Raw genomic sequence first — 226,213 nt, 5'->3', positions numbered from 1 at the left:
TGCGGACGCCGAGCAGGAACAGCTGTACCGCCGGATACGCGGCTGGCTGGGCCGACAATCCTGAACACCCAAGCACATGGGCCAATCAGCGAAACCCGCGCCGCTCCCGGATCAGTGCATAGGCATTGTGCAACTCGCGAGTACGCTCGGTGGCATCACGCACTTGCGCAGGCGACGCACCCGAGCCGGCCAGCTTGTCCGGGTGATGCTGGCTGAGCAGTCTGCGGTAGGCACGCTTGATCCCGTGCGGCTCGGTGTCGGCTCGAACGCCGAGCAGTTGCATGGCTTCCTCGTAGGCACCACCGCGACTGGTGGGCGCGCCCTGTCGCCGTCCGGCATCCCGATCCTGTGCGGCGACCTCTTCGCCACTCCAACCCAGCCACTTGCCCCAGAGCATGATCAACTCATGTTCACGGGCATTCACCCGACCTTCGGCACGCGCCATTCGCCAGCAGGCCTGCAGCACGGCGGCCGCCTGCTCGCGATTACGCAGGCGGCCCAGGGGCTGGCGTAGGCTGTCATCGCCGGACTTGCCGCGATAGAAGGCATCGATGGCCTCGCGCTGGCCTGCCTGATCCAGCCCCAACCGCTGCATTTCGGCACGTGCGACCCGAATGTGCGCCTCACTGATTCGACCTCCGCTTTTAGCCAAGCGTCCGAGCAGGACGAACAACAATACCTCGCCCTGCAACGGCGCACCGCTACGCATGCGCTCTCGCAGGCTCGCCCAAGAATCGAGCCCGAGACGACGATCCAACACCTGCCCGAGCAGACCGCCGAGCAGGGCACCGGGGATGCTCGCCAGCAGCCAGCCAGCCAGCGCGCCAAGAAAGGTGACAGGCCAGAACATCTAGGCGCGCGCCTTCAGCAGTTGTTCGACTTCGGCCAGACGCTCGAGCGTACCGACGTCGACCCAATGTCCTGCATGATGCTCACCGCTGACCCGCCCCAGCGCCATCGCCGTGCGCAACAGCGGTGCGAGTTTGAACGCACCGGGCGCGCAGCCTTCGAACAGGGCCGGATGCAGGACGGCAAGCCCGCTGTAGGTCAACCGCTCGCCGTCGCCCTGTTCGTTCACCCGACCGCCGGCCAGTTGAAAATCCCCGTCGGGATGGTGAGCTGGGTTGTCCACCAGCACCAGATGGGCCAAGCCTTCGAACTGGTGCGGCAGGGCGGCGAATGAATAATCGGTCCAGACGTCGCCGTTGATCACCACGAAGGGCTCGTCACCGAGCAGCGGTAGCGCCTTGAAAATGCCGCCACCGGTTTCCAGCGGCTCGCCCTCTGGCGAATAGCGGATGCTCACGCCGTAACGGCTGCCGTCGCCGAGATACGCCTCGATGCGCTCTCCGAGCCAGGCGTGGTTGATCACCAGCTCGTCGAACCCGGCCTGCGCGAGCGCCTCGATGTGGTAGACGATCAGAGGGACGCCCGCCACCTGGACAAGCGGCTTGGGCGTGTGCAGTGTCAGGGGACGCATGCGTTCGCCCTTGCCGGCGGCCAGGATCATCGCCTTCATTTCCGTGGCTCCGCCGGAAGACTGGCGAGCAGCTCGCCCAACTCTGCAAGCTCTGGTCGCCGGGCGAGCACGGTCTGGATATAGGCGAAGAACCGCGGCACATCCGCCAGATAGCGAGGCTTGCCATCGCGATGGCAAATCCTCGAGAAGATCCCGATGACCTTGAGGTGACGCTGCACGCCCATCAGGTCGCTGGCCCGCAGGAATGCCTGAAAATCCTCCTGTACCGGGATGCCTGCTTCGCGCGCCTGCTTCCAGTACGTCTCGAGCCAGCCCTGCACGCGTTCCTCCGGCCAGCTTACAAAAGCATCCTTGAACAGCGAGGTGATGTCATAGGTGACCGGCCCCAGCACCGCATCCTGAAAGTCGAGAACACCGGGGTTCGGCTCGCTGAGCATCAGATTGCGCGGCATGTAATCACGATGGACCAGCACCCGCGGCTGAGCCAGCGCCGAGTCGATCAACAGCGTGCAGATACGCGCCCACTGACTTCGCTGGCCCTCATCAAGGCTGACACCCAGATGGCGCTCCACATACCAGTCGGGAAACAGCTGGAGTTCGCGCTGCAGCAAGGCCTGATCGTAGGCGGCGAACCCCGGAGCCACGGGGATGCGCTGCAACCGGATCAACGCGTCGATGGCATCGGCGAACAGCGCTGCGGCATTGCCATCGTCGATGACGTCCAGATAGGTGCGCCGTCCCAGGTCGTTCAGCAGCAGGAAGCCCCGCTCCAGATCCTGAGCCAACACCTGCGGCACGTTGAGCCCTCCTGCCGTCAGCCGGCCGGCGATGTCGACGAACGGGCGGCAATTCTCCTGCGGGGGCGGCGCGTCCATCACAATCAGCGTCCGATCGGCGGCCTCCCAGCGAAAGTAACGACGAAAACTGGCGTCGCTGCTGGCGGCCGTCAGCGTCGCCTGAGGCGGGACGCCCCACTCATGCTCGGCGAACAGGGGAGGTAATACGTGCGCCAACCAGTCGTTCACGTCCAGCAGGCGTTGGTCTTGATGCGGCATTTCAGGGGGTCTCCCACGGCGCTAGCCGATAGTCGGGTCATGCTTTATTATCCAGCATCTTTTTCAGCCCATCGAGAGGCGGGCGGCCCAGCCGGCCGATGGCTCGCAGGAAGCCGGGACTAATAAACCAGATGGCACTCAAATACCCCGCATTTCGCAAGAAATTCCCCTTACTGTTCACTGGCAGCTTGCTCGCTCTGCAACCAATGGCAGTTCCTTTCGTTATCGCAGCCGAGCAGTTCGACTGCCAGCCTGGCCCTTCCGGTGGCTGGGCATGCGCCCCCAAAGCAGCCAACGCCACGCTGCCGCCCCGCCCGGTCCACAGCAGCAGCGCCGTCAGCAGCACCAGCGCCCAGGCCCCCGATGCCCGTGCCGCCGAAACGCCGACGACTACCCTCGTCACCGAGAGCAAGGGCAAGGGCCTGGCCTCGCGTAGCGCCGACTACAGTCACCTGGACTGGGTACCGCGCGACAAGCTCACCGCCGCACAACTTGCCGAAGCCGGCCCTTATTGCGCCGGTGCCTACGTCGAGCCGGATCGCCCGGGCAAGTTCGACGATACGCCGCTGAGCGAGGCGCCGACCTACGTTTCGGCGAAAGCCACCCGCTACGAACAAGAGACCGAAACCGCCACGCTGGCAGGCGATGTACTGCTGCGCCAAGGCAGCATCCAGGTCGAGGCCGACGAGGCGAACCTGTATCAGTTGGAAAACCGTGGTGAGCTGACCGGCAATGTCCGTTTTCGCGATACCGGCACGCTGGTGGTTGGCGATCGCGCCGAGCTGTTCCTCGACAACGGCGAAGCCAAGATCGATAACGCCGAATATGTGGTACACGCGGGCAAAGTGCGTGGTAGCGCGCTGTACGCCAAGCGCGAGGAAACCGCGATCATCCGCCTCAAGGATGGCACCTACACCCGCTGCGAGCCGGGCGACAACGCTTGGCACCTGACCGGCAACAACGTCACCCTGGACCCCAACACGGGCCGCGGCAGCGCGACCAACGTCACCTTGCGGGTCAAGAACGTGCCGGTGTTCTACACGCCGTACATCTATTTTCCCATCGACGACCGTCGCCAGTCCGGCTTTCTTGCGCCGAGCATCAGCTCGTCGAGCAGTAACGGTGTGACGCTGCAGACGCCTTACTACTTCAACCTCGCGCCCAACTTCGACGCCACGCTCTATCCGCAGTACATGAGCGAGCGCGGCCTGCTGATGGAAGGCGAGTTCCGCTACCTCACGCGAAGCAGCGAAGGCCAGTTCGGCGCTGCCTACCTGAACGACCGCGAGGATGAGCGCAAGCTGCAGTCCGAGTACGAAGACCAGCGCTGGATGTACAGCCTGCAGCACCGCACTGGACTCGACTCGCGCTGGCTGGCAGAAGTCGACTACACCGACATCAGCGACCCGTACTACTTCCAGGACCTGAGCACCGGCCTCGGCATCGATCGTCCCTCGCACCTCAATCAGCGCGGCACGCTGACCTACCGCGGCGATAGCTACGTCGCGCAGATCAATGCCCACGCCTATGAGCGTGCAACGGTCACCGACATCACGCCTTACGATCGCTTGCCGCAGATCACCCTGAACGGTGGCCTGCCCTTCCAGCCAGGCGGTCTGCAGTTCGGCTACGAGACCGAGTTCGTCAAATTCCAGCGCAGTCTGCGCAGCGGCAATTTCATCAACGACGACGGCAATCCGGAGGAGTGGTACGACGAACGCCTTTTCGGATTAAACCGCGCCGAGGGTGAGCGTATCCATGTGGAGCCGGGTGTCAGCCTGCCGCTGAACTGGGCCTGGGGTTTCCTGACACCCTCGGTCAAGTACGCCTACACCAAGTACGACCTCGATATCGACGCCCAGGGCCGCGCCGGCCTCGCGGGTGAGTTCGATTCTTCGCCCGATCGCAGCGTACCGATCCTGAGCGTCGACAGTGGCCTGTACTTCGACCGCGACACCCAGTGGTTCGGCCAGGGCTACCGTCAGACCCTCGAACCTCGACTGTTCTACCTCTACGTGCCGAACAAGGACCAGGACGACATTCCGGTCTTCGACACCAGCGAAACGCCGTTCAGCTACGCCTCGCTGTGGCGCGACAATCGTTTCAACGGCAACGACCGCATTGGCGATGCCAATCAGGTTTCGCTGGGTGTCACCAGCCGCTGGATCGAGGCCAACGGCTTCGAGCGCCAGCGCATCAGCATCGGTCAGGCCTTCTATTTCGAAGATCGCCGCGTGCAGATGCCAGGCATCGATTACCGTGACTTCGACCAGGCCCAGGCGTCGGTTTCGCCCTATGCCCTCGAATACCAGTACCGCTACAACCAGGACTGGCGCTTCACCTCCACCTTCAACTGGGATCCGGACACCCACACCACACGCTCGGGCAGTGCCATGTTCCACTACCAGGCGGCGGACAACCCGAACAAGATCGTCAACATCGGTTATCGCTATCGCAACGACACCATTCGTTTCGACCAGGCAACGGGTACCTGGCGGTACAACGACGACTTCAGCACCCCGGACCAACCGGATTACATCAAGGACTATTACAAGATCAACCAGCACGACTTCTCCACCATCTGGCCGATCGCGCCGCAGTGGAGCGCTATCGCGCGCTGGCAGTATGACTACGGCCGCAACCGTACGCTGGAAGCCTTTGGCGGCTTCGAGTACGACACCTGCTGCTGGAAGCTTCGTCTGATCAATCGCTACTGGATCGACAACGACGAAACCAGCCTCAACCCACGCCTCAACGACGAGCCGGACCGTGGCATTTTCCTCCAGATCGTCCTCAAGGGGCTCGGCGGCGTATTCGGCAACGCGACCGAGGCTTTCCTGGACCAAGGCATTCAAGGTTACCGTGAACGTGAAGACCAAGCTTTCTAATCTACTGCGCCCGCTGATGCTGGGCGCCCTGCTTCTGGGTAGCGCGACCGCTGCCACCGCACAGGTACAACCGCTCGACCGGGTCGTAGCCATCGTCGACAACGACGTCATCATGCAGAGCCAGCTCGACCAGCGTGTCCGTGAAGTCCAGCAGACCATCGGCAAGCGTGGCGCTGAGCTGCCGTCCGACGATGTCTTGCGCTCCCAGGTGCTCGAGCGTCTGATTACCGAGAACCTGCAGTTGCAGATGGGCGAGCGCTCCGGCATCCGCATCTCCGACGAAGAGCTCAACCAGGCAATGGGCACCATCGCCCAGCGCAACAACATGTCCCTCGAGCAGTTTCGCCAAGCGCTGGCGGGCGATGGCCTGTCGCTCGAAGACGCGCGCGAACAGATCCGCCGCGAGATGGTGATCAGCCGCGTGCGCCAGCGGCGCATCGCCGAGCGGGTGCAAGTGTCCAACCAGGAGGTGCAGAACTTCCTCAAGTCGGATCTCGGCAAGATGCAACTGTCCGAAGAGTACCGCCTGGCCAACATTCTGATTCCGGTGCCTGAATCCGCCGACTCCGCCACCGTGCAGGCCGCCGAGCGCAGCGCCAACGACACCTACCAGCAGCTGCAGCAGGGCGCCGACTTCGGCCAGTTGGCAGTTTCCCGCTCCGCCAGCGAAAACGCGCTGGAAGGTGGCGAGATGGGCTGGCGCAAGGCGGCGCAGCTGCCACCGCCTTTCGATTCTCTGGTACAGGGCATGCAGGTCGGCCAGGTCACCGAGCCGGTTCGCACGCCGCCCGGCTTCATCCTGGTCAAGCTGCTGGAAAAGCGCGGCGGCGAGACCCAGGTCCGCGACGAAGTCCATGTGCGCCATATCCTGATCAAGCCCAGCGAGATTCGCAGCAACGAAGAGAGCCGCCGCCTCGTGCAGCGCCTGCATGACCGGATCAGCGCTGGCGAAGACTTCGCCGAGCTGGCCCGCAGCTTCTCCGAGGATCCGGGCTCAGCACTCAATGGCGGTGATCTCAATTGGGTCGACCCCAACTCGCTGGTCCCCGAATTCCGTGAAGTCATGGCAAACACCGCAGCCGGCCAGCTCTCCGCACCGTTCCAAACCGCTTACGGTTGGCACATCCTCGAAGTGCTTGGCCGCCGAGCCACCGACGCCAGCGAGGATTTCCGCGAACAGCAGGCGATGACCATTCTGCGCAACCGCAAGTACGACGAAGAGCTGCAGGCCTGGCTGCGTCAGATTCGCGACGAAGCCTACGTGGAAATCAAGATCTGAGGCGCCCGCCGATGATCTCTCGTCGCTTTGCCCTCACCCCTGGCGAGCCAGCAGGTATAGGTCCGGACCTGTGCCTGCTGCTCGCCAGCTCGGCACATCCCCATGTACTCATCGCCATCGCCAGCCGCGCTCTACTGAGCGATAGGGCCGCCGTGCTCGGGCTCGACACCCAGCTGCACAGCGTCACGCCCGAGGATTGGCCTAGCGAGCCGGCGCCTGCCGGTACGCTATATGTCTGGGATACGCCCCTGACGCATACCGCCGAGCCCGGACGACTGCAGACCGCCAACGCGCCCTATGTACTCGAAACCCTGACCCGGGCCGCACAGGGCTGCCTGGACGGCAGCTTTGCCGGCATGATCACCGCCCCGGTGCACAAGGGTGTGATCAACGATGCCGGCATCGCCTTCTCAGGCCATACCGAGTTCCTCGCGCAACTGACCGGCACACCGCAGGTGGTGATGATGCTTGCCACCCACGGTTTGCGTGTCGCGCTCGTAACCACGCACCTGCCGCTCAAGGACGTTGCCGCGTCGATCACACCGCAGCGCCTGGAGGATGTCACCCGCATCCTGCATGCCGACCTGAAGCAGAAGTTCGGCATCAGCGCACCTCGCATCCTGGTCTGCGGGCTCAATCCGCACGCCGGCGAAAGCGGCCATCTGGGGCGCGAGGAAATAGAGATCATCGAACCCACGCTGCAGCGCCTGCGCAGCGAAGGCATGGATCTGGTCGGCCCCTTGCCGGCCGACACCCTTTTCAGCCCGAAGAACCTCGAGCACTGCGACGCGGTGTTGGCGATGTATCACGATCAGGGTCTGCCGGTGCTCAAGTACAAGGGCTTCGGCGCCGCGGTCAACGTCACCCTCGGGTTGCCGATCGTGCGCACCTCGGTCGATCACGGCACGGCACTCGACCTCGCAGGCACTGGCCGTATCGATACCGGCAGCCTGCAAGTGGCCCTGGAAACCGCCTATCAGATGACCGGCCGGTAATCATCGCAGCGGCACAGAGCGCGCCGCGCCGCCAGCATCAGCGTTATAATCTCTCCTTTTGCATCGGGCCGGGCAGCTGCTCCGGCCATCTGGAGCTTTGCATGGCGGAAACCTACCAGCACCGTGCGCGCAAGCGTTTCGGCCAGAACTTCCTGCACGACGCCGGCGTGATCCACCGAATCCTGCGCGCCATCCACCCCCGCGAGGGCGAGCACCTGGTGGAGATCGGCCCGGGCCAGGGTGCGCTGACCGAAGGCCTCCTGGATAGCGGCGCGCAGCTGGACGTGGTGGAGCTGGACCTCGACCTGATTCCGATCCTGCAGAGTAAATTCGCTGATCGGGACAATTTCGCGCTGCATCAGGGCGACGCGCTGAAGTTCGACTTCGCGCGCCTGGGCGGTGAACCGGGCAGCCTGCGAATCGTCGGCAACCTGCCGTACAACATTTCCACACCGCTGATTTTTCACCTGCTCGAGCATGCCCACCTGATCCGCGACATGCACTTCATGCTGCAAAAGGAAGTGGTCGAACGCCTGGCCGCGCAGCCCGGCGGTGGCGATTGGGGTCGGCTGTCGCTGATGGTCCAGTACCACTGCCGGGTCGAGCATCTGTTCAATGTCGGCCCAGGCGCGTTCAATCCGGCACCGAAGGTCGATTCGGCCATCGTCCGTCTGGTTCCCCACGAGACCCTGCCGCATCCGGCACGCGACCCTCGGCAGCTCGAGCGAGTGGTACGCGAAGCCTTCAACCAGCGCCGCAAGACCCTGCGCAACACCCTAAAGGGCCTCCTCGATGCCGACGCCATCGAGGCTGCCGGCGTCGACGGGAGTCTGCGGCCCGAACAGCTCGACCTTGCTGCCTTCGTTCGGCTGGCGGACCAGCTGTCCCACGCTTAACTCGCCTTATCGAGAGGATGCCATGACCGACTCCCGCTATCGGATAGACGTCAGCGTCGCGACCCAATACCTGCCGGCGCAATCGCAACCGGAACAAAACCGCTATGCCTTTGCCTACACCGTAACTATCGAAAACAAAGGCCAGCTCTCTGCCCAGCTGCTTTCGCGTCACTGGATCATCACCGATGGCGACGGTCAGGTTCAGGAGGTCCGCGGCGACGGTGTGATCGGCGAACAGCCGGTCATCGCAGCCGGACAGCGGCACATCTACACCAGCGGCACACTGATGGCGACCCGGGTGGGCAGCATGCAGGGCAGTTACGCCATGCTTGCCGATGACGGGCGTGAATTCGAGGCCGTCATCGCGCCGTTCCGGCTGGCCGTACCCGGAGCATTGCATTGACCACCTATGCTGTCGGCGACCTGCAGGGTTGCCTCGACCCACTGCTTTGCCTGCTCAAGCAGGTCGATTTCAGCCCTTCGCGCGATTGCCTGTGGCTCGCCGGAGACCTGGTCAACCGCGGCCCGCAGTCCCTCGAAGCGCTGCGCTACGTTCGTGATCTGGGCGGCTCGGCCGTTACCGTGCTCGGTAACCATGACTTTCATTTGCTGGCCGTGGCGCACAATATCGAGCGGATGAAGAAAAACGATACCCTCAAGCCCATCCTCACGGCCGACGATCGCGCGGACCTGATCGACTGGCTGCGCCGGCAGAAACTCGTGCACCACGATGCCGACCGGAAAGTGACCATGGTGCATGCGGGGATTCCGCCCCAGTGGTCGCTGACCAAGGCGCTTCGGCGCGCGGCCGAGGTGGAACAGGCGCTGCAGAACGACGAGACCCTGCTGCCCTTTCTCGATGGCATGTACGGCAACCAACCGGCCAAGTGGAGCAAGGACCTGCACGGCGTGGCGCGCCTGCGCGTGATCACCAACTATTTCACCCGCATGCGCTTCTGCACCGCCGATGGCACCCTCGAGTTCGCCGCCAAAGAAGGCACCGATTCGGCCCCTCCCGGCTACGCACCATGGTTCAGCCACCCGAATCGCAAAATGCGCGGACAGAAGCTGATCTTTGGCCATTGGGCCGCGCTGGAAGGCAAGTGCGACGAACCCTACGTTTATGCCCTCGATACCGGCTGCGTCTGGGGCAACGAGATGACGTTGATGAACGTCGACAGTGGCGAACTGCATCATTGCGACTGCGAGGAAATCCCGACATGACAGAATTCAAACGAATCGCCCCCGAGCAGGCACAAACCCTGCGCAGCAACGGCGCGGTCGTCGTCGATATTCGCGACCCGCAGAGCTTCGCCAGCGGACACATCGCCGGCGCCACCCACCTGGACAACCACTCGTTGCCCGATTTCATCGCCGCCGCCGATTTCGATCAGCCGCTGATCGTGACCTGCTATCACGGCCACTCGAGCCAGAGCGCGGCCGCCTACCTGGCCCACCAGGGCTTTTCCGATGTCTACAGCCTTGATGGCGGCTTTGAGCTCTGGCGCAGCACTTTCCCCGGCGAAGTCGTCCAGTCCGACGAGTAATTTCGCCCCTTGCAGCCCGCGTATCCCGCGGGCTCCCTCGTCGGGCAACGTGCCCGGCGACACAGATTTACATCCTCGCACTTGAATTCACCGAAACCGAACTATCCTTAACTGCAGGCCATCCATACTGGAAAGCCCGTACCGGCTTTTTGGGCCTTTGGTTCGACCATGAGGGTGTTCGGGGGAACTCCATTTGGCCGGCTCTGTCGGTCGTCTCCTGAAAACATCGTGATCGCACCGGCCCTAGCATCGACCGAGGTGAAGTCATGAGCATTTTCAGCCACTTCCAGCAACGCTTCGAATCGACACGCCAGGAAGAATATTCGCTGCAGGAGTATCTCGATCTGTGCAAGCAGGAGCCCAGCACCTACGCCTCGGCGGCCGAGCGGCTGCTCATGGCAATCGGCGAACCCGAACTCCTCGATACCTCCACCGACCCGCGCATGTCGCGCATCTTTTCCAACAAGGTGATTCGCCGTTACCCGGCATTCGCGGACTTCCATGGCATGGAAGACTGCATCGAGCAGATCGTCTCCTACTTCCGCCATGCCGCTCAGGGCCTGGAAGAGAAGAAACAGATCCTCTATCTGCTGGGCCCGGTCGGCGGAGGCAAGTCCTCCCTGGCTGAAAAGCTCAAACAGTTGATGGAGCGCGTGCCCTTCTACGCCATCAAGGGCTCACCGGTATTCGAATCCCCGCTGGGGCTGTTCAACCCGGCCGAAGACGCCCAGATCCTCGAGGAGGACTACGGCATTCCGCAACGCTATCTCAACTCCATCATGTCGCCCTGGGCCACCAAGCGGCTGCAGGAGTTTGGCGGCGACATCAGCCAGTTCCGCGTGGTCAAGCTCTATCCCTCGATCCTTAACCAGATCGCCGTGGCCAAGACCGAGCCGGGCGACGAGAACAACCAGGACATTTCAGCCCTGGTCGGCAAGGTCGATATCCGCAAACTCGAGGAATTTCCACAGAACGATGCCGACGCTTACAGCTACTCGGGCGCGCTGTGCCGGGCCAACCAAGGCCTGATGGAATTCGTCGAGATGTTCAAGGCGCCGATCAAGGTGCTGCACCCGCTGCTCACCGCGACCCAGGAAGGCAACTACAACAGCACCGAAGGCCTCGGAGCGATTCCCTTCAATGGCATCCTGCTGGCCCACTCCAACGAGTCGGAATGGCACACCTTCCGCAACAACAAGAACAACGAGGCCTTCATCGACCGCATCTATATCGTCAAGGTGCCCTACTGCCTGCGCGTGTCGGATGAGGTCAAGATCTACGACAAGCTGCTGGTGAACAGCTCCCTGTCGCGCGCCCATTGCGCCCCCGACACGCTGAAGATGCTCGCCCAGTTCTCGGTGCTGTCGCGCCTGAAGGAGCCGGAAAACTCCAACATCTATTCGAAGATGCGCGTCTATGACGGTGAAAACCTCAAGGACACCGACCCCAAGGCAAAGTCGATCCAGGAATACCGCGACTCGGCCGGCGTCGATGAAGGCATGAACGGCCTGTCGACGCGCTTCGCCTTCAAGATCCTGTCGAAGGTATTCAACTTCGACCCCCACGAGATCGCCGCCAACCCGGTCCACCTGCTCTATGTGCTCGAACAGCAAATCGAGCAGGAGCAGTTCCCCGCCGAAGTCCGTGAACGCTACCTGCGCTACATCAAGGAGTATCTGGCGCCGCGCTATATCGAATTCATCGGCAAGGAGATCCAGACCGCGTACCTGGAGTCCTACAGCGAATACGGGCAAAACATCTTCGACCGCTATGTGCTGTACGCCGACTTCTGGATTCAGGACCAGGAATACCGCGACCCGGAAACCGGGGAAATCCTCAACCGCGTGGCGTTGAACGAAGAGCTGGAGAAGATCGAGAAGCCCGCCGGCATCAGCAACCCGAAGGACTTCCGCAACGAGATCGTCAACTTCGTGCTGCGTGCCCGCGCCAACAACAACGGGAAGAACCCTACCTGGCTCAGCTACGAGAAGCTGCGGGTGGTCATCGAGAAGAAGATGTTCTCCAACACCGAGGACCTGCTCCCGGTCATCAGCTTCAACGCAAAAGCCAGCAAGGAGGATCAGCAAAAACACAACGACTTCGTGGTACGCATGGTCGAGCGCGGCTACACCGAGAAGCAGGTCCGCCTGCTCTCCGAGTGGTATCTGCGGGTCCGTAAATCGCAGTAAGCAGCTGGAAGCCTGAAGCTGGAAGCAAACGCGGATCGCTTTCGGTTTCCGGCTCATGGCTTTCAGCTCAGCCCGGAGGGCCCGTATGAGTTATGTGATCGACCGACGCCTCAATGGCAAAAACAAGAGCACGGTTAACCGCCAGCGCTTCCTCAGGCGCTACCGTGGCCACATCAAGAAAGCGGTCGAGGAGGCGGTCAGCCGCCGCTCGATCACCGACATGGAACACGGCGAGCAGATCAGCATTCCCGGCCGCGATATCGACGAGCCGGTGCTGCATCACGGCCGCGGGGGACGCCAGACCATCGTTCATCCCGGCAACAAGGAATTCACCGCAGGCGAACGGATTCCGCGCCCGCAGGGCGGCGGCGGTGGTCAGGGCGCCGGCCAGGCCAGCAACAGCGGCGAAGGCATGGATGAATTTGTCTTCCAGATCACCCAGGAAGAGTTTCTCGACTTCATGTTCGAGGATCTCGAACTGCCCAACCTGGTCAAGCGACACCTGACCGGCGCCGAAACCTTCAAAACCGTACGCGCCGGCATCAGCAGCGACGGCAACCCCTCGCGCATCAACATCGTGCGCACGCTGCGCTCGGCCCATGCCCGACGCATCGCCCTCTCGGGCAGCAGCCGCGCCAAACTGCGTGAACTGAAAGCCGAACTCGAACGCCTGAAGCTCGAGGAGCCGGACAATTTCAGCGACATCCAGGCGACCGAAGCGGAAATCGAGCGACTGCAGGCGCGGGTCAAGCGCGTCCCTTTTCTCGACACCTTCGATCTCAAGTACAACCTGCTGAGCAAGCAGCCCAATCCCAGTTCGAAAGCCGTGATGTTCTGCCTGATGGACGTGTCGGGCTCGATGACGCAGGCGACCAAGGACATCGCCAAGCGCTTCTTCATCCTGTTGTACCTGTTCCTCAAGCGGAACTACGACAAGATCGACGTGGTGTTCATCCGTCACCACACCAGCGCCAAGGAAGTCGACGAGGAAGAGTTCTTCTACAGCCGGGAAACTGGCGGCACCATCGTCTCCAGTGCGTTGAAGCTGATGCAGGAGATCATGGCCGAGCGCTACCCGGTCGGCGAATGGAACATTTACGGCGCCCAAGCCTCGGATGGCGACAACTGGAACGATGATTCGCCCATCTGCCGGGACATCCTGATCAACCAGATCATGCCGTTCGTCCAGTACTACACCTATGTGGAAATCACCCCTCGCGAACATCAGGCGTTGTGGTACGAATATAACCAGGTGTGCGAAGCGTTCGGCGACTCCTTCGCCCAACAGCAGTTGGTGTCGGCCAGCGATATCTACCCGGTATTCCGCGAGCTGTTCCAGCGCCGGCTGGCTTGATCCAGCGGGCGCATGAAGCGAGGTGCGCAGTATGAAGCGTCAGCCCATTTCAACCGGTTCGGAATGGACCTTCGACCTGATCAAGGCCTACGACCGGGAGATCGGACGGATCGCCGAGCGTTACGCGCTCGATACCTATCCCAACCAGATCGAAGTCATCACCGCCGAGCAGATGATGGATGCCTACGCCTCGGTAGGCATGCCGCTGGGTTATCACCACTGGTCCTACGGCAAACAATTCCTGCATACCGAGAAGCACTACAGCCGCGGCCAGATGGGACTGGCGTACGAGATCGTGATCAATTCCGATCCGTGCATCGCCTACCTGATGGAAGAAAACACCATGACCATGCAGGCGCTGGTGATCGCCCACGCCTGCTATGGCCATAACAGCTTCTTCAAGGGCAACTACCTGTTCCGCACCTGGACCGACGCCAGTTCGATCATCGATTACCTGGTGTTCGCCAAGCAGTACATCATGCAGTGCGAGGAGCGCCACGGCATCGATGCAGTCGAGGACCTGCTCGACTCCTGCCATGCGCTGATGAACTATGGGGTCGACCGCTACAAGCGCCCCTACCCTATCTCGGCTGAAGAAGAACGGCGCCGGCAGAAGGACCGCGAAGAGCACCTGCAAAAGCAGATCAACGACCTGTGGCGCACCATCCCAAAGGGCGCGGACAAGGATCGCGAAACGGACGACAAGCGCTTCCCTGCCGAACCGCAGGAAAACATCCTCTACTTCATCGAAAAGCACGCGCCACTGCTCGAGCCTTGGCAACGCGAAGTGGTGCGCATCGTGCGCAAGATCGCGCAGTACTTCTATCCGCAGCGTCAGACCCAGGTGATGAACGAAGGTTGGGCGACCTTCTGGCACTACACGCTGATGAACGACCTCTACGATGAGGGCCTGGTCACCGACGGCTTCATGCTGGAGTTCCTCACTTCGCACACCAGCGTCATCTACCAGCCGGGCTTCGACAGCCCCTACTACAGCGGCATCAACCCCTACACCCTGGGGTTCGCCATGTACCAGGACATCCGGCGCATCTGCGAGAATCCCACCGAGGAAGACCAGCGCTGGTTTCCCGACATCGCCGGCAGCGACTGGCTGACCACGGTCAAGTTCGCAATGAACAACTTCAAGGACGAGAGCTTCATCCTGCAGTTCCTCTCACCCAAGGTGATCCGCGATCTGAAGCTGTTCAGCATCCTCGACGACGACAGCCGCGAGGATCTCCTGGTGCCTGCCATCCATGACGACAGCGGCTATCGCACCATTCGCGAACTGCTGGCGGCGCAATACAACCTCGGCAATCGCGAGCCCAACGTGCAGGTCTGGAATGTGGACCGGCGCGGCGACCGTTCGCTGACGCTGCGTCATCAACAGCACGACCGCAAACCGCTGGGAAAGTCCACCGAAGACGTGCTCAAGCACCTGCATCGTCTCTGGGGGTTCGATGTGCATCTGGAATCACGCCAGGACGATCGACTGATCACCACCCAGCACATGCCGCCGCGTACCGACGCGGAATCCGAAAGCCACTTCCCCCGCCTGGACCTGGCCATTCCGCCGATCTAGCGCTCACCACGGGTGGGGTACGCCACCCCACGCGCCTGCCGCTCGGCATCGCCGAGCTTGTGCCTTATCCTGCAGTGCTACGGAGGTGAGCATGCAGATATACAAGGTGGGCGGCGCGGTACGTGACCGTCTGTTGGACAGACCGGTCACAGAAGTGGACTGGGTGGTGGTCGGCGCAACGGCCGAAGAGATGCAGGCCCTGGGTTACCGCCCGGTCGGCGCGGATTTCCCGGTCTTTTTGCACCCCGAAAGCGGCGAGGAATATGCGCTGGCCCGCACCGAGCGCAAGAGCGGGCGCGGCTACGGCGGCTTCACCTTTTACGCCAGCCCGGACGTCACCCTCGAAGACGATCTCATCCGCCGCGACCTGACCATCAACGCCATTGCCGAAGACGATCGCGGCACGTTGGTGGACCCTTACGGTGGGCAGCGCGACCTCGCCGCCCGCCTGCTGCGCCACGTTTCCCCCGCGTTTGCCGAGGACCCGCTGCGAGTCCTGCGCGTCGCGCGCTTCGCCGCCCGTTACCACGAGCTGGGCTTCAGGGTCGCCGACGAGACGCTCGAGCTGATGCGCCGACTGGCCGAATCCGGCGAGCTGGAGGCACTGACCGCGGAGCGTAGCTGGAAGGAAATATCTCGCGCGCTGATGGAGCCGCGCCCCGATGTGTTCGTCCAGGTGCTGCGCGACTGCGGCGCGCTGGCTCGGATGCTGCCCGAGCTCGATGCCCTGTTCCCAGGCCACGCCGGCGAGCAACTGCTGCGCGTCCTGCGCCGGTGCGCGCAGCATGAGCAACCATTGCCGGTGCGCTGGGCTTGTCTGTTGCTCGGGCTCGCCTCGCAACAGACAACTGAAACCGAGCCCAAGCGGGCCGACACCCGGCAACTCGATGCGATCAGCCAACGGTTGAAAGTGCCACGCGACTGCCAGGAACTGGCCCGGCTCAGCGGCGAGTTCCACGCCCAGGCCCGACAGGCGACGGCGCTCGAGGCCGATACCCTGCTCGCCCTGCTGCAGCACTTCGATATCTACCGGCGCCCCGACCGTTTCGAGCAGTTCCTAGCCGTCTGCGAAATGGATGCCTTTGCGCGGGCCGACCAGATCGATGCGGTCCGCCGGCAAGCCGATTACCTGCGCCAAGCCGCTCAGGCCGCACGCTCGGTGCGCGTCGATCAACTGATGGAGCGAGGCTTTCAGGGCGCAGCATTGGGCGAGGCGATCAAGCGCGAACGGCTCGAGGCGCTCAGGGCCTATCGAGCGGGCTATGAAGGCGACGCTTGAAGCCTCTGGCGCAAGGGCGGGCTTCAGGCGCTACGGGAAACCGTCAGTGTCCGGCCGGGGATACGCCTTTATCAGCGCGCTCGGTGTCAATTCCAGGCCGCGCCATTGGAACGGTACCGGCCAGAGCTGCTGATCGATGGATGTAGCCGCCCAAAGCTCGGCAAACGAACGACCCACGCCCGGATGACGCATACCCGGCTCCAGCAGGGCCAGCGGCCACAGGACGAAGGCGTTTTTCAGTATCTCCGGGCGTGGCAGCAGCAAGCCATCGAACTGGCCTGCCCGGTCGCCGTACGTCAGCACGTCGATGTCCAACGGCAGCCCTTTGCGGTCGGGCGCATAACGACCGTTGTCCGCCTCGATGAACTTGAGCCGGCGGTCGAGTTCAAGTAATGGCAGGGCAGTGAAGCCATGCACCACCAGGTTATAGAAATTGCCGCTCTTGATGCCCACCGCCAGGCTTTCGAACACCGGCGAGCAGCGCATCCCGGCCAGCACCTCGCTCAGGGCTTCGAGACCTGCGAGCAGATGCCTTTCCCGAGCGATGTTGCTTCCCAGGCCCAACAATACCGGCGTCAGCGACATCCGCGTTCGATCTCCACGCCCAGCGCGGCCGCGCGAGGGTTGACGCCCGGCTTGGTCACCCGCAGTCGCAGCCAGACGATGCCGAATTCGCTCATCAGGCTGGCGGCCAGCCGTTCGGCGAAGGTTTCCACCAGTTCGAAGCGTGCCTGGTCGGCGAAGCGGTCGATGGACTCGACGACCCGGGCATAATCGAGCGCTTTGTCCAGCTCATCGTTCTGCGCCGCCGGGCGAATGTCCCAGCCCAGGGTCAGGTCGAGCCGCAGGCACTGGCGGATGCCACGTTCCCAGTCGTATGCACCGATCAGGGTGTCGACTTCGAGCCCTTCGATGAAAACCCTATCCACGCATCGTTCTCCTACACACGACAAACCCCTCGGGGCGCCGCTAGACTCAGGGCTCCCTGCCCCGGATGGAATTCATGTTCTGGCTGCTGACTCTGCTCGCCTACCTGCTCGGCTCGCTGTCATTCGCCATTGTGCTCAGTCGCCTGGCAGGCATGCCAGATCCTCGCGTCGGCGGCTCCGGCAACCCGGGTGCCACCAACATGCTCCGCCTGGCCGGCAAGCGCCTGGCGATCGCCACGCTGCTCGGCGACCTATGCAAAGGCCTGCTGCCCGTCCTGCTTGCCGCCCGGCTGGATCAGAACACGCAGCAACAAGCCTGGATCGGCCTGGCGGCGGTCTGCGGCCACCTGTACCCGCTGTACTTTCGCTTCCGTGGCGGCAAGGGCGTTGCCACCGCTGCTGGCGCCCTGCTCGGGCTCTACCCGCCCGCCGCACTGCTGTCGCTGGCTTGCTGGTTGCTCGTGTTCTCGCTCACCCGTACCAGCTCGGTGGCAGCACTGAGCGCCCTGCCGCTGACCCTTCCGTTGCTCGCCTGGCAACAGCCGGCTGCCCTGTTTCCGATGGCGCTGCTCGCCTGCCTGGTGATCTGGCGACACCGAAGCAATCTGCGCGACCTGCTGGCCGGACGCGAGCGCCACTTCTGACCCGCAAACCCTTCAGACCGGCTGCAACTGCTCCATCGGCCAGCGCGCCTGCACCTGAATTTCGGGGCCTTCATGCTGCCCGGCGAGCAAACGCTGGCAACCGGCATAGGCGATCATCGCACCGTTATCGGTGCAGAAGCGGGGGCGCGCATAGAACACCTTGCCTTTGAACTCACCGAGCATCGTTTCCAGCCCCTGGCGCAGCGAGCGATTGGCGCTCACTCCCCCGGCGATCACCAGGCTTTTCAGCCCGGTCTGCTTCAACGCCCTTCGGCATTTGATAGTCAAGGTCTCGACCACGGCCTGCTGGAATGCCAGAGCGATGTCGCAGCGGGTCTGCTCGCTGTCGTCTCCGGCCTCACGGCACTGCTGCCAGGTATTGAGGGTGAAGGTCTTTAGGCCGCTGAAGCTGAAGTCGAGCCCCGGACGATCGGTCATCGGCCGCGGAAAGACGAAGCGCCCGGCGACGCCCTGCTCGGCCAGGCGCGCAATCTCGGGACCGCCCGGGTACGGCAGGCCCATCAACTTGGCGGTCTTGTCGAACGCTTCGCCGGCGGCGTCGTCCACCGACTCGCCCAGCAACTCGTAACGCCCAATGCCATCGACGCGAACCAGCTGGGTATGGCCGCCCGAGACCAGCAAGGCGACGAACGGAAACGCCGGTGGCTGCTCCTCGAGCATCGGCGCCAGCAGATGACCTTCCATATGGTGCACGCCAAGCGCCGGAACGCCCCAGGCCAGGGCCAACGCCTGGGCACAGGATGCCCCCACCAGCAACGCACCTACCAACCCGGGGCCCGCGGTGTAAGCGACCGCATCGACATCGACCGCCTGTCGGCCAGCCTCGTCGAGCACCTGTCGGATGAGCGGCAACATGCGCTTGACGTGATCGCGCGAAGCCAGCTCCGGCACCACGCCACCGAATACTCGATGCAGGTCGATCTGACTGAAAAGCGCGTCGGCCAAGAGGCCGCGCTCGCTGTCGTAGAGCGCGACGCCGGTTTCATCGCAGGACGTTTCCAGACCCAGCACAAGCATGCTTGGAGACCTTCAAGGCAGCTAAAAAAGAAGCCGTGCATATTAATCGGCCCGGCAAGCGACCGACCAGCGCTTTTCGATTGGAGGCTTTGCATTCCCCTCGGCGAAGGGTTAACATCCGCAACCCTTAAAACCAGCGTGCTTGCGAGTCATTTGCCGAAGCGCGTTGTAACCGGTAAACAAGTGAAGGTACGTGCTGGATGCCCAATGTCAAAGTTAAAGAGAACGAACCCTTCGACGTAGCTCTGCGTCGCTTCAAGCGTTCGTGCGAAAAGGCCGGTGTTCTGGCCGAAGTTCGTAGCCGTGAGTTCTACGAAAAGCCGACTTCCGAGCGCAAGCGCAAAGCCGCCGCCGCGGTCAAGCGTCACGCCAAGAAAGTGCAGCGCGAACAGCGCCGCAGCGTGCGCCTGTACTGATTCAGTACAGCTGACGCCGCATAAAGCCCGGCCACGCCGGGCTTTGCACAAGACTCCGCTTCGCCAACCGGCGAATGGTCGGAGTTTTTTTCATTTCCAGTCGTATTGTTCGCCTAGCGATCGATGATAGCTGCCGACAAGGCTGACCGGAAGATGAGCGAGGTTACTCGGGCCTTACGGCCTGTGCTGTTGGCCTGCTTCAACGCGAGCGTATCAAGAGACTCATGGCCGGCCTGATTCCTCAATCTTTCATCGATGACCTGCTCAACCGCTCCGACATTGTCGAAGTGGTCGGCTCGCGCATCCAGCTGAAAAAAGCCGGCAAGAACTACACCGCGCGCTGCCCCTTCCATAACGAAAAGACACCCTCCTTCAGTGTCAGCCCAGACAAGCAGTTCTACTACTGCTTCGGCTGCGGCGCGGGCGGCAACGCCCTGGGCTTCGTCATGGACCACGACAACCTGGATTTCCCCCAGGCCGTCGAGGATCTGGCCCGGCGCGCCGGCATGGAAGTACCACGCGAAGAAGGCGGCCGCGCGCAGAAGCGCCAACCGGTGGACTCACCGCTCTACCCGCTTCTGGACGCCGCAGGCGAGTATTACCGCCAGGCGCTCAAGAGCCATCCCACCCGCAAGGCAGCCGTGGAATACCTCAAGGGCCGCGGCCTCTCCGGCGTGATCGCCCGGGATTTCGGCCTCGGTTTCGCCCCGCCGGGCTGGGACAACCTGATGAAGCATCTGGGCGGCGATGCACTGCAGCAGAAGGCGATGATCGACGCCGGCCTGCTGATCGAGAACGCCGACAACGGCAAGCGCTACGACCGCTTCCGCGACCGGGTGATGTTTCCGATTCGCGACAGTCGCGGCCGGGTGATCGCTTTCGGGGGGCGCGTCCTTGGCGACGACAAACCCAAGTACCTCAACTCACCGGAGACCCCGGTCTTTCACAAAGGCCAGGAACTCTACGGGCTCTATGAGGCACGCAAGGCTAACCGCGATCTCGACGAGATCATGGTGGTCGAGGGCTACATGGACGTAATCGCCCTGGCGCAACAGGGCCTGCGCAACGCCGTTGCCACCCTCGGCACCGCCACCAGCGAGGAGCACCTCAAGCGACTCTTCCGCATCGTGCCTCACGTGCTGTTCTGCTTCGACGGCGACATGGCCGGACGCAAGGCCGCCTGGCGCGCACTGGAAGCGACCCTGCCGAACCTGCAGGACGGACGTCGGGCGCGCTTCCTGTTCCTGCCCGACGGTGAAGATCCGGACAGCCTCGTGCGCGCCGAGGGCACCGACGCGTTCCGTGCACGCATCAATCAGCAGGCCCAGCCGTTGGCGGACTACTTCTTCCAGCAACTGAGCGAAGAAGCCGACCCTCGTTCACTCGAAGGCAAGGCCCACCTGGCCACGCTCGCCGCACCGCTGATCGAAAAGATCCCGGGCGCGAATTTACGCACCCTGATGCGACAGCGGCTGAGCGAGCTGACCGGCCTCAACGGCCAGGCGCTTCAGGAGATGAGCCAGAGTAGCCCGCGCCAGGAATCAGCCAGCCAGGACGAAGGCTACTACTTCGACACCAGCGAGCCCGAGGCTACCTATTACGAGCCGCATACCCCGAGCGAAGGCACAGAACGCAGCGGCAAGAAGGAATGGAAGAAAGGCGGCAAGAAGGACGGCAAGAAAGACTGGAAATCAGGCCGCAAGGGCGATGGCGCGCCACGTGGACCACGCACCCCGGCGACCGTCGAGCCGCCGGCGCTGACCACTCTGCGCACCCTGCTGCATCATCCCGAACTCGCACAGAAGGTCGAGGATGCTAGCCATTTCGCCGCCGAAGACGACACTTACGCGCAGTTGCTGGTTGCTTTGCTCGGCACGCTGCAGAAAAATCCGAAGCTGCGGACGCTGCAACTCATCGCCCGCTGGCACGGAACCGACCAAGGGCGACTTTTACGTGCCTTGGCGGAGAAAGAATGGCTAATTTCGGCCGATAACCTTGAACAACAGTTTTTCGACACTATAACTACCCTGGCCGCAAGACAACGCGAGCGCAGCCTGGAGCTGCTGCTTCGCAAGGCACGTCAGGGTGAACTTAGCGCAGAGGAAAAAGATCAACTGCGCAACCTATTGAACCGCTCATCATCTACCGCTACATCGACCTCAACTGGCGCGTGAGGTCCCTGCTCAGCTATAATGCTCAGCTTGTTTTCAGCCCGCCAGAACCGTCAGTGGATAGGGTTTTATGTCCGGAAAAGCGCAACAGCAGTCCCGCCTCAAAGAGTTGATCCAGCGTGGCCGTGAGCAGGGTTACCTGACTTACGCAGAGGTCAACGACCACCTGCCGGAGGATATTTCCGATCCGGAACAGGTGGAAGACATCATCCGCATGATCAACGACATGGGCATCAACGTATTCGAGGCTGCCCCCGATGCGGATGCTCTGTTGTTGGCCGAGGCCGATACCGACGAAGCGGCAGCTGAAGAAGCCGCCGCGGCGCTGGCGGCCGTCGAAACCGACATCGGTCGTACCACCGACCCGGTGCGCATGTACATGCGCGAAATGGGTACGGTCGAATTGCTGACCCGCGAAGGCGAGATCGAAATCGCCAAACGCATCGAGGAAGGCATTCGCGAAGTCATGAGCGCCATCGCTCACTTCCCCGGCACCGTGGACAGCATCCTCGCCGATTACGAGCGCGTCACCACTGAAGGTGGCCGGCTTTCCGACATCCTCAGCGGCTATATCGACCCTGACGACGATGGCGCCTCGGGTGTCGAAGTAGAGCCCGTCACGCCGCAAACCGCCGCCAAGCCGGCGGCCGATGACGACAAGGACGACGACGAGGAAGAAAGCGACGCCGACAGCGAAGAAGAAGAAGGCGATGGCGGCCCGGATCCGGAAGTGGCTCGTCAGCGCTTTGGTGCCGTTGCCGAGCAGCTGGAGAAGGCCAACAAGGCCCTCAAGAAGCACGGCCGCGATCACAAGCAGACCATCGAAGAGCTGCAGACACTGGCCGAGCTGTTCATGCCGATCAAGCTCGTGCCCAAGCAGTACGACGCTCTGGTCGAGCGTGTCCGCAGCGCCCTGCAGCAGGTCCGCGCCCAGGAACGCGCCATCATGCAGCTCTGCGTCCGTGACGCACGCATGCCTCGCGCCGATTTCCTGCGCCAGTTCCCGAGCAACGAGACCAACCTCGACTGGGCCGAGCAGCTTGCCGGCGGCAAAGCCAAGTACGCAGAGGCCATAGGCAACATCAAGGACGACATCCGCGCCGCTCAGCAGAAGCTGATCGACCTCCAGCAGGAATGTCACCTCGCGATCGCCGACATCAAGGACATCAACCGCCGCATGTCCATCGGCGAAGCCAAGGCCCGCCGTGCCAAGAAAGAAATGGTCGAGGCCAACCTGCGTCTGGTTATCTCGATTGCCAAGAAGTACACCAACCGCGGCCTGCAGTTCCTCGACTTGATCCAGGAAGGCAACATCGGCCTGATGAAGGCGGTGGACAAGTTCGAATACCGCCGCGGTTACAAGTTCTCGACCTACGCCACCTGGTGGATTCGCCAGGCGATCACTCGCTCCATCGCCGACCAGGCGCGGACCATCCGCATCCCGGTCCACATGATCGAGACGATCAACAAGCTCAACCGCATTTCTCGCCAGATGTTGCAGGAAATGGGTCGCGAACCGACGCCGGAAGAGCTGGGCGAGCGCATGGAGATGCCCGAGGACAAGATCCGCAAGGTATTGAAGATCGCCAAGGAACCGATCTCCATGGAAACCCCGATCGGCGACGACGAAGACTCGCACCTGGGTGACTTCATCGAGGACTCCGCCATGCAATCGCCGATCGACGTGGCGACCGTGGAAAGCCTCAAGGAAGCGACCCGCGAAGTACTCGCCGGCCTCACCGCACGGGAAGCCAAGGTACTGCGCATGCGCTTCGGTATCGACATGAACACCGACCACACCCTTGAGGAAGTCGGAAAGCAGTTCGATGTCACCCGCGAACGCATCCGCCAGATCGAAGCCAAGGCACTGCGCAAGCTACGCCACCCGACGAGAAGCGAGCACCTGCGCTCCTTCCTCGACGAGTGAAAACAAGAACCCCGGCCCAGGCCGGGGTTCTTGTTTCTGCGCTCTCGATACCCCGCCCCAGTGCCAGATCACAGCCCCAGCGCCACCCCTCATCCCATTGCACGCAACGGCCACAAACCTTGGCGCATGGGAAATCCCACCGGTATAATCCGCCGGCCTTCTGGGGGCCTATAGCTCAGTTGGTTAGAGCAGAGGACTCATAATCCTTTGGTCCACGGTTCGAGTCCGTGTGGGCCCACCATAAAATCAACGATTTAAGCCCGTCGCAATGACGGGCTTTTCGTTTGCGGCAGTTTTATCCCCGCTTTAGTCCGCATCTAATTTCTGAACTGGCAGGTTCTTCGCTGCACTCTTTCGATGGATAGGCTGCACGCGCGGTCGTACAGCGCGCATCAGCGTCGCTGCAGCAGCGCGCTGAGTAGGATGATGCCAGGCGAGGGCAAGCTGCGTCCGATTCGCCTCGGGGTCGGTGTGCGTCGCTAGCGGAGAATAACGGGCCGCAATTCATCTTCGCACCACTGCCTGAAGCTGGTCGGGGTACGGCTTGCAGGCGTGCGCTGCACCGCGCTGTCGAGCCCCTCGTTCTTGGCCTTGGCCATGTCGGTCATGCCCTGGGCCATGGCGTCCGACATGCCGCGCTGGACGAAGCCGGCCTTGTAGGCCTCGAAACTGACTTGCTGGTAGCGTACGGGCTTGCCCAGCACATCAGACATGATGCGCGCCATGTCGTTGAAGGACAGGTCTTCCGGACCGAGCACCGGCACTTCGCTGCGTCCGCTCCAGGAGGTGTCGAGCAGCAGCCTGGCGGCCACCGAGGCGATGTCGCGAGACGCCACCGCCGGCAGCTTGCGGTCGCCGTCGATCGGCAGGAAGAACACGCCCTGATCGCGGATCGGTTTGGCTTGGCGGGCAATGTTGTCCATGAACGACGGCATGGTCAGCGCACGAAAGTCCGCACCGGTGCCCGCGATTAGGTCGTCCATCGCCAGCGACGCGGTGACGTATCCAGCGCTGGCGGCCATCGGCGTACCGCGCCCCAGCGCGGAAATACCGACCACGCGCCGGACGCCATGCGCCGTGATGGCTTCGCAGGCCGGACGGGTGAATTCCACATAGGCTGCCATGACGCTTTCGGCGGTTGGATCTGCCGGGCACAACCAGAAAACGGTGTCTGCATCTTTGAATGCTTCGTCGACGACGGCGGAGTCGCCATGCGAGCCCTGCACGACTTCGATGCGACCTCGCGTTGCGGTGGGAAGACGCGAGGGGTCGCGCGCGATTACCCGGATCGAAACACCGCTGTGCAGGGCACCACTGTCCAGCAGGTTGTCGAGAACTTGATGGCCGATGTTGCCCGTCGGAGCGGTCACGACGATCCTGTTGCGCATGGACGTCGAGGCGGCATTTGAAAAGCGCGGAGTGCCAAGGCTCGCAAGCATGCCGGCACCGGCGCCCAGCACCAGGCCGCTTAGAAAGCGGCGCCTGTCGATGCCCTGCGCTGACTGCAGCAGTGCATCGCCTACAAAATCGGGATCTGCTTTCTTAACCATACGTCACCTCTTTGGCCAGACGGCATCGATGTGATGCTGACTGGTTACAAAGACTAGAGACCGATGTTTGTACGATCTATGCGCAGAAGTCTGCTTAATCTTCGCGATCGTCCATCGACCGACGCAGAGCCAGAATCGGGGAACGCGCAGAAAGCTTCTCTCAAAAATCCACGACGCTCAGGCCAATGCTCAACACCGTGCGACTGCGGTTGTAGTCGACCAGTGTGTCGCCGTATCCGTGGAACAACTGGGTATGCATGCGTAGATTGCTCGTCGCCGGATCACCGATGACCTTGAACCACTCGAGGCGAATCGATCCATGTCCGCTGCTGCGCAAATTGCTACGCAGCGTTGCATCGAAGGAGTTCGACCGGTCGGAGTTCCAACGGCCCGTGATCTCGGCCCGGCCGATGTAATCCGCGATGTCTGGATTGTCGTCATTCGCGGGAGCTTCCCTAATCCGGTGCCAGATGCGGCCGTTGATCTGGTAGCGATCGCCGATTTCCATACCGCCCATCAGGTAGACACGGTTCCAACTGCGCGAATGGGGCTCCGACTCCCCATTCGATTGGTGAACCACGCCCGCGCCGGCATAGCGAAGGCGCCAGCCGCCGGGCAAGCCGAAGTCAGTCGGGTACACGTACATGATTTCCGGCTCGTGGTCGGTGCTACGGAATGGCCGAGAGAGATCCTCGTTGAACAATTGCCAGGTCGACTGCTGGCTATAGCCAAGCCACAGTGAATCCTGCTTGATGTCGTTGCGCGTCAGCAGGTTCTGGGCGACCTTGGTGCGCAGCGACAGGCCTATACGCGCCTCACTGGCCTGATAGTCCGCGCCCTCGGCGGCCTGTCCGGCTGCCAGCGAAGCAGGCATCTCGGGACGGTTCGTCGCCGTTGAGATCGACATACTCAACGGCCGATAGCCGCGGATTCCGAAGGTTCCACAATCACTACCGGCTTCGAGTTCCCAGAACCGCGACAAGGCAGAGTACTGGCTGTCACGGCAGTCACCGGCCGGGCTGGCTGGCGCCACGCGGGTGACTGGGGTGTCATCTCTCGGCACTTCGCTGGGCTGCACGCGAGACAGCGTAGCCGGCTCGGCAGCTGCAGCCACGGTCTGTTGCTGCGCCCACTGGTCAAAGCAGACGAGGCGCGCGTCACGGCCGTCCAACTGTTGGCAATGCTGCCAGGTCGACTCCGCGGCCGGACCAACGGTCGCCGGTGGGCCAATCTCATTCGCGCGGGTCGCTGGAGCAGCGAGACAGGCGAACAGCCAGGCGAGCGCGGTGCGGCCCAGGATACTGGGAGGGATGACGCTCCCATGCGCGGCACGCTTGCGCCCCGGCTCATCCGTTCGCACGGAAACCTCCCAGGCGAGAGGCTAACCGCGCACCGACACGCGCCTGCAGCGCGAGCGTCGCCACCATCAGGCTGGGCAGGAAGGTCAGCGTGACGACCGTTGAGAACGCGATGCCGAACATCACGATGGCGCCCAGGCCCCGATAGAGCTCGGTGCCGGCGCCTGGGATCAGCACCAGCGGCGCCACGCCAAGGATGGTCGTCAGGCTCGACATCAAGATCGCCCGCAAGCGGATGCGGACCGCATCATCCACCGCCGAGGTGATCGACTCGGAGCCTTCCTCCAATCGCTTGTATGCCTCCTGAATGATCAAGATCGGGTTGTTGACCACAGCACCTAGCAGCACCAGGAAGCCGAGCAGCGTGATCATGTCGAACGGCTGGTGGATGCCGAAAGCAGCGCCGATGCCGTTGAGCATCGCCAGTCCGACGATCCCGCCGGCCAGCCCCAGCGGGATCGTAGCCATGACGAACAGTGGCCGCCCCCAGTGGCGGAAGATCGCTACCAGCATCAGATAGCACAGCAGTATTGCGATCAGGAAATTACCAGTGACCGCCTCACGCGTTTCCTGTAACTGGTCGCTGGCACCGGTGATGTTCATCGCGATGCCATGTGGAATCTCACCAGCGGCGACCATGGCCTCGATCAGCTCGCTGCGTACCCGCTCGACACCAGTCTCCAATGCCACTGAGCGCGGCGGCACGATGTTCAGCGTAACCGTACGGCGGCCATCCAGCCTGCGGATGCTGTCGGTATCGGCGGCCTCGTGCAGGTCGGCCAGCGCGGACAGCGGCACCACCGCCCCCGACGGCGTTGCGATCGGCAGCTCGCGAAGGAGATCCGCCCGTTGGCCCCTGCCCGCGCTGCTGAACAGATAGATGTCCACCCGACGATCGTCCAGGATCATCTCGTCGGCGAAGGCGCCATCGCTCAGCGCCGCCACCGAATAGCCGAAGCGTTCCGCATCCAGACCGACTTCTGCCAGGCGCTCCCAGCGCGGCCGCACCTCCAGTAGCGACTGGTCCAGGCTGAGCGAGCTGGGCTCAGAGCCGACTTGCGCGCCGTCGAACAGGATTCCGGCACGCGCATAGGCACGGTCGGCCACCTGATAGATCTGCGCGAGATCAGTGCCGGAAATGTTCAGGTTGATGCTGCGGGTACCACCGTCGTTGCTTGAGATGATGGAGCCGCGCGAGGCGAACGCTCGCATGCCCGGCCAAGCCGTGAAGCGCGTTTCAAGCGCCCCCATCAATGCCTGCAGGTCGTCGGGATCTTTGGGATCGGTGATGACGCTGATGCCCTGGGCATCGACGAACATCGAAAAGAAGCGCATGGCGGGCACGTCCGTCTCGCCCCGGTGGAAACGGGCCGGGTCGTCTTCGAGGCGCTGCTGCAACTCCGAAATCAGAACCTGCGCGATGCCCTCCATCTCCGCCAGGTTGTAGCCCGGCGGCGCAATCATACGAGAGAACACCCGCGCCTCTTCGCCCTCCGGCAGGTATTCAGCCGGCGGTGTCAGCCATACCACGGCCAACACCGATGCGCACAGCGTCCCAAGCAGGATCGCGGCCCGGCGCGTCGGCGTGCAGTAGGCCTTGCCAATAACGCGGCCGATCCGGTCGAATGCACCGCCGCCCGCGGACTCGGCGGGTGTCAACCCGGGTAGCAGCCGTGCCGCCATAGTAGGAAGCACCGTCACCGCAACCGCCATCGACGCCAAGATCGAGGCGGATATGGCGATGGCGATATCCGAGTAGAGCTGCCCGGCTTCCTGCTGGATGAACAGCGTAGGCGCGAACACCAGTACGGTAGTCAACGTGCAGGCCAGCACGGCGGGCCAGACCCGACTCACGCCTTCTACAGCAGCTTCGAAGGGCTTGAGGCCGCGCCGCCGTGCCTGGTCGATGCTCTCCAGCACGACGATGGTATTGTCCAGCGTCATACCGATGGCGAAGGCCACGCCGGCCATCGAGATCACATTGAGTGTGCGGCCGGCCAGCAGCAGGCCGATGAAGGCGGCAATGGTGCAGATCGGAATGGCGATGACGCCAACGAACGTGCTGCGGGCCGAGCGCAGGAAGGAGTACATCGCCAGCGTCGCCAGCAGCGTGCCTAGTAGAAGGTTGTTCCAGACGTTGGCGACGGAATCCTCCACGTAGCGTGCGTCCTCGTTGACAAGCGTCATCTCCAGACCCAGCGGCGCCAAGACCTCGGCATTGACGGCCTCGACCGCTGGCAGCATGGCGTTCTTGGTTTGTACAACGTTAGAACCCGTCTCGCGCTGAACCGAGAGGATCAACGCCGGCAATCCGTTGTAGTACGAGAGGGCGCGCAGTTCATGGTGACTGAGCTGCAGGTCGGCCACGTCGGACAGCCGCAGCAGAGCGCCGTCGTGCTCGGCGATGATCAGCGCACCGATGTCGGCAGGCTCGCGGAAGCGGCCAACGGTGCGCACCAGTACGCCGCGTTTTCCGCTGTCCAGGTCGCCCGCGGAGCGGTCGATGTTGCGCGCGCGCAGCGCGTTGCGTATGTCGCTCATGTCCAATCCGCGTTCGGCCAGGCGATACGGATCGACTTCGATGCGCACCTGCCGTTCTTCAGCACCGCGGATCTCGACCAGGGAGACGCCATCGACACGTTCCAGGCGCGGTCGTACCTCGTCTTCCAGGAAGCTACGCATCATCGCCAGGTCGAGGCTGGCGCCGCTTTCGGCGCGCGGCCCGACGCGGAAGTACATAAAGGGTTGGTTGGACGAGGAGGTCATGGTCAGCGCCGGCGCATCGACGTTCTCCGGATAGCCGGATACCTGGCTCAGCGCGTTGTTGGTGCGGATCAGGGCCTCGTTGATATCGGCGCCGTAGGGAAACTCCAGCTCGATGGTGGCCTGCCCAGTGCTGGCGGTCGAAACCATGCGGCGTAGACCGGGCAAGGAGCGCAGATACTGTTCCTGTTCGATCAGGATGTCCTGCTCGACATCCCGCGGCGAGGCCCCGGGCCAGCGCGTGTCCACGCTGATGGTGCGTACTTCCAAGTCCGGAATCATCTGCACCGGTACACGCAGCGCGGCGCTGATGCCCAGTACGCACATGATCAGGACCGCAACGGCGATCAGGGTGCTGTGTTGAAGAACGCGTCCGAATACCATTGCTCAGCGCTCTACCACGTCCACGGACTGGCCATCATCCAAGGCCTCGTTGCCACGGATCACGATCCGCTCCCCTTCTCTAACGCTGTCGTCGGCGATAGCGACCCGACCATTCTGCTCATAGAGCATCTGCACGGTGCGCCTGCGCGCCACGGGCTGGCCTCCGTCGTCGTCGATCACATAGACGCTGTGGCTGCCGTCGGGCTGGCGCAGCAACGCGTCACGGCTGATAGCCACCGTACCGCGCGTTGGCAAGAGCGAGATTTCGGCACGGGCGGAGGCGCCGGGGAGCAGTTGGCCCTGCGGATCATCCACCAGCAGCCGCAGCAGAAAGGTTCTCGCACCGGGATCGGTGACCGGTACCCGCGCCGCTGCACGCGCCGGCAAAGGCGCGCTACCGAGGGCATCGGCGAAGACGCGGAACTGCGCACCGTCGTCGATCTGACCGAAGCGCTCCTGCGGCACGCGCAGATCGAGACGAACGCGGTCGGTCGCTACCAGTGACAGCACCGGCGTGCCACGCTGAACCCACTCCCCGACCTCTGCGAGTTTTTCAGCGATCACGCCGGTAAACGGCGCCGGCAGTGCGTGCCGGGCGACGATCTCCTCCTGCTCGCGTGCACTGGCGCGGGCGGACTCTGCCGCCGCTCGAGCGAGCTCCAGGGCGGCGGTTCGCGCCCCGAGCTCCGTGGAGGCGATGGCCCTGTGTTCGACGAGCAGCTGCGCCTCGGTGACCAGGCGCTCGGCCTCGCGCACGGAAGCGGCGGCCTCCGCTGCTTCCGCACGAGTGCGCGCCAGCGCCTGGCGCGAGATGGCGGGATCGAGTTCGAGCAGTACCTGTCCTGCCTCGACCTGGTCGCCAGCATCGACATGCACGCGCGAAACCAGTCCGTCGGCGCGTGCCGACAGCCGCGCCTGACGTTCGGCGGTCAGCGTGCCAGATAGGGAGAAGCGTTCGCCGAACGCGGCCGGCTCGGCCACTGCTACTGCCACTCGCATTGCCGAGGCAGGCTGATTCGTCCCTTCATCCTCGGATGCGCTGTCGCATGCGGCAAGCAGATAGACGAGAGTCAGTGAAAAAACCGACCGAACCGCGGTGCGTACCGGCGGGTACTCATCGACGCCACGGACGGCATACAGGGCCGAGGGCGAAGCGCACATCGCGCATGTGGTCGGAGAGGGCAATCCCGGCAATCGGGCGTGGAGGCTCGAACAACTGTTTTGCATGATGTCGCGGCACCGGTAGTGGACGATGGTGTGGAGTCCGACGCTTGTGACAGGCAAAGCCTGCTGGGCATGCGGGCACCGTCGTCCATGCTTGATGTCCGACTTCGCTAGATCACGCTTGCACTCATGTGGGCCGCGGGTCCGCTGTACACCGTTGCTCCCGACAATAGGCGGCCTGAACGATACGAACCATGCGAGATGAGCCGGACTTCTTTTGCGATCGTCCATGACGGCGGCGCCAGACAACGCACTTACACCCCCTTACCACCCGCCGCCGGTGACTCGCGCATAGCCTGTAGCTTGCCCAGTCAGCACCTTATCGCTGCGCCAGCAGCTGCGAGATCGTCTGCGAGGCCATAATGTGGCTGTGCTATCTATACGATAAAGTTCCCCTTATCTTTGCAATCGTCCAGGGAAAGCCATGGATCCGCTCTCAGATGTTCTTTCGCTGTTGAAGCCGCGCAGCTACGTATCCTCGGGCGTGGACGCCGGGGGCGCCTGGTCGATCCAGTTCCCTGACCAGAACAAGCTCATCAAGTGCTACGCCGTAGTGACCGGAGAATGCTGGCTGGTCGTCGATGGAGTTCCTGAGGCCGCGCATCTTAAGCAAGGCGATTGCTTCGTCCTGCCGAGCGGACGCCCGTTCCGCCTGGCGAGCGACTTGGCGCTACCACCGGAGCCGTCCAGCAACTACTTCCCCCCGCCGCGCCCTGGCGCCGTCGTGAAGATTAACGGCGGAGGTGACTTCTTCCTCGTCGGCAGCCGTTTCGGCGTCAGCGGCGGGCATGCCGGCATCCTGATGGGCATGCTGCCGCCCATCGTGCATATCCACAATGAGTCGGAACAGGCCGCACTGCGCTGGTCGGTGGAGCGGATGATGCACGAACTGCATGACCCGCAGGCCGGCGGCTCTCTGATTGCCCAGCACCTCGCCCACATGATGTTGATTCAGGCCCTGCGACTGCATGTTGCCGAAGGCGAAGCGGACGGCGCGGGGTGGCTGTTCGGCGTGGCAGATAAGCAGTTGGGTCCAGCCATCAGCGCGATTCATGCCGACCCGGCGTACCGCTGGACTTTGCAAACGCTGGCCGGGCACGCCTGCATGTCGCGCTCGGCCTTCGCCCAGAAATTCAGAGAGACGGTAGGGGCGTCGCCCATGGAGTATGTGACGCGCTGGCGCATGCTGCTGGCGGGAGACAAGCTGGAGAATTCCAGCGATCCCGTTTCCGTCATCTCCCTATCGCTCGGCTACGAATCGGAAAGCGCGTTCAGCACAGCATTCAAGCGGGTAATGGGCGCTTCGCCTCGACAGTATTGCCGGCGAACGACATCCACCTAGAGCGACCCTGCCACCTTTGAAGGGTGCGAGTCAGCTCCAGTTCGATGCTCGCGATTGATGGTGCGAGCATCGCATCCTGTGGGGCCAATGCCATGGCGCGTTCGACACAGGAAGGTCAAGCGCCATGGGCTCAATGTTCAGCGTCACCCATTGGCGTATTCGATGATTGGCACAATCCGACCATCGAAGCGCACCACGTAGCTACCATCGAGCCAGTCATGACGAAAGCGGAAGTCGTTTCATCTCACGTTGGCTTGGGTTGAATTGGCGTCCTCCAAGGAGGGCAGTCCTGTCCCCACGCCGGCCCGTGTCGTCATGCTTCGCGGCGTGACATTGGAGCTTGGTGCCCGCACCAAGATGTATTGCCAGTTGGTTTGCCACTGCGCGAGCGCTGTTCCGTCACGCTCATAGATCAAGTCGAGGAAGGCCAAGGTGAGATCTGCCGTGGCAACCTTCACCTTGGCATTGAGCGATGGGCCGCCGGTGAATGAACGGTCGGTGAACATGCTGTGGGAGCCGCCATGGAATACGGCTAGCAGCTTGTGCGGATGGGCGATCGCATCGAAGATGGCCAGTCGATCCTCCACACCCGAGCGATAGCCCGGAATCTCGATCATGTCGTCGGTCGAGGTCACGTGGATAGTCGGAACCGACACGTTGCTCAGCACTGCCGCCAGATCGGGTTCGCCGTAGAACGGCGGTGCCGAAATGACGACCGCCGCGGAGAAGCGAGAATCCAGGTAGTTGATGGTCTGACCGTCTCTGACGACTTGCGCGCCGACCGTGAGCAGCGTGGTATTTGCGCCGTACGAATGGCCGGCCGCGACCAGGCGCTGGCGGTCTACCGCAGCACCACGGCTGCCCGTTTCGTCCGAGAGCATTCGGTCGAGCGCGAAGCGCACATCGCCGGCACGTGCGATGGCCTCCTTTTCCTGAGCCGCGGCCTGCAAACGACCAACCACACCGAACGGGTTGCCCCTCCAAAGCTCCACGTCACTGCCGACATGCTGGACGTGCAGGCTGGCGACGCCACGGGCCGACCAGTGTTTGCCGAGGTAACTGTAGCCTTGCCGAGAACCGCCGATGCCATGCGAGAACACCACCAATGGCACTGACGCGTCAGGCACGGTACCGGTTGGCCAGTAAAGGCGCGCTGGCACCGGGCGCGATCGAGATTGATCGACCCAGTCGAAATCAGTCACTAGATAGGGTGGCTCGGTGCCTTGTGCCTTCGCCGCCGGGTGCGACAAGGCCAACGCAGCCAACAGCAGCATGGCATTCACGTACCGCCGTCCCATGTTCACCCGCATTTCTAGCGTTTCCGGCGGGATGCCGCACACCTCAGGATTGAGGCCTTCGGTGACTGGCCTGCGTTCTGGGATATCGCTCATAAGACTCCTGGTGTCGAACCGCGCTGCTTCGGCTAGAAGACCTTGGCCGGAATGGGTTTGCGAGAGATTTGAAAGACGGCCGCTGGTGGAAGGTTCGCCAGAGTCCCGCCGACGTAGCGCGCCCGGAGGCCGAAACGCTCAAGGATCGCCCGAGGAACGGGGCAACGGGGGCCGTAGGTGAACTGATAGAACGCACCGTCTTGACGTAGATGTGCGAACGCTCCCCTCAGGATGCGTACAACTTGCAAGGGCGGCATCGAAAGCAAGGGCAGGCCACTGACCACCGCACCGGCCTTTTCTCTGCCGAATAGCTGTATGCCCCCGAGCCGGGCCGCATCCATGCAGAAGACTCTGATCGCTGGGAACTCCTCTCGCAGACTTCGCGCGAAGTGCGAGCCGAACTCGACGAGGGCAAGTTGTTCCTGTGGAATGCCCCTTTCAATGAGCTGTCGTGTAAACACGCCCGTACCTGCGCCGAGTTCGATCACGGGCGCGTCGTTGAGTGAGACTCCGCTCGTGATCAGCGTGGCGAGCGCTTTGCTCGATGGGGCGATTGCGGCGACGCGCCTAGGCGCACTGACCCAGTTGCATAGAAAGCTAAGTTGCTCGTTCATAGGACAAAGACTCGATTGAGGGACGCCAGCGGATCAGCAGGGACTTATTTCGGATGGTGGCGTTGGAGTCCTGCGCCTCGTCCATGGAAAAAACACGTCACGATTCGATCAACAGCCTCAGCAGGCGCTGCCTATACCAGCGCCTGCTGAGGCTGTTTGGCGACCGCTGGATAGCCTCGGGTTTCGCCAAGCAGCCAGGGCCGAAGATCGCGCAGAGCGCGTCGCCGACTGCGATCAGGTAGAAGAGGCGCTTGCCCCTGACGATGCGATCAACGGCCGCGCGCGGGGAACCTCGTGCCGGTGATCTCTTCGGTGATTGTCCACAGACGGGCAGCGGCCGCAGCATCGCTGGCGAGCGGGGGGACGGTCGCCAGGCCAAGCGGCCCCGCCATCTCGTTCGGGCCAGTCGGCCCGTAGTAGGCTCCGCCTTGCGCCTCGGGTGCGGTGGCGGCATACAGCGTGGGCACTGCGCCCTGGGTCGCGGTCTGGAGGTGCTCACGCATGGCAGACCATTGACGTCCCTGTTCGCTTTCCAGGCCGGGGCCGCGTGCGACCAGTTCGGTCACCGCGACACCGGGGTGGGCGGCCAGGCTCTGGATGCCCCAGCCTGCGGCATCGCTGCGCCGTTGCAGTTCGAACGCAAACATCAAACATGCCAGTTTGGACTGAGCGTAGGTAAGCATCGGCTCGTACGCCTGCGTGAACTGAAGGTCGTCGAAATTGATGCTGCCACGGTGAACGGCAATACTGGACAACGTCACGACGCGAGGAGAATCGCTCTTGCGCAACAGCGGCAACAGCTCGGCAGTCAGAACAAAGTGCCCCGCGTAGTTCGTGGCGAATTGCATCTCCAAGCCATCCGCGGAGGTGCCGCGCTCGGGAGGCGCCATGATGGCCGCGTTGTTGATCAGTCCATCCAGTCGGGGCAGCGTGGTGCCGAGACGTTGGCCCAGCGCACGGACCGAGGACAGATCGGACAGGTCAACGGATTCGAACTGCACCTGGGCTTTGGGCACTTCCTGCTTGATCCGGTCGATCGCTTCCTGACCCCGCTGGGGGTTGCGCGCCGCGATCACAACCTGGGCACCCGCGGCAGCCAGGGTTTTGGCGTCCTCATACCCCATGCCACTGGTTCCGCCAGTGACAAGGAAGATGCGCCCCTTCTGAGATGGCATGTCGGCAGGGTTCCAATCGGGTTGGGGCGAGCTCTGCGCCGCCGCGCTGCCCACGGCAATTACGCAGCTCAGCAGCACGCCACAGGCGGCGAGGCGGCTTTGCCATCCGGAACGCGCCATACGCGTATTTCTCGTTCGCAGTACGTTGATCATCTTTGTGCCCTCAAGTTGGAGAATTGCATCGAGGGGTCAGAAGCGTCTGAGCAATCGAAGCAATCCTGTCGACGAACGTTTACTCGGAAAGAAATCAAAGAACACAACCCAGCCGGGTTGACTGCTGCGTAAGCAAAGCCAAACGCTTTTCCGCCTCACTGGAGGCAAAGGCCGCTTGACCGTAGCGGGCTGCCACGATGAAGGGCACAACAGCGCGCCAGGAATCACTCTTGGCCTGATCTGCGACAGCCTTCGACGCACTTCCCTCCTCTGCTTGCTGGGCCAACTCTGCGCAAGACAGTGTTCCGAACTGCGGCTCGTCCACCGTGCTCTTGGGAGCCTGAGCGCAAGCAGTCAAGAGCACAGGAACCACCAGCAAGGCCGAGAATCGGACTGGTAACTTCGTCCTCGCGTCGGCAGGACGAGCGAGCTTGGTAAGTGTTCGTGCAGACAGGTTCATCTCGTGGTTCCAATAGCCATGGGTTGGTTTCCTACCTTGGTATGCAGAAGGCTTGGGGTCGCATCTATCGCGCGGCCCTAGTCCGCGCTCGCGCCACGGGCGGACCAGGGCCGAACTGCGCACCGTCGGATGCCGCAGGCGCGGCGGGCGCCGTAAGCTGCTCCACGCGCCGTGCTTGCGCGCGCCCCAGCCAGATGGCCAGTGCGACCCAGATCAGCGCCAGCGGCAAGACAGCGCCGATCAGTGCGCCCATTGCCAGTCCCAGCCTTCCGAACGCGCCTTCGGTCTGTGCGCCTACGACGTCCCCGGCGCGGTAGATGAAGGTATCTATGAAGGCCTTGGCCTTGTATTTCTCCTCGCGACTGACCACGGTGAACAAAGCTTCCCGCGCAGGCCGGGTGATGCCGCGTTGTACGGCGCGGTTGGTAGCTTCGAGCAGGATCAGCACCACGAACGAACCGTAGACCGCCAGGCCGATGAAGCCGAGCGCGGTGGCCGCCGGCAGGATCGCCAATGCCACGCCGAGGCCGAAGCGCTTGATGATATTTCCGGTCAGGGTGAGTTGCAGGACCAGCACCGCGACCTGCGTCCACATGTCGATGTTGCCGAAGATCGCTGTGCGCGCATCGGTGTCGTCGGTCACTTGCGCGACCATCTGCAGGCGGGTGAAATAGACGAGCGTCGCCACCACGGTCATCAGCAGGATGTAACCGGCGATGCCGGTCAGGTAGGGAGACCGGAACACCGCGCGCAAGCCCGACCAGGCGCTGCCGCCGATTCGCTCGCCCTCGCTCGCGAAACCGGTCGTCTCAACGGATGTGTCGCTAGGCGCCCGGTCCGGCGCCGCTCGAACCAGAAGCCAGGCCATGGCAAGCGCCAGCAACAGGAATCCGCACGCAACAAGAAGCAGGTTAGGTGTACCCAGCGGCCGGGCCAATTGCGACGTGAGCCACGGTCCGAAAATCGCACCGAGCGTGCCGCCGACCGAGATCAGGGCGAAGAAGCGTTTGCCCTGATCGCTGGTGAAGCGGTCGGCCAGCAACGCCCAGAACACCATGGTCGCGAATAGGTTGAACACGCTGTACCAGACGAAGAACACCTGGCCGCTGCGCTGGCCCACAGAGTCGGGAGCGAACATCAGTAAAGCCCAGAAACCCACCAGACTCAGCACGAAGAATCCGTAGGTCGTGCCGATGAACTGCAGCCGCCGCAGGCGGCTGACCAACCAACCGAACAACGGGTTCACCGCCAACGTGAAAACTGCTGTGCCGATGAACAGCCAGCGGATGCTCTCGATGCCACGCTCCATCCCCAAGGCGTCGCGCGCCGGCCGCAGCAGCATCAGCGCGGTCAGTACGAAAAAGAAAAACAGGGCCGCGATCAGCACCGGCCCGACCTCCTCGCGACGAAGATTGAGTAGGGCTTGCAGCATGCGGGGACGGCGCGGGACGGGTGTCGTGGTTCGGCTCATGGGAATAAGCTCCTGTACCGGAACACGTCGGCGCCGGAAACGAGAGTGGGGATCGGGTCGGTCGCCAGTCGCGAAGGGAGCAGAGGCGAGCGATCAATCAGCGAGGGCGCTAAGGGAACCGCGTGCCGCTGAGCTCCTCGCTGATCGCCCAAAGGCGCGAGGCCGTGTCGGCATCCGTGGCAGCGGGGGGTACCTTGGCGAGGCCGAGCGGGCCGCGCACTTCCATCATGCCCGTAGGCCCGTAGTAGGTTCCGCCTTGTGCCTCCACCGCGGTGGCGGCATATAGCGTCGGCAACGCGCCCTGCGCGGCCGGCTGGAACAGAAACGGCAGGTTGCGACGAACGAACCCCGAAACGCCGCCGCGATTGGCCAACAGGTTGGTGCGCGAGACTCCCGGATGAGATGCAAGGCTCTGTATGCCCCAACCTCGTGCATCGCTGCGCCGTTGCAGTTCCCGAGCAAACATCAGGCAGGCCAGCTTCGATTGGCTATAGGCAGCCATTGGATCGTAGTCTTGCTCGAATTGCATATCCTGGAAGTGGATGGCACCGCCGCGGGCGGCGGCTATGCTGGACAACGTGACGACGCGGGGCGAATCGGCCCTTTGCAACAACGGCAGTAGCTCTGCGGTCAAGGCGAAGTGGCCCAGGTAGTTGACGGCAAATTGCATTTCGAACCCGTCCGCCGATGTACCGCGTTCCGGCGGTTCCATGATTCCCGCATTGTTGATCAGGCCGTCGAGACGGGGGAGCGTCGCATTGAGGCGCTCACTCAGCGCGCGGACCGACGACAGGTCAGCCAAGTCGAGCGACTCGAAGCGCAAGCGCGCGTCGGGCGTTTGCTGGCGGATGCTCGTGATCGCTTCCTCGCCTTGCTTCGAATTGCGCGCCGCGATCACGACCTGCGCACCTGCGCCGGCCAGGGCTTTGGCGCTTTCGTACCCGATGCCGCTCGTGCCGCCCGTGACGAGGAAGATGCGCCCCTTCTGAGAAGGCATGTCGGCAGCGCTCCAATCGGGTTTGGGCGGGCTCTGATCAATCGAACCGCCCGAGGCACTTGCAGAGATCACTAGTAAACCGAGGGTGGCGAGGCAGGTTCGCCACCGGGAGTACGCATGCCGCGCCTTAGAATCTAAGGTCGCCGTTCCAGTGGCAACCGCAGTGCGGGAGCGCCAAGAGTGGGTATTGGAATCTGTCCAGTTAGCCATGGTCTTTGCCTTGCTGGGGAAAGGAACGTAAGCTAGATGCATAAATATCTGCACTGAGTGCCAAATCTAATGCACTCAGTGCAGACACGCAATAGGCCATTTAAAATGTCGGAAATTCCTGCCAGTTCAGGCATCGCACCTTCAGAAGGCTTGCGCGAACGCAAGCGCCGCGAAACACGCCAGCGCATCGCCGAAGCCGCGTTGAGCTTGTTCCTCGCCAACGGCTACCACGGCACAACGCTGGACGACATCGCGGCAGCCGCCGGCATCTCGCGCCGCACCTTCTTCTCGTACTTCAAGTCGAAGGACGACATCATCTTGTTCGGACTGGATGCCGATTCGGCCATGCTGATTGCCGATCTGCTGAAGACATCGCCCGACGTACCGCCGCTTGATGCCGTTCGTAATGTGATGGTGAAGCGCATCGAGCGCTATACGAGCGAGGAGATGATCGCTATCGACAATCTGATGATGTCGAGCGAAACGCTGCTTGTGCGCAAGCAGGCACACTATGCGGAACAGGAGCGGTCGCTCTTCAACGCACTGTGCGAGGTCTGGCGACAGCCCGAGCGCCGTCCGGCGCTGCGGATGGTGGCCATGGTGTCCATCGGTGCGATGCGAGTCGCGCTGTCGTCATGGCGAGAGCAGACCGGCCCGCGAAAGCCGGCGGCCAAGTTCCTGCGGGACGCCTTCGACAGTTTGAGAACAGAGCTTTAACCCTGCATCGCCAAGCAAGCGCTCTTTAGCTCGAACCGTTTAGCTGATCGAATTTCTGCTTTGGTGAACTCTTGGCGAATCAAGAAATTTCGCCGTCTGCTCGCTGGCAGTGAGCCCGGCTGTGCGGATCAGTATTAGCGCATCCCAGTGCCGGGCGGTGGCCAAAGCTTTTAAAACCGTCACGCGCCAGGTAGCCCGGCTCTGTTGCGCACTAAATCACCTGCCTTTGCGCATCTGGCCCAGAGAGCGCCAGCTGCGGAACCGCCGGCGTGCTCATGAATACGCTTCTCTTAACAGGTGCATACCGAATCCGTTAAAGATCCAGCACAAGCCTCGCACTCTTCGACCGAGAGCAGCAGGGGGTGAACTGGTCGTTCGCTGCCTGTTCCGCCTCGGTCATGAACAGGTCGCGGTGATCCGGTTCGCCCTCCAGCACACGGGTCAGGCAGGTGCCGCAGATGCCCTGTTCGCAGGACAGCGGCACGATGACGCCTGCCGCTTCCAGCACCTGGGCGACGCTCTGGTCAGCAGGCACCTGAAACACCTGCCCACTGCTGCTCAGCTGGATTTCGAAACTGCCGTCGTCCGCCTGGGCGGTGGGCGCTGCGCTGAAGTACTCCCGGTGCAGGTTCGCTTCGTCCCAACCCTGCGCCTTCGCCGTGCCCAGCACGTGGTCCATGAAACCGCCAGGGCCGCAGACGTACAGGTGCGTGCCCTCGGCCGGCTCGGACAACAGCGCCGATGCGTCCAGCGGCTCGCCACCGTTGCCGTCGTCGAAATGGAAGTGCACGCGGTCGCTGAAGGAGGCCTGGCGTAGCCGCTCGACGAAGGCCGCGCGCTCGGCGGAGCGCGCGCAGTAGTGCAGCTCGAAATCGCCGCCCATGTGGGCCAGTCGCTCGGCCATGCAAAGGATCGGCGTGATGCCGATGCCCCCGGCGAACAGCAGGCTTCGTCGCGCCTCATGCGCCAGGGGAAACAAGTTGCGGGGTTCGCTGATCTGCAGCTCGGTGCCTTCGGTCAGCGCGTGGATGGCTTCGGAGCCACCGCGCGACGCGGGATCCTTCAACACGCCGATCTGGTAGCGATGGGACTCGTCCGGGTGGTTGCACAGCGAGTACTGGCGGATCAGCCCATCTGGCAAATGCACGTCGATGTGGGAGCCTGCACTGAAGGCCGGCAATGGCGCGCCGTCTTCACGAACCAACTCGATGCCGACGATATCCAGCGCTTCCTGCCTGCACGCGGCGACCCTGACGGTGATCATGCCGCACCTCCACCCACGATCTTCACCGGCACGACATCGGGTTCGGATTCGGCGGCGATGAGCCGGTCGAGAATCTTGCGCGCCTGGACGCCCCCGGCATCGATGTTGAGCTTGAGCAGGGTGCGATCGGGATAGGCCAGCAGGTTGCGCTGCTGACGCTCGAGCATCTCCAGGTCTTCCGAGAATATCTTGCCCTGGCCCTCACGGATCGACTCGGTCAGCGCCTGATCCTGCGGGTTGAAGCTGCGCGCCATGCCCCAGAAGTACCAGATCGAGGTCTCGGTCTCGGGGGTGATGAAGTCCACCACGATGCTCGACGCCTTGTACTTCGGATCGGCGTCATAGCCGCCGTGGCCGGCATGGGCGACGCCCACTTCGATCAATACGTGGCTCGGCGGGCTGAAGCGGCAGATCTGCCAGCGGTCCACGGGCACGTCGTCGGCGAGGTTGTTGCCGCGCAACGCCATCTGCCAGAACGGCGGCGCCATGATGTTTTCCATGTGCCGGGCGGTGGTGACGGTGTCGCCGTCCACTGTGGTCTTGGGCGCCGCCTCGTCGATTTCCTTCTGGCCAATGCTCGAGGCATGGACATAGGTTTCGTGGGTCAGGTCCATGAGGTTATCGATCATCAGCCGGTAGTCGCAGCCGATGTGGAACAGCCCACCGCCATAAGCCCAGTCGGGGCTGTCGGCCCATTCCAGATGATGAATGCTGGCCGGGTCGGCCTTTTCCTGATCGCCAGGCCAAACCCAGATGAAGCCGTAGCGCTCTTCCACCGCGAAACGCTTGTTGCATGGGAATCCGCGCACACGCTGGCCGGGCATGGAGACGACGCTGCCGTCGCAGCCCATGACCAGGCCGTGATAGCCGCACACCAGATTGCCGTCCTCTACGTATCCCAGCGACAGGGGCGCGCCGCGGTGCGGGCAGAAGTCTTCCACCGCCGCGACACGTCCCTGATGGCCTCGATAGAAGACGATGCGTTCACCGCAGATCATTCGGCCTAGCGGTTTGCTGTCGATTTCGTCGGGGGTACAGGCGACATACCAAGCATTCTTGGGGAACATCACGGCCTCCTATCGGGCTTTGTTATCGTTGTATTGGATCCAATTAAGCCCGGAGAAAAACTTCCCCGTCAACCACTCGACCCAGCCTCCGTCGACGAGCGGCTGGGGATGACTGGGTTAGAATGCGGCCTCCTTTCCCTCTGCACGGCAGACGCCACGTCATGAGCAAACCCGGCCAGCATGTACTGATCACCCTGCGCAAGATGATCGCCTCGGGCGAGCTTCCAGCAGGAGAGCGCCTCGCCGAGATTCCTACCGCCGAGTCGCTTGGCGTCTCCCGCATGCCGGTGCGCATCGCCTTTCGCACGCTCGAGCAGGAGGGGCTGCTGAGCAAGGCTGGAGCACGTGGCTACGTCGTGCGCGCGGTCAGCCCCGACGAGATCGCGGGCGCTGTCGAGATCCGCGGAGTGCTTGAAGGCCTGGCCGCGCGCCAGGCCGCCGAAAGGGGTCTATCGCCGGACATCCGGGCGGCTCTGGAAAAGTGCCTGGATGATGGCGACGCGCTATTCGCCAAGGGTTATGTCACCGAAGAGGATCTGGAGGTCTATCACGACATCAACCTGCGCTTTCACCAGCTTCTGCTCGAAGCCAGCGGCAATCCGGCAATTGCCGTGACCCTGGTCAGAAACGAGAACCTGCCGTTCGCTTCGGTCAGCGCACTGGCGGTGAACCTCAGCGACCTGACACGCGAATTTCGCCGCTTCAACTTCGCCCACATGCAGCACCACACCGTGGTCGACGCGCTGGTCCACGGTCAGGGGGCTCGGGCCGAACTGATCATGCGCGAGCACGCCAACGTCACCCTGCGCTATCGGGAAATGCTCAGCGCGCCGCACAAAGATCAGGTCGTCATCCTCAGGAAATGATTTGTTCGATTACCGAACGAATGTCGCTTTCGCTTATTGATCACTGGATCCATTAGTGAAAAGTTAGCCTCGCTTATACAAAAATAATTACGAGGATCATCGTCATGCCGTGTCATGCCTCCGCTGTCGCCTACCCACCCGCACCCAAGGCCTCTCCCCGTCGCTCGCTCGACTCGACGCACTGACGGAGAACCTGCCCATGAACAACCCATTGCGTAACGCCGTGGATGCCGGTTCGATGAACCGCTTCCAATGGACCGCCATCGGTATCTGCATCGTGCTGAACATGATCGACGGCTTCGATGTTCTGGTCATGGCATTCACCGCGGCCTCGGTGTCTGCCGAGTGGAACCTGAGCGGATCGGAAATCGGCATGCTCCTCAGCGCCGGGCTATTCGGCATGGCCGGAGGCTCGTTGTTCATCGCGCCCTGGGCCGATCGCTTCGGACGCCGCCCGCTGATCCTGTTCTGCCTCGCCCTTTCCGGCACCAGCATGGTCATGGCCGCCTACAGCCAGAGCCCGACCCAGCTGGGCCTGCTGCGCATGGTCACCGGTCTGGGAATCGGCGGCATCCTGGCCAGCAGCAACGTCATTGCCAGCGAGTACTCGAACAAACGCTGGCGCGGCCTGGCGGTGAGCCTTCAATCGACCGGCTACGCACTGGGCGCCACCTTTGGCGGCATGATCGCGGTCTACCTGCTGGGGCAGTTCGGCTGGCGCTCGGTGTTCCTGTTCGGCGGCGTGGCGACCCTCGCCGCCATCCCGCTGACGATCCTCTGCCTGCCTGAGTCCATCGACTACCTGGTCTCCCGGCGCCCTGCCAACGCCCTGGCACGCCTCAACAAGCTGGCCCTGCGCCTGGGCCAGGCGCCACTTGGCTCGATGCCCGTCGCCAGTGAGGAAGGGCCGTCCACCGCCAGCGCGACCTTCAAGCGGCTGTTTGCGCCGGATCTGCTGAGCAGCACGCTGCTGCTGTGGGCCGCCTTTTTCCTGGTGATGTTCGGCTTCTACTTCGTCATGAGCTGGACGCCAAAACTGCTCGTGTCCGCCGGACTTTCGGCCGAACAAGGCGTCACCGGGGGTGTGCTGCTGAGCGTCGGCGGCATCTTCGGCTCCACTCTGCTCGGCCTCGCCTCAGCTCGCTTCAAGCTGCACCACATCCTGGCGCTGTTCATGATCGTGACGGCGATTCTGCTGGCCGTCTTCGTCGGCACCACGTCGAACCTGACTGCCGCCTTCGTCATCGGCGCATTGATCGGTCTGTTCGCCAACGGCTGCGTGGCCGGGCTGTACGCCACATCTCCGCTGGTCTACGACGCCTCGGTCAGGGCCACCGGAGTGGGTTGGGGCATCGGCATCGGCCGCATCGGGGCGATCCTTTCGCCGCTGGTCGCCGGCCACCTGATCGACGCCAACTGGCATCCGAGCCAGCTGTACATCGCCTACGGCATGGTTTTCGTCGCCGCTGCCTGCGTCGTGCTGATGTTCCGGCTGCCTACGTCCCGCCCCGCTGTCGCGCTTGGCTGATCGCCGGGCGCACACCCCGCGCCTTCGCTTATCTGAATTCCGCTGCCGCTCGGTGGCGGAATGCATCCGAGAAACCGCCAGGTTCAACGGTGCGCGCAATCAGAGCCCTGGCACAGGTTCATCCTGACTGGCTGGACCTGTGTCCGCGGGCGTATCGGCTGGGTGACTGACCGACATGCCTGCTGAACGCAAAGCTGAAGGAACTTGCAGATCCATACCCCACACGTTCGGCGACATCGGAGATCGACAGGCCATCACGACGAAGCAGTTCCTGCGCGACTCGCATGCGCCAAGCCAGCAGGTATTCCATCGGCGCCACGCCCACGGTGCGCGTAAAGCGCTCGAAGAACGCGGAGCGAGAAAGAGCGGCCGCCTTGCCCAATTGATCGACAGTCCACGGGTGCTCCACATGGGCGTGCATTTGCCGAAGCGCCGGAGCCAGACGCTCATCGCCCAGGCCTCGCAACAAGCCTGGAGGGGCGCTCTCCGTCGTCTTCGAGCGCATCGCTTCGACCAGCAACAGGTCGACGAGCCGCGAAAGCATGAAATCGCTACCCGGTTTCTGGACCGCAGACTCTTCGCCCACCATCTGCACCAGTTGCTGCAGCCGTGTCGAGCCTTGCACATGCACCACGTCCGGCAGCAGGGACATCAGCAGCCCCGGATCCACACAGTCGAACAGGAAGGTGCCGCCTAGTGACTTCATGTCCGGGGCGCCTCCCTGTTCGCCATAGCGCAACTCGTCACTACCGCCGGCAATGTCATGCGGGTTCAGGTAGACAGGAGGTACCGGCGCAAAACTGGACAACATGAAGCCCGGAGTCGACGGCAGCAGGATGAAATCGCCCGCGCTGATGCTGATCGGCTCATGCCCATCGACCACCAGCAACGCGCTTCCTTCCAGCATGATGCAGAAGCTCGGCAGCCCGTAGCGGGAATAACGCACAGCCCAATTCCCCTTGCCACTGACGACGTTGGCAAAGACCGCTCGTGGATGCAGGAACCTGACGACTTCGGAAAGTGGGTCCATCATATTCGGACGATCGCTAAAGTAATCAGGATTTCCACCTTAGATCATCCACGGCCGACTGCCTATTGTGTCTCCGAGTCAAATCCACTCTCGGAGACTGAAATGAAAACTGTACTCATCACCGGCTGTTCTTCCGGCTATGGCCTGGAAATCGCGCGCCACTTTCACACCCAGGGCTGGAAGGTCATCGCCACGATGCGTACGCCCTGCCGGGACCTGCTCCCCGATGACGAGCGTATTCACGTGTTGCCACTGGACGTAACCCGGCCCGACAGCATCGCGCTTGCCCTGGAAGCCAGCGGGCCGATCGATGTGCTGGTGAACAACGCCGGCATCGGTTTGTTCGGAGCGTTCGAAGCAACCCCCATGGCAACCGTACGTGAGATTTTCGAGACCAACACCTTCGGTGTGATGGCGATGTGTCAGGCGATCATCCCGCAATTCCGGGCCCGCAGAGCAGGCACTATCGTCAACGTGACCTCGAGCGTGGCGCTGGCTCCGATGCCCTTGGTGGCCGCCTATACCGCCAGCAAAATGGCCATAGAAGGGTTCACCGCCTCCCTTGAGCATGAGCTGAAGAGCTTCGACATCAGCGTGAAGCTGGTAGAGCCTGGCTATGGCCCCACGACCCGCTTCACTTCCAATGGGCAGGCACGCATGCAGGGGCTGATCCCCAAGCCGTACGCTCCATTCGCCCAGAAGGTGTTCATGGCGTTCACCCAAACCGGCGAGGTGACGAGGGAAGCCGATGTAGCGGAAGCCGTATGGCGTGCAGCCAACGGTTCCTCGCACCAGCTACGCTTCCCAGCCGGGGCCGACGCGATCGCCTTGGCAGGCGCGCAATAGTCAGCGTGCCTCTTGGGTTGTTGGGATGGCTTTCGTATCCGCAGAGGAAGAGTCGCCAGGTTAACTACATAGGGCATCCAACCTTCTCATCCAGACGGCTACATCAATACATGGCTGATGCGGATGGGTTGATTGGATATAAGCCTGGCTACCCCATCCCAGCGACCGCGTCCTACCCTTCTGGCGCGCGCGCAGGAATGAACAACTCGAAGCATGTCACGCCCCGCTCGCTGCTGACCGTGTGGTTTCCCTGGTGCAGTTGCATGATGGTCGCGACGATGGACAGGCCCAGTCCATTGGCCTGAGCGGAGCGTTCGCGAGACGCATCGACGCGATAAAAGCGCTCGAACAACCTGGGCAGGTGTTCGGCCTCGATGGTGGGGCCGTGGTTGATCACTTTCAGGCTGACGCCGTCTGCCGATGGGGTGGCCTGGATCAGCAGTTCGGAATCGGGCGCTCCGTACTGGATGGCATTGGCGCACAGGTTGGCCAAGGCACGACGCAGCAACATGGGGTCGGCCCAGATCAGCCCCTCGCCCTGGACGCGGATCGCGATGCCCACGTCTGCCGCCGGGCCTTCGAAGTAGTCGGCGATCCGGGCAATTTCGTCACCGGCATCCAGTTCCTGACGTTGACGCAGCGCGCTAGCCGGATCGGTTCGCGCCAGGAAGAGCATGTTTTCCAGCATCCGTGCCAGGCGTTCAAGCTCTTCGACATTGGAGGCCAGCAGTTGCTGATAATCCTCCACGTTGCGCTCTTGTTGCAGGGCGACCTGGGTCTCGCCAAGCAGGTTGTTGATGGGCGTGCGCAGTTCGTGGGCCATATCGGTGGAAACCTGGCTCAACTGGACGAAGCCTTTCGCCAGACGCTCGAGCATCGTGTTGAAGGCGTCGATCATCGGTAGCAGTTCCAGAGGCGCGCCCCGGGTGTCGAGACGTTCGGCCAGGTTGCCGACACCGATCCGCTGGGTATGCCGGGCAAGGCGGCGCAGGTGCAAAAGCTCACGGCGGACCAGCAGGTAGCCGCATACCGCCAGTGCCACGGCAGCGATACTGGCAAGGATGAATACGGTCAGCCGGTAGTTGGCCAGTACAGCGGTGCGCTCGGTCATCAGGCGTCCGGTGACCACCTGCAGATGCCCCAGATCGCCTGCATCGATGCTCGCCGACAAGGCCGCCAGGGGCACGCCATCGACGCCGGGGTAATGCCGCACATCGGCCAGGCTCAGCGGGCGATTCATCTCTACGGGCGTCAATGAAGGCACCTCCAGACCGCCCGGATTCACCACGAGCAAAGGCTTTTTCCCCGCCGCACCGACGATCAGCATGGATTCCCGATTGCCCAGCATGTTCTCGAACAGTGCCGGTTTGGTCCTGATCAGTTCCAGCGTGTTGCTGTCGTTCAGGAAGGTTCGCAGCTGGTCGACGCGGTAGACCAGCGCCGCGTCATCCCGGCGCATCAATTCGCTCTCCAGCCCGCGGTACAGCGCCACGCCCAAGGTGGCCAGCGAGACGAACGCCAGTAACGCGAACAGCAGCGCCAGACGCAGGGTCAGCGAGTGGTGACGGGATAGAGGCTTGGCAAGCGGCAGGTCGGCGTTCATGGCTGGATGTCACAGCGGTAACCGATACCGCGCACGCTGTGAATCAGTTTGCCCTGGAACGGATCGTCGACTTTCATCCGCAGCCGCCGTACGGCGACATCGACCACATTGGTGTCGCTGTCGAAGTTCATGTCCCATACGCGCGACGCGATAAGCGTACGTGACAGCACCTGGCCCTGATGGGTGACGAACAAGTGCAGCAGGGCGAACTCCTTGTTGGTCAGCATGATTCGTGTTCCCGCCCGGGTGACGCGACGCTTGAGGACGTCGATGTGCAAGTCACCCACGTGCACGTGTTCTTCCTCCCGGAGCGGGCCACGTCGCGTGAGGGTGCGCAAGCGGGCCACCAGTTCGGCGAAGGAGAACGGTTTTATCAGGTAATCGTCGGCCCCCAGCTCCAGGCCCTTGATGCGATCGGCGATATCGTCACGGGCGGTCAGAAACAGGACCGGTGTATCGGCTTCCTTGCGCAAGCGGCGCAACACTTCCCAGCCGTCCATTTCCGGCATCATGACGTCCAGCACGATGACATCGAAGGCATTCTCAAGCGCCAGGTGCAAACCATCGGCACCATCACGGGCGAGGCAGACGGAATACCCCAGCTCTTGCAGGCCATTGAACAGGTAGTTGCCCGCCTTGATCTCATCTTCAACGACGAGGATGTTCATGAATATCCACCTGATTCGGCGTCGACAAACGTGAAGTAGCCGCCCGGCCCCATTCGCATCGATTCTTACATGACAGGACCAAGGCGCATGGCACCAATCCCAATCGCTCAGCTTCGGTGAAAGCCGGACCTGCGACGGTGAGCATGGCGAAGCCGAGGATAAGCCTTTCATTGGGTAACGCCGCAGTTTCGGCGGCAGTCGGCAAAACAACCGGGGTAACGGGTTTGCCGACAGTCGCCGCACTGCGAACTTGACGGGAATGGGCTACGGGTTGCGCCCTGCAGCCTCGAGGATCAGGTCGGCGATTTCCCTGGAGTGGGAGACCAGCGACAGGTGGCTCGACGGCAACTCGATGGTCGTGGCCCCCATGCGCTTGGCCAGGAAACGCTGCAAGTCCGGGCTGATCGTCTGGTCTTCGCTGGAAACCGCATACCAGGACGGCTTGCCATGCCAGGCGGCAACACTGGTGCGGCCGCTGAACAGCGTCTTGGCGATCGGCTGTTGCGCGGCATACAAGGCCAGCGCCTTGTCGTGCGGGACGTCGCTGGCAAAGTACTTCAGGAAGGCATCCTGCTTGAGGGTCACGAAGCCGGCATGCTCCTGGGTGCCGGAACGCACCGGCATGGTTGGGTAATTGGCGGACAGCGCGACAAAATCCTCATTGGCGTCGGGAGCACGCGCAGCGACATAGACCAGCGACTGGACTTTCGGGTCGACGCCCGCCTCACTGACCACCGTGCCCGCATAGGAATGGCCAACCAGAACGGTCGGTCCGTCCTGTTGATCCAGTACTCGCCGAGTGGCCGCGACATCATCGGCCAACGAAGTCAGCGGGTTCTGCACGGCGGTGACGTTCAGCCCCGCGGCCTGCAACCGCACGATCACGTCAGACCAGCTGGACCCGTCTGCCCAGGAGCCATGCACCAACACAACGTTGTTGGCCTTGCCCGGTGCAGCGCTGCCGGCCATGGCAGTACCGGCGCTCAGCATCAGTAGCGAACCGGCTGCTGCCAGGAAGAATTTGATCGGTGATTTCATGCTCGTACCCTCGTCATCGTCAGTGGTAGGTGCGTCATCCGCTAGGGGTGACTGACGAAGCAAAGGTATGAAGCGAGGGTGCCATCAAGCCTGACAATTCAATGACAAGTTTGTAATGCAATGCCATGAGGGTGCATCGGCACCCTTCGCAGCGACGAACCCAGAAAGGGCTTCCGGAGGGCCGGATAGACCGACAAGGTGAAGCCAAGCATCGACAGCTACGAGTGCTCCTGCGCGATCACCTGCTGCAGCGTCGCATTGCAGGTAGGCGCATTAGCATACGCCCAATGGGCAAGGTGAAGCGCACCCCCGAGCTGCCGCAGATTGGACGTCAGCTCGGTTCGGCAATGCCCTGCGGTCAACGCCAGAGCGCCCGGTCGCACTGCGCTTACTGTAGAAGGCCCGCCGTGGCGACCGCTCAGGCCGGCTGCGCTGCCGCGGCAGCCGGACGCGCCACTGCGCCGGTCTGCAGCACATTGCCCTGCCGCGAATAGACGGCCACGCCGCCAACCCAGGTCGTCTGCAGCGACAGCGGCGAGCCGTCGAGCTCGCTCAGCCATAGCAGGTCGGCGTCGTAGCCAGGCGCGATGCAGCCCTTGCGCTCGCCCAGCCCGGCGGCGCGGGCCGGGTTCTCGCTGACCAGCTTCCAGGCCTGCGCCAGCGGCAGCAGGCCCAGCTCGGCAACGGTGAACGCCGCGCGGTACAGGCTGGGGTAGTGGTAGTCACTGCACAGCACATCCACCAGACCCTGCTCGATGGCCTCGCGCACGCCGATGGCGCCGACGTGCGAGCCGCCACGCACCAGGTTCGGCGCGCCCATCAGCACCGCGGCGCCGGCCTGCTGGCTGGCCCGCGCGGTGTGCTCGCACATCGGGAACTCGGCAATGGACACGCCCAGGTCGCGCGCCCGCGATACGTCCTCCAGGGTCTCGTCGTCATGCGAGGCCAGCGCCACGCCGTAACGGTGCGCCGCGGCGGCGAGTTCGGCGCTCTGCCGCTCGCCGAGTACGCGGTTGGCCTGCAGCCGCTGCAGGAAGCCCTCGACCTCGTCGTCGGGCATCGACACCCGGCGCTTGAGCCCGGCGAGGTAGCGCTGCACCTTGCGCGCATCGTCCATCGGCGGCAGGTGATCGTTCAGCGACAACAAGTGCACGCGCCCGGACGTCAGCCAGCCGAGCAGTTCGTCGTGGTCGTCGGTGTTCACTTTCTCGTGGCGGATATGCACCCGCGCCTGGCAAGCGAAGCGCGGCATCAGCCGCTCCAGCGCGTCGAGCAGGCCGCGCACGGTCTCGCGGCTGCGCGGGCCGGGCTCGAAGCCGTCGGTGATGCTGTAAAAGAAAGTGGTGATGCCATTGGCCACCAGCGATGCGTCGTTGGCCGCCAACGCCAGTTCCAGCGGGAACTGGGTGCCGGCGCGCGGGGTGATGTGGCGCTCGAAGGCATCGCCGTGCAGATCGATGATACCCGGCAGCAGGTAGCCGCCCTGCCCCTCGATGCGTGCCGAACCGGCCTGGGGCGCGGCGCCGATCGCCTGGATGCGGCCGTCGGCGACCGAGACCGAGGTCGGCTCGGACCAGCCTTCCGGCATCAGCACGCGGATGTTTTCGATGACGAAGCTGTTGAGGCCGGCCGAGCCGGGCACGGGAAATCTGGACATGGAGCCTCCGTGGCTGGAAGGAATGGGCTGATTCGTCGGCTTAGGCGTTCTGGCGCATCAGCCGTCGGCGCATGTGCGAGGAGAACTGCTCCACGACGAACACCAGCAGGAAAATCATCAGGACGATGGTCGCCGCCTGGTCGTAGCGGAACATCTCCATCGAGACCGCCAGTTCGGCGCCGATGCCGCCGGCGCCGACCAGGCCGAGCACCACCGACGAGCGCACGGCCTTTTCCAGCGAGAACAGGCTGGAATTGATCAGGCTCGGCAGCGCGCCGGGCAGCAGCACCACGGCCATGCGGTCGAGCGGGCTGGCGCCGATCGAGGCCAGCGCCTCGGAGGGGCCGGGATCGACCTCCTCCAGCGCTTCGGCGAAGAAGCGCGCGCAGAAGCCGATGGTGTCGACGATGATGGTCAGCGTGCCAGCGAAGGTGCCGAGGCCCACGGAGGCCACGAAGAACAGCGCCCAGGCCAGGTCCGGCACGGTGCGAAAGAAGCTGATCAGCGCGCGGGTGGCGTGGCGCACCGCGGCATGCGGCGAGGTATTGCGCGCCGCCAGCAGCGCCATGGGAATGCTCAGCAGGATGCCGAACACGGTGCCGACGAGAGCCATCTGGAAGGTCACCAGGATCGCCTGGGCCACCGGCCAGGCGCGGTCGGTTGCTGGCGGCATCATCTCCCCACCGATCACCGCCATGTTCGGCAGGCCTTTCAGCAGCTCGGACAGGGACAGGCCGGCGCTGGACATCGACCAGAGCAGGAACAGCACGAACAGTGCAATCAGCACCTGAGTCAGCCAGCTCGGCCGTTCGAAGCGCTCCGGCAGCGGTGCCCGCTCGGCGGCCATCGATGGATTACGCGGAAGATCAGGCATAGAAGCCTCGCAGGCTGGTGAGGGTTTCCGCGCCGCTGGCGCTGTCGAGCATCAGCTGGCGGTCGCGCACGCCGAGAATGCGGTCGGCGTAATGCAGCGCGTGCTCGATGTGATGGGAGACGAAGAACAGCGTCAGGCCACGCGCCCTGCCCAGGGCCGCGAACAGTTCCATGATTTCCTCGCCGGACTGCGGATCGAGGCTGGCGGTCGGCTCGTCGGCGAAGAGGATGCTCGGGTCCTGCATCAGCGCCCGGGCGATCGCCACCCGCTGGGATTGCCCGCCGGACAGCTCGTCGCAGCGCTTGTGCGCCAGAGGGGCCAGACCGACCTGCTCCAGGCAGTGCAGGGCCTTCTCGCGGTCGGCCTGGGTGGCCAGCCCCTGCAGCCAGTGGCGCGGGCCGCCGTGATGGGCGAGGCTGCCGTGCAGCACGTTGGACAGCGCGGAGAGCCTGGGCACCAGGCAGTGCTTCTGGAACACGAAGCCGACCCGGTTGCGCGCCTGGCGCAGGCCGCGCCCGGACTTGCCGCACAGGCTCACGCCATCGAGCACGATGCGCCCGGCGTCCGGCTCGATCAGCCGTACGCAACAGCGCAGCAGGGTGCTCTTGCCGGCCCCGTTGGCACCGATCAGGGCAACCGACTGGCCGGGATTCAGGCGGAAACTGATGTCGGCGAACACCGGGGTGTCGCTGTTGGCGAAGCGTTTGGTCAACCCCTCGACCTGCAGCGGGCAGGCGGTGTCCGCGGCGGCGAAGGTCGAACGCAGGGCCTGGGCAAGGCTGGGCATGGCAGCTCCTGTGCGCCCGCAGCGGCGGGCGCGTTGCGGAAACTCAGTCGCCGATGAAGTCGGCGTATTCGGGGAAGCCGGCGGTGGCGTACATCGACCGCACGTACTGGTACTGGCTGTCCTTGACGTTGGTGATGAAGCGCATGCCGGAATACTTCTGGTTGTCCTTGCCGGTGAGGATCGCGGCGATCAGCGCGTCCGAATGCTCGACGAAGGCCTGGCGAATGACGGTCACCACCTTGTCATCCACATGGCTGCCGGCCATCAGCACGTCATGGGGCAGATCGGGCCCGCGGGCGATGACCCGGAACGCGCCCGGCTGCAGGCCGCCCTTCTCCATCTCCTGCTGGCGCAGCGAGAGGAAGTTCTGGTGGTTCATGCCGATGGCGGCGACGTCGCCACGCTTGAGCGCTTCCCAGAGCACGGGGATCTTGGTGTTGACGATCTGTACGTCCCGCTGCGGCTCGAGCCCCGCATCCGCCAGCGCCTGGATCGGGCCCAGGTGCTTGGAGGTCGAACCGACTTCGCCGAAACCGACCTTGCTGCCCTTCAGATCCGCGACCGTGCCGTAGGGGCCGTCGGCCATGGTGATGATGGTGGCGAAATAGTCTGGACGGGACAGCCCGACGACGATCCTGGCGTTCGCCCGCTTCTGCATCACCACGTATTCGGCCGGGCCGGTGAGCACGAAGTCGACCTTGTTGAAACGCAGCGCCTCGACCGCGGCGGTGCGGTTGGTCACCGGCAGGAATTCGATCTCGTAGCCGGTCACCTTGGCCAGCTCGTTCTTGAATGCGCCGAACTCGCGCTGCAGCTCTTCCAGGCCGACCAGGTCGGTCACCGCCAGCTTGACCGTCTCGGCCTGCGCCAGCGACGCGAAGCAGACCATCCCGGCAAGCACCACCCCCACGCGTTTGATCAGCGACATCACCCTCACCCACCGTTGTCTATACAGGTTCAGGGACTATCGCAGGGCAATCTGACAGTGAGATGTTGGGGCCATGACAACTGCGTGACCCTGAGGCAAGACGCGCCTGCCATCGCCCTGCGGAAGCGGGCTCCACATGCCGCGTGTTACAGCATCCGCCCGTCATGGGCCAGGCTGACACCCGCCGGCAGCGCCGCCGGATGCTCCAGCAACCAGGCGTCGAGGGTGTGGCCGATGTGGGTCAGCACCGTCTCGGTCGGGCGCAGCCGCTCGACGATCTCCAGCGCGCGGGGCAGGTCGTTGTGGTTGCGCGGCTCCGGCTGCGGTGGCGCCGAACAGTCCAGCACCAACAGGTCCAGCGGCTGCGCCGCGAGCACGGCAGCGCTCGGTTCGGCGAGCCCGAGGGTGTCGGTGAGGTAGGCGATGCGCCGCCCCTGCCCTTCGAGCAGGTAGCCGAGGGTCGGCTTGGAATGTTCCAGCGGCACAGCGGTCACCGTCAGGGCGCCCAGCTCGCGGCGCTCGAAGGCGGCGAACGGCCGCGAGAAATCAAGAATGCCGGGGTGTTTGTAGAGGTCGGCCAGGCCCTCGGCGTCCGCCGGGCCGTGCACCGGGATCGTCAACCCGAGCCCCCAGCGCAGGTGCAGCAGGCCCTGAGCGTGGTCGGCGTGATAGTGGGTGAGCAGGATGCCGCTCAGCGCATGCGGCGGGAAACGCTCGGTGAGGTCGGTGAGGCCGGCGTCCAGCAGCCAGCGCTGCTCGCCGCATTCGACCAGTGCGCTGCACGGCCCCCGCCGGTGCGCCGGCTCCCGTCGCGCGCGTTCGCAGGCGACGCAGTCGCAACCGTAGACCGGCACTTGGCGGGCATTGCCGCTGCCGAGCAGGGTCAGGCGCATGCGCGCCCCCGGATCAGCCGCAGCAGCGCCTCGGCGGTCTGCGCCAGGCTGCCGGAGTTGTCCAGCCGCTGGCAGCTCTCGTCGTCCAGTCGCACGTGACCGTTGCGCGCCAGACGCGCCTCGATTTCTTCCGCGGTTTCGCGGCCGCGCGCCAACAGTCGCTGGCGCAGCTCCTGCGGCTCGACGGTGAGCAGCACCGGATGCAGCTCCGGGTAGCGCTGCCGGGCCTCGGCCAGGTGCCCGCGCGAGCCGTTGACCAGCACGTCGCGGCCCTCGGCCAGCCACTCGTCGATCTGCCGTGGGATGCCGTAGGCCAGCCCGTTGGCGCGCCAGTGAAGGGCGAAGGCGCCTTCTGCCAGCATCTGCTCGAACCGCTGTGGCGAAACACCGAGCGCATCCTCGCCGACCGCTTCCGGCGAGCGGGTGATGACGCGCCGGGCGATTTGCCCGCCGGCCGACAGCACGCGTTCGCGCACGGCCTCCAGCAGGCTGTCCTTGCCGGAACCCGAGGGGCCCATCAGATAGATCAACCGTCCGCTCATCAGAACACCCGCTCCCCTGTGCGCCAGACCTGCCGTACCACCGCCTGAATACCGACCGCCCGCGCCTGCAGCAGATCGGCACGCAGGCCGACCTGCAGCTCGCCGCGATCGGCCAACCCGGCGGCCACCGCCGGCGCGCGGGTGACGGTGGCCACTGCCCGTGGCAGGTCGTAGGCATTGTCCTGCTCGGCCAGCATCAGCGCGGCCGGCAGCAGGCTCGCCGGATAATAGTCGCTGGAGAGAATATCGAGCACGCCTTGGCGCGCCAGTTCGGCGGCGGCGATGTTGCCTGAATGCGAGCCGCCGCGGACCACGTTCGGCGCGCCCATCAACACCTTGAGCCCGGCACGGTGGCTGGCCTGGGCGGCCTCCAGGGTGGTCGGGAACTCGGCGATGGACATGCCGAAGCCGGCCGACTCGGCGACGTGCTCGAGGGTCGCGTCGTCGTGGCTGGCGATCGACAGCCCGCGCGCCTGACACTCCTCGACGATGACACGCCGCTGGCGGTCGCTGTGTTCCAGCGAATTGGCCTTCTGCTGGCGGGTGAAGGCAGCCATCTGCTCGGCGTCGAACTGGTACTTACCCATGTAGTACTCGCGGTACTTGTCCTCTTGGACGAACTGACGCTGGCCCGGCGAGTGGTCCATCACCGAGACCAGCTGCACCAACGGGTGCCCGACCAGGTCGCGAAACACGCCCAGGGTGTCGGGGTGACAGACCTCGCAGCGCAGGTGCAGGCGGTGTTCGGCGCGGCTGTGCCCCTGCATCGCGGCACTGGCGATCGCCTCGAGCATGATCGGCAGCTGCTGCATGCGCTTGCCCTTGGGATTGACGTCGCCGATCGACAGCGCATCGAACACCGTGGTGATGCCGGCGGCGATGATCTGCGCGTCATGGCTGAGCACCGCCGAGGCCGACGGCCAGTCGACGCCTGGCCGCGGGGTCATGTGCTTTTCCAGGTTGTCGGTGTGCAGTTCGACCAACCCCGGCAGCAGGTAGTCGCCGCCCAGGTCGAGCGCCTGCGGCAGGCCGCTGCGCCCTTCGTCGATGGCGGCGATGACCCCGTCGCGCACCACCAGGCAGCCGTCGAAGACCCGGTCGGCGGTAACCAGGCGGGCATTGCTCAGGATGAGTTCAGCTGGCATTGGCGTATTCCTCGCCGGTCATGTCCAAGTAACGGTCGGCCACCGCCTCGCGGGCGGCGCGGTCGTGGAAGATGCCGATCACGGCGGTGCCGTCGGCCTTGGCCTCGGCGATCAGCTGCAGCACCACCTGGCGGTTGGCCTCATCCAGCGAGGCGGTGGGTTCATCGAGCAGTAGCACCGGCCACTCGACCATGAACCCGCGCGCCAGGTTGACCCGCTGTTGCTCGCCGCCGGAGAAGGTGCCGGGCGCCAACGTCCAGAGACGCTCGGGGATATTCAGCCGGGTCAGCAGCTGGCGGGCGCGGACCTCGGCCCGCTCGCGCGACCAGCCACGCGCCAGCGCCGGCTCCATCACCACGTCGAGGCAGGACACCCGCGGAATCACCCGCAGGAACTGGCTGACGTAGCCGAGGGTTTCGCGGCGCACGGCGAGCACCTGGCGCGGCGCGGCGCCGATCAGCTCCATCGGCGCGCCGCGGTGCAGGATGCGGATACTGCCGTCGGCCAGGTAGTTGCCATACAGGCTGCGCAGCAGGGTCGACTTGCCGGCGCCGGAACGGCCATGCAGCACCAGGCATTCGCCGGCACGCACCTCGAAGCTCAGCCCTTCGAGCACCCGCAGCACAACGCCCTGCTGCTGGTGCAGGGTGAAGCGCTTGTGCAGGTCGCGGACTTCGATCGGGTTGTTCATGGGTTACCTCGCAACGAAAGGAGGGAAATGGGGGCCGCGCATGGCCGGCTCGATGGCGGGGTGTCCTGACCAGGGGTGGACTGATTCGTACGGCGCCCCCTCATGGCTGCAGCACCGAGGACACCAGCAGCTGCGTGTAGGCATGCTGCGGGTCGTCCAGCACCTGGTCGGTGAGGCCGGTTTCCACCACCCGCGAGCGGCGCATCACCATCAGCCGGTCGGCCAGCAGGCGCGCCACGGCGAGGTCGTGGGTGACGATCACCACCGCCAGGTTGAGCTCGCGCACCAGGCCGCGCAGCAGGTCGAGCAGGCGCGCCTGGACCGACACGTCGAGCCCGCCGGTGGGCTCGTCCATGAACACCAGGCGTGGGCCGGAGACGAGGTTGCGGGCGATCTGCAGGCGCTGCTGCATGCCACCGGAGAAGGTGCTGGGCAGGTCGTCGATGCGTGCCGGGTCGATCTCCACCTGGCGCAGCCATTCGAGCCCGGCCTCGCGCAGCTGGCCGTAATGGCGCACGCCTTGGGCCATCAGCCGCTCGCCGATGTTGGCGCCGGCCGACACGCCCATGCGCAAACCGTCGCGCGCATGCTGCTCGACGAAGCCCCACTCGGTGCGCAACAGCGTGCGCCGCTCGGCCTCGCTGGCACTGTAGAGGTCCAACCACTGGCCATCGCGGTCACGGTAGGCGACATTGCCACGGTCCGGCGGACAGCGACCGGAGAGCAGGCCGAGCAGGGTCGACTTGCCCGAGCCGGACTCGCCGACGATGCCCAGCACTTCGCCGGGGTAGAGCTCGAAGCTGACGTCCTGGCAACCGGTGTCCGGCCCATACAGGCGGGTCAAACCGCTGACCTGCAACAGCGGCGCGTCGAGTTCGACGTCCGCCTGGAAAAGGGGCTGCGCGGCGTTCATTGGCCGGTCTCCTGTTGGCGCTGACGGCAGTAGTCGGTGTCCGAGCAGACGAAGCGCTTGCCGCCGGCGTCGTCGATGATCAGCTCGTCGAGGAAGGAGTCGCGGCTGCCGCAGACGGCGCAGCATTCGTCCCAGCGCTGCACGGCGAAGGGGTGGTCCTCGAAGTCCAGGCTCACCACCCGGGTGTACGGCGGCACCGCGTACAGGCGCTTCTCGCGGCCGGCGCCGAACAGCATCAGGGCCGGGTTCATGTCCAGCTTGGGGTTGTCGAATTTGGGGATCGGCGACGGATCCATCACGTAGCGGTCGTCCACCGTCACCGGGTAGGCGTAGGCCGTGGCGATGTGGCCGAAGGTGGCGATGTCCTCGTAGAGCTTGACGTGCATGACGCCGTAGTCGCGCAACGCGTGCATGGTGCGCGTCTCGGTCTCGGCCGGCTCGATGAAGCGCAGAGGCTCGGGAATCGGCACCTGGAACACCAGGATCTGGTCGTTCGACAGCGGCGTCTCCGGGACCCGGTGACGGGTCTGGATCACCGTCGCCTCGGGCGTGCGGGTGGTGGTGGCGACCCCGGCGGTGCGCGAGAAGAAGCGTCGGATGGACACCGCGTTGGTGGTGTCGTCGGCGCCCTGGTCGATCACCTTGAGCACGTCGTCGCCGCCGAGGATGGCGGCGGTCACCTGCATGCCACCAGTGCCCCAGCCGTAGGGCAGCGGCATTTCGCGGCCGCCGAACGGCACCTGGTAACCAGGGATCGCCACCGCCTTGAGCAGGCCGCGGCGGATCATCCGCTTGGTCTGCTCGTCCAGGTAGGCGAAGGCGTACTCGTCGCCGGTCTCGCTGGCCGGGGCTTGGCTGTGAAGGGCGTTCATGCGCGGTTCTCCTCGAGCGGGGCGGGTTCGGCCTGTTCGGTCTGCGCCGGCTGGCGCAGCTTGCGGATCAGCTCCAGTTCGGCCTGGAAGTCGACGTAGTGCGGCAGCTTCAGGTGCGAGACGAAGCCACCCGCCTCGACGTTGTCGCAGTGCATCAGCACGAACTCTTCCTGCTGCGCCGGGCCCTGCACCTCTTCGCCGTACTCCTCGGCGCGCAGCGCGCGGTCGACCAGCGCCATGCCCATCGCCTTGCGCTCGGCGTAGCCGAAGGCCAGCCCGTAGCCGCGGGTGAACTGCGCCTGGTCGGGCGTGTGGCCGACGAACTGGTTGATCATTTCGCACTCGGTGACCTCGATGTCGCCGAGCGGCACCGCGAAGTCCAGTTCCGGCGTCTCCAGCCAGACTTCCACCACGCCGATGCGGATCTCACCGGCGAACGGGTGGTTGCGCCCGTAGCCGCGCTGGGTCGAGTAGCCGAGCGCGAGGAGGAAGCCCTCGTCGCCGCGGGCCAGCGCCTGCAGCCGTTGGGCGCGGCTGGCGGGGAACTCCAGTGGCTCGCGGGTCATGTCCGGCACCGGTGCGCCCTCGTCGCGCTCCGGCGTCATCAACCCCTCGCGGCCGAGCATCTCCAGCACTCGCGGGCAGGGTTCGAGGCTCGCCGGCGCATTGCTCTCGGGCGGCGCGTCGGCCGGCTCGCCCTCCGCCAGCAGGGCGAAGTCCAGCAGCCGGTGGGTGTAGTCGAAGGTCGGCCCGAGCAGTTGGCCGCCGGGCAGGTCCTTGAAGGTCGCCGAGATGCGCCGCGACAGCTGCATGCGCCCGGTGTCCAGCGGCACGCTGGCGGCGAAGCGCGGTAGCGTGGTGCGGTAGGCGCGCAGCAGGAAGATCGCCTCCATCAGGTCGCCGGCCGCCTGCTTGATCGCCAGTGCCGCCAGTTCCTCGTCGTACAGCGAGCCCTCGCTCATCACCCGCGCTACCGCCAGCGGCAGCTGCTGGCGGATCTGCGCGACCTCGAGGGCCGGCCGGTCGGTGTCGCCACGGCGCTTCTTCGCCAGCAGCCGGTGTGCGTTGTCGATCGCCTGTTCGCCGCCTTTGACTGCTACGTACATCAGCTCGCCTCCCTGATCGGTGCCAGGCAGCGGGTGCTGCGCGGCAGGCCGAGCAGTGCCTGCCCGGCGGTGAAGAACACATCGAGCCCACGCGGGAAGTCACCGTTCAGGTCGCGCTGCTTCCAGAAGTGCCCTGGCAGCGGCAGGTCGACCTGGCGCTGCCCGGCGATGCCCGGCCCCTGCCAAGCCACCGGCTCGCCGCCGTCCAGGCGCTCGAGCTGGACCAGCAACGTGCAGGACTGGTCCGGGTAGCGCTCGCTGCCCAGCGGGAAGCCGGACAGGTCGGCGAGGTCGCCGGCGTCGAGCACGGCGAAGGCGGCCTGCTCACGACGCTCCACCACCGGGCAGCCGCAGTGGAAGCTCAGGTTGGCGCGCACCACCGGGGTGTCGAAGGCCGGGGCCAGCCACACCGGGGTGTCGGCGTCGAGCAGGCTCAGGCACAGCGCGTAGGTGGCTGGGGCCAGCCGCTCGAGCGTCGGGGTCGGCGGCAGCGGGCGCGCCAGGCCCGGTTCGGCGAGCGCCCTGAGCGCCGCGCGGAAGGTCTGCTGGGCGGCTTCGGCCGGGCGCTCGAAGGCTGGTTGCAGGTACGGGGCGTCGCTCATCAGTTCTCTCCTCGAACCAGGGTGACGAACTCCACGCGGGTGGAGGCGATTTCCGCCGCGTGCGCGGCGCGGCGTGTCGCCTGCTCGCGGGCCAGCGGCTCGATCAGGGTTTCCTGCCAGTGCCGCTGGTCGCGGCCCTGGAGGTGGGCATCGGCCAGCGCCGCCAGTTCGGCGTGGCGCTTGTCGCGTCCGGCGACATAGCTATAGCCGGTGCGGCCGTCGGCCAGGCGCACCACGCAGCGGGTGACGGTCATCTCGCCGAGGTTGAAGGCCGCGCCGGTGCCGCCCATGCGTCCGCGTACCAGGGTCATGCCGATCTCCGGGGAGCGGATCATCTGGTAGGCGGTGTCCTTAAGGCGCGCCTCGTGGGCGCCCAGCGCCGCGCCGGCGCGGGCGAGCACGCCCATCCAGTGCTGCCTGGCGGCGGTATCGATTGCATTCATGGCGTTCTCCATCAGGGGGCGACCTGGTATTCGAAGCAGTCGGCGCGGCTGGTCGAGTACGACAGCTCCACCGGCCGCCCGGCCAGGTCCTGGGACAGGGTGAGCACCGTCAGCAATGGCGCATGGCGGGGCATCAGCAGCCGCTGCGCCTCCTCCGAATCGGGCAGCCGCGCGCCGATCAGGCTGTAGGCGCGGCTGAGGGTCAGCCCGCGCGCGGCCAGGTGGCTGCGCAGCGAACCGCCGCGGTAGTCGGCCAGTAACGGCTCACGGCTGGCGCAGTAGCGGTGACGGATCAGGCTGACCGGCTGTTCGTCGATCAGCCGCAGGGTGTCGAGTTCGAGCAGCGGGCTGCCGGGATCGAGCTGCAGGTGCCTGGCCTCGGTGTCGCTGGCCGGACGCACCCGACGGTCGAGCAGCACGGCCTCGACGCCGTGACCCTGCGCCGAGAGCGAGGCGGTGTAGGCGCTGCCGGCCTGCATCGGGTAGATCATCGGTTGCGCCAACACCTGGGTGCCCTTGCCCTTCTGCCGCAGCAGGCGGCCCTCGCGCACCAGCTCGTCGAGCGCGCGGCGCAGGGTATGGCGGTTGACCGCGAAGCGCGCCGCCAGGCTGAGTTCGCCCGGCAGGTAGTCGCCAGGAGCGAAGCGGTGCAGTTCGCCGCGCAGGCGCTCGGCCAGTTCCCGGTACAGCGGCAGCTCTTGTCTAGACAGGTCCATGGATGAAAAAAGGCCTCCTGGCTCAGATGAACAATTTGCGCAGGCGCTGGGAGAGGATGTCGATCAGGCTCACCACCAGGATGATCACGATCAGCAACGCGCAGGTCTGGCCGAACTGGAACCCGCGGATGGCCTCCCAGAGGATCACGCCGATGCCGCCGGCGCCGACCATGCCGACCACCGTGGCCGACCGCACGTTGGATTCGAAGCGGTACAGCGCGTAGGAGATCCACAGCGGCATTACCTGCGGGATGACCCCGAAGATCACCTCCTGCAGCGCGCTGGCGCCGGTGGCGCGCACGCCCTCGACCGGGCCCGGATCGATCGCCTCTACCGCCTCGGCGAACAGCTTGGCGAGTACCCCCGTGGTGCTGACGAACAGCGCCAGCACGCCGGCGAACGGCCCGAGGCCGACGGCGACCACGAACAACATGGCGAACACCATCTCGTTGATCGAACGGCAGGCGTCCATCAACCGACGCACCGGCTGGTACACCCACCAGGGCATGATGTTCTCGGCGCAGAGGATGCTCAGCGGGATCGCGCAGAGAATTGCCAGCACCGTGCCCCAGAGGGCGATCTGCACGGTGACGACCATCTCCTTGAGGTACAGCTCCCAGTTGGAGAAGTCCGGCGGAAAGAAGTCGGCGGCGAACACCGCCATGTTGCCGGCGTCGCGAAACAGCGTCAGCGGGTTCATTTCCGCGCCCTGCCAGGACCAGCCCAGCAGTGCGAGGAACAAGCCCCAGCCGATCAGGCGTCCCCAGGAACGCTTGCCGACCGCGTCGGTGCCGGGTTGGGTGGTCAGTGCAGTCATCGTCAACCTCGAGAAACGGCGGCCGCCCTCTGGCGAAGGCGGCCGGGGGGTGGTCAGCCGGCTTTGGCCAGGCTCTTCTCGCGCTCGGCCATGCGGTCCTTGAGCGCGTCCAGCTGGGCGTCGATCTCGGCCAGGCGGGCCTGCTTGTCGGCCTCGTCGAGGCGAGTGTTAGCTGCGATCTCGGTGCGCTTCTTGAACAGCTCGAGCTGGCGGATCGGCAGCAACTGGTCGTCATCCGAGGCGCGGAACGGCGACCACTGCAGGCCGGCGAGTACCTGCCTCTCGGCGTCGGTGCCGCCGTAGTCCATGAAGAAGTCGCGGACCCGGGCCTTGGTGGCTTCCGGCAGGTCCTTGCGCCAGACGATGGGGTCGGCCGGGATCAGCGGCGACTGCCAGATCACCTTGAGCAGCGCGGCCTTCTCCGGCGCGGTGAGCTGCAGGCGCTCCATGCCCTCGTTGTTGAAGGTGCCTACGTCGACCTGGCGGTTGGCCACCGACAGCGCGTTGACCTCGTGGCTGCCGTTGAGCGAGCGCTTGAACACCTTGTTCGGGTCTACGCCGTTCTGTGCGAACACGTAGTAGCCGGGCACCAGGTAACCGGAGGTGGAGTTCGGGTCGCCGTTGGCGAAGGTCAGGCTCTTCGCGTTGGCCAGCATCTCCTCGACCGAGTCGATCTCGCTGTCTTTGTGCGCGACGATCAGGCTGTAGTAGCCCTGCGCGCCGTTGGCGGCGACCGTCTGGGCGAAGACCTCGCCGCCGGCGCGGTCGACCGCTTCCATCGCCGATTTGTTGCCATACCAGGCCAGGTCGACCTTGCCGAAGCGCATCCCCTGGATGATCCCCGCGTAGTCGGGGGCGAAGAAGGCATTGATCTTCATCCCGGTCTGCTCGCCCATCGCGGCGAGGAAGGGGTCCCAGACGCTGCGCAGGTTCTGCGAGGACTCGGTGGAGATGATGCCGAAGTTCAGTTCTTTGGGCTCGTCGGCTTGCGCGCCGCCGAGCAGGGAACCGGTCAGCAGCGCGGAGGCGGCCAGGACACGACCGATACGGTTGAACATGGTTGACACTCCTCTGGGTTGAACGCGAGTGAAGGCTCAGGCCTTGGCGAACGACAGGGAGCGAGCCCCTTCGCCGGTGCTCCGGGCACGGTCGGAGAACAGCAGGCGGGTATCGAGATCCGCCCCGTACAATTCGTTGAGAAAGGTCCCGTCGAGCGCGTCGCAGGGGCCGTCGTAATGGATGCGGCCGCCCTTGAGCGCCACTGCGCGATGGCAATAGCGCAGGGCGTAGTCGACTTGATGCAGGGTTACCACCACGGTCTTGCCGTCCTGGTGGTTGATGTCGGCGAGGATGTCCATCACCTTGCGTGCCGACTCGGGGTCGAGCGAGGCGATGGGTTCGTCGGCGAGGATCACCTCGGCGCGCTGGGTCAGCGCGCGGGCGATCGCCACCCGCTGTTGCTGGCCGCCGGAAAGGGTCGAGGCGCGCTGCGCGGCGAGGTCGGCGAGGCCGACCCGGGCCAGTGCTTCCAGCGCTTCCTGGCGGTGTGCCTGGGTGAACAGGCTCAGCGAGCCGCGCCAGCGCGGCATGCGACCAAGAAAGCCGAGCAGCACGTTCTCCATCACGCTGAGGCGGCCGACCAGATTGAACTGCTGGAAGATGTAGCCGATGTCGGCGCGCAGCCGGCGCACCTCGGCGGCGAGGCGGCCCTGCGCCTGCACCGGCCGGCCGAGCACTTCGATACGCCCGCCGTCCTGGCGGTCGCTACGGGCCAGCCCGGCGACATGCCGCAGCAGCGTGGACTTGCCGGAGCCGGAGGCACCGATCAGGGCGACCATCTCGCCCGGCTCGACGGTCAGGCTCAGGCCATGCAGGGCGCGCTTGGCCCCGAAGGTCTTGTTCAGCTTGTCTATACAAATCGCGGCGGTCATCGGACTGTCCTCTCTCGCCGGCAAGCGGGTGCCGGTGGTTTTGAACAGACCTTAGGGAGCCGGGATGTCGATTGCGTTAAGTGTCCATGACGATTCGATGAACCGGGCACGAGCGGTTTTTCAGGCTTCGGAGGGGGCCCCGGCAGGCTCTCGACGCGTCTGCTTGCGGTCTGCGAATCCTGGAAAGCGCGGGCTAATCCCTCGCCGCATCTCTCCAGCCTTTACACCATTCGATTAACAATCCCCCGAGCGTCCGTCGCCCAGAGTGGCGGTGTGACCGGCGTGCGGCTGCTGCAGCACGGGACGGCCAACCAGGCCGATATCACCAGCTATCTGTCCGACTCGCAGGTTTCGGTGAGTCAGACCTACTCGGCTAACAGCACGACGGTCAGCCAGCGCTGGGTGGTGCGCTGACGCGTTCGGAGGCAGGCGGGCACACCCCCGCCTGGAGCAGTGGTAGATACGCGGGGCTCGCGGACAGGTCGTTGTGCCCCCTGGACGGGATCAGATGCAGCGAAGCGACGCCAGGCGGAAAGTGCCTCAGCAGCCGCTCGCTGCTTTCGCGCGGGATGATGTCGTCCCGCTCGGCGACGATCAGCCGGGTGAGGACGGTGATCGCGCCGGCATAGCGCCAGGATTCGAAACGATCCTTGAGCAACCAGCCAACCGGGAAGACGGGGAACTGGCGGGTGGCGAGTTCGGCCAGGCTGTTGTATGGCGTGATCAGAATCAGTCTGGAGGCCGGGCGCAGACTGGCGAGGCGGATCGCCACGCCGCTGCCGAGGCTGCGGCCCACCACCGCGATGCAGCTGTGCTGAGTGGCAACCCGGTCGTACAGCGCCAGGGCGTCGGCGGCCAGCGCCTCTTCAGAGGGCGATCCGTCGCTGCCGCCGTAACCGCGGTAGTGCATCAGGTACAGCGCGTGGTCGGGAAACGCGCGGGTGAAATCCGGCAGGTTGAGCGAGACGTCTTCGGCATTGCCGCCGAAGTAAATCAGCGCATTGGGGCCTTCATATGGCCGCAGCGAGACCTGAATCGTGGCATCCGGCTGCTGCAGCGTGAGGCTCGGGGCATCGAGGTGACGTGGCTGAGGGAAGTAGATCAGCCCGCGCTGGTAGACGAACAGCAAAAGGCAGATCCCGGCGTAGAGCACCGCCAGCAGCAGAAGGGACCAGATCAGGGTTCGGGGCACGGACAGTCTCCACCGGCCAGGGCGACGGCGCCCTCGCGATTTCGACCTTCGCCCAGGGCATTCGCTCCTGGCGAGTGGCGCTGGGTCAGCCGCGAACCGGGGAGGTTCGCAGCAGCGGCGCGTTCAGGTTGTTGTTTTCCGCGACGGCATCGAGCGGCAGGACCACGCTGAACAGGGCCCCCTCGCCTTCCCGGCTTCTCACGTGGATACGGCCGTTGTGGGCCTTGACGATCTGCTCGGCGATGAACAGGCCGAGCCCGAGGCCGGCGCTGCTTTCGCTGCCTTCGGCGCGCTCGAACTGGCAGAAGATGCGCTGCAGGCTCTGCGGGCTGATGCCGATGCCCTGATCCTGCACCTCTATGCGCGCGCCCTCTGCGGTGGCGCAGGCGCGCACCGTGACCGGCTTGCCGGCGCCATAGCGCATGGCATTGGTCAGCAGGTTGGCCAGCACCTGCTCGATGCGGAACTCGTCCCAGACGCCGACTACCGTCTCGCAACGTTCGATGCGCAGCTCGCAGCCCTGGGCAGCCATCTGCGGCGCGAAGCTCTGGGCGAGGTTTTCCACCATGCGGCCAAGGTCGAAGCGCGACGGGCGAATCGAGAGCTTGCCGGTGCGGATGCGCGAGACGTCAAGCATGTCGTCGATCAGGCGGATCAGGCTCTGCACCTGGCGCTCGTCCTTTTCCACCATTTGCCTCAGGCGCTCTTCGGAAAACGCCGCGAGGTTGTTGCGGCCCAGCTGAAGCTTGCGCAGCTGTACCTCGAGAATCAGGGTGTTGAGCGGCGTCTTCAATTCGTGGGAGACGATGGACATGAAGTCGTCGCGCATGCGGATGGCGTTTTCCAGCTCGACCTGGGTGCTGCGCAGCTCGTCGAGCAGCAACTCCTGCTCGCGTCGGCTGCGCTCGAGCTCGTCCAGCTGACGGCGCATGCGCTTGCGGTTGCGATACAGATCGACGAACACGCTGACCTTGCTGCGCACCGCATGGGGGTCGAGCGGCTTGTGCATGAAATCCACGGCGCCGGTCTCGTAACCCTTGAAGGCGTAGTTGAGCTCGCGCCCGGCAGCGCTGACGAAGACGATGGGGATGTGCTTGGTGCGCTCGGTGCTGCGCATCAGCTCGGCCAGCTGGAAACCGTCCATGCCCGGCATCTGCACATCGAGAATGGCCAGGGCGAACTCATGCTGCAGCAACTGCTCGAGCGCCTCTTCACCCGACTGAGCCTGATGCACGGCGATTCCCGGGGCACGCAACAAGGCATCGAGCGCCAAGAGGTTTTCGGGCAAATCATCGACGATCAGCAGTTTCGCTTCATCGGTATGATCCTGCATCTGTGTCACTCCAAATCGCGCAACAGCTGGTGAATAGCATGCAAGGGCAGTATGTGATCCGGGGTGAAACGCCCGATCGCGGCGCGCGGCATGGTGTCGACAGCCGCCTCGCAAGGCTCCTGAACGATGGTCAGTCCTCCCGCCTCATGTATCGCCTCAAGGCCAGCGGCCCCATCCTCGTTGGCGCCGGTGAGCAGGACGCCAGCGACCCGAGGACCCCAGGCGTCGGCCGCGGACTCGAACAATACGTCGATCGAGGGCCGCGAATGGTGCACCGGATCATCCTGACTGAGCGACAGCGTCAGGTCGTCCTCGACCAGCAGATGATAACCAGGAGCCGCAAAATATAACGTACCTGCGCCCACCTGTTCCTTCTCATCCACTTCCTTGACGTGTAACCGGGTCTTACGCTGGAAGATCTCGGCCAATTGCGTCGGTCCGCTGTCAGGGACGTGTTGCACCACCAGCAGCGGCATCCGGTATTCCGCCGGCAGCCCGCTGACCAACGCCGACAGGGCTTCCAGACCGCCCGCCGAGGTACCGATGACCACCGCCTCGATGGCGGGCCGGCGTGCCCGGAGCGGGCCCTGCCGATAACCGCTCATAGCTTGCGGAAAATCCGTTCCGGTTTGACGAAAGGCTCGAAGCTGTCCGCGTACCCCGAAAACTCCACCGATTCCTTGCTGCCCAGGCCCAGGAAACCTCGGTGGCACAGGGACTCGTGGAACAAACCGAAGGCGCGATCCTGCAGAGGCTTGTTGAAGTAGATCAGCACGTTTCGGCAGGAAATCAGGTGCGTTTCGGAGAATACACTGTCGGTTGCCAGGCTGTGGTCGGCAAACGTCACGTTCTCGCGCAACGATTTGTCCATGATCACCGAGTCGTAGGCGGCGGTGTAATAGTTGGAAAAGCTCGTCTTGCCACCGGCCTGCTGATAGTTCTCGGTGTACTTGCGCACGTGGTTGATGGCGAAAATGCCGCGCTGGGCCTGCTCGAGCGAGCGTGGATTGATGTCCGTGGCATAGATCAGGGAACGCTCCAGCAGCCCTTCTTCCCTGAGCAGGATGGCCAGCGAATACACCTCTTCGCCGGTACTGCAGCCGGCGATCCAGATCTTCAGCGAAGGGTAGGTGCGCAGCACCGGCACCACCTGCTCGCGCAACGCCCGGTAATAGCTGGGGTCACGGAACATGTCGCTGACCGGGATGGTGAGGAACTGCATCAGCTCCATGAACGCGTGGGGCTCGCGCAACACCTTTTCCTGCAGCGCCGAAATCGTCTCGCACTGCATGTGTTTGAGCGAGAGCAGGACGCGACGCTTGAGCGACGCACCGGAGTAGCCGCGAAAGTCATAACTGTACTGAAGGAAAATCGCCTCGATCAGCAGTCTGAGTTCGATATCGACAATCCGGTGCGGCATTCAGAGCAACTCCACTTTCGGTAACCAGACGCGAATCAGCGAGAACAGTCGGTCCAGGTCAATGGGTTTGGCCAGGTAATCGTTGGCCCCGGCCTTCAGACAACGCTCCTGGTCGTTCTTCATGGCCTTGGCGGTCACTGCGATGATGGGCAGCTTGGCGAACTTCGGGTCCTTGCGGATCTCCTGCATCGCGGTGAAGCCGTCCATCTCCGGCATCATGATGTCCATCAGTACCAGGTCGATGTCGCTGACCTGCTGCAGCTTGGCGATGGACTCATGGCCGTTGCGCGCGATTTCCACCAGCGCGCCCTTCTGCTCCAGCGCGCTGGTCAGGGCGAACACGTTGCGCACGTCGTCGTCGACGACCAGGATCTTGCGCCCCTCGAAGGCCTTCTCGCGGCTGCGCGCGCTCTTGAGCATCTTCTGCCGCTCGAGCGGCATCTCCGATTCGACCTTGTGCAGGAACAGCGTCACTTCGTCGAGCAGGCGCTCCGGCGAGCGGGCGCCCTTGATGATGATCGAGCGCGAGTACTTCATCAGCGAGGCCTCTTCGTCCCGCGTCAGGTTGCGCCCGGTATAAACGATCACCGGCGGGAACGAGCAGATCTCCTCATGGGCCATGCGCTCGAGCAGTTCGTGGCCGTCCATGTCCGGCAGCTTGAGATCGATGATCACGCAATCGAAGACGGTATTGCGCAGCAGCTCCAGCGCTTCTTCGCCATAGCCGACCGCGGCGATCTCGACATCGGTGTCCTCGATCAGCCGCGACACGCTCTCGCGCTGACGCACATCGTCTTCCACCAGCAGGATGCGCTTGACCTTCTGCGCGAGCTTGGCTTCCAGCCGCTCGAAAACGGACTTGAGCTCCTCGCGGGTGGCGGGCTTCTGCGCATACCCCACCGCACCCATGTGCAGCGCAGCCTCACGGCGATCCTCGACCGATACGATGTGGACCGGGATGTGCCGCGTGATGGGGTTCTCCTTGAGCCGCTCGAGCACCGTAAGGCCCGAATGATCGGGAAGGCGCATGTCGAGCAGGATCGCGTCGGGCCTGTACTCGAGCGCGGTGTCGTAACCGCCGTCGGCGTTGTGGGCGATCAGGCAGTTGTAGTTGAGCTCATGGGCGAGGTCGCTAAGGATGCGGGCGAACTGCGGCTCGTCCTCGATGATCAGCACGCAACGATTCTTGAACGGATAGGCGTCGCGATCGTCCGCCACCCGGTCGATGTGCTCCGCCTCGGCCGGCTCGGACTCGGGGCGTGCCGCCGGCCTGACGGCAACGGGCGCCGCTGGCCGATGTGCCGGTTCGGTCGTCGCGGGCAATGCGGGCTGCGCGGCGCCCGAGCGGTTCGTGTCGTCGTCCGCCGCATCGGACTGGGTAACGGGCGCGACGTAATTTTCCGGCAGGACGAGCGTGAAGGTGCTACCCGAGCCCGGTTCGCTGTGGACTTCGATATGACCACCCAGCAGTTGCGCCAGCTCGCGGGAGATCGACAAGCCCAGCCCGGTGCCGCCATAGCGGCGGTTGGTGGTGCCATCGGCCTGACGGAACGCCTCGAAGATCACCGACTGCTGGTCTTTCGGAATGCCGATGCCCGAATCGCTCACGGCGAACGCCAGCTGCCCGGCACCATGGCGCCGCACGCTGAGCGTGACCGACCCCTTCTCGGTGAACTTGAACGCGTTGGATAGCAGATTCTTGAGAATCTGCTCCAGCCGCTGCCGGTCGGTGAAGATGCTCGGTGGCAGGCCATCGTCGGCCTCGACGTCGAACTGGAGCGACTTGTCGATGGCCTGGGCGAGAAACAGGCTCTTGATGCCATCGAGCAGACGCGGCAGCACGGTCACTTCCGGCAATACGTCGAGCTTGCCGGCTTCTACCTTGGAAATGTCGAGAATGTCGTTGATCAGGCTCAGCAGGTCGTTGCCAGCCGAATAAATCGACCGGGCGAATTGCACCTGATCGTCGCTCAGATTACCGTGGGGATTGTCGGCCAGCAGCTTGGCCAGAATCAACGAGCTGTTGAGTGGCGTGCGCAACTCGTGGGACATGTTGGCGAGGAACTCGGACTTGTAGCGACTGGCCCGCTGCAGCTCGTCGGCACGCTCCTCCAGCATCAACTGGGCGTCGTTCAGGCGAACATTCTTCTCATCCATCTCGTCACGCTGGCGCGCCAGCGTGTCGGCCTGTTCGGCCAGCTGTTCGTTGGTCTGTTCCAGCTCGGCCTGCTGCTCCTCCAGATGCGCCTGGGATTCACGCAGCGCGTTGGATTGCTCTTCGAGCTCTTCGTTGGCCGCGCGCAGCTCCTCCTGCTGCACCTGCAGCTCCTCGTTGAGCTGCTGGGTCTCGGAGAGGATCTGCTGCAGCCGCTGGCGGTAACGCGCCGCTTCGATGGCCGAACCGACGTTGTCGGCGATGCGCTTGAGCAGCTCGCCGTCTTCTTCTTCGAGCGGACGCAGAAAGCCAAGCTCGATCACGGCGTTGAGTACGCCGCTGTCCTCGATCGGCGCGATCAAGACAGAGCGCGAGGCGGTCTCGCCCAGCGCCGAGCTGACTTTCAGATAGTCCTGGGGCAGGTCGTTCAGCGCCATCGGCCGCCGTTCCAGCGCAACCTGGCCGACCAGCCCTTCGCCGAGGTCCAGGGTGCGGTGCTGGCCGAGTTGATCCTTGTCGTATCCGAACTCGGCGACACGCTGAAGGCGACCGTCCTGCAATACATAGAGCGCGCCGGCCGCCACATCGATGTAGCGAGAAAGGAAGCTGAGCACGCTCTGCCCGAGCGCCGGCAGCGTCAATTCACCAATGATCGTCTCGCTCAACTGCATCTGCCCGGTGCGGTACCAGGCCTGCTTTTCCAGCGCTGCGGCATGCACCTGTTGCTTGGTCAGCGATTCGCCATAGCTGGTCGAAAGCGACATCAAGTCACGCCGTCCCAACACCACCAGCACGCTGCTGAAAATCAGGCTGAACAGCAGAAAGCCACCGACCAGCGCCGCACTGACGGTTTCGGCGGTAGACGTGCGCCCGTTACGCATTTGTCGTTCGGCGGTGATGTAGTCATCGACTTCGCTGCGGAACTGCTCCATCAGCAGCTTGCCGCGACCGGACTTCACATAATCTTCGTATGAAAGGCCCTGGCGGCGACGCTCGATGGCCGCCTGGCTGAAGGCGTACCACTGCTGGTGCAGCGACTCGAGTTGCTCGACGCGGCGCAGCTGCACCGGGTTGCCTGCCGACTCCGAGCGCAACTGGTCGAGGCTCAGCCTGAGCTTGGGCAGGCCGCGCACGTACGGCTCGAGGAACGCCTCGTCGCCAGCGATCAGGTACCCGCGCATGCCGGTCTCCAGATCGACTTGCTGCTTGAGCGTTTCGGTTGCGGTCCCGACGAGCCTGACCGAACGCTCGACGTAATGGCCGACCTCGAGGAGGTAATAGACGATGACGCAGAAGAACACCGCACTGAGCAGACCGAAGCCCAGTGGCATACCAATGTTGCGGTTGAGGATGCGCTTGAAGCTGTGCTGGTCGATGAAGGAATCGCTCATCGGGTTTCCTTATCCAGTTCGCCGAGGCGGCGGGCCCTGTTGGAAGAGCGGTGAAACGACATTCCGGTGTTTGCAGCCGTAGCGTTCCGTTTCCCGGCATCTCTTGAGTGCAAGACGCGGGATAGGTTCCCGCCCCCTGTACGGGAATCGGACTTTACACGGCAAGGGGACTCAGCACAAAAAAGCCCGGCATGAGCCGGGCTAGAGCGAATGGCGGGTGTGGCTCAGCGACGGGCGATGATCCATACCGCATGGATGATGCCGGGAATGTAGCCCAGCAGCGTCAGCAGAATATTCAGCCAGAACGCACCGGCAAAGCCGACCTGCAGGAACACGCCCAGCGGCGGCAACAGAATGGCAACGATGATGCGAATCAGGTCCATGAGCTCTCCATTAGGGGCGAAAGGGCCACGTGCGGCCTACCCTTCAATCGACCCGACCCCAGCCAAGGGGTTCACTGCGCCTCGGGCGCGCCGGAAGGACCTCTGCAACGCTTCGCGGTCGAGACTAGGCGTCCCCGACCGCTCCTACGGGTTCGCGGGGATCGTCAAAGCAACGCCTGAGTCCCCTCTCCCCTCGGGGAGAAGGTTAGGGTGAGGAGCGGCCGGGCGCACTCTCCCGGTCGACCTTCCCTTACACCGCATACCCCAGCACCCGCGGCAGCCACAGGGCGATCTCGGGAAACAACGCCACCAGCAACAGCGCGCCGCCCATGGCGCAGACGAACAACAGCGCCCAGCCGATGGTCTGCTCCAGGCGAATGCGCGCCACCTCGGCGGTCACCATCAGGTTGATCGCCACCGGCGGGGTGAACTGGCCGATCGCGATATTCATCGCCAGCAGGATGCCGAACCACACCGGGTTCCAGCCGAAGTGCTGCATGACGGGGATGAGGATCGGCATCAGGATCAGGTAGATCGAGATCGCATCGAGCAGCATCCCGGCCAACAGCACCGCGATCATCACCAGGAGCAGCAACACCGTGCCGTCGTCCGACAGCGAGATCAGCCATTCGGCCAGGTGGCGGAAGGTCCCCAGCATCGTTCCGGCCCAGGCGAAGATGCCGGCCAGGGCGATGATCAGCATCACCACGCCCGACACCACCGCCGCTTCGCCGACCAGACGCCAGAGGCTGCGCCAGTCCAGTTCGCGGGTGACGAACAGCCCGATCACCACGCCGTAGGCCACCCCGGCGACCGCCGCTTCGGTGGGTGTGAACAGGCCGCTACGCAGCCCGCCGAGGATCAGCACCGGAGCGAACAATGCCGGCAGAGCCTGCTTGAAGCTCTCGCCAATCGGCGGACGCTCACCCTCCTCGGGCGACTCCCATCCATAGCGGCGCGACAGCAGCCAGGCCGGAATCAGCAGCACCAGCCCGGCGAGGATGCCGGGAAACAGCCCCGCGGCGAACAATGCGCGCAGGTCCACGCCCGGCACCACGATGGAGTAGAGAATCAGCGCAATGGACGGCGGGATCAGAATCGCAGTCGACGCCGAGGCAGCGATCAAGGTGGCCGAAAAAGGCTTCGGATAACCGGCGCGGGTCATGCTCGGCAGCATCACCATCGCCACCGCGGCAGCGTCCGCCGGGCCAGAGCCGCTCATGCCGCCCATGATCAGGCACACCAGCACGGCGACCAGGGCCAACCCGCCATGGCGTGGGCCGATCAGCGATTGGGCGAAGCGCACCAGACGCAGCGCCACACCGGCCTTCTCGAACACCAGGCCCGTGAGGATGAACAGCGGAATGGCGATCAGCGGGTACTTGGCCACGCCGTTGTAGGTATTGGTACCCAGGGTCGCGAGCATGTCCGGCGAAAGCCCGGCGACAATGCCGATCGCCCCGGCCAGGCCCAGGGCAAAGGCCACCGGGACGCCGAGCAACAGCAGGGCGAGAAAGCTCAGGATCAGCCACATGTCAGGGCTCATCGGACAGCCTCCCGCGCAACCGGTCGAGGGTCATCTGGGTCAGCCGTACCAGCATCAGCAGCGCCAGCACGGGTAGCCAGACCACGTACCACCAGTTCGGCAGTCCGAGGCCCGGCGATTCGGATTCCCACTGATATTCCTCCAGCGCGAACTGCCCGCCGTACCAGACCACCAGGCCGATCACCAGGGCGCCGGCCAGCCATTGCAGGAGAATCAGTGGCGTGCGCAACCGCGAAAACATCCGCTCCAGCAGCCCGATGCGAATGTGCCGGTTGCGCCGGAGCGCGACCGACGCACCGCCAAAGGTCAACACCACCAGCAGAAATACCGAAATCTCCTCGGTGAAAGCGAAGGAGGCGTCGGTGAAGTAGCGCACCACGACATTGGCCAGGCTGATCACCCCGACGATCGCCAGGGCCAGCGTGGCCAGCACGCGCTCCAAGGGCGCGTCCGGTTGGTTGTTCATCTCAAAAACCTCGAATCCCGGCGCACAGAAGCGCCGGGCATGCATTCGATCAGGGTTTGGCGACCGCCTCGCCAGCCGCGTCCATCAACGCCTGGCCGATGCGAGAGGACCACTTGTCGCGCACGCTGGCGGTGGCTTCGGCAAACGCTTGACGCTCGGCCTCGCTGAGTTCGACCACCTCGACGCCGCGCCCGCGGATCTCATCGAGACGCTGAGCTTCGAGCGAGCGGGAGAGCTCGATCTCCCACTTGCCGGCGTCGATTGCCGCCTGACGCAGCAGGTCACGGTCAGCCTCCGGCAGCTCCTTCCAGATGCGCTGGTTGACGGCGAAGATCAGCGGGTCGGCCATGTAGTGCCAGAGGGTCAGGTGCTTCTGCCCGACCTGATCGATACGCGCCACATCGAACACCGACAGCGGGTTCTCCTGTCCGTCGACCGCCCCGGTGGTCAGTGCAGGCTTGGCGTCGGCCCAGCTCATCTGGGTCGGGTTGGCGCCCAGCGCATTGAAGGTGTCCTGGAACAGCGGCGAGCCGACCACGCGAATCTTCAGGCCCTTGAGATCGGCCGGCGTGCGCACCGCACGGGACGAGTTGGAGACTTCGCGAAATCCGTTCTCGCCCCAGGCCAGCGGGACGATGCCGCGCTTTTCAATGGCTTCGAAGGCAAGCGCTCCCGCCGTGCCACCGGTGATGGCGTCGAGATCGGCGCTGTCCTTCATCAGGAACGGCAGCGAGAACAGGTTGAGTTCCTGCACCTGGGGCGACCAGTTGATGGTCGAGCCGACGGCCATGTCGATCAGGCCCGAGCGCATCGCGGAGAATTCCTTGGTCTGGTCCCCGGCTACCAACTGTGCGTTGGGGTAGACGCGCAGGGTGATGCGGCCTTCGGAGCGTTCGTTGACCAGATCGGCCCATTTCTGCGCCGCCTGGCCCCAGGGGAAGGCGTCCGACAGAACGGTGGAAACCGAATACTCGCGGGCCTGCGCGGCGAACGTGGCGGACAGCGCGGCGGCAGCGGCCAGCGCAGTGAAATAGCGGGACAGTTTCATGTTGGCGTCCTTGGGATCGTAGGTCTTTTGTCTTTGTTATGCGAGCAGCCACAGCCGATGATGGCAGTGGCGGATCCATGGCAACAGGATAGTCGCCGGGCGGCGCCGGATAAGCGCAAGAGAAGGGACGCGGCAGGCTGATAGACGAATCGACAGCGCTGGTCAGTGAGGCGTCACCGCGGCCGCGGGGCCTTGTGGGCGAGGCGGCCTGTCCGGCCAGGCCAGACGCGCCCAACTATCGCAGAAGCAAACCAGGAGCGCCATTGCCGACGCACCGTAGCGGAGCGTGAAAGCGCCTACGTACGCACCGGCATGGACGCGATGCGAGGTTTCTGCAATCGGCTGAGCACGTAACGCCGCCGAGCGATGTCGCTGGCCTGAAGGATGCATCAAGATTTGCATGACGCCCTTCGGCATGTGTGGGATAAAAATGCTCGCCGCACGGCACCTTCTGCTGCCAACGGGTCGAATCTATTAGTTATGGCTTCCCGGAGGTGGATATGCCCGATATTTCTTTTCAACGGATTGACACTGTAACCCTGCCCTGCCTCATGACGGTGCCCGAGGGTGCCCCACCGCAAAGCGGCTGGCCGCTACTCTGCTTCCTGCACGGCTATGGCGAAGCCGCTCCCCTGCCACCCGAGCAAGGCCTGACGCGCCATGGTCCCTGGCATGAAGCGGTGCCAGCGGACGTTCGCCAGCGCTTCATCATCATCGCCCCGCAATTGCCCCAGGCTGGCGACTACTGGAGACTCGTCGCCGGCGACGTCGAGGCGCTGGTGAGCAAAGCGCTGGCCGAGCACCAGGGCGACCCGACGCGCTGTTACCTGTGCGGCTTCAGCTTCGGCGGCAATGGCGTGTTCGATATTGCCCTGGCCCAACCGGGACGCTGGGCTGCACTCTGGACAGTCGACCCGACCCGGGCACCCCAGGTGCCGCTGGCGCCTCCCTTATGGGTATCGATCGGCCAGGTCACCCGCCGCCTGCAGGCACGCTTCATCCAGACGTTGCACCTGCAGCCGGTCACCGATGAGGAGCCGACCGGCGACCGTCTGTACCTCGATGAAGGCGCGGACCACATCAATTCGGCGCGGCTGGCTTATGCCGATCAACGCATCTACAGCTGGCTGCTGCGTCATCGAAGCGCCGGCTGATTGCGTCAGGGGCTGGGCGGACGATCGTTCCGCCCATGCTTGCGGCGGATATTGATCAGCGACACCACCGCCAGGGCGATCATCAGCCCCGCCATGTTGTAGTTGCCCTGCCCAAGGTAACCGAGCGCCGCGACCGCACAGACGGTCAGCCCCAGCCAACTGATGAACTTCATCTTTCGTCCCTCTACTCTGATGAGGTTTAGAACCCGTCCGAGCGCGAGGTTCGCTGGCCGCTGCGCTTGCATTCTTTACACCTGCGCCATCCGCCGGGCCTCGCTGTAATGATATGGTTTCTCACTTGCAAAACGACCGAGGAGATTCCCACCCGTGAAAAAGCTCGCCCTGTCCGCCTCAATGGTGCTGGCACTGACCGCCTGCAGCAGCTCGCCCGATGCGCCTACACCCCCTGCGACCAACGCTGGCATGACTATCGGCCAGCCCGACGGCACTCAGGTCGTCGTGCCACGTAATCCAGGCAAGGTGGTGAGTTTCGACTTCGGCACGGTCGACACGCTGGTCGCCCTCGGTCTGGGCAATCGCGTGGTGGGCACTCCATCCAGCGTACCGACCTACCTGAAGAACAGCCTGCCCGCCCGGGTCGATGCGGGCAGCATGAAGGAGCCGGACCACGCGGCCGTGCGCCGGCTGAATCCGGACGTGATCATGGTCACCGGCCGCCAAGGCGAAGAAAGCGAAGCGCTGGCCAAGGTCGCCCCGACACTGGACATGAGCCTCAACGCTCGGGATTACCTGAGCGGATTCGAGCACAACGTCCTGACCCTCGGCTCGCTGTTCGACAAGTTGCCCGAAGCCCAACAGCAACTCCGGGTGACGGCAGCCAAAATCGGCCAGGCCCATACCCGCGTGGCAAACTCCGGTCGGCGCACCCTGGTCCTGACCCACAACGCCGGTAATTTCTCGCCTACCGAACAGCCCTTGATCTATTCGGTCTTGCAGGCGCCGCGCGCACTCCCGGCTCCGCCTGCACCCAAGCCTGGCGAACCGCGTCAGCGTCCGCAACCGATGAACCTGGACCAGGTCCTGGCAGCCGACCCGCAGGTGATCTTCATCATCGACCGCAGCGCGGCGATCGGCGCCGAGCCGCTGACCACCGAAGCCCTGCGCGCCTCGCCGCTGAGCCGGACCAGCGCCGGTCGCGAAGGCCGCATCGTCTACCTGAACCCCGCACTGTGGTACCTCTCGGGCGGCGGTCTGCTGAGCCTTAGCCTGCAGCTGGACGAGGCCGCCGCGGCCTACTGAGGCATCTGACCGGCAGCTGCCGTCTCCGTGGCAGCTGCCCTTGCCGGCGGGTTACCGGCACGCATGCGCTCCAGCTCCTTGGCGTCGTGGCTGCAAAACAGGCTCACCTCGCCCTTGTGCTCGACCGACAGCATCCACAACCGGTGCTGGTTGGCCAGTCGCGAACTGCGGTCGACTTCCATCATCCGCTGGTAAAAAGCCAGGCCCGGAGTGCAGTGGCGGTCGATCTGTCCGACCTCGTCGCGATAGAAATACGCATCGCCCGCATGCAGCAACCAGCCCTCGTCGGTCTGCAACGCCACGCCGGCGTGACCACGGGTATGCCCGGTCAGCGGGATCAGCAGAATTTCCGGCGGCAGCCCCACCATCTCGCGCACGGCCTGGAAGCCGAACCAGGTATCGCCGCCCGGCTGATAGAACTGCCAGTTGCGCACCTCATCCCACTGTTTTTCCCGGTAACGGTTGCGACCGATGAAGCTGCGCGTCGAACGGGCCGCATCCATCTCGCGCTGCAGCACATGAACCTTTGCCTGGGGAAAATCCTCGAGCCCGCCGGCATGATCGAAATCCAGGTGGGTCAGGACGATGTGGCGCACGTCCTCCGGGGCGAAGCCCAGCTGCCTCACCTGCTCCAGCGCCGTGTAGCGCCGCTCGAACCGAATGTTGTTGAACAGGATGAAAAACGGGCTCAAACGCTTGCGCGGCGTGGCCACGTCGCAAGTGCCAAAGCCGGTGTCCACCAGCACCAGGCCGTGATGATCGGTTTCGATCAGCAGGCAATGGCAGACCAGGCTCGCGGTAAGCCCCTTGCTGAAGCCGTCGAACCAGGCACCGCCAACGGGACACATGCAGCCACAGTTCAGATGATGAACGCGCATGGAAGGCTTCTCCCCGACTGTTATAAATCGAACCTCGGCCCGGGCCCGCGGCCTCATATTCATGAGAGAAATCCCGGCGAAGGGAAGTTCAGCGGACTCGACTGTCGCCCGACGCGGGGGCTCGACTAGTCTTCACCGGAGCTCGCCGAGCGCCGACTCTCTCGCGAACGGAGGAACAGATGTCCCGCCTGGTCTACCGGATGCTCTGCTGCCTGGGCCTGCTGCTGGGGCTCAACGCGCCGCTGCTGGCCGCCGCGCCGGTCGCCGTGCTCAGCGTCGAAGGCGCTATAGGTCCGGCCAGCGCCGGCTACATCGAACGGGGCCTCGAGCGCGCGATGGACGATGGCGCGCAACTGGTCGTCCTGCAGCTCGACACCCCCGGCGGCCTGGACAGCGCCATGCGCAGCATCAACCAGGCGATCCTGGCCAGCCCCGTTCCGGTCGCCACCTACGTCACGCCCAGCGGTGCCCGTGCCGCCAGCGCCGGCACCTACATGCTCTACGCCAGCCATATCGCCGCCATGGCCCCGGGGACCAACCTTGGCGCGGCAACGCCGGTGGCCATTGGCGGGGGCTCGCCCGCCGGCGGCGAGCCCGCAGACAAGCCCGCCGAGCCCGACGCCATGAGCAAGAAGCAGGTCAACGATGCTTCGGCCTACATCCGCGGCCTGGCGCAGCTGCGCGGGCGCAACGCCGACTGGGCCGAACAGGCCGTGCGCGAGGCGGTGAGTCTTTCGGCCAGCGAAGCGCTGGAGCTAAACGTCATCGACCACGTGGCGCGCGACGTGGTCCATCTACTCGAACAGCTCGATGGCACCACCCTGACCCTGGCTGCCGGCCCGGCCACCCTGCGGACCGCCGACGCCACGCTCGTCCGCCACGACCCCGACTGGCGCGTGAAGCTGCTCGCCGTGATCACCAACCCCAGCGTCGCGTTGATCCTGATGATGATCGGCATCTACGGGTTGATCTTCGAGTTTTCCAGCCCCGGCGCGGGCGTCGGCGGCGTGCTGGGAGGCATCTGCCTGATCTTTGCGCTCTACGCCCTGCAGATGTTGCCGGTGAGCTACGCCGGGCTCGCGCTGATCCTGCTCGGCATCGCCTTCATGGCCGCCGAGGCGTTGCTACCCAGTTTCGGCGTGCTCGGCATCGGCGGTGCGGCGGCCTTCGTCGCGGGCGCCGTGATGCTGATGGACACCGACGCGCCAGGCTTCGGCATTCCACTGGGGTTGATCCTGACCCTCGCGGTGGTCAGCGCGCTGATCATTTTCGCCATCCTCTTCATGGCCGTACGCGCCCGCCAGCGAGCGCCACTGGGCGGCGATGCCGAGCTCATCGGCCACCTGACACCCGTCACCGGGGTGCGCGACGACGATCCGCGCCAGGGCTGGGTGATGCTGCGCGGCGAACAATGGCAGGTCCATAGCCAAGCGCCGCTGCTGCCGGGCCAGCAGGTCCGCGTGACGGCGCGCAACGGTCTTAAGCTGGACGTAACCGCGGCTGACGAACAGCCGCCCAGAGGAGGCAACCGATGGGTTTCGAAATGAGTTTCGTGGTGCTGGCGTTCCTGATCATCGGACTGCTCGCCTCGACGTTCCGCATCCTGCGCGAGTACGAGCGCGGCGTGGTGTTCCAGCTCGGACGCTTCTGGAAGGTCAAGGGGCCGGGGCTGGTCATGGTCATCCCCGGGCTGCAACAGATGGTGCGCGTGGAGCTGCGCACCCTGGTGCTCGATGTACCGACGCAGGACGTGATTTCGCGTGACAACGTCTCGGTCAAGGTCAACGCGGTGGTCTATTACCGGGTGGTCGACGCACAGAAGGCGATCATTCAGGTCGAGGATTACCACTCGGCCACCAGCCAGTTGGCCCAGACTACCCTGCGCGCAGTGCTCGGCAAGCACGACCTGGACGACATGCTGGCCGAGCGCGAACAGCTCAATAACGACATCCAATCCGTGCTCGATGCGCAGACCGATGCCTGGGGTATCAAGGTGGCCAACGTCGAGATCAAGCATGTCGATCTCGACGAATCGATGATTCGCGCTATCGCCCGGCAGGCCGAAGCCGAACGCGAACGCCGCGCCAAGGTCATTCATGCCGAGGGCGAACTGCAGGCCTCGGAAAAACTGATGCAGGCCGCCGAAATGCTCGGTCGGCAATCAGGCGCCATGCAGCTGCGCTACATGCAGACCCTGAGCAACATCGCCGCGGACAAGAACTCCACCATCGTCTTCCCGCTGCCGATCGAACTGCTGCAAGGACTCTCCGCACTGACGTCGAAAACCATCAAGACCACTCCCGACACGGACAAACCATGACCTACCGCTTCCTCCTGCAGCCCCTCTCGAGCGCCCGCAGCCTGCTCGGCGCCCTGCTCGTCCTGACCCTGCTCAGCGGCTGCGCCGCCTTCACCCAGCGCGACCCGCTGAATATCCAGGTCGCGGGTATCGAACCGCTACCCGGCGAAGGGTTCGAGCTGCGCCTGGCTGTGAAGCTGCGCCTGCAGAACCCCAACGATTCGGAGATCGACTACAACGGCGTGGCGCTGGATCTGGAGGTCAACGGCCGGCGCCTGGCCAGCGGTGTCAGCGACCAGAGCGGGCGCGTCTCCCGCTTCGGCGAGACGGTGCTTACCGTTCCGGTGACCATCTCCGCCTTCTCGGCAGCCCGCCAGGCCCTGGGCGTCGCAGAGGCCGGCGGCATGCAGGAGGTGCCCTACGTCCTGCGTGGCAAGCTCGCTGGCGGATTGCTCGGTACGGTGCGCTTCACCGAAAAAGGCACCTTCGACCTTTCCGGCGCGACGGGCGGGGTTTATCGCTGAACCTTGGCACCCGCGTTGCCGACCAATCATGACGAATGAAACTGCGGTGCCGACCGCGGCTTCATTCGCACCCGCGATCACCACTGATAGAAGCCATACGCAACGACTCCCAAGCCAAAGCCCATTTGCGCAATCAGCAACGCCCGGATGGCGAAGGTATAGCTGACGACGGGATTCTGTCCCTTCGCATCGAGGGCAAACAGCCGGTAGCTCTCGGGAAAATCGGCCTCGATTTCCTTGAGCGCCACGATGGTGATGCTCAGCAGCTGACGGCTGCGGGCATCGACCAGCCAGAACACCGCAGCCAGCAGGACGGTAAAGGCGCCGAGCAGTATCAACAGGCCCGGCGAGAAGCCCCGCTCCAATGCGGCTAGCACGCCGCCATCGGCAAAGATCGCCAGCAGCACGAAGAAGTTGAACCCGCGCAGGCGCTGCTCGGCATTGAGCTTGAAATGCGCCCAGACAAACCCTCGACTATCCACAGGCATCCCCTATCGAAACGGCCGTCCTACGAACATGAGAGGGCTGCCGCCCGTGATAAATCCCGGCGATGATGCTCCAGGCGCAAAGCGTTCCATGGCGGTGGATTGTTCAGGCACGAGAAACGGTTCATCCAGCGCCACGTACTTTATCCAGGCTGACGGTCGCAACAGACTGAACCTTGGAGGCGGCGTCCGCCGCCTGAACAGGAGAACCCGATGAGCACTGACCAGAAGATTGCCATTGTCACTGGGGCGTCGCGTGGTATCGGCCGAGCGATCGCACTGAGGCTCGCCGCCGATGGTTTCTTGGTGATGATCAATTACGCCGGAAACCAGGCCGCTGCCGAAGAAGTGGTCGGCCTGATCACCGGACAGGGCGGCAAGGCCTTCGCCGTGCAAGGCGATGTCGCGGAGCTCGCGGACATGCAGCAGCTGTTCGAAGAAGCCACGCGTCGGTTCGGACGCCTGGATGTCGTCGTCAACAACGCGGGCACCATGCCTTACCTGAAGATCGCCGAGCTCGACATGCAGGGGTTCGACGAGGCCATCCGCACCAATCTGCGCGGGGCTTTCATAGTGCTCGGCCTCGCCGCGCAGCATGTGGCTCAGGGCGGGCGGATCATTGCGCTATCGACCAGCGTGATCGCCAAGGCGTTTCCCGCGTATGGTCCCTACATCGCGTCGAAAGCCGGCGTCGAAGGATTGGTGCATGTGCTCGCGAACGAATTACGAGGGCGCGCCATCACCGTCAACGCCGTCGCGCCAGGGCCGGTCCCGACCGAGCTGTTCCTCAACGGCAAGACGGACCAGCAGATCGAGCAGATCCGCCAGCTCGCGCCGCTCGAGCGTCTCGGCACGCCAGAAGAAATCGCTTCTGTGGTTTCCTTCCTTGCGGGGCCGGACGGCGGTTGGGTCAACAGCCAGGTTATTCGGGCGAACGGCGGTTTCGCCTGAACCAAGACCAGCTCGTGCATAACAGAAAGGCCCCTGCTCGCAGGGGCCTTTTTGCTTAGTGATGCTGACATGCCTGGGAAAGAGCCCGTGCCGTCAATCGACGCTCGGCTCCATCACTGTCGAGGTAGACCATGGTTTCGTCTACGACCTCGCAGGACGCGGTGGCGGGCTGCTCGATGCGCAACACGTGAGCGATATCCAGGCGATCGCCATAGCGATAACGCTCGGACTCGCTGCGCTCATCCGCGTACGACAGACCTGCGAACGGCAACAATGGCAATGCAAACAGAATGAAGCGGGTGTGATGGTCCATGGAAAAGTACCTTTTTGAAGACGGCGCGACATAGGCGCCCCGCGCCGTCAGGGAAGCGGCTGGCGCTAGCCGATCAGATCGGTCAGCCCGCAGCCGCCAGACGACGGTCCAGCGAGTGGAAGCCAGGCCCGCGCAGCGCGATGTAGAGCGAGAGCGATAGCATCAGCAGCGGATACTCGATGCCTCGATCAATCCACGCCCACGTCGGCGCCAGGATGTACACGATGGCCAGCATCTGGATCGCCATCAGCGCCGCAAGCACGCGGGTTGCCAGCCCGGCGGCGAGCATCAGCCCTCCGATGCCTTCCAGAAGCGCGACCATCAAGGCGAACGCACTTGGGAAGGGCAAGTGGAGCACCTGCTCGATCAGTCGCGTCGAGGCCGCCATCGGGTCGCCCATCGATCCGTGCGCGCTGCCGAGTAGCTTGGGTAAACCGTGGGTCACCATGACCAGCCCATAGGTCACGCGCAGCAGCGCGTAGGCGAGAGGCTCACCCCGAGCCACGCTTGGCGTTGCCAAGGCACTCAGACGAAAAGGCATCACGAGGGCCGCTCCGATACGCCTTGGGCGTGTTCGCCCCAGAGACGGTGAAGCGTGGATGCCTGCAAGCCCGCCACGGCGCCGAGCGTGGCGGCACCGCCCAACTCGCCGAAGGTCACGAACGTAGGTGGAAGATGCGAGGCGAAATAGCTGACCAGGCCGAGAAAGAACGCGAGCAGGTTGTTGAAGATCGGAAAGCGCCGCGTCGACAGCACCAGGACTGCGACCACGAAGACCACCGGCACCACGGTCAACGCACCCAGCGCAGGCGACAGCACCGTCGTCGCAACAGCCGCCGCCATTCCCAACATGAGCCCCGCCAGGGTACAGGCCAGATTGATAGCGCCCTGGCGCACTCCTGGCGCGCGGGTGAAAAAGGAAATCCAACCGATGAACATGGCCCAGATGGGCAGCTCGACGATGAGCACGCAAAAACTCGCGGCAAGCGCGGCGACGGCGGACTCGCCAAGGGTCAACTTGAAATGGTTGGGAATGGCCAGGGTCATGCTTCACCTCCATAAGACGTGCCCGAGAAGTGGGCAGGTCGATTGTGGAAGGCGAAGACGGTTGGATAATCGTCGCCGGGTTGTTAAGACTATTCCGGCACCCTGAACAATGGATAAGGCGCATGGACCGGCTGGACACGCTGAACCTATTTATCCGCATCGTCGAACTCGGCAGCTTCACCCGGGCCGCTGGCGAGCTGAACCTACCCCGAGCCACCGCCACCCAGGCGATCAAGATCCTCGAGGCCCGGCTTGGCGCACGGCTGCTGGAACGCACGACACGACAGGTCAAGCCCACCCGTGACGGGCAGGCCTACTACGAGCGTTGCAAGCAGATTCTCAGCGAACTGGACGATGCCGAGTCCTCGCTCAGCACCTTGGCCGGCAACCCGAGAGGCACCTTGCGCCTCGACCTGCACGGCTCCCACGCTACGCGCATCATCCTGCCCAACATCCAGGCATTCCGGGAGCGCTACCCCGAGATAGACCTGGCCATCAGCAGCGGCGACCGCCTGGTCGACCTGGTGCGCGAGGGGATCGATTGCGTGGTCCGGGCGGGCAACCCGCGAGATTCCTCACTGGTCGCCAGACGCCTGGCCCTGATGCCGGAAGTGATCTGCGCAAGCCCCGACTACCTCGCCCGCTTCGGCACCCCCACACACCCGAGCGAGCTGAGCGAACACCAGGTCGTGGGCTTCTTCAGCAGCAACCATGACATTCGCTACCCGCTGACCCTGTTGGTCGACGATGAACCCACGGAATTCGAACCGCAGAGCTGGATCACCGTGAACGACGCGGAGTGCTATACGACCTGCGCACTCAATGGCTGCGGCCTGATCCAGCTGCCGCGCTTCCGGGTGGAGCCTCATCTGCGGTCAGGAGAGCTGGTGGAAGTGCTCGCCGATTGGCCGAGCCCAGGCCTTCCGGTGTCCGTGCTCTACCCCTACCACCGTCAACGCTCGCACCGGGTGAAGGTGTTCGTCGACTGGGTGGTCGATCTGTATGCCGAGCGTTTCGCCGACGCGTCCTAGCGCGCCGCAGGGCCGGTCGGCAACGACTGTCCATGCGGGGCCGACAGATTCATCCCGGTTACCGGAGCGGTAGCGGCTAAACCTGCCCCCCTTGCGGCGCCTTACAGCTTGAAGTGTGCAACCAGCTCGTCGAGCTGCGTCGACAAGCTCTGCAGGCTGGTGCTGGACTGGTTGAGTTGGTCGGCGATCTGCGCGGTTTCCTGGGTGAAGTGGTTGATCCCCTCGACGTTGCGGTTGATCTCCTCGACCACACAGGACTGCTCCTCCGTCGCGGTGGCGACCTGGATGTTCTGGTCGCTGATCTGGCCGATATGGTCGTTGATCTGTTCCAGGGCGGCGGAGGCCTTGCCGGCGTATTCCACCACCCGCTGGCTCTGCTGACGGCCCCTGGCCATGACTTCCACCGCGGCGCGGGATTCGTTCTGCAGGCGGTCGATCACTTGCTGGATCTCTTCGGTCGAGGCGCCCGAGCGGCTGGCCAGGGTGCGCACCTCGTCGGCCACCACGGCGAAGCCGCGGCCCTGCTCGCCGGCACGCGCGGCCTCGATGGCGGCGTTCAACGCCAGCAGGTTGGTCTGCTCGGAAATGCTGCGGATGGTGTTGAGGGTCGAGCTGATCGCGTTGATCTGCCCCGCCAGCGCCTCGACCACCTGGGAGGCCTGTTGCAGTTCGCCGCTGAGCGTGTCGATCTGCTGGTGGGCCTGGTCCACCACCTCGCGACCTTCGCTGGCGTGGCCGCTGGCTTCGCGTGCCACATGGGCGGCATTTTCCGCGTTGCTGGCAATTTCATTGACGGTCGAGCCGAGCTCGTTGATCGCGGTAGCGACCTGCACCGTGCGATCGCTCTGCGCGGCGCAGTTGCTTTGGGTCAGGCGGGCTCGCTCGGCCACTTCGCGGGCCATGGCCGAGAGCTGGCGCGAATTGCCGGCGAGTTGCTCCATGGTGCGATGGATCTTGTCGATGAAGAGATTGAAGCTGCTGGCGATGCCGCTCAGCTCGTCCTGGCCGGGCAGTTCGATACGGGTGTTCAGCGCCAGGTTCTCGGCCGCATTGCCCAGCTTGTTCTGAAGAATGGAAACGCGTCGGCGCAGGTTGGCGACGATCAGCCAGGCCGTGATGAAGGAGACCAGCAGGCCAAAGGCGATGATTGTCAGTTGACGGCTGCGACCGTTGGCATAGCTCTCGTTGCTGCGCTGGTTCTGCTGTTCGGCCTGCACCAGCAGACCGTCGAGCAACTCGTTGGCACCCTGGCGCATCACGCCGTAGCTCTTGGCGTACTGGTCACGGTAGATCTGCTGGGCACGGGCCATATCGCCGCCATCGAGAGCCCGAAGCAGAGGCGTCAACTCGGCACTCACCATGCTTTCGAACTGATCGAACAAGCGCTGCGCCTGTGCCTTGCGCTCCGGGTTGACCTGGGCTTCGACCGCGCGGCGCATGGCCTCGCGCATCTCGGGTATGTCCTCGTTGAGCGACTCCTGGACACGGGTCTTGACCCCCGTTCGTCACGCAGGCCGGTCTCCTGCAACAGCATCATGTCGATGCCCACGCGCATACGCGGAATGCGTGACGCGGCTTCGGCCATCGCGCGCATCGGCGCCGAGGTATTGAGGTATAGCGCACTGGCCTCCCGCTGCATGGTGGACATGCTGTTCAGGCTGGTCACCGCCACCAGAATCAAGGCGATGCAGGGAATCGCCACGGCAATGATCAACCGGCTTTTCAGAGTCAGAGAGTCGAGGCGCATAGCGGCCTTCCTTCGGGAGCACAGGGGGAGTCATTCGTCCATGCCAACTATGGTTGCGGCGGCATTCGGGTCCAATCAGGAGATCGGCCGATTGGGGCAAATCATGAGCGCGGCCTGCGGCCTATCGTCGCCCCTAAGCGGGCAGCTAGACGCCCGGGACAGGCGACTCCCGCAACGGAACGAGGCCGATTCCGATCGTGTCGGCCGGCCCCGCTGCGTGACCTGCGGAGCGGGCAGGATACGACCTGGGAGAGGCGGCTGTGATGGCTGGGCGAAGCGCCTCAGGTCCCTACTCGGCAGCGCCCGGCCCTGCACCGATGGGCTTCGTGCTTGGGGTCTTCCTGCAGCAGCTTGCGGGTGACGCCGTTGGTCCAGCCGAAGCCGTCCTGCAGGGGGTATTCGCCGCCGCCGGCGTGCTCGGTAGTGGGCCGCAGGACGTATTTTTCGACCAGCTTGCTTTCGCGCTCGAACAGCTCCGAGACGATCATCAGCCAGCGTTTCTCGATCTCGATGGCCAGGTCGTGGTGTCCGTATTGCTGCAGCCCGCGAATGCCCATCCACTGCAACGGCGCCCAGCCATTGGGGCGATCCCATTGCTCGCCGCTGCCGCTGATCTCGGTGGTGGAGAGTCCGCCAGGCGCCAGGAGTCGCTCGCGCACGATCCGCTCCACCTTCGACGCCTGCTCGGTCGTGGCGAGATGAACGAACAGCGGCACCACGGTCGCGGCGGTGAGGTTCTCGCGTTGCACGTCGCGCTGCCAGTCGTAATCGAAGTAAGCGCCCACCTCCTCGTTCCACAGGTAGCGGTCGATGCCTTCGCGGCGGCGCTCGGCCCGCTCACGAAATTGCACCGCCGATTCATCGTCGCCCTTGATCTCGCTAAGGCGTGCGATCTGCTGTTCGAGCTTGTACAGGAAGGCATTGAGGTCCACCGGCAGCAAGCGGGTGGTGCGAATGGTGGACAGGTCCGTGGGGTCGTCCAGCCAACGCGAGCTGAAGTCCCAGCCGGACTCGGCGCCGGCCCGCAGGTCGAGGTACACATGGTGCGGGGGCCGGCCGGAGCGCGCAGCGGTTTCCACGTCTTCCCAGTAGGATTCGTCGCGCGGTGTATCGCGGTCGTCCCAATAACGGTTGAGAACCACCCCGTCGGCCATGCACACGCAGCGTCGATGGCCTTCGCCCGGGCGCAGCACGTCGGCGCCGTCCATCCAGAACGCATGTTCCTTGCGCAGCTGCGGCAGGTAATCGCTGGCGCGGCGGATGCCGTGCTCCTCGAACAGATCGGTCATCAGCGCGAACACCGGTGGCTGCGAACGGCTCAGGTAATAGGAGCGGTTGCCGTTGGGCACGTGCCCGTAGGTGTCGATCAGGTAGGCGAAGTTGTCGGCCATGGCCTGCATCAGCTCGCACTGTCCGCTTTCGTCCAGGCCGAGCATGGTGAAGTACGAATCCCAGTAGTACAGCTCGGTGAAGCGCCCTCCCGGCACCACGTACTCATAGGGCAGCGGCAGCAGCGAAGAGCGCGACGGATGCTCGGTGGGCGAGCGCGTCAGTACCGGCCAGAGCCGGTCGATGTGTTCCTCCAGGCTGTTGTCCGGGTCGGCGACGAACTCGCGCGGTTCGAACTCGAACACACTGAAATGCTCGTGAACGAAGGCCGCGAGATCGAAATCCGAACGGGCGCGCTGGGAACGGTAGGCATCGAGAATCTGTTCGGGATAGCGCTTGGGCGCGCAGTCGGCGAAGGTCTTGCTGTCTTCGAAGATGCGCTTCATCTGCACTTCGACGAAGAACTCCTGGTAGCGGTCCGCCGGGCTCAGGGTGTCCGCGCCAGCGACCTGGCGCAGGGCCTTTTCGAACGGGTCGACCAGATGATTCTCGGTATTCACTGTTCGCTGTAATTCCACAGCAGACCTCCATCGACGAAAAGCGTGGTGCCGGTAATGTAGCCGGCATCGTCCGACACCTGGAGCGCCACCGCGCCGGCGACATCGCGCGGCTGGCCGAGCCGTTTGGCTGGGATGTTGCCGAGCAGGCGCCCCATCTGGCGGAGCGACTCTTCGGTGGCGTCCTGGCCGTCATCCTCGCTGCGCCCGGTGACAACGATATCCGCGCCTTCTTGCGCCAGGCGCCAGGCGCTATCGCGGCCGATGCCCTGGGTGCTGCCGGTGACCAGCGCCACTTTATTCTCGAGCCTCACGAGACTCTCCATCAACGCCTGGTTGCAGGCGGGTAAAGATCAGACGGAGGTGCATCGGTGCCGTTCCTCGGGTCGGCGCGCCGTGAGCGTTCACGGCCAGCGGCCGCAACGCTCAGCCCAGAAACGGCGGCCCTTGGGCCCGCTCATCGCGCAATGAGCCCGTATTTGCAGAATATTGCCGAATAGCCGCTCGCGGCCGATTGCCGGCACAGCGAGCGCTTTCTTTGCGAATCGACAGAGCCACAGCGATCCTTGACCGCGCGGAACCGCTCGCCCCGATGGAGGGATCAAGACGGGCGATTGGGGCCAATGATCAGGTCCCGATCACCCCACCGTCGTTCTTGGTGATCAGCACGGTGGTCGAACGCGGCCGGGTCTTGCCATCGCTGGCCGGGTAGCTCAACGCCGGGTGCTGGACGTTGATCCACATGGCCCGGTAGTCCGGACTCCAGGTGATTCCGGTGATCTCGCAACCACGCGGGCCGACGAGAAAGCGCCGCACCTCGCGGTTTTGCGGGTCGGCACAGAGCAACTGATTACAGCCCATCGCCTGCATCACCGTGTCGCGGTCCTCGTAATCGGTCTCGATCCACAGACGTCCGGCCTGGTCGAACGCCAGCCCATCGGGGGAGGAGAACAGGTCGCCGTTGATGGTACCGATCAGGTTCGCCGGCACCGCGTCGCCCGCGGCGGTTGTCGCCCCTTCCGGCTCGCCGGCGAGGAGGAAGAACTCCCAGGTGAACTCGGTGGCGGTCGGGTCGGCGCCCGCCTCGTTCCAGCGGATGATGTGCCCGTGCAGGTTGGCCGGGCGCAGGTTGGCGTCGTTGGCCGGCTGCCGGGTGCCGCGCCCGTCGTTGTTGGTCAAGGTCACGTAGACCTCGCGCGTGGTCGGGTGGACAGCGACCCACTCGGGCCGATCCATCGGCGTCGCCCCCAGCAGATCGGCCGCGGCCCTTGCGTTGAGCAGCACCTCGGCCTGGCTGGCGAAGCCGTTCACGGCGGTCAGCCCTCCTTCGCCATGCACCAGTGGCAGCCAGCGGCCGCGGCCCTCGGCGCTGAACTGGGCGACATACAGGGTGCCTTCGTCGAGCAGATCGCGGCTGGCCCTGGGATTGGCCGCGTCGAAGCGTCCACTCGGGACGAACTTGTAGATGTACTCGCCCTTGGTGTCGTCGCCCGAATAGAACGCCATGCGCCCGTCGTCGCCCAGCGAGAGTGCCGAGCACTCGCGGCAATACCGGCCGAAGGCGGTGCGCTTGACCGGCTGGCTGTCCGGATCGAACGGGTCGAGCTCGACGACCCAGCCGAAACGGTGCGGTTCGTTGACGTAACCACCGTGGGGCTGGCTGGCGTCGGGCGTGGCATCGAAGCGCGCATCGGCGGTTTCCCAGCCGTAGAGCTTGCTCATGCCCTCGTTGGCCAGCCCGTAACGCTTGTGCGAGACGCGGCGGGCGAAGTCGGCCTGATCGTGGTTGACGAAATAGTTGTGCCAGTTTTCTTCGCAGATCAGGTAGGTGCCCCAAGGCGTGAAGCCGCTGGAGCAATTGTTGAGGGTGCCCAGCACCTCCAGTCCGGACGGATCGGCGACGGTCTTCATCGCCTCGTGTCCGGCCAGCGGGCCGCTGATGCGCATCGGCGTGAAGCCCGAGATGCGGCGGTTGTAGCGCGACGGCATGACCCGCTGCCATTGCCCGTCGGCATCCTTTCTAACCTCGATGACGCTGGCGCCGTGGGCGGCCTGTTCCTTCTTCACCTCGTCGAGCGGGCGCCTGCCGTCGGCGAGGGTCATGCCGTTGGGGTGCAGCGGCGGATTGACGTACTCGTGGTTGATCACCAGCAGGCCGTGGCTGTCCGGCGCCTCGGGGAACGGGAAGAAGTGCATGCCGTCGTGGTTGTCGCCTGCCTGCTTGAGTTGCGCCTGCCAATCGTCGCTGGCGTCCGGATGCCAGGCCGGCGCATCGGACAGCACCGCATCGCCCCAGGAAAAGAACGGCCGCGCCCGATAACCCTCGGGCACCAGCACCTGGTCGAAATCCTCCGCCTGCTGCACCGCCACGCCCCGGAAACCGAGCAGCGGGCTGGCGGCCAGGCTGCGGCAGGCGGCCAGCCCGCCACCCATGAAGCCGAGCGCGGCGAGGGTCAGACTGCCCTTGAGCAGCTTGCGCCGGCCACTGTCGATCAGCTGCTCGAGGCTCGGATTGCGGCTGGGGTTGATCGCCTGGTTGTCGTGGGCGGACATGCTGGCGTGAAAGGCGTCGAAATCCTGCTTCATGTTGACTCGCGTGTAGTGAATGGACTCATGGACTGGCGGTTAGGCGCCAACCTCACTCGATGCGGTAGCGGAAGGTGTTCTTCACGCCAGCCACCGCCACGCTGCGGCCGTCGATGACCCGTGGCTGGTAGCGAAACCCCTTGGCGGCGTTGAGCGAGGGGCGCGCGAACAGCGGATGGCAGTCGCCCAGCACCTGCGGATCCTCCACCCGGCCCTGCGTGTTGACCGTGTAAATCACCGTGCATTCGCCCTCGATGCCTTTGTCCAGCGCGCGCTGCGGATAGGCTGGCGCCTGCTTGACCAGCGGCTCGTACTGACGGCTGGCGGCAGCCGCAGCCTGGCGCGCCTGTTCGGCGGCCGCCTCGGCGCGGGCCCGGGCCTCACGCTCGACCTGCAGGCGCTGCTGCTCGGCCTGGGCCAGACGCTCTTGCGCCTGACGTTCACGTTCGGCCTGCGCCTGCCGTTCACGCTCGCGCTCACGCGCCTCCTGGCGCTGCTGCTCGGCACGTTTTCGCGCCAGGGCCGCCTCTTCCAGGCGGCGCTGCTCGCGCTGCGGATCGACCTTCGGCACGGCGGGCTCCGGCGGCGCCTGCACCAGGGGCTCGGGGACAGGTTCGGCATCGGCCACCACGGGCGTCGGCGACGCTGGTATCGGCTTGGGCGCGGCCTGGGGCGACGGTTTGGGCAGGCTGACCAGTTGTGTCTTGAGCAACGGCGGCGCGGCCGGCACCGGCAATTCCCAGGATCCGCCGTGCACCAGCAGAGCAAGCAGGCCCAGGTGCAACCCGACGGTCAGGCTCAGCGCGCCGGCATGGCTGCGCCAGGACGAATCGATGTCTGGCAGCGCCACGTCGTGCAGGGACAGGCTGCTCATCTCAGGGCGCCTCGGTGATCAGGCCGAGCTGGGACACCCCGCCGCGCTGCAACGCGGCGATGCCGGCGACCACCACGCCATAGTCGGCCCCCTGGTCGGCGCGGATGTAGACCTGGGTATCGCTGCGCGCGGCGACCACCGCCGAGACCTTGGCGCTCATCTCGGCCAGGTCCACGGCGCTGTCGGTCTGCTGCTCGACGTTCAGCTCGTAGCCCAGGTTCCAGTAGTAGCTGCCGTCGGCCCTCACCGAGAGCGTGAGGACCTGCTGCCGGCTATCGGCGGGCATCGCCTCGGCGGCCACCTTGGGCAGCTCCAGCTTCACGCCCTGGGTCAGCATCGGCGCGGTGACCATGAAGATCACCAGCAGCACCAGCATCACGTCGATATAGGGCACCACGTTCATTTCGGCTTTCGGGCCGTGTTTGTGCTGGGGACGAACAAGCATGACGTTCTCCTCAAGCCGCAGCGGCGACCACCGGGACACCATGCAGACGCCGGTGCAGTCGCGCCTGCAGCTCGTTGCCGAAGCTGTAGTAGCGGGCGATCAGACGTTGGCTGCGCGCTGCGAAGCGGTTGTAGGCCATCACTGCCGGGATCGCCGCGAACAGGCCGATGGCGGTGGCGATCAGCGCCTCGGCGATGCCCGGCGCCACGGTGGAGAGGGTCGCCTGCTGCACCTGGGACAGGCCGAGGAAGGAATTCATGATCCCCCAGACGGTGCCGAACAGACCGATGTAGGGGCTCACCGAGCCCACCGTGGCGAGAAAAGGCAGGCCCGTTTCTAAACGCTCCTCCTGCTCGGCGATGGCCACGTAGAGACTGCGCTCGACACCTTCGATCACCGCCTCCGGAGCGATGCCCGGCTGATGCTGCAATTGGGAAAACTCGCCGTAACCGGCCAGGAAGATGCGCTGCAGGCCGGCATCGACATGCGCCGCCTGGCTCTCGCGGTGCAGCCGGGCGAGATCGCCGGTCTCGCGGAACTGACGCTGGAAGTCGTTGAGCAGACGCTCGCTTCGCCGCAGCACGCTGCCGCGCTGGATGATGAGGTACCAGCTGATCAGCGAGGCCATCACCAGGATGAGCATCACCGCCTGAACCACGGGGCTTGCGTCGCGAACCAGACCCCAGGCGCTCATGTGTTCGAGGCTGCTGTGCATGGTTTGTCTCCTCTGCCGCCCCGGTCGGGCGGCTGTTATTGGATTAGGTTGCAATTGCGCTTTGATGACAGCCGGCGCGGCCTAGGGCAGCTTCAGCGCCTCGGCGACCGCGCTCCAGGGCAGGTACTTGTAGTTCTGCCGGCCCTCGGGCATCCGCTTGCGCCCGTCCTGGACGACCAGCATGCCCTGGCTCCAGACGCCACCGAGGTTGGCCGAGGTGACCTCCAGCCCGTCGGTCTCGGAAACGCCATCGATGCCACGCTCGGCGTTCAGGCCGATGCGGAACGCGCCGCGCATCGCATAGGGCGCCTGCCCGTCGAGCACCACGTAGCTGTCGTTGCCCTGGCTGGAAATCACCAGGTAATCGCCAGCCTCGCCCTGGTAGAAGGCCAGCCCCTCGATGTCGGCCTGCACCTCGGCGCCAGCATCGATGACTTTTTCCAGCACCGCCGGCGCATCGCCACGGGCGTCGAGCGTCCAGACCGCAACGTCCTCCTCGCCGATGAACAGCCGCTGGTTGCGGTCGTCGGCGACGCACCCTTCGGGCTGGCTGGCGGTGGCGAATTCGCGAAGTAGCTCGGCCTCGACCTTCCCGCTGTGGCCGTCGAGGCGGTACTGCAGGAAGCGTCCGCTCTTGTCGTTGGGGATGGCGTGGATCGCCTCGTCGGCATCCTTGAACAGGCACAGCCCATAGATGTCGTCCAGCGGCGTGGGCAGCCAGCCGAGGTCGCTCAGCTCGCCGCTGCTGCGGTCGATGGCGAACAATTGCAGGCCGTTGTGATCGCGATGGCTGGCGACGGCGAGGTCCACCGTGGCCTGCCCCAGGCGAAACCCCGGACGCACGTCGACGTTGTTCAGCCGGCCCACCCGCAAATCCTGCAGCGTGCGGCCCTGCAGGTCATAGACCTGCAGCCCGCCCTGCTTGTCGGTGCCCAGCACACGACTCGCGGCAGGGTCCTGCGGATGGATCCAGATCGCCGGGTCATCGGCCGCATCGCCCAGGCTCGGCACCGGCTCGGTCTGCACCTGGGCCGGCAATACCGGCAGGGGCGCCGCGACCTGGGGAGCGTCGGGTTGCCAGTCGAGCAAGGCCCGGTGCTGGCCGTTGTCATCGCCGATCGACAGGGCCAGACCCTGCCCGGAGACGCGAGCGCTGAGCTGTTCGGGTTCGGCCAGGCCCGCCAGTTGCAGCACCGGTTCAGCCTGCCAGCGCTTGCCGTCACGGCTGTAGCGATGCAGGGCACCGGCCTGGGGGTCGAGCGCCAGCACAGCGCCCGGCACCACAGCGACACCGGCGAGGGCCTCGGCGATGTCACCGAACGGCTGCACCAGGGCGACCGGCTGGCGGACCAGATCGGCCTCCGGGTGCGCCGCATAGGCCCAGAGGCCGACTTCTTCCTCGTTCACGTAGAGCAGTTCGTCGCGGTCATCGACCTGGCAGTACTCGCTGGCCGGTGGCAGGCTCAGGCGCCGCACCCGCAGCGGCTCGCTCAATGGCTTCTGCGCCGCGGCTACCAGCCACTGCTCGCCGATGCCCTCCTCGCCGACCAGAAAGAGGAAGGCATTGTCGCCCTGGTCGCGGTACAGGCACAGCCCATCGACCTTGAAGTCCGGGCGCGGCAGATACACCGGGGTGGCCCAGCTGCGGTCGCGGGCCGAAAGCGCGAGCAGCACCGGCTGCTGGCGATCGACATCGACGGTCGCCACCAGCAGGCCGTCGGCCGCGGCGCGGTGGTCGAGCGCGCCGAAGGTGCCGGGCAACGCACTCAGGGTGACGCCGGCGGCGTCGAGCAGACGCAGGCCCTGGCGCTTGCTGCTCACCAGGCGATCGGCACCGGGCCAGAAACGGTCGTCGGCCAGCAGTTGGGCGGCCTCGACACTCATCGGCTCGGCGGTCTGCCAGGGTGCGGTCGTCAGCACGCCCGAGGCACCAGCCGGCGCGCTCAGCAGGGCGAAACTGGTCAGCAGCGCCAGAGCGAGCGGCTGGCGGGGAAAATTGATGTTCATCGAACGAAAAATCCTTTGGCGAGCGGCGCCCACGCGGTGGCAGTGGGCGCCTTCCAGAGTCAGAAATGGGTGAAGGTCAGACCGAGCCGGTAGGTCGGGCCGTACTCTTCGTATTGGGCGTTGTAGGCGCGGCGGCCGGTATAGACGTAGTAGGACTCGTCGGTGAGGTTCTGCGCCTCGAAGGTCAACTGCAGCCCGGGGGTGATGAAGTAGCCGGCGCTGAAATCGACGAACAACTGCTTGTCGGCGTGGAGGTCGTGGGCGGGATCGTCGACCGCCGCGACCTGCATCAGGTAGTCGGACTTGTAGTTGGCCGAGACGCGCAGGCTGAGCCGGTCGTTCTCCCAGCCGAGCATCAGGTTGCCGACCGTGTCGGACTGGTTCGGCAGGTCGATGCTGCGGCTCAGGCCTTGCCCGCGGACCTTGGCGTCGGAGCGGCTGAAGGTGGCGTTGGCGCCGAGCAGCAGCCCGTCCCAGGGCGCGGGCAGCCAGCTGAATTTCTGCGAATAGGCCAGTTCGATGCCGTAGAGCTTGGCCTTGTCGCCATTGGCGTAGCTCAGCGCTTCGTCGAAGCCGGCCCAGTCTCCGGTGCCGGCCAGATCGGTGTCGTAGACGAAATTCTCGATGTCCTTGTAGAACCCGAAGGCCGAGACCACGCCCGCGCGTCCCATGTAGTGCTCGATACCCAGATCGAAGTTCATCGATTCCAGCGGCTTGAGGTTCGGGTTGCCGAACTCGGCGTCGTTGCCGTCGATCACGAAGCCCGGCGCCAGCTGGCCGAACGTCGGCCGCACCACGGTATTGGTCCAGGCCACACGGATCTGGGTATCGGGGTCCAGCTGATAACGCGCATGCAGGCCCGGCAGCCAATGGTCGTAGCGCTTGCTGCTCTGGGTCGCTTCGAAGGCGCCGTCACGGATGCCGGTGCCCTTGGCTTCAAAACGGGTGCCCTCGTAGCGCAGGCCCGCGATCAGCCGCCAGTCATCGATGTCCACCGTGTTCATCAGGTAGGCGGCATCGATGTCTTCGCTCATCTTGAAGTCGTTCCAGCGCGACTCTTCGGCGTCGTAGAAGGCGTCGCGGTCGAGCCCGCCGATCAGGCGTTCGATGGCGCTTGCGCTCAGCCCCGGCCCGAAACGGCCCAGCGCGTAATCCACCTGGCCGCTTTGGTAGTCGTCCATGCCGATGTTGTTGAAGTTGTCGTAGACCCAGACTTCGGTGTCGTTGTCCTTGTCACGGCGGCTGAGCTTGCCGCCGAACTTGAGCTGCGAAGCGTAGTCGGCGAGCAGGTAGTCGCGGGCCAGGTCGAGCTTGATGTTCTTCTCGGTGTCGGTGGCGTCGCTCTTCTCCCACTCGACCTTGTCGAGGGTGAAGCTCGCCGGATCGTAGAACGACGGGTCGACCACCAGCCGCGGCTTGCGGGTCCCGCTGTAGCCGGCGTCGGTGAAGTCGCCGACGAATTCGGCGCCCGCGATGCCACCGGGATTGCGCTCGCTCGAACGGCTGTAGCCGACCTGGCCGTTGAGCGTCCACAGTCCCATCTGCCGCTCGCCACCGAACACGTAGGACTTGATTTCTTGGGTATCTTCGCGCGACTTCAGCTCGCGCCAGCCCTCGGCATCGCCGAGCTCGCCGGGCAACTGCGCGTCGTCGAACTCCACCCCGGCGGCGTTGCGGGTCTCGGTGTCCTTGAAGCGGCTGTAGAGGGTCCGCAGGTAATAGCTGGACAAGTCATCGGGCTTGTAATCGAAGTTCAGCCCGAAACCGGTGCGCTCACGAGTGATGCGGTAGTCGCGCTGCTCGACCTCCTCGAGGCGGGCGCCGTTCTCGAAGTCCCAGGCCCCACCGGTCTCGACGTTGTCGGAGCCGAAGTCGCGCTTCTGCCAGCTCAGCGCGGCGGCCACGCCGAAGTTGTCCACGCCGTCGCCCAGACTGAAACGCTCGCTGATGGCGCCAGAGAACTTCGGGCTGGTCTGGTCGGTGTTGTCGTCGTAGCTGCCCTCGCCGCTTAAGGTGTAGAACAGCCCGTCATGGTCGAAAGCCGAGAGGCTCTGCACCTCGACGGTGCCGCCGAGGGAGTTGGCGTCCATGTCCGGGGTCAGGGTCTTGACCACCGACAGCGACTGCACCAGCTCGGCGGGCAGCACGTCCAGCGCCACCGCGCGACGGCCGCTCTCCGGCGCGGGCACCAGGGTGCCGTTGATGGTCACGCTGTTGAGGTCCGGGCCGATCCCGCGCACGCTGACGAAGCGGCCCTCACCCTGGTCTCGCTCGACCGAGAGCCCCGGGATACGCTGCAACGCCTCGGCAGCGTTGTCATCGGGTAGTTGGCCGATGGCGTCGGCGTGCACCACGCTCTTGACGCTGTCGGAGCTGCGCTGGTCCTTGAGCGCAGCGTCGATGCTCGCGGCCTGGCCGACCACGTCCACATGCTCGACCTCGTCGGCAGCCCAGCCGCTGTTGATCGACGTGGCGACCGCCACGGCCAGAATGCTGATCCTGAAACCCGCCTTGCGCTGAACCTTCATGGCCATAGCCTCCCTTGCGTCCCCCGGCACGGCGCCGGCAATGGAGGCGAACGGTAGGAATGCCTGATGACACTTCGGTGACGGTCACCGGCCGCGAGTGCCGATCCGGCCGTTTAAACGCGCACGCAGCGGCCCTTTTGAGCCGAAACGACCTGTTACAGCGCTCAGTTCGGCGTTATCCGCCCCGCTCGACAGCTATTGCCGCAACGCATCGGCGCGCTTGCAGCGCATCGCGTGCCGGCGACGATAAAAAAGCACTGGGCCGAATCGACCCCCGAGCTGTCACCGAAGCGTCATCGCCCTGTGCTTCCGTGACGGCTGGCGCACGCGCGCCCACTGGAGAGCCGATGAAATCCTTCCTGAAACTGCATTCTTTGACGCTGATCGGACTGACCGCGGTGGCCAACCTCGGCATCCAGATCTACCTCGCCGTCGGAGACATCAAAACCTGGGCCGAGATCGACTGGATGGACGTCGCCGGCGAGGGTGGATCGGCGATGCTCGCATTGCTGTGGCTGACGATGCTGCTGCACAGTCGCCCGGCCGGACGTGTCACCCGGCTGCTCGCCCTGGGGCTGTGCTGCATCTTTCTGTCCTGGTGGATGGATACGCTGGACGAATTCATCCGCCTGCCCGAGTCGGTCGCCTGGGCCAACTGGCTGGAAACCGCGCCGATGCCGATCGGCCTGTTGCTGCTCACCGCCGGCATCTTTCATTGGCACCGGGAACAACAGGCGATCAACCTGCAGATGAGCAAGCGCGAACGGCTGTTCCGCGAGCATCGTCTGTTCGACAAGCTGACGCCGCTGGGCGCGGCCGAGTACCTGCGCCAGCAGGTGCAGCTGGCCTTGCAGCAGGCCAGCCAGAGGCAGCAGCCGCTGTCGCTGGTGGCCGTCGACCTCGACGACTTCAGCGCGATCAACCACCGCTTCGGCCATGCCGAAGGTGACGAGGTGCTGCAGGCCACCGCCCAGCTGCTGTTGCTCAACCTGCGCCAGCAGGATCTGCTCTGTCGGCTGGCGGGTGATCGCTTCGTCGCCCTGCTGCCAGCGACCGGCGAAAGCCAGGCGCGGCAGATCGCCGAGGAACTCAAGCAGGCGGTCGCGAGCCTGGCTCATCGCAGCCGTCAGCATGGCGAGCGGCTCCAGCTGACCGCCAGCGTCGCGACGGTGATGGCCTTCGACGAAACCCCCGAGCGCCTGCTCGAACGGCTGAACCTGGGCGTCGCCCGGGCCAAGCAGGGGCTGGCCCGCTGTGCCTGAGGTGTCGATTGCCGCCGGCTATGACTGCGACAGCCGCTTCATCGCTGCGCACTATCAGCCCGCCACGCTGATCGACCTGGCGTTGTCACGCGGGATCGACAGCCATAGCCTGCTGCGCGGTTGCGAGCTGTTTTACGAAGACATCGCCCGTGGCCAGGCGCGGATCAGCCCCCGTCAGTTCCTCACGCTGATCGGCAATGCCGAACGCCTGCTCGGCGCCGCCGACAGCAGCTTCCTGTTCGGCCAGCGCCTGCTGCCGGGACACTATGGCGAAGCCAGCCATGCGCTGCTGCATGCGCTCGACCTGCAGCAGGCACTGGACCACCTGTGCCGCTTTCGCGCGGTGCTCAGCCCGCTGCTGAGGCCGTACCTGCTCTGCGACGATCAACAGGTGCACCTCTACTGGCTGGACAGTTGCGGCAACGGCACCCAACAGCGCTTCGTGCTGGAGGCGGGGATGACCGCCGTGGTGTCGATGGCGCGCCGGCTTTCGGGGGAACCCCTGCCGTGGCGCTTCCACCTCGCCCATCCGCAGCCGCGCGAGGTGGAGCAATACTGGGTTCATCTAGGCGAACAGCTGAGGTTCGACCAGCCGCTCAACAGGATGAGCCTGCCTCGCGAATACCTGCATCGTCGCTGGCCCCATGCGTCGAGCACCGCCGGCGGGGTCGCCCAACAGGGCGGGCAGGCCCAGCTCGAGGCGCTGGGCTGGGCGGCGAGCTTTCTCGATCAGCTCCACGACCATCTGCGCGAACACATCCGCACACCACTGAATCTGGAACGCGTGGCGCTCGCCTTCGGCATTAGCCCCTCGTCGTTCAAACGCCGGCTGCAAAAGCACGGTACCCACTTCCAGGAACAGCTGGACCTCGTGCGCAAGCACGTGGCGATTCATCTCTACCAGACCAAGGGCTACACCAACGAGGAAGTGGCTGCCTACCTGCGCTTCAACGACACCACAAATTTCCGGCGCTCGTTCAAGCGCTGGACCGGGCTGGTGCCGAGCAGCTTGAGGCAGCTGCTCTAGTCGAAAAGCTTAAGCTCGAAGGACTAATCCTTTTGAATTTCCAGACCGCAGAAAAAGAAAAACCCCGCCGAAGCGGGGCTTTGCAGACTGTATCCTGACATTCCTTAGTCTTGCGCCGTCCTGGCGCATCTCCAGTGCTTTGTCCCTGTTGATAATGTGCGCTTCCTGCGCGAAGTCCATGAGCAGAAGGTTATCGACCTGTTCGTTGAACCGGTAGCAGCCAACTGCGGCAGTCTTTGTAAGCGATTGCTTACAGGGAACCTTCCGTGGCTCAAGCCTGTAAGTAATGGCTTACTCAACATGCATATCTAGGACTGGAGTGATGGCGAAAACGTTCCGAAACATGGCCAAATAATTTCACTATGCCGCCAGATTAAGTCTATAGCCCTAGAACTGCGCGGCTTCGAGCAGGTAAAGCGATTCGCTTCCGGCCTTCACCGAGGCGCTGAGCGAATGGATTCGCGGCAGCAGCCGGGCGAAATAGAAGCGTGCGGTGCCCAGCTTGCTGGCATAGAAATCGTCGCCGGATTTGCCCAGCGACACCGCCGCCATCCGTGCCCACAGGTAGGCGTAGGCGGTGTAGCCGAACACATGCAGGTACTCCACCGAAGCGGCACCGATCTCGTTGGGGTTGCCCTTGGCTCTGTCCAGCACCCAGGCGGTCAGCTCGTCGAGGTTGTCCAGCGCCAGTCGCAGGGGCTCGGTGAACTCATGCTGCTCGGCCGGAGCGCTGGCGATGAAGGTGCGAATCTCGTCGGCGAAGGGACGATAGAGCGCCCCACCGCTGCCGACCACCTTGCGGCCCATCAGGTCCAGCGCCTGGATACCATTGGTGCCCTCGTAGATCTGGGTGATGCGGCAGTCGCGAACCAGTTGCTCCTGACCCCATTCACGAATGAAACCGTGGCCGCCGAACACCTGCTGGCCATGGACGGTGGTTTCGAGCCCCATATCGGTAAGGAATGCCTTGGCCACGGGCGTCAGCAGGGCTACCTGGGCTTCGGCGCGCTCGCGCGCTGCCGCGTCCTCGCTGAACTTGGCGATATCCAGCTGCAACGCCACGTAGCTGGAGAACGCACGGCCGCCCTCGTTGAGGGCCTTCATGGTCAGCAGCATGCGCCGCACATCGGGGTGCACGATGATCGGATCGGCCGCCTTGTCCTTCGCCACAGCCCCGGTCGGCGCCCGGCTCTGGATGCGTTCACGGGCGTATTCCACCGCACTCTGGTAGGAGCGCTCGCCAGTGGCCAACCCCTGAATGCCCACGCCCAGGCGCTCGTAATTCATCATGGTGAACATCGCGGCGAGGCCCTTGTTCGGCTCGCCGATCAACCAACCGGTCGCGCCGTCGAAGTTCATCACACAGGTGGCCGATGCCTGGATGCCCATCTTGTGCTCGATCGAGCCGCAGGACAGCGCGTTGCGCTCGCCCAGCGAGCCGTCTTCGTTGACCATCACCTTGGGCACCAGGAACAGCGAGATACCCTTGGAACCGGCCGGCGAGTCCGGCAATTTGGCCAACACCAGATGAATGATGTTCTCGGTCAGATCGTGTTCACCGCCGGTGATGAAGATCTTGGTGCCGCTGACCTTGTAGCTGCCGTCGATTTGCGGCTCGGCCTTGGTGCGGATGAGGCCCAGATCGGTGCCGGCATGGGGTTCGGTCAGGCACATCGAGCCGGTCCAGACGCCCGCGTACATGTTGGGCAGGTATTTTTCCTTCAGCGCTTCGCTGCCGTGGGCGTGGATCGACAGGCAGGCACCGGAGGTCAGCATCGGATACAGGCCGAACGCCAGGCTGGCCGAGTTGATCATCTCCTCGACCTGGGCGGAGATCGCCTTGGGCATGCCCATGCCGCCGAACGCTGGATCACCGGCGACACCGACCCAGCCACCCTCGGCATACAGACGATAAGCCTCGGGATAGCCGGCCGGCGTGCTGACCACGCCGTCATTCCAGCTGCAGCCCTCTTCGTCGCCGCTACGGTTGAGTGGTGCGATGGAGTTTGCCGTGATCTTGCCGGCCTCTTCGAGAATGGCGTCAGCCGTATCGGCATCGACCACTTCGGCAAGTGCCGGCAGGCTCTGCCACAGGGCTGGCGCTTCGAGAACTTCATTGAGGATAAAACGCATGTCGCGCAGCGGTGCTTTGTAATCAGCCATGGAGAGAGCCTCGCAGATCGTGCCGCCGGGCCGGCTGGCCGCAGCGTTTTCCCGAGTCTAGCCGACACCGGCAGGCGCCCGAAGCGTCTAGTTGTGACCATTCGGTTCTGCTTCTTCCAGACCAGTCACAGGCCCGGCCACGCATGAAAAAGCCCGCCGAAGCGGGCTTTCTAGCGCAGCGTTTCCTTAGAAGATGAACTGGTCGGCCTCGAGCTTCATCAGCGTCTCGCTGCCGGCCTCGAGCGCAGCCCGATGCGCCGCGGTACGTGGCAGCAAGCGGCTGAAATAGAACTCGGCGGTGACCATCTTCGACTGGTAGAAGGCCGCATCGCCCTCGCCGGCCTGGAGTTTGGCCTGGGCGACCACCGCCATACGCAGCCAGAAGAAGCCGAGGACCACATAGCCGCAGTACATCAGGTAGTCGACCGAGGCCGCGCCGACCTCGTCGGGGTTCTTCATCGCCGCCATGCCGATGCGGGCAGTGATCGCCCCCAGATCCTTGTTCAACTCGGCGAGCCGTTGGGCCTGGCCCTTGAGTTGCGGATGCTCAGCGTTGGCCTGGCAGAACTTGTGGACCAGCTTGGTGAAGCCCAGCATCAGCTTGCCCTGGCTGCCCAGGACCTTGCGGCCGAGCAGGTCGAGCGCCTGGATGCCGTTGGTGCCTTCATAGATCGGGGCGATGCGGCAGTCGCGCATCAGTTGCTCCATGCCCCACTCGCGGATGTAGCCGTGGCCGCCGAACACCTGCATGCCGAGGCTGGTGACTTCCAGCCCGGTGTCGGTCATGAAGGCCTTGCAGATGGGCGTGAGGAAGGCCAGCAGCGCCTCGGCCTCCTCGCGCTTGCTCGCCTCGGGGCTGTGCAGCTGATCGAGCAGCTGCGCGGTGAAATAGGCCAGCGCACGGTTGCCTTCGTTGAAGGCTTTCATGGTCAGCAGCATCCGCCGCACGTCCGGATGGACGATGATCGGGTCGGCAGGCTTGTCGGGAAACTTCGCGCCGGTCAGCGAGCGCATCTGCAGGCGCTCCTGGGCGTATTTCACCGCGCCCTGGTAGCTTGCCTCGCCGTTGCACAGCCCCTGCATGCCGGTGCCGAGGCGCGCATGGTTCATCATGGTGAACATGCAGTTGAGGCCCTTGTTCGGTTCGCCGATGAGAAAACCGCGGGCGCCGTCGAAGTTGATCACGCAGGTAGCCGAGGCCTTGATGCCCATCTTGTGCTCGATCGAGCCGCAGGCCACCGCATTGCGTTCGCCTACGCCGCCGGCCGCATCGGGCAGGCCTTCCTTGGGTAAGAACTTGGGCACGATGAACAGCGAGATGCCCTTGGTGCCGGCCGGCGCGTCGGGCAGCTTGGCCAGCACCAAATGCACGATGTTCTCGCTCAGGTCGTGCTCGCCGGCGGAGATGAAGATCTTGGTGCCGCTGATGGCGTAGCTGCCATCGGCTTCGGGCACCGCACGGGTCTTGATGATCCCAAGGTCCGTACCGCAGTGGGGTTCGGTCAGGCACATGGTGCCGGTCCAGCGACCCTCGGTCATGCGGGTGAGGTAGGTGGACTTCTGCTCCTCGCTGCCGTGGGCACCGATGGCGGCCATGGCGCCGTGGGTCAGTCCCGGGTACATGCCGAAGGAGGTGTTGGCCGAGCCGACCATTTCGCCGATCACCAGGCCCAGCGAATGCGGCAACCCCTGGCCGCCGTATTCAGGCGTCGACGCCAGCCCCATCCAGCCGCCTTCGGCGTACTGGGCGAAGGCTTCCTTGAAGCCCTTCGGCGTGGTCACCACGCCATTGTCGAAGTGGCAGCCTTCTTCGTCGCCGCTGCGGTTGAGCGGTGCCAGCACCTGCTCGCAGAACTTGGCGCCCTCCTCCAGGATCGCGCCGACCATGTCCGGGGTCGCATCCTCGGCGCCAATCGCGGCGTAGCTGGCATGGAAATCGAAAACGTCGTCGATCAGAAAGCGCATGTCGCGCAGGGGAGCCTTGTACTCGGGCATGTTGTTGTTCTCCAGAAGGCGGCGCCGGGCGGTTATCCAGCGGGCAACCTACTGCTGGGGAGCTTAGTCAACAATCACATCATGGGCGCTGAATGCGCCGCCATAACCGTCGGTTCGTCAGGCCGGCTGACGCGGTGCTCGCACTGCACCACGGCGGTTCTCGCCATGGGCGCGTACACAGTTTCGCCCGGCGCTCTTAGCGCTGTAGAGCGCCTTGTCGGCAGCCTTGATGACTTCATCGGCGTTGCGCTGCGCCGGTTGCCGCTCGGCCACGCCGATGCTGATCGTCACCGATACCTGGCTGGCCGCCTTGCCGCCACGCCGCTGTCGACCCTGCTCGTCGTTCTTCGGTCGGCTGGCGGGGTCACGCAATTGCAGGGCATAACTTTCCACCGCCAGGCGGATGGTTTCCAGATGCGGCAGACAAGTCTGTAGGTCCCGGCCAGGGAACACCAGGGTGAATTCCTCGCCACCGTAACGGTAGGCCCTTCCGCCGCCGCCAATCTTGCGCAGCCGGCTGGCGACCAGCCGCAACACCTGGTCGCCGACGTCATGCCCGTGGGTGTCGTTGAACGCCTTGAAATGATCGACATCGGCCATGGCGATGACGTACTGACGGCCGAGCCGCTGCAGCCGCTCGTTGAGCGCCCGACGATTCGGCAAGCTGGTGAGTTCGTCGCGAAACGCCATCAGATAGGCCTCCTGCGCGATGGCGACCACCAGGATCAGCATCGTCAGGCTGATCAGCACGTTCAACGCACCCGGCCGGCTGAACACCTGCGGCAGCACCAGCAGCAGCCCCAGCAAGGCGACCAATTGCGCGGCGTGCAGGGCGCGGGGGCGTCGCCAGTACTGCACGGCCAAAGCGACGAAGGCGAGCAGGAACAGTGGATAGGCCAGCTGGATCAGCTGCAACCAGTCCGCCTGCAGCGCTGGCCAGCGGACCGCCACCAACCAGTCGTGCACGTTTTCCGGGAAGCGCCGCGCCAGTGCAACCGCGACACTGGTCACCAGCAGCAGAACGGCGGCGCGCGCCAGGCCATCCTGCAACAGATGGGTGCGCTCATGCCAAAGGGCATAAAGGCCGTAGAGAAGCGGCAGCAGCAGGCTGCACAGATGGAAGGTCAATGCCGCTTCGGGCAGCAGCGTGCCCGTGGTCCGGTAATGGTCGGCCTGGGTGTCGAGCAGGAAATACGCGATGTACACCACGAGCAGCAGAAACAGCTCGCGCAGGCGCCCATACCCCAGGCATAGCGCGCCCCCCATCAGCACCAGCACGGTCGGCAGCACGTTGAACAGGGAGACGAAGAACTCGTTGAGTACGGGCTGGCGCGCCGTCAACAGCCCGACCGCCAGCAATCCCATGGGCGGCAAGACATGACTAAGACGCACAGCGGCTGAGCGGGGCACGAGCACTCCGGCAAACGGGCCAGCAGAGGCAGGCATTCTGCCTGCATTCCGCCAGCTGTTCACCTTTCTTGATGCGCCGCTAGCCAGACGAAAAAAAACCGCTGCCTGCGCAGCGGTTTTTTCGGACATCCGGAGGACTCAGTACGCCAGGGCGAAATGTTCCTCGTCCATGTCCATCAGGTTGTCGGCGCCCGACAGCATGGCTTCGACGTGGGTGCGGGTACGCGGCAGGATACGCTTGTAGTAGAAGCGCGCCGTCTGCAGCTTGGCCTTGTAGAAACCTTCCTCACCGGTACCGGCGGCCAGCTTCTCGGCAGCCACCCGCGCCATGTCGGCCCAGAAGTAAGCCAGGCAGGCATAACCGCAATACATCAGGTAGTCCACCGAGGCGGCACCGACTTCTTCGCGGTTCTTCATGGCCGCCATGCCGACCTTCATGGTGATGTCGCCCCACTCCTTGTTCAGCTTGGCCAGCGGCTCGACGAATTCCTTTACCGCCTCGTTGCCTTCGTTGGCCTGGCAGAACTTGTGCACGACCTTGGTGAAGCCCTTGAGCGCCTCGCCCTGGGTCATCAGCACCTTGCGGCCGAGCAGGTCGAGCGCCTGGATGCCGGTGGTGCCTTCGTACAGGCAGGAGATGCGGCTGTCGCGCACGTTCTGTTCCATGCCCCACTCGGCGATGAAACCGTGGCCACCATAAATCTGCACGCCGTGGTTGGCGGACTCGAAGCCGACTTCAGTCATGAACGCCTTGGCGATCGGCGTCAGGAAGGCGAGCATGGAATCGGCTGCCTTGCGCTGCTCCTCATCCTGGCTGCGCTGGGTGATATCGACCTGCTTGGCGGCGAAGTACAGCATCGCCCGGTTGCCTTCGGCGAACGCCTTCATGGTCAGCAGCATGCGGCGCACGTCCGGATGCACAATGATCGGGTCGGCGGCTTTTTCCGGCGCTTTCGGGCCGGTCAGCGAACGCATCTGCAGGCGCTCACGGGCGTAGGTGATACCGCCCTGGAAGCCGATCTCGGCGTGGGCCAGGCCCTGCAGAGCGGTGCCCAGACGTGCCGTGTTCATGAAGGTGAACATGCAGTTCAGGCCCTTGTTCGGCGGCCCGATCAGGAAGCCGGTGGCGCTGTCGAAGTTCATCACGCAGGTCGCGTTGCCGTGGATGCCCATCTTGTGCTCGAGCGAGCCACAGGTCACGCCATTGCGCTCGCCCACGCCGCCTTCGGCGTTCGGCAGGAACTTGGGCACGATGAACAGCGAGATGCCCTTGGTACCTTCAGGCGCATCGGGCAGGCGAGCCAATACGATATGGACGATGTTGTCGGCCATGTCGTGTTCGCCAGCGGAAATGAAGATCTTGGTCCCGGTCACCTTGTAGCTGCCATCGGCCTGGGGTTCGGCCTTGGTACGCAGCATGCCCAGGTCGGTGCCGCAATGCGGCTCGGTCAGGCACATGGTGCCGGTCCATTCGCCGGAGACCAGCTTTGTCAGGTAGGTCTGCTGCTGCTCGGCCGTGCCGTGGGCGTGCAGCGTGTTCATTGCACCGTGGGACAGGCCGGGGTACATGCCCCAGGACCAGTTGGCCTCACCGACCATCTCGCTGACGGCCATGCCGAGGGATTCAGGCAGCCCCTGGCCACCGTGCTCGACGTCGTGGGCCAGGCTCGGCCAACCACCTTCGACGAACTGCTTGTAGGCTTCCTTGAAGCCGGTCGGCGTCTTCACGCCCGACTCGCTCCAGGTGCAGCCCTCGATGTCGCCGACGCGATTGAGGGGAGCGATCACCTGCTCACAGAACTTCGCGCCTTCTTCGAGAATGGCATTGACCATGTCCGGCGTCGCGTCTTCACAACCCGGAAGGCTCTGATAGTGCGCCTCGTAGCCGAGCAGCTCGTCACGTACGAAGCGGATATCGCGCAAGGGGGCCTTGTAGTCAGGCATAGCGTAAACCTCAGCGGTGAGTTCTTTTGATCAGATGACCGGCTGGCCGGTCGCTTCAGGTTCGGATATTGACCGGTCGGCAGTAGGCCGAAAGGGGTCAAACAGGCGTTTGAAACATACGTTTAGGCCTGAGGGATGTCAAGCGGGCACCCCCTTTCCGTTTATCGGCAGACATCACGATACGCAAGGCACGACAAGGCGCCCCGCGATGGCCGGGCGCCCTGGGCAGGAACGGGAGGGGAATGAAGAGGCGCTGACGCCTTTGGTCAGGCGCGGGTGTCGATCAGCGTGCCAAGTACTTCGTCGGCGCTGCGCACCAGGCGGGCCCCGATCTGGGCGTCGTAGCGGCCCTGCTGGAGCTCGACGAGCTGCAAGGCGAGCTCCGCGCTGCTCGGCGCATCGCTGTTGTCGGGAACCGATGCGCCGGCGATACGACCTGCCGCCTGCTCGACGCGCTGCTGACCCGCGTTGATGGCGGTCACTCCATAGGAGAACAGGCTGTTGGAGATCTGCATGGCGGCATCCGATGGAATCGTCTGGCCATCATTGAAACAGAGTCGGTCCGTTGACGCCAGAGACATAACGGAATCAATTCGCCGGCTCTTATGCCAACGAGCACGCTCACTCATCGGTGAGCAGGAACGCCTGCACCCCGGCAGCAGTCCTCTTTAGCAGTATCCATTGCCGGAGCACGACATGAATCGATCGAAATCACCTTTGCTGGCAGCCCGCCTCGACGAGGAAATGGCTCAGGCGCCCAATGTCCATGGATTCGAGCGTCTGGCGTCAGGCCTGGTGGGCGGCTGGCTGCTCGGACGCGGGCTGCGCAGTAGTGGCCTGTTCGGCCTGGTGAAAATCGCACTGGGCGGCATGGCAATCGCCCGTGGCGGCTCGGGCCATTGCGCCGCCAAGCGCGCGCTGTCGCCGAGCCCCTATGAGACGCAGGTGGCCGAAGAGAATCGCTGGAGCAGCGCCAAGGCCCTGTCGCGCAGCATCACGGTCAACCGCCCCCGCGAAGAGGTCTACGCCTACTGGCGCGATTTCAGCCACATGCCGACCTTCATGGAGTTCATCGAACGGGTCGAGACGCGCGACGACCACCATGCGCACTGGATCGCCCGGATACCGATGACGGACAAGACGCTCGAGTGGGATACCTACGTGACCGAGGACGTGCCCGGCGAGCGCCTGGCCTGGATGTCCGAGGCCGACGCGCCGATCCGCAACCTCGGCTGGGTGACCTTCCGCGATGCCCCCAACGGCAGCGGTACCGAAATCCAGGCGGTGATCGCCCACGAAGTGCCCGGCGGCCAGGTCGGCTATGCGCTGGCCAAGGGTTTCAGCACCCTGTCCGGCTTCGAGGCCAGCCAGGACCTGCGCCGCTTCAAGCAGCTGATGGAAACCGGAGAAATCGCCACCAACCAGATGAATCGCGAGCCGGCGGACAAGCACACCGGCATCACCGCGATCGGGGAGGCCCGCTGATGCGAGCACTGACTTGGCAAGGTCCGAACATGTTGCAGGTCGAGACGGTACCGGACCCGGAAATCGTCAATCCGAAGGATGTCATCCTCAAGGTGATCATGTCCTCGGTCTGCGGCTCCGACCTGCACCTGGTCGACGGCTATGTGCCGACGATGCATCCGGGCGACATCCTGGGCCACGAGTTCCTGGGCGAGGTGGTGGAGACCGGCTCGGCGGTGACCCGCTTCAAGAAAGGCGACCGGGTCATCGCCATCTCCATCATCGGTTGCGGCGAATGCAGCCATTGCCAGGCGAGCAACTTCAATTGCTGCGACAACTCGAACCCCAACAGCCCGCAGACCGAGCTCGCCTATGGCTACACCTGTTCGGGCATCTTCGGCTACAGCCACGCTTTCGGCGGCTATGCCGGCAGCCACGCCACCTACGTGCGGGTGCCCTATGCCGAAGTCAACCTGTTCAAGGTGCCCGAGGGCATCACCAACGAGCAGGCGGTGTTCGTCTCCGACGCCGCGCCCACCGGCTACTTCGGCGCCGACCAGGCCGACATCCAGCGTGGCGAGACCGTCGCGGTTTGGGGCTGTGGCGGCGTCGGCCAGATGACCATTCGCAGCGCCTACCTGATGGGTGCCGAGCGGGTCATCGCCATCGACCGCTTCCCCGATCGCCTGGCCCTGGCCGAGCAGAAGGCCGGCGCCATCCCCCTGAACTACGAAACCACCGACGTGCACGAAGCCTTGCTGGAGCTGACCGGCGGCCGCGGCCCGGACCGCTGCATCGATGCGGTTGGCATGGAGGCGCATGGCACCGGTCTCGAGCAGGCCTATGACAAGGTCAAGCAGCAACTGCGCCTGCACACCGAACGCGGCACGGCGTTGCGCCAGGCGATCCGCGCCTGCCGCAAGGGCGGGACGGTGTCGGTGCTGGGGGTCTATGGCGGGCTGATGGACAAGTTCCCGATGGGGGCCATCGTCAACAAGGCGCTGACCCTGCGCTCCGGCCAGCAACCGGGCCAGCGCTACGCCGAGCGGATCTTCCAGCACATTCTCGACGGCGAAATGGACCCCTCGTACCTGCTCACCCACCCGATGGATCTGGAGCAGTCGCCCGAAGGCTACGCCCTGTTCAAGCACAAGACCGAACAGTGCATGCGCGCAGTATTCACACCCTGACCCGGCCGGGTCGGCGCTTAGCCGGCCCGCAGCTGTCCCAGATCCAGGTGTACCGCGACGGCCGATGGCGTGGCCGACGCCAGCTGCGGGACGAGCCCGATGCAGGGCGCATCCAGACGGTCGGCCAGCGTGCCGAGATTCTCTTCGAGCCGCGAGGTCTGTGCATCGACGATGTTGGCGACCCAACCCGCCAGGGGCAATCCGTCTCGCTCGATCGCCTCGGCGGTGAGCAACGCATGGTTGATGCACCCCAGCCGCACGCCTACTACCAGAATCACCGGCAGGCCCAGCAGCACGGCGAGGTCCGAGAGGTTCTGCCGTCCTGACAGCGGCACCCGCCAGCCCCCCGCGCCTTCCACTAGGCTGAAATCCGCCGAGAGGCCGAGCATGCGTCGGACCGGCACGGCAAGGCCTTCAGCACTCAGCTCGACTCCGGCTTCCCGCGCGGCCAGATGCGGTGCGATGGCCGGCTCGAAGGCGTACGGATTGACCTGCTCATAGCTCATCGGCAACGTGCATTCGCCCAGTAATGCCAGGGCATCGGCGTTGCGCAGCCCTGCACCGCTCCGCTCGCAGCCCGACGCGACCGGCTTGGCGGCCGCGGTGCTCAGGCCAGCAAGCCGCGCGGCATGGAGCAGCCCTGCAGCGATGGTGGTCTTGCCCACCTCGGTATCGGTACCGGTGACAAAAAACGCCGCAGCCATGCTCAGGCTTCCTTCTGCAAAATGCCCTGGACGACCTGATAGGTCGCCGGCAGACCCTGGGGCTGGCGCAGACGTTCGTAGGCCTCGATCAGTGCCAGCATGCGCGCCCGCCCCGTCAGTCCGCCCGGGCGGCCGGGGTTGAGGTTATGGGCACCGAGCGCCTTGAGGTCGTGAGTCAACCGGCGCAAATCCGAAAAGAACAGCCGCTGCGGCACCTGCTCGAGCTGCAACGCCCGCAGGCCGCTGCCCGCGCAGAGATGCTGGTACTGCTCGAACGGGCGGAAGCGATTGACGTGGACGAAGCCGTCGACCTGCTCCCAGCTGTCGCGCAACTCCTGCAGCGTGCCAGCGCACAGGCTGGTAAAGGCGAACACCCCGCCCGGACGCAGCACCCGCCGGGCTTCGCCGAGTACCGCGGCGAAATCCGGGCACCACTGCACCGCCAGACTGGAAAACAGTATATCGACCGAACCATCGCGCAGAGGCAGCGCCTCGGCGTCGCCAGCGATGAAGTCCTGCGCCCCGCCATGCCGGCGCGCGTGCTGCAGCATGCCCTCGGCGATGTCCAGCGCCAGGCCTTCGGCGGCGGGGAAACGCTGCGCCAGTTGCCGGCTGAAATAACCGGTGCCGCAGCCCAGATCGACCCAGCGTTCGATGCCGCCCTTGGGCAGGGACTTGAGCAAGGCCTCGCCCACCTGGCGCTGCAACTCGGCGACGGCGTCGTAGCTGGCCGCCGCCCGGGAAAACGACGCAGCCACCTCGCGCTTGTCGGGCAAGCCCGGCGCGCTGACTGGCGGTCGTTCCGCGATCATTTCAGCCATCTTCACCCTCGCGCATGAAACGAACCATCAGCCGGGCAACGGTATCGGGCTGCTCCAGCGGCAGACCGTGACTGGCATCCTCGACGACACGGATGTCGACATCGGGCACTTCGGCCTGCAGCGCGTCGGCGGCCGCCACCGGTACCAGCGCATCGCTACTGGCGAACAGGTGCAGCTGCGGGCCCGCAAAGGCACCCAGCACGTCACGGTTGTCCAGGTGCGCGAGCAGTTGCAGGCCCGCATCCAGGGCGGCCGGGCTCATGGCCGCCTGCGACACCTGCAGCTGCCGGGCCAGGGTTTTCGGATCGAAGGCGCCGCGGCTGACCAGCAGGGTGAAACGCTTGAGGGTCAGCTCGGGATCGAGGCCAAAGGCCTGGTGGAAGGTATCGAAGATCTCCGCCGGCATCGCCGTGGGCCACTGCTCGCTGCTGCGAAAGCAGAGGTTGCTGGCGATGCCGATCAGCCCGCGGCAGCGTTCGGCTCGGCTGGCTGCCAGGCGTGCCGCCAGCATGCCGCCCAGAGACCAGCCGGCGAGCCAGGCGCCATCCGGGATCTGAGGATCGAGCGACTTGAGCCAATCGGCCGGGTCGGCCCGATCGGGCAGCGGCAGGATATCGACCTGCAAGTGGGAGTCGCGCTCGAGCAGCGCGTCACGCAGCGGGGCCAGCGCCGCCTCGCCGAAGGCCCAGCCGGGCAGCAGAATCAGTCGATTACGCATTCTCGAAGGGCTCCTGGGCCAGTCGGTTCCAGCATTCGGCCAAGATATCCAGCAGACGTTCCACCTGGGCCTCGCTGTGGGCAGCGGTCAGGGTAATCCGCAACCGGGCGCTACCGGCCGGGACCGTCGGTGGACGAATCGCGCCGACCAGAATGCCGCGCTCGCGCAACAACGCCGAAAGACGCATGGCGCGCTCGCTGCTGCCGACCAGGATCGGCTGGATTGGCGTCGGGCTGTCCATCAGGGTCAGGCCGATATCGCTCGCACCCTGGCGAAAACGCGCGATCAGCCGGTTCAGATGGTCCCGTCGCCAGCTTTCGCCGCGCAGCAGCTCCAGGCTTTTCAGGGACGCGCAGGCGACCGCCGGTGGCTGGCTGGTGGTGTAGATGTAGGGGCGGGCGAACTGGATCAGGGTCTCGATCAGCTCGTCGCTGCCGGCCACGAACGCGCCGGCGGTACCGAAGGCCTTGCCCAGGGTGCCGACCAGCACCGGCACGTCATCGATGCCCAGCCCGAAGTGTTCGACGATGCCGCCGCCAGTGCCGCCGAGCGGGCCGAAGCCGTGGGCGTCGTCTACCATCACCCAGGCGTCGCGCGCTTTCGCGGCGGCGCACAGGGCAGGCAGGTCGGCCAGATCGCCGTCCATGCTGAACACCCCATCGGTCACCACCAGCGTGTCGCCGGTCGCCTTCTCCAGGCGCTTGGCCAGGCTGTCCGCATCGTTGTGCAGGTAGCGCGAGAAGCGCGCGCCGGACAGCAGGCCGGCATCGAGCAGCGAAGCGTGGTTGAGGCGGTCTTCCAGTACGGTGTCGCCTTGCCCCACCAGCGCGGTGACGGCGGCAAGGTTGGCCATGTAGCCGGTGGAGAACAGCAATGCCCGCGGCCGCCCGGTGAAGTCGGCGAGCGCTTCTTCCAGTGCGTGGTGCGGCGTGCTGTGGCCGATGACCAGGTGCGAGGCGCCACCGCCAACGCCCCAGCGCTCTGCGCCCTGCTGCATGGCGCGGATCACTTCGGGATGATTGGCCAGCCCCAGGTAGTCATTGGAACTGAACGCCAGCACCGGTTTGCCATCGACGACCACCTCAGGCCCTTGCGGGGCCTCAAGCAGTGGTCGCTTGCGATAGAGGTGGTCGGCATGGCGGGCGGCCAGGCGGGACGCGAGATCAAAAGTCATACGAAGCTCTTAGCTGGAAGCCTGAAGCTGGAAGCCACGCCGAACCGCTTCAAGCTTCCGGCTTATAACTTCCAGGCGTAGGGTGGATGACGCGCAGCTCATCCACCGTGGGCATCAGGCGGTGGCGTCGTAGAACAGCTTCGAGTCGCGCTGCTCGACCAGGGCCTGCTCGATGGCGGCCTGGTGCACCTCGTCGTCGTGCTCTTCGCGGGCTTCGGGCTGGATGCCCAGGCGCTTGAACAGCAGCATGTCCTTGTCGGCCTGAGGGTTGCCGGTGGTCAGCAGCTTCTCGCCGTAGAAGATCGAATTGGCGCCAGCGAAGAAGGCAAGCGCCTGCATCTGCTCGTTCATCTGCTCACGGCCGGCGGACAACCGCACGTGGGACTTGGGCATCATGATCCGCGCCACGGCGAGCATGCGGATGAAGTCGAAGGGATCGACATCCTGCTCGTCGGCCAGCGGCGTGCCCTTGACCTTCACCAGCATGTTGATCGGCACCGACTCGGGATGCTCGGGCAGGTTGGCCAGCTGGATCAGCAGGCCGGCGCGGTCGTTCAGCGACTCGCCCATGCCGAGGATGCCGCCGGAGCAGATCTTCATGCCCGCGTCGCGCACGTAGCTCAGCGTCTCCAGCCGGTCGGCGTAGGTGCGGGTGGTGATGATGTTGCCGTAGAACTCCGGCGAGGTGTCGAGGTTGTGGTTGTAGTAGTCCAGCCCTGCTTCGGCCAGTGCCCTGGTCTGCTCCTGGTCGAGCTTGCCGAGGGTCATGCAGGTTTCCAGGCCCAGGGCTTTCACGCCTTCGACCATCTTCAGCACGTAGGGCATGTCCTTGGCGGACGGGTGCTTCCAGGCGGCGCCCATGCAGAAGCGGGTCGAGCCGATGGCCTTGGCGTCGGCCGCGGCCTGGAGCACCTTTTCCACTTCCATCAGCTTTTCTTTGTCCAGACCGGTGTTGTAGTGCCCGGACTGTGGGCAGTACTTGCAGTCTTCCGGGCATGCGCCGGTCTTGATCGACAGCAGCGTGGAGACCTGGACGCGGTTGGCATCGAAATGCTGCCGGTGGACGGTTTGCGCATGGAATAGCAGATCGTTGAAGGGCTGCTCGAACAGCGCCTTGACCTCATCGAGGCTCCAATCGTGGCGCAGGGCGGAAGCGGAAGTGGCGCTCATGGGCAGTCCTTGTAATAGAGTGGTGCCAGACACGGATGCGAAATGGTTAGCCAACCCCGACAGGCTGTCAACCAGGAATGGAATCATGGTGAACAACTGGCTAAATAATGAACACTTTTGCCTGCTGTGTGACGAACCGAGCGAAGCAGGCCAGAGCCTGTGCAGCCCTTGCGAGGCCGATCTCCCCTGGCTTGGCGGACGTTGTGCGATCTGCGCGTTGCCACTGCCGACCCATGGGCTGGCATGTGGCGCCTGCCTCAAGCGCCCACCGGCCTTCGATCACGTCGAGGTGCCGTGGCGCTTCGCCTTCCCGGTCGATGCGCTGATCAGCCGCTTCAAGCACCAGTCGCGCTGGCCGCTCGGGCGTTTGATGGCGCAGCGCCTGGGGATGCACCTGAACCATGCCTTTGCCGAGGGACTCCCGCGACCGGATGCGCTGCTGCCGGTCCCGCTGTCGCAGAAGCGCTTGCGCGAGCGAGGCTTCAATCAGGCGCAGATGCTGGCCGGCTGGCTGAGCCGCTCGCTGGACATCAAGATCGACGAACACTCGCTGATACGCACCCAGGACACCGCCTCGCAGCAGCAGCTCGACGCGGCGAGGCGCCGGCGCAACCTTCGCCAGGCGTTCGCGCTGACCTCGGCCGGGACGATACGCGGGCGGCATCTCGCGCTGATCGACGATGTGCTGACCACCGGTGCGACCGCCGAAGCGTTGGCGCGCCTGCTCAAGCGCGCCGGAGCCGCCCGGGTGGATGTCTACTGCCTGGCCCGCACGCCGAAACCGGGCGACTGAGGCCGTACCCCGAACGGCAGTGCCTGGATGCACCGCGGTTGTGCAAACATCTGGTTGCAATACACTGACCGACCATGCCCGCGGAGACACCCATGTCCCATCCCTTCGATACCCTCACGCCCGACCTGGTACTCGACGCGGTGGAGAGCCTTGGCTACCTCAGCGATGCGCGGGTGCTCGCGCTCAACAGCTACGAGAACCGCGTCTATCAGGTTGGCATCGAGGACGAAACACCGCTGATCGCCAAGTTCTATCGCCCAGGGCGCTGGAGCGATGAGGCCATCCTCGAGGAGCATCGTTTCAGCCTGGAGCTGGCCGAACGTGAGGTGCCGGTGGTCGCACCGCTGATGCGCGATGGGCAGTCACTGTTCGGGCATGCGGGGTTCCGCTTCGCCCTGTTTCCCCGGCGCGGAGGTCGCGCGCCGGAGCCGGGCAACCTGGATCAGCTTTATCGGCTCGGCCAACTGCTGGGCCGATTGCACGCGGTGGGCTCCGCACGCCCCTTCGAGCATCGCGAAAGCCTGCTGCCGAACAACTTCGGCCATGACTCGCTGGCGACCGTGCTCAATGGCGGGTTCGTGCCCAATAGCCTGCGTCCCGCCTATGAGTCGGTCGCACGCGACCTGCTAGCCCGCGTCGACGAAGTTTTTGCTCGGACCCGCTACACGCCGATTCGCCTACACGGCGATCTTCACCCCGGCAACATTCTCGGCCGTGACGATGCCTTCTATCTGGTCGACATGGACGACTGCCGGATGGGCCCCGCGGTGCAGGACCTCTGGATGATGCTCGCCGGCGAGCGCCATGAGCGCATGAGCCAACTGGCGGAGCTGGTCGAGGGGTATCAGGAGTTTCACGACTTCTCGCCACGCGAACTGCCGCTGATCGAAGCATTGAGGGCGCTGCGACTGTTGCATTACAGCGCATGGCTGGCACGCCGTTGGGACGATCCGGCGTTCCCGATGAGCTTTCCCTGGTTCGGCAGCGAGCGTTACTGGGGCGACCAGGTACTGATCCTGCGTGAACAGATCTCAGCACTCGCCGAAGAACCGCTGAAGTTGTTCTAGGGGCACGCCTAGTGGGGTACACGGCTACTGGGCACGCCTAGGGACACGCCCCATTCGAGACAGGCATACGGGACACACCTAACCGGGAAACCCTTAATTAGGCTGCCGACTTAAGGCAAAAGATAGGTACGCAGGATGTCACTGGAGGGCAGGCCGAAGCCCGGATCAAGGCCGGCTCAACGAGAGCGAGAAGCGGAGAAAGCAAAAAAGCGCCTGCGCATAGACTGCGGCAGGCGCTCGAAAATCAGTTCTGGTAGCCGTCGCCGGTGCAGCCCAGGCAGCGTACGAAAGCCGCCTTGCCCGGCTCGACCACCAGCGCCTTGCCGGCTTCGCCGACATTGCCGCCCAGTGCGGTGAACGGCAGGCTGACCAGGAAAGCGCCGGCACCGATGACGGTGGCACCGATCAGCAGCGGGCGAGCGATCAGCAGGTCGCCGATCATGGAGAAGGCCTTGGGCGCTTCGACGGTGTACATCGGATCGCCACTGGCATTCTGGGGAGCATTCACCACTTCTGCCGCCTGGGCCGGCAGCGCCATCAGGCCAGTGGTCAGTGCCAAGACAACGGCGGTCGAGCGGAACAGTTTCATGGTGTGGTCCTTCAGCTGTGCAGAGCGTGGCGATGAGTTGTAGTGCCGCCAACTATAACAGTGGCGCACGGCTTACCAACGTGAACGCCGTCAACGACCGGACGGGAAAATCGGCCATCGATCGCGTTTCCCCTCAACGCTGGCAACGGGCGCAATACACGCTGGCGCGCTGTCCCAGGCGGATTTCTCGCAACGTCCCGCCGCAGCTCTTGCACAGTTCCCCGGCTCGTCCATACACGAACAGCTCCTGCTGGAAGTAACCGGGTTTGCCGTCGCCCCCGACGAAGTCACGCAACGTGGTGCCGCCGCGCTCGATGGCCATCGCCAGGATTCGTTTGATCTCGACCGCAAGCTTCAGGTAGCGCGCTCTGGAAATGCTGCCTGCAGCGCGCCTCGGATCGATACCGGCGGCGAACAGCGCCTCGCTCGCGTAGATGTTGCCCACTCCCACCACCACCGCGTTGTCCATGATGAACGGCTTGACCGCCATGCTGCGCCCGCGCGACAGGCGGTACAGGCGGTCACCGTCGAAAGCCTCGCCGAGCGGTTCCGGACCGAGCCCGGCGATCAGTACATGGGCGTGGGGGTCGTCGCTCCAGAGCAGCGCACCGAAGCGGCGCGGATCGGTGTAGCGCAGCGCCATGCCCGAATCGAGCAGCACGTCGACATGGTCGTGCTTGCCGACCGAAAGCGACGGATCGACCAGGCGCAGGCTGCCGGACATGCCCAGATGGGCGATCAACGTGCCCTGCTCCGCGTGGATCAACAAATACTTGGCACGGCGCTCGACAGACTCGATGCGCTGGCCGGAGAGTCGCACATCCAGATCCTCGGGAATCGCCCAGCGCAGGCGGCGCTCGCGCACGATCACGCGGCTGACACGGTGGCCGAGCAGATGCGGCTCGATGCCGCGGCGGGTGGTTTCGACTTCGGGTAATTCAGGCATGGCAAACGGAGCATGGGGATGCGGGCGGCTACCCTAGCAGGAACGCCGCCGGACGACGAGGCGCGGCACTAGGCCACGCCGAGTTCGCGGATGCTGTCCTTGAGGTTGAGGAAGTCATACTCGGACAGCCCCACGTATTCGAGCACCAGTTGGGAAATATTTTCCCACTCATGATCCTCCTCCTGTCCACCGAGTACACGGTGGCAGGCACAGATGTGCTCAGCCATCTTCAGGATCGCCAGCAGCGTCTTGAGCTGCGCATCGCGTCCGGAATCATCGGTGAACAGCGACCAGGCGTTATGGTGATTGGCGATCGCGTCGCAGAGCCGAAGCGGCAGGTTCCAGGACTTGGCGGTGAAATACCCCACCACCGCATGGTTGGTGTTGAGCACGCGATTCTCGACATCGACGATGCGTTGCTCGGCGCAGCAACTGGCATAGGCTTCCTCGAGCACCGCCATGTAGTTGGGGAAGCGCTTGAGCATCAGCGGGATGCCGCAATCATGGAACAGCCCGAGCGTATAAGCCTCGTCGGGGGCCTGGTAGCCGATCCGCTTGGCCAGGGTCAGGCTGGTCATGGCGACGTCTTGGGCGGTATCCCAGAAGCGGTTGAGGGTGACGATGGTTTCGTCGGTCATCTCGCCCTTGATCGACTGTGCGTTGATCAGGTTGATCACCGAGTCGCAGCCCAGCAGGTTGACCGCCTGCTGAATCGATGCAATGCGGTTGGACAGTTCGAAGAAGCGCGAATTGACGATCTTCAGCAACGCACCGGAAAGGCCGGGGTCCTGGCTGATCAGCCGGGCGATGGCCTTGAGGTCCGGGATCGGCATCACCTGCTCCATCTGCAGGTCCACTAGGATCTGCGGCTGCGGCGGCACGCTGATCCCCTGCAACACGTGGCGGATCTGTTCAGCGGTGAGTTCAACGGCCATGGGAACGACTCGAGGGAGAGAAGGCAATAGGCCATCCTATGGCCGGAGCGAAACTTTGGCTGAGAAGGTGGTCGGATTTCAAGTAAGCAGCGCCAAAAGGCGTGCCTTTTTTAGTACCGAGGAGGAGACAACATGGCTACTGAAATCGCAGGTAAACGTGTCGCTATCCTGGTCACGGACGGCTTCGAGCAGGTCGAACTGACCGGACCGAAGGAAGCGCTCGAGAAAGCCGGCGCCAAAACCGAAATCATTTCCGCCAAGGCCGGCAAGGTCACCGGCTGGAACCACACCACGCCGGCGGACGAGTTTCCAGTCGATCACACCTTCGACAGCATTCACGCCGAAGACTATGACGCCATCCTGCTGCCCGGCGGCGTGGTCAATTCCGACACCATCCGCACCGACGAGATGGCTCAGGAACTGGTCCGCGACGCGGCCCGCGCCAACAAAACCATCGCGGTGATCTGCCATGGCGGCTGGTTGCTGATTTCGGCCGATCTGGTCAAGGGCAAGCGCATGACCAGCTGGCCTTCGCTGACCGACGACCTGAAGAATGCCGGCGCCAACTGGGTCGACGAGCAGGTGGTGGTCGACGGCAACCTGATCAGCAGCCGCAAACCGGACGACATTCCCGCCTTCAGCGAATCCCTGATCGCCGCGCTGTCTGCCGCCTGACCAACCGCCCCCGCAATCCGACCCGCACTGCCGAGGCGGCCACCAGAAGCCGCCCGCAGCCGGCGCCTGATGCGTGCGGCTTTAGCCTATAATCCCGCCCCTTTTGCCGGAGCGCCTTAATGACACTGCCCAGCCTGCGCCTCAAAGCCAACGCCGACCGTCGCCTGCGTGCCGGCCATTTGTGGGTATACAGCAACGAGGTCGACACCGCCGTAACCCCGCTCAATGCCATTCCGGCCGGGGCCCAGGCGGTACTCGAAGCCGCGGGCGGACGACCGCTCGGCATCGTTGGGGTGTCGCCGAACAACCTGATCTGCGCACGCCTGCTGTCGCGCGACCTCAAGCACAGCCTCGACAAGTCGCTGCTGGTGCACCGGATCAAGGTGGCGCTGTCGTTGCGCGAGCGCCTGTTCGACCAGCCCTGCTACCGCCTGGTCTATGGCGACTCCGACCTGCTGCCCGGGCTGGTGGTCGATCGCTTCCACGACATTCTGGTGGTGCAGATCGCCTCGGCCACCATGGAGCAGCACCGCGACGCCGTCCTCGAAGCCCTGGTTCAGGTGCTCAAGCCACGCGGCGTGCTGTGGAAGAACGATTCCAGCGCGCGCGACGCCGAAGGACTCGAACGCTACGTCGACACTGCCTTTGGCGTGGTTCCTGAATGGGTCGCGCTGGAGGAGAACGGCGTGAAATTCGAAGCCCCGGTGATGCAGGGCCAGAAGACCGGCTGGTTCTATGACCACCGTATGAACCGCGCGCGATTGGCACCCTACGTCAAGGGCAAGCGCGTGCTCGACCTGTTCAGCTACATCGGCGGTTGGGGTGTGCAGGCGGCCGCCTTTGGCGCGACCGAAGTGATGTGTGTCGACGCCTCGGCCTTCGCGCTCGATGGCGTGGAGCGCAACGCCACCCTCAATGGGGTCGCCGAGCGCCTGGTCAGCGTCGAGGGCGACGTGTTCGAGGCGATCAAGGAACTCAAGGCCGCCGAAGAGCGCTTCGACGTGGTCATTGCCGACCCGCCTGCGTTCATCAAGCGCAAGAAGGACCTGAAGAACGGCGAAGCGGCCTATCGCCGCCTCAACGAGCAGGCGATGCGTCTGTTGAGCAAGGACGGGATTCTGGTAAGCGCTTCGTGCTCCATGCACCTGCCCGAGGACGATCTGCAGAACATCCTGCTCTCCAGCGCCCGCCATCTGGACCGCAACATTCAGCTGCTCGAGCGCGGCGCCCAGGGGCCGGATCACCCGGTACACCCGGCCATCCCCGAGACGCGCTACATCAAGAGCATCACCTGCCGCCTGCTGCCCAACAGCTGAGCGCACCACCAGGGAACAACCCGGCGCCAGGCCGCACCAACGGCAAGCATGGCGCCGCTACACCGCGCTTGCCCGGCAGATGTTACGCGTCCCCACACATCTGCCGCGGCAGGGCGACTGCGCGACAGCGCCGGAGCTCGAGCCAGAGCGCAGCGCCACATGCAGCATCGCATGGCCCACTAATTGCTTTTCACCTCGCTGATACTGTCGCTCCCAAATGGAGCAGGCAGGCGCCTCAAGTCGGGCCAGGTCAAAAGCCGAGCCCCCTGGGAAAGGACGTAGCGGGGATATGGACCCACAGGCCGGTGACACACCCTTCCTGCAATTCACCCACGTAAAGAAGACCTACGATCACAAGACCCTGGTGGTGAAGGATTTCAACCTCGACGTGGCTCGCGGCGAGTTCATCACCCTGCTCGGCCCGTCCGGCTCGGGCAAGACCACCTGCCTGATGATGCTGGCAGGCTTCGAAGACGTGACCAGCGGCGAAATCCTCATCAACGGCCGCTCGGTCACCAGCATCGCCCCCTACCAGCGCAACATCGGCATGGTGTTCCAGCAGTACGCCCTGTTTCCGCACATGACCCTGCGGGAAAACCTCGCCTACCCGCTGAAGATCCGCAAGAAACCGAAGGACGAGATCCGCGCCAAGGTCGACGAATACCTCGCACTGGTCGAACTGCAGCCCTTCGGCAACCGTTACCCCGCTCAGCTTTCCGGTGGCCAGCGCCAGCGCGTGGCACTGGCCCGCGCACTGATCTTTTCTCCCGACATCGTGTTGATGGACGAGCCGCTCGGCGCCCTGGACAAGAAGCTGCGCGAGCAGATGCAGTTCGAGATCAAGCGCCTGCATGAGCAGTTGGGCTTCACGGTCATCTACGTCACCCATGACCAGACCGAAGCGCTGACCATGTCCGACCGCATCGCGGTGTTCAACCACGGCGTGGTGCAGCAGTGCGCCGCGCCCCATGTGCTCTACGAGCGTCCGGCCAACCTGTTCGTCGCCGACTTCATCGGCGAGAGCAACAAGCTCGGCGGCGTGATCGAAGCGGTCGGCGAAGACACCGTCACGGTGCGTCTGGCCGACGGCGAACAGGTCAGCAGCCTGAAGGTCGACTGCAGCGAGGTCGGCCAGGCGACCACGGTCTCGATTCGCCCGGAAAAGCTCACCTTCACCGACCATCTGGGCAGCGCCGGCAACCAGGTCAAGGCGCGCTTCGTGACCCGCCATTACGTTGGCGAATACATCCGCTACCACTTCGAGACGCCGACCGGCACCGAGCTGGTGGTCAAGAACATGAACGACAGCTCGGCGCCGCAGTTCAGCGCCCGGCAGGAAGTGTCCCTGGCCTGGCTGCCGCATGACAGCCAGGCCCTCGACGGCGCACCGGCACCCGCGCCCGTCTAGACCAGGCAGGACGCGGCGACCCCGAGCGGGTCGCGTGAAGGGCAGGCTGCAGGCCTGTCGAAAGGCATCGCCAGGCAGTGAATCGACGATGCACAGAAGATCCTGAGCAAGCGCGCATACCCACTGAACAGACGGAGCGACACCCATGGCGAGACCACTGAAACTTCACTTCCCCGCACTGGCCCTGGCGGCTGCCATCGGCCTGACCGCCCAGGCCGCCCAGGCGGCGGAAAGCCTGACCGTCGTATCCTGGGGCGGCGCCTATGGCGCAGCCCAGCAGAAACACATGATCGATCCCTTCCAGAACGACACCGGGGTAAAGGTGCTGTTCGAGGACTACACCGGCGGCGTGGCGGAAATGAAGGCCCAGGTCGAGTCCGGCAACGTCCAGTGGGATGTGGTCGACGTCGAGGTGATCGACCTCGAGCGCGCCTGTTCCGAAGGCCTGCTCGAAGAACTCCCGCGCGACATCCTGCCGGCCGGCGCCGACGGTACGCCAGCGGCCGAAGACTTCATTCCCGAGGCGCTGGCGAGCGAATGTGCAGTGGGCAACATTGTTTGGTCGGTGGTCTTCGCCTACAACAAGGACACCATTGGCGGTACCACGGCCGCCTCGATCGGCGACTTCTTCGACCTCGGCAAGATTCCGGGCAAGCGCGCCATGCGCAAGCGCCCACAAGTGAACATGGAATGGGCACTGATGGCCGACGGCGTGCCGCCGGAAGAAGTCTACGAGGTGCTGGCGACGCCCGAAGGGCAGCAGCGCGCCTTCGACAAGCTGGCCACCATCAAGAAGGACATCGTCTGGTTCGATTCCTGGTCCCAGGCGCCGCAACTGCTCAACGATGGCGGCGCGGTGCTGGTGCAATCGGCGAACGGCCGCTTCTACGACTCGATCCGCCAGGAAAACAAACCCTTCGTGATCGTCTGGGACGGCCACGTCTATGACCTCGACGCCTGGGCCATCCTCAAGGGCTCGAAGAAGAAGGACCTGGCGCTCAAGTTCATCGCCTATGCCACCGAGTCCAAGCCGCTGGCCGGGATGTCGGATGTGGCCTATGGTCCGACCCGCAAATCCTCCACGCCGATGATGGACCCCACCGCCGCACCGCATCTGCCCACCGCGCATCTGGACGAAGGTATCCAGGCCGGTTCCGAGTTCTGGGCCGACTATGGCGAATCGCTCGGCGAGAGATTCAACGAGTGGCTGTTGAAGTAACCGACCCGCGCCCCGGTCCTTAGGGCCGGGCGCGATCCACCTCGCGCTTCAGCGCTGCGCAGGAGCCCTGTTTGTCATCCCTCACCACTACCGAGGCCGGCCAGGCCACACGCGCCAGACGCCGCAGGCGGCTGACCGCCTTCCTGTTCGTCGTGCCGCTGCTGGCCTTCATCCTGGTGACCTTCGTCGCCCCCATCGCCAGCATGCTCTGGCGCAGCGTCTACCACCCGACGGTCGCCGAATTGATTCCGCAGACCCTCGACCATTTGCAGCGCTGGGATGGCCAGGCCATCCCGGACCGAGAAACCCTCGACGCCTTCGCCCGCGAGCTGCATGGGCTCGCCGGCGAGCGCCTCTCCGGCAAGCTCGCCGAAGAGTTCAACCGCGCCTACGCGGGCATGTCCAGCGTGGTCAAGACCAGCGCGCGCCAGGTCGGCCGGCTGGATATCGAGCAGCTTCAGCCCAAGGGTGCCGACACCCTGCTCGCCTCCCATCGCAACTGGAGTCGCCCGGACGTCTGGTATGCGATCCAGCGGGCCGGGCAGCCCTACACCTACGACTATTACCTGACGGCGCTCGACCTCCAGCTGCACCCCGAACAGGGACTGCAGGTGCGCGAAGACACGCAGATCTACCTGCAGCTGTACGGCAAGACCCTGAAGATGGCGTTGGTGATCACCCTGCTCTGCGCCCTGCTCGGCTACCCGCTGGCCTATTACCTGGCCAACCTGCCGGAAAACCGCGCCAACCTGCTGCTGGTGATGGTGCTGTTGCCGTTCTGGACTTCGCTGCTGGTACGCACCACCGCCTGGATCGCGCTGCTACAGACCAACGGCGTGATCAACTCATTCCTGCTCGGCATCGGCCTGATCGGCGCGCCGTTCGAGATGCTCTACACCTCGTTCGCGACCGTTGTGGCGATGACCCACATCCTGCTGCCGTTCATGGTGCTGCCGCTCTACAGCGTCATGCGTGGCATCGACCCCAGCTACCTGAGGGCGGCGATGTCGCTTGGCGCCAAACCGCTGCCGGCCTTCGCCAAGGTCTACTTCCCGATGACGCTGCCGGGCCTGAGCGCAGGAGGGTTGTTGGTCTTCATCATCTCGGTGGGCTACTACATCACCCCCGCGCTGGTCGGTGGCACCGATGGGCAGATGATCAGCAACATCATCGCCTTTCACATGCAGCGCTCGAACAACTGGGAGCTGGCCGCCGCGCTCGGCTCGCTACTGCTCGCGGTAATCGTGCTGCTCTACTGGCTGTATGACCGCTTCGTCGGCGTCAGCAACATCAAGCTGGGGTAAGTCAATGACGCCCGCCTACTATGGATTTTGGCACCGCCTCGGTGCGTGGTTGCTCAAGGCCAGCTCATGGCTCGTGCTGCTCTTCCTGATGCTGCCGATCCTGGTGATCGTGCCGCTGTCGTTCAACGTCGAGCCGTTCTTCAGCTTTACCGAAGGCATGCTGACATTCCAGCCGGAAGCCTATTCCCTGCGCTGGTACCGGGAGATCTTCAACGACCCCAAGTGGATGCTGGCGATCAAGAACAGCTTCTTCATCGGCATTTGCGCGACCCTGATCGCGACCGCCTTGGGCACCTGCGCGGCGGTAGGCCTGGCGCGGGACGACATGCCGCTGCGCCGACTGATCACTGCCCTGCTGCTGTCGCCGATGATCGTGCCCCTGATCATCACCGCCGCCGGCATGTTCTTCTTCTATTCGGACCTGGGCCTGGCCGGTAGCTACCTGGGCGTGATTCTCGCCCACGCGGCGCTGGGCACGCCGTTCGTGATCATCACCGTGACCGCCACCCTGACCGGCTTCGACTATTCGCTGGTGCGCGCGGCGCTCAACCTAGGCGCCAGCCCGCTGCGGGTGTTCTTCGATGTGATCATGCCGCTGATCCGCCCCGGCGTGATCTCGGGCGCGCTGTTCGCCTTCATCACCTCGTTCGACGAAGTGGTGGTGATCCTGTTCATGGCCGGTCCACAGCAACGCACCATCTCGCGGCAGATGTTCTCCGGCCTGCGCGAGCAAATCAGCCCGAGCATCCTGGCCATTGCCACCCTGCTGATCCTGCTCTCGATCGCCCTGATGGTGACGCTGGAACTGCTGCGCCGCCGCTCCGAACGCCTGCGCGGCGTCGAACATCCCGTCTGAGGCGCCAGCAACAGGAAGACGCGCTGGAACGAAAGATCGCGGTCAAAGACCGCTCCTTTCGGGAAGCGCCTCTCATCGCGGAGTAAGTGTCTTCATATGGCTCACACAATCTTGCCTGGAACTTCCTACGCCGCTCCTGAGGGAGCGTCATCGGTGGCCCTCCCATGTGGAGTGTGGGAACGATCAGCCACCAGAAGCTCGCCCTGGGCCTGGCCTACCAACCCTCCCAGATGAGCGGCCCGTGCCGCTCACCTTTCCTCCTCCTCTGAGGTCAACCTTTCCCCTCTCCGTCATGCGGCGTAGAATCGGCCCCATTCCTCGCCAACCATCCCCGGCGGGCCAGTGAGCCCAGGCCATGCGAGCGGTGACCCCGCCTCGCCGAACGGCCGCCTCCGCACCGCACGGCCATCGCCGTTTGCATCCATACCGGTCGACGCTCACGATACGCACATAACCTGATTGCCTGATCGCGTAGGAAACCGCCATGCCTGACTATCGCTCGAAAACCTCCACCCATGGCCGCAACATGGCCGGCGCCCGCGCACTGTGGCGCGCCACCGGGATGAAGGACGAAGACTTCAAGAAGCCGATCATCGCCATTGCCAACTCCTTCACCCAGTTCGTGCCTGGCCACGTGCACCTGAAGGATCTGGGCCAACTGGTCGCCCGCGAGATCGAGAAGCACGGCGGCGTCGCCAAGGAATTCAATACCATCGCGGTCGACGACGGCATCGCCATGGGCCACGACGGCATGCTCTATTCGCTACCGTCGCGCGAGATCATCGCCGACTCGGTCGAATACATGGTCAACGCGCACTGCGCCGACGCCATCGTCTGCATCTCCAACTGCGACAAGATCACCCCCGGCATGTTGATGGCTGCCCTGCGCCTGAACATCCCGGTGGTATTCGTTTCTGGCGGCCCGATGGAAGCCGGCAAGACCAAGCTCGCCAGCCACGGCCTGGATCTGGTCGATGCGATGGTGATCGCTGCCGACGAAAGCGCCAGCGATGAGAAGGTCGCCGAATACGAGCGCAGCGCTTGCCCCACCTGCGGCAGCTGCTCCGGCATGTTCACCGCCAACTCCATGAACTGCCTGACCGAAGCCCTGGGCCTCGCGCTGCCCGGTAACGGCTCGCTGCTGGCCACCCATGCCGACCGCGAACAGCTGTTCCTGCAGGCCGGTCGCACGGCGGTCGAACTGTGCAAGCGCTACTACGGCGAGGGTGACGAGTCGGTCCTGCCGCGCAACATCGCCAACTACAAGGCGTTCGAGAACGCCATGACGCTCGACATCGCCATGGGCGGCTCGACCAACACCATCCTGCATTTGCTGGCCGCGGCGCAGGAAGCCGAGATCGACTTCGACCTGCGCGACATCGACGCGCTGTCACGCAAGGTGCCGCAGCTGTGCAAGGTCGCGCCGAACATCCAGAAGTACCACATGGAAGACGTGCACCGCGCCGGTGGCATCATGGCCATTCTCGGTGAGCTGGCCCGCGGCGGGCTGCTCAACACCGACCTGCCGACCGTGCACAGCAAGACGCTCGGCGAGGGCATCGAGAAGTGGGACGTCACCGTCACCCAGGACGAAGCCGTGAAGACCTTCTACAAGGCCGGCCCGGCAGGCATCCCGACGCAAACCGCGTTCAGTCAATCGACCCGCTGGGACACGCTGGACGATGACCGCGAGAACGGCTGCATCCGCAGCGTCGAGCATGCCTACTCCCAGGAAGGCGGCCTCGCGGTGCTGTACGGCAACATTGCTCTGGACGGTTGCGTGGTGAAGACCGCCGGCGTGGATGAGTCCATCCATGTCTTCGAAGGCAACGCCAAGATCTTCGAAAGCCAGGACAGCGCGGTGAAAGGCATCCTCAACGACGAGGTGAAAGCGGGCGACATCGTCATCATCCGCTACGAAGGCCCCAAGGGCGGGCCGGGCATGCAGGAAATGCTCTACCCGACCTCGTACCTGAAGTCCAAAGGCCTGGGCAAGGCCTGCGCCCTGCTCACCGACGGTCGTTTCTCTGGCGGTACTTCGGGTCTCTCCATTGGTCATGCATCGCCGGAAGCGGCGGCCGGTGGTGCCATCGGCCTGGTTCAGGATGGCGACAAGGTGCTGATCGACATTCCCAACCGCAGCATCAACCTGCTGATCAGCGATGAGGAGCTGTCCCACCGCCGCATCGAGCAGGACAAGAAAGGCTGGAAGCCAGCCCAACCGCGGACCCGCAAAGTCACGACGGCGCTGAAAGCCTACGCCCTGCTCGCCACCAGCGCCGATAAGGGCGCGGTACGCAACAAGGCGATGCTGGACGGCTGATGCCCATGCAGTAACTGACGCCTTCGAGCCTGGCGCCGTGCCGGGCTCGTTGCGTCAGCGGTGATTGGAAAGGGGCATCTCTGGTGCCGTATGCAGCGCGCCAACGGCATCAGAGCGGTTGTTCGTTCGTCAGCCATAAAGGTGCTTCGCCAGTCATCAATCGGCTTGTGCATCACGCAGCTCGTCCTCTGCCTCAGCCAGCTTCTGCTTGCGTTTCTCGATCTTCTCCGGCGAGCCATCCTTCAGAGCTTCTTGCAGATCAGCTTTACGCTCGGCCACTTCCTCACGTGCCTCTTCGATCTTTTCCTGCCGCTCGGCTCGGAGCCCTGCGTCGGTGCAGTTCGCCTGCACTTTCTCTAGCGCGGTCTCCAATCCCCGGACACGCCCGGCGTTCCCATGCGTCTGGGCATGCTCAAGTTGTCGAGTGATTTCCGCTTTTTTTTCGGCACAGCTCTCCTGTGCCTGTGCCAGACCCGCGACTAGCATCAGCGTAATGGTGGCGACTGCATAGTTCATCTGCGCACTCCTCTTGAAGTCCTACAAACCCTAGCAGCATCCTGTGCTCAGCGACTAACGCCGCACTGAACGACAGCAACAACTCCTGACCGATCCCCGAAACTGTTCTGAAAGACTGGCCCAAACCTCCAGCAGCCGGAGGTGGCCGATGCGTCGCCATTCTCCGGTAGTACTGCGGCCCAGGACCGAAACCACGCCGTTGAGTGCTCACTGAGCAATAACACTTCCAATTGCCGGTCGCCATCGAGATTGCCGGTCGCCATCGAGATCGATCGCGAACAGGCGGCAAACGGCACCACAGCGCTGAGCCCCGACGGCCCGCCCAAGCGATCCGTCCGGGGTCATCTGCGCAGCAGCGCCGTTGCGCCGCATGACTGGGGCCATTGCTCTTCTAGCGAGTTCCGGGAACTTCAGGTGGAGCCCCAACCCCGGCGCTGTGAAATCATGCGAATTGATCCTGCTTCGTGATGCGCCGCCCATCGCCTCTCAAGCGTTCCCATATGCTGCCGCCTCGCTGCACGCGCTACGTCTTCAAGCTTGGCGCGCCGCGTCCCGAGCCATTACGCCGTAGGCTCGCTTTGGAGCCGGCAGCACTCAAAGTCGGCTAGATGGTCCGCCGGGACGCCTGGGCTTGCATCACTTCGCGTTCAGGCGTTTCATGCATAGCCATTGGCTATCCACCCCAGGCTAGACGGAGTTTTGCGATGGACTTTCCGACCAACCGAGCGCTACGCATCGGACTGATCGCCGACACCCACGGCCTGCTGCGCCCCGAGGCGCTGGAGCGCCTGCGCGGCTGCGATCACATCGTCCATGCCGGCGACATCGGCAAGCCGGAAATCCTGCAGGCGCTCGAACGCATCGCGCCGCTCTCGGTGGTGCGCGGCAACAACGATCAGGAAGATTGGGCCGAAGCGATTCCGGAGCGCCTGGTCATTCACTTCGGCCGGGTCTCGCTCTATCTGCTGCACGACCTCAAGGAACTGGACATCGATCCCGCCGCCCAGGGGATTCGTGTTGTCATCAGCGGACACTCGCACAAACCGGCGGTGAACGAACGCGATGGGGTGATCTACCTCAACCCGGGCAGCGCCGGCCCGCGGCGCTTCAAGCTGCCGATCAGCCTGGCGTTGCTGCATATCCAGGGCCGCGACGTGAAACCCGAACTGCTGACGCTCGAGTAAGCCTCAGCGGCGTTCCCACACTTCGCAGGCGTAACCCGGACGGTCGCCCTCGGCGGCGTGCTCGTCGCGACTGACGCAGTGCCATTGCGCCTCATCCCACGCCGGAAACAGGGCATCGCCCTCAGGCGCCAGGTCAACGCGGGTCAGATAAAGGCGTTGCACCTGCGGCAGCGCCTGCGCGTAGAGTTGCGCCCCGCCGATCAGCATCTGCTCGCTAGCGCCCTGTTCACGGCCCCAGGCATCGCCGCGTGCCAGCGCTTCATCGAGACTGGTGAAAGCTTCGGCGCCCTCGGATGAATAGTCCGCCTGACGACTGATTACCAAGTTGAGCCGGCCAGGCAGTGGCCGCCCGAGGGACTCCCAGGTCTTGCGCCCCATGATTACGGGTTTGCCGAGGGTCACGGACTTGAAATACTTCAGCTCGGCGGGCAAGTGCCAGGGCAGGCGGTTGTCGACGCCGATGACGCCGTTGCGGGCGACGGCGACGATTAGAGCGAGGGGCAGACGAGTGGTATTCATAAGGGGCGAGAATATCAGAGTAGAGCGGCGGATGACGTGCCAGGAACTTGTCACTGTCACCTCCTCGCAACAGGCGTCTAGAAAAGCGTCAAGAGTTCGTCATCTTATTGAGGCAGCCTTTTGGGCTCCTACCCCGAGGAGACGCCATCATGGCCGACAATAAAACCGCTGTGCTCCGCAACTGGTTCGCCGCCTGCAGCCTGCTGCTGCCGCTTGCAACGTTCGCCGCCTCCAGCGACGAAACTGCGGCCTTGTCTAAAGACCGCACAGACGCCGAACCGCTGATCGTCGCCCACCGCGGTGCCAGTGGTTACGTCCCCGAACACACCCTGGCGTCCTATGCGCTGGCGGTGATGCAGGGCGCCGACTATGTTGAGCCGGACCTGGTGATGACCAAGGATGGCCAGCTCGTCGCCCGCCACGACAACGAGCTCGGGCTGACCACCGACGTCTCGCAGCGCCCGGAATTCGCCGACCGCAAGCGCACCCAGACGGTCGACGGCGTGAACCTCACCGGCTGGTTCAGCGAGGACTTCACCCTGGCCGAGCTGAAGACCCTGCGCGCCATCGAGCGCATCCCGGAGATTCGCCCGGGCAACGCCCGCCTCGATGGCGGCCTGGAAATTCCGACATTCCAGGAGATCATCGACCTGGTCAAATCACTGCAACTGAGCCAGCAGCGCGTGATCGGCTTGTACCCGGAGCTCAAGCACGGGACTCACTTCCAGCAGTTGGGTCTGGCGATGGAAAAGCCACTGGTTCGCATCCTGCAGCGCAACGGCTACAACAGCCCGCGCTCGCCGGTGTACATCCAGTCATTCGAAGTCGACAACCTCAAGGCACTGAGCCGCATGACGTCGATCCGTCTGGTCCAGCTGTTCGGCGGCGGTCAACCCTATGACCAGCAGGTTCGTGGTACTGGCCTGACCTATGCGCAGATGGCAACCCCGGCTGGGCTCAAGGACATCGCCCGCTACGCCGCCGGCGTCGGCCCGGACAAGAGCTATATCATCCCGCGCGACGCCAACGGCAATCTCGGCACGCCTACCCGCTTCGTCGCCGACGCCCATGCGGCCGGGCTGAAGGTCCACCCCTACACCTTCCGCGCCGAGAACGCGTTCCTGCCCACCAACCTGCGCGAAGGCAGCGAGCCGCAGGACCGTGGCGACATCGAAGCCGAGATCCGCGCCTTTCTCGATACTGGCATCGATGGCCTGTTCATCGACCAGCCGGACGTCGCGGTGCAGCTTCGTCAACGCCTGAACCCGTGACGACCTCACCGCAGCCAGGGACGGCCGCGGTGGCTCACAGAATTGCGCCCGCCTTGCGCAGGGTTGCCAGCTCCTCGGGGCCTTTGCCCAACACCTCGCCCAGCACGGCATCCGTGTGTTGCCCATGCAGCGGCGGCGCCGTAGCCGCTACCGTTGGCGTGCGCGAAAAGCGCAGCGGGCTACGCACCATGCGCACTTCCCCAGCCACCGGATGCTCGGCGCTGATCACCAGCTCGCGGTAGCGCGCTGGCTCCGAGGCGAATGCCTGCGCCACATCCTTCACCTCGCCCACCGGGATGCCCTGCTCACGCAGCGCGTCGATCAACGCCGCGTTGGTCCACTGCATAAAGGCGTCCTGGAGCAAGGGCAGCAATTCATCACGATGACGGGTGCGCCCAGCGTTGAGGGTAAAGCGCGGGTCTTCATACAGCTCAGGGCGCTGGAGTACCTGATGGCACAACCGCCGATACTGATCGTCATTGCCCACCGCCAGGGCGATACGGCCGTCGGCACTGTTGAACAGCTGATACGGCACGATGCTGGCGTGGGCATTGCCGTACCGCCCGGGCACCTTGCCGGTATTCAGGTAGCCAGACGCGACGTTGGCGAGAAAATGCAGCGCGCTGTCGGACAGGGCGATATCGAGCGACTGGCCCTGGCCCGATTTTTCTCGCTCGTACAGGGCGCCGAGAATGCCCTGCACCGCGTTCATTCCCGTCACCAGATCGATGAAGGCGACGCCAAGGCGCATCGGCTCGCCGTCCTGCTCGCCTGTGATCGACATGAAGCCACTTTCAGCCTGGATGATGAAGTCGTAACCCGGCCGATTCTCCAGCGGGTTGTCATGCCCGTAGCCGGTGATCGAGCAATGCACCAGCCGCGGGTTGATCGCCTGTAATGTCGAATAATCCAGACCCAACCGTTTGAGGCTGGCCGGCAGAAAGTTCTCGACCAGCACGTCCGCTTCGGCCACTAGCTCAAGTATCAGCTGACGACCCTGAGGCGTGGCCATGTCGATCGCGAGACTTTGCTTGTTGCGGTTGGCGCTCAAATAGTAAGTCGATACACCGCCGCGCTCAGGGGGCATCCAACTACGGGTATCGTCGCCGCCCTTGATGTTCTCGACTTTCCAGACGGTCGCGCCCAGGTCTGCAAGTGCCATCGTCGACCAGGGGCCAGCGAGGATACGCGTCAGGTCGAGCACCTTGATACCTTGCAATATGGCCATGACCTGTCTCCTTTTGCTTGTTCTTATATCGAGCGGATCAAACTAACAAGTTGGGTCCGTTATCCGCTTGAGAGTGTTCGGTAAACGCCCACTTTCATAACTCTTATTTGACCTGCACAAGCGGATGAATACAGGAACCAACTCGACCTAAAAAGGTAGGGCATTACACTGCTTGACTTGGCTGTGTAAAAAGTCCGAACTTGCTCAGCACTTCGCCGGGCTCGCTTAGTTCAGGCGAACATCCACAACAATAAAAGAGGATGAACCATGCCGCCCCTGCTGAAACTCTTTTCACGCCTGCTCATCGCGGGCGCAAGCCTTTCGTTGATCGCACCGGCACAGGCCGAATGGCCCAGCGAGACCGTGCGCTTGATTGTGCCGTATGCACCCGGCGGCACCACCGACGTCCTTTCGCGCAAAGTCGCCGACCTGTTGCAGCAGGAGATCGGCACCGTGGTCGTGGAAAACCGCCCAGGCGCGGGTTCGACCATGGCCACCGCGCAACTGGCCCGGGGCGGTCGCGGCGCCGACCACACCATCCTGATGGCTTCGCCGGGCCACACCATCGGGCCGGTGCTCTACAAGAACCTGCGCTACGAGCCGGTGAAGGACTTCCGGTTCATCCGCAACATCATCGAGATCCCCAACGTGATGACCGTCCCGGCGAACAGCCCGTACGACAGTCTCGGTGCGTTCGTCGAGGCGGCCAAGACGAAGGAGCTGACCTTCAGCTCGGCAGGCGTAGGCAGCTCGATTCACATGTCCGGTGAGCTGTTCAAGACCATGACCGGCGCGAAGATGACCCACGTGCCGTTCCGCGGCAGCGGTGAAGCCTTGCCAGCTCTGCTCAGCGGCGACGTGGACGTGTCGTTCGAGAACATGCCGACCGTCCTCGCTCACATCAAATCGGGCAAGCTCAGGGCCCTGGCGGTCACGTCCAAGGAGCCATCGCCGTTCCTGCCTGGCGTCGGCACCGTCTCTCAGCTCGGCGCCGATCAAGGCCTTGGGGAGTTCGTCACCACCGCCTGGTTTGGCCTGATCGCCGACGATTCCATGCCCGACGAGGCCGTGACACGGTTGCAGACGGCACTCGAAAAGGTGATGGCTGATCCCGGCTTCCTCGAATTCGTCGCCCAGGTGGGTGGCGAGCCCGCCGCCCAGGCAGGCGACGCCTTCCGCGACTACGTGGCCGAAGACGTCGAGCGCTGGAGCGCCGTAGCCGGCCAGGCGCAAATCGAAGAGTAAGCGAACGCCTCGTCCCTGGAGGGCACATGAACGCAACGCCATCGAGCCCTCCACGGTGGGCGAACCTGAACACCCTGCTTGGCATCGTCTGCCTCATCGCGGCGCTGGTGTTCCTGTTCTATCTCGTACCGCAGCACATCGAGCAGGCGCCGCGTTTGCAAAACCCCTTGCAGTCGCCGCGCTGGCTCCCCACGGTCGCTGGCTGGATCATCCTGCTGCTGTCCATCGCGCTGGTGATCGAGGGCTGCCTGCGCCCGCCGCAACCGGAAGAAGGCAAGGGCGAAACCGGCCAGGACAGGGCACCGGCGTGGCGCTGGTTGTTGTTGCTGGTCGCATTGGCTAGCTACTGGCTGCTGTTCGAGGCGCTCGGCGCGATCGTTGCCGGTGTGCTCGCCACCGTGCTGTTGTTTCTTGCGACCCCGGTGCGCAAGCCCTGGCTCTACGGGCTGGCGGTCCTGCTGCCGTGGCTGGTGTGCCTGCTGTTCATCCATGTGCTGAACGTCCCGCTGCCCTCGGGCAGCCTGTGGGAATAAGACCACCCTTCGCCTGATCGGAGCGCTCAATGGAAGGTCTCAACGAGGTGCTCACGCTGTTCCTGAGCATCGACAACTTCATCGCCATCGGCGTTGGGGTACTGATCGGCGTGATCGTGGGCGCCATCCCGGGGCTCACGGCCACCATGGCCGTGGCGCTGGCACTGCCGTTCACCTTTTCACTGGCGCCGGTCACTGCGATTCTGCTGCTGGTGGGTATCTACAAGGGCGGCATGTACGGCGGCTCGGTGACGGCGATCCTGATTCACACGCCCGGCTCGCCGGCCTCAGCCTGCACCCTGCTCGACGGCTACCCACTGACCCAGCAGGGCAAGGCCAAGAAGGCGCTGCAAATGGCGCTCTACTCCTCCTGCATCGCCGACGTGCTATCGAACCTGGCGCTGATCCTGTTCGCCAGCTACCTGGCCAAGATCGCGCTTAATTTCGGCCCGCCGGAGTTCTTCTGGCTGATCTGCTTCTCGCTGACCATCATCATTTCCATTGCCGGAGAGTCGGTGATCAAGGGCCTGATCGTCGCGTGCCTTGGGATCATCATCTCCTGCATCGGCATGGACGCGGTACACGGTACTCAGCGGCTGACCTTCGATAACTACAACCTGATGGACCGGGTCTCGTTCGTGCCCCTGCTGATCGGCCTGTTCGCAATCCCGGAGGTGCTGGACTTCTACCTGAAGAAGGCCTCGCCGCACATCCGCGCGGCCTCCAGCGGCGTGGGTCTGACCATGAAGGAACTCAAGGCGAGCATGAGCAGTATCGTCAGGGGCAGCCTGATCGGCGTGATCATCGGCGCCATACCGGGCACCGGGGCGACGGCGGCGGCCTTCATCTCCTACAGCGACGCCAAACGCCGTTCGCCCAACCGCGCCAATTTCGGCAAGGGCGAGCTCGACGGCGTGGCGGCCGCCGAATCGGGCAACAATGGCGTGGCCGGCGCGACGCTGATCCCGCTGCTGTCGCTGGGCATCCCGGGCGACGTGATCACGGCAATCATCCTCGGTGCCTTCATGATCCACGGACTCACCCCTGGGCCGGTGCTGTTCCAGGAAAACCTGCCGGTGGTATACGCGCTGTTCTGCGGCATCATGATCAGCTCCGTGGTGCTGCTGGCGGTGGGTCACGGGGTGATTCGCTATTTCTCGCTGATCGCCGAGATCCCGAAGGCAGTGCTGCTGCCCATCGTGCTGCTGTTCTGTGTGTACGGCGCCTTCGCGGTGAATAACAGTGTGTTCGATATCGGGCTGATGCTGTTCTTCGGCGTGGTCGGTTACCTGTTCAAGATCACCGGTTTTGCCACCGCGCCGTTCTTGCTCGGCTTCATCCTCGGGCCGATGTTCGAAGACAATCTGCGCCGCACGCTACTGATCGGGCGCGGCGATCCAATGATCTTCTTCCGCGGGCCGATCACCTGGTGCTTCATCGCGCTGACGCTGCTGTCGCTGTTCTTTGCCCTGCGGCGCTACTGGCTCGAGCGCATCCGCACCGCGCCTTGACCAGGCAGAGGCGACAAGCGCGGCGCGTTGCACGTACTCTTTCGGCTGACCGGTGTCGGACGATCACCTTCGCCCGACGACGGTCCAACCGGACTACAGCCTGCGAGAGTACGCGTGCCCCATACCCCGCTCACACCTCTTGATCGCCTCTGGCTGACCGAAGCCGTGCGCCTGCGCGAGGAACATGCCGGTCCGCTGGAAGATGCCGAAGCCAACCGCCAGGCGCGTACCCTGGGTGGCGACCTACCGGCGTTGATCGAAAGCCGGGCGCTCTGGCTGGCGCGCCGTGACGGCCTCGTCGACGCGCTACGGCATTGGCGCCAGGGCGCCCGCCTGGCCGGTCTCGGCCTGGTGCTGCTGGCCCTGATGACCGGCGCCGGGCTCGGGCTTGCTGCGCTTGGAGACGGCCAGCGGCCGGTCAACGTGTTCTGGGCGCTGGGCAGCCTGCTCGGGCTCAACCTGCTGACGCTGATCGGCTGGGTGCTGGGGCTGCTCCTTGCCGGCGACGGAGGTGCCCTTGGCCGTCTCTGGCTGTGGCTCAGCGAAAAGCTGGCGCGCGATGCCCGCGCCGCCCAGCTTGCCCCAGCATTGTTGTCGGTGATGCACCAGCGCCGTCTGGGGCGCTGGGTGCTGGGCCTCGGTGTCCATGGCCTGTGGACCCTGGCGATGAGCAGCGCCCTGGTCACCCTGCTCGCCCTGCTGGCGACGCGGCGCTACGGCTTCGTCTGGGAAACCACCATCCTCGGTGAGGCCACTTTCATCTCGCTGACCCAGGCCCTCGGTGCGTTTCCGGCCCTGCTCGGCTTCAGCCTGCCTGACATCGAGCAGATCCGCGCCAGCGGCGGCACCGGCGGCGTGGAAAGCGCACGCCAGGCCTGGGCCGGCTGGCTGGTGGGCGTGGTGCTGATCTATGGGCTGCTGCCACGCCTATTACTCGCACTGCTGTGCCTATGGCGCTGGCGGCGGGGCCGCAAGGCGTTGCAGCTCGATCTGCAGCTGCCGGCCTACCGCCTGCTACGCGAACGTCTGCAGCCGCCGAGCGAGCGTCTGGGCGTCAACGACGAGGCGCCCTCGCAGCTACACCTGCCCACCGCCGGCAACCACCTGGCCGGCGACGAAGGCGCGCTGCTGGTGGCGATCGAGCTGGACGACAGCCGGCCCTGGCCTCCCGTGCTGCCCACGGGCGTGGCCGATGCCGGCATCCTCGACGACCGCGAGCAGCGACGCCGCCTGCTGGAGCAGATGAGCCGCTTCGTCCCGGCGCGCCTGGTGATCGCCTGCGATCCGCTTCGCTCGCCGGATCGCGGCACCCTGGCGCTGATCGGCGAGTTGTCGCGCTGCGCCGGCAGTACCCGCGTCTGGCTGCTGCAGGCACCCGCCGGGCAGGCGCTGGACAGCGATCGCCTGAACGACTGGCACCAGGCGCTCGACGCGCTGGGCCTGCCTCACGCGAGCACCTCCCCCCTGACCTGGCTGGAGACCGGCCATGACTAGATCCGTCGAAGGCGACCGCCCATGAGCCGCCCGCTGAAACTCGCCCTGGTCGGCCACACCAATGCCGGCAAGACCTCGCTGCTGCGCACCCTGACGCGTGACGTCGGCTTCGGCGAGGTCTCGCATCGCCCCAGCACCACCCGCCATGTCGAGGGCGCGCGGCTATCGGTGGATGGCGAACCGCTGCTCGAGCTCTACGACACACCCGGGCTGGAAGATGCCATCGCCCTGCTCGACTACCTGGAACAGCTGGAGCGACCGGGCGAACGCCTCGATGGTCCCGCGCGGGTCGCCCGATTTCTCGAAGGCAGCGAGGCGCGGCAGCGCTTCGAGCAGGAAGCCAAGGTGCTGCGTCAGCTGCTGACCTCCGACGCCGGGCTCTATGTGGTCGATGCCCGCGAGCCGGTGCTGGCCAAGTATCGGGACGAGCTGGCTGTGCTCGCCGCCTGCGGCAAGCCGCTGCTGCCGATCCTCAACTTCGTCGCGTTGCCCGGCCACCGCGAAGAACAGTGGCGCGAGGCCCTGGCGCGCCTGGGCCTGCATGCCCTGGTGCGTTTCGACAGCGTGGCGCCGCCGCTCGATGGCGAACGGCGTCTGTACGAAAGCCTCGCGCTACTGCTGGAGACCTCACGCCCGCAGCTGCAGCGGCTGATCGAGGACCACGAGGCGCAGGCGGCCGCGCGCCTGGCCGAAGGCGAGCGCTTGATCGCGGAGCTTCTGATCGACGCGGCGGCCTGTCGGCGCAGCGTCGCTGTCCAGCCCGAGCTGGAGCGCCAGGCCATCGGCGAGTTGCACGACGCGGTGCGCGGCCGCGAACAGCGCTGCGTCGAAGCCCTGCTGCGGCTGTATGGGTTCCGCCCGCAGGACGCCTCGGCCAGCGATCTGCCGCTGCTCGACGGGCGCTGGGGTGACGATCTGTTCAACCCGGAAACGCTGCGTCAGCTCGGCGTCAGGATCGGCGGAGGTGTCGCGGCCGGAGCGGCAGCCGGCGCCGGGGTCGACCTGCTGGTTGGCGGCATCACCCTCGGCGCGGCGGCGCTGCTCGGCGCGATGGTCGGCGGCGGCGCGCAGACGGCGCGCCATTACGGCAACCGGCTGCTGGACAAGCTCAAGGGCCAGCGTGAGCTGACCGTGGACGACGCCGTGCTGCGCCTGCTCGCCTTGCGCCAGCGCCAATTGTTGCAGGCGCTGGCCCGCCGCGGCCATGCCGCCGTCGACGCCGTGCGCCTGGAGGCGCCGCAGGACAAGACCTGGCGCGAAGGCAAACTGCCCGCCGCGTTGCAGCGTGCTCGTGCGCACCCACGCTGGTCGTCGCTCAACCCGGGGGCAACCCTGCAGCAGGCCGAACGCCAAGTAGCGCTGGCGGAACTCGCCGGCGAACTCGCCCGCGATTGAGGCGTCGCATCGTGCAGGGCCCGCTTAAAGCCGCAGGCCGCGCAACTTCCCGTCCTTCATGAGGCCCTGCATGGTTCAGCACATTCTCGTCGCTCACGACCTCAGCGCCGAAGCCGATCTCGCCCTGCGCCGCGCCGCCCAGCTGGCCCGCCAGGCCGGCGCCCGGCTCAGCCTGGTGCATGCCTTGGACGAGGGCGCGAGCCACGCCTCGGCGGAGGAGTACCTGCGAGGCTGCCTGCGCGATTACGGCCTGCGCGAGGTGGACCCACGGATTCGCCAGGGACGTCCGGTGGACGAAATCCTCGCCCAGACCACTGGACTTCAGGCGGACCTGCTGGTGCTCGGCGCACACCACCGGCAATCGGCCCAGGGATTTGCCGGCACCACCCTCGAGCGGGTGCTGCTGCGCTGCCCGGCCGCCGTCCTGCTGGCCTTCAGTCCCAACCTCGCGCCCTACCAGCGCGCCGTCGCCGCGCTGGATTTTTCCGGTAGTGCGAGCCGCGCGTTGCGCTGCGCCTGCAGCCTGTTGCCGGCCACTGGCGTGCTGCATGCGCTGAATGTGCACGAAATTGCCGAGATCCATGGCGCCGACGAGGACGGTCTGAGGCTTCAGCGCGAACTCTTCGACCAGTTGATCGAGGATCTCGTTGGCGACCAGCCCGAGCTCCGGGACCGCCTGACCCACGCGGTCCGCCAGGGCGAGCGCAGCAATTGCCTGGACGCCACCATTGCCGAACAGCGCCCGCAGCTGTTGGCCCTCGGCGGTCACAGCCGCGGCGAGCTGAGCAGCGCCCTGCTCGGCAGCCTCGTCCGACAAGTGCTGGAGCGACCGCCGTGCGACCTGCTGATCGCGCCCTAATGGCTCTCCAGCAGGTCGTGCAGGTCGACGAACTGGCGGGTCAACTTGTGCCGCGGGTCCAGGTGCACCAGCGGCAGACAGGCCTGGTGCGACTCGCGCATGCGCACCGAGCTCATCAGGTACACCGGCAGGACGGGCAGCCCTTCGGCCACTAGCTCATCGATGATCTGCTGCGGCAGCGCGGCGCGTGGCTGGAACTGGTTGACCACGATGCCCTCGACCTGCAACGCCTCGTTGTGGTCTTCCTTGAGGTCGTCGATCTCGGCGAGCAGGCTGTAGAGGGCCTGACGGGAAAAGCTGTCGCAGTCGAAGGGCACCAGACAACGATCCGCGGCGATCAGCGCCGAAACGGTGAAGAAGTTGAGCGCTGGCGGCGTGTCGATGTAGATCCGCTCGTAATCGCTGGACAGCTCGTCGAGAAGCTTTCTCAGCTTGTTGATCTTGTGCTTGGCCTCGAGCTTGGGCTGCAGGTCCGCCAGTTCTGCGGTGGCGGTGACGATGTGCAGCAGGTTGAAGGGCGTCTCGTAGATATCCGGGCGAGCCTTCTTGGCCGCAGGCCCCGAGGACAGGGTCAGCTTGAAGTAGTCGGCAATGCCGGTGGGGATGTCGTCACCGGTCAAACCGGTCAGGTAATGGCTGGAGTTGGCCTGGGCATCCAGGTCCACCAGCAGCGTGCGGTAACCCTGGGACGCGCTGACGGCGGCCAGGTTGCAGGCAATGCTGGACTTGCCGACACCGCCCTTCTGATTGAACACCACGCGGCGCATGGTCATCTCCCTTTCGTCTGCATTCCTGGAGTCTATACACACCACAAGACAGCGGCGCGACCGTGCGGCCGGTTGCGCCCGGCAAAACCCCTGCTACGTTTATTCAGACCAATAACAATAATAGGTAACACCCCATGACCATTACGCCCCGCGAGCCCCGGCGACAGCCGCGCTTTTCCCCCATAGCGCCAACCCTTCGCCACTCCGCCCCTCCCTTTCCGCCGCACTGCCCCTGACCTGACGCCCCCGGCATGCGCACCCGATGCGTACCGCCCGCGCCGCCTGTGCTCTGCGCCTGGCGGCCAGTCCTCGCACGTGGCTCGCGCGGGCCAGCTGCGCAGACTCGTTCATTCGAAACATCCCGCGGCCGGTCCACGAACCGGACTGCCGCGTCATGTGTGCGGTTCATCTAAGGAGACACCCATGAAGCTTCTGGCAATCGCAACGGCAAGCGTGATCGCGGCATCCGGCGCCAGCGCCTCGGCCGCAGAAATCTCGGACGGCAAGGTGAAGATCGGCATCCTCAACGATCAATCCGGGGTCTATGCGGATTTCGGCGGCAAGTGGTCGGTCGAGGCGGCGCGGATGGCCGCCGAGGATTTCGGCGGTTCGGTGCAGGGCGCGCCGATCGAGATCGTCACCGCCGACCATCAGAACAAACCCGACATCGCCTCCAACATCGCCCGCCAGTGGTACGACCGCGAGCAGGTCGACGCCATCATGGAGCTGACCACCTCCTCGGTGGCGCTCGCCGTGCAGGGCATTTCCAAGGACAAGAAGAAGATCGACGTGGTGACCGGCGCCGCGACCGCCGAATTGACCGGCAAGCAGTGCTCGCCCTATGGCTTCCACTGGGCCTACGACACCCATGCGCTGGCAGTCGGCACCGGGGGCGCGCTGGTGTCTCAGGGCGGGGATACCTGGTACTTCCTGACCGCCGACTACGCCTTCGGCTATTCGCTGGAGGAACAGACCTCCACCTTCGTCAACGCCAACGGTGGCAAGGTGCTCGGCGCGGTGCGCCACCCCCTGTCGAGTACCGATTACTCCTCTTTCCTGCTCCAGGCGCAGTCGTCGGGCGCCAAGGTCATTGGCCTCGCCAACGCCGGACTGGACACCGCCAACGCGATCAAGCAGGCCGCCGAGTTCGGCATCGTCGCCAGTGGCCAGCGCCTGGCCGCGCTGCTGTTCACCCTCGCCGAGGTACACGGATTGGGTCTCGAAGCGGCGCAGGGGCTGACCCTTACCGAAAGTTTCTACTGGGACCGCGACGATCAGTCCCGCGAGTTCTCCCAGCGCTTCTTCAAACGCACCGGCCGGATGCCGAACATGATCCATGCCGGTACCTACTCGGGCGTGCTGCAGTACCTCAAGGCCATCGACAAGGCCGAAACCGACGCCACCGAAGCGGTCGCCGCCGCGATGCACGAGATGCCGGTCGAGGACGTCTTCGCCCGCAACGGCCGTGTCGGCGCCAATGGCCGGCTGATCAGCGACGTTTACCTGATGGAGGTGAAGAAGCCCGAGGAAAGCAAGCAACCTTGGGATTACTACAAGGTGCTGGCCACCGTGCCGGGCGACCAGGCCTACATCAAGCCGGCCGACAGCGGCTGCCCGTTGGTCACGCCATGAGCCTGGCCAGCGCGCGTGGCGAGGCGGCGCTGCCGGCAGGCGACCCGTCCTCGCAGCCATCCCAGGTGGTTCTCTCGGCACGCGGTCTGCGCCGGGAGTTCGGCGGATTCGTCGCGGTGAACAACGTCGACATCGACGTCGAGCACGCGCGCGTCCACGCTCTGATCGGTCCCAACGGGGCCGGCAAGACGACGGTGTTCAACCTGCTGACCAAGTTCCTCCAGCCCACCAGCGGCAGCATCCGCCTGCTCGACCAGGACATCACCCGCAGCGACCCGGCGAAGGTCGCGCGGATGGGACTGGTGCGCTCGTTCCAGATCTCGGCGGTGTTTCCGCACCTCTCCGTGCTGGACAATGTGCGCGTCGCCCTGCAGCGCCAGAACGGCCTGGCCACGCAGTTCTGGCTGCCGCTGCGGGCGCTGGACCGGCTGAACGAGCGAGCCCTGCAGCTGCTCGAGGCGGTCGGTTTACAGGAGGCGCGCCACCGCGCTGCGGCCGACCTCTCCTACGGCCGCAAGCGGGTGCTGGAGATCGCCACCACCCTGGCGCTGGAACCCAAGGTGCTGCTGCTCGACGAGCCGATGGCGGGGATGGGCCATGAGGACGTGCACACGGTCTCGGCGATCATCCGCGAGGTGGCGCGCGAGCGGGCGGTGCTGATGGTGGAACACAACCTGAAGGTGGTCGCCGAACTGTGCGACCGGGTGACGGTGCTGCAGCGCGGCGAAATCCTCACCTCCGGCGACTACCGCACGGTCAGCGGGGACGAGCGCGTCCGCACCGCCTACATGGGGACCGAAGATGACTGAGACCAGCCCGCTGCTCAAGGTCCGCGCGCTCAACGCCTGGTACGGCGAAGGACATGCCCTGCAGGGCATCGATCTCGATGTGCGGGCCGGCGAGACCGTGACCCTGCTCGGCCGCAACGGCGTGGGCAAGACCACCGCCCTGCGCACCATCATGGGCATCATCCGCAGCCGCACCGGCAGCATCGAGTTCGACGGACGGGACATGATGCGCGTGCCGCTGCACCGCACCGCCCACGCCGGCATCGGCTACGTGCCCGAGGAACGCGGCATCTTCGCCACCCTCACGGTGTACGAGAACCTCAACCTCACGCCGGTGGTCGCCCGTGGCGGCATGTCGCTGGATGAGATCTACACGCTGTTTCCCAACCTGAAGGAGCGGCGCAACAGCGCCGGCACCAAGCTCTCCGGCGGCGAACAGCAGATGCTCGCCATCGCCCGCATCCTGCGCACCGGAGCCCGGCTGCTGCTGCTCGACGAACCCACCGAGGGCCTGGCGCCGGTGATCGTCCAGCGGATCGGCGAAGTGCTGGTCACGCTCAAGCAGCGCGGCATGACGATCCTTCTGGTGGAGCAGAATTTCCGTTTCGCCAGCAAGGTGGCCGACCGCTTCTACGTCGTCGACCACGGTCAGGTGATCGATCACTTCGCCGTCGAGCAACTGCCCGACCGCATGTCCATGCTCAACGAAGCCCTGGGGGTCTGATGACGACAATCTTCGGCGTACCGCTGCAGGCGTTTCTCGGACAGCTGCTGATCGGCCTGATCAACGGCTCCTTCTACGCCATGCTCAGCCTGGGCCTGGCGATCATTTTCGGCCTGCTCAAGGTGATCAACTTCGCCCACGGCGCGCAGTACATGCTCGGCGCCTTCGCCGGCTATCTGCTGCTGACCTGGCTGGGCATCGGCTACTGGCCGGCGCTGCTGCTGGCGCCGCTGCTGGTGGGGCTAATCAGCGCTGCGATCGAGCGTTTCGCGCTGTCGCGGCTGTACAACCTCGACCACCTCTACGGCCTGCTTTTCACCTTCGGCCTCGCGCTCGCCCTGGAAGGCACCCTGCGCTACTTCTATGGCTCTTCCGGACAGCCCTATGCAGTCCCTAAGGAGCTCGCCGGGGGCTACAACCTGGGCTTCATGTTCCTGCCCAAGTATCGCGCCTGGGTGGTACTGGCCTCGCTGGTGATCTGCCTTGGCACCTGGCTGCTGATCGAGAAGACCCGCCTGGGCGCCACCCTCCGCGCCGCGACGGAGAACCCCACACTGGTGCGCGCCTTCGGCATCAACGTGCCGCTGCTGCTGACCTTCACCTACGGGCTGGGCGCGGGGCTTGCGGGGCTTGCCGGCATCCTCGCCGCGCCGATCTACCAGGTCAGCCCGCTGATGGGCTCGAACCTGATCATCGTGGTGTTCGCCGTGGTGGTGGTCGGTGGCATGGGCTCGATCCTCGGCGCGATTATCACCGGCTACCTGCTCGGCATTCTCGAGGGGCTGACCAAGGTGATCTACCCGGAAGCCTCGAACATCGTGATCTTCGTGATCATGGCCATCGTGCTGCTGGTCAGGCCCGCAGGCCTCATGGGGAGGGACGCCTGATGGAAAGCACACTGACAGCCCCACGACGCCGCTTGAGGGCGGAAACAGTACTGATTGCGCTGGGCATCGTCGCCCTGGTGCTCGCTCCGTTGTATTTCTACCCGGTGTTTCTGATGAAGGTGCTGTGCTTCGCGCTCTTCGCCTGCGCCTTCAACCTGCTGCTCGGCTACACCGGCATCCTCTCCTTCGGTCATGCGGCGTTCTTCGGCGGCGCGGCCTACTTCACCGCCCATGCCGTCAAAGAATGGGGACTCTCACCGGAGCTGGGGATTCTGGTGGGCGTCGCGGGTGCGGCGCTGCTGGGGCTGGTGATCGGCTTTCTGGCGATACGCCGGCAGGGCATCTATTCGACGATGATCACCCTGGCGCTGGCGCAGATGTTTTTCTTTTTTTGCTTGCAAGCGCCGTTCACCCATGGCGAGGACGGCATCCAGGGCATCCCTCGGGGTCGGCTGCTGGGGCTGATCGATCTGGCCGAACCACTGAACATGTATTTCTTCGTGCTCGCGGTGTTCCTGCTCGCCCTGCTGCTGATCTGGCGCATCATCAATTCGCCCTACGGGATGATCCTGAAATCGATCCGCGAGAACGAAAACCGCGCCATCTCCCTCGGCTATTCGGTGTATCGCTACAAGCTCGGCGCCTTCGTCATCTCCGCCGCCCTGGCCGGCCTTGCAGGCGGGCTGAAGGCTTTGGTGTTCCAGTTCGCGACGCTGACCGACGTGAGTTGGCAGATGTCCGGCGAAGTGGTGCTGATGACGCTGCTCGGAGGTATAGGCACCCTGGTCGGGCCGGTGTTCGGCGCCGCGCTGGTGACCACCCTGGGGAACTACTTCGCGACCTCGGAGCTGCCGGTGACGCTGGTCACCGGCATCATCTTCATGCTCTGCGTGCTGGTCTTCCGGCGCGGCATCGTCGGCGAGTTCTATGCCTCGAAACTGGGCCGCAAGCTCGAGCGCCGCGCGGGCGACTGAATGTCGCCCGCAGCGCTGGATCAGAACTCCAGGCAGATCTTGCCGAAGTGGGCGCCCTGCTCCTGGTGGCGGAACGCCTCGGCGATGTCCTCCAGGGCGAAGCGGCGGTCGATCACCGGCTTTAGCCCCATGGCGTCGATGCCGCGGACGAAATCCTGCTGCTCGCGGCGGCTGCCAACGATCAAGCCCTGCAGGCGGGCTTGCCTCGCCATCAGCAGGGACGTTGGCACCTCGCCGCCGCGCCCGGTGAGCACGCCGATCATCGAGATATGCCCACCGATGCGCACCGCCTCGATCGACTGCGGCAAGGTGCCCGGGCCGCCTACCTCGATCACATGATCGACGCCGCGCCCGTCGGTCAACGCGCGCACCTGCTTGCCCCACTCGGGCTCGGCCTTGTAGTTGATGCCGTGGTCGGCACCCAGCTCGCCCAGGCGCTGTAGCTTTTCATCCGAAGACGAGGTGGCGATGACCCGCGCACCCATCGCCTTGGCGATCTGAAGGGCGAACACCGAAACCCCGCCGCTGCCCAGCACCAGCACCGTGTCGCCAGCCTTGAGGCCACCATCGACCACCAGTGCCCGCCAGGCCGTGAGCCCTGCGGTGGTCAGGGTCGCCGCTTCGGCATGGCTGTAATTCTGTGGCGCCCGAGTGAACCAGTTGGCCGGGCACACCACCGCCTCGCGGGCATAGCCGTCGATGCCGTCGCCCGGTACATGGCTGAAATCGCCGACGGCCGGCGGCCCGTCCTGCCAGAGCGGGAAGAAGCACGACACCACCGGATCGCCCGGAGTGAATTCGGTCACGCCCTCGCCCACGGCGTCGACCACCCCGGCGCCGTCGGCCATCGGAATCCGACCATCGGCTGCCGGCGACTTGCCGGAGACGACCAGATAATCGTGAAAATTGAGCGAGCTGGCGTGCAATCGAACGCGAATCTCGCTAGGGCCTGGCTGGCCCGGCTCGGGATGGTCGACCAGGCGCAGACGGTCAAGACCGCCCGGCGCCTCGATGCTGATGGCTTTCATCGTCTTTCCTCCGTAAGGGTGGAAAGATTCAGACCGCAACAGGCGCCTTGATGTGCGGATGGGCCTCGTAACCGACCAGTTCGAAGTCCTCGAAGCGGAAGGCGAAGAGATCCTTCACGTCCGGATTGAGCTTCATGGTCGGCAGCGGCAGCGGCTCGCGGGTCAGCTGCAGGTCGGCCTGTTCCAGGTGGTTGGCGTACAGGTGGCAGTCGCCGCCGGTCCAGATGAAATCGCCGGGCTGCAGGTCGCAGACCTGGGCGAGCATCAGGGTCAGCAGCGCGTAGCTGGCGATGTTGAAAGGCACCCCGAGGAAGATGTCTGCCGAGCGCTGGTACAGCTGGCAGGAAAGCTTGCCGTCCGCCACGTAGAACTGGAACAGCGCGTGGCATGGCGGCAGGGCCATCTCGTCCACCAGGGCCGGGTTCCAGGCCGAGACGATCAGCCGGCGCGAGTCCGGGTTCTTCTTGATCATCTCGACGAGCTTGGCGATCTGGTCGATGGACTCTCCATTGGGCGCTGGCCAGTTGCGCCACTGGTAACCGTAGACCGGCCCCAGGTCGCCGTTCTCGTCGGCCCACTCGTCCCAAATCCGCACGCCGTGCTCCTTCAGATAGGCGATGTTGGTCGAGCCCTGCAGGAACCACAGCAGCTCGTGGATGATGGACTTGAGGTGGCATTTCTTGGTGGTGACCAGCGGGAAGCCTTCGCCGAGGTCGAAGCGCATCTGGTGACCGAACACGCTGTAGGTGCCGGTGCCGGTGCGGTCGCTCTTGAAGGTGCCGTGCTCGCGCACATGGCGCATCAGGTCGAGGTACTGTTTCATCGAGGGCACTCGGAAAAAAGGGCTGGGCGAATAGTAAGACGCCCGGCCCCGGTTGTCGCGCGCACGGGCCGGGCGGTTCGACTCAGGCGATGGCCTTGGGTGCGTTGTGGCGGTAACCCCACGCCATCATGCCGGCGCCGAGCAGAATCATCGGCACGCAGAGCACCTGACCCATGGTCAGCCAGCCGAAGGCAAGGTAGCCAAGCTGCGCATCCGGAACGCGAACGAACTCGGCGATGAAGCGGAAGATGCCGTAGCAGATCGCGAACAGGCCGGAGACCGCCATGGTCGGGCGCGGCTTGCGCGAATAGATCCAGAGGATCACGAACAGGGCCACGCCTTCGAGGGCGAACTGATAGAGCTGCGAGGGATGCCGTGGCAGCTGCGCCGGATCGCTGAAGCGCGGAAACACCATCGCCCAGGGCAGGTCGGTGGCCTTGCCCCAGAGCTCGGCATTGATGAAGTTGCCGATCCGGCCGGCACCCAGGCCGATCGGCACCAGCGGCGCGATGAAGTCCATCAGCTCGAAGAAGCGCTTGCCGTTGCGCCTGGCGAAGATCCAGGTACACAGCAGCACCCCGATCAGGCCACCGTGGAACGACATGCCGCCCTTCCAGATCTGCAGAATCAGCGTCGGGTCGTTGAGGTAGGCGGCCAGGTCGTAGAACAGCACATAGCCGAGGCGCCCACCGGCAATCACCCCCAGCGCCACCCAGAACACCAGATCGGAGAGTTTCTCCTTGCTCCAGGTGGGATCGAACGCCGCCAGCCGGCGCGAGGCCAGCCACCAGGCGCCGCCAATACCGATCAGGTACATCAGGCCATACCAGTGAATCTGCAACGGGCCGAGAGATACGGCCACCGGGTCGATATTGGGATAAGGCAGCATCCCGCTCTCCTCAGATCAAGAAATTAATACCCACGCCAAGCAGCAGCAGGGCGAACAGACGCTGGAGCACCCGCGGCGACAGACGATGGGCCAGATTGGCACCAACACGGGCAAAAATCATGCTGGTACAGGCGATGCCGACCACGGCCGGCAGGTAGACGAAGCCCAGGCTCCAGGTCGGCAGCCGCGGGTCCTGCCAGCCCACCACCATGAAGCTCAAGGCACCGGCGATGGCGATCGGCAATCCGGTCGCTGCGGAGGTCGCCACGGCCTGCTGCATCGATACGCTACGCCAGGTCAGAAACGGGACCGTCAGCGAGCCGCCACCGATGCCGAAGATCGCCGACGCCCAGCCGATCACCACCCCGGCGGCGCTCAGGCCGGGGCGGCCGGGCACATCCCGTGTACCGCGCGGTTTGAAGCCGATTCCCATCTGAATGGCCATCGCAATGGCGAACACCCCGATGATCTTCTGCAGCATCGGGCCCTGGATGGCCGCCGCGGTGAGGCTGCCGAGCGCGGCGCCGAGAACGATGCCCAGGCTCATCCAGAGCACCAGTGGCCAACGCACCGCGCCCTTGCGGTGGTGCGCGAGGATCGAGTTGATCGAGGTGAAGATGATCGTGGCCAGCGAAGTGCCGACCGCGAGGTGCGTGAGGATTTCAGGTGAGAAGCCGTGGGCACTGAAGCTGAATACCAGCACCGGGACGATGATGAGTCCGCCACCGACGCCGAACAGCCCGGCCAGTACGCCAGCGAAGCCACCCAGCACCAGGTAAAGCACGAACTCCATGGAGCATTCCCAAAAAAAAGCAAAGCGGCATGTTAGCGGAAACCGGCTCTCAGGGCTGCTGCCGATCGCTTCGCTGGCCGCCGGGCTGGCGCCCGCCGTGGATTTTCGTCTAGCCTCGGGCTTTCCCCCCGACGGTTGTGCCCATGTGTCTGATCGTTTTCGCCTGGCGTCCTGACCACCCGCTGCCGCTGGTGGTCGCGGGCAACCGCGACGAATTCCGCGACCGTCCGACGCGACCGCTGGCCGCCTGGGACGATGCCCCGCAGATCATCGCCGGGCGCGACCTGCGGGCCGGCGGTACCTGGATGGGCGTCGCGCCGGGCGGCCGCTTCGCCGCACTGACCAATATCCGCGCACCCGGACAGCAAAGCGGCCCGCTGTCGCGTGGTGACCTGCCCGAGCGCTTCCTGCGCGGCGATCAGGAGCCCTTGGCGTATCTGCAAGAGGTCGCCAACCAGCGGGAACAATACGCCGGCTTCAACCTGTTGGTCGGCGATGCCGGACAGCTGTGCTACCTCAACGCCCAGGAGGGCATTCCGCGGGCTGTGCTGCCCGGCGTGTACGGCCTCTCCAACGCAGCGCTGGACACTCCGTGGCCCAAGCTGCTGAACGCGCGCGAGGCGCTGCAGGCATGCCTGGCCGAACCACGTCTCGAACACCTGCTGGAGCTGCTGGCAGACTCGCGCCAGGTACCGGACGCGCAACTGCCGCAGACCGGCGTCAGCCTGGAGATGGAGCGGCTGCTGTCGAGCGTGTTCATCGACAGCCCCGACTATGGCACCCGCACCAGCACCGCGCTGATTCGCCATGGCGCGGATCGTTTCGAGATCATCGAACGCAGTTTTGCCAGTGGTGGCATGGTGACGAGCGAGGTCAGCTTCGATAGTGCACGGGGCCGGGAGCAGGCGGTGGCCTTGGCTAGCTCTGGATCACCACAGACGGCTTGACCAGCCGGCTCAGGCCCAGGCTGCGCAGCGACAGCTGCAGGGTGCTGTAGATCACCTGTGGGTTGTCGATACACATCACCTTGGCCAGCAGCGCGTGCGCCGTGGGCATGTCGACCTGGCGCAGCAGCCACTTCACCTTCGGCAGGTTGGTAGCGTTCATCGACAGGCTGTCGAAACCCATGGCCATCAGCAGCACGGCCGCCGCCGGATCGCCCGCCATCTCGCCACAGATGCTCACCGGCTTGCCTTCGGCATGGGCGCCGTCGACCACAAGCTTCAGCGCCTGCAGCACCGCGGGATGCAGGAAGTCGTAGAGGTCGGCGACCCGCGGGTTATTGCGGTCGACCGCCAGCAGGTACTGGGTCAGGTCGTTGGAGCCCACCGAAATGAAATCCACCTGCTGCGCCAGCTCGCGGATCTGGTAGACCGCCGCCGGCACTTCGATCATCACGCCGATCGGCGGCAACGGCACGTCGGTGCCCTCGTCGCGCACCTCGCCCCAGGCGCGGTGAATCAGATGCAGCGCCTCTTCCAGCTCGTGGGTGCCGGAAATCATCGGCAGCAGGATGCGCAGGTTGTTCAGCCCTTCGCTGGCCTTGAGCATCGCGCGGGTCTGCACCAGGAAGATTTCCGGATGGTCGAGCGTCACCCGGATGCCCCGCCAGCCGAGGAAGGGGTTCTGCTCGTTGATCGGGAAATACGACAGGCACTTGTCGCCGCCGATATCCAGGCTGCGCATGGTCACCGGCAGCGGGTGGAAGGCGGCGAGCTGCTCGCGATAGATCGCCAGCTGCTCCTTTTCGCTGGGAAAGCGCTCCTTGATCATGAAGGGCACTTCGGTGCGGTACAGCCCGACGCCCTCGGCGCCACGCTCCTGGGCCCGCACCACGTCGGCCATCAGTCCGGTGTTGACCCACAGCGGCATGCGGTGGCCGTCCGGCGTCTCGCACGGCAGGGTCCGCAGCACGTCGAGCCCTTCGGAGATCTGCCGCTCCTGCTCCACCACCGCGGCGTACTGGTCGCGCAGGACCGCACCGGGGTTGGTGATGATCTCGCCCCGGTAGCCGTCGACGATCAGGTTGATGCCGTCGACCTTCGAATACGGCAGGTCGACCACGCCCATGACGGTGGGCACGCCCATCGCCCGGGCCAGAATGGCAACGTGGGAGTTGCTCGAGCCGAGCACCGAGACCAGGCCGACGAGCTTGCCCTCGGGCACCTCGCCGAGCATGGTCGGCGACAGTTCTTCGCTGACCAGGATGGTCTTGTCCGGATAGGTGAGGGTCTGCTGGCGCTCCTGCTGCAGGTAGGCGAGCAGGCGGCGGCCGATGTCCTTGACGTCGGCGGCGCGCTCGCGCAGGTAGGCGTCGTCCATCAGTTCGAAGCGCTTGACGTGGTCGGTCACCACCTGGCGCAGCGCGCCCTGGGCCCACTGACCGGTGCGGATCACCTTGCTCACTTCGCCGCCCAGGGCGGACTCGTCGAGCATCATCAGGTAGACGTCGAACAGCGCACGCTCTTCCTTGCGCATTTGCGTGGCGAGCTTGTCGGAGAGGGTACGCATGTCGGCGCGCACGGCTTCGAGCGCGGTGTTGAACAGCCCGAGCTCGGCTTCGATGTCGCTGACCGTCTTGTCCGGCACCACTTCCAGGTCTGCCGGAGGCAGCACCACCACTGCCGTCCCCACGGCCGCGCCCGGCGCACCCGGCACACCGACGAAGCGTGCTTCCTGGATGCCCTTGCCCTGCCGACCCAGGCCGCGGATCGAGCCGGTCGCCTCGGCATGCGCGATGACCCCGGCGAGCTGCGCGCTCATGGTCACCAGGAAGGCTTCTTCGCCCTCGTCGAACTGGCGGCGCTCCTTTTGCTGGATGACCAGTACGCCCATCACCCGACGATGATGGATGATCGGCGCACCGAGGAAGGAAGCGTAGCGCTCTTCGCCCGTCTCGGAGAAATAGCGGTAGCGGGGATGTTCGGAGGCGTGCTCGAGGTTGAGCGGCTCTTCGCGCGAACCGACCAGGCCAACCAGGCCTTCGTTGGGCGCCATGCTGACCTTGCCGATGGCCTTCTTGTTCAGGCCCTCGGTCGCCATCAGCACGAAGCGGTTGGTTTCCGGATCCAGCAGGTAGACCGAGCAGACCTGGCTGCCCATGGCCTCCCTGACCCTCAGCACGATGATGCCCAACGCCGCCCTGAGGTCCTTGGCGGCGTTAACTTCCTGGACGATCTTGCGCAGCGTGCCGAGCATGCTCAGGGCGATTCTCCCGTCAGTCCCGAGCCAGCAGGCGCGGAGCGAGTTCTTTTAGGGCGCGCCGATAGACCTCGCGCTTGAAGGTGACCACCTGGCCCAACGGGTACCAGTAGCTGACCCAGCGCCAACCGTCGAATTCGGGTTTTCCGGTGACATCCATGCGCACGCGCTGCTCATCGGAGACCAGCCGCAACAGGAACCACTTCTGTTTCTGGCCGATGCACAGGGGCTGGCTGTGGGTACGCACCAGCCGCTGCGGCAGACGATAACGCAACCAGCCACGCGTACAGGCAAGTATTTTCACGTCCTGCTGCTCGAGCCCGACTTCCTCGTTGAGCTCGCGGTACAACGCCTCTTCAGGCGTCTCGCGGTCGTTGATACCACCCTGGGGGAACTGCCAGGCGTCCTGGTTGATCCGCCGCGCCCACAACACCTGACCGACATCATTGGTCAGAATGATGCCGACATTGGGGCGAAAACCATCGGAATCGATCACCGCTGCAACCTCGGAAAAACGCATGTTCCGGCATTGTTCCACAAAAATGCGCGAAGTCGGAAGCAGAGATATGGCCGGTCTGCCGGGCGCCTGACGGAGCGTGCCATCGTACACTCCGCGGCATGATCGCAACGTGCGCAACCCGGGCGGCAGACGAGTCTTCAGCCGCCCCGGCCGAGCCGTTATGCTTAACCACTTTGCCCTCGAGGAATCCTCCGTGCGCCTGGCTCTTTTCGATCTCGACAACACCCTCCTGGCTGGGGACAGCGACCACGCCTGGGGCGAATACCTGTGCAACAGCGGCCTGGTCGATGCCCAGGCCTACCGCGCGCGCAACGATGCCTTCTACCAGGACTATCTGGCGGGCACGTTGGACGTGCTGGCCTACCAGAATTTCTGTCAGGAACTGCTGGGCCGCAGCGAGATGGCGCAGCTGGAACAATGGCACCAGGCGTTCATGCACGAATACGTCGAGCCGATAGTCCTGGCCAAAGGCGAAGCGCTGCTGCGAAAGCATCACGAAGCGGGCGACCAGGTGGTGATCATCACCGCCACCAACCGCTTCATCACCGGACCGATTGCCGCACGCCTGGGGGTCGACACCCTGCTGGCCACCGAATGCGAAATGGCCGATGGGCGCTACACCGGCCGCTCCACCGACGTGCCGTGCTTCCAGGAAGGCAAGGTCACCCGCCTGGAACGCTGGTTGCAGGAAACCGGCCACAGCCTGGATGGCAGCTATTTCTACAGCGATTCGCGCAACGACCTGCCGCTGCTCGAGCGGGTCAGCCACCCGGTGGCGGTCGATCCAGACCCGGTACTGCGGGAAATCGCCCAGGCACGCGGCTGGCAGATCCTGACGCTACGCGATTAGCGGCTCATAGCAGCTGGCGCAACGCATCGAGCAGCAACTCACGCAGCCGATCGACGACATTGGCGCCCGCGCAGCGGGACGGATCGTAGGGGCCGACATAGGGATTCTCGCGCCCCATCACGCAGCTCACTTCCTGGTTGCGCCAGCGTTCCCAGTCGCTCACCGGATACATCCGGTTCCAGGCTTCGTAGGTACGACGGTCGCGCGACGACAGCCGCAGGGCGTACTGATCGGCCATGTACAGATAGATGCGTGCCGCCGGGCCGCGCGCCTGCTCGGGCGGCATGGCAACTTTCTCGCTGAACGACACCACCATCGGGCAGGCGCCGTATTGGCTGGGTTTGGTATTGAGCATGCCCAGGGCGAAGTTGGAGCGGTCGCCATTCACTTCGCCGATGCTCGGCACCAGGTTGTGCAAATCGGCCTCGGCGGCGCTGAATACCGGGTCGCCCGCCGCGCAGCTCTTGCGACCACCCTCCTTCCAGCACTGGCGCTGGCGGCCGATCACCCAGGCGGGAACCACATGTTCCCATTCCAGCTGCTGCGCACGCACCGGCTGCTTGCGCGGGGTGTAGCCGCAACTGGCCAGGTCCACCTTGCTGGCGCTGTAACGACAGCCGCAATAGAAGGTGACAGGCTGCTCGTCATAGATCGACCGAGCGATCTGCTTGGCCTCGTTGAAGGTGCGCGGCGGCTCCGGCTTGTCCCCGATGAACAGGACGGTAAGCACCGAGAGGCCGAGGCCAATCAGCGTGGTAAAGGTCGCACGGCGCATGGAGGAGCCTTCCAAAAAAGTCGCGCATGATAGCGCCCGCTCCGCTTGCTGCAACCCCGGCGACCGCTCAGCGCTTGCCACCCAACCAGAGCGCGGCCAGCGCCGCGAAAAGCAGCGCGCCGCCGCCATACAGCCAGGCGAAGCCCGCCGCATGGCCCACCAGCAGGAATGCCAGAACTGGCCCAAGGGCGGCACCCAGATCCTGGCCGATGGAGTAGCGCGTCATCATCCGCGAGACGTCGCCGCGCCGTGCGAGATCGGCGGCCAGCGCATCGTTGAGCGTGGTGAGCGCTGTGCAAAGGAGCATCGCCAGCAGGCACAACGGCAGCCAGATCGGCAGCGGCAGGCCAATCCCCAGCGCGCCGAAGACCACGGCCATGGAAACCAGCGCGCCGATCAGCAGCGGAACGCGTCCGCGCGGCCCGTCGCTCCAGGCGCCAAGCCGGGAGCCGAGCCAGGTTTCCCAGCTCCAGCGCGCGGCCTGCAGCAGCCCGGCCAATGCCGCAGCGCTGAGCAGCAACCCGAGAAGGTCGATCTCGCTACCGTAATAGTGCTCGATCAGCGCGCTCAGGGTCGCGGCCAGCACGCCCTGAACCAGCAGGGCGATGCAGAACCCGCCCAGCTGGATGCGCCGCCAGTCCAGCGCCGACACCTGCCCCGGAGCCAACCGCGCGTGGGCCGAAACCGGTGCAGGGCGAGCCGGCAGATGAAAATGCATCAGCAACAGCGGCACACCGAGCAGCGATACCGCCGCGAATGCCAACGCCAGCGCCTGCAGCCCGTAGACCGGTACCAGCAGACCACCAATCAACATGCCGGCCAGGCTGCCCAGGCGATACAGGCCGTTGTACATACCCATCGCCCGGCCGCGCTGGTGGTCTGCGGCGCAGTGCACCACCGCCGACAGACCGCCGATGCGAAAGAACGACCAGCCGATCCCCCATAGCGCGCGCAGCAGCAGCCAGGCGAGAAAGCTGCTGGCGAAGGCATAACCGAACGTCGAAATGATCCCGATCGTCACGGCCAGCAGAAGCCCGGTGCGCACCGAGAAGTGGCGATAGAACAGCCCGACCAGCGGGTTGAAGGGCAGGCGGATCAGCCGGTTGATCGACAGCAGCACGCCCACTTGCCACAGGGCATCGAGACCGACCTCGCGCCAGTAGAGCGGCAAGGCGATGTAGAGCATCGAATCGCCGGTCAGACACAGCGCCGTGGCCAGCGCCACGGTGACGATCGAGGACGAGCCGCCCGGCTGCACGTCCCGGGCCATCAGCCGGCGCTGTTCCACAAGCGAGCCGCCCGCAGTATCGAGCCGGCGCTGAGCTTTTCGGCGCCCCGCGACGGCCTAGGCATCAGCCCAGAAACAGCCGATAGGCCGGGTTGTCGCTCTCGTCCCAGTACGGGTAACCGATAGCATCCAGCGCGGCCGGTACCAGGTGGCGCTCTTCGTCCGGCACCTGCAGTGCGGCCACCACGCGACCATCGGCCGCGCCATGGTTGCGGTAGTGAAACAGGGTGATGTTCCAGCGCCCGCCGAGCTTGTCGAGGAAGTTGAACAGCGCACCCGGCCGCTCGGGAAACTCGAAGCGCAGCACCATCTCCTCGCTGACCCGCGCCGCATGGCCGCCGACCATGTGGCGAATATGCAGCTTGGCCAGCTCGTTGTCGGTCAGGTCCTGCACCGGGAAGCCCTGGCTGCGCAGCTTTTCCACCAGCGCCACGCGCGGATCGTTTTCCGGGTGCGTCTGCACGCCGACGAAGATGTGCGCTTCCTTGTCGGTGTGATAGCGGTAGTTGAATTCGGTGATCTGGCGCTTGCCGATGGCCTCGCAGAACGCCTTGAAGCTGCCCGGCTGCTCAGGAATCGTCACCGCGATGATCGCCTCGCGCTGCTCGCCCAGCTCGGCGCGTTCGGCCACATGGCGCAGGCGATCGAAATTGACGTTGGCGCCCGAGTCGATGCCCACCAGCACCTGGCCGCTCACCCCGTCGCGCTCGACGTACTTCTTCATGCCGGCCACGGCCAGCGCACCTGCCGGCTCGGTGATCGAGCGGGTGTCGTCGTAGATGTCCTTGATCGCCGCGCAGATTTCGTCGGTGCTGACGGTGATCACCTCGTCGACGTGATCCTTGCAGATGTCGAAGGTGTGCTGACCGATCTGCGCCACCGCGACGCCATCGGCGAACAGCCCGACCTGCGGCAGCACCACCCGCTCGCCAGCGGCTAGGGCCTGCTGCAGGCAGTTGGAATCGTCCGGCTCGACACCGATCACCCGTGTCTGCGGGTACAGGTATTTGACGTAGGCGGCGATCCCCGCGATCAACCCGCCGCCGCCCACCGGGACGAACACCGCATGCAGCGGCCCCTGATGCTGGCGCAGGATTTCCATCGCCACGGTGCCCTGCCCGGCAATCACGTAGGGGTCGTCGTAAGGATGGATGTAGACGTAGCCCTTTTCCTCGACCAGCTTGAGGGAGTAGGCCAACGCCTCGGGGAAGGCATCGCCGTGCAGTACGACCTCACCACCACGGGCACGCACGCCCTGCACTTTCAGCTCCGGCGTGGTGCGCGGCATGACGATGATCGCCTTGATGCCCAGCTCTCTGGCAGCCAGCGCCAGGCCTTGCGCATGGTTGCCCGCCGAGGCGGTAACGACGCCGCGGGCACGCTCCTCGGGAGCGAGCTGGGCGAGCCTGTTGTAGGCGCCGCGAATCTTGAAGGAGAACACCGGCTGCAGGTCTTCGCGCTTGAGCAGTACCTGGTTGCCAAGCCGCTCGGAGAGCTGGCGGGCCGGTTGCAGGGGCGTTTCCACCGCGACGTCGTAGACGCGCGAGGTGAGGATCATCTTGACGTAGTGTTCGAGCATCAGAGCATTCTTGGCGGCGTTTCGGGGATCATCGAGTCTACTCCAGCGGCCGAGCCTGCGACCACAGCGAATCGGCCGAGCGCAATCCGTCGTGCAGACCTGCCACCGGCGCAAAGCTATAATCGGCCATCTCGCCTCAATCCCCGTGGAACCGCCATGAATCAGGATCAGCTCAAACAGGCCGTCGCCCAGGCCGCCATCGACCACATCCGCCCCTCGCTCACCGACAAGAGCATCATCGGCGTCGGCACCGGCTCGACCGCCAACTTCTTCATCGACCTGCTGGCGCAGCACAAGGGCTTCTTCGACGGTGCCGTAGCAAGCTCCGAGGGGACAGCCGAACGCCTGAAAAAGCACGGCATTCCGGTGTATGACCTCAATTCGGTAGCGGACTTGGAGTTCTACGTCGACGGCGCCGACGAGGCGAACGATAACCTCGAACTGATCAAGGGCGGTGGCGCGGCGCTGACCCGCGAGAAGATCGTCGCGGCCGTGGCGCGCACCTTCATCTGCATCGCCGACGGCTCCAAGCGCGTCGAACGCCTGGGCGCCTTCCCGCTGCCGGTGGAAGTCATCCCCATGGCCCGCAGCCACGTGGCGCGCGAGCTGGTGAAACTGGGCGGCGATCCGGTCTACCGCGAAGGCGTGGTGACCGACAACGGCAACGTGATCCTGGACGTTCACAACCTGATGATCGGCTTCGCGCCGGAACTCGAACAGCAGATCAACAACATCGTCGGCGTGGTCACCAACGGTCTGTTCGCCAACCGCCCGGCCGACCTGCTGCTGCTCGGCACCCGCAACGGCGTCGAAACCCTCACCCGCTGAGCACGACAGCGCCGACGGTTGTCCCTGGCTTGGCGGTTACGGCGCCTTGCCACCCCTGACGAAGGTATAGAAAAGGTTGGGCTCGCTGACGAGATAGAGCGTGCCGTCGGGCCCCATGGTCATACCTTCGGCCTGGGGCACGGTGTCATCGAGCCCATGGGCACCGGCGCGGAGCAAGAGCTGGCTGATAGGATGACCCTCCTTATCGAGCTCCACCACCATGCGGGATTCGTCCGACAACACCAGCATGTGGTCGTACTTTTCGTCGTAATGCAGGCTCGAGAGGTCACGCACGAACAATCTTGCATCGCGCTCGGCGTCTTCGCTGACCTTTACGTCCAGCACCTGGCCGGTACCGGTCTGCGGGAATCCCTCGATCTCATAGATTCTCACCGGGTCCCGCTCCTTGGCGACGAACAGCCGCTGCCCCTTGCTATCGTAGGCAAGGCCCTCGAAGCCCTTGTTGCCGTTACGGTCGATGGCCAGCGAAAGCTGCTGGGCACCCGCCGCATCGATCACCCGGGTCTCGTCACCGATCCGGACCAGCAACAGCTGCTGCGTGCGCTCGTCGCTGATTACGTAGAGCCCGGGCGCCACGTATTCGATCGCCTCGGGATCGCCAAATCCCTCCATGGGGATCTCCCGTAGCAGCTCCCCGTCGAGGCTCAATTCCAGCCAGCGTGAATTGGCGTTGGTCACGGCAACAAGCGTGTTGCGATCCGGATTGAAGGTCAGCGCCGAGAGATCGTCATCGATGCCCTCGATGGCTTTGCCCTGAATCGCTGCCTGATAATCACGCAACCATACCGAGCGATCCTTCCACTGCGAGGCGTGCTGCCATTGGCGGAACTCGAACCAGCTCTGCTCGAAGAAACGGTAATGCTGACCGGCTGCGACGGCTAACAGGAGTGCTGCAGCCACAAGCAGAATCAAAAGGCCTTTGCTACGACGCGGCATTGTCGGGGGACTCAAGAAAGGGGCCGCATTATTAGCACAACGAGACTGAATCGAAACTTAATGCTGAAACCTGCGCGACAGCGCGGGAAACCGAACGGGCCGAACGAGGCCCGGCGGGCGGCACGACCGAGCGCGCCGCCGCGGGTAATGGCAGCGCTTAGAGCACCTGGCTCTCGAAACGCGACAGGCCAACCAGCTCCAGCACCAGGCTGTCGCCCTGCTTGAGCGGGCCGACACCGGCAGGGGTGCCGGTAAGGACCACGTCGCCCGGTTGCAGACTGAAGTTGGCGCTAATGTGCTGCAGCAACGGCAGGATCGCGTTGACCATGTCGCGGCTGGTGCCGTCCTGGCGGACTTCGCCATTGATGGTCAGGCGGATGCCGATATCGGTCAGCGACTCCACCGCATCGCCCGGCACGAAGGGCGCCAGCACGCAGGCACCGTCGAAGCTCTTGGCCAGCTCCCACGGATGGCCCTTCTCTTTCAGCCGCGACTGCACGTCGCGCAGGGTCAGGTCCAGCGCGGGGGCGAAACCGGAAATGGCGTCGCGGACTTCTTCTTCATTGGGGCGGCGCGACAGAGGCTTGCCGATCAGCACGGCGATCTCGGCCTCGAAATGGACCTCGCCGCGGTCGTCGGGGATGCTGAAGCCGCCTTCGAGCGGCACGGTGCAGCTGCCCGGCTTGATGAACAGCAGCGGCTCGGTCGGCACCGGGTTGTTCAGCTCCTTGGCGTGATCGGCGTAGTTGCGGCCGATGCAGACGACCTTGCCCAGGGGGAAGTGGATGGGTGTGCCGTCGATGTATTGGTGTTTGTAGGTCACAAAGGCAACTCCAGAGGTGAAGAGACAAACGGCGGCGGCCAGCGCATCGATTGGCGCGGCCACCGCGCAGGGTCAGGCGAAGATCTTGCCGGGGTTCATGATCCCGTTCGGATCGAACACCGCCTTGATCGCTTTCATGTAGTCGATCTCGGCCTGCGAGCGACTATATGCCAGGTAATCGCGCTTGGTCATGCCCACGCCATGCTCGGCCGAAATCGAGCCGTTGTAGCGCTCGACGGTCTCGAACACCCACTTGTTCACCGTCGCGCATTTCTCGAAAAACTCCTCCTTCGACAACGCCTGCGGCTTGAGGATGTTCAGGTGCAGGTTGCCGTCGCCGATGTGGCCGTACCAGAGCACCTCGAAGTCGGGGTAGTTCTGGCTGACGATCGCGTCGATGTCGGCGAGGAAGGCCGGGACTTTCGAGACGGTGACCGAAATGTCGTTCTTGTACGGAATGAAATGCGAAATGGTCTCGGAGATGTACTCGCGCAGCTTCCAGAGGTTCTGCAGCTGCTGCTCGCTCTGGCTCATCACGCCGTCGACCACCCAGCCTTCGTTGACGCAACGCTCGAAGGTCGCCAGCGCCTGGTCGGCACGCTCATCGGTAGTGGCTTCGAACTCCAGCAGCGCGTAGAACGGCGCGCGGGTCTCGAAGGGTGCGGGCACGTCGCCGCGGGCGAGGATCTTGTCCAGGCACTTGTCGGAGAAGAATTCGAAGGCAGTCAGATCGAGCTTGTCCTGGAAGGCATGCAGCACCGGCATGATGGAGTCGAAATCAGGCGTGCCCAGCACCATCGCGGTGAGATTCGTCGGCTGGCGCTCCAGGCGCATGGTGGCCTCGACCACGAAGCCCAGGGTGCCCTCGGCGCCGATGAACAGCTGGCGCAGGTCGTAACCGGTGGCGTTCTTGACCAGATCCTTGTTCAGTTCCAGCAGGTCGCCCTTGCCGGTGACGACTTTCAGACCTGCCACCCAGTTGCGGGTCATGCCGTAGCGGATCACCTTGATCCCGCCGGCGTTGGTGCCAATGTTGCCCCCGATCTGGCTGGAACCCGCCGAGGCGAAGTCGACCGGGTAGTACAACCCTTTCTCTTCGGCGAAATTCTGCAACTGCGCGGTGACCACTCCCGGCTGGCAGACGACGGTCCGATCGGTCGCGTTGAACTCGACGATCTGGTTCATGTAGTCGAAGGACACCACCACCTCGCCGTTCGGCGCTACCGCTGCTGCCGACAGGCCGGTGCGCCCGCCCGAAGGCACCAGGGCGACCTTGCGCTCGTTGGCCCAGCGCACGATGGCCTGCACCTGCTCGACACTCTTGGGAAACACAATGGCCGAGGGGGCTGGCGCGTATTGCTTGGTCCAATCCTTGCCGTACGTAGCCAGCGAATCGGCGTCGGTGAGCACTTTGCCGGGCTCGACCAGGGTTTGCAGCTCATCGATCAGGACAGGGTCGGTCATGACGGAAACTCTCATACGATTCATGGTCACCCTGAGTACGCTTCACCTCAGGGGTGGGGGTCTTTCGCGGGGTCCGTATGCTAGCATACGCCCCCTTTGCAACGTGCCTCGAACGGCCTGCAGAGCCGTCATCGCGCCGGCTCCGGCTCAGCCCCGCGGCCCGTTTCGCCCTACCCCTCCGGCCTAAGGTTTTATGCAGATGAGCAAGACCTCCCTCGACAAGAGCAAGATCAGATTCCTTCTTCTCGAAGGCGTGCACCAGTCCGCCGTGGACACCATCAAGGCCGCCGGCTATTCGAACATCGAATACCTCACCAGCTCGATCCCTGATGCTGTCCTGAAGGAAAAGATCGCGGACGCGCACTTCATCGGAATCCGTTCCCGCACTCAGCTCACCGAGGAAGTCTTCGACGCGGCCAAAAAGCTGATCGCCGTCGGCTGTTTCTGCATCGGCACCAACCAGGTCAACCTCGAGGCCGCTCGCGAGCGTGGCATCGCGGTGTTCAACGCCCCCTATTCCAATACCCGTTCGGTCGCCGAACTGGTGCTGGCCGAAGCCATCCTGCTGCTGCGCGGAATCCCTGAGAAGAACGCCTCCTGCCATCGTGGCGGCTGGATCAAGAGCGCGGCCAATTCGTTCGAGATCCGTGGCAAGAAGCTCGGCATCATCGGCTACGGCTCGATCGGCACCCAGCTCTCGGTTCTGGCCGAAGGCCTCGGCATGCAGGTCTACTTCTACGACGTGGTCACCAAGCTGCCGCTGGGTAACGCCCAGCAGATCGGCTCGCTGCACGAACTGCTCGGCACGGCCGACATCGTGACCCTGCACGTACCGGAAACGGCTGCCACGCAGATGATGATCGGCGAGAACGAAATCCGCGCAATGAAGAAAGGCGGCATCCTGATCAACGCCGCCCGCGGCACCGTGGTCGACCTCGAGGCGCTGGCCGCCGCGATCAAGGACAAACACCTGATCGGCGCCGCGATCGACGTATTCCCGGTCGAACCACGCTCCAACGACGACGTGTTCGAAAGCCCCCTGCGCGGCCTGGACAACGTCATCCTCACCCCACACATCGGCGGCTCCACTGCCGAGGCGCAGGCCAACATTGGTCTGGAAGTGGCGGAAAAGCTGGTCAAGTACAGCGACAACGGCACCTCGGTGTCCTCGGTCAACTTCCCCGAAGTCGCCCTGCCATCGCATCCGGGCAAGCACCGCCTGCTGCACATTCACCAGAACGTGCCGGGCGTCATGAGCGAGATCAACAAGGTGTTCGCCGACAACGGCATCAACATCTGCGGCCAGTTCCTCCAGACCAACGAACGGGTCGGCTACGTGGTCATCGACGTCGATGCCGAGTACTCCGATCTGGCGCTGGAAAAGCTGCAGAAGGTCACCGGCACCATCCGCAGCCGCGTGCTGTTCTAAGCGACGCCAGCAAGACAAAAAGGGAGGCCCTCGGGCCTCCCTTTTTCGTTCTGCCACCGTACGCTCAGGTACCCGGCGCACTACCGCCAGGTGCCGCCGCACCGCTGTCCGACCCTGGCGGGTTGCCGTCACGCTGCTCGGGCACCGGCTCGATTTGCCGCTCCGGGCTCGGCTCGCCGATCCGCTCGCGTTCCTCTCGCGGCGGTGTCGAGCGCCCCTCCTGCTTGCGCTCGATGATTTCCTGACGCGGCTCGGTGGTATCCAGCGGGCCGGAACGGGCCTTGCCCGGCTGGGTCGCGCCGGTGTTAGCCAGCGCCGCGGCACTGGCCAGCACGGCGATAGAGGTAATCAACAGTCGCAGCGGTTGCAGCGGTTGCATGGCTGACTCCGGTGTCAGACGGGCGTTATCCGTTCGGCAACGTCCAGCCGGGTTGGTTTCGGCGATTACAGATCCCAGGCCAGCGCCACCCCCACGCCTTGCTCGTAGTCATCATTGCCGCGGTAGTCATAGTTGATCCGCAGCGACAGGTTGTCGGCCAGTGAATGGGCGAGCCCGAGACCGAAGCGCGTCTGCCCGCTCGGCGGCGCGTAGCCGGCCAGGGTGAAGCGGTTGCTCGGCACGCTGGTCAGCCCCATGCGCAGGTCGCGGGTATCGTCCTTGCGCTCGGACTCGCGCGCCACTTCACCGGTCAGGCGGGTGGAATCACCGATCCGGTAATCGAGAAACAGCCCGGCCGACAGTCGCAGTGAGCGCTGGACCTGATCGTCGAAGGCGATGGCCGTCGAGCGACCGCTCTCCTCGGCATAGCCGTCGACCTCGACGCGCTGGTAGTCGACCCCGACGAAGGGCCCCGCAGCCAGGCGCTCGTCCGGCTGGAACAGGTTGAAGCCGGTCTTGGCCGACGCGCCCCAGATCCAGCCATCGGTATCGCCCTTTTCGCTGCGCTGCGCGATGCCCAGGGCGAAGGTGCGCTCGAGGTCTTCGTATTCCAGACGTCCGGCGGACAGGCTGAACTGGGCGAACAGGCGCTCGCGCTCGTAGCGGGCAAAGCCGGTGGCCAGCAGGCTGCGCATGTCGTAACGCGAGTCGTCACTGCCGAGCTCCAGGCGATTGTCGCCCAGCCCCAGGCTGACGCCGGCAAGCCAGTGTTCGGCAATACGGTTGCTGGCGGTGATGTCCAGCGTCAGGCTGCGCCCGTCGCCAGTGGGATTGGAGCCACTGGCGTCGAAGTCGGGCCGACGATAACCGCCCTGGACCGACGCCGACCAGCCGCCTACCGGCTGCCAGTCACCCCGGCGCATCGCCAGTTCGTTGTCCAGCTGGCGCAAATGGCCGCGTAATGAGGAGAAACCCATTTCCGGCAGCAGGCTCACTTCCCAGGGCGCCGACAGCAGCGCGTAGATGTAGTCCGCCGAGATGTCCTGCACCGCGCTGGTAGGATGCACGCCGTCATTGAACATCAGCCGACTGGGGTCCGGTGCAGCACCGCTGGCGCCGTAGACCGGGTGCTCGATGCAGTTGTCGGCCACGAAGCAGTAGTCGGTCTGCGCAACACCGGGATCGAAGCCGAACGTGGCGAGATCGCCCTGCACTTCGCCAAGCAGCGCGCGGAAGTTCAGCCGGATCACGTTGCCGCCCAGCGCGGCGAGTTGCTCGTCCAGCGCCGTGTTGAACCACTCTGTGCGCGCACTCCACAGCGGCCGCGCGCCGCTGGCGAAGCCAGAAGGTGTGGCGCCGACGTCCGGCAGGTCGGACACGATGATGTAGCGTGCACCCGCCGCTTGCAGCGCGGCGACCCCCGCGACGAGATCCCCAGCCACCAGCGCGGCGCTTGCCGGGTCGGAATTGCGGTCCTGGAAGATGTCGTTGCCGCCGCCGTTCACATAGAACAGCGTGTCCGGATCGGCCCGTGGCATGTCCACCAGATAGCCGTCGCGCGAGCGACTCAGCGGGCCGACCGATACCACCGAGCCGTCCGCAGCGACGATGGAGTCCAGAATCTGATCGGTGCGGTAGCCGCCGACCGCGTAGTTGGTGCCATCGGGATTGCCCGTCAACAGCGCTGGCAGCAGCGGTGTCGACGGCAACGCGGAGAGGCCCAGCCGTGAAGCCAGCAACTGTGTGCTGACCTGGTCGTAGTACTCGCCGTTGCCGGCCTGGTAGGTCGGCCCGGTGCGGTTGGTGAAGCGCAGACCGCCGAGCGGGTTACCGCCCAGCAGCGGCCCTCCGATGTCGGGGAACTGGCCGCTGTCGCTAAGCGAGTCGCCAAAAATCACGAACTGGGAATAGGGGCTGGCCTGTGTCAGTGCCGGGCTGGCTGCCATGACCAGGGCCGCAGCCAGGGGCTTGAGGAAACCTCGCATGCTGTACGCTCCATTATTGTTATTCGATGCGTCATCAAGGGCGCGACGCTGCTGGCCTCGACCGGAGCCCGGGCCTTTATCTGGCCGGGTAATATTCAAACTAGCGTACAGATGAGCCAATACAAGGCCCATCGTCGCCAAAAATCGCCTATTCGTTAAACCGACTCGATTGCACAGCACAGATAAAGAAAGCCCCGGCCAGATGCCGGGGCTCGGGTACTCCGTCACCTCAGTTGCTGGTGCCGGTACCTGTTCCAGTGCCAGTACCAGTGCCGGTACCGCCCATGCCGGTGCCAGTACCCGTTTCGGTGCCCATGGTGCCGGTGCCAGTACCCACGCCAGTACCGGTGCCCGGCGCGCCGGTCTGGGTGCCGTCAACGCCGCCGGTGCCGGCAGGACCGGTTCCGGTCGCGCTGCCTGCGCCAGTCTGGGTGCCGGCGGCACCCGCGCCCGTACCGGTAGTGTTGCCGTGCTCCATCGAATCGTGACTACCGGTACCGCTACCGCCGGCAAAGACAGCGGTGGACATCAGGCCGGCAAACGTCAGGGCTGCGATCTTGGTCATCTTCATGGTCGTTCTCCGTCAAGTGGATGCCCTAATTCGGGCAGCCACCCGCGCAAAGGGTTTCACCGTCAGCTTTGCAAAACATGTACGCCTCGGGCTGAAGCACGCGCCAGAGCGGCCGCGTCGACTGCCGCTTATCGGGTTAGCCTTCGGACGATCGCCCGGACGGGTCGCCCAACAGATCCTCGACATAGAAACGTCGGATCATCACCATGCCGACCGCAGCCAACGGCGTCGCCAGCAGCAGCCCGAGCGTGCCGGCCAGCAGCCCGAACAGGAGCTGCATGCCGATGGTGATCGCCGGCGGTACCGACACGATGCGCTTTTGCAACCAAGGGGTCAGGCCGTAGCTTTCGATGGCCTGCACCAGCAGGTAGAGGCCCACCACCCAGAGGACGGTATCCATACCCTCGAGCGATGCCAGCAGCAGTGCCGGAACGACCGCCAGTACCGGCCCGACGTTGGGAATGAACGACAGCAGGCCGGCGATCAGCCCGAGCACCAGGGCCAGCTCGATACCGAGCAGCCACAGGCCGAGGGTCGTCAGCACGCCGATCAGCAGCATCTCGAACAGCTTGGCGATCAGCCAGGACTCTAAGGTCGAACCGGTTTCCCTGAGGACATCCGCCGCGCGGGGCCGGTAACCGGGCGGCACGAGCATCAGCAAGCCGTTGAAATAGACGCTGGGGGTCAGGCTCAGGCAGATCCCCAGCACCAGCGCGATACCGAAGCCGGCCAGCGCGCCCAACGTGGACGACATGACCTGCGCGACCGTGCCGAAAACACCGCCCCCTCTGCCCGACACCGCTCCCTCGATCTGTTGGCGGCGCTCCATCAGCCAGCGGTAGCTGGGTGAATCCTCGGCACGCGCCTGCAACTGGTCGATCGCCTGGGGCAGCGAATCGGACAAGGCATCGAACTGTTCGGAGATGTTCGGCGCGACCAGTACGCCGGCGAGCGCGGCCAGCCCCAGCAGCGCCACGAAGAAGGCCGCCAGGGCCGCCTTGCGCGGCATGCCGGTCTTGTCGCTGAGCCAACGGCTGGTGCCGTGGAACATCACTCCGAACAGCACGGCGGCAAACAGCATCAGCAGAAAATCGAAGGCCAACCAGCCGACGATGCAGAGAATCACCACCAGCGCCAGGACACATGCCTGGATGAGGGATCGGGTCGCTACCGCCTTGCCTTCGTGTCGCTGCCCCTCGGGCGCCGCCATGCCGTTCTCCTCTACCTGGCGAGCCGACGTAGGCCGCCGATTACGTGAGTTGTCCAGTTACGACCGGGCGTGGCGTGGGAAATTCAGGCCCATCCAGGCCTCAACGCAGCAGCTGCCAGAGCGAGGCACCGACCCCGGTGATGCTTTCACCGGCCACCAGACCCGCCGCCGCGGCAATCACGAAGCGCTCGGCTAGGCTGCGGCTGCGCGTCGCCACCAGCCAGGCCAGCACGGCGCCGAAGGTCATCATCAGCGAGATCGACGCCGGGATGATGAAGGCCAGCCCGAGCGCCGCCGAGCTGGGCAGCCAGCGCAGCTGACGCGCCGGCAGTAGTGCCTCGAGCGCACCGAGGGCGATGCCGCACACGCCACCGGCGAGCATCGCCCAACGGATATCCATCGCCAGCGCGCCGAGCCCGCCGGTCAGCGCCTCGGCCACGGCACGCCAGGTCGCCACGGCAGGCGCGGGCCATTCGTTGGTCACCAGCATCGTTTGCGGATCGGGGATCAGTGCCTTGTACACCAGCACGCCCACCAGACTGCCCACGAGGATGCCCAGGCACTGGGCAACCACCTGGCGCGACGGCGACGCGCCGATCACATGGCCAACCCTGAAGTCGTTGAGCAGGTCGGTGCACTGGCCCGCCGCGCCGCCCGCCGTATTGGCGCTCATCAGGTTGATAGCCACCTGCCCGGGAGCGATCACCCCGAAGCTCAGTTGCGACAGTTGGCCGATGGCGCCGATCGGAGGAATGCCGGTCGCCCCGACCACCCGCGCGGCGACCATCGCCAGCAGCACGGCCAGCGGAATCGACAGCGCCGCCATCAGCGGATGGATCCCGAACAACTGGGTCTGCAGTACGACGACCAGCAACGCAGCGCCCAGCAGACCCAACGCCGGCATCCAGGCCGGACGTTGCCGGCCGTCACCGCGCGAGCCCTCACGCCGATCGCGCAGCAGGCGCAGCCCGAGCGAGGTAAGCGTGGCGCAGACCATCAGGCTCACCCCGGGCCACAGCAGCCATTCGATCAGGACCGAGAACTGCGGTCCCTCGGCATCGACAGGCAGGCCGACCGCGCCAAGGCTCAGCAGCGCTGGAGCGATCACACCCCACGCGAGCGCGGCACCGAGCAACAGCGAAAGACCGACCCGCAGGCCGATGATGCCGCCGAAACCGACCAGCAACAGCGAGGGCTCCAGCGTGAAGGTCAGGCGCTCGAGCGCCGCGTTCGGCGCCCAGCGCGGCAGAGTCAGCACGAACACATCGATCGCCTTGAGCAGGCCGGCCAGCAGCGCCGCGCTACCGAGCACCGCCAGCCGCCGCAACGCCTCGCGGCCGTGGCTGTAGATCTGCTGCATCGTCTCCAACGTGGCCATGCCTTCGGGAAAGCGCAGCCCCGACTCGACCACCAGCGAACGGCGCAGGTACCAGGCGACCCATATGCCGAGAAAGCTCACCGAGAACACCCAGGCGATCAGCGGCAGCGTATCGAACTGCTGCCCGGTGAGCAGCGTATAGGCCGGGATCGGCGCCACCAGCCCGCCGGAAATGATCGAGGCCGCCGAAGAGGCCGTGGTCTGGTTGATGTTGCTCTCGTGCAGCGTCCACTTCGGCTGGCCCAGAGCACCGGCGAGCAGCTGCCAGAACGCGAAGCCCACCAGCAGCGCAATGATCGACATGTTGAACGACCAGCCGATCTTGAGTCCCGAATAGATATTCGACGGGGTCAGCAGCGCACCGAGCAGCAGCCCGGTCGCCAGGGCGCGAACGGTCAGTTCACGGGACTCGCTCATATGCATTCCAGTCAATTTGGTCCGGTGAACCTTTAGCCCCAAGAGGCGCGCCAAATAACCGACGAATCAAAAAACAGTGGCGTTTAGCCATTGAACAGATTGAGTAAATTACCTTTCGTCGGCTCGTTTGAACTCGACCGCGAGCCAGTTCCCAGTCGGCCTAAGATGTCTGAACTTAGACGTAATCAGTTTGTCGCTTATGAACTCTAATAATTCAGCCAGCATGTCTGGTAAAGGCGCCAAGCCATGGATGCTCCCGTAAAAACCGCTTCGATTCCATCCTCGACCGTGACCCTGGTGACCAGCAACGAGCTGTTGGGCCTGTTCTTTCGCCATTTCCTCGGCGAGCACGCCCAAGTACAGCTGCAGGTCGCCGCGCTCGACGGCAAACGCCAACGCACGGACCTCTGGCTGCTCGATGCCGGTCATTGCGAACCCCAGGCGCTGGCCGACTTTATCGAGCAGCACGATGACGGCACGCCCTTCGCGCTGGTCAACATCACCCCGGCACAGGCCGAGTGGCTGGTGGACCGGCGCCCCACCGTTCGCGGGGTGTTTTACAGCCACGCCACGCGCGAGCAGCTGCTGACCGGCATCATGGCGCTGATCAACGGCGGCGACTGGCTGCCACGCGCGCTCATGGAGCACATGCTCGCAGAGCTGCGCCGCGCCCGTCAGCAGGCCGAAAGCAAGACCGAGCTGACCCTGCGCGAGCGTGAGATTCTCAGCCTCGCCGGCAAGGGCCTGTCCAACGCCGAAATCGCCGCTCAGCTGTGCCTGAGCCCCCACACCATCAAGAGTCACATCCACAATCTGCTGCGCAAGCTCGGCGCCAGCAATCGCGCCGAAGCGGCCTTCCTGCTGCGCGATCGCCTGGACTGGAGCGAGCCGTGCCGCGCCTGATCCACGTCGGCCTGGTGCTGCTGGCGCTGGCCGCCGGCCCCGTCGGCGCGCAGGAAGAAGCCGAGGTGTACGGGCTGGTGGTGGACAACACCATCACCCGCTTCGGCCACGACTTTCACCGTTACCTGAGCGCCCGCCTGCAGGACACCAGCTCGATGGATTTCGACCTGGTGGTACGCGAGCGCCCCTCGGCCCGCTGGGGCAGCCTGGTATGGGTCGAACACAATCGGAACATCCTCTATCGACGCTTCCTTCAGCCCAATGTGGCGCAGATCGAGGAGATCGCCACCCAGGCCGCCGACCTGGTGCTCGAGGAAATCAACCGCGCAAAACTGCAAAGCCTGCTGCAAGACACCTTCGACATGGAAAGGGATGAACTATGAGCACCCATCGCACCCTCCTGCCGGCCTGCCTGATGGCGCTCGGCGCCCTGGCCTTCGAGGCCAGCGCCACCGAGCTGGTCTATACGCCGGTGAACCCCTCGTTCGGCGGCAACCCTCTGAACGGCGCCTACCTGCTGGGCAACGCGCAGTCCCAGGATGACCACAAGGACCCCGATGCCATGTCGCGCTCGGCGACCACCACCTCGGCGCTGAGCCGCTTCACCAGTCAGCTGGAGTCGCGCCTGCTCTCGCAGCTGCTCACCGACGTCAGCGACGGCAAGGGCGGCGGCAGCCTCACCACCAACGACTTCATCGTCAACATCGTCGACCTGGACGGCATGCTCACGGTGCAAATCACCGACCGGCTGACCGGTGAAATGTCGGAAATCATCATCAACGGTATCGCCCCCTAACCCGCGCAGAAGGCGTTTGAGCAAAATGAACAGGACGATCATTGCAGCGCTACTCGTGACGCTGCTCGGCGGGTGCGCGCTGCGCGAGCCCATGCCGGCCGAACAGGGCGACATACCGACCCTTACGCCCCGAACCTCGACCTACGAAGACCTGCTGCAGCTGCCGCGCCCGAGCGGCCGGCTGGTCGCGGCGGTCTACGGCTTCCGCGACCAGAGCGGGCAGTACAAGCCGGGCCCGGCGAGTTCCTTTTCCACCGCGGTGACCCAGGGCGCGGCGAGCATGCTGGTCGATGCGATGCAGGCCAGCGGCTGGTTCATCGTGCTCGAACGCGAGGGCCTGCAGAACGTGCTGACCGAGCGCAAGATCATTCGCGCTTCGCAGAACAAGCCGAACATCCCGGAAAACATCCAGGCCGACCTCCCCTCGCTGCAGGCGGCCAATATCATCCTCGAAGGCAACATCGTCGGTTACGACACCAACGTGCGCAGCGGGGGCCTGGGTGCCCGCTACCTGGGCGTCGGCGCCTCTCAGGAATACCGGGTGGACCAGGTCACGGTGAACCTGCGCGCGGTGGACGTGCGCAGCAGCCAGGTACTGGCCAACGTGATGACGTCCAAGACGATCTATTCGATTGCTCGCTCGGCCAGCGTATTCAAGTTCATCGAATACAGAGAGCTGCTCGAAGCCGAAGCGGGCTATACCACCAACGAACCGGCGCAGCTGTGCGTGCTGTCGGCCATCGAAGCCGCCGTGGCGCATCTTGTGGCCCAGGGCATCGAGCGCAATCTCTGGCGCGTCGCCGACGGCCAGATGCTGGAGAACACCTCGCTGAGCAAATACCTGAGCAGCTCGCTGGTCCAGGTGCCGCCGAGGAATTAATCCCTGGATGCCGGTGCGCGGGCGGGCTTTACACCATGTGGCGGATGCGCCCCGGCGCTACGGCGGGCACAATCAACACCTTGCGTTTCGAGGGACCATGCGATGAACAGCATCTGGATCAAAGCCGGCCTGCTCAGCGCCGCGTTACTGTCGAGTTCGACGCTGCTGGCCTCCGACGATCTGGTCGACAATGGCGATCTCGTCGGCAGCAGCAGCTTCAGCGTCGGCAGCAGCATCCCAGGGCTTGACGCGCCACCGACTGATGGGCAGACCGCCCTGGTGCAGCAGCAGGGTGCGCAGAACGTCGCCACCCTCGAGCAGAACGGCCAGGGCCTGCTGGGCAACATCGTGCAGCAGGGCAGCGACCAGGAAGCCTACATTCTCCAGCAAGGCAGCAACTCGGTGGCGAGCATCCTGCAGTCCGGTTACGGCAACGCCGCCAGCATCAACCAGGCGGGCAACGGCAACGAAGCCTCGATCGTCCAGTACGGTGCCTACAACACGGCGGGCATCAATCAGCAGGGCGATGGCTTGCAGAGTTCGATCATCCAGTTCGGCGACGGCCAGACCATCCAGATCAACCAATACCGCTGAGCCCGCCCGCGTGCTCACGCCATGTTCGGCGAGACCGCCGGTGGCGTGGGCGGTCACGCCACGGTAACAGCGAGCCGCCACGCTGGCGCAGACCCAACCCGACTATCGAGGACATCGCCATGAGCACCGTCATTTTCGCCAGCGGCGCCGCGGCACGGCTCCACGGGGCCGGGCGTCGCGGATGTTGAGCATGGCCCTGGGCGGCTGGCTGATCGCCGCTGCGCCCGGCGGGGTCGACGTGCAATTGCAGCTAGAGCCGGTCGAACAACAGCGGGTGGAACTGGCGCTGTGCCTGCGGGGCAACGGCCAGCGGGTCGACTATCGTTTGACCGTCAAGGCCAGGGGCCTGGCCGGTACCAGCCAGACCAGCCAGGGTGGCCAGATGATCCTTTCGGATCAGGTGCAATGCCCGCTGCGCAACCGGCTCGGCATCAGCCCCGGCGCGCAGCTCGACGCCGAGCTGCAGTGGTCGGTCGATGGTGTCGAGCAACCACCCCTGCAGCGATCCTATCCCGACCAGCACGACGCCTAGCCAGATCCCTCAGTGCTGGGACAGCGGCACCGGGCCGGTCTTGAGCAGCCGCTTGCCGAACTCGATGCCCTTTAGTTCGATGAACTGATAGGTGAAGGACGACACCGCCAGCACGATCGCCAGTTCCAGCAGGGTCACCAACACATCGCCGGTCACGCTGCCGGTGGTGATGTAGCGCATGATCTCGTCGCTGCCAGGCTTGGTCAGGATGCGCGTCAGCTCCATGCCGGTGAGTTTCGACAGCACCATCGCGGCGCTGGTGAAGGCGAAGATCACCGCGGCGTGGGTCAGGTAGATGGAAAACGACAGCACTCCCAGGCGGGCGAAGGACCGCAGCCGCATCAGGTCCGACACGATGCCGCGCTCGAAGGCGAACACCAGGATCACCCCACAGAACAGCAGGCTGGCGACCAGGCCCTGATGCTGGCCCTCGGTCGTGAGCGTCCGGTAAATCAGCAGCAGGCAGAGCACCTCGAGCAGGCTGAACAGCGCACGGTCGTCGATCCGCTCGACCCACGCCCGGATACGCCTGTAGACCATGTGCACCAGCGCTCCGGCGAAGAAGCAGGACGCGCCACGCCAGATGAAGGGCTTGATCAGCTCGAGGTTGACGAACAACGCCGAGAAGGCGATCAGCGACATCAGCAGGAATACTTGGGCGCTGTAGCGTGGCAGCGTCAGCAGAACCACGCCCATCACCATGTACAAGTAGTACTCGATGCTGATGCTCCAGGCCGGCACGTTGAACGAGACGCTGTTGAAACCGTTGAACCATGACTGCAGCAGCAGCGCGTTGGGGATGATCTCGCCGGGCGCGGTCTTGCCAGTGAAGGCCGGGTCGTTGAAGGTGAACCCGTGGCGCTCGGCCCAGAGCTTGCCGAACTCCAGCCCGATAAACACTGCCAGCATGGTCAGGTGCAGGGGAAACAGGCGAAAGGTCCGGCTGATGATGAAGCGTTTGAATACCTGCCGGTCGAATACCCGCCCGCCATAGGCGTGGTGCATGACGAAACCGCTCAGTACGAAGAAGAACTCGACGAACAGGTCGGCGTGTCGGAACAGCGGCAGCTCCGAAAAGCTCAACAGGATCTGCGTGTGGAAGAGCACCACGGCAAGCGCGCAAATTCCCCTGAAACTGTCCAGAACCTCGAATCGCCCCTTGGCGGCTGTGCTTGCGACTGCTGGCATGACGAATCCCTCCTTATTGTTTTGCACGACGCACGAAGACCTTGCCTGGCACGACGTGTGAAGCCCATGTGCTGATCAGCTTCTCTCTGAGATCAGGTGGCCATCAGAAGAGTTCATGCCGCCTGTCATGAAATGTTGCAATTGATACGAAACGGCTGGGAACCGCGTATCGGCGCTCGCGGTGCCGCCCATCCACCGGGCGGAACCCCGCACGGGCAGTGGCTTCTACTAGGAACCGATACCCTTTTTGCGGCCGCGACGGCCGCCAGAACTGGAGGTCTCCATGTCCATTACTCTCAAACCGCTGCGCGAGCAGGTCATCGTCATCACCGGAGCGTCGAGCGGCATCGGCCTGGCGACCGCACGGATGGCCGTCGACGCCGGCGCGAAAGTGGTACTGGTGGCGCGCAACGAAGAGGCCCTGGTAGAAATCGAGCGCGAACTCAAGAGCGGCGACAACGTGCTCTACGTGGTGGCCGATGTTGGCGAGCGCGAGGATCTGGAACGCGTCGCCCGGGAGACCATGGCCCGCTTCGGCGGCTTCGATACCTGGATCAACAATGCCGGCACCTCGATCTGGGGCCGCTTCGACCAGGTCAGCGACGAGGACAGCCGCCGCGTCATGCAGACCAACTTCTGGGGCACTCACTATGGTTCGGCCATCGCGGTCGAGCACCTGCGCAACAAGGGGGGCGCGCTGATCAACATCGGCAGCGTCGAATCGGTGGCGGCGCTGCCCTTCCACGCCAGCTACAGCGCCAGCAAGCACGCCATCAAGGCGATGACCGACGTGCTGCGCCTGGAACTGGAAAAATCCGGGACGCCGATTTCGGTCACGCTGGTGCGGCCGGCATCCACCGATACACAGTTCATGGACCATTCGAAAAACATCATGCCCAGCGCGCCCATCTTCCCGCCACCGGTCTATGCCCCGGAAGTCGTCGCCCAGGCGATCCTGCACGCCGCCGAACATCCGCAGCGCGACGTGTACATCGGCAATGCCAAGCTGATGTCGCGGCTGGCCGAGAATGCGCCGCGCCTGACCGACTGGGTGCGCCGCAGCTTCATCTACGACTGGCTTCAGAGCGGCAAGCCCGACAGCAACCGCGAGGGTGCCCTGCATGCGGCCGACCCCACCGTGGACGGCCACGCCTCCGGACGCTATCCCGGGCACGTCGCCCAGAGCAGCCTCTACACCCGCGCCTCGCAGCATCCGATCGCGACCACCGCGGCGGTGGCGCTCGGCGCGCTGGCGCTGTTCTCCCTGGTCGGCCGCAAACGTCACTGACCTCACCCGGCCGGAGGCCTGAGCGCCCATGCGATCTAAACCTCTCCTCGGGGGAGAGGTTGGGGCGCCCGGCTTAGGGGTGAGGGAAGCCCAGCCCCCCCTTGAAAGCTCGCGGTCGTGACCGCTCCCACAGTCAGTGCGCAGTCTTCGTGGGAGCGGTCGGGGCACCTAGTCTTGACCGCAAAAGGGGCACGCCTCCTGACCTACGCCAATCCAGCCTCACTGGCGGTTGTCGCCGCCCCCGCCGCTGTTCGGCTACTCGTTCAGGTGAGGTTCAGCAGGGGTTCAGCAAGCGTTCAGTACCCCTGGGGCAAAGTAACTCCCGTACAGCAACCGCTGCCTTGGAAAGGAGTTACCGATGAACAAACTGCATACCCTGGCTCTGGCCACCACCCTCAGTGTATTCGCCGTAGGCGCCCAGGCTGCTGACAACTTCGTCGGCTTCACCTGGGGCGAAAGCACCACCAACATCGACCGCTCCGGCGCGCTGAAGCAGAACATGAACTACCCCCAGTTTGATGACGTGATCAAGAACAGCGGCACCTGGGGCATCCGCGGCGGCCAGATGACCGACGAAGGCCGTTACTACCTGACCTACGAAAACGTGTCGGACGACTACGGCAGCAGCCTCAAGCTGCGCCAGCAGAACCTGGCCGCCAGCTATGACCACTTCATCCCGCTGGGCGATACCACCCGCCTGTTCGGCGGTGCCAGCGCCGGTCTGACCAAGCTGGAGCAGGAATCGCGCGGTTACAGCCGTGACACCGATGTCGGCTACCTGATCGGCATGCAGGCCGGTATCCTGCAGCAGCTTGGCGACCAGGCGTCCGTTGAAGCCGGTTACCGCTACATGCGCAGCAACGCGAGCACTGAAGTCTCCGAACACGGCGGCAGCAAACTGGGCTCGATCGACCTGCACAGCACCAAGCAGGTTTACCTCGGCTTGAACTACCACTTCTAAGTCGAGTTCTGGAAAAAGCGGCCGGGCCATGCCCGGCCGCACCTATTGGCCGGCCTTTTTCCGGCCGTTTGCATGGGAGCACAGGATGAAGATGCTGGTGGTGGAAGACGAGGCGCTGCTGCGCCACCACTTGCAGACCCGGCTTGGCGAGAGCGGTCATGTGGTCGATGCGGTCCCCAACGCCGAAGAGGCGTTGTATCGAACCCAGGAATACAACCATGACCTGGCCGTCATCGATCTGGGTCTGCCGGGTATCAGCGGGCTGGACCTGATCCGTCAGCTGCGCAGCCACGGCAAGCGCTTCCCAATCCTTATTCTGACAGCACGCGGCAACTGGCAGGACAAGGTCGAAGGCCTGGCCGCCGGCGCCGACGATTATGTGGTCAAACCGTTCCAGTTCGAAGAGCTCGAAGCGCGGATGAACGCCCTGTTGCGGCGCTCGTCGGGCTTCACCCAGGCCACCATCGAGGCGGGGCCGCTCAAGCTCGACCTCAACCGCAAGCAGGCGCTGGCCGGCGACGAACCGCTGAACCTGACGGCCTATGAATACCGCATCCTCGAATACCTGATGCGCCACCAGCAGCAGGTGGTCGCCAAGGAGCGCCTGATGGAGCAACTCTATCCGGACGACGAGGAACGCGACCCCAACGTCATCGAGGTGCTGGTCGGGCGCCTGCGGCGCAAGCTAGAAACCCAGTGCCAGATGAAACCGATCGAGACCGTCCGCGGGCTCGGCTATCTGTTCACCGAGCGCTGCCGGTGACCCGACGCCTGCAGCGGCTGTTGCTGCGGGGCCGGGCCATCTCGCGGGGCGAGATGTCGCTGCGCACGCGCCTGATGCTGGGTGCCGCCTGCCTGGCCATCCTCTTCATGCTCGCCTTGCTGCCGGCCCTGCAGGGCGCCTTTCGACTGACCATGCAGGGGGTGATCGAACAGCGCCTGGCCGCCGACGCCAGCACCCTGATCACCGCCGCGCGACTGGAAGACGGCCGCCTGGAGATGCCCGAGCGCCTGCCCTACGAGGAATTCAACCTCCCCGAGGCGCGTCTGCTCGGCTACATCTTCGACCGCAACGGCACGCTGGTCTGGAGCTCCGGCTCGGCAGTGGACGAATCCATCGACTATCGCGCCCGCTATCAGGGTGGCGTCACCGAGTTCGTACGCATCCACGATGCCACCGGCGAGGAATACTTCGTCTACGACGTCGAGCTGCAGCTGGACAACGGCCCGGACAGTGCCTTCAGCTTCATCACCATGCAGCCGGCCAGCGAATACCAGGGCATGTTCACCGACTTCCGCCGCCAGCTTTACCGCTGGCTCGGCGGCGGTTTGCTGGTCTTGCTGGTGCTGCTCTGGCTGGGGCTGACCTGGGGCTTTCGCTCGTTGCGGCGCCTGAGCGCCGAACTCGACAGTATCGAAGCCGGCCAGAGCCAGGAACTCAGCGACCGCCATCCGCGGGAACTGCTGCGCCTGACGCGCTCGCTCAACCGCCTGCTGGAAAGCGAGCGCCGCCAGCGCGAACAGTACCGCAACTCCCTGGGCGACCTGGCGCACAGTCTGAAAACCCCGCTGACCGTACTCCAGGGCGTGGGCGATGTGATCGCCACCCATCCGGACAGCCGGGAACAGGCCCAGGTGATGCAGAGCCAGATCGAGCGCATGAGCCAGCAGATCGGCTATCAGCTGCAGCGCGCCAGCCTGGGCAAGAGCGGCCTGGTGCGCTACCGCGTCGAGCTGCTGCCGCTGCTCGAAAGCCTCTGCAACACGCTGGACAAGGTCTACCACGACAAGCGGGTCGAGGTTGAAATGCAGGTCGGGCGCCATTGCCGGGTGCCGATGGAGCGCGGCGCGCTGATGGAAATGCTCGGCAACCTGCTGGAAAACGCCTACCGGCTCTGCCTCAAGCACATCCGCATCAGCGTCGAAGGTGACGGCGAGCTGCTGCTGAGCATCGAGGACGACGGTCCTGGCGTTCCGGTCGACCAGCGCGCGCGCATTCTCCAGCGCGGCGAGCGGCTCGACCTGCAACACCCCGGCCAGGGCATCGGCCTGGCCGTGGTCAAGGACATCATCGACAGCTACGGCGGCGAGCTCAGCCTCGGCGAATCGCCCCTCGGCGGCGCGGCCTTCCGGATTCGCATCGGTTTGGACTGAGCGGGAGCGGTCTATAAGGCGGGTTTTTTCGATCTGGAAGGCTTCTGCGATGGGTGTTTCGCAAGGCATGCGCCACAGGCCCTGCGGATGGGCTATTCGCCGTCAGGCCCCACCCTTCACACGCAGCCTGAGCCAGGGTTGTCCACCGGCCCCATCACCATCCTGAACCACGTCGAACACCGCCGTCGCCGGCGTGAGGTGCGCATCGGGCAGCGGCAGGAAATCGCCATGCGAACGCAGGTGCATCTCGCTGTGCACCACCTGCCCGGCTTCGCGAAACACCATCAGCATTTCGCCATCGCTGCTCGACTCGCCCCTGGCCACCAGGGCGCACCGCGCGCGGGACAGCGCGAGGGCCTGGCAGACCGATGCTTGAGGGGTGTAAGGCGCGAACAGCAGCAGCTCGTCCCAGGGGAAGCGCGTCAGTTCGGCAAGGGTGATGGGTTCGCTATTACGCTCGCGTAGCGCGAGAACCAGTGCGCGGCTGACCTCGCCTTCGCCCGCGCCGAACCACAGTCCGCAGCCCGACAACAGGGATGCCAGCAGGCCAGCTGCCAGGACGTGGCGCGCCTCAGGCATCTCCGGCCTCCCTCAGCGGCTTGATCAGGTATTTGGGCGATTCCACATAGCCCTGCCGGGCATAGAAGGCGTGGGCGCGGGTACGCCGCTCGTGGCAATGCACCTCCAGACGGTCACAGCCACGTTCGCGGGCGAGTCGCTGGGCCGTCGATTCCAGCAGCGCGCCGACGCCAAGGCTGCGAGCGCGCTCGTCCACGCACAGGTAGCTGATCCGGCAGAAGGCGCCGGGCAGCGCCAGCTGCGGAATGAAGTGCAGCGACAGCAGCCCGAGCAGTCGCTCTCCGTCCACGGCGACCAGGGTCCGTGCGTCAGGGTGCTCGGTCAGGCGCTGCAGGCGCGCTTGGAGCCCCACATCCGGCGGATAATCAAGATCGGCCAGCAGCTGACCGATCGCCTCGACATCGGCTGCGACAGCGTCGCGAATCTGCATGGGTGACTCCCTGAAAAGTGGGTTGGCGGTCCTATGCGAGCCCGCCTCGTCGTCGAAGCGGCTCAGGCAGGCGGCGGCCTCGCCCAGCTGCCCCTCGTTGAATACCTCGACCCCGTGCTCGCGCAAAAGCGCGGTCGTGGTCCCTTCGCCCGGGCGTGTCACGCCGCCGAAGCCTCCGTCGTAGATCAGCGAACTGCCGCACGAGGGGCTGCGCTCGGTGAGCACGGCGACGCGGATGCGGTGCTCGCGTACCAGCGCCAGCGCCTGCTCGGCGCCTCTGACGAAGGCCTGGCTGACATCGTCGCCCAGGGCATCGACCACCTGCGCCTGGCCTCGCAGAACGGCACCACCGCCAGCGCCTCGAATCTCCGCCGGCGGGCGTGGGGTCGGCAAGCCGGCCGCAACCTCGGGACACAGCGACACGAGCCGACCCTCGGCGACCCAGCGGTCGAGCACGTCATCGGTGATGGCCTTGTCCGAGCCGTTGTATCGCACCCGGGCACCCAGCAGGCACGCGCTGACCAGGACTTTTTCCACGCGGGTCGCTCCTTCGCTACTGATCGGCAGACGCTAGTGGACGGCGGCACCGGCTGTCCAGTCGCGCCTCACCAGAACCAACCCAGCCAGAGCAGCCCCGCGACCACCCAGGCGCTGAGCGCCAGCGCACCTCGCCGCCAGAAGCGGTTCCAGCGCCGCTCGCGGGCGCGCCAGCGTTCACGCGCCGCTGTCGGTCGCGGCACCACCAGCGGCGGCCGCTGGGTCAGCCGCTTGAGCCTGAGCGACGCCCATGAAGCCGGGTCAGGCAGGCGGCGCAATATCCGCGGCACCGACCAGCCCAGGCGCAGCGCTAGCGCCGCGAGTAGGAGCGCGCCGAGCAACGGCCAGAGCAGTTTCCAGGTGTCGGCCAGGCCGAAGCTGTAGAACAACGCCGCGCGCAAGGTCGGCCACAGCCAGGGTAGCACCAGCGGCATCAGGCAAAGCAGCGCCCAGGGCAACAGCTGGAGAAAGGGCGCTCGCCCCGCCTCCGGCGCGGCGGCGTCTTGTCTCATCAGCCACAGCGCACGCAGCAGCAGCAGGCCGGTAGCGAGGCTGCCCAGGCTCAGCACGTCCTGCCAGGCGGCGAAATGGCCGTCGGCGAAGGCCGATTTCAGCGCGGTCTTGACCGCCCCGCCACTGGTCAGCGGCGCACCGATCAGTGCCAGCGCCGGGATGGCCGGCAGCAACCAGGCCAGCCGCGGCAGGCGGTAGCTGTGGCTGAGCCCCGCACTGAGGAACAAGGCGCCCTTGGCCAGCCCGTGATGAGCACCAAAGATCACCAGCACCCCGGCCAGCGCGGCCAGGTTCTGCGGGTCACGCCAGGCCAGCGCGAGGATCATCACGAAATAGCCCATCTGGCTGACGGACGAATAGGCCAGCACCGCCTTGGCCTGGCGACTGCACAATCCCAGCAGCACGGCATAGAAGGCGCCGAACAGGCCGACCGCCAGCAGCACCGGGGCCCATTCCAGCAACAGCGGATCGCCTTCGGGCAGACAGCGCCACAGCCCGAGGATGCCGGCCTTGATCATCGCGCCGGAGAGCACGGCGCTGGCCGGTGCCGGCGCGGCCGGATGGGCCAGCGGCAGCCAGACGTGAAGCGGCCAGAAGCCCGCCTTCAACCCTAGTCCGATCAGCAGCAGAACCAGCGTCAACCCGTCGATCGGCACGCTCGCCCAGCTTTCGAAACCAAAGGCGCCCTGCGCGCCCGAGGTTCGCAGCAGCAGGGCGGCGAGCAGCAGCATTTCGCCGCAGACGGCCAGTTGCAGGTAGAGCCGCCCGGCACGCCGCGGCTGCGGCCCGCCTTGGTGCACCACCAGCCCGTAGGCCGAGAGGCTCATCAGGCTGAAGCCCAGGTAGAAGCTCAAGGCATCGGCGGCGATGATCAACAGCAGGTTGCCCGACAACGCCAGCAGCCAGAACAGCCAGAAACGCAGCCGGCGCGGATCCTCGGCCAGGCTGCTGGCGGCGAACGCGCCCGCGCAGCCCCAGAGCAGCGCACTGAATCCAAGCCAGGCGCGGGTCAGCGCATCGTCGCCACCCCAGCGCATCTCGGCCCAGAGCCAGGGCAGGTCCAGCCCCTCGGCGGGCCACAGGGGCGCCATCAGCGCCGGCAGGCAGGCCAGCCAGAGCCAGCCGATCACCCGCTCGCGCAGCGCCAGCAGCAGGACGATCGCCAGCAGCGGCGCCACCGGTACCAGCAGCCAGAGCCAGGCGCCGCTCATATCTCGAACTCCCGGTTGACGATCAGCTGGCTCCAGCCGAGCGGGCTGAGCGCGGTGCCCGCGAGCAGGCCGACCAGCAACGCCAGCAGCGCGGTGAACACGGCCGGAAGCAGCAGCATCCAATGGGTCTCCCAGCGCTCGTTCGCCCAGTTGTTCTCATGCCAGTCGGCCGGAGGGGCGAACCAGCCGCGCCACAGCAGCGGCAGGAAATACCCGGCGTTGAGCAGCGCCGAGCCGATCAGCACCAGCAGCACCCAATCCTGACCGACCTCCAGCGCGCCGAGGCCCAGATACCACTTGCTGACGAAGCCGGCCATCGGCGGGATGCCGATCATTCCCAGCGCGCCGATGCTGAACGCGGTCATCGTCAGCGGCATGCGCCGGCCGATGCCGTCCATCTCACGGATGCGATGCACGCCCAGGGTCTCGGCGAAGTTGCCGGCGCAATAGAACAGCGTCACCTTCATCAGCCCCTGGTGGACCAGATGAACCAGGCCACCCACCGCCGCGATCGGCCCGAGCAGCGCCACCCCCAGGGTAATGTAGGAGACCTGGCTGATGGTCGAATAGGCCAGGCGCTTCTTGATTTCCTGCTGCTGCAGTGCGCGCACCGAACCGTAGAGGATGGTGGCCGCGGCCAGCCACAGCAGCGGCTGCATCAGGTCCAGTTCGGCCGCCGCCGACGCGCCGTAGACGTCGTAGACCACCCGGACGATGCCGAAGGCGCCCGCCTTGACCACCGCCACCGCGTGCAGCAACGCGCTGACCGGCGCCGGTGCGACCATCGCCCGGGGTAGCCAGCCGTGCAGCGGGATCAGCGCCGCCTTGACCCCGAGCCCGACGATCAACAGCACGAACCCCACCCGCAGCGCCAGGTCGTGTTCCTGGACCTGCGCATGCAGATAGCCGCCGGGCTGGAAGTCGGGACTGCCCGCGAGCCCGTGCAGCAGCGCCACGCCCATCAGCAACAGGGTGCCGCCACCGACCGTGTAGGCCAGATACACGCGCCCTGCCCGTAGCGATTCAGGCGTGCCGCGATGCACCACCAGCGGGAATGTCGCCAGGGTCAGCAGCTCGTAGAACAACAGGAAGCTGACCAGGTTGCCGGCCAGCGCGAGGCCTACGGTGGCGCTGACGCAGAGGCTGAAATAGCCGAAGAAGCGCGAACGCAGGGGCGAGCCTTCCAGGTAGCCGATGGCGTAGACGGTGGTCGCCAGCCAGAGCACCGACGACAGCGCGACGAACAGCAACGACAGCGCGTCGGCCTGCAGCACCAGCGGCGCGCCGGGCAGGAACGGCAGTTCGAAGCGAAACTGCAGGCCGCGGTCGACGCCGGCGATCAACGCCACGACGAGTGCCAGCTTGACGACCACCCCGCCGAGGTTGAGCGCCACCCGCAGGCGGGTCTGATCCTCACGCAGCGAGAAGATGATCAGGCCGGGCACCAACGAGCTGAGCACGATGGCCAGGGGCAACCAGTTGGTCCAGGTCATTGGCTCACCCCTCCGATCCACAGCAGCAAGGGCTTGCTGATCAACGCCAGACACCAGACCAGCAGTGCCGGCAGCATCGCCAGCCACTGCGCCAGGCGATCAGGGTGAAAGCTCGCCGGCGTCGGACGGGCGCGGTCGAAGCCGAGCGCGACGACGCGAAACACATAGGCCGCCGACGCCAGCGTGCCCAGCAGCACACCGATCGCCCAGGGCCAATGCTGGGGCTGCTGGAACAGGGGCTGGAGCAGCAGCCACTTGGCCAGGAAACCACCGCTCGGCGGCAGGCCGATCAGGCTACCACCGGCCACGGCGAAGGCGAACAGCGCCAGCGGCATCGTCTGGCTGGCGCCTTTGAGCGCCCGGACCCGCTTGCTGCCGAGGGTGTACTGCAGCTCGCCGGCAGCCAGGAACATCGACACCTTGGCCAGCCCGTGGGCGAGCACGAACAGCCACAGCGCCGCGCTCAGGCTCGGCTCCTGCCAGCGCAGCAGCAGGCCCAGGGCAAGCAGTGCGTAACCCAGCTGCGCCACGGTGGAATAGGCCACCAGCGTCTTCAGGTACGGCGCGCGCAACGCCGACCAGCCGCCGCAGAGCAGCGCGAAGATGCCCGCCACGGCGAACAGCCCTCCGGCGCTCTGCGCCAGCTCGACCGGCGCAATGCGGCTCCACAGCAGCCAGAGGATGTACAAGGGCCCCTTGACCACCAGTGCCGACAGCAGCGCGCTGACCGCCGCCGGCGCTCCGGCATGGGCGGGCGGGAGCCACAGGTGCAGGGGCCAGAGCGCCGCCTTGAGCATCAGCCCCAGGCTCATCAGCAGCAATGCCAGACGGGTCGTGACATCGGCCTCGGCGAGCTCGGACAGCAGGGCGATGTCGAGCACGCCGTAGCGTCCGTAGAGCAGCGCCACGCCGAACAGGTAAGCCAGCGATCCGGCTAGCGACAGCAGCAGGTAGTTCAGCGCCGGTCGATAGGCCTTGGCGCCCGCCAGGGCGACCAGCGCGACCGCCGCCAGGCTGAGCAGCTCGAGGGTCACGTAGAGGTTGAACAGGTCGCCTGACAGCCACAGCGCGGCCAGCGCCGCCTGCAGGAGACAGGACAACGGCCAGAAATCCTCGCCGCCGATGGCGTGTCGGCTGCGCGCCGCATACAGCGCGACCAGCAGGTGCAGGCCGGCCGTGAACAGCAGGAGCAACGCGGCCAGCGGGCTGAGCTGGAAGCGAATCGCCAGCGGTGCCTGCCAGCCCCCCAGTTCGAGCCACTGAGTCCCCGTCTGCATCACCTGATGCAGCGCACCGGCCGCGGCCAGGGTGCTGGCCAGGTTGATCATGATGACCCAACGACCGCCGGCCGGGCGCAGCAGGATCAGCAGCAAGGCGCCCACCAGCGGCAGCGTGAGGCTCAGCAGGGCGAGGTTCATGACGATTTCCCGCGCTCGGCCGAACCGGCCAGGCGCAGCGCCAGCGCGGTGGCGCTGACCGCCACCACCAGGCCGGTGACCACCAGTGCCACCAGCACCGGATCGCTGGGCACTACCCGCGCAGCCAGGGCGATCATTACCAGGAACACGCCGCTGCCCATCAGGTTGATCGCGATGATCCGCCGCAGCGCATCGCGCAGGGTCAAAAGCCCGTGCAGACCGATCAGCCAGAGCAGCGCGCCCACCGCCAGCCAGAACAGCGTCGTGCTCATGCGCTGGCCTCCCGTGCTTCGCCGACCACCAGCAGGCTCAGGCTGGCGGCGATCGACAAGGTAGCGGCGACCTCGATCACCAGAATCAGGGGTTTGGCCCAACCGTCCGGATAGACCAGCCAACCGGCGCCGAACCAGGCGCAGGCGATCGCCACCGCGAGGAACAGCAGCAGTCCCAGCAGCACCAGCAGCCGCAGTGGCCAGAACGACCAGCGCAGGGCCGGCAGAACTCCGGCCAGACGCAGCAGCACCACGCCGGCCGCCAGCAGCGAGCCGGCCTGGAAAGCGCCTCCGGGCGCGCTCGAGCCGCTCCACAGCAGATAGCCGCCGGCGAGCAGCAACAATGGCGCAAGCGACCGGCTCCAGGCCCGCAGCAACGGCCAGGGCCGCTCCACCTCGAAACGCGCAGGGCCGAGTTGGCGAGCACCGAGCAGCGCCAGCAGCAGCACGGCCAGCTCGAGCAGGGTGTCCCAGGCACGGTAATTGAGCAGCACTGCGGTTACCGGGTGGCTGACCCCGCTTTGGCCGAGTGCACCTGTGGCCAGCTCAGGCAACGGCGAGCGTTGTTCGGCCAAAGGGTCGAGGCCCTGCAGAAGGATCATCAGCAGCGGCACCAACACCGCAGCGGCGGCCAACCGATGGCGGGCGAACGAGACGCCCTCGGCTCCGGAGCCGGCCGGTTGACGCGCCAGCGCCGCGAGCAGCAGCACGCCGGTCAGGCCGGCGCCGATGGCCGCCTCGGCCAGTGCCAGATCCGGCGCGCCGAGCCTCGCCCAGATCAGCGCCAGGACCAGGCCGAAGGCAATGAACAGCAACACCCCGGCATAGCGATTACGCGCATGCAGCGCACCGCCGGCGAGAGCGAGCAGCAGCAGCGCGAGTACCGCATCGAGCAGCCACTCAGTCATCGCCGTGCTCCTCGCGCGCCTGGCGCGCCAGCAACTGGCAGGCGGTGGCCCCCGAGGCCAGTACCAACAGCCAGATCACCAGCATCTGGCCCACCTCCAGCAGGCTGTCGGCGCGGCAGGAAAGCCCGGCCACCACCAGACCGAGGCCTAGGGTGTCGGCCTTGGTCAACGCATGCAGGCGGCTGTAGACATCGGGAAAGCGCAGCAGGCCGAGGCTGCCGGCGGCGAAGAACAGCAGGCCGCCGACCAGCAGCGGCCAGCTCAGCCAGTAAAGCAGGGCCTCAGGCATGGTCCCTCCGGCGCAGCAGCTGGACCAGCGCGGCGCTGACCATCGCCGCCAGCAGCGCGAGTACCAGTGCCACGTCGCGATAGGCCGGCTCGTCCTGCCACTGCGCGAGCACCAGCAACAGCGCGGTGCCGCTGGTGCCGAACAGCTGCACCGCCAGCAGCCGATCGACACGGCCAGGCCCGCGCAGGATGCGCACCAGTCCGAGGAAGATGGTCAACAGCAAGAGCACCGCGTAGAGCGCCATCAGTGATCGCTCCTGGCGTCGACGAGGCGGATCAGGCGCGCTTCAAGATCGGCCACGGTCGCCTGCCAGGGCTGCCCGCCATCGAGTACATGCAGCTGCATGCGCGAGCCTTCGATCCGTGACGCCAGGGTCCCGGGCAACAGACCGACCAGGGCCGAAAGCAGCAGCCGCACCCGCTCGGAGCTCTCGGCCAATGGGTATTCGACCCATTCGGGTTGCAACGGGCAGCCGGGATGAGCGGCGCGCCGGGCGACATCCCAGGCGCCGGTGAACATATTGACGAGAAAGAACCAGACGAAGCCCGGCAAGACGCTCAGCCGCAGCCGCCAGGGCCGGATGCCGAGCCACAGGCTGAGCGCGCAGGCCAGGAGTACGGCGGGCACGCCGAACGACCAGCCATCCCCTTCGGCGAACAGCGCCCAGAACCCCGCGTAAAGCAGCAGCCAATAGAGTCCATCGACGCATCCCTGGCGCAGCCCGGACGCTTGCATGCTCGTCTCCCGTCTACTCATCGCTGCTTGGACTGGGGCGCGCAGCAGAGTTCTCCGTCGAAATCACCGAAAGCATGGCCGAGTGTTTCAGCGCCTCGCCAGCTCAGTCCAGGCGAAAACGAGCGGTGTTGTGCGCCAGCTCGCGGCTGCCCTCGCTCAGGCGGTCGGCGACGCCATGCACCGCCTGGGCGCTCTGCAGCAGGCTGGCGGCCGCCTGGTCGACACGCTGGATGTTGCCGCTGACCTCGTCGGCCGTCGCTGCCTGCTCCTCAACTGCCGTGGCGATCTGGGCGATCATGTCACTGACCCGCTGTACCGCCCCGGCGATACCGCCCAGGTGATCGCCAAGCTCGGTGACCGCCCCTGCATCGACTTCGGCCTGGGCGCAGGCGGCCTGCATCAGGTCGACCGCCTGTACCACCACGCGCTGCAGCCCCTCGACCGTGCCGCTGATCTGCGCCGTCGAGGCCTGGGTGCGTTGCGACAGACTGCGTACCTCGTCGGCGACCACGGCGAAGCCTCGGCCCTGTTCGCCGGCGCGCGCCGCTTCGATTGCGGCATTGAGCGCCAGCAGGTTGGTCTGCTCGGCGATGCCCTTGATCACGTCGACCACCTGATTGATCTGCTGGGCCTGCTCGCGCAGGTGATTCAACGCCTCGGACGTATCGGCCAGGCGTCCGGTGAGCTGGCGCATGCTGGCGGTGGTCTGCTGGCTGCGCTGGTTGCTCTGCTCGGCCACCTGCCGGGTCTGGGTGGCATCCTGGGCAGCCAGCTCGCAGCTTTCGGCGATGCCCTGGGCGGTAGCGGCCATCTCGGTAGCCGCCGTGGCGATCTGGCTCACCTGCAACTGCTGCGCCTCGACCGAGCGCAGCGACGACTGCGCCTGGTCGGTCAGCACCGCGACGGTGCCGCCAAGCCCCGCGCTCTGCTGGTTGACGCCCTGCAATGAATCACGCAGCTGGGCGACGGCCTGATTCAGGGCGGCGCCGATGGCGGCCAGTTCGTCCTGCCCGTGGACCTCCACCTGACTGCGCAGATCGCCGTCGCGTAGCGATTGCGCCATTCGGGTGATGCGCGCCGCGCTGGCCTGAATCGAGGCCTGCAGGCAGAGCAGCGTGTAGAGCGCCAGCAGTACCAGCACGCCGAAGGCACCGAAGGTGATGGTCAAGGCCTGCACCGACTGCGCGCGGTATTCACCGAGCCGGGCGGCGAGCGCCTCCAGGGTGGTTCGTTGCAGCGCGCCCGCCTGGGCCAGCGCAGCGTCCATGCCCTGTTCGAAGGCGGCGAGCTCAAGGGTGATGGGGCCGTCGGCGTACATTTTCCGGTCCAGCTCCACGAGCCAGGCGTCGAGCCCCTTCAGGGTCTGGTCGTAGGTGCCGTTCCATGCTGCCAGCGTCGGCGGCAGCCTGCCTTCGAGGTTCTGCGCATACTTGCCGAGCTGTACGCGCAATTCGCCGGTAGCGCTGCGAATCTCGCGCAATTGCAGGCGGCTTTGCAGGGTGAAATTGCCCGACACCACCGCGCCCTGCCCGACGCTGGCCAGAACGCCGAGCTGTTGCACCAGCCGCGGCGCATCCTGGGTGCCTAGCTGCATCAGGAGGTAGGTTTCGAGCCAGGGGTCGAAGATCAGTCCGCTCTCGGTGCCGATCTGCTCGCGCAAGGTGCCGAGCAGCTGCAGGCTGTGAGCGAAACGATCATAGGCGTCCGGCCACCAGCCGACGCTCGCCAGCTGCGCGGCACGCAGGCCTTCGCGCTCGGCGACCAGCTCCTCCAGGCTTGCCCGCACGTCGCCGCTGGCCGCCTCGTCGGCCAGGCGGCGCTGCAGCCGTTGCAGCCCTTCGTCCAGGCCCGCCTCGCTGGCCTGCAGCCTGACCATCAGCGCCTTGCTTTCCTCGCTCACTTCGCGAGTGCGTTCGGTGGCCTTCCAGCGCGCGGTCAGGTTGCGCTGGGCAACGAGCATTTCCTCAACCGCGTCGAGCGCTTGCAGCTGACGCACCCCCGACAGCTCCCCGTCGACCGAGCCGAGCTTTTCCACGTAGCCCTGCCCGATCACCCACAGCGCGTAGCCGAGCGGCAGCACGAAGATCAGCGCCAGCATCTGAAATTTGCGGGCAAAGCTGAAGCGTTCCAACGCTCGCATACCTGGCATCAACAATGTGTTCATCCCTAACTCCTTGATGCGTATACCGCTGTAAAAGGACAGAGCTAGCAATTGACGCGCCAGGGTCACGACGCATCGACAACCCGATGCAGGCACAGAGCCATCATGCGCTGCCATTCCCGCGTTTGCACGCCCAGAGCCGTGACCGTGCGTCACGTGAGGGCGCGTGACATCGCCCCCTCAGGACACGCACCCAAACGGTGCATTGTTCATCCCATTACGCGCGCCGATGAACCGTCGCCGCCTGGAACTGTCCTTAGCGTCGGACGTGATGGCAGAGCGCAAGCAGGCGACCCGCCCCGATCCTCAACTACAACATTGCACGGCCTGACCAAGGCGGCCCCGTTGCGGGCCTGTGCCCACGCCTGCGCAACCCGTTGTCGGCATGCGCGTGAGGGAGCTTCAATGAGTTCGATTCTATTGATGATCGTCGGCCTGGCCGCGATGTCGCTCGGCTACCTGTTCTACTCCAAGTTCATCGCCGAAAAGATCTACAGGCTCGACCCCAACTACAAGACGCCGGCGCACACCCTGCGCGACGGCGTCGATTACGTGCCGACCAACAAGTTCGTCCTCTGGGGCCACCACTTCACCTCGGTGGCGGGCGCGGCGCCCATCGTCGGCCCCGCCATCGCGGTGATCTGGGGCTGGGTTCCGGCGTTCATGTGGGTGGTGCTGGGCACCATCTTCTTCGCCGGCATCCACGACTTCGGCGCGCTCTGGGCCAGCGCTCGCAACCGGGGTCAGTCGGTGGGCATGCTCAGTGGCCGGCTGATCGGCTCGCGCGGGCGCAGCCTGTTCCTGGTGGTGATCTTCCTCGTGCTTCTGATGGTCAATGGTGCCTTCGCCGCCGTAATCTCCAATCTGCTGGTGTCGACGCCCACTTCGGTGATTCCGGTCTGGGGCGCGATCATCGTCGCGCTGGTGATCGGCCAGCTGATCTACCGCTACAACGTCAAGCTGCTATGGCCCTCGGTAGGCGGCGTGATCGTGCTCTACCTGCTGATTCTGCTGGGAAGCGCCTACCCGATCACCCTGCCGGATACCGTGCTGGGCCTGAGCGCCAAGTCGTTCTGGATTCTCCTGCTGTTCGCCTACGCGGCCATCGCCTCGCTGCTGCCGGTGTGGGTGCTTCTGCAACCACGCGACTACATCAACGGCCTGCAGCTGTTCGTCGGCCTCGGCCTGCTCTATCTGGCGGTGCTGTTCGGCGCGCCGGAGCTGGTCGCACCGGCCTACAACACCGACTTGCCGGCCGACAGCCCGAGCATCGTGCCGCTGCTGTTCGTCACCATCGCCTGCGGCGCGATCTCAGGCTTCCACGGCCTGGTGGCCTCGGGCACCACCTCCAAGCAGCTGGACAAGGAAACCGACGCCCGCTTCGTCGGCTACTTCGGCGCAGTGGGCGAAGGCATGCTGTCGCTGGCGGCGATCATCTGCTGCACCGCCGGCTTCGCCACCCTGCTCGACTGGCAGCAGGTCTATACCGCCTTTGGCCAGGGTGGGGTGAATGCCTTCGTCCAGGGCGGCGGCACCCTGCTCGCCAACGGCCTTGGCCTGCCGGCGGACCTCGGCGCTACCATTCTGGCGGTCATGGCGATTCTCTTCGCCGGCACCACCATGGATACCGGTCTGCGCCTGCAGCGCTTCGTGATTCAGGAGGCCGGCGAGCTGGCGGGAATGAAGGTGAACACCGTGGTCGGCACGCTGATCGCGGTCGGCGTGTGCATGGCGCTGGCCTTCGGTGCCGGCTCCGAAGGCAGCGGCGGCATGGCGATCTGGCCGCTGTTCGGCACCACCAACCAGCTGCTGGCGGGACTGACGCTGGCGATCATCACCGTGCTGCTGATCAAGCAGGGCCGTCCGGCGATGTACACCCTGGTGCCGCTGGTGTTCCTCTTGGCGATGTCGATCTATGCGCTGCTGGTGCAGATGGGCCAGTTCTACCGCGCCGAGAACTGGTTGCTGCTGGGTATGGACGTGGTGATTCTGATCGCCGCGCTGTGGGTCACCCTGGAAGCGATCATCGCCATGCGCAAGGGCCGCGACCCGGCCGCCGAGATGACCACCGACGAGCCGCTGCCGTGACGCCACGGCCCTTTTTCCAGCGGCTCTCGGACGGCCTCAAGGAGTTCTATGTCGCGCCCTACCGGCGGACTTTCGCCCGCGCGCGGCGCGACGAGGACGACCTGTTCATGCTGCTGGTATTCGCCGAATCGCTCGGCGTGCCCAACCCGGCCGCCTGGTACACCCTGGAGCTGATGCCGGAACTCTACGAACGCTTCCACGACTGGCATCAGCGCATGGGCATGGAGCACTCGCCACTGGATCACATCGGATGTTGCTAGAGCTGGCCGCACAACGACGGGTGCTGTTCATTGGTGGCAAGGGCGGCGTCGGCAAAACCACCGTCGCCGCCGCCACTGCCCTGGCCCAGGCCCGCGCCGGGCGTCGCGTGCTGCTGGTGTCGACCGATCCGGCGCACAATCTCGGCCATCTATGGAACCGCCCGGTGGGGTCCCGCAAGGTTCGCCTGGCCGCCGGACTGGACGGGCTGGAGCTGGACCCGCAGGAAACCGTCGAGGCGCATCTGAATGAAGTCGGCGCGGCCCTGCGCAAGCTGATGCCCGCGCATCTGGCCGGTGAGGTGGACAAGCACATGGCGCTGTCGCGCGATGCCCCGGGGATGCACGAGGCCGCTCTGCTCGAGCGCATCGCCGAGACCGTCGCGCAGGGGCTGTCCGACTACGACCTGGTGGTCTTCGATACTGCCCCCTCAGGGCATACCTCGCGCCTGATGGCACTCCCTGAAATGATGTCCGCCTGGACCGATGGCCTGTTGCGTCGGCAGGAGCGCGGCGCCCGCTTCGGCATTGCGCTGCGCAACCTTGGCCAGGACGATCGCGCCTTCGGTGAGTCGCTGATCGGCCGGGAGCGGGCCGATTCAGGCGAAGACCGCGAGCAGCGGGTTCGTCAGTTGCTCAACCGACGCCGCGAGCGCTTCGGCCAGCTGCGCGAGGTCGTCAGCGACCGCGCACGCTGCGCCTTCGTCATCGTGCTGGCGGCCGAGCGGCTACCGGTTCTGGAAACCATCGAACTGCATGCCCAGTTGACTCGCGCCAACGTCGGAGTGGCCGGGCTGGTCGTGAACAAGCGTTCGCCGGCCGACGCCGGGGCTTTTCTCGCCGAACGCCATGCCCAGGAGGAGCGCTACCTCGACCAGCTGCGCCAGGCATTGCCCGAACTGCCCATCGAGCAGCTGCCGCTGCTTGCCGAGGACATCCAGGGCGAAGCCGCGCTGGATGCCTTTGCGCAACGGCTGGGCGCTGAAGGACAAATCACGTAAAAGACTTGGCGAGACCGGCACTTGCCGTGCGTTAGATAATCCCGTGGGACTGCCCAGGAACCCAAGCATGATTGCCAAGCTGCGCATCATTCTAACCTTTGCCCTGGCTGTGGCTTTCGCCACGGCGATCGGCTCGATCACCCAGACCCAGTTCAACCTGGCGGCCCTGCAATCGCTCGGCGCCCAGATCAGCCTGCCGGTGCGGATGCGCGCCACCAGCCAGGACTTGCTCGGCTTTGCGCCGGTCTACGCCACCATCGTTGGCGTGACACTCCTGTTCGCGCTGCCGATTGCCGCGCTCATCTCGCGCTTTCTGCCGGCCTGGCGCTTGCCGGTGTATTTCCTTGCCGGCGGTGTCGGCTTGTTCCTTGCGTTTCAGGTCGCCGACGCCTTCGCGCCGATGCCGACCCTGATCGCCGCGACCCGCACCTCGACCGGCACCGCCGCGATGATGCTCAGCGGCGCCTTCGGTGGCCTGCTGTTCGCCACCCTGCTGCGGCCCCGCCCATGAGAGTCCCCATGCCCATGCTCCGCTCGCGACGCCTGGCCTCGCTGCTCTGCGCCACCGCCCTGCTCGTCGGCGGGCCGGCACATGCCGTCGACTACCGGATCGAAACGCTGGCCGAGGGGCTGCAGTACCCTTGGTCCCTGGCGTTCCTGCCGGACGGACGAATGCTGGTCACCGAGCGTGTCGGCCGGCTGCGACTGATCGAGGCGGACGGCACCTTGCAGGAGCAGCCGGTAGCCGGCACGCCCAGCGGTTATCAGGATGTTCAGGCCGGGCTGATGGACGTCGCGCTGGACCCGGATTTCGACAAGACGCCCTGGGTTTACCTGACTTACGCCTATGGACGCGAGCAGGCCAACAACACGCGTCTGGCCCGCGGCAGGCTGGTGGACGGTCGCCTGGAGGACGTGCAGACACTGTTCAGCGCCTACCCGACCAAGGCCGGCGGTTCGCACTTCGGCGGGCGCATCGCCTTCCTGCCGGACAAGACACTGGTCCTGACCCTGGGCGACGGTTTCGACTATCGCGAAGAAGCGCAGAACCTGGATAACCACCTGGGCAAGCTGGTGCGCCTGACCCGCGAGGGCACAGCGCCCGAAGACAATCCCTTCTACGGCCGTACCGGCATGGCCAACGAGGTCTACAGCTACGGGCACCGCAACGTCCAGGGCATCGCCTACGACCGCCAGAACCAGCGCTTGTACATCAACGAGCACGGCCCTCGCGGCGGCGACGAGATCAACCTGATCCAGGCCGGACGCAACTATGGCTGGCCGCTGGCGAGCTTCGGCGTCGACTACACCGGAGCCCAGATCACGCCCTACCAGAACCTGCCGGACACCGAACCGCCCCTGCTGCACTGGACGCCATCCATCGCGCCGAGCGCCCTGGCGATCTACGACGGCACGCTGTTCCCCGACTGGCAAGGCGACCTGTTCAGCGCCGCGCTGGTGGCCAAGCAGGTGCGCCGGGTACGCCTGGCCGACGGTGAGGTAGTGGAGCAGGAGGCGCTGTTCGAGGAACTCGACGAGCGCATCCGCGACGTCCGCGTCGGCCCGGACGGCGCGCTCTACTTGCTCACCGACAGCGCCGAAGGCCGCCTGCTGAAAATCACTCCCGCCGAGCAGCCCGAGAGCGAGTGAGGCAGTCGCGCCAAACCGGTGCGATGCCTCTTCCCAGTGCAGCGATTGTCCGTATAGTGCGCCATCGTTTTCGGGATACGCCGACCTTGCGGGGCCTGGCGTGGTCTGACGAAGACGGAACGATCCTTGCGTGACATTGACCGCAGCCCACCACCCCGGCGCTGCGTGACGCCGAACGTCCTACCCGGACCACCGGCCAGATGCCCTGGAGATACACGATGTCTACCGAACCCGTCACTCTGATGGTGGCTCGCCGCGTACGCGACGGCCGTTACCACGACTTCCTCGCCTGGCTGCACGAAGGCGAACAGCTGGCCGCCGACTTCCCCGGCTACCTCGGCTCGGGCGTTCTGGCACCGCCGCCCGGCGACGATGAATTCCAGATGGTGTTTCGCTTCAGTGACGAGCGGACCATGGATGCCTGGGAGCATTCGGCCTCCCGCCGTGCCTGGCTGCAGCGTGGCGATGGCCTGTTCGCCCAACCCCACGAACATCGCGCCCGCGGTCTGGATGCCTGGTTCGGTTCGGGCGACGTACGGCCGCCGCGCTGGAAGCAGAGCGTGGCGATCTGGCTGGCGTTCTTTCCCGTCTCGTTGCTGTTCAATCTGCTGTTCGGCGGTGCGCTGAGCAACCTGTCCCTGGTGGCTCGAATCCTGGTCACCACACTGGCGCTGACGCCCTTGATGACCTACCTCTTCATTCCGCTGTCCACCCGCCTGCTTTCGCCCTGGTTGCAGGCACAGCCACGGCCCCGGGGCCGCGGCCATCCGGCGACGCTCCGCTGATCGACAAGCGGCCTGTAACACGAGAAAAACATTGATGGTGTCCTGTTGACGCCATTAAAGTGCCATCGCTGCGCCACGCCCTGCTCATCTGCCGAGGTGACGCACGGTATTCAAGCGCAGTGATGGCCGGCCGATAGGGATCTCGCGCTCACGCACACAGGCCTCAACGGCACCCGCACTCCGGAATCGATCCCACCACGATCGAGAGGGCGGCGCCGACCCGATCGGACTCTCGATGACTCCCATACGCTTCTTGCCCCGCGCGCTGCGACGCGCCTGCGTGGCCGTACTCCTGTCGAGCGCGCCGTTGTCGACGATGGCTGCCGCGGCTCAGCACCTGACCCTGCTCACCTGGGAGGACTATCTCAGCGCGGAGGTGATCGAGCGCTGGCAAGCCAGGACTGGCGTCGCGATCGAGCAGATCTACTTCGACACCAGTGACAAGCGCGACGAGATCCTCGCAAGGCCCGACCACCACATCGACCTGGTACTCACCGAACGGGTCAGCTCCGAACGTTTCGGCGCACGCGGCATGTTTGATGCCATCAGCGAAAAAAACCTCCCCAACCTCAAACACCTGGCGTCGCCCTGGCGCGATCGGTGCGGCCCTTACAGCGTTCCCTACCTGTGGGGCACCATGGGGATCGCCTATCGCGCCGACCGTCTCGCTGTCGCGCCCGACTCCTGGGCCGACCTGCTGCGGCCAGCAGTGACCAGGCCCCACGTGATCATGATCGAGGACCACGAAGACATCCTCGCAGGCCCCTTGATCTACCTGGGTCAGTCCATCAACACGGCTGACAACGACGCCCTCAAGGCCGCCTTCGAGATGCTCCAGGCGCAGGCGCCGGCGGTGCTCACCTATGAGTACGCCATCACCTCGCTCAAGGCGCAGCGGTACCTGGAGCACGCCGACATGGCACTCGCCTTCAGCGGCGATCAGCACGTGCTCAACGAAGTGGACGGCGTCGAAGGCAAGCCCTGGCGCTACGTCGTACCGAAAGAAGGCACCCTGCTGTGGACCGACTGTTTCTCGGTGCCTTCGCGGACACCCAACAAGGAACTGGCCTACCGTTTCCTGGCGTTTCTCGCCGAGCCGGAGATTGCAGCGCTCAATGCCGAGGCGCTCGGTGTCGCGACACCCAACGACGCGGCGTATTCACTGTTGCCCGAACGCCTGCGGGAAGACCGCTCCATTTACCCATCCACGCCCGTGCTGCAACGCAGCCAGGTCTATGAAGCGCGTCCGCTGGAGTCAACGCAGACACGCCGCCGTATCATCAGCGCCCTGATCAATGCTCATGACGCTCGGTAAACGTGCACTGCTGGTGATCTTTCCGGTCATCCTGATCGTCCAGCTGCTGGCGGCAAGCGCCGCCTACCTGACCCAGCGAGCGTCCCTGGTCGGCCTGGAACAGGCGCGCCTGGACCAGCAGTTGGCGGTACTCAAATCGGCCTTTTCCGACTACCAGGCCTTCAACCGCAGCGTGCTTTACGCCATCAGCAACAGCGAATCACTGCTGCTGTTTCTGCGCGAGTCGGATATCAGCTACCGCAACGAGACCCTGGGCTTGCGCATCCAGCAGAGCATCCGTTCGCTGTCCAACACCACGCTGTCGTTCGTTTCGTTCGCGATCGTGCAGCCCGACGGCCAACCGGCCTATTACTTCGAAAGCAGCCTCTCGCCGTTTTCCACCCTCGGTGCTGCCCAACAGCAGGTGATCGCCGAGGCACGCCGATCGCCTGCGACCGGGAAGATGATCTACCTGGCCGAGGCGGTCGGCGGCCCGTTGCTGCTGCATACCGACTTCATCCTGCCGGCCTCCTCCAGCAGGCCCCTGCCGAGCCAGCGCCAGGACGCGTTCGCATTGCAGTTGGCCGTGCGCCCGGACCACTTCCTCACCCTCAAGCAACGCCTTGAAGCGGAGTACGGCGCGGCCTTGGAGATCGCCGATCGTTTCGACCCGCGCAGCGCCGAACTCACCGCCCAGGTCGGGCTGACGCGCTCGCTGCACGCGCGACTGGTCCCCAGCCCCGACTATCTGGCTCAGCGCCTGCAGGGACTGCGCCTGGCCTTCCTGTTCGGCAGCGCACTGATGTGCCTGGCCTCGATCGGCCTGCTGCTGTGGCTGATTCGCCGCTACGTCACCGCGCCGATCTGCCGCCTGGACGCCCAGCTCACCGACCTGCTGCTGCACCGTCGCGACGCGCTCGACGAACCGAGTGAAGGCGGTGAGATAGGCCGCCTGACCGTCAACATGAAGACCCTGCACGACCGCAACACCACGGCGCTGCAACGCATTCAGGAGATTTCCTGGACCGATACCCTCACGCGCATCAGCAACCGTGCCCACTTCGGCGTGCTCGCCACCGCGATGTTCGAGCAATGCAGCCTCCACGGCGGGCAGCTGGCCCTACTGTTCATGGACCTGGATAACTTCAAGCAGGTCAACGACCAGCATGGCCACGACGCCGGTGATGCCCTGCTCAGGGCCTTCGCCGTTCGCGTGGGCGATGTGCTGCAGATGCACCAGCGCCACCATCCGGGCACCGAAACCACCTTCGCGCGGCTCTCGGGAGACGAATTCGCGATTCTGCTCAAGGCGCCGACACAGGACAACACGCTGCCGGCACTGACCAGTGCGCTGGTCGGCCTTTCACGCGGCGGTTTCAGGCTCGACGGGCGTACCTATCCGGTCAGCGTGAGCATCGGCACCGCGCGCTATCCGGAAGATGCCGGCTCGATCACCCAGCTGCTGACCCGCGCCGACACCGCGATGTACCAGGCCAAGGCCGAAGGCAAGAACGTCGCGGTGCCCTTCTCCGCCCAGTTGGAGCAGCGTGACGAGCGCATCCGCGCGATAGAGGAGCAACTGCGCCAGCTCCACGGCGACCGTGAGCTGGCACTGACCTACATGCCGGCGATCGATGGCCAGGGGCGCGTGGTGACCTGCGAGGCGCTGCTGCGCTGGCATTCGCCGGAGCTCGGCGTGGTCTCGCCCGCCGAGTTCATCCCGATTGCCGAGCGCGCCGGCCTGTTCGCCAAGATCGACGCCTGGGTGGTGGACAAGGCCATGGGTAGCTACGCCGAACTGGCCAGGCTGTTCGGCGAGGACGTGGTGCTGGCGATCAACGTGTCGTCGGCGCAGCTCAACGACCGACGCATCTGCCACTGCCTGATCGAGCGCGCCCGCCATCACGGCATTGCGCCCGAGCGAATCGAGATCGAACTGACCGAGACCTACGCCGCCGAGCTCAGCAGCTGCACCATGGACGTGGTGCAGGCGATTCGCGCCGCCGGCTTTCGCGTGGCCATCGACGACTTCGGCGTCGGCTACACCTCGATCCAGCAGATGCTCGAATACCCCGCCGACACCATCAAGCTGGACATGGCCATCGTCAAGCGCCTGACCCAGCCGGAGCTGCACGAAGGCCTGGCGGCGATCGTCGCCTTCTGCCAGGCCCAGGGCAAAAGGGTCACTGCCGAGGGCGTCGACAGTCTAGCCATGCAGGCGGCGCTGCTCGGTGCCGGCTGCGACCTGCTGCAGGGTTATCTGATTTCGCCGCCCCGGTCACTGGACGAACTGGGCGAATGGTCCGCTCGCCAGTACCGGGAACGCCCCGCACCGCAGCGCGCCGGGGGCTAGCGGCTGCGGTCAGGCGTCGTCCTGTTCCTGCTCCCCGAGCCGTCGATAGAGGGTGCGTCGACCAATGCCGAGCAGGGCCGCTGCACGGCGCTTGTTGCCGTCCACCAGGGCCAGGACATGGCGGATGTAGCGCATCTCCAGCTCCTCGAGGGTGGGCAGCAAAGGGCCGTCGATCAACTGACCCAGCAGTTCCTCGGCGGCGCCCGAGGCGGCCTCCTCCTTGTAGCCGGCGATCCGCGCGGGCAGGTGTTCGAGTTCCAGGGTGCGGCCATGGCAGAAGGTCACGGCCCGCTCGATGGCGTTCTGCAGCTCACGCACGTTGCCGGGAAACGGATAGCGCTGCAGCTGCTCGAGCGCCGCGCGGGACAGTCCGCGTACCGGCCGGCCGTCACGCGCCGCGAAATGGGCGACGAAGCCGGCGGCCAACAGTTCTCGGTCGTCCTCGCGCTCGCGCAGTGGCGGCACCTGCAGCAGGAAGGTCTCCAGGCGAAAGAACAGATCCTCGCGGAAGGATTCGCGCCCGGCCTCGGTTTCCAGCGCGCGGTTGCTGGCGGCGATGATCCGCACGTCCACGCTGAGTTCACGCTCGGCGCCTACCGGGCGGATGGTGCCTTCCTGCAACACGCGCAACAGCTTGGCCTGCAGGGGCATGGGCATCTCGCCGATCTCGTCGAGGAACAGAGTGCCGCCATCGGCCTGCTGGAACAGGCCCTTGTGGGCGCGGCTGGCGCCGGTAAAGGCGCCAGCGACATGGCCGAAGAACTCGCTTTCGAGCAGCTCGGCCGGCAGCCCCGCGCAGTTGATCGCCAGGAACGGCCGCTGCGCCCGATCGCTCTCGGCATGGATGGCGCGCGCCACCAGTTCCTTGCCGGTGCCGCTCTCGCCGATCACCAGCACCGGACCGGCGGCCCGCGCCAGCTGGCGAATCTGGTCGAACAGGCTGCGCATCACCCGACTGCGCCCGAGCATGCCGTGGAAGCGGTCGTCGCTGAGCAGCTGCCGGAAGCGCCGCACCTCGCCGCGCAACCGGCGCGTTTCCAGCGCACGCGCGACGGCAAGGCCCAGATGATCCAGATCCAGCGGCTTGGTCAGGAACTCGTCGGCGCCCTCCTTCAGGGCGGCCACCGCCTGCTGGATGCTGCCAAAGGCGGTCACCACCAGGAACGCCGGTGCCGCCTGCATGCCGCGCACCCGCCTGAGCAGGGCCATGCCATCGGCGCCGGGCAGGCGCAGGTCGCTGACCACCAGATCCGGCTCCCAGCTTTCGAGCAGCGGCAGCGCCTGCTCGGCACTGCTCACCGATTGCACCATCAGGCCGCGGTCTTCCAGCTCCTCGACCAGCAGCTGGCGCAGGTCCTGGTCATCCTCGACCACCAGCACCCGTTCGGGCGTCGTGTCATCCTTTTGCATCGTCAGGCTCCTCTGCGGCCAGCGCCAGGGTTATCCGAAAGGCCGCACCGGGCAGCTGGCCGGTGACCAGCTCGATGCGCCCGCCGCTTTCGGAAACCACCCCATGGGCGACGGCCAGCCCCAGACCGCTGCCCTCGCCGACCGGCTTGGTGGTAAAAAAGGGTTCGAACAGGGTGCTGCGGTGCGCCTCGTCCACGCCCGGCCCGTCATCCTCGACCTGCAGCACCAGCTGCTCGCCGTCGCGCCACCAGCGCAGGAGCACCCGCCCGCCGGGGCTCGCCTGGGCGGCGTTGCGCAACAGATTGGTCAGTGCCTGCTCGAAGCGCGGCGGATCGACCCGGCATTGCAGCGACTCGCCCGGGCCCTGCAGCTCCAGCTTCACCTGCAATGCCGCCAGCTCGTCGGCGACCGCCGCAGCCGCCGAATGCACCAGCACTTCGGCCGGCATGCGTCGCAGCGGGCGGCCGGCCGCGCGGCCGAAGTCCAGCAGTTGCCGCACGATGTCGCTCAGGCGCTGCACCTGGGCGCGTATCTGCAGCAAGCCGCGGCGCTGGGGTTCGTCAAGATGCTCGTCACGCAAGACGCGCTGAGCCTTGCCATCGATCACGCTCAAGGGGCTGCCCAGCTCGTGCGCAACACCCGCGGCCAGCCGGCCGACCGCAGCCAGTTGCTGGCTGCGTTGCAGTTGCGCTTCCAGCTCCAACTCGCGGGTTTTCTGCTCGCCCATCCGCCGTTCGGCCTCGGCGATGCCGTCGAGCATGCCGTTCAAGGCGCGGCTGAGTACGACCAGCTCCGCAGGCCCCGCCGGCGGCACGCGGTGGGAGCGATCGCCACGCCCGACCCGGGCCATGCTCAAGGTCAGTTGCTGGAGGTGCTTGCCGATCGCCGCCCAGTGGCCGAGCAGTATCACCGCGACCAGCACGCCCGCGAACAGGCCGGTCAGGCCCGCCGCACTCAGGCGCAACCGGCGGATGTCGTGCTCGAAGTCGCCCCAGCGGCGCGTGACCTGGAGCATGCCGTTGATCTGCCCGCCGCTCTGCTCGAGCGGTACGAAATAGGAATAGACCTCGTGCCCGCGAATCCGCTGATAGCTGCCGGTACGCTTGCCATCGGCGGTAAGCTCCTGGATGGCGGCTTCGTCCGGATCGGGCTCCACGGCACCGGCGGAGGCGACCAGCTTGCCGTCGCGGTCGTAGACATAGGCGCCGTACACGCGGCCGACGCCCAGCACCGATTCGAGTACCTGTTGCAGGCTGCCATCCTGATCGTTTTCCAGGCTCGCGCTGAGTGGCAGTCGCACCGCCCTGGCCACCAGTTCAACCTCAGCCTGCAGACGCCGTTCGCTGTTGCGCTCGACCGTCCACAACAGCAGTGAGCTGAAGCCGATCATGATCGCTACCAGGGGCAGGACCACCTTGAGGACGAGGGCGCCGCGCAGGCCCGAAAGGCCTTGCCAAATTGCTACATGTGCCATATTGGCACCATACGGCATTGCCCAGCCGAGGTCCAAGGCTCATGCCGTCTTGAGTTAAAATCTTTATATATCAAGTGCTTATATAAGCACCCAGCAGCTGGCACGGCATCTGCTTCAGTCCAACCGTCACTTCAGCAACCGAAGGAATCCAGATGACCATGCTCACCACCCGTATCGCATCGGCCAGCTTGCTCGCTTTGTTCATGGCCGTGGGTGCGTCCCAGGTCTCGGCCCAGACCAGCGGAGCACAGCCACCGGCCGCCCAGCCGGCCCCCGCCATGCAGGCCGCCAACATCAGCGAAGAGAAGCTGGAGAGCTTTGCCGACTCGCTCGGCGAGATCATGCAGATCCGCGAGGAGTTCACTGCCCGCCTGGAAAGCACCGGCGACCCGGCCGAAGCCCAGCAGTTGCAGCAGGAAGCCAACGAGAAAATGATGAACACTGTCGAGAGCAATGACCTGAGCGTCGACGAGTACAACGCCATCAACGAGGCCATCCAGAACGATCCGGAGCTGCGCAACCGCGTCATCGCGATGTTGCAGTAAACCTGCCCTGCGGCAACGACAGCCCCGGCGACCCTTCGCCGGGGCTTTTTCGTCTGCGCTATTCGGGAAGCTCGACGGTCACCTTGATCGCCGAATACCAGGCCGTCAGATCGGCGATGTCCTCGTCGCTCAATCCCTTGGCGATGATGCTCATCTGCGGATGCTGCCGCTCGCCGGCGCGGTAGGCCGTCAATTGGGTACGCAGATAAAGCTCGGAATTGCCGGCAAGGTTCGGTGCATCGGGCAGCTTGCTCAGCCCATCCAGGCCGTGGCAGGCCACGCATACGCGGGCCTTGGCCTTGCCGGCCGAACGATCGGCCGCCTGCACCCCGCCGCCGACGAACGCCATCGCCAGCACCAGTACGCCGAATCGGCGCAGCCCTGATCTCGTCATGCTCCGACCTCCCAGTCCCTGAACGGTGGAAACGCCCATCGCGCCCATCAATTCGGAGCCGAGTAGGAGATGCGGTAGATGGCGCCAGCGGTGTCGTCGCTGACCAGCAGCGAGCCGTCCTTGAGCTGCGCCACATCGACGATGCGCCCGAAATACTCACCCGTCCCTTCGTCCAGCCAGCCTTCGGCGAAGGGAATGGTCTCGCCCGAGGGACCGCTGCCGTCGGCGGCGAAAGGCGTGAACATCACCCGCGCGCCCGCAGGCACGGTGCGGTTCCAGCTGCCCCGCTGGGCACTGAACAGCCCGCCGCGGTACTGCTCTGGAAACATCTTGCCGGCGTAGAAAGTCAGCCCCATGTCGGCCGCGTGGGCCACGGTTTCCACTACCGGCGGCGTCAGCCCCTCGGGCGGCGTGTCGTCGGCGTATTCGGTGGTACGCGTCGAGCCACCGCCGAACCAGGGCATGCCGAACTGCATGCCGGCTTGCGGCGCATGGTTGATCTCACCGGCTGGTACATCGTCGCCCATGCCGTCGACCTGGTTGTCGGTGAACCAGAGTTCCTTGGTCGTCGGATGATAGGTAATGCCTACCGAATTGCGCACGCCGGTGGCGTAGACCTCGCGCTTGCTGCCGTCTCGCTCCATGCGCACGATGCCGCCGATGCCGTGGGTGCGGTAGAGCTCGAGCTTGTCGCGCGGTGGCACGTTATGGGGTTGCCCCAGGGAAATCGTCAGGCGATTGTCTGGCCCCACCGCACAGACCCGGGCGCCATGGTTGTAGCTTTCCTCTTCGCGGGGAATCAGCTCGCCGGTCGGCACCACGATGTCGGCCGCCACGTCCGGCCCCTCATAGAAGAACTCGGCTGCGGGAAACACCAGTACGCGGTTGTGTTCGGCGACGAAGAGGAAGCCGTCCGGGCTGAAACAGGGGCCGGGCTGGGTGAAGCTGATCGCCGGGGCGAAGCGCTTGACCTCGTCGGCGGTGCGGTTCTTGGTGCGATCGCTCACCGCCCACAGGTCGGTCTTGCGGGTGCCGACGAAGACCACCCCGCTGGACGGCCCGACCGCCATGTGGCGGGCGCCGGGCACGACCGCGTACAGGTCGATGCGAAAGCCTTCGGGCAAGCGGACGCGCTCGAGGTTGGCACGGATCGCATCGGCGGTCGGCCCGGTCTGCGGCACGGTTTCCATGTCGAGCGATTGTCCGGTGGTCTTCATCGCACGCATGCGTTCGAGCGCTTCGTCACTGGTGGGCTGCTGGGCGGCGACAAGACCGGCGGCCAGTGCCAGCGCGGCACCAATAGACAAGGATACGGAGTTCATAAGGCACTCACCTCGGCGGGGGCCACCTCGCGGATGGCCGTTGTTGTTGTTTTTTTAAAGCGCCTCCCGAGCAGCGGCCACTCACACCGGCAGCGCTCGGGGAATACGGGCTCGCAACACTGAGCGTAGCGGCTGCCGGCCGCTTTGCCAGAATCGCCAGTGGCCGTAGAGAGGGGACTTTTACCGCACCGGCGACATCGTCCGGGCCACCAGGCCCTCGGCGTGCAGGTGCTCGAACGCTGCGAGGGTACGCAGCACCACGTCTTCGTCGGTTTGCAGGCTGTAGGCCATGTACAGGCCCGTCGCCAAGTTGAGGGTGAAGACGCGCTCGAGGCAGTTCCTGGCGAGCCCGGCCTCGTCGCAGTACAGCTCCACCGCCCGCTCCGACAGCGGCACCAGGTCGACCTGGCCGTTGAACAACAGCTTGATGCTGTCCGCGCTCGAGGCGCTCACCACCAGCTTGGCAAACCCCTCGCCCTGCAGGTAGCGGTACCGGACATCTTCACGCGGCACGCCAATACGGTACGGTTTTGCCTGGCCCAGCTCATCGACCTGGATATCCTCGCGCGCGGGTAGCCGATACAGGTGATAGTCGATCCGCAGGATTTCCCCGACCCAGTGGAACAGGGCCTCGCGCTCGTCGGTGCGGGCAATCAGATAGATCAGCACGTTGGGCTCGCGCAACGCGCTGTCGTAGGCCCGCGCCCAGGGGTACAGGCCGATGCGGTAGTCGTCCAGGCCGGCATGCGCGAGGGTCGCCTCGACCACTTCGGTCGCAGGGCCGGCGACCTTGCCCTGGCGCAGGTAGACGAAGGAGCCGTCTTCGGTGACCACGCGGATACTGTCGGCCCACACGCTGGGCGCGAGGCAGAGCAGCAACAGGGCGACACACAAGATGTTCGGTGACGAAGTCATGAGGGGCTTGGCATCCTAGTCGGCGACCCGGTTGCGGCCCTGCGCCTTGGCCCGGTAGAGGGCCTCATCGGCACGGTGCAGCAAAAGGTCGAAACGGTCCATGGTTTCGGCATCGAACGCGGCCAGCCCGATGCTCAGGGTCACATGCGGCGCCACCGGGGAGTCGCCATGGGACAGCGCTCGCTCGGCCAGTCTCTGCTGCACGTGCTCGGCAGCCCGCATGGCGCTGTCCTGATCGGAGCCCGGCAGGAGCACCACGAACTCCTCGCCCCCCAGGCGCGCCACCAACTCGCCCGCGCGGCCAAAGGTGGATGTCAGCGTTTCGGCCACGACCTTAAGGCAGCGGTCTCCCGCGGCATGACCGTGGGTATCGTTGTAGCGCTTGAAGTGGTCGACGTCGCACATCAACACCGTCAGGGGCTGGTTCAGGCGCTGGGCACGGCGAAATTCCACATCCTTGAGTTCGTCGAACTGCCGTCTGTTGGCCAGGCCGGTCAGTGGGTCGCTGCGACTGAGCTCTTCGAGTCGGGCGTTGGCGGCCCTGAGTTCCGCGGTGCGCTCCTGCACCAGCTCGGCGAGCCGGTCGCGGTGCGCGGCGAGATCGAGCTCGTCCTGGCGTTGCCGCTCCAGGTAGGTCGAGAGCTTGGCCTGCAGTTTGTTGATGCCAGCCTCCAGCAGGCTCAGCTCATCCTGGCGGCGGGCCGAGCGCTCCAGCCGTAGGCGCTTGCCGAGGCTCGCCGGCGACAGCTGCGCCAAGTGCCGGGCGATGACGCGAACATGTACCGTCACGGTCTGGTTGAACATCCACATGATCAACCCGGCCAGCAGCAGCGACTGGATCAGCTGGGTCACGACGATATCGATCAACTGGTGGTAAAGCCGCTCCCAGAGCAGGCTTTCGCTGCCTTCCAGAATGAGCCGCCCCACGACTTCGCGCGCCCCCGGATAAGGCTCGTAGATGAGCGTTCGCGAGAGCGTCGGTGCCCGCTGCGTAGCCAGGTTCTGGCCACTCGAGCGCGTCAGGATCTCAGGCTCGCGGCCGGTACGCGGCAGTTGCAGCTCCACGCGGCCGACGGGCGCCGCCCTGGAAACGCTGTCGAGCTGGTCCGTCAGGGCCTCGCTGTCCATTTCCCAGATCGCCTTGGATAACGTGTTGCGAAACACCTGGTCGATCAGCGTCAGCTCCGACTCCATCGCGTACTGCGCGTTTCCCCAGGCAAACCAGCTGCGCACGCCCACGGCCAGCACGGTGAATAACAGGCAGAAACCCAGCGTCGCGAGCACCAGGCGTCGGCCAAGCGATTGCCTGAGCGGGGCGGGAGAGGACGCGGCGCGATCCAGCGGTTCGGGACGGCCCATCTAGAGCCACTTGCGCGCGATAGCGTCGTAGCGTCCATCGGCACGGACGCGTTCCAGTGCCTGGCGGACACGCTCGACCAGCTCATCGGGCGTATCGCGGCTGAAGGCCATGTTCAAGCCATCGGCGCCACCCAGGTCTCCGATCGCCAATTGGGCAACGGCCACCTCGGCCGGATTACCGGTCGCCTGGCGCACCAGGTAGTGGGCGTTCAGCTCGTTAGAGATCCAGAGATCGACGCGGCCGGCCTTGAGCTTCTCGTAGTTGTGCTCGTACCTGTTGCTCGACTGCAGATTGCGTCCGATGACGAACCCCCTGGCGGTCAGATACTGCTCGCCGACGTCTTGCTTGACCGTGGCGATCTGGTACTGGCGCGCATCCTCGAGACTCTTGAGGTTGAACTGCCGACCCGGCAGGGAAAACAGGTACCAGTCGGTCGAGGCGAGGCTGCCGACCCATTTGAACAGCGCTTCGCGCTGGGGCGTGCGGGCGATCGAGTAGATCAGAACGTTTTTTGCGTTGAGCGCGATGTCATAGGCACGCGCCCAGGGCATCGATTGAATGCTGGCCTCGACGCCGGCTTCTTCCAGTACCGCGCGGACCACTTCGGTGGACAGGCCGGTGAGCTGGCCGTCCACCGTCATGTTGTAGGGCGGCAGCTCCTCGGTGATCACACGGATCGCCGGCTCGGCAATGACCTCAGAGCCCCACCCGAGCCACAGCAGGGCGGGCAGCAGCCATGCACGACAGCGAGGCAGCGGTATGTTCACAAGCAACTCCCAGGCGGTCGACGCCAGACAACGGAGGATCAGAAGGCATAGTGCCATCATCGGCAAACTGATCAAAGTAACTGTTCTTCGGCGGTGCGTGGAGGAACTTCAATACCGGCGCGCCGATGAGGTTTCCCAGGGCCGATCAGCCGACAAGCGGTACCTGGAACCTGGCCACCCGCCACGTTGCCCCGGGCTCATGCTAGCGGCGCCAAGGCCGCAGCCCGCCCGGACAGTGCCGGATGCTCACCAAGTCGAGCCACAGCCGGATACCCGGTGCCGCCGGAAAAAAGACGGACGACCGGCCGGTGATTCGGAACCCGCCGGGCCGTGCGGCGTCCATGCTTCATGGACACACACGACGAAACCCGCTTTCCTCAAGCCCCCTGGCACCTGACCGGCACCGCCTGCGCGTCGGCCTGGCGGGTGCCGGCACGCGACCTGCCACCGGTCCCGAAAGGGCTGGACTACGTCACCCTAGGCGACACCGCGCTGGTGCTGACGATCTGGGCGGCGTATCTGCCCGGCGGCACGCTGGCCTACAACGAGCTGGCCGTGGTGGTGGCGGTACGACGCCACGGCATGCTGGCGCCCACCGGGACCGTGACGCATATATGGGTCGATGACGAGCGCTCGGCCACCGGAGGCCGCGAGCTTTGGTCCATTCCCAAACAACTGGGCGACTTCGTCAGCGAGCCGCATGCCGACGAGAAAGGCTTCGCCGCTCGGCTGAGCACCGACGGCCAACCGGTGGCCTCGGTCAGCTTCGCCCCGAACATGAGCCTGCCGGGGCAACCGAGCGCCAGTGGCTTCGTGATCCAGCAGAACGATTGCGGCCTCTTGCGCACCCGCTGCCGCGGTCGTGGGCGCCTGGTGACCGGCCGTGCCAGCTGGGATTTCGCCGCCACCGGTCCGTTGGCCTTCCTGCACGGCAGAACGCCGATGTTCAGCCTGCGGGTGCGCGACCTGCAGGCCTCGTTCGGCATCTGACCTCGCTTCAGAAATCCTCACCCTCCTGACCGGAGCGCAACCAGCGACCCAGGCCACCCGGCCTCGGCGGCGGTAGCGCCAAGCGCCGGTACAGGCCCCGCTCGGCGAGCACGCCCTCGGCGGCCAGCGCGCCGGCGCGCGTGGCGCTCTCCATGCAGTACGGCAGCGCCGTGTCCACCCAGTCGCCGGCAAGCCATAGGCCCTGCTCCACCGCCGTTTGCGGTCGCGCCGTCTCGGTGCCGGGAAACGCGGCCGGGATGGCCATCGGTATCCGATGCACCGAGGCCGAGAGCAACTGCGCGTGCTGCGCCTGTGGCGCGAAGTCGGTGATTTCGCGCCGGGTGGCCTCGATGATGGCCTCGTCGGAGAGCGCCTCGACCCGCCCGCTCCAGATGATATTGCTGGCGATCAGCGCGCCGCCCCGGGTCGCCGGGCGGATGTTGCTCAGGTTGTAGAAATCGGTGTTGTACCCCTCCGGGCACCAGGGCCGCGCCCAGAACCGCGCGTCGGTTATCGGCCGGTCGAACCACAGGTAGCAGCTGATGTAGGGGCTGGGCTGGAACAGCCGGGCCGTCCGCGCCAACGCGTGGTCGGCCGGCAGCAACGGCGCGATGGCGGTCGGCGGTACGGCCAGCACCACGGCCGGCGCCTCAACCTCGGTTCCATCGCCCAGACGTATACCGGTCACCCGTCCCTGCCCGCGCAGGAACCCGGTCACGCCGCTACCCAGCCGCACGTCGCCACCATGACGCCGGATGAACTCGATCGCTGGCCACGCATAAAGATCGCTGAGCCCGACCTTCGGCATGCCGAAGGCGATGTCGTTGTGGCCGAGGGCCTGACCCAGCAGGCGCATCAGCGAGGCCGCCGAGCAGCGCTCGACCGGCACCGCGAGAACGGCCATCGCCGCCGCGGCCCAGAACCAGTCGATGAAGAAGTCGCTCACCCCGCAGCGCCGCAGGTGCTCACGGCCGGTGATCGCGTCCAGCTTCATCAGCTCCGGCCCCGTACTGCGCAGCGTCTGCCAGGCCAGCCGCGTGTTGCTGAGCAGATGGTGCAGCGGCACGCTGGGCAGAATGCGCGGCAGGTTGCGAACGAAATGCAGCGGCGCGGGCAGGCCGCCGACCTTGAAATGCATCGAGCGGCCCCGATCGAACACCGTCAGCAGCTCTTCGGTCTGCCACAGCACCTGGTCCGCCGTGCCCAGGCGTTCGAGCAGGGCGCACATGTTGGCGTACTTGTTGAGCAGGATGTGCGGACCGATGTCGACGCTGTCGCCCATCACCGGATCGCTCCAGCTGCGCGCCCGTCCGCCGGGCACCTCGGATGCCTCGAAAACGCTGACCGCGAGCCCGGCCTCGGCCAGCCGCACCGCGCAGGACAGCCCGGCGATACCTGCCCCGACGATCACCGCATCAGGCTTCGTCACAGGTAGGCCGGCGCTTGCGGGTCATGGAGCGGCAGGGACAGCCGGGTCAGGGACATGGACGGCATCCACGGTGGGGTTGAAAGCTTCGACAGATCCTGCACCGGGGACGTTCAGCGGCCCGCGCAACGCACGGCGTAGACGGTGTGACAGCGCCTAGGCCGGCGATACTGTCGCAGCCGTCGGACAACACGCCGGGCTCAGGCGCAGGTACCATTTGAATTGAAGCCCGACTGAAAACACGGCCGCCATGCGCCGGCCGCGTTGCCGAACAAGGAAATACCCCCATGACCGACACCACCCAGCAATTCGCCAGCGACAACTACGCAGGCATCTGCCCCGAGGCCTGGGCTGCCATGGCCGAAGCCAACCAGGGCCACCAGCGCGCCTACGGCGAAGACAGCTGGACGGCGCGGGCCGCCGATCACTTCCGCCGGTTGTTCGAAACGGATTGCGAGGTGTTCTTCGCCTTCAATGGCACGGCGGCCAACTCCCTCGCCTTGGCGTCCCTGTGCCAGAGCTACCACAGCGTCATCTGTGGCGACACCGCTCACGTCGAGACCGACGAATGCGGCGCACCGGAATTCTTCTCCAACGGCTCCAAGCTGCTGCTGGCCCGAACCGAACAGGGCAAGCTGACCCCGGAGGCCATCCGCGAGGTGGCGCTCAAGCGCCAGGACATCCACTTCCCCAAGCCGCGGGTCGTCAGCCTGACCCAGGCCACCGAAGTCGGCACCGTCTACCGCCCGGCCGAACTGCAAGCCATCAGCCAGACCTGCCGCGAACTCGGCCTGCACCTGCACATGGACGGCGCACGCTTCGCCAACGCCTGCGAATCGCTCGGCTGCAGCCCGGCCGAGCTGACGTGGAAAGCCGGCGTCGACGTGCTCTGCTTCGGCGGCACCAAGAACGGCATGGCCGTGGGCGAGGCGATCCTGTTCTTCGACCGCAAACTGGCCGAGGACTTCGACTACCGCTGCAAGCAGGCCGGCCAGCTGGCGTCCAAGATGCGCTACCTCTCCGCGCCCTGGGTCGGCGTGCTGCAGGACGATGCCTGGCTGCGCCATGCGGGTAATGCCAACGGCTGCGCCCGCCGCCTGGCGGAGCTCGTGGCCGACGTGCCGGGCGTCGAGCTGATGTTCCCGGTGGAGGCCAACGGCGTGTTCCTGCAACTGTCCGAGCCCGCGATCGAAGCCCTGCGCGCACGCGGCTGGCGCTTCTATACCTTCATCGGTGCCGGCGGGGCTCGCTTCATGTGCTCCTGGGACACCGAGCTGGAGCGGGTCGAGGAACTGGCGCGCGACATCCGCCAGGTAATGGGCGCCTGAAGCGCCTCTGACTCACCAGAAGCAGGCCAGACGACCCGCAGACCGAGGGCAGGCCACGCTCTGGGCCGGATATCGACAGTCGCCTGGCTGAACACAACAGGCGTCACCGCGTGACTCGGTGGCGCCTGTCCCTTTCCTAGCGGCGCCCGGCAAAGCGCTGACGGGCCAGCCGGTACAGGTAGTAGACCACCATCGACACCACCACCCCGGTGGAGATCGGGTCGAGGTACTGCGAGACCTTTTCGTACTGCGACTCGAGCACAAAGCCCGACAGCGCCAACAGCGCCGTCCAGATCAGCGAACCCAGCGTCGAATAGGCCAGGAACAGGAGCATCGGCATCCCGACGATACCCGCCGGCACCGAGATCAGGGTGCGTACCGCCGGGATCAAACGACCAAAAAACACCGCCCCCTTCCCGTGCCGATCGAACCAGCCGCTCGCCTTGTCGATGTCCTCGGGCGACATCGTCAGCCAATAGCCCCAGCGCTTGGCCAAGCGCTTCATGCGCTCTTTGCCGAGCTTGGCACCGGCGTAATACCAGGGCAGCGCGCCGACCACCGAACCGGCCGTGCCGGCCGCCATCACCCCGGCGAAGTTCAGCTCGCCGCGAGCAGCGACGAAGCCGGCCAGCGGCATGATCAGCTCCGACGGAATGGGCGGGAAGATGTTCTCCAGCAACATCAGCGCAAAGACCCCCAGGTAGCCGAACGCTGAAACGATCTCCACGACCTTGTCGAACATCAGTCACCTCCACTGTTGGGTGACGACGCCGGCGATGGCTCAGCCAGCGCCGGCGCGGACTGCGCGGGTAGCGATGCGTAGTAATCGGCGAGCGCCTGCATCTGCTCGGGGGTCAAACGCTGGGCGGCGCTGTGCATGACGTGCGCGTATTCGCTGCCGCCACGTTGGCCGACAGTGAACAGCTCCAGTTGCTGCTTCAGGTAGCCGGCGTACTGCCCGGCAATAGTGGGATACATGGGGTTGCGCGGGCTGGATTTCGGGCCATGGCAATGCGCGCAGGAAGGGACGCCGCGCTCCGGCACGCCGCGTTCGGCCAGTGCCTGGCCCTCGGCGAGCGTGGCGGATCTGGGCATGGGCGCGCCCGTTCGGCTGACGGCTGGCAGTTGGGCGTAGTGGCTCGCCAAGGCTTGCAGCACCTCCGGTTCGAGCCCCGCGGCGATCGGCTGCATGATGCCGCTATGGCGCTCGCCCTTGGCGTATGCCTGCAGCGTACCCAGCAGATAAGCCTCGCTCTGCCCGGCCAACCTTGGAAAGGCGCCTTCACCACGGCCACCGCCATCGGCCGCATGACAGCGGTTGCAGTTGGTCAATACCGGGCCCAGCGGATCCTGCAGAGGGCGCAGGTGATCGGGAGTCACCGGCTTGGCGGTTTCCCCGGCACGCTCCCCCAGCGCCAGTTGCCGGTAGCGCTCGCTCGACATCGTCGGCATTGCCCGGAGAAACGCCACCAGGGCCCAGACCTCATCTTCGCGCTGCCGTGCCGGCCAGGACGGCATGGCGGTGAATTTGACGCCGTTGCGCACGATCCAGAACAGCTCCTGCGGTTCCCAGTGCGCTATCCGCGACGGCAGGAACGGCGGTTCGGGCGTCATCTGCCGGGCGATCAGCGATTGTCGCTGCCCTGGCCCACCATGGCAGGCGACACAACCGGTGTGGTAATGCCCGGCCCCCTTGAGCACCAGCGCCGGATCGTCCAGCGGCGGCACCCTGATGCCCATCGACTGGGTATTCACTGCTCGGCGCATCGCGTAATGAAGGACCCAGGCGGTGGCAGGCCAGTGTCCGGAGCTGGCGCTTACCGACACCAACCCCAGAGAAACCAGGGTAAAGCCGCCCAGCCCGGCGAGCGCTCCCATCAGCGCAATGGCCACGAGCACGCGCATCCAGGAGCCGCCCGTCAGCCAGCTCAGCCAGCGGCGCAGCGACGCCCAGCCTCGCTGCAGCCTTCGCCTAGCTGACCGAAATGGCATCGCGCTTGTCCTGTAGCAGGCCGGCGAGCAGGTACAGCCCACCGATCAGGTAAGACGTGCCGCCGAATGCCAACATGATGATGCCTCCCATTTGCTGGTCCTCGAGTGGGCTCAGGCTCGACAGGGCCGATCCGGTGTGTTCGAACAGCGGTCGGCTCGCCATCGTCAGCAGCACGCCCAACAGGGTCATGTGCATCGAGGTCAGCAGCAAACCGGCGATACCGGCCAGTGCGCGTCTGTGCCGAACGCCGCCGAACGCCGCGAGCCACACCAGCAGTCCGACGAACAGATAGCTGCCCTGCTCCAGCAACTGTGTCGCCTGGGAGGTTCGTGCCGCGTGATGAAGTGCCGGGACGTGCCAGGCCCAGACCACGAACAGCTCGATGACCGAGGCCAGAATCGGGGAAAACACGATGGGCATTCGGTCCGACATATCGAGCCGGCCACCGGCGATCCCGATTGCCAGCAAGGGCGCTGCGACCGCAACCACCATCACGTGCATGAGCATGTGCCCGACGAACAGCTGATCGGCCATGGCGGGCAGCGGGCCGAGCCACACCGCAATCAGCGTACCCAGGCCGAGCACCAGAGACAGTGGACGCCAGATCATGCGCAGCTCCTGATGAAGACAACGCACAACGCCACGAATATCGTCGCGACGAAGCTCAGGCCGCTGAGCAGCAGGGTCGAGAAGCCGAGAAAACGATGGCGATCACCCGGCGTGTCGAAATCGTGCGGTGCCGTCGCATGGCCGAAGCTGTGCAGGCGCCAGCCGCGCCAGCCGGTCAGTGCGATGCCGACAAGCGCGACCAGGGTCAGCACACCGATGCCGATGCGAACATCCCCCAGCTCACCGCCACGCCCCGCCACCTTCGCGCACCACACGGCCGTCGCCGTGTAGGACAACAGGAAGTGCACCGCCCAAATGGTCGGGCTGAACGTGAGCAGCCAGAGCGTGTCGCGCTCTTCCGGCGGCGCTTCGGGCGCCTGTTGCTCGATCGGCCGTGTCTGCTCGCTCATGCGACCTCCGGGAAGCCGGCGATGACCGCGACGGTCACCCCGACGGTGATGAGCATGAAATGCCAGAACAGCGCGACATTGCGGATGTCGATGTCGTGCGCGGCGGTCATGCGCCCGGCGGCACGGCGCGCCAGGCAGTAGAGCTGCATGATCAGGCCGAGAGCCAGGTGCAGCAGGCACCAGAGCACCAGCACCCAGACCGTGGCGGGGTAAACGTCGCGGGTCGGGTCGAGGCCGCTGAAATGCGGGCCGGCCCAGAGTGAGTAGGCGCCCGCCAGAGTGCAGGCCGCCGCCAACCCCAGCGCAAGGTAGAAGCCGGCCGCCCGGTCACGGACGTTGCAGCGCCGGGCCAGTAGCGTCAGGCCCCAGGACGCGATGATCAGGATCAGCGCGAGCACTGGCCAGAACACACCAGGCCCTGCGCCATCGAGAGGCGGGAAATCGTCATGCACGGTCCAGAAGAAGAAGTAGCCGAACACCAGACTGCCGAATGCGCTCATGTCGCCGATCATGGTGATGAACGTCGCCCACCAGCCCACCGACTTGGCACCCGAGGCGTAGAGCGGCACCGTCACGTTCAGGCCGATATCCTTGTGCGCCTTTTCCGGAATCAGCGCGGTGCCGGTCCATAGCCAGACGAGGATGGTGATCAGGGCGAGGCCGCCACTGATCAGCGCGGCGACATACCAGCTGTAAGTGGCAAAAATGAACAGGCCTCCGGTGAAAATCGCCGCCCACATACTGAGGAACGTCGGACCCGGCACGCGCAGGCACTGGACCGGTTCTGCATCGATGATGCTGCTGATCAGCGTTTCGCGCTTGCCCTCCTCGGCGTCCGGCAGATAGAAGCGCCCGGCATCGACATCGCGAGTCAGGCTGGGCTGATCCCAGAGCGGATAGCGGCTCTTGATGATCGGGATCGAGCGCACGCCCCAGGACTTGCCCGGTATCTCGGCGAGCCATTCGAGGGTGCCGGCATTCCATGGGTTGCGCTTGCTGTAAGGCTGCCTTCCTTTGGGCCGCAGCACATCCCAGACCAGTAGCGCGACGCCAGCGGCGAGGACGAAGGCGCCAACCGTCGAGACCATGTTGAGCACATCGAACCCCATCCCCGGCGCATAGGTGTAGACGCGCCGCGGCATGCCCAACAGACCGGTGAAGTGCATCGGCAGGAAGGCGATGTTGAACCCGATGAACATCAGCCAGAAGGCGATCCGTCCGAGGCGATCCGACAGCGTCTTGCTACGCACCAGCGGGTAGAAGTAGTAGAGAGCGGCGATCACCGGAAACAGCATGCCGCCGATCAGCACGTAGTGCAGGTGGGCCACGATGAAGTAGGTGTCGTGCGCCTGGAAATCGAACGGCGCCAGCGCCACCATCACCCCGGTCAGACCACCGAGAACGAAGATCGCCAGCGCGCCGGCGATGAACAGCATCGGCACCGATTTGACGAAGCGTCCCGCCAGCGCCGTCGCGAGGAAGCAGAAGATCTGGACCCCGGTGGGAATCGCCACTGCCTCGGAGGCCGCCGAGAAGAAGGCCAGCGAGATGCCCGGCATGCCCGTGGTGAACATGTGATGCACCCAAAGCCCGAAGCTGATGAAGCCGGTGCCGACCGCAGCCAGCACGATGAAGCTGTAGCCGACGATGGGTCGCTGAGCGGCAGTGGGTACGATGGTCGCCACCAGCGCCACGGCCGGCAGGAAGATGATGTAGACCTCGGGATGACCGAAGATCCAGAACAGATGCTGCCACAGCAGCGGATCGCCTCCGCGGGTGTGGTCGAAGAACGGCCAGTCGAAGGCGCGTTCCAGTTCGAATAGCAGATCGCCGGCAATCAGCGGCGGGAAGGCGAACAGGATCATCCCCGCCACCACCAGGATGTACCACGAGTAAAGCGGAATCAGGTTGATGCGCATCCCTGGCGGCCGCGTCTTCAGCACGCCGACGATCAACTCCACCGCCGCCGCCAGCGACGAGACCTCGATGAACGACAGCCCGAGCAGCCAGATATCCGCACCGAGACCGTCCTGATAGGTGGTGGTCAGCGGCGGATACATGAACCAGCCGCCCTGGGGCGCGACGCCGAAGAAGATCGAGCCGCAGACGAACACGCCACCGATGATGAAACACCAGAAACCGTAGGCCGACAGCCTTGGAAACGGCAAGTCCCGCGCGCCGAGCATCTGCGGCAGGATGAGAATGGAGAAGGCTTCGAAGATCGGCACACCGAAGAGGAACATCATCACCGAGCCGTGCAGGGTGAAGACCTGGTTATAGGTTTCGGCGGACAGCAGGTCGTTGTCCGGCACCGCCAGCTGGGCGCGGATCAGCATCGCCAGCACGCCGGCGAAGAGAAAGAACAGAAAGGCTACGCCGGTGTACCAGAGCCCGACCTCGGTATTGTTCACCGCCGACCAGTAGCGCCAGCCGGTGGGTGTTTTCCAGGCGGCAGCGAGGCGTTCAGCCTGCGCCTTGGTGCGAGCTTCCTCCTGCGGGTCGTGGTCCATGGACTCGCTCATTTCAATCCGCTCAGGTAGTGCGCCATGGCGTTCAGCTGTGCCTCGGGCAGCATGCCGAAGGCCGGCATCCTTACGTCCGGCTTGATCGCGCCGGTGTGGCCGATCCAGCGCTGGAACGCTTCGACATCGGCGGGCAGCGTTCCGGCTGCGAGGCTCAGGCGACCGCCAACGTGGGTCAGATCAGGCCCGACGGCGCCGTCAGCCTCGGTGCCACGGACCTGATGGCAGGCGCCGCAACCGTTGGCGAGAAACGCCAACTGGCCCGCCTGCTGCAGTTCGGACGTCGGCGCTTGCGCCGGCTCGGCCTGTTCGGCGAGCCATCGGTCGAACTCGTCTCGCGGCATCACCACCACCACAAGCTTCATCAGCGCATGGGAAGTCCCGCAGTATTCGGCACAGACGCCGCGGAACGTTCCAGTGCGCGTCGGCTCCAGCACCAGCTCGTTGGTGCGTCCGGGGATCATGTCGACCTTGCCGCCGAGCGACGGGATCCAGAACGAATGGATCACGTCCGGGCTGGTGAGACGGAAGGCGACCCGCTCACCAACCGGCAGACGGATTTCGTTGGCCAGCTCGATCGCCTCGCCCGCCTCGCGCAGGTAGCGCACCCGCCACCACCACTGCTCACCGGAAACCTCGATCCGCAGGGCGACATTCTCGGACGGGCGCAACTGCGGCATCAGCATCAGCCCGTAGATCAGCAGGCCGGTCAGCACCACCACCGGGAAGATGATTCCGCCCCCGATGATCAGCCAGCGGGCGCTGCGAATGCCGTGGGCCTCGGGGTGCGCCTGGGTGGCGTAAAGGGCGATGCCCATCACCACCGTCCAGATCAACAAGGCACCGCCGGCCATCCACCAGAACAGTGTTGCGATGCTCTGCGCCCCGGCACCTGCAGGGTTCAAGGCGGACTGCTGGCCGTCACAGCCCGCCAGCATCGCGAGCAGCAGCAACAGGCCGACGTCATGCGGCCTGGGGCAGGCTCGAGCGAGGTCGCTTGTCTGAATGGGCCACATAGTCCGCCTCGCTGAAGGTCACGTTTTGTGACACCCCCACGACCGAAAAAGTTGATCGAATTTCGTAATACACGGTCGGCGGGACCCTCCCGGCGTTGCGCTGGTCCTACAGGTAGGAGAAATCTCAGGAGAGAGCATGGGCATAGACCAACGCCATCGACACTATTTGCTGACCTTGGTCGGCTTGTTTCTGCTGGTTTGGGCCGTATTGGCAATCGAGCCGTCAAACCGCCATGACTGGCTGCTGGAGAATCTGCTGGTCGTGGGCCTTGCAGCAGCATTGTTGTCGGGCCACAAGTACTACCTGCCCTCTCGCAGCGCCGCGACCCTGATCTTCCTGTATCTGTGCATTCATCAGCTCGGTGCGCATTACACCTACGCGAAAGTGCCCTACGACGACTGGTGGCGGGCGTTGACCGGCAACAGCCTGGACCAGCAGATGGGCTGGGAACGTAATCAGTTCGACCGATTGGCACACTTCAGCTACGGCCTGCTGTTGGCCTATCCGATTCGCGAAGTGCTGATCCGCCTAGGCCTGCGCCCGGGACTGTGGAGCCTGATACTGCCGGTCGATATCGTGCTGTCGACCTCCGCCATTTACGAACTGGTCGAGTGGGCCGGGGCGGAAATGCTCGGCGGCGGCCTTGGGCGTACCTTTCTAGCCACGCAAGACGACCGCTGGGACCCGCAAAAGGACATGGCGCTGGCCGCGGGCGGGGCCGTCATCGCCATGGTCGTCACGGCGTTCGCCGCGAGAGCGCGGCGCTCGAAGCACGGTTCGGGCTGACCAACGACGGGCATCGGGCGCACATGCGGTGCGTCAGGCGTGAACAGACGCGCTGGCGCAGCCCACGGAACAGCCGTGAGCGGCCAGCACGGCTATTCGAAATAGATAACGTTGGCAAGGCAGAAGGCATCCTCAACCCGCTCCAGCCGTCGTCGATCGCAGAGTCAAACTGCAGCGATGCTACCGGCTTTAGCCGATCGGAGTTCTGCACACTGCCTTGACTATTCGCGTGCACGTACCTGATCGCACAGCGTCACCTCAAAGGTTCATGAAGCCCGGCTACGGTCGGATCGAACGTCTGCGCGGGCCTGCCCGTGCAGACGCCACCCCGCAGCCGGAGCACCTATGACCGAACCCGCCCAGTTGCACCATCGCCCGCGCCTGGCCGATCTGCGTCCGCTTGGCCACCCAACGGCCCTGGCGCCGACAACCGAACTCGCCCCGCCACGCACCACACCGGCCGAAGCGCTGGCCAACAGGGACGGCTACCGGGCGGACTTCCTCGGCGCGTTTCAAGTGCCCTGGCCAGGCCTGGCCGAACCCTACCGGGACGATCTCCTGCCGATTCCTGGCAACGCGCAGGACCGGCTCGACTACACGCACTTCTCCATCGCCATGTCCAGGCGCCGACGCCTGGCGCTGTTCGTCGGGGTGAACATCGAGGGCGGCTCGCTGGTCGAGGTGATACGAAATAGGGATCGCTGGGCCTATGACGGGCGCATCCCCTCGGAGGCTCAAATCGGCGAGTTTCTATATGCGGACAACCTGCTCGACCGCGGGCATCTGGTGCGGCGCCAGGACCCGAACTGGGGTCCGCTGGCCGAACAGGCCAACGCCGACACCTTCCACTTCACCAACTGCGCACCCCAGATGGCCGGCTTCAATCAGAAGAACTGGCTGGACCTGGAAAACTACCTGCTCGACAACACCCGCCGCTGGCAGGCGCGCGCCACGGTCTTCAGCGGCCCGATCTTCGGCGAAGACGACCGGCTCTACCGTGGTGTCCCGATACCCAGCGCGTTCTGGAAAGTGGTCGCCTTTCTCGGCGACGACGGCAGACCTTCCGCCACCGCCTACATGATCGACCAGTCCGGCGAGCTCGACCGCCTCACCGCCCTGTTCGGTCGCTTCCGGACCTACCAGCGCAGCGTGCTGCAGATCGAGCGCCTCACCGGCATCGACTTCGGCGCGCTGTCCGACTACGACGGCTTCTCCAACGAAGAACGCGCCACCGGCACGCGCATCGAGGCCGAGGTGCGGGCGCTGGGCGACATCCGGGTGTGACAGCGTCGCCCGCGGCCCGCGCGCCGTGCATCAGGTGGGTTGGCGGCGCACCCGAGCCGGCGGATCGGTTAGAGTCTGGCGAATCGTTCCATCACGAGGAGAACCCCATGCGCTCGCTGCTGACCGCGCTGCTGCTTGCATTGCCCCTGACCGTCACTTCGCTCGCCGCATCGGCGGCCGAATCGCCCGTCGGGCGCTGGCAGACCATCGATGACGAAACCGGCAAGCCCAAGTCGATCGTGACGATCGAAGAATCCGCCGACGGCACGCTGACCGGCAAGGTAGCGGAGATCCTGCAGTCGGACCACGGCCCCAACCCCGTCTGCACGGCCTGCTCCGGCGAACGCAAAGACCAGCCGATCACCGGCATGACCATCCTCTGGGGCCTGAAGCCGGCCGGTGACAACGTATGGAGTGGCGGTGAGATACTCGACCCGTCCAAGGGCAAGACCTACCGGTCCAAGATCACCCTGCTCGACGGCGGCCAGAAACTGGAGATGCGCGGCTACATCGGCGTCGAAGCGCTGGGACGCACGCAAACCTGGGTGCGCGAGTAAGGGTGCGAAGAGCGGATTGATGCACGCCACTGGCGTGACGAGAAGCGTGCGGCCCTGCCTGGCCATCGGCCGCCGCGACCGCAACCTCCTGCCGGTGACAGCGGCCTGCCCGCCTAGGCCGGCTGGCGTTGAGGACGGGTTTGCAGCACCGCCTGAAGCTCATCGACCAACCTGTCGACGTGCTGCAGCCCCTCGTCGATGGAGCGGGCCAGCACCTCGCCCCCGATCTCCTGGCCTTCGATCGCGATGCGGTGGAACCGGGTGATGCCGATGAATTCGAGCGCCGTGATCAGGTTCGGCTCCAGGTGATTCATGTGCGCCATGGGGCCGCCGGGCCCGAAGCCGACGCCGCCCCTGGCCGCGAGAATCACAGCGTGCCGGGGCCGGTCCGCCAGCCTGGGAACGTACGGGTCGGTTGGTCGGCTCTCGTTGACGTCCACCGTCCTTCCGGGGCGAACCACCTGGTCGACCCATGCCTTGAGCGCAGCAGGCATGCCGAAGTTGTAGAGCGGCGCACCGATCACCAGGACGTCGGCGGCGATCAACTCGTCGACCAGTTGGTCGCTCTCGGCCAAGGCCTGCTTCATCCAGGGCAACCGTCGTTCTACGGGCGTAAAGCTGGCGGCGATCCAGTCATGATTGATGAATGAAGGCGGTTTCTGGCCGATGTCCCGGTAGGTAACGGCGTCCTGCGTGCGGGCGGATAGCCACCGGTCTACGAACCGTCGGGTGAGCCTGCGGCTGTGCGACCCGTGTTCATCGGTTCCGGCAAGGCCAGGGCGAGCGCTGGCGTCGATGTGCAGAATACGAAGCATGGCGTATCTCCTCAGTTTCAAGTTGAACTCATCTGAAATGACGACATACTCAGGCTATCGACCCGCATTGATGGCGGACAAACGATCTTTTCTAGCCCACACAGATGACTTCTTTTCATTCATGAAACGTCAGCTCCCCTCCCTCTCCGCCCTGCGCGCCTTCGAGGCGGCGGCGCGCCATGAAAGCGCCAAGCAGGCGGCACAGGAGCTTTCCGTCACGGCCACCGCCATCAGCCACCAGATAAAGGGCCTGGAAACGACGCTGGGCATTGCGCTCTTCGTACGCAGGCCCCGCAAACTGGAGCTAACGCCCCAGGGACGGGAGCTGCAGCAGGTACTGGAGTCGGCATTCGACAGCATCGGGACTGTGGTCGAGCGCCTGAAGGCGGCACCGCCCCGGCAGGCGGCCACGCTGTCGACCACCCCGGCGGTCGCCGTGCGCTGGCTGCTCTGTTGGGTTTGCCTGCTGCGCGAGAGCCATCCCGAAATCGACCTGCGCTTCCACGCCTCCCACGAGCCGGTCGCGCTGGACGGGGTGACCGCCGACCTGGCCATCCGCTACGGCGACGGTCGCTGGCCGGGTCTGGTGGCCGAGAAGCTATTCGATAACACCTTCATCCCGACCTGCAGCCCACTGCTGGGGCTGACCGATGTGGCGCAACTACCGGCCCATCCGCTGATCCACTTTCGCAACAACGATGCCGTTTCGTCCCCGCTGGAATGGGCCACCTGGCAAAAGCTGGCGAAGGTACCGGACCTGGACGTGACGGCCGGACTGGTGTTTTCCGACGAAACCCACGCCATCTCGGCTGCCGTCGGCGGGCAAGGCGTTGCGCTGATGAGCCGCCAGCTGATCCAGGACGAGCTGGATCAAGGACGATTGGTGCAACCCTTCGGCCCCACGATCGAGGGCAAGCCGTTCTACCTGGTCTATCCGGAAAGCCGGGCAAGCGACCCTACGATCCTGGCGATCCGAGACTGGGTGATGTCGATACCGGGCAGGGCTTGAATCCGGATCACGGACGCTCTCCATCGCGGGCGCCCCGTGAAAGCGGTCGGGGACGCCTAGTCTTGACCGCCGCGAATCAGCCGAACGACGACACACCACGCTGCTCAGGCCCCATCCGGTACCTCTGGCAGCCCTCCGGCACGCTCGAGCAGGGCGTCCAGCGAGCCGCGCACCTCGTCGAGCAGGCCCGGGACGTCCAGGTCGAGCAGGCGACCGTCGCGCTTGCGGACGATGCCATCGACGATCACCGTATCGACGTTGGCCGGCGTCGCCGAATAGACCACTAGCGCCGCGGGATCGGTATCGCCGGGCCGCGCCAGGTTGAGCGCATCGAGGTCGAGCAGAATGAGGTCGGCACGCTTGCCTGGGGTGATCGAACCGATCTCGTCCTCCAGCCCCAGGGAACGGGCCGCTTCCAGCGTCGCCAGCTCGAGGATGCGACGCGGTTCGACCGCCGTTTCGGAGCGCTGCGCCCCGGACTCGGTCAGCGCCAGCAGGCGCATGTTGGCGAACAGGTCGGCGGTGCCGGCCAGGGCCGGTCCGTCGATGCCCAGGCCGATGAGCCCAACCGCCTCGTAATCACTCAGGTGCGTGAGGCCATAGCCGACGCGCTGCTCGGTGATCGGCGTCAGCGACAGCGAGGCACCGGCCTGGCGGAACGCCTCGAGCTGTTCACGCGTCGCCCCGGTGGCATGCACGATCTGCACATCCGGCCCCAGCAGGCCACTTGCCACCAGCGCCCCGTTGCGCGCCCCGCCGGAATGCACCGAGACCGGCAGCCCCAGTTGCCGCGCCGCCTCGATCTCCTGCCGACCGACCGCCAGAACGCCCGCATCGTCCCCGCTGCCAACGCCGCGCCAGCCGAGGCCCAGCGAAACCCGCCCCTCGGGCCAGTCCGCCGCGACCCGGGCCAGGTGCTCTAGATCGATGGCATGATCGTCGGGCAGGTCGTCATGGGCGCCGTACAGCAGCCGGGCCCGAATACCGCTGTCACGGTCTTGCTCAGGCTGTCGCGGTGCAGGACGCGCTCGGCGCCCAGCTGGTGGCTCTTGCTCTCGCCATCGAGTTCGAAGACGAAACCGCCTCCGTCGCTCTGGGTACGGTAGTAGCTCTGGTTGTAGCCGTAGCTGAAGGTCCACCAGCCATAAGGAAGGGTGTAGAACAGCCCCTGGTTGGCCGAATGACGATGCTGGTCGCTGACCGCATCGCCACCGGCGCGCAGGCTCAGCTGGTCGGCCAGGCCCAGCGGGCTGTCCCAGTCCAGACCGAGCCCCCACTGCTGCTCGCCGGTGCTTTTCTCGCCATTGTTGTGACGGTTGAAGCTCACCCGCCAGGGCTTGAGTGGCTCGCCCTGCAACTGTACACGGCTGCCGCCTACCTCATCCCCGGGCAGCAGCTCGAGTTGCGCCGGACGGGACGGCAAACGGTTGAGCTGGTCGACCAGTTGCTCCAGCTCACGCAGGTTGACGATCTGGCCGGTGCGGCCGGGAAAGGCCATGGCCAGTTCGCGATCACTGGCGATGGCCGATGAATCGAGCCCTTCCAGAGCGCCTTCGACAACCAGCACCTCCAGCTCGCCATCGGACATGTCCTGCTGCGGCAAGTAGGCGCGGGAGGTGACATGGCCCTGGTCGATGTAGAACTGGGTGACGGCCTTGAGCAGGGCGTTGAGCTGGTTAGCCCCCAGGCACTGGCCGCTGAACGGAGCCAGCAGCGACGCCTGTTGCGCGTCGGAGAGACGGGTGGCGCCCTGGAGGCGGATGGTGGAGATCTCGAAGCAGCGCTCGTCCTCGACCGCCTGCGTCGGCTCCAGCTGCAGTTCGCGGCCCGGCAACTGCTGCAATTCCTCGAGACGCCGACGCTGCTCTTCGAGCAGACGCTCCTGGCGATCGCGGATGAGGTCACGCTCACCGGGCGACGGCAACGTGCCGGGAGCGACCTGGCCAGAGACGGCCTCGGACAACGAAAACAGCACCGCAGCGAACATCAGCTTGCGCATCGCAACCAGTCCTTGGTTTGGCATTCGAGAAGGGCGCAATGATGGCGATATGCCGCGATGGCAGCAACGGCCGAGCATCGGCTTAGCCGCCCCGCAGCGCCAAACGAATCACATTTTCAGAAATTGGCTCGGGACGCCTGGGGAACTATTGGAAGAGAGCGCTTTGAGATCGCGGTCAAGGCCGCGAGTGGCAGACGAAGGGACTGCGTATTTGGATGTCGTCGGCACCTTCCGACAGGCGATTGGCTGGTCGGGCTGCCGAAAAATTCGCGGTGATCGTCTAGATACCTACGCCCTCGCCCTCCGGAGTGATGGGGGCGGAGCTCATGCTCAGCCACCTCATCAAGGCTGGACAACCCGGTCAGGCTATCGCGCGTAGAGCTTTCTACCTCACCTCCATGAGAGTGAACAGCATTTCTCCGGACATGAAAAAGGCGCCCGAGGGGCGCCTTTGTTCATTTCACCAGTCGATCAGACCTTCGCGCGCTCGTAGCGCTTGCGGTCGTTCTCGTTGAGGTACTTCTTACGCAGACGGATCGACTTAGGCGTCACTTCCACCAGCTCGTCGTCGGCAATGAATTCCAGCGCCTGCTCGAGGGTGAACTTGATCGGCGGCACCAGGGCGATGACTTCGTCTTTGCCCGATGCACGCATGTTGTCGAGCTTCTTGCCCTTGGTGGGGTTGAGCACCAGGTCGTTATCACGGCTGTTGATACCACACAGCTGGCCTTCGTAGATCTCGTCGCCTGGGGCCAGGAACAGCTTGCCGCGCGCCTGCAGGGTTTCCAGCGAGTAGGTCAGCGCGGTGCCGGTGGCCATCGAGACCAGCACTCCGTTCTGGCGGTTGGTCACTTCGCCGGCCTTGATCGGGCCATAGTGGCTGAAGGTCGAGGTCAGGATGCCCGAGCCCGAAGTCATGGTCAGGAAGTTGTTGCGGAAGCCGATCAGGCCACGCGCCGGAATGGTGTACTCCAGACGCACACGACCCTTGCCATCGGGGACCATATTGCTCAGATCACCTTTACGCAGGCCCATCTGCTCCATCACCGGACCCTGGTGCTGTTCCTCGATGTCGATGGTGACGTTCTCGTACGGCTCCTGCTTCTCGCCGGCCTCGTTCTCGATGATCACCACTTCCGGCCGGCCCACGGCCAGCTCGAAGCCTTCACGGCGCATGGTTTCGATCAGTACCGAGAGGTGCAGTTCGCCACGACCGGAAACCTTGAACTTCTCTGGGCTATCGCCCGGCTCGACGCGCAGGGCGACGTTGTGCAGCAGTTCTTTCTCCAGACGGTCCTTGATGTTACGGCTGGTGACGAACTTGCCTTCCTTGCCAGCGAACGGCGAGTCATTGACCTGGAAGGTCATGCTCACGGTTGGCTGGTCAACGGTCAGCGGCGGCAGCGCTTCGACGTTGTTCTGGTCACACAGGGTGTCAGAGATGTAGAGCTCGTCCATGCCGGAAACGCAGACGATGTCGCCCGCTTCGGCTTCCTGCACTTCGACGCGCTGTAGGCCGGAGTGGCCCATGATCTTGAGGATACGGCCGTTGCGCTTCTTGCCATCGGCGCCGATGGCAGTGACAGGGCTGTTGGCCTTGATGGTGCCGCGGGCGATGCGACCGATGCCGATCACGCCGAGGAAGCTGTTGTAATCGAGCTGCGAGATTTGCATCTGGAAAGGACCGGACGCATCGACGACCGGCGCCGGGACAAAGTCGACGATGGCCTGGAACAGGGCATCCATGTTGTCGTCCATCTTCTCGTGGTCCATGCCGGCGATGCCGTTCAGGGCACTGGCGTAGACGATCGGGAAGTCCAGCTGCTCGTCGGTGGCGCCGAGGTTGTCGAACAGGTCAAACATCTGGTCGATGACCCAGTCAGGACGCGCGCCCGGACGGTCGATCTTGTTCACCACAACGATGGGACGCAGGCCGGCCTTGAACGCCTTCTGGGTCACGAAGCGGGTCTGGGGCATCGGGCCATCTTGGGCGTCAACCACCAGCAGCACGGAGTCGACCATGCTCATCACGCGCTCGACTTCACCGCCGAAGTCGGCGTGGCCGGGGGTGTCGACGATGTTGATGCTGTAGTCGTGCCACTTCAGCGCGGTGTTCTTCGCCAGGATGGTGATGCCGCGTTCCTTTTCCTGGTCGTTGGAGTCCATCACCCGCTCGTTTTCCAGTTCCTTGCGGTCCAGGGTGCCGGACAGGCGCAGGAGCTTGTCGACGAGGGTGGTCTTGCCATGGTCGACGTGGGCGATGATGGCGATGTTGCGTAGATTCTCGATCACTGTGTGTTTCCTAAATGAAAGCTGGAAGCTTGAAGCTGAAAGCTAGAAGTAAAGGCAGAAATACAAAGGCCAGCATCGGGGGGCTGCTTGCGGCGGATGATGACGCAATTGGCAGGACGGTTGGTCATGACTTCCAGCTTCCCGCTTCAGGCTTCGAGCTCGCAGGTCGATAGACCCGCACGTTCTGATGCCCCTCGCTCACCAGGTGATGAGCATGCAGGCGGCTCATGACACCTTTATCGCAGTACAGCAGGTACTGGCGGTTGTCATCCAGCTCCTTGAAGCGGCTGTTGAGCGCATAAAAGGGCAACGGTTGCACTTCGATACCCGACAGCTGGAGAGGTTCGTCCTCGGCGCTGTCGGGGTGACGGATGTCGAGGATCACCTGACCGGGAAGCGCTTCGCGCACTTCCTCGATCGGCAGGTCCTTGCCCAGTTCGTCGATCACCCGATCGATGGGCACCTGGCGAGCGTTTTCCAGCGCGCGCTCAAGAATCGCCATGTCGAACTGCTTTTCTTCGTATTCGATGCGAGCCCGCTTGGCGCGGGTGGTCGGATTGACC

211 protein-coding genes, 1 tRNA gene and 2 pseudogenes (2 of these 214 running past the window's edge) are annotated in these 226,213 nt (G+C 65.0%); 84 read left to right on the top strand and 130 right to left on the bottom strand.

Translation table 11 applies throughout. The features are described from left to right. Positions 1-64 carry the final stretch of a DUF3530 family protein gene (locus tag G7026_RS08520; RefSeq protein ID WP_181070312.1) on the top strand. It extends 923 nt beyond the left edge of the window, so only the last 64 of its 987 coding nucleotides appear in the window; the start codon falls outside the window, past its left edge; the stop codon is at positions 62-64. 21 nt (positions 65-85) lie between these two features. Here G7026_RS08520 and G7026_RS08515 read toward each other — a convergent pair whose 3' ends face one another. From G7026_RS08515 to G7026_RS08505, 3 genes are read right to left on the bottom strand one after another with little or no spacing between them, the layout of a single operon-like run. Further along, the gene (locus G7026_RS08515) at positions 86-850 is read right to left on the bottom strand and encodes a TerB family tellurite resistance protein (protein ID WP_181070311.1); all 765 of its coding nucleotides are present in this window, start codon (positions 848-850) and stop codon (positions 86-88) included. Beyond that, complete coding sequence (murU, locus tag G7026_RS08510; protein ID WP_181070310.1) at positions 851-1,519, bottom strand: N-acetylmuramate alpha-1-phosphate uridylyltransferase MurU; 669 nt, start codon at positions 1,517-1,519, stop codon at positions 851-853. Beyond that, a complete protein-coding gene (locus G7026_RS08505) occupies positions 1,516-2,535 on the bottom strand; it encodes an aminoglycoside phosphotransferase family protein (protein ID WP_181070309.1) in 1,020 nt (339 codons plus the stop codon). Before G7026_RS08505 ends, murU begins: the two co-directional genes overlap by 4 nt. Before the next feature lie 131 nt (positions 2,536-2,666). Here G7026_RS08505 and G7026_RS08500 point away from each other — a divergent pair, with 131 nt between their 5' ends. The 11 genes from G7026_RS08500 (at position 2,667) to G7026_RS08450 (ending at position 16,544) form a co-directional block, all read left to right on the top strand. After that, positions 2,667-5,423: an LPS-assembly protein LptD gene (locus tag G7026_RS08500; protein ID WP_181070308.1), complete on the top strand. Its 2,757-nt coding sequence runs from the start codon at positions 2,667-2,669 to the stop codon at positions 5,421-5,423. Further along, entirely contained in the window at positions 5,404-6,702 is a 1,299-nt protein-coding gene (locus G7026_RS08495; RefSeq protein WP_181070307.1) for a peptidylprolyl isomerase, read from the top strand. The genes G7026_RS08500 and G7026_RS08495 overlap by 20 nt, the downstream gene beginning before the upstream one ends. Positions 6,703-6,713: 11 nt before the next feature. Then, positions 6,714-7,697 carry a 4-hydroxythreonine-4-phosphate dehydrogenase PdxA gene (gene pdxA / locus G7026_RS08490; protein ID WP_219858353.1) on the top strand — a complete coding sequence of 328 codons (984 nt, stop codon included), beginning with the start codon at positions 6,714-6,716 and terminating at the stop codon, positions 7,695-7,697. 101 nt (positions 7,698-7,798) lie between these two features. Next, positions 7,799-8,593 (top strand): 16S rRNA (adenine(1518)-N(6)/adenine(1519)-N(6))-dimethyltransferase RsmA, encoded by a 795-nt coding sequence (gene rsmA, locus G7026_RS08485; protein ID WP_181070306.1) that lies wholly within the window; start codon positions 7,799-7,801, stop codon positions 8,591-8,593. A 22-nt stretch (positions 8,594-8,615) separates the two neighbouring features. Then, positions 8,616-8,996, top strand: coding sequence for a Co2+/Mg2+ efflux protein ApaG (apaG, locus tag G7026_RS08480; protein ID WP_181070305.1), 381 nt, complete (start codon positions 8,616-8,618; stop codon positions 8,994-8,996). After that, positions 8,993-9,817, top strand: coding sequence for a symmetrical bis(5'-nucleosyl)-tetraphosphatase (locus tag G7026_RS08475; protein WP_181070304.1), 825 nt, complete (start codon positions 8,993-8,995; stop codon positions 9,815-9,817). The genes apaG and G7026_RS08475 overlap by 4 nt, the downstream gene beginning before the upstream one ends. Next, entirely contained in the window at positions 9,814-10,140 is a 327-nt protein-coding gene (gene glpE / locus G7026_RS08470) for a thiosulfate sulfurtransferase GlpE (RefSeq protein WP_181070303.1), read from the top strand. The genes G7026_RS08475 and glpE overlap by 4 nt, the downstream gene beginning before the upstream one ends. Before the next feature lie 266 nt (positions 10,141-10,406). After that, complete coding sequence (locus tag G7026_RS08465; RefSeq protein WP_181070302.1) at positions 10,407-12,329, top strand: PrkA family serine protein kinase; 1,923 nt, start codon at positions 10,407-10,409, stop codon at positions 12,327-12,329. Positions 12,330-12,414: 85 nt separating this feature from the next. Further along, positions 12,415-13,683: a YeaH/YhbH family protein gene (locus G7026_RS08460; RefSeq protein ID WP_181070301.1), complete on the top strand. Its 1,269-nt coding sequence runs from the start codon at positions 12,415-12,417 to the stop codon at positions 13,681-13,683. Positions 13,684-13,714: 31 nt separating this feature from the next. Beyond that, positions 13,715-15,265, top strand: a complete 1,551-nt coding sequence (locus G7026_RS08455; RefSeq protein WP_181070300.1) for a SpoVR family protein — start codon at positions 13,715-13,717, stop codon at positions 15,263-15,265. A gap of 91 nt (positions 15,266-15,356) precedes the next feature. Further along, entirely contained in the window at positions 15,357-16,544 is a 1,188-nt protein-coding gene (locus G7026_RS08450; RefSeq protein WP_181070299.1) for a multifunctional CCA addition/repair protein, read from the top strand. A gap of 30 nt (positions 16,545-16,574) precedes the next feature. On the opposite strand, the gene folK is transcribed toward G7026_RS08450, so the two are convergent. Continuing rightward, positions 16,575-17,129 (bottom strand): 2-amino-4-hydroxy-6-hydroxymethyldihydropteridine diphosphokinase, encoded by a 555-nt coding sequence (gene folK, locus G7026_RS08445; protein WP_181070298.1) that lies wholly within the window; start codon positions 17,127-17,129, stop codon positions 16,575-16,577. Continuing rightward, entirely contained in the window at positions 17,120-17,473 is a 354-nt protein-coding gene (gene folB, locus G7026_RS08440; RefSeq protein WP_181070297.1) for a dihydroneopterin aldolase, read from the bottom strand. The genes folK and folB overlap by 10 nt, the downstream gene beginning before the upstream one ends. Before the next feature lie 74 nt (positions 17,474-17,547). Here folB and plsY point away from each other — a divergent pair, with 74 nt between their 5' ends. Continuing rightward, the gene (gene plsY, locus G7026_RS08435) at positions 17,548-18,117 is read left to right on the top strand and encodes a glycerol-3-phosphate 1-O-acyltransferase PlsY (RefSeq protein WP_181070296.1); all 570 of its coding nucleotides are present in this window, start codon (positions 17,548-17,550) and stop codon (positions 18,115-18,117) included. A gap of 12 nt (positions 18,118-18,129) precedes the next feature. Here plsY and tsaD read toward each other — a convergent pair whose 3' ends face one another. Next, the gene (gene tsaD, locus G7026_RS08430; RefSeq protein WP_181070295.1) at positions 18,130-19,155 is read right to left on the bottom strand and encodes a tRNA (adenosine(37)-N6)-threonylcarbamoyltransferase complex transferase subunit TsaD; all 1,026 of its coding nucleotides are present in this window, start codon (positions 19,153-19,155) and stop codon (positions 18,130-18,132) included. A 200-nt stretch (positions 19,156-19,355) separates the two neighbouring features. Between tsaD and rpsU the strand changes: the two genes are divergently transcribed. From rpsU to G7026_RS08410, 4 genes are all read left to right on the top strand, one after another. Further along, complete coding sequence (gene rpsU, locus G7026_RS08425) at positions 19,356-19,571, top strand: 30S ribosomal protein S21 (protein ID WP_102826188.1); 216 nt, start codon at positions 19,356-19,358, stop codon at positions 19,569-19,571. A gap of 224 nt (positions 19,572-19,795) precedes the next feature. Continuing rightward, positions 19,796-21,745, top strand: coding sequence for a DNA primase (gene dnaG, locus G7026_RS08420; protein WP_181070294.1), 1,950 nt, complete (start codon positions 19,796-19,798; stop codon positions 21,743-21,745). A 67-nt stretch (positions 21,746-21,812) separates the two neighbouring features. Next, on the top strand, positions 21,813-23,669 hold the full coding sequence (gene rpoD / locus G7026_RS08415) for an RNA polymerase sigma factor RpoD (protein WP_181070293.1): 1,857 nt from the start codon (positions 21,813-21,815) through the stop codon (positions 23,667-23,669). Positions 23,670-23,833: 164 nt separating this feature from the next. After that, a tRNA-Ile gene (locus G7026_RS08410) sits at positions 23,834-23,910 on the top strand. A 238-nt stretch (positions 23,911-24,148) separates the two neighbouring features. Here the strand turns inward: G7026_RS08410 and G7026_RS08405 are convergent. The 4 genes from G7026_RS08405 to G7026_RS08390 all read right to left on the bottom strand — a co-directional run bounded on the left by G7026_RS08405 (position 24,149) and on the right by G7026_RS08390 (position 30,717). Beyond that, entirely contained in the window at positions 24,149-25,219 is a 1,071-nt protein-coding gene (locus G7026_RS08405; protein ID WP_258190190.1) for an NmrA family NAD(P)-binding protein, read from the bottom strand. A 160-nt stretch (positions 25,220-25,379) separates the two neighbouring features. Continuing rightward, the gene (locus G7026_RS08400) at positions 25,380-26,579 is read right to left on the bottom strand and encodes a phospholipase A (RefSeq protein WP_219858351.1); all 1,200 of its coding nucleotides are present in this window, start codon (positions 26,577-26,579) and stop codon (positions 25,380-25,382) included. Beyond that, on the bottom strand, positions 26,566-29,724 hold the full coding sequence (locus tag G7026_RS08395; protein ID WP_181070292.1) for an efflux RND transporter permease subunit: 3,159 nt from the start codon (positions 29,722-29,724) through the stop codon (positions 26,566-26,568). The genes G7026_RS08400 and G7026_RS08395 overlap by 14 nt, the downstream gene beginning before the upstream one ends. A gap of 3 nt (positions 29,725-29,727) precedes the next feature. Beyond that, positions 29,728-30,717: an efflux RND transporter periplasmic adaptor subunit gene (locus G7026_RS08390; RefSeq protein ID WP_219858350.1), complete on the bottom strand. Its 990-nt coding sequence runs from the start codon at positions 30,715-30,717 to the stop codon at positions 29,728-29,730. Positions 30,718-31,372: 655 nt separating this feature from the next. Here G7026_RS08390 and G7026_RS08385 point away from each other — a divergent pair. Beyond that, a complete protein-coding gene (locus G7026_RS08385) occupies positions 31,373-32,290 on the top strand; it encodes an AraC family transcriptional regulator (RefSeq protein WP_181070290.1) in 918 nt (305 codons plus the stop codon). A 239-nt stretch (positions 32,291-32,529) separates the two neighbouring features. Here the strand turns inward: G7026_RS08385 and G7026_RS08380 are convergent, their stop codons facing one another. From G7026_RS08380 to G7026_RS08355, 6 genes are all read right to left on the bottom strand, one after another. Beyond that, a complete protein-coding gene (locus G7026_RS08380; RefSeq protein WP_258190189.1) occupies positions 32,530-33,681 on the bottom strand; it encodes an alpha/beta hydrolase family protein in 1,152 nt (383 codons plus the stop codon). A 32-nt stretch (positions 33,682-33,713) separates the two neighbouring features. Then, positions 33,714-34,295 carry a class I SAM-dependent methyltransferase gene (locus tag G7026_RS08375; RefSeq protein WP_181070289.1) on the bottom strand — a complete coding sequence of 194 codons (582 nt, stop codon included), beginning with the start codon at positions 34,293-34,295 and terminating at the stop codon, positions 33,714-33,716. Positions 34,296-34,564: 269 nt separating this feature from the next. After that, the gene (locus G7026_RS08370) at positions 34,565-35,623 is read right to left on the bottom strand and encodes an SDR family oxidoreductase (protein WP_181070288.1); all 1,059 of its coding nucleotides are present in this window, start codon (positions 35,621-35,623) and stop codon (positions 34,565-34,567) included. Positions 35,624-35,717: 94 nt separating this feature from the next. Beyond that, positions 35,718-36,083 (bottom strand): hypothetical protein, encoded by a 366-nt coding sequence (locus tag G7026_RS08365; protein ID WP_181070287.1) that lies wholly within the window; start codon positions 36,081-36,083, stop codon positions 35,718-35,720. A gap of 64 nt (positions 36,084-36,147) precedes the next feature. After that, positions 36,148-37,470 carry an NTP/NDP exchange transporter gene (locus G7026_RS08360; protein WP_219858349.1) on the bottom strand — a complete coding sequence of 441 codons (1,323 nt, stop codon included), beginning with the start codon at positions 37,468-37,470 and terminating at the stop codon, positions 36,148-36,150. Positions 37,471-37,663: 193 nt separating this feature from the next. Further along, complete coding sequence (locus tag G7026_RS08355; RefSeq protein WP_375138192.1) at positions 37,664-38,551, bottom strand: SDR family oxidoreductase; 888 nt, start codon at positions 38,549-38,551, stop codon at positions 37,664-37,666. 315 nt (positions 38,552-38,866) lie between these two features. Between G7026_RS08355 and G7026_RS08350 the strand changes: the two genes are divergently transcribed. Further along, positions 38,867-39,478, top strand: coding sequence for a TetR/AcrR family transcriptional regulator (locus G7026_RS08350; protein WP_181070284.1), 612 nt, complete (start codon positions 38,867-38,869; stop codon positions 39,476-39,478). Positions 39,479-39,791: 313 nt separating this feature from the next. Here the strand turns inward: G7026_RS08350 and G7026_RS08345 are convergent, their stop codons facing one another. Together G7026_RS08345 and G7026_RS08340 are read right to left on the bottom strand one after the other, a co-directional pair. Then, positions 39,792-40,742, bottom strand: coding sequence for a PDR/VanB family oxidoreductase (locus G7026_RS08345; protein ID WP_181070283.1), 951 nt, complete (start codon positions 40,740-40,742; stop codon positions 39,792-39,794). Further along, positions 40,739-41,809 (bottom strand): aromatic ring-hydroxylating oxygenase subunit alpha, encoded by a 1,071-nt coding sequence (locus G7026_RS08340; protein WP_181070282.1) that lies wholly within the window; start codon positions 41,807-41,809, stop codon positions 40,739-40,741. The genes G7026_RS08345 and G7026_RS08340 overlap by 4 nt, the downstream gene beginning before the upstream one ends. Before the next feature lie 161 nt (positions 41,810-41,970). Between G7026_RS08340 and G7026_RS08335 the strand changes: the two genes are divergently transcribed. Next, the gene (locus G7026_RS08335) at positions 41,971-42,675 is read left to right on the top strand and encodes a GntR family transcriptional regulator (protein ID WP_181070281.1); all 705 of its coding nucleotides are present in this window, start codon (positions 41,971-41,973) and stop codon (positions 42,673-42,675) included. Positions 42,676-42,874: 199 nt separating this feature from the next. Next, entirely contained in the window at positions 42,875-44,203 is a 1,329-nt protein-coding gene (locus G7026_RS08330; protein ID WP_181070280.1) for an MFS transporter, read from the top strand. Between the two features lie 118 nt (positions 44,204-44,321). Here G7026_RS08330 and G7026_RS08325 read toward each other — a convergent pair whose 3' ends face one another. Next, positions 44,322-45,236 carry an AraC family transcriptional regulator gene (locus G7026_RS08325; RefSeq protein WP_181070279.1) on the bottom strand — a complete coding sequence of 305 codons (915 nt, stop codon included), beginning with the start codon at positions 45,234-45,236 and terminating at the stop codon, positions 44,322-44,324. A gap of 99 nt (positions 45,237-45,335) precedes the next feature. Between G7026_RS08325 and G7026_RS08320 the strand changes: the two genes are divergently transcribed. After that, entirely contained in the window at positions 45,336-46,079 is a 744-nt protein-coding gene (locus G7026_RS08320; RefSeq protein WP_181070278.1) for an SDR family oxidoreductase, read from the top strand. A gap of 172 nt (positions 46,080-46,251) precedes the next feature. On the opposite strand, the gene G7026_RS08315 is transcribed toward G7026_RS08320, so the two are convergent. From G7026_RS08315 to G7026_RS08175, 29 genes are all read right to left on the bottom strand, one after another. After that, a complete protein-coding gene (locus G7026_RS08315; RefSeq protein WP_181070277.1) occupies positions 46,252-47,682 on the bottom strand; it encodes a heavy metal sensor histidine kinase in 1,431 nt (476 codons plus the stop codon). Then, a complete protein-coding gene (locus G7026_RS08310; protein WP_181070276.1) occupies positions 47,679-48,350 on the bottom strand; it encodes a heavy metal response regulator transcription factor in 672 nt (223 codons plus the stop codon). Before G7026_RS08310 ends, G7026_RS08315 begins: the two co-directional genes overlap by 4 nt. 264 nt (positions 48,351-48,614) lie before the next feature. Next, entirely contained in the window at positions 48,615-49,388 is a 774-nt protein-coding gene (locus tag G7026_RS08305) for an alpha/beta hydrolase (protein ID WP_181070275.1), read from the bottom strand. 418 nt (positions 49,389-49,806) lie between these two features. Further along, positions 49,807-51,045: an alpha-D-ribose 1-methylphosphonate 5-triphosphate diphosphatase gene (locus G7026_RS08300; RefSeq protein ID WP_181070274.1), complete on the bottom strand. Its 1,239-nt coding sequence runs from the start codon at positions 51,043-51,045 to the stop codon at positions 49,807-49,809. A 40-nt stretch (positions 51,046-51,085) separates the two neighbouring features. Further along, positions 51,086-51,919, bottom strand: a complete 834-nt coding sequence (gene phnE / locus G7026_RS08295) for a phosphonate ABC transporter, permease protein PhnE (RefSeq protein WP_258190188.1) — start codon at positions 51,917-51,919, stop codon at positions 51,086-51,088. Continuing rightward, entirely contained in the window at positions 51,912-52,706 is a 795-nt protein-coding gene (locus G7026_RS08290) for a phosphonate ABC transporter ATP-binding protein (RefSeq protein WP_181070273.1), read from the bottom strand. The genes phnE (G7026_RS08295) and G7026_RS08290 overlap by 8 nt, the downstream gene beginning before the upstream one ends. A 43-nt stretch (positions 52,707-52,749) precedes the next feature. After that, positions 52,750-53,634, bottom strand: coding sequence for a phosphate/phosphite/phosphonate ABC transporter substrate-binding protein (locus G7026_RS08285; protein WP_181070272.1), 885 nt, complete (start codon positions 53,632-53,634; stop codon positions 52,750-52,752). 146 nt (positions 53,635-53,780) lie between these two features. Continuing rightward, entirely contained in the window at positions 53,781-54,527 is a 747-nt protein-coding gene (gene phnP, locus G7026_RS08280; protein ID WP_181070271.1) for a phosphonate metabolism protein PhnP, read from the bottom strand. Beyond that, entirely contained in the window at positions 54,518-55,069 is a 552-nt protein-coding gene (gene phnN / locus G7026_RS08275; RefSeq protein ID WP_181070270.1) for a phosphonate metabolism protein/1,5-bisphosphokinase (PRPP-forming) PhnN, read from the bottom strand. Before phnN ends, phnP begins: the two co-directional genes overlap by 10 nt. Next, positions 55,069-56,214: an alpha-D-ribose 1-methylphosphonate 5-triphosphate diphosphatase gene (locus tag G7026_RS08270; protein ID WP_181070269.1), complete on the bottom strand. Its 1,146-nt coding sequence runs from the start codon at positions 56,212-56,214 to the stop codon at positions 55,069-55,071. The genes phnN and G7026_RS08270 overlap by 1 nt, the downstream gene beginning before the upstream one ends. Next, a complete protein-coding gene (gene phnL / locus G7026_RS08265) occupies positions 56,204-56,905 on the bottom strand; it encodes a phosphonate C-P lyase system protein PhnL (RefSeq protein WP_181070268.1) in 702 nt (233 codons plus the stop codon). The genes G7026_RS08270 and phnL overlap by 11 nt, the downstream gene beginning before the upstream one ends. A gap of 100 nt (positions 56,906-57,005) precedes the next feature. Next, positions 57,006-57,818, bottom strand: coding sequence for a phosphonate C-P lyase system protein PhnK (gene phnK / locus G7026_RS08260; protein ID WP_181070267.1), 813 nt, complete (start codon positions 57,816-57,818; stop codon positions 57,006-57,008). Then, on the bottom strand, positions 57,815-58,690 hold the full coding sequence (locus G7026_RS08255; RefSeq protein ID WP_181070266.1) for an alpha-D-ribose 1-methylphosphonate 5-phosphate C-P-lyase PhnJ: 876 nt from the start codon (positions 58,688-58,690) through the stop codon (positions 57,815-57,817). Before G7026_RS08255 ends, phnK begins: the two co-directional genes overlap by 4 nt. Next, on the bottom strand, positions 58,687-59,796 hold the full coding sequence (locus G7026_RS08250) for a carbon-phosphorus lyase complex subunit PhnI (RefSeq protein ID WP_181070265.1): 1,110 nt from the start codon (positions 59,794-59,796) through the stop codon (positions 58,687-58,689). Before G7026_RS08250 ends, G7026_RS08255 begins: the two co-directional genes overlap by 4 nt. Further along, positions 59,796-60,398 (bottom strand): phosphonate C-P lyase system protein PhnH, encoded by a 603-nt coding sequence (gene phnH, locus G7026_RS08245; protein ID WP_181070264.1) that lies wholly within the window; start codon positions 60,396-60,398, stop codon positions 59,796-59,798. The genes G7026_RS08250 and phnH overlap by 1 nt, the downstream gene beginning before the upstream one ends. Next, the gene (gene phnG, locus G7026_RS08240) at positions 60,398-60,853 is read right to left on the bottom strand and encodes a phosphonate C-P lyase system protein PhnG (protein ID WP_375138191.1); all 456 of its coding nucleotides are present in this window, start codon (positions 60,851-60,853) and stop codon (positions 60,398-60,400) included. Before phnG ends, phnH begins: the two co-directional genes overlap by 1 nt. Continuing rightward, a complete protein-coding gene (phnF, locus tag G7026_RS08235; protein WP_181070262.1) occupies positions 60,853-61,557 on the bottom strand; it encodes a phosphonate metabolism transcriptional regulator PhnF in 705 nt (234 codons plus the stop codon). Before phnF ends, phnG begins: the two co-directional genes overlap by 1 nt. A gap of 22 nt (positions 61,558-61,579) precedes the next feature. Then, positions 61,580-62,374, bottom strand: coding sequence for a phosphonate ABC transporter, permease protein PhnE (gene phnE / locus G7026_RS08230; RefSeq protein ID WP_181070261.1), 795 nt, complete (start codon positions 62,372-62,374; stop codon positions 61,580-61,582). 53 nt (positions 62,375-62,427) lie between these two features. Then, entirely contained in the window at positions 62,428-63,432 is a 1,005-nt protein-coding gene (gene phnD / locus G7026_RS08225; protein ID WP_181070260.1) for a phosphonate ABC transporter substrate-binding protein, read from the bottom strand. A gap of 36 nt (positions 63,433-63,468) precedes the next feature. Beyond that, positions 63,469-64,305, bottom strand: coding sequence for a phosphonate ABC transporter ATP-binding protein (gene phnC, locus G7026_RS08220; protein WP_181070259.1), 837 nt, complete (start codon positions 64,303-64,305; stop codon positions 63,469-63,471). 388 nt (positions 64,306-64,693) lie between these two features. Beyond that, positions 64,694-65,497 carry an alpha/beta hydrolase gene (locus tag G7026_RS08215; RefSeq protein ID WP_181070258.1) on the bottom strand — a complete coding sequence of 268 codons (804 nt, stop codon included), beginning with the start codon at positions 65,495-65,497 and terminating at the stop codon, positions 64,694-64,696. 85 nt (positions 65,498-65,582) lie between these two features. Then, a complete protein-coding gene (locus G7026_RS08210) occupies positions 65,583-66,830 on the bottom strand; it encodes a hybrid sensor histidine kinase/response regulator (RefSeq protein WP_181070257.1) in 1,248 nt (415 codons plus the stop codon). 5 nt (positions 66,831-66,835) lie between these two features. Next, positions 66,836-67,435 carry a chemotaxis protein CheB gene (locus tag G7026_RS08205; protein WP_181070256.1) on the bottom strand — a complete coding sequence of 200 codons (600 nt, stop codon included), beginning with the start codon at positions 67,433-67,435 and terminating at the stop codon, positions 66,836-66,838. Next, entirely contained in the window at positions 67,432-68,250 is an 819-nt protein-coding gene (locus G7026_RS08200; RefSeq protein WP_181070255.1) for a CheR family methyltransferase, read from the bottom strand. The genes G7026_RS08205 and G7026_RS08200 overlap by 4 nt, the downstream gene beginning before the upstream one ends. Next, positions 68,251-71,796 carry a response regulator gene (locus tag G7026_RS08195; protein WP_181070254.1) on the bottom strand — a complete coding sequence of 1,182 codons (3,546 nt, stop codon included), beginning with the start codon at positions 71,794-71,796 and terminating at the stop codon, positions 68,251-68,253. A gap of 224 nt (positions 71,797-72,020) precedes the next feature. After that, positions 72,021-72,179: a YqaE/Pmp3 family membrane protein gene (locus G7026_RS08190; RefSeq protein ID WP_015275395.1), complete on the bottom strand. Its 159-nt coding sequence runs from the start codon at positions 72,177-72,179 to the stop codon at positions 72,021-72,023. Between the two features lie 250 nt (positions 72,180-72,429). Continuing rightward, entirely contained in the window at positions 72,430-73,725 is a 1,296-nt protein-coding gene (locus G7026_RS08185; RefSeq protein ID WP_181070253.1) for a TRAP transporter large permease, read from the bottom strand. Continuing rightward, positions 73,715-74,191: a TRAP transporter small permease gene (locus tag G7026_RS08180; protein ID WP_181070252.1), complete on the bottom strand. Its 477-nt coding sequence runs from the start codon at positions 74,189-74,191 to the stop codon at positions 73,715-73,717. The genes G7026_RS08185 and G7026_RS08180 overlap by 11 nt, the downstream gene beginning before the upstream one ends. A gap of 49 nt (positions 74,192-74,240) precedes the next feature. Then, positions 74,241-75,239 (bottom strand): DctP family TRAP transporter solute-binding subunit, encoded by a 999-nt coding sequence (locus tag G7026_RS08175; RefSeq protein ID WP_181070251.1) that lies wholly within the window; start codon positions 75,237-75,239, stop codon positions 74,241-74,243. A 500-nt stretch (positions 75,240-75,739) separates the two neighbouring features. Here G7026_RS08175 and G7026_RS08170 point away from each other — a divergent pair, with 500 nt between their 5' ends. Next, positions 75,740-76,393, top strand: a complete 654-nt coding sequence (locus G7026_RS08170; RefSeq protein WP_181070250.1) for a carboxylesterase family protein — start codon at positions 75,740-75,742, stop codon at positions 76,391-76,393. 5 nt (positions 76,394-76,398) lie between these two features. On the opposite strand, the gene G7026_RS08165 is transcribed toward G7026_RS08170, so the two are convergent. Further along, positions 76,399-76,566, bottom strand: a complete 168-nt coding sequence (locus G7026_RS08165) for a hypothetical protein (RefSeq protein WP_181070249.1) — start codon at positions 76,564-76,566, stop codon at positions 76,399-76,401. Between the two features lie 154 nt (positions 76,567-76,720). Here G7026_RS08165 and G7026_RS08160 point away from each other — a divergent pair, with 154 nt between their 5' ends. Next, positions 76,721-77,653, top strand: a complete 933-nt coding sequence (locus G7026_RS08160) for an ABC transporter substrate-binding protein (RefSeq protein WP_181070248.1) — start codon at positions 76,721-76,723, stop codon at positions 77,651-77,653. On the opposite strand, the gene G7026_RS08155 is transcribed toward G7026_RS08160, so the two are convergent. Beyond that, positions 77,647-78,531 carry an MBL fold metallo-hydrolase gene (locus G7026_RS08155; RefSeq protein ID WP_181070247.1) on the bottom strand — a complete coding sequence of 295 codons (885 nt, stop codon included), beginning with the start codon at positions 78,529-78,531 and terminating at the stop codon, positions 77,647-77,649. The genes G7026_RS08160 and G7026_RS08155 overlap by 7 nt on opposite strands. Positions 78,532-78,710: 179 nt before the next feature. Here G7026_RS08155 and G7026_RS08150 point away from each other — a divergent pair, with 179 nt between their 5' ends. From G7026_RS08150 to G7026_RS08140, 3 genes are read left to right on the top strand one after another with little or no spacing between them, the layout of a single operon-like run. After that, positions 78,711-80,078 (top strand): NfeD family protein, encoded by a 1,368-nt coding sequence (locus tag G7026_RS08150; RefSeq protein ID WP_181070246.1) that lies wholly within the window; start codon positions 78,711-78,713, stop codon positions 80,076-80,078. Beyond that, the gene (locus G7026_RS08145) at positions 80,063-80,851 is read left to right on the top strand and encodes a slipin family protein (RefSeq protein WP_181070245.1); all 789 of its coding nucleotides are present in this window, start codon (positions 80,063-80,065) and stop codon (positions 80,849-80,851) included. Before G7026_RS08150 ends, G7026_RS08145 begins: the two co-directional genes overlap by 16 nt. Then, on the top strand, positions 80,848-81,354 hold the full coding sequence (locus tag G7026_RS08140; protein ID WP_181070244.1) for an LEA type 2 family protein: 507 nt from the start codon (positions 80,848-80,850) through the stop codon (positions 81,352-81,354). Before G7026_RS08145 ends, G7026_RS08140 begins: the two co-directional genes overlap by 4 nt. A gap of 77 nt (positions 81,355-81,431) precedes the next feature. On the opposite strand, the gene G7026_RS08135 is transcribed toward G7026_RS08140, so the two are convergent. After that, the gene (locus G7026_RS08135) at positions 81,432-81,836 is read right to left on the bottom strand and encodes a hypothetical protein (protein WP_181070243.1); all 405 of its coding nucleotides are present in this window, start codon (positions 81,834-81,836) and stop codon (positions 81,432-81,434) included. Positions 81,837-82,052: 216 nt separating this feature from the next. Here G7026_RS08135 and G7026_RS08130 point away from each other — a divergent pair, with 216 nt between their 5' ends. Beyond that, positions 82,053-82,790, top strand: coding sequence for an SDR family oxidoreductase (locus G7026_RS08130; RefSeq protein WP_181070242.1), 738 nt, complete (start codon positions 82,053-82,055; stop codon positions 82,788-82,790). Between the two features lie 55 nt (positions 82,791-82,845). Here the strand turns inward: G7026_RS08130 and G7026_RS08125 are convergent, their stop codons facing one another. The 3 genes from G7026_RS08125 to G7026_RS08115 form a co-directional block, all read right to left on the bottom strand. Next, positions 82,846-83,103, bottom strand: coding sequence for a DUF2790 domain-containing protein (locus G7026_RS08125; protein WP_181070241.1), 258 nt, complete (start codon positions 83,101-83,103; stop codon positions 82,846-82,848). Positions 83,104-83,185: 82 nt separating this feature from the next. Then, positions 83,186-83,644, bottom strand: a complete 459-nt coding sequence (locus G7026_RS08120) for a DoxX family protein (RefSeq protein WP_181070240.1) — start codon at positions 83,642-83,644, stop codon at positions 83,186-83,188. Beyond that, positions 83,644-84,150, bottom strand: coding sequence for a DUF1097 domain-containing protein (locus G7026_RS08115; RefSeq protein ID WP_181070239.1), 507 nt, complete (start codon positions 84,148-84,150; stop codon positions 83,644-83,646). Before G7026_RS08115 ends, G7026_RS08120 begins: the two co-directional genes overlap by 1 nt. 122 nt (positions 84,151-84,272) lie before the next feature. Here G7026_RS08115 and G7026_RS08110 point away from each other — a divergent pair, with 122 nt between their 5' ends. After that, positions 84,273-85,181 carry a LysR family transcriptional regulator gene (locus G7026_RS08110; RefSeq protein ID WP_181070238.1) on the top strand — a complete coding sequence of 303 codons (909 nt, stop codon included), beginning with the start codon at positions 84,273-84,275 and terminating at the stop codon, positions 85,179-85,181. 101 nt (positions 85,182-85,282) lie between these two features. Here the strand turns inward: G7026_RS08110 and G7026_RS08105 are convergent, their stop codons facing one another. From G7026_RS08105 to G7026_RS08065, 10 genes are all read right to left on the bottom strand, one after another. Continuing rightward, positions 85,283-86,632, bottom strand: a complete 1,350-nt coding sequence (locus tag G7026_RS08105) for a methyl-accepting chemotaxis protein (RefSeq protein ID WP_258190187.1) — start codon at positions 86,630-86,632, stop codon at positions 85,283-85,285. Then, on the bottom strand, positions 86,536-86,928 hold the full coding sequence (locus G7026_RS22605; RefSeq protein WP_258190186.1) for an MCP four helix bundle domain-containing protein: 393 nt from the start codon (positions 86,926-86,928) through the stop codon (positions 86,536-86,538). The genes G7026_RS08105 and G7026_RS22605 overlap by 97 nt, the downstream gene beginning before the upstream one ends. 281 nt (positions 86,929-87,209) lie before the next feature. Further along, on the bottom strand, positions 87,210-88,799 hold the full coding sequence (gene treF, locus G7026_RS08100; protein WP_181070356.1) for an alpha,alpha-trehalase TreF: 1,590 nt from the start codon (positions 88,797-88,799) through the stop codon (positions 87,210-87,212). A 14-nt stretch (positions 88,800-88,813) separates the two neighbouring features. Further along, on the bottom strand, positions 88,814-89,128 hold the full coding sequence (locus G7026_RS08095; protein WP_181070237.1) for an SDR family oxidoreductase: 315 nt from the start codon (positions 89,126-89,128) through the stop codon (positions 88,814-88,816). Between the two features lie 313 nt (positions 89,129-89,441). Further along, entirely contained in the window at positions 89,442-91,400 is a 1,959-nt protein-coding gene (locus tag G7026_RS08090; protein WP_181070236.1) for a PhoX family protein, read from the bottom strand. 52 nt (positions 91,401-91,452) lie between these two features. Further along, positions 91,453-92,274: an energy transducer TonB gene (locus tag G7026_RS08085; protein ID WP_181070235.1), complete on the bottom strand. Its 822-nt coding sequence runs from the start codon at positions 92,272-92,274 to the stop codon at positions 91,453-91,455. Between the two features lies 1 nt (position 92,275). Then, entirely contained in the window at positions 92,276-92,719 is a 444-nt protein-coding gene (tolR, locus tag G7026_RS08080) for a protein TolR (RefSeq protein WP_181070234.1), read from the bottom strand. Between the two features lie 10 nt (positions 92,720-92,729). Further along, positions 92,730-93,434 carry a protein TolQ gene (gene tolQ / locus G7026_RS08075; protein ID WP_181070233.1) on the bottom strand — a complete coding sequence of 235 codons (705 nt, stop codon included), beginning with the start codon at positions 93,432-93,434 and terminating at the stop codon, positions 92,730-92,732. Between the two features lie 81 nt (positions 93,435-93,515). Further along, positions 93,516-95,441, bottom strand: a complete 1,926-nt coding sequence (locus G7026_RS08070) for a phytase (RefSeq protein WP_181070232.1) — start codon at positions 95,439-95,441, stop codon at positions 93,516-93,518. 59 nt (positions 95,442-95,500) lie between these two features. Continuing rightward, the gene (locus tag G7026_RS08065; RefSeq protein ID WP_181070231.1) at positions 95,501-97,969 is read right to left on the bottom strand and encodes a TonB-dependent receptor; all 2,469 of its coding nucleotides are present in this window, start codon (positions 97,967-97,969) and stop codon (positions 95,501-95,503) included. A gap of 347 nt (positions 97,970-98,316) precedes the next feature. On the opposite strand from G7026_RS08065, the gene G7026_RS08060 reads away from it, so the two are divergent. Then, complete coding sequence (locus tag G7026_RS08060) at positions 98,317-99,231, top strand: GGDEF domain-containing protein (RefSeq protein ID WP_181070230.1); 915 nt, start codon at positions 98,317-98,319, stop codon at positions 99,229-99,231. Positions 99,232-99,238: 7 nt separating this feature from the next. Further along, complete coding sequence (locus tag G7026_RS08055) at positions 99,239-100,258, top strand: AraC family transcriptional regulator (RefSeq protein WP_181070355.1); 1,020 nt, start codon at positions 99,239-99,241, stop codon at positions 100,256-100,258. A gap of 387 nt (positions 100,259-100,645) precedes the next feature. On the opposite strand, the gene G7026_RS08050 is transcribed toward G7026_RS08055, so the two are convergent. From G7026_RS08050 to G7026_RS08030, 5 genes are all read right to left on the bottom strand, one after another. Further along, positions 100,646-102,421 carry an acyl-CoA dehydrogenase C-terminal domain-containing protein gene (locus G7026_RS08050; protein WP_181070229.1) on the bottom strand — a complete coding sequence of 592 codons (1,776 nt, stop codon included), beginning with the start codon at positions 102,419-102,421 and terminating at the stop codon, positions 100,646-100,648. 186 nt (positions 102,422-102,607) lie between these two features. Then, positions 102,608-104,416: an acyl-CoA dehydrogenase C-terminal domain-containing protein gene (locus tag G7026_RS08045; protein ID WP_181070228.1), complete on the bottom strand. Its 1,809-nt coding sequence runs from the start codon at positions 104,414-104,416 to the stop codon at positions 102,608-102,610. Positions 104,417-104,533: 117 nt separating this feature from the next. After that, entirely contained in the window at positions 104,534-105,862 is a 1,329-nt protein-coding gene (locus G7026_RS08040) for a GGDEF domain-containing protein (protein WP_219858346.1), read from the bottom strand. Between the two features lie 102 nt (positions 105,863-105,964). Continuing rightward, on the bottom strand, positions 105,965-107,770 hold the full coding sequence (locus G7026_RS08035; protein WP_181070226.1) for a phenylacyl-CoA dehydrogenase: 1,806 nt from the start codon (positions 107,768-107,770) through the stop codon (positions 105,965-105,967). Positions 107,771-108,036: 266 nt separating this feature from the next. Further along, on the bottom strand, positions 108,037-108,285 hold the full coding sequence (locus G7026_RS08030) for a hypothetical protein (protein WP_138407802.1): 249 nt from the start codon (positions 108,283-108,285) through the stop codon (positions 108,037-108,039). Between the two features lie 181 nt (positions 108,286-108,466). On the opposite strand from G7026_RS08030, the gene G7026_RS08025 reads away from it, so the two are divergent. Next, positions 108,467-109,255, top strand: coding sequence for an SRPBCC family protein (locus tag G7026_RS08025; RefSeq protein WP_181070225.1), 789 nt, complete (start codon positions 108,467-108,469; stop codon positions 109,253-109,255). Then, on the top strand, positions 109,255-110,424 hold the full coding sequence (locus G7026_RS08020; RefSeq protein ID WP_181070224.1) for a zinc-dependent alcohol dehydrogenase: 1,170 nt from the start codon (positions 109,255-109,257) through the stop codon (positions 110,422-110,424). Before G7026_RS08025 ends, G7026_RS08020 begins: the two co-directional genes overlap by 1 nt. Before the next feature lie 17 nt (positions 110,425-110,441). Here G7026_RS08020 and bioD read toward each other — a convergent pair whose 3' ends face one another. The 5 genes from bioD to bioB form a co-directional block, all read right to left on the bottom strand. Further along, the gene (bioD, locus tag G7026_RS08015) at positions 110,442-111,128 is read right to left on the bottom strand and encodes a dethiobiotin synthase (protein WP_181070223.1); all 687 of its coding nucleotides are present in this window, start codon (positions 111,126-111,128) and stop codon (positions 110,442-110,444) included. Between the two features lie 2 nt (positions 111,129-111,130). Beyond that, a complete protein-coding gene (gene bioC, locus G7026_RS08010) occupies positions 111,131-111,940 on the bottom strand; it encodes a malonyl-ACP O-methyltransferase BioC (RefSeq protein ID WP_375138194.1) in 810 nt (269 codons plus the stop codon). Position 111,941: 1 nt separating this feature from the next. Further along, a complete protein-coding gene (locus G7026_RS08005; RefSeq protein ID WP_375138190.1) occupies positions 111,942-112,667 on the bottom strand; it encodes an alpha/beta fold hydrolase in 726 nt (241 codons plus the stop codon). Further along, on the bottom strand, positions 112,660-113,841 hold the full coding sequence (gene bioF, locus G7026_RS08000; protein WP_181070221.1) for an 8-amino-7-oxononanoate synthase: 1,182 nt from the start codon (positions 113,839-113,841) through the stop codon (positions 112,660-112,662). The genes G7026_RS08005 and bioF overlap by 8 nt, the downstream gene beginning before the upstream one ends. Before the next feature lie 114 nt (positions 113,842-113,955). After that, entirely contained in the window at positions 113,956-115,011 is a 1,056-nt protein-coding gene (gene bioB / locus G7026_RS07995) for a biotin synthase BioB (RefSeq protein WP_181070220.1), read from the bottom strand. Positions 115,012-115,096: 85 nt separating this feature from the next. Between bioB and G7026_RS07990 the strand changes: the two genes are divergently transcribed. Continuing rightward, complete coding sequence (locus tag G7026_RS07990) at positions 115,097-115,804, top strand: ComF family protein (RefSeq protein WP_181070219.1); 708 nt, start codon at positions 115,097-115,099, stop codon at positions 115,802-115,804. Between the two features lie 92 nt (positions 115,805-115,896). Beyond that, the gene (locus tag G7026_RS07985) at positions 115,897-116,871 is read left to right on the top strand and encodes a serine/threonine protein kinase (RefSeq protein ID WP_181070218.1); all 975 of its coding nucleotides are present in this window, start codon (positions 115,897-115,899) and stop codon (positions 116,869-116,871) included. A gap of 244 nt (positions 116,872-117,115) precedes the next feature. Here G7026_RS07985 and G7026_RS07980 read toward each other — a convergent pair whose 3' ends face one another. The 3 genes from G7026_RS07980 to G7026_RS07970 all read right to left on the bottom strand — a co-directional run bounded on the left by G7026_RS07980 (position 117,116) and on the right by G7026_RS07970 (position 119,341). Continuing rightward, positions 117,116-117,460 carry a multidrug transporter gene (locus G7026_RS07980; RefSeq protein ID WP_181070217.1) on the bottom strand — a complete coding sequence of 115 codons (345 nt, stop codon included), beginning with the start codon at positions 117,458-117,460 and terminating at the stop codon, positions 117,116-117,118. A gap of 133 nt (positions 117,461-117,593) precedes the next feature. After that, positions 117,594-118,406, bottom strand: a complete 813-nt coding sequence (gene mutM / locus G7026_RS07975; protein ID WP_181070216.1) for a bifunctional DNA-formamidopyrimidine glycosylase/DNA-(apurinic or apyrimidinic site) lyase — start codon at positions 118,404-118,406, stop codon at positions 117,594-117,596. Between the two features lie 68 nt (positions 118,407-118,474). Further along, positions 118,475-119,341 carry an HDOD domain-containing protein gene (locus G7026_RS07970; RefSeq protein WP_219858345.1) on the bottom strand — a complete coding sequence of 289 codons (867 nt, stop codon included), beginning with the start codon at positions 119,339-119,341 and terminating at the stop codon, positions 118,475-118,477. A 132-nt stretch (positions 119,342-119,473) separates the two neighbouring features. On the opposite strand from G7026_RS07970, the gene G7026_RS07965 reads away from it, so the two are divergent. From G7026_RS07965 to ilvD, 7 genes are all read left to right on the top strand, one after another. Next, entirely contained in the window at positions 119,474-120,016 is a 543-nt protein-coding gene (locus G7026_RS07965; protein WP_181070215.1) for a type 1 glutamine amidotransferase domain-containing protein, read from the top strand. Between the two features lie 119 nt (positions 120,017-120,135). Further along, positions 120,136-121,332, top strand: coding sequence for a class I SAM-dependent rRNA methyltransferase (locus tag G7026_RS07960; protein WP_181070214.1), 1,197 nt, complete (start codon positions 120,136-120,138; stop codon positions 121,330-121,332). A gap of 289 nt (positions 121,333-121,621) precedes the next feature. Then, positions 121,622-122,740 carry an ABC transporter ATP-binding protein gene (locus tag G7026_RS07955; protein WP_181070213.1) on the top strand — a complete coding sequence of 373 codons (1,119 nt, stop codon included), beginning with the start codon at positions 121,622-121,624 and terminating at the stop codon, positions 122,738-122,740. Positions 122,741-122,885: 145 nt separating this feature from the next. Further along, complete coding sequence (locus G7026_RS07950; RefSeq protein WP_181070212.1) at positions 122,886-123,959, top strand: ABC transporter substrate-binding protein; 1,074 nt, start codon at positions 122,886-122,888, stop codon at positions 123,957-123,959. A gap of 71 nt (positions 123,960-124,030) precedes the next feature. Further along, the gene (locus G7026_RS07945) at positions 124,031-125,263 is read left to right on the top strand and encodes an ABC transporter permease (protein WP_181070211.1); all 1,233 of its coding nucleotides are present in this window, start codon (positions 124,031-124,033) and stop codon (positions 125,261-125,263) included. A 4-nt stretch (positions 125,264-125,267) separates the two neighbouring features. After that, complete coding sequence (locus G7026_RS07940; RefSeq protein ID WP_181070210.1) at positions 125,268-126,119, top strand: ABC transporter permease; 852 nt, start codon at positions 125,268-125,270, stop codon at positions 126,117-126,119. A gap of 484 nt (positions 126,120-126,603) precedes the next feature. Beyond that, positions 126,604-128,442, top strand: coding sequence for a dihydroxy-acid dehydratase (ilvD, locus tag G7026_RS07935; RefSeq protein ID WP_181070209.1), 1,839 nt, complete (start codon positions 126,604-126,606; stop codon positions 128,440-128,442). A 156-nt stretch (positions 128,443-128,598) separates the two neighbouring features. Here the strand turns inward: ilvD and G7026_RS07930 are convergent, their stop codons facing one another. Continuing rightward, positions 128,599-128,958: a DUF1090 domain-containing protein gene (locus G7026_RS07930; protein WP_181070208.1), complete on the bottom strand. Its 360-nt coding sequence runs from the start codon at positions 128,956-128,958 to the stop codon at positions 128,599-128,601. A gap of 704 nt (positions 128,959-129,662) precedes the next feature. Between G7026_RS07930 and G7026_RS07925 the strand changes: the two genes are divergently transcribed. Next, positions 129,663-130,142: a metallophosphoesterase family protein gene (locus G7026_RS07925; RefSeq protein WP_181070207.1), complete on the top strand. Its 480-nt coding sequence runs from the start codon at positions 129,663-129,665 to the stop codon at positions 130,140-130,142. A gap of 3 nt (positions 130,143-130,145) precedes the next feature. Here G7026_RS07925 and G7026_RS07920 read toward each other — a convergent pair whose 3' ends face one another. Beyond that, on the bottom strand, positions 130,146-130,661 hold the full coding sequence (locus G7026_RS07920; RefSeq protein ID WP_181070352.1) for a dihydrofolate reductase: 516 nt from the start codon (positions 130,659-130,661) through the stop codon (positions 130,146-130,148). 149 nt (positions 130,662-130,810) lie between these two features. Here G7026_RS07920 and G7026_RS07915 point away from each other — a divergent pair, with 149 nt between their 5' ends. Further along, a complete protein-coding gene (locus tag G7026_RS07915) occupies positions 130,811-131,932 on the top strand; it encodes a glycerophosphodiester phosphodiesterase (RefSeq protein WP_181070206.1) in 1,122 nt (373 codons plus the stop codon). A gap of 34 nt (positions 131,933-131,966) precedes the next feature. Here the strand turns inward: G7026_RS07915 and G7026_RS07910 are convergent, their stop codons facing one another. Next, positions 131,967-133,160 (bottom strand): CaiB/BaiF CoA transferase family protein, encoded by a 1,194-nt coding sequence (locus G7026_RS07910; protein WP_181070205.1) that lies wholly within the window; start codon positions 133,158-133,160, stop codon positions 131,967-131,969. A 267-nt stretch (positions 133,161-133,427) separates the two neighbouring features. On the opposite strand from G7026_RS07910, the gene G7026_RS07905 reads away from it, so the two are divergent. The 6 genes from G7026_RS07905 (at position 133,428) to G7026_RS07880 (ending at position 140,197) form a co-directional block, all read left to right on the top strand. Next, positions 133,428-134,405: a Bug family tripartite tricarboxylate transporter substrate binding protein gene (locus G7026_RS07905; protein WP_181070204.1), complete on the top strand. Its 978-nt coding sequence runs from the start codon at positions 133,428-133,430 to the stop codon at positions 134,403-134,405. Positions 134,406-134,431: 26 nt separating this feature from the next. Next, positions 134,432-134,938, top strand: coding sequence for a tripartite tricarboxylate transporter TctB family protein (locus tag G7026_RS07900; protein WP_181070203.1), 507 nt, complete (start codon positions 134,432-134,434; stop codon positions 134,936-134,938). Between the two features lie 29 nt (positions 134,939-134,967). Beyond that, positions 134,968-136,449, top strand: coding sequence for a tripartite tricarboxylate transporter permease (locus tag G7026_RS07895; RefSeq protein WP_181070202.1), 1,482 nt, complete (start codon positions 134,968-134,970; stop codon positions 136,447-136,449). A 114-nt stretch (positions 136,450-136,563) separates the two neighbouring features. Then, positions 136,564-137,943, top strand: coding sequence for a DUF2868 domain-containing protein (locus tag G7026_RS07890; RefSeq protein ID WP_181070201.1), 1,380 nt, complete (start codon positions 136,564-136,566; stop codon positions 137,941-137,943). A 21-nt stretch (positions 137,944-137,964) separates the two neighbouring features. Further along, positions 137,965-139,338, top strand: a complete 1,374-nt coding sequence (locus G7026_RS07885) for a GTPase/DUF3482 domain-containing protein (RefSeq protein WP_181070200.1) — start codon at positions 137,965-137,967, stop codon at positions 139,336-139,338. Between the two features lie 70 nt (positions 139,339-139,408). After that, a complete protein-coding gene (locus G7026_RS07880) occupies positions 139,409-140,197 on the top strand; it encodes a universal stress protein (RefSeq protein ID WP_181070199.1) in 789 nt (262 codons plus the stop codon). Here the strand turns inward: G7026_RS07880 and G7026_RS07875 are convergent. Beyond that, positions 140,194-140,964 carry a ParA family protein gene (locus tag G7026_RS07875; RefSeq protein ID WP_181070351.1) on the bottom strand — a complete coding sequence of 257 codons (771 nt, stop codon included), beginning with the start codon at positions 140,962-140,964 and terminating at the stop codon, positions 140,194-140,196. The genes G7026_RS07880 and G7026_RS07875 overlap by 4 nt on opposite strands. A 423-nt stretch (positions 140,965-141,387) precedes the next feature. Between G7026_RS07875 and G7026_RS07870 the strand changes: the two genes are divergently transcribed. Genes G7026_RS07870 through G7026_RS07850 form a run of 5 tightly spaced genes read left to right on the top strand, consistent with a single transcriptional unit; the run spans position 141,388 to position 145,969 of the window. Further along, positions 141,388-142,596, top strand: coding sequence for an ABC transporter substrate-binding protein (locus G7026_RS07870; RefSeq protein ID WP_181070198.1), 1,209 nt, complete (start codon positions 141,388-141,390; stop codon positions 142,594-142,596). Continuing rightward, complete coding sequence (locus G7026_RS07865; RefSeq protein ID WP_181070197.1) at positions 142,593-143,405, top strand: ABC transporter ATP-binding protein; 813 nt, start codon at positions 142,593-142,595, stop codon at positions 143,403-143,405. The genes G7026_RS07870 and G7026_RS07865 overlap by 4 nt, the downstream gene beginning before the upstream one ends. Further along, positions 143,398-144,108, top strand: coding sequence for an ABC transporter ATP-binding protein (locus G7026_RS07860; protein ID WP_181070196.1), 711 nt, complete (start codon positions 143,398-143,400; stop codon positions 144,106-144,108). Before G7026_RS07865 ends, G7026_RS07860 begins: the two co-directional genes overlap by 8 nt. Then, positions 144,108-144,995, top strand: a complete 888-nt coding sequence (locus G7026_RS07855; RefSeq protein WP_181070195.1) for a branched-chain amino acid ABC transporter permease — start codon at positions 144,108-144,110, stop codon at positions 144,993-144,995. The genes G7026_RS07860 and G7026_RS07855 overlap by 1 nt, the downstream gene beginning before the upstream one ends. Further along, positions 144,995-145,969: a branched-chain amino acid ABC transporter permease gene (locus G7026_RS07850; RefSeq protein ID WP_181070194.1), complete on the top strand. Its 975-nt coding sequence runs from the start codon at positions 144,995-144,997 to the stop codon at positions 145,967-145,969. Before G7026_RS07855 ends, G7026_RS07850 begins: the two co-directional genes overlap by 1 nt. Positions 145,970-145,989: 20 nt before the next feature. Here G7026_RS07850 and G7026_RS07845 read toward each other — a convergent pair whose 3' ends face one another. The 4 genes from G7026_RS07845 to G7026_RS07830 form a co-directional block, all read right to left on the bottom strand. Further along, a complete protein-coding gene (locus tag G7026_RS07845) occupies positions 145,990-146,997 on the bottom strand; it encodes a zinc-dependent alcohol dehydrogenase family protein (RefSeq protein ID WP_181070193.1) in 1,008 nt (335 codons plus the stop codon). A 28-nt stretch (positions 146,998-147,025) separates the two neighbouring features. After that, complete coding sequence (locus tag G7026_RS07840) at positions 147,026-147,820, bottom strand: thymidylate synthase (RefSeq protein ID WP_181070192.1); 795 nt, start codon at positions 147,818-147,820, stop codon at positions 147,026-147,028. Between the two features lie 82 nt (positions 147,821-147,902). Continuing rightward, positions 147,903-148,709 carry a prolipoprotein diacylglyceryl transferase gene (lgt, locus tag G7026_RS07835; protein WP_181070191.1) on the bottom strand — a complete coding sequence of 269 codons (807 nt, stop codon included), beginning with the start codon at positions 148,707-148,709 and terminating at the stop codon, positions 147,903-147,905. A 10-nt stretch (positions 148,710-148,719) separates the two neighbouring features. Continuing rightward, positions 148,720-149,502 carry a sulfite exporter TauE/SafE family protein gene (locus tag G7026_RS07830; RefSeq protein WP_181070190.1) on the bottom strand — a complete coding sequence of 261 codons (783 nt, stop codon included), beginning with the start codon at positions 149,500-149,502 and terminating at the stop codon, positions 148,720-148,722. A 143-nt stretch (positions 149,503-149,645) separates the two neighbouring features. Between G7026_RS07830 and G7026_RS07825 the strand changes: the two genes are divergently transcribed. After that, positions 149,646-150,449, top strand: a complete 804-nt coding sequence (locus G7026_RS07825; protein WP_181070189.1) for an NRDE family protein — start codon at positions 149,646-149,648, stop codon at positions 150,447-150,449. On the opposite strand, the gene ptsP is transcribed toward G7026_RS07825, so the two are convergent. Then, positions 150,421-152,700, bottom strand: coding sequence for a phosphoenolpyruvate--protein phosphotransferase (gene ptsP / locus G7026_RS07820; RefSeq protein ID WP_181070188.1), 2,280 nt, complete (start codon positions 152,698-152,700; stop codon positions 150,421-150,423). The two genes, G7026_RS07825 and ptsP, sit on opposite strands and share 29 nt — an antisense overlap. Positions 152,701-152,719: 19 nt before the next feature. Then, positions 152,720-153,199, bottom strand: a complete 480-nt coding sequence (locus G7026_RS07815) for an RNA pyrophosphohydrolase (RefSeq protein WP_181070350.1) — start codon at positions 153,197-153,199, stop codon at positions 152,720-152,722. Between the two features lie 217 nt (positions 153,200-153,416). Between G7026_RS07815 and G7026_RS07810 the strand changes: the two genes are divergently transcribed. Then, positions 153,417-154,073 (top strand): histidinol-phosphatase, encoded by a 657-nt coding sequence (locus G7026_RS07810; RefSeq protein ID WP_181070187.1) that lies wholly within the window; start codon positions 153,417-153,419, stop codon positions 154,071-154,073. Between the two features lie 4 nt (positions 154,074-154,077). Here G7026_RS07810 and G7026_RS07805 read toward each other — a convergent pair whose 3' ends face one another. From G7026_RS07805 to ilvA, 3 genes are all read right to left on the bottom strand, one after another. Beyond that, positions 154,078-154,848, bottom strand: a complete 771-nt coding sequence (locus tag G7026_RS07805; protein WP_181070186.1) for an endonuclease — start codon at positions 154,846-154,848, stop codon at positions 154,078-154,080. A gap of 67 nt (positions 154,849-154,915) precedes the next feature. Continuing rightward, positions 154,916-156,118: an MFS transporter gene (locus tag G7026_RS07800; RefSeq protein WP_181070185.1), complete on the bottom strand. Its 1,203-nt coding sequence runs from the start codon at positions 156,116-156,118 to the stop codon at positions 154,916-154,918. Positions 156,119-156,200: 82 nt separating this feature from the next. Beyond that, entirely contained in the window at positions 156,201-157,715 is a 1,515-nt protein-coding gene (ilvA, locus tag G7026_RS07795) for a threonine ammonia-lyase, biosynthetic (RefSeq protein ID WP_181070184.1), read from the bottom strand. 156 nt (positions 157,716-157,871) lie between these two features. Between ilvA and rpiA the strand changes: the two genes are divergently transcribed. Continuing rightward, complete coding sequence (rpiA, locus tag G7026_RS07790) at positions 157,872-158,543, top strand: ribose-5-phosphate isomerase RpiA (RefSeq protein ID WP_181070183.1); 672 nt, start codon at positions 157,872-157,874, stop codon at positions 158,541-158,543. A 36-nt stretch (positions 158,544-158,579) separates the two neighbouring features. Here rpiA and G7026_RS07785 read toward each other — a convergent pair whose 3' ends face one another. The 3 genes from G7026_RS07785 to G7026_RS07775 all read right to left on the bottom strand — a co-directional run bounded on the left by G7026_RS07785 (position 158,580) and on the right by G7026_RS07775 (position 161,787). Next, positions 158,580-159,500 carry an SdiA-regulated domain-containing protein gene (locus G7026_RS07785; RefSeq protein ID WP_181070182.1) on the bottom strand — a complete coding sequence of 307 codons (921 nt, stop codon included), beginning with the start codon at positions 159,498-159,500 and terminating at the stop codon, positions 158,580-158,582. A 157-nt stretch (positions 159,501-159,657) separates the two neighbouring features. Then, the gene (locus tag G7026_RS07780) at positions 159,658-160,323 is read right to left on the bottom strand and encodes a fumarylacetoacetate hydrolase family protein (protein ID WP_181070181.1); all 666 of its coding nucleotides are present in this window, start codon (positions 160,321-160,323) and stop codon (positions 159,658-159,660) included. 72 nt (positions 160,324-160,395) lie between these two features. Then, positions 160,396-161,787, bottom strand: coding sequence for an FAD-binding oxidoreductase (locus G7026_RS07775; RefSeq protein ID WP_181070180.1), 1,392 nt, complete (start codon positions 161,785-161,787; stop codon positions 160,396-160,398). A 199-nt stretch (positions 161,788-161,986) separates the two neighbouring features. On the opposite strand from G7026_RS07775, the gene serA reads away from it, so the two are divergent. Next, complete coding sequence (gene serA, locus G7026_RS07770) at positions 161,987-163,216, top strand: phosphoglycerate dehydrogenase (protein ID WP_181070179.1); 1,230 nt, start codon at positions 161,987-161,989, stop codon at positions 163,214-163,216. 64 nt (positions 163,217-163,280) lie between these two features. On the opposite strand, the gene G7026_RS07765 is transcribed toward serA, so the two are convergent. From G7026_RS07765 to G7026_RS07745, 5 genes are all read right to left on the bottom strand, one after another. Further along, on the bottom strand, positions 163,281-163,595 hold the full coding sequence (locus tag G7026_RS07765) for a hypothetical protein (protein ID WP_181070178.1): 315 nt from the start codon (positions 163,593-163,595) through the stop codon (positions 163,281-163,283). A 65-nt stretch (positions 163,596-163,660) separates the two neighbouring features. Beyond that, a complete protein-coding gene (locus tag G7026_RS07760; protein WP_181070177.1) occupies positions 163,661-165,580 on the bottom strand; it encodes an autotransporter domain-containing SGNH/GDSL hydrolase family protein in 1,920 nt (639 codons plus the stop codon). A gap of 229 nt (positions 165,581-165,809) precedes the next feature. After that, positions 165,810-166,151, bottom strand: a complete 342-nt coding sequence (locus G7026_RS07755; protein WP_181070176.1) for a hypothetical protein — start codon at positions 166,149-166,151, stop codon at positions 165,810-165,812. A 136-nt stretch (positions 166,152-166,287) separates the two neighbouring features. Beyond that, on the bottom strand, positions 166,288-167,361 hold the full coding sequence (locus G7026_RS07750) for an AI-2E family transporter (RefSeq protein WP_181070175.1): 1,074 nt from the start codon (positions 167,359-167,361) through the stop codon (positions 166,288-166,290). A 100-nt stretch (positions 167,362-167,461) separates the two neighbouring features. Next, entirely contained in the window at positions 167,462-169,156 is a 1,695-nt protein-coding gene (locus G7026_RS07745) for an OPT/YSL family transporter (RefSeq protein WP_181070174.1), read from the bottom strand. Between the two features lie 321 nt (positions 169,157-169,477). On the opposite strand from G7026_RS07745, the gene G7026_RS07740 reads away from it, so the two are divergent. The 6 genes from G7026_RS07740 (at position 169,478) to G7026_RS07715 (ending at position 172,861) form a co-directional block, all read left to right on the top strand. Next, a complete protein-coding gene (locus G7026_RS07740; RefSeq protein WP_181070349.1) occupies positions 169,478-170,059 on the top strand; it encodes a helix-turn-helix transcriptional regulator in 582 nt (193 codons plus the stop codon). Next, on the top strand, positions 170,047-170,442 hold the full coding sequence (gene csgE, locus G7026_RS07735; RefSeq protein ID WP_181070173.1) for a curli production assembly/transport protein CsgE: 396 nt from the start codon (positions 170,047-170,049) through the stop codon (positions 170,440-170,442). Before G7026_RS07740 ends, csgE begins: the two co-directional genes overlap by 13 nt. Next, the gene (locus tag G7026_RS07730; RefSeq protein ID WP_181070172.1) at positions 170,439-170,855 is read left to right on the top strand and encodes a curli assembly protein CsgF; all 417 of its coding nucleotides are present in this window, start codon (positions 170,439-170,441) and stop codon (positions 170,853-170,855) included. The genes csgE and G7026_RS07730 overlap by 4 nt, the downstream gene beginning before the upstream one ends. 25 nt (positions 170,856-170,880) lie before the next feature. Further along, entirely contained in the window at positions 170,881-171,735 is an 855-nt protein-coding gene (locus G7026_RS07725; protein WP_181070171.1) for a CsgG/HfaB family protein, read from the top strand. Positions 171,736-171,837: 102 nt separating this feature from the next. Further along, positions 171,838-172,329: a hypothetical protein gene (locus G7026_RS07720; RefSeq protein ID WP_181070170.1), complete on the top strand. Its 492-nt coding sequence runs from the start codon at positions 171,838-171,840 to the stop codon at positions 172,327-172,329. Between the two features lie 181 nt (positions 172,330-172,510). After that, positions 172,511-172,861, top strand: coding sequence for a hypothetical protein (locus tag G7026_RS07715; protein ID WP_181070169.1), 351 nt, complete (start codon positions 172,511-172,513; stop codon positions 172,859-172,861). A 9-nt stretch (positions 172,862-172,870) separates the two neighbouring features. Here the strand turns inward: G7026_RS07715 and G7026_RS07710 are convergent, their stop codons facing one another. Beyond that, a complete protein-coding gene (locus tag G7026_RS07710) occupies positions 172,871-174,049 on the bottom strand; it encodes an acyltransferase family protein (RefSeq protein WP_181070168.1) in 1,179 nt (392 codons plus the stop codon). Between the two features lie 283 nt (positions 174,050-174,332). On the opposite strand from G7026_RS07710, the gene G7026_RS07705 reads away from it, so the two are divergent. From G7026_RS07705 to G7026_RS07690, 4 genes are all read left to right on the top strand, one after another. Beyond that, a complete protein-coding gene (locus G7026_RS07705) occupies positions 174,333-175,337 on the top strand; it encodes an SDR family oxidoreductase (RefSeq protein ID WP_181070167.1) in 1,005 nt (334 codons plus the stop codon). Between the two features lie 358 nt (positions 175,338-175,695). Continuing rightward, positions 175,696-176,298, top strand: coding sequence for an outer membrane beta-barrel protein (locus G7026_RS07700; protein ID WP_181070166.1), 603 nt, complete (start codon positions 175,696-175,698; stop codon positions 176,296-176,298). A gap of 85 nt (positions 176,299-176,383) precedes the next feature. After that, positions 176,384-177,061, top strand: a complete 678-nt coding sequence (locus G7026_RS07695; RefSeq protein ID WP_181070165.1) for a response regulator — start codon at positions 176,384-176,386, stop codon at positions 177,059-177,061. A 53-nt stretch (positions 177,062-177,114) separates the two neighbouring features. Continuing rightward, positions 177,115-178,452, top strand: coding sequence for an ATP-binding protein (locus tag G7026_RS07690; RefSeq protein ID WP_219858366.1), 1,338 nt, complete (start codon positions 177,115-177,117; stop codon positions 178,450-178,452). Positions 178,453-178,554: 102 nt separating this feature from the next. Here the strand turns inward: G7026_RS07690 and G7026_RS07685 are convergent, their stop codons facing one another. The 12 genes and pseudogenes from G7026_RS07685 to G7026_RS07635 form a co-directional block, all read right to left on the bottom strand. Further along, complete coding sequence (locus G7026_RS07685; RefSeq protein WP_181070163.1) at positions 178,555-179,031, bottom strand: hypothetical protein; 477 nt, start codon at positions 179,029-179,031, stop codon at positions 178,555-178,557. Beyond that, positions 179,024-179,461, bottom strand: coding sequence for a GNAT family N-acetyltransferase (locus G7026_RS22830; protein ID WP_258190205.1), 438 nt, complete (start codon positions 179,459-179,461; stop codon positions 179,024-179,026). The genes G7026_RS07685 and G7026_RS22830 overlap by 8 nt, the downstream gene beginning before the upstream one ends. Positions 179,462-179,512: 51 nt before the next feature. Further along, positions 179,513-179,998, bottom strand: a pseudogene (locus tag G7026_RS22825) (DUF523 domain-containing protein); the annotation flags it as partial. A 68-nt stretch (positions 179,999-180,066) separates the two neighbouring features. After that, positions 180,067-181,722 (bottom strand): proton-conducting transporter transmembrane domain-containing protein, encoded by a 1,656-nt coding sequence (locus G7026_RS07675; RefSeq protein WP_181070161.1) that lies wholly within the window; start codon positions 181,720-181,722, stop codon positions 180,067-180,069. After that, entirely contained in the window at positions 181,719-183,215 is a 1,497-nt protein-coding gene (locus G7026_RS07670) for a complex I subunit 5 family protein (protein ID WP_181070160.1), read from the bottom strand. Before G7026_RS07670 ends, G7026_RS07675 begins: the two co-directional genes overlap by 4 nt. Beyond that, the gene (locus tag G7026_RS07665; protein ID WP_181070159.1) at positions 183,212-184,633 is read right to left on the bottom strand and encodes a complex I subunit 5 family protein; all 1,422 of its coding nucleotides are present in this window, start codon (positions 184,631-184,633) and stop codon (positions 183,212-183,214) included. Before G7026_RS07665 ends, G7026_RS07670 begins: the two co-directional genes overlap by 4 nt. Then, the gene (locus tag G7026_RS07660) at positions 184,630-184,905 is read right to left on the bottom strand and encodes an NADH-quinone oxidoreductase subunit K (RefSeq protein ID WP_181070158.1); all 276 of its coding nucleotides are present in this window, start codon (positions 184,903-184,905) and stop codon (positions 184,630-184,632) included. The genes G7026_RS07665 and G7026_RS07660 overlap by 4 nt, the downstream gene beginning before the upstream one ends. Continuing rightward, complete coding sequence (locus G7026_RS07655) at positions 184,902-185,813, bottom strand: hydrogenase subunit MbhD domain-containing protein (RefSeq protein ID WP_181070157.1); 912 nt, start codon at positions 185,811-185,813, stop codon at positions 184,902-184,904. Before G7026_RS07655 ends, G7026_RS07660 begins: the two co-directional genes overlap by 4 nt. Continuing rightward, positions 185,806-186,102: a cation:proton antiporter gene (locus G7026_RS07650; protein ID WP_181070156.1), complete on the bottom strand. Its 297-nt coding sequence runs from the start codon at positions 186,100-186,102 to the stop codon at positions 185,806-185,808. The genes G7026_RS07655 and G7026_RS07650 overlap by 8 nt, the downstream gene beginning before the upstream one ends. Next, positions 186,095-186,346: a monovalent cation/H+ antiporter complex subunit F gene (locus G7026_RS07645; protein ID WP_181070155.1), complete on the bottom strand. Its 252-nt coding sequence runs from the start codon at positions 186,344-186,346 to the stop codon at positions 186,095-186,097. Before G7026_RS07645 ends, G7026_RS07650 begins: the two co-directional genes overlap by 8 nt. Next, on the bottom strand, positions 186,346-186,837 hold the full coding sequence (locus G7026_RS07640) for a Na+/H+ antiporter subunit E (RefSeq protein WP_181070154.1): 492 nt from the start codon (positions 186,835-186,837) through the stop codon (positions 186,346-186,348). The genes G7026_RS07645 and G7026_RS07640 overlap by 1 nt, the downstream gene beginning before the upstream one ends. Before the next feature lie 103 nt (positions 186,838-186,940). Then, positions 186,941-189,001, bottom strand: a complete 2,061-nt coding sequence (locus G7026_RS07635; protein ID WP_181070153.1) for a methyl-accepting chemotaxis protein — start codon at positions 188,999-189,001, stop codon at positions 186,941-186,943. A gap of 402 nt (positions 189,002-189,403) precedes the next feature. Between G7026_RS07635 and G7026_RS07630 the strand changes: the two genes are divergently transcribed. The 8 genes from G7026_RS07630 to G7026_RS07595 all read left to right on the top strand — a co-directional run bounded on the left by G7026_RS07630 (position 189,404) and on the right by G7026_RS07595 (position 198,426). Next, positions 189,404-191,086, top strand: a complete 1,683-nt coding sequence (locus G7026_RS07630; RefSeq protein WP_181070152.1) for a carbon starvation CstA family protein — start codon at positions 189,404-189,406, stop codon at positions 191,084-191,086. Then, on the top strand, positions 191,083-191,346 hold the full coding sequence (locus G7026_RS07625; RefSeq protein ID WP_181070151.1) for a cory-CC-star protein: 264 nt from the start codon (positions 191,083-191,085) through the stop codon (positions 191,344-191,346). Before G7026_RS07630 ends, G7026_RS07625 begins: the two co-directional genes overlap by 4 nt. Continuing rightward, complete coding sequence (locus G7026_RS07620; RefSeq protein WP_181070150.1) at positions 191,337-192,344, top strand: ArsA family ATPase; 1,008 nt, start codon at positions 191,337-191,339, stop codon at positions 192,342-192,344. The genes G7026_RS07625 and G7026_RS07620 overlap by 10 nt, the downstream gene beginning before the upstream one ends. Before the next feature lie 67 nt (positions 192,345-192,411). After that, the gene (locus G7026_RS07615; protein ID WP_181070149.1) at positions 192,412-192,855 is read left to right on the top strand and encodes a hypothetical protein; all 444 of its coding nucleotides are present in this window, start codon (positions 192,412-192,414) and stop codon (positions 192,853-192,855) included. Between the two features lie 14 nt (positions 192,856-192,869). Continuing rightward, on the top strand, positions 192,870-193,994 hold the full coding sequence (locus G7026_RS07610; RefSeq protein WP_181070348.1) for a PQQ-dependent sugar dehydrogenase: 1,125 nt from the start codon (positions 192,870-192,872) through the stop codon (positions 193,992-193,994). 218 nt (positions 193,995-194,212) lie between these two features. Further along, positions 194,213-194,779, top strand: coding sequence for an antibiotic biosynthesis monooxygenase (locus G7026_RS07605; RefSeq protein WP_181070148.1), 567 nt, complete (start codon positions 194,213-194,215; stop codon positions 194,777-194,779). Between the two features lie 235 nt (positions 194,780-195,014). After that, a complete protein-coding gene (locus G7026_RS07600; RefSeq protein ID WP_181070147.1) occupies positions 195,015-196,094 on the top strand; it encodes a polyamine ABC transporter substrate-binding protein in 1,080 nt (359 codons plus the stop codon). Next, positions 196,081-198,426: a putative bifunctional diguanylate cyclase/phosphodiesterase gene (locus G7026_RS07595; RefSeq protein WP_181070146.1), complete on the top strand. Its 2,346-nt coding sequence runs from the start codon at positions 196,081-196,083 to the stop codon at positions 198,424-198,426. The genes G7026_RS07600 and G7026_RS07595 overlap by 14 nt, the downstream gene beginning before the upstream one ends. A 9-nt stretch (positions 198,427-198,435) precedes the next feature. Here G7026_RS07595 and G7026_RS07590 read toward each other — a convergent pair whose 3' ends face one another. Next, on the bottom strand, positions 198,436-199,836 hold the full coding sequence (locus G7026_RS07590; RefSeq protein ID WP_181070145.1) for a sigma-54-dependent transcriptional regulator: 1,401 nt from the start codon (positions 199,834-199,836) through the stop codon (positions 198,436-198,438). Then, positions 199,823-201,310, bottom strand: coding sequence for an ATP-binding protein (locus G7026_RS07585; protein WP_181070144.1), 1,488 nt, complete (start codon positions 201,308-201,310; stop codon positions 199,823-199,825). The genes G7026_RS07590 and G7026_RS07585 overlap by 14 nt, the downstream gene beginning before the upstream one ends. Positions 201,311-201,462: 152 nt before the next feature. Here G7026_RS07585 and G7026_RS07580 point away from each other — a divergent pair, with 152 nt between their 5' ends. Continuing rightward, on the top strand, positions 201,463-201,855 hold the full coding sequence (locus G7026_RS07580; RefSeq protein WP_181070143.1) for a DUF4168 domain-containing protein: 393 nt from the start codon (positions 201,463-201,465) through the stop codon (positions 201,853-201,855). Between the two features lie 58 nt (positions 201,856-201,913). Here the strand turns inward: G7026_RS07580 and G7026_RS07575 are convergent, their stop codons facing one another. From G7026_RS07575 to G7026_RS07555, 5 genes are all read right to left on the bottom strand, one after another. Continuing rightward, a complete protein-coding gene (locus G7026_RS07575; RefSeq protein WP_181070142.1) occupies positions 201,914-202,249 on the bottom strand; it encodes a c-type cytochrome in 336 nt (111 codons plus the stop codon). Between the two features lie 47 nt (positions 202,250-202,296). Beyond that, on the bottom strand, positions 202,297-203,571 hold the full coding sequence (locus G7026_RS07570; protein WP_181070141.1) for a PQQ-dependent sugar dehydrogenase: 1,275 nt from the start codon (positions 203,569-203,571) through the stop codon (positions 202,297-202,299). Positions 203,572-203,751: 180 nt separating this feature from the next. Continuing rightward, the gene (locus tag G7026_RS07565; protein WP_181070140.1) at positions 203,752-204,486 is read right to left on the bottom strand and encodes a substrate-binding periplasmic protein; all 735 of its coding nucleotides are present in this window, start codon (positions 204,484-204,486) and stop codon (positions 203,752-203,754) included. Between the two features lie 15 nt (positions 204,487-204,501). Next, a complete protein-coding gene (locus G7026_RS07560; protein ID WP_181070139.1) occupies positions 204,502-205,845 on the bottom strand; it encodes a diguanylate cyclase domain-containing protein in 1,344 nt (447 codons plus the stop codon). Next, on the bottom strand, positions 205,846-206,613 hold the full coding sequence (locus G7026_RS07555) for a substrate-binding periplasmic protein (RefSeq protein WP_375138189.1): 768 nt from the start codon (positions 206,611-206,613) through the stop codon (positions 205,846-205,848). Positions 206,614-206,961: 348 nt separating this feature from the next. Between G7026_RS07555 and G7026_RS07550 the strand changes: the two genes are divergently transcribed. After that, complete coding sequence (locus tag G7026_RS07550; protein WP_181070138.1) at positions 206,962-207,603, top strand: acetoacetate decarboxylase family protein; 642 nt, start codon at positions 206,962-206,964, stop codon at positions 207,601-207,603. A 7-nt stretch (positions 207,604-207,610) separates the two neighbouring features. On the opposite strand, the gene G7026_RS07545 is transcribed toward G7026_RS07550, so the two are convergent. Further along, positions 207,611-209,032: a hydroxysqualene dehydroxylase gene (locus G7026_RS07545; protein ID WP_181070137.1), complete on the bottom strand. Its 1,422-nt coding sequence runs from the start codon at positions 209,030-209,032 to the stop codon at positions 207,611-207,613. A 284-nt stretch (positions 209,033-209,316) separates the two neighbouring features. Between G7026_RS07545 and G7026_RS07540 the strand changes: the two genes are divergently transcribed. Beyond that, a complete protein-coding gene (locus G7026_RS07540) occupies positions 209,317-210,357 on the top strand; it encodes a threonine aldolase family protein (RefSeq protein ID WP_181070136.1) in 1,041 nt (346 codons plus the stop codon). Positions 210,358-210,493: 136 nt separating this feature from the next. Here the strand turns inward: G7026_RS07540 and G7026_RS07535 are convergent, their stop codons facing one another. The 6 genes from G7026_RS07535 to coxB form a co-directional block, all read right to left on the bottom strand. Then, positions 210,494-211,099: a DedA family protein gene (locus G7026_RS07535; RefSeq protein ID WP_181070135.1), complete on the bottom strand. Its 606-nt coding sequence runs from the start codon at positions 211,097-211,099 to the stop codon at positions 210,494-210,496. Then, entirely contained in the window at positions 211,099-212,262 is a 1,164-nt protein-coding gene (locus tag G7026_RS07530) for a c-type cytochrome (RefSeq protein ID WP_181070134.1), read from the bottom strand. The genes G7026_RS07535 and G7026_RS07530 overlap by 1 nt, the downstream gene beginning before the upstream one ends. A 67-nt stretch (positions 212,263-212,329) precedes the next feature. After that, positions 212,330-212,959, bottom strand: coding sequence for a cytochrome c oxidase assembly protein (locus G7026_RS07525; protein ID WP_181070133.1), 630 nt, complete (start codon positions 212,957-212,959; stop codon positions 212,330-212,332). Continuing rightward, positions 212,956-213,369, bottom strand: a complete 414-nt coding sequence (locus tag G7026_RS07520; RefSeq protein WP_181070132.1) for a hypothetical protein — start codon at positions 213,367-213,369, stop codon at positions 212,956-212,958. The genes G7026_RS07525 and G7026_RS07520 overlap by 4 nt, the downstream gene beginning before the upstream one ends. Further along, a complete protein-coding gene (ctaD, locus tag G7026_RS07515) occupies positions 213,366-215,891 on the bottom strand; it encodes a cytochrome c oxidase subunit I (protein WP_181070131.1) in 2,526 nt (841 codons plus the stop codon). Before ctaD ends, G7026_RS07520 begins: the two co-directional genes overlap by 4 nt. Continuing rightward, positions 215,888-216,907, bottom strand: a complete 1,020-nt coding sequence (coxB, locus tag G7026_RS07510) for a cytochrome c oxidase subunit II (RefSeq protein ID WP_181070130.1) — start codon at positions 216,905-216,907, stop codon at positions 215,888-215,890. The genes ctaD and coxB overlap by 4 nt, the downstream gene beginning before the upstream one ends. 136 nt (positions 216,908-217,043) lie before the next feature. On the opposite strand from coxB, the gene G7026_RS07505 reads away from it, so the two are divergent. The 3 genes from G7026_RS07505 to G7026_RS07495 all read left to right on the top strand — a co-directional run bounded on the left by G7026_RS07505 (position 217,044) and on the right by G7026_RS07495 (position 219,535). Further along, on the top strand, positions 217,044-217,694 hold the full coding sequence (locus G7026_RS07505) for a DUF2238 domain-containing protein (protein ID WP_181070129.1): 651 nt from the start codon (positions 217,044-217,046) through the stop codon (positions 217,692-217,694). Between the two features lie 345 nt (positions 217,695-218,039). Next, a complete protein-coding gene (locus tag G7026_RS07500; protein WP_181070128.1) occupies positions 218,040-218,978 on the top strand; it encodes a DNA/RNA non-specific endonuclease in 939 nt (312 codons plus the stop codon). Positions 218,979-219,085: 107 nt separating this feature from the next. Then, complete coding sequence (locus G7026_RS07495; protein ID WP_181070127.1) at positions 219,086-219,535, top strand: DUF2147 domain-containing protein; 450 nt, start codon at positions 219,086-219,088, stop codon at positions 219,533-219,535. A gap of 113 nt (positions 219,536-219,648) precedes the next feature. On the opposite strand, the gene G7026_RS07490 is transcribed toward G7026_RS07495, so the two are convergent. Next, on the bottom strand, positions 219,649-220,350 hold the full coding sequence (locus G7026_RS07490) for an FMN-dependent NADH-azoreductase (RefSeq protein ID WP_181070126.1): 702 nt from the start codon (positions 220,348-220,350) through the stop codon (positions 219,649-219,651). Positions 220,351-220,471: 121 nt separating this feature from the next. On the opposite strand from G7026_RS07490, the gene G7026_RS07485 reads away from it, so the two are divergent. After that, positions 220,472-221,359 carry a LysR substrate-binding domain-containing protein gene (locus G7026_RS07485; RefSeq protein WP_181070125.1) on the top strand — a complete coding sequence of 296 codons (888 nt, stop codon included), beginning with the start codon at positions 220,472-220,474 and terminating at the stop codon, positions 221,357-221,359. Between the two features lie 104 nt (positions 221,360-221,463). Here the strand turns inward: G7026_RS07485 and G7026_RS07480 are convergent, their stop codons facing one another. The 4 genes and pseudogenes from G7026_RS07480 to thiI form a co-directional block, all read right to left on the bottom strand. Further along, positions 221,464-222,162 carry an amidohydrolase family protein gene (locus tag G7026_RS07480; RefSeq protein ID WP_308811769.1) on the bottom strand — a complete coding sequence of 233 codons (699 nt, stop codon included), beginning with the start codon at positions 222,160-222,162 and terminating at the stop codon, positions 221,464-221,466. A gap of 179 nt (positions 222,163-222,341) precedes the next feature. Continuing rightward, a pseudogene (locus G7026_RS07475) lies at positions 222,342-223,358 on the bottom strand (ShlB/FhaC/HecB family hemolysin secretion/activation protein); the annotation flags it as partial. 471 nt (positions 223,359-223,829) lie between these two features. Beyond that, on the bottom strand, positions 223,830-225,650 hold the full coding sequence (gene typA / locus G7026_RS07470; RefSeq protein WP_181070124.1) for a translational GTPase TypA: 1,821 nt from the start codon (positions 225,648-225,650) through the stop codon (positions 223,830-223,832). Between the two features lie 124 nt (positions 225,651-225,774). Then, positions 225,775-226,213, bottom strand: the final stretch of a protein-coding gene (thiI, locus tag G7026_RS07465) for a tRNA uracil 4-sulfurtransferase ThiI (protein WP_181070123.1). Its footprint extends 1,049 nt past the window's final position; the window shows 439 of its 1,488 coding nt (coding positions 1,050-1,488); the start codon falls outside the window, past its right edge; its stop codon occupies positions 225,775-225,777.

This window comes from Stutzerimonas azotifigens, from assembly GCF_013522725.1.
Classification (GTDB): Bacteria; Pseudomonadota; Gammaproteobacteria; order Pseudomonadales; family Pseudomonadaceae; genus Stutzerimonas; species Stutzerimonas azotifigens_A.
This window is presented reverse-complemented; position numbering and strand designations above follow the sequence as displayed.

What these genes read in the sequence shown, in the direction of transcription:
- G7026_RS08515 (WP_181070311.1), bottom strand. Translation starts at nt 850, where the DNA reads ATGTTCTGGCCTGTCACCTTTCTTGGCGCGCTGGCTGGCTGGCTGCTG.
- murU (WP_181070310.1), bottom strand. Translation starts at nt 1,519, where the DNA reads ATGAAGGCGATGATCCTGGCCGCCGGCAAGGGCGAACGCATGCGTCCC.
- G7026_RS08505 (WP_181070309.1), bottom strand. Translation starts at nt 2,535, where the DNA reads ATGCCGCATCAAGACCAACGCCTGCTGGACGTGAACGACTGGTTGGCG.
- G7026_RS08500 (WP_181070308.1), top strand. Translation starts at nt 2,667, where the DNA reads ATGGCACTCAAATACCCCGCATTTCGCAAGAAATTCCCCTTACTGTTC.
- pdxA (WP_219858353.1), top strand. Translation starts at nt 6,714, where the DNA reads ATGATCTCTCGTCGCTTTGCCCTCACCCCTGGCGAGCCAGCAGGTATA.
- rsmA (WP_181070306.1), top strand. Translation starts at nt 7,799, where the DNA reads ATGGCGGAAACCTACCAGCACCGTGCGCGCAAGCGTTTCGGCCAGAAC.
- apaG (WP_181070305.1), top strand. Translation starts at nt 8,616, where the DNA reads ATGACCGACTCCCGCTATCGGATAGACGTCAGCGTCGCGACCCAATAC.
- glpE (WP_181070303.1), top strand. Translation starts at nt 9,814, where the DNA reads ATGACAGAATTCAAACGAATCGCCCCCGAGCAGGCACAAACCCTGCGC.
- G7026_RS08465 (WP_181070302.1), top strand. Translation starts at nt 10,407, where the DNA reads ATGAGCATTTTCAGCCACTTCCAGCAACGCTTCGAATCGACACGCCAG.
- G7026_RS08460 (WP_181070301.1), top strand. Translation starts at nt 12,415, where the DNA reads ATGAGTTATGTGATCGACCGACGCCTCAATGGCAAAAACAAGAGCACG.
- G7026_RS08455 (WP_181070300.1), top strand. Translation starts at nt 13,715, where the DNA reads ATGAAGCGTCAGCCCATTTCAACCGGTTCGGAATGGACCTTCGACCTG.
- G7026_RS08450 (WP_181070299.1), top strand. Translation starts at nt 15,357, where the DNA reads ATGCAGATATACAAGGTGGGCGGCGCGGTACGTGACCGTCTGTTGGAC.
- folK (WP_181070298.1), bottom strand. Translation starts at nt 17,129, where the DNA reads ATGTCGCTGACGCCGGTATTGTTGGGCCTGGGAAGCAACATCGCTCGG.
- plsY (WP_181070296.1), top strand. Translation starts at nt 17,548, where the DNA reads ATGTTCTGGCTGCTGACTCTGCTCGCCTACCTGCTCGGCTCGCTGTCA.
- tsaD (WP_181070295.1), bottom strand. Translation starts at nt 19,155, where the DNA reads ATGCTTGTGCTGGGTCTGGAAACGTCCTGCGATGAAACCGGCGTCGCG.
- rpsU (WP_102826188.1), top strand. Translation starts at nt 19,356, where the DNA reads ATGCCCAATGTCAAAGTTAAAGAGAACGAACCCTTCGACGTAGCTCTG.
- dnaG (WP_181070294.1), top strand. Translation starts at nt 19,796, where the DNA reads ATGGCCGGCCTGATTCCTCAATCTTTCATCGATGACCTGCTCAACCGC.
- rpoD (WP_181070293.1), top strand. Translation starts at nt 21,813, where the DNA reads ATGTCCGGAAAAGCGCAACAGCAGTCCCGCCTCAAAGAGTTGATCCAG.
- G7026_RS08405 (WP_258190190.1), bottom strand. Translation starts at nt 25,219, where the DNA reads ATGGTTAAGAAAGCAGATCCCGATTTTGTAGGCGATGCACTGCTGCAG.
- G7026_RS08395 (WP_181070292.1), bottom strand. Translation starts at nt 29,724, where the DNA reads ATGGTATTCGGACGCGTTCTTCAACACAGCACCCTGATCGCCGTTGCG.
- G7026_RS08385 (WP_181070290.1), top strand. Translation starts at nt 31,373, where the DNA reads ATGGATCCGCTCTCAGATGTTCTTTCGCTGTTGAAGCCGCGCAGCTAC.
- G7026_RS08380 (WP_258190189.1), bottom strand. Translation starts at nt 33,681, where the DNA reads ATGAGCGATATCCCAGAACGCAGGCCAGTCACCGAAGGCCTCAATCCT.
- G7026_RS08375 (WP_181070289.1), bottom strand. Translation starts at nt 34,295, where the DNA reads ATGAACGAGCAACTTAGCTTTCTATGCAACTGGGTCAGTGCGCCTAGG.
- G7026_RS08370 (WP_181070288.1), bottom strand. Translation starts at nt 35,623, where the DNA reads ATGATCAACGTACTGCGAACGAGAAATACGCGTATGGCGCGTTCCGGA.
- G7026_RS08365 (WP_181070287.1), bottom strand. Translation starts at nt 36,083, where the DNA reads ATGAACCTGTCTGCACGAACACTTACCAAGCTCGCTCGTCCTGCCGAC.
- G7026_RS08355 (WP_375138192.1), bottom strand. Translation starts at nt 38,551, where the DNA reads ATGCCTTCTCAGAAGGGGCGCATCTTCCTCGTCACGGGCGGCACGAGC.
- G7026_RS08350 (WP_181070284.1), top strand. Translation starts at nt 38,867, where the DNA reads ATGTCGGAAATTCCTGCCAGTTCAGGCATCGCACCTTCAGAAGGCTTG.
- G7026_RS08345 (WP_181070283.1), bottom strand. Translation starts at nt 40,742, where the DNA reads ATGATCACCGTCAGGGTCGCCGCGTGCAGGCAGGAAGCGCTGGATATC.
- G7026_RS08340 (WP_181070282.1), bottom strand. Translation starts at nt 41,809, where the DNA reads ATGTTCCCCAAGAATGCTTGGTATGTCGCCTGTACCCCCGACGAAATC.
- G7026_RS08335 (WP_181070281.1), top strand. Translation starts at nt 41,971, where the DNA reads ATGAGCAAACCCGGCCAGCATGTACTGATCACCCTGCGCAAGATGATC.
- G7026_RS08330 (WP_181070280.1), top strand. Translation starts at nt 42,875, where the DNA reads ATGAACAACCCATTGCGTAACGCCGTGGATGCCGGTTCGATGAACCGC.
- G7026_RS08325 (WP_181070279.1), bottom strand. Translation starts at nt 45,236, where the DNA reads ATGATGGACCCACTTTCCGAAGTCGTCAGGTTCCTGCATCCACGAGCG.
- G7026_RS08320 (WP_181070278.1), top strand. Translation starts at nt 45,336, where the DNA reads ATGAAAACTGTACTCATCACCGGCTGTTCTTCCGGCTATGGCCTGGAA.
- G7026_RS08315 (WP_181070277.1), bottom strand. Translation starts at nt 47,682, where the DNA reads ATGAACGCCGACCTGCCGCTTGCCAAGCCTCTATCCCGTCACCACTCG.
- G7026_RS08310 (WP_181070276.1), bottom strand. Translation starts at nt 48,350, where the DNA reads ATGAACATCCTCGTCGTTGAAGATGAGATCAAGGCGGGCAACTACCTG.
- G7026_RS08305 (WP_181070275.1), bottom strand. Translation starts at nt 49,388, where the DNA reads ATGAAATCACCGATCAAATTCTTCCTGGCAGCAGCCGGTTCGCTACTG.
- G7026_RS08300 (WP_181070274.1), bottom strand. Translation starts at nt 51,045, where the DNA reads ATGTCCAGATTTCCCGTGCCCGGCTCGGCCGGCCTCAACAGCTTCGTC.
- phnE (WP_258190188.1), bottom strand. Translation starts at nt 51,919, where the DNA reads ATGCCTGATCTTCCGCGTAATCCATCGATGGCCGCCGAGCGGGCACCG.
- G7026_RS08290 (WP_181070273.1), bottom strand. Translation starts at nt 52,706, where the DNA reads ATGCCCAGCCTTGCCCAGGCCCTGCGTTCGACCTTCGCCGCCGCGGAC.
- G7026_RS08285 (WP_181070272.1), bottom strand. Translation starts at nt 53,634, where the DNA reads ATGTCGCTGATCAAACGCGTGGGGGTGGTGCTTGCCGGGATGGTCTGC.
- phnP (WP_181070271.1), bottom strand. Translation starts at nt 54,527, where the DNA reads ATGCGCCTGACCCTGCTCGGCAGCGGCAATGCCCGCCAAGTGCCGGTC.
- phnN (WP_181070270.1), bottom strand. Translation starts at nt 55,069, where the DNA reads ATGAGCGGACGGTTGATCTATCTGATGGGCCCCTCGGGTTCCGGCAAG.
- G7026_RS08270 (WP_181070269.1), bottom strand. Translation starts at nt 56,214, where the DNA reads ATGCCAGCTGAACTCATCCTGAGCAATGCCCGCCTGGTTACCGCCGAC.
- phnL (WP_181070268.1), bottom strand. Translation starts at nt 56,905, where the DNA reads ATGAACAACCCGATCGAAGTCCGCGACCTGCACAAGCGCTTCACCCTG.
- phnK (WP_181070267.1), bottom strand. Translation starts at nt 57,818, where the DNA reads ATGAACGCCGCGCAGCCCCTTTTCCAGGCGGACGTCGAACTCGACGCG.
- G7026_RS08255 (WP_181070266.1), bottom strand. Translation starts at nt 58,690, where the DNA reads ATGAACGCCCTTCACAGCCAAGCCCCGGCCAGCGAGACCGGCGACGAG.
- G7026_RS08250 (WP_181070265.1), bottom strand. Translation starts at nt 59,796, where the DNA reads ATGTACGTAGCAGTCAAAGGCGGCGAACAGGCGATCGACAACGCACAC.
- phnH (WP_181070264.1), bottom strand. Translation starts at nt 60,398, where the DNA reads ATGAGCGACGCCCCGTACCTGCAACCAGCCTTCGAGCGCCCGGCCGAA.
- phnG (WP_375138191.1), bottom strand. Translation starts at nt 60,853, where the DNA reads ATGGAGAACGCCATGAATGCAATCGATACCGCCGCCAGGCAGCACTGG.
- phnF (WP_181070262.1), bottom strand. Translation starts at nt 61,557, where the DNA reads ATGGACCTGTCTAGACAAGAGCTGCCGCTGTACCGGGAACTGGCCGAG.
- phnE (WP_181070261.1), bottom strand. Translation starts at nt 62,374, where the DNA reads ATGACTGCACTGACCACCCAACCCGGCACCGACGCGGTCGGCAAGCGT.
- phnD (WP_181070260.1), bottom strand. Translation starts at nt 63,432, where the DNA reads ATGTTCAACCGTATCGGTCGTGTCCTGGCCGCCTCCGCGCTGCTGACC.
- phnC (WP_181070259.1), bottom strand. Translation starts at nt 64,305, where the DNA reads ATGACCGCCGCGATTTGTATAGACAAGCTGAACAAGACCTTCGGGGCC.
- G7026_RS08210 (WP_181070257.1), bottom strand. Translation starts at nt 66,830, where the DNA reads ATGCAGGATCATACCGATGAAGCGAAACTGCTGATCGTCGATGATTTG.
- G7026_RS08205 (WP_181070256.1), bottom strand. Translation starts at nt 67,435, where the DNA reads ATGAGCGGTTATCGGCAGGGCCCGCTCCGGGCACGCCGGCCCGCCATC.
- G7026_RS08200 (WP_181070255.1), bottom strand. Translation starts at nt 68,250, where the DNA reads ATGCCGCACCGGATTGTCGATATCGAACTCAGACTGCTGATCGAGGCG.
- G7026_RS08195 (WP_181070254.1), bottom strand. Translation starts at nt 71,796, where the DNA reads ATGAGCGATTCCTTCATCGACCAGCACAGCTTCAAGCGCATCCTCAAC.
- G7026_RS08190 (WP_015275395.1), bottom strand. Translation starts at nt 72,179, where the DNA reads ATGGACCTGATTCGCATCATCGTTGCCATTCTGTTGCCGCCGCTGGGC.
- G7026_RS08185 (WP_181070253.1), bottom strand. Translation starts at nt 73,725, where the DNA reads ATGAGCCCTGACATGTGGCTGATCCTGAGCTTTCTCGCCCTGCTGTTG.
- G7026_RS08180 (WP_181070252.1), bottom strand. Translation starts at nt 74,191, where the DNA reads ATGAACAACCAACCGGACGCGCCCTTGGAGCGCGTGCTGGCCACGCTG.
- G7026_RS08175 (WP_181070251.1), bottom strand. Translation starts at nt 75,239, where the DNA reads ATGAAACTGTCCCGCTATTTCACTGCGCTGGCCGCTGCCGCCGCGCTG.
- G7026_RS08170 (WP_181070250.1), top strand. Translation starts at nt 75,740, where the DNA reads ATGCCCGATATTTCTTTTCAACGGATTGACACTGTAACCCTGCCCTGC.
- G7026_RS08165 (WP_181070249.1), bottom strand. Translation starts at nt 76,566, where the DNA reads ATGAAGTTCATCAGTTGGCTGGGGCTGACCGTCTGTGCGGTCGCGGCG.
- G7026_RS08155 (WP_181070247.1), bottom strand. Translation starts at nt 78,531, where the DNA reads ATGCGCGTTCATCATCTGAACTGTGGCTGCATGTGTCCCGTTGGCGGT.
- G7026_RS08150 (WP_181070246.1), top strand. Translation starts at nt 78,711, where the DNA reads ATGTCCCGCCTGGTCTACCGGATGCTCTGCTGCCTGGGCCTGCTGCTG.
- G7026_RS08145 (WP_181070245.1), top strand. Translation starts at nt 80,063, where the DNA reads ATGGGTTTCGAAATGAGTTTCGTGGTGCTGGCGTTCCTGATCATCGGA.
- G7026_RS08140 (WP_181070244.1), top strand. Translation starts at nt 80,848, where the DNA reads ATGACCTACCGCTTCCTCCTGCAGCCCCTCTCGAGCGCCCGCAGCCTG.
- G7026_RS08130 (WP_181070242.1), top strand. Translation starts at nt 82,053, where the DNA reads ATGAGCACTGACCAGAAGATTGCCATTGTCACTGGGGCGTCGCGTGGT.
- G7026_RS08125 (WP_181070241.1), bottom strand. Translation starts at nt 83,103, where the DNA reads ATGGACCATCACACCCGCTTCATTCTGTTTGCATTGCCATTGTTGCCG.
- G7026_RS08120 (WP_181070240.1), bottom strand. Translation starts at nt 83,644, where the DNA reads ATGCCTTTTCGTCTGAGTGCCTTGGCAACGCCAAGCGTGGCTCGGGGT.
- G7026_RS08115 (WP_181070239.1), bottom strand. Translation starts at nt 84,150, where the DNA reads ATGACCCTGGCCATTCCCAACCATTTCAAGTTGACCCTTGGCGAGTCC.
- G7026_RS08110 (WP_181070238.1), top strand. Translation starts at nt 84,273, where the DNA reads ATGGACCGGCTGGACACGCTGAACCTATTTATCCGCATCGTCGAACTC.
- G7026_RS08105 (WP_258190187.1), bottom strand. Translation starts at nt 86,632, where the DNA reads ATGCGCGAGGCCATGCGCCGCGCGGTCGAAGCCCAGGTCAACCCGGAG.
- G7026_RS22605 (WP_258190186.1), bottom strand. Translation starts at nt 86,928, where the DNA reads ATGCGCCTCGACTCTCTGACTCTGAAAAGCCGGTTGATCATTGCCGTG.
- G7026_RS08090 (WP_181070236.1), bottom strand. Translation starts at nt 91,400, where the DNA reads ATGAAGCAGGATTTCGACGCCTTTCACGCCAGCATGTCCGCCCACGAC.
- G7026_RS08085 (WP_181070235.1), bottom strand. Translation starts at nt 92,274, where the DNA reads ATGAGCAGCCTGTCCCTGCACGACGTGGCGCTGCCAGACATCGATTCG.
- tolR (WP_181070234.1), bottom strand. Translation starts at nt 92,719, where the DNA reads ATGCTTGTTCGTCCCCAGCACAAACACGGCCCGAAAGCCGAAATGAAC.
- tolQ (WP_181070233.1), bottom strand. Translation starts at nt 93,434, where the DNA reads ATGCACAGCAGCCTCGAACACATGAGCGCCTGGGGTCTGGTTCGCGAC.
- G7026_RS08070 (WP_181070232.1), bottom strand. Translation starts at nt 95,441, where the DNA reads ATGAACATCAATTTTCCCCGCCAGCCGCTCGCTCTGGCGCTGCTGACC.
- G7026_RS08065 (WP_181070231.1), bottom strand. Translation starts at nt 97,969, where the DNA reads ATGAAGGTTCAGCGCAAGGCGGGTTTCAGGATCAGCATTCTGGCCGTG.
- G7026_RS08060 (WP_181070230.1), top strand. Translation starts at nt 98,317, where the DNA reads ATGAAATCCTTCCTGAAACTGCATTCTTTGACGCTGATCGGACTGACC.
- G7026_RS08050 (WP_181070229.1), bottom strand. Translation starts at nt 102,421, where the DNA reads ATGGCTGATTACAAAGCACCGCTGCGCGACATGCGTTTTATCCTCAAT.
- G7026_RS08045 (WP_181070228.1), bottom strand. Translation starts at nt 104,416, where the DNA reads ATGCCCGAGTACAAGGCTCCCCTGCGCGACATGCGCTTTCTGATCGAC.
- G7026_RS08040 (WP_219858346.1), bottom strand. Translation starts at nt 105,862, where the DNA reads ATGCCTGCCTCTGCTGGCCCGTTTGCCGGAGTGCTCGTGCCCCGCTCA.
- G7026_RS08035 (WP_181070226.1), bottom strand. Translation starts at nt 107,770, where the DNA reads ATGCCTGACTACAAGGCCCCCTTGCGCGATATCCGCTTCGTACGTGAC.
- G7026_RS08030 (WP_138407802.1), bottom strand. Translation starts at nt 108,285, where the DNA reads ATGCAGATCTCCAACAGCCTGTTCTCCTATGGAGTGACCGCCATCAAC.
- G7026_RS08025 (WP_181070225.1), top strand. Translation starts at nt 108,467, where the DNA reads ATGAATCGATCGAAATCACCTTTGCTGGCAGCCCGCCTCGACGAGGAA.
- G7026_RS08020 (WP_181070224.1), top strand. Translation starts at nt 109,255, where the DNA reads ATGCGAGCACTGACTTGGCAAGGTCCGAACATGTTGCAGGTCGAGACG.
- bioD (WP_181070223.1), bottom strand. Translation starts at nt 111,128, where the DNA reads ATGGCTGCGGCGTTTTTTGTCACCGGTACCGATACCGAGGTGGGCAAG.
- bioC (WP_375138194.1), bottom strand. Translation starts at nt 111,940, where the DNA reads ATGATCGCGGAACGACCGCCAGTCAGCGCGCCGGGCTTGCCCGACAAG.
- G7026_RS08005 (WP_375138190.1), bottom strand. Translation starts at nt 112,667, where the DNA reads ATGCGTAATCGACTGATTCTGCTGCCCGGCTGGGCCTTCGGCGAGGCG.
- bioF (WP_181070221.1), bottom strand. Translation starts at nt 113,841, where the DNA reads ATGACTTTTGATCTCGCGTCCCGCCTGGCCGCCCGCCATGCCGACCAC.
- bioB (WP_181070220.1), bottom strand. Translation starts at nt 115,011, where the DNA reads ATGAGCGCCACTTCCGCTTCCGCCCTGCGCCACGATTGGAGCCTCGAT.
- G7026_RS07990 (WP_181070219.1), top strand. Translation starts at nt 115,097, where the DNA reads ATGGTGAACAACTGGCTAAATAATGAACACTTTTGCCTGCTGTGTGAC.
- G7026_RS07985 (WP_181070218.1), top strand. Translation starts at nt 115,897, where the DNA reads ATGTCCCATCCCTTCGATACCCTCACGCCCGACCTGGTACTCGACGCG.
- G7026_RS07980 (WP_181070217.1), bottom strand. Translation starts at nt 117,460, where the DNA reads ATGAAACTGTTCCGCTCGACCGCCGTTGTCTTGGCACTGACCACTGGC.
- mutM (WP_181070216.1), bottom strand. Translation starts at nt 118,406, where the DNA reads ATGCCTGAATTACCCGAAGTCGAAACCACCCGCCGCGGCATCGAGCCG.
- G7026_RS07970 (WP_219858345.1), bottom strand. Translation starts at nt 119,341, where the DNA reads ATGGCCGTTGAACTCACCGCTGAACAGATCCGCCACGTGTTGCAGGGG.
- G7026_RS07965 (WP_181070215.1), top strand. Translation starts at nt 119,474, where the DNA reads ATGGCTACTGAAATCGCAGGTAAACGTGTCGCTATCCTGGTCACGGAC.
- G7026_RS07960 (WP_181070214.1), top strand. Translation starts at nt 120,136, where the DNA reads ATGACACTGCCCAGCCTGCGCCTCAAAGCCAACGCCGACCGTCGCCTG.
- G7026_RS07955 (WP_181070213.1), top strand. Translation starts at nt 121,622, where the DNA reads ATGGACCCACAGGCCGGTGACACACCCTTCCTGCAATTCACCCACGTA.
- G7026_RS07950 (WP_181070212.1), top strand. Translation starts at nt 122,886, where the DNA reads ATGGCGAGACCACTGAAACTTCACTTCCCCGCACTGGCCCTGGCGGCT.
- G7026_RS07940 (WP_181070210.1), top strand. Translation starts at nt 125,268, where the DNA reads ATGACGCCCGCCTACTATGGATTTTGGCACCGCCTCGGTGCGTGGTTG.
- ilvD (WP_181070209.1), top strand. Translation starts at nt 126,604, where the DNA reads ATGCCTGACTATCGCTCGAAAACCTCCACCCATGGCCGCAACATGGCC.
- G7026_RS07930 (WP_181070208.1), bottom strand. Translation starts at nt 128,958, where the DNA reads ATGAACTATGCAGTCGCCACCATTACGCTGATGCTAGTCGCGGGTCTG.
- G7026_RS07925 (WP_181070207.1), top strand. Translation starts at nt 129,663, where the DNA reads ATGGACTTTCCGACCAACCGAGCGCTACGCATCGGACTGATCGCCGAC.
- G7026_RS07920 (WP_181070352.1), bottom strand. Translation starts at nt 130,661, where the DNA reads ATGAATACCACTCGTCTGCCCCTCGCTCTAATCGTCGCCGTCGCCCGC.
- G7026_RS07915 (WP_181070206.1), top strand. Translation starts at nt 130,811, where the DNA reads ATGGCCGACAATAAAACCGCTGTGCTCCGCAACTGGTTCGCCGCCTGC.
- G7026_RS07910 (WP_181070205.1), bottom strand. Translation starts at nt 133,160, where the DNA reads ATGGCCATATTGCAAGGTATCAAGGTGCTCGACCTGACGCGTATCCTC.
- G7026_RS07905 (WP_181070204.1), top strand. Translation starts at nt 133,428, where the DNA reads ATGCCGCCCCTGCTGAAACTCTTTTCACGCCTGCTCATCGCGGGCGCA.
- G7026_RS07900 (WP_181070203.1), top strand. Translation starts at nt 134,432, where the DNA reads ATGAACGCAACGCCATCGAGCCCTCCACGGTGGGCGAACCTGAACACC.
- G7026_RS07895 (WP_181070202.1), top strand. Translation starts at nt 134,968, where the DNA reads ATGGAAGGTCTCAACGAGGTGCTCACGCTGTTCCTGAGCATCGACAAC.
- G7026_RS07885 (WP_181070200.1), top strand. Translation starts at nt 137,965, where the DNA reads ATGAGCCGCCCGCTGAAACTCGCCCTGGTCGGCCACACCAATGCCGGC.
- G7026_RS07880 (WP_181070199.1), top strand. Translation starts at nt 139,409, where the DNA reads ATGGTTCAGCACATTCTCGTCGCTCACGACCTCAGCGCCGAAGCCGAT.
- G7026_RS07875 (WP_181070351.1), bottom strand. Translation starts at nt 140,964, where the DNA reads ATGCGCCGCGTGGTGTTCAATCAGAAGGGCGGTGTCGGCAAGTCCAGC.
- G7026_RS07870 (WP_181070198.1), top strand. Translation starts at nt 141,388, where the DNA reads ATGAAGCTTCTGGCAATCGCAACGGCAAGCGTGATCGCGGCATCCGGC.
- G7026_RS07865 (WP_181070197.1), top strand. Translation starts at nt 142,593, where the DNA reads ATGAGCCTGGCCAGCGCGCGTGGCGAGGCGGCGCTGCCGGCAGGCGAC.
- G7026_RS07860 (WP_181070196.1), top strand. Translation starts at nt 143,398, where the DNA reads ATGACTGAGACCAGCCCGCTGCTCAAGGTCCGCGCGCTCAACGCCTGG.
- G7026_RS07855 (WP_181070195.1), top strand. Translation starts at nt 144,108, where the DNA reads ATGACGACAATCTTCGGCGTACCGCTGCAGGCGTTTCTCGGACAGCTG.
- G7026_RS07850 (WP_181070194.1), top strand. Translation starts at nt 144,995, where the DNA reads ATGGAAAGCACACTGACAGCCCCACGACGCCGCTTGAGGGCGGAAACA.
- G7026_RS07845 (WP_181070193.1), bottom strand. Translation starts at nt 146,997, where the DNA reads ATGAAAGCCATCAGCATCGAGGCGCCGGGCGGTCTTGACCGTCTGCGC.
- G7026_RS07840 (WP_181070192.1), bottom strand. Translation starts at nt 147,820, where the DNA reads ATGAAACAGTACCTCGACCTGATGCGCCATGTGCGCGAGCACGGCACC.
- lgt (WP_181070191.1), bottom strand. Translation starts at nt 148,709, where the DNA reads ATGCTGCCTTATCCCAATATCGACCCGGTGGCCGTATCTCTCGGCCCG.
- G7026_RS07830 (WP_181070190.1), bottom strand. Translation starts at nt 149,502, where the DNA reads ATGGAGTTCGTGCTTTACCTGGTGCTGGGTGGCTTCGCTGGCGTACTG.
- G7026_RS07825 (WP_181070189.1), top strand. Translation starts at nt 149,646, where the DNA reads ATGTGTCTGATCGTTTTCGCCTGGCGTCCTGACCACCCGCTGCCGCTG.
- ptsP (WP_181070188.1), bottom strand. Translation starts at nt 152,700, where the DNA reads ATGCTCGGCACGCTGCGCAAGATCGTCCAGGAAGTTAACGCCGCCAAG.
- G7026_RS07805 (WP_181070186.1), bottom strand. Translation starts at nt 154,848, where the DNA reads ATGCGCCGTGCGACCTTTACCACGCTGATTGGCCTCGGCCTCTCGGTG.
- G7026_RS07800 (WP_181070185.1), bottom strand. Translation starts at nt 156,118, where the DNA reads ATGGCCCGGGACGTGCAGCCGGGCGGCTCGTCCTCGATCGTCACCGTG.
- ilvA (WP_181070184.1), bottom strand. Translation starts at nt 157,715, where the DNA reads ATGCTCGAACACTACGTCAAGATGATCCTCACCTCGCGCGTCTACGAC.
- rpiA (WP_181070183.1), top strand. Translation starts at nt 157,872, where the DNA reads ATGAATCAGGATCAGCTCAAACAGGCCGTCGCCCAGGCCGCCATCGAC.
- G7026_RS07785 (WP_181070182.1), bottom strand. Translation starts at nt 159,500, where the DNA reads ATGCCGCGTCGTAGCAAAGGCCTTTTGATTCTGCTTGTGGCTGCAGCA.
- G7026_RS07775 (WP_181070180.1), bottom strand. Translation starts at nt 161,787, where the DNA reads ATGACCGACCCTGTCCTGATCGATGAGCTGCAAACCCTGGTCGAGCCC.
- serA (WP_181070179.1), top strand. Translation starts at nt 161,987, where the DNA reads ATGAGCAAGACCTCCCTCGACAAGAGCAAGATCAGATTCCTTCTTCTC.
- G7026_RS07765 (WP_181070178.1), bottom strand. Translation starts at nt 163,595, where the DNA reads ATGCAACCGCTGCAACCGCTGCGACTGTTGATTACCTCTATCGCCGTG.
- G7026_RS07760 (WP_181070177.1), bottom strand. Translation starts at nt 165,580, where the DNA reads ATGCGAGGTTTCCTCAAGCCCCTGGCTGCGGCCCTGGTCATGGCAGCC.
- G7026_RS07755 (WP_181070176.1), bottom strand. Translation starts at nt 166,151, where the DNA reads ATGAAGATGACCAAGATCGCAGCCCTGACGTTTGCCGGCCTGATGTCC.
- G7026_RS07750 (WP_181070175.1), bottom strand. Translation starts at nt 167,361, where the DNA reads ATGGCGGCGCCCGAGGGGCAGCGACACGAAGGCAAGGCGGTAGCGACC.
- G7026_RS07745 (WP_181070174.1), bottom strand. Translation starts at nt 169,156, where the DNA reads ATGAGCGAGTCCCGTGAACTGACCGTTCGCGCCCTGGCGACCGGGCTG.
- G7026_RS07730 (WP_181070172.1), top strand. Translation starts at nt 170,439, where the DNA reads ATGAGCACCCATCGCACCCTCCTGCCGGCCTGCCTGATGGCGCTCGGC.
- G7026_RS07725 (WP_181070171.1), top strand. Translation starts at nt 170,881, where the DNA reads ATGAACAGGACGATCATTGCAGCGCTACTCGTGACGCTGCTCGGCGGG.
- G7026_RS07720 (WP_181070170.1), top strand. Translation starts at nt 171,838, where the DNA reads ATGAACAGCATCTGGATCAAAGCCGGCCTGCTCAGCGCCGCGTTACTG.
- G7026_RS07715 (WP_181070169.1), top strand. Translation starts at nt 172,511, where the DNA reads ATGTTGAGCATGGCCCTGGGCGGCTGGCTGATCGCCGCTGCGCCCGGC.
- G7026_RS07710 (WP_181070168.1), bottom strand. Translation starts at nt 174,049, where the DNA reads ATGCCAGCAGTCGCAAGCACAGCCGCCAAGGGGCGATTCGAGGTTCTG.
- G7026_RS07705 (WP_181070167.1), top strand. Translation starts at nt 174,333, where the DNA reads ATGTCCATTACTCTCAAACCGCTGCGCGAGCAGGTCATCGTCATCACC.
- G7026_RS07700 (WP_181070166.1), top strand. Translation starts at nt 175,696, where the DNA reads ATGAACAAACTGCATACCCTGGCTCTGGCCACCACCCTCAGTGTATTC.
- G7026_RS07695 (WP_181070165.1), top strand. Translation starts at nt 176,384, where the DNA reads ATGAAGATGCTGGTGGTGGAAGACGAGGCGCTGCTGCGCCACCACTTG.
- G7026_RS07690 (WP_219858366.1), top strand. Translation starts at nt 177,115, where the DNA reads ATGTCGCTGCGCACGCGCCTGATGCTGGGTGCCGCCTGCCTGGCCATC.
- G7026_RS07685 (WP_181070163.1), bottom strand. Translation starts at nt 179,031, where the DNA reads ATGCCTGAGGCGCGCCACGTCCTGGCAGCTGGCCTGCTGGCATCCCTG.
- G7026_RS22830 (WP_258190205.1), bottom strand. Translation starts at nt 179,461, where the DNA reads ATGCAGATTCGCGACGCTGTCGCAGCCGATGTCGAGGCGATCGGTCAG.
- G7026_RS07675 (WP_181070161.1), bottom strand. Translation starts at nt 181,722, where the DNA reads ATGAGCGGCGCCTGGCTCTGGCTGCTGGTACCGGTGGCGCCGCTGCTG.
- G7026_RS07670 (WP_181070160.1), bottom strand. Translation starts at nt 183,215, where the DNA reads ATGACCTGGACCAACTGGTTGCCCCTGGCCATCGTGCTCAGCTCGTTG.
- G7026_RS07665 (WP_181070159.1), bottom strand. Translation starts at nt 184,633, where the DNA reads ATGAACCTCGCCCTGCTGAGCCTCACGCTGCCGCTGGTGGGCGCCTTG.
- G7026_RS07660 (WP_181070158.1), bottom strand. Translation starts at nt 184,905, where the DNA reads ATGAGCACGACGCTGTTCTGGCTGGCGGTGGGCGCGCTGCTCTGGCTG.
- G7026_RS07655 (WP_181070157.1), bottom strand. Translation starts at nt 185,813, where the DNA reads ATGACTGAGTGGCTGCTCGATGCGGTACTCGCGCTGCTGCTGCTCGCT.
- G7026_RS07650 (WP_181070156.1), bottom strand. Translation starts at nt 186,102, where the DNA reads ATGCCTGAGGCCCTGCTTTACTGGCTGAGCTGGCCGCTGCTGGTCGGC.
- G7026_RS07645 (WP_181070155.1), bottom strand. Translation starts at nt 186,346, where the DNA reads ATGGCGCTCTACGCGGTGCTCTTGCTGTTGACCATCTTCCTCGGACTG.
- G7026_RS07640 (WP_181070154.1), bottom strand. Translation starts at nt 186,837, where the DNA reads ATGCAAGCGTCCGGGCTGCGCCAGGGATGCGTCGATGGACTCTATTGG.
- G7026_RS07635 (WP_181070153.1), bottom strand. Translation starts at nt 189,001, where the DNA reads ATGAACACATTGTTGATGCCAGGTATGCGAGCGTTGGAACGCTTCAGC.
- G7026_RS07630 (WP_181070152.1), top strand. Translation starts at nt 189,404, where the DNA reads ATGAGTTCGATTCTATTGATGATCGTCGGCCTGGCCGCGATGTCGCTC.
- G7026_RS07620 (WP_181070150.1), top strand. Translation starts at nt 191,337, where the DNA reads ATGTTGCTAGAGCTGGCCGCACAACGACGGGTGCTGTTCATTGGTGGC.
- G7026_RS07615 (WP_181070149.1), top strand. Translation starts at nt 192,412, where the DNA reads ATGATTGCCAAGCTGCGCATCATTCTAACCTTTGCCCTGGCTGTGGCT.
- G7026_RS07610 (WP_181070348.1), top strand. Translation starts at nt 192,870, where the DNA reads ATGCTCCGCTCGCGACGCCTGGCCTCGCTGCTCTGCGCCACCGCCCTG.
- G7026_RS07605 (WP_181070148.1), top strand. Translation starts at nt 194,213, where the DNA reads ATGTCTACCGAACCCGTCACTCTGATGGTGGCTCGCCGCGTACGCGAC.
- G7026_RS07600 (WP_181070147.1), top strand. Translation starts at nt 195,015, where the DNA reads ATGACTCCCATACGCTTCTTGCCCCGCGCGCTGCGACGCGCCTGCGTG.
- G7026_RS07595 (WP_181070146.1), top strand. Translation starts at nt 196,081, where the DNA reads ATGACGCTCGGTAAACGTGCACTGCTGGTGATCTTTCCGGTCATCCTG.
- G7026_RS07590 (WP_181070145.1), bottom strand. Translation starts at nt 199,836, where the DNA reads ATGCAAAAGGATGACACGACGCCCGAACGGGTGCTGGTGGTCGAGGAT.
- G7026_RS07585 (WP_181070144.1), bottom strand. Translation starts at nt 201,310, where the DNA reads ATGGCACATGTAGCAATTTGGCAAGGCCTTTCGGGCCTGCGCGGCGCC.
- G7026_RS07580 (WP_181070143.1), top strand. Translation starts at nt 201,463, where the DNA reads ATGACCATGCTCACCACCCGTATCGCATCGGCCAGCTTGCTCGCTTTG.
- G7026_RS07575 (WP_181070142.1), bottom strand. Translation starts at nt 202,249, where the DNA reads ATGACGAGATCAGGGCTGCGCCGATTCGGCGTACTGGTGCTGGCGATG.
- G7026_RS07570 (WP_181070141.1), bottom strand. Translation starts at nt 203,571, where the DNA reads ATGAACTCCGTATCCTTGTCTATTGGTGCCGCGCTGGCACTGGCCGCC.
- G7026_RS07565 (WP_181070140.1), bottom strand. Translation starts at nt 204,486, where the DNA reads ATGACTTCGTCACCGAACATCTTGTGTGTCGCCCTGTTGCTGCTCTGC.
- G7026_RS07560 (WP_181070139.1), bottom strand. Translation starts at nt 205,845, where the DNA reads ATGGGCCGTCCCGAACCGCTGGATCGCGCCGCGTCCTCTCCCGCCCCG.
- G7026_RS07550 (WP_181070138.1), top strand. Translation starts at nt 206,962, where the DNA reads ATGGACACACACGACGAAACCCGCTTTCCTCAAGCCCCCTGGCACCTG.
- G7026_RS07540 (WP_181070136.1), top strand. Translation starts at nt 209,317, where the DNA reads ATGACCGACACCACCCAGCAATTCGCCAGCGACAACTACGCAGGCATC.
- G7026_RS07535 (WP_181070135.1), bottom strand. Translation starts at nt 211,099, where the DNA reads ATGTTCGACAAGGTCGTGGAGATCGTTTCAGCGTTCGGCTACCTGGGG.
- G7026_RS07530 (WP_181070134.1), bottom strand. Translation starts at nt 212,262, where the DNA reads ATGCGCGTGCTCGTGGCCATTGCGCTGATGGGAGCGCTCGCCGGGCTG.
- G7026_RS07525 (WP_181070133.1), bottom strand. Translation starts at nt 212,959, where the DNA reads ATGATCTGGCGTCCACTGTCTCTGGTGCTCGGCCTGGGTACGCTGATT.
- G7026_RS07520 (WP_181070132.1), bottom strand. Translation starts at nt 213,369, where the DNA reads ATGAGCGAGCAGACACGGCCGATCGAGCAACAGGCGCCCGAAGCGCCG.
- ctaD (WP_181070131.1), bottom strand. Translation starts at nt 215,891, where the DNA reads ATGAGCGAGTCCATGGACCACGACCCGCAGGAGGAAGCTCGCACCAAG.
- coxB (WP_181070130.1), bottom strand. Translation starts at nt 216,907, where the DNA reads ATGTGGCCCATTCAGACAAGCGACCTCGCTCGAGCCTGCCCCAGGCCG.
- G7026_RS07505 (WP_181070129.1), top strand. Translation starts at nt 217,044, where the DNA reads ATGGGCATAGACCAACGCCATCGACACTATTTGCTGACCTTGGTCGGC.
- G7026_RS07500 (WP_181070128.1), top strand. Translation starts at nt 218,040, where the DNA reads ATGACCGAACCCGCCCAGTTGCACCATCGCCCGCGCCTGGCCGATCTG.
- G7026_RS07495 (WP_181070127.1), top strand. Translation starts at nt 219,086, where the DNA reads ATGCGCTCGCTGCTGACCGCGCTGCTGCTTGCATTGCCCCTGACCGTC.
- G7026_RS07490 (WP_181070126.1), bottom strand. Translation starts at nt 220,350, where the DNA reads ATGCTTCGTATTCTGCACATCGACGCCAGCGCTCGCCCTGGCCTTGCC.
- G7026_RS07485 (WP_181070125.1), top strand. Translation starts at nt 220,472, where the DNA reads ATGAAACGTCAGCTCCCCTCCCTCTCCGCCCTGCGCGCCTTCGAGGCG.